The 230,686-nt window shown below is 48.8% G+C and carries 214 protein-coding genes, 4 pseudogenes and 3 riboswitches (2 of these 221 only partly in view); of the genes and pseudogenes, 151 read left to right on the forward strand and 67 right to left on the reverse strand.

The genetic code is table 11. From position 1 onward, the window contains the following. The 10 genes from priA to spoVM form a co-directional block, all read left to right on the forward strand. Positions 1-498: the end of a primosomal protein N' gene (gene priA, locus ACAN56_RS07285; RefSeq protein ID WP_038590563.1), read on the forward strand. Its footprint begins 2,034 nt before the window's first position; the window shows 498 of its 2,532 coding nt (coding positions 2,035-2,532); the start codon falls outside the window, past its left edge; the stop codon is at positions 496-498. Between the two features lie 111 nt (positions 499-609). Beyond that, on the forward strand, positions 610-1,095 hold the full coding sequence (gene def / locus ACAN56_RS07290; RefSeq protein ID WP_038590565.1) for a peptide deformylase: 486 nt from the start codon (positions 610-612) through the stop codon (positions 1,093-1,095). A gap of 5 nt (positions 1,096-1,100) precedes the next feature. Further along, positions 1,101-2,039: a methionyl-tRNA formyltransferase gene (gene fmt, locus ACAN56_RS07295; protein ID WP_379141650.1), complete on the forward strand. Its 939-nt coding sequence runs from the start codon at positions 1,101-1,103 to the stop codon at positions 2,037-2,039. Continuing rightward, the gene (rsmB, locus tag ACAN56_RS07300; protein WP_379141652.1) at positions 2,036-3,493 is read left to right on the forward strand and encodes a 16S rRNA (cytosine(967)-C(5))-methyltransferase RsmB; all 1,458 of its coding nucleotides are present in this window, start codon (positions 2,036-2,038) and stop codon (positions 3,491-3,493) included. The genes fmt and rsmB overlap by 4 nt, the downstream gene beginning before the upstream one ends. A 179-nt stretch (positions 3,494-3,672) precedes the next feature. Next, positions 3,673-4,713 (forward strand): dual-specificity RNA methyltransferase RlmN, encoded by a 1,041-nt coding sequence (gene rlmN, locus ACAN56_RS07305; protein WP_038590574.1) that lies wholly within the window; start codon positions 3,673-3,675, stop codon positions 4,711-4,713. Positions 4,714-4,719: 6 nt separating this feature from the next. Then, the gene (locus ACAN56_RS07310; RefSeq protein WP_038590577.1) at positions 4,720-5,496 is read left to right on the forward strand and encodes a Stp1/IreP family PP2C-type Ser/Thr phosphatase; all 777 of its coding nucleotides are present in this window, start codon (positions 4,720-4,722) and stop codon (positions 5,494-5,496) included. Further along, positions 5,493-7,721, forward strand: coding sequence for a Stk1 family PASTA domain-containing Ser/Thr kinase (pknB, locus tag ACAN56_RS07315; RefSeq protein ID WP_038590580.1), 2,229 nt, complete (start codon positions 5,493-5,495; stop codon positions 7,719-7,721). Before ACAN56_RS07310 ends, pknB begins: the two co-directional genes overlap by 4 nt. 119 nt (positions 7,722-7,840) lie before the next feature. After that, positions 7,841-8,746 (forward strand): ribosome small subunit-dependent GTPase A, encoded by a 906-nt coding sequence (gene rsgA / locus ACAN56_RS07320; RefSeq protein WP_038590583.1) that lies wholly within the window; start codon positions 7,841-7,843, stop codon positions 8,744-8,746. A gap of 3 nt (positions 8,747-8,749) precedes the next feature. Continuing rightward, a complete protein-coding gene (gene rpe, locus ACAN56_RS07325) occupies positions 8,750-9,418 on the forward strand; it encodes a ribulose-phosphate 3-epimerase (protein ID WP_379141657.1) in 669 nt (222 codons plus the stop codon). A gap of 185 nt (positions 9,419-9,603) precedes the next feature. Continuing rightward, positions 9,604-9,684 (forward strand): stage V sporulation protein SpoVM, encoded by an 81-nt coding sequence (gene spoVM, locus ACAN56_RS07330; protein WP_020431362.1) that lies wholly within the window; start codon positions 9,604-9,606, stop codon positions 9,682-9,684. Between the two features lie 100 nt (positions 9,685-9,784). On the opposite strand, the gene rpmB is transcribed toward spoVM, so the two are convergent. Then, positions 9,785-9,973: a 50S ribosomal protein L28 gene (gene rpmB / locus ACAN56_RS07335; protein ID WP_019911441.1), complete on the reverse strand. Its 189-nt coding sequence runs from the start codon at positions 9,971-9,973 to the stop codon at positions 9,785-9,787. Positions 9,974-10,164: 191 nt separating this feature from the next. Between rpmB and ACAN56_RS07340 the strand changes: the two genes are divergently transcribed. The 4 genes from ACAN56_RS07340 to ACAN56_RS07355 all read left to right on the forward strand — a co-directional run bounded on the left by ACAN56_RS07340 (position 10,165) and on the right by ACAN56_RS07355 (position 15,306). Beyond that, the gene (locus ACAN56_RS07340) at positions 10,165-11,943 is read left to right on the forward strand and encodes a DAK2 domain-containing protein (RefSeq protein ID WP_038590591.1); all 1,779 of its coding nucleotides are present in this window, start codon (positions 10,165-10,167) and stop codon (positions 11,941-11,943) included. An 83-nt stretch (positions 11,944-12,026) separates the two neighbouring features. Next, positions 12,027-12,887, forward strand: coding sequence for a DegV family protein (locus tag ACAN56_RS07345; protein ID WP_038590594.1), 861 nt, complete (start codon positions 12,027-12,029; stop codon positions 12,885-12,887). Between the two features lie 13 nt (positions 12,888-12,900). Then, positions 12,901-14,952: an ATP-dependent DNA helicase RecG gene (recG, locus tag ACAN56_RS07350; RefSeq protein WP_038590597.1), complete on the forward strand. Its 2,052-nt coding sequence runs from the start codon at positions 12,901-12,903 to the stop codon at positions 14,950-14,952. A gap of 66 nt (positions 14,953-15,018) precedes the next feature. After that, positions 15,019-15,306 (forward strand): stage VI sporulation protein F, encoded by a 288-nt coding sequence (locus ACAN56_RS07355; protein ID WP_038590600.1) that lies wholly within the window; start codon positions 15,019-15,021, stop codon positions 15,304-15,306. 128 nt (positions 15,307-15,434) lie between these two features. Here ACAN56_RS07355 and ACAN56_RS07360 read toward each other — a convergent pair whose 3' ends face one another. The 4 genes from ACAN56_RS07360 to ACAN56_RS07375 all read right to left on the reverse strand — a co-directional run bounded on the left by ACAN56_RS07360 (position 15,435) and on the right by ACAN56_RS07375 (position 18,522). Then, the gene (locus ACAN56_RS07360; RefSeq protein WP_052092029.1) at positions 15,435-16,304 is read right to left on the reverse strand and encodes a YitT family protein; all 870 of its coding nucleotides are present in this window, start codon (positions 16,302-16,304) and stop codon (positions 15,435-15,437) included. A 31-nt stretch (positions 16,305-16,335) separates the two neighbouring features. Beyond that, a complete protein-coding gene (locus ACAN56_RS07365) occupies positions 16,336-17,583 on the reverse strand; it encodes a cation:proton antiporter (RefSeq protein ID WP_038590603.1) in 1,248 nt (415 codons plus the stop codon). 3 nt (positions 17,584-17,586) lie between these two features. Beyond that, positions 17,587-18,081, reverse strand: a complete 495-nt coding sequence (locus tag ACAN56_RS07370) for a cation:proton antiporter regulatory subunit (RefSeq protein WP_038590606.1) — start codon at positions 18,079-18,081, stop codon at positions 17,587-17,589. Positions 18,082-18,156: 75 nt separating this feature from the next. Further along, positions 18,157-18,522 carry a hypothetical protein gene (locus ACAN56_RS07375; protein ID WP_038590609.1) on the reverse strand — a complete coding sequence of 122 codons (366 nt, stop codon included), beginning with the start codon at positions 18,520-18,522 and terminating at the stop codon, positions 18,157-18,159. A 181-nt stretch (positions 18,523-18,703) separates the two neighbouring features. On the opposite strand from ACAN56_RS07375, the gene ACAN56_RS07380 reads away from it, so the two are divergent. After that, positions 18,704-19,123 carry a DUF2500 domain-containing protein gene (locus ACAN56_RS07380; protein WP_231578430.1) on the forward strand — a complete coding sequence of 140 codons (420 nt, stop codon included), beginning with the start codon at positions 18,704-18,706 and terminating at the stop codon, positions 19,121-19,123. Positions 19,124-19,262: 139 nt separating this feature from the next. Then, the gene (locus ACAN56_RS07385) at positions 19,263-21,995 is read left to right on the forward strand and encodes a calcium-translocating P-type ATPase, SERCA-type (protein WP_379141665.1); all 2,733 of its coding nucleotides are present in this window, start codon (positions 19,263-19,265) and stop codon (positions 21,993-21,995) included. Between the two features lie 104 nt (positions 21,996-22,099). Here the strand turns inward: ACAN56_RS07385 and ACAN56_RS07390 are convergent, their stop codons facing one another. Then, positions 22,100-23,038 carry a C40 family peptidase gene (locus tag ACAN56_RS07390; protein WP_379141667.1) on the reverse strand — a complete coding sequence of 313 codons (939 nt, stop codon included), beginning with the start codon at positions 23,036-23,038 and terminating at the stop codon, positions 22,100-22,102. A 411-nt stretch (positions 23,039-23,449) separates the two neighbouring features. Here ACAN56_RS07390 and ACAN56_RS07395 point away from each other — a divergent pair, with 411 nt between their 5' ends. The 21 genes from ACAN56_RS07395 to ACAN56_RS07495 all read left to right on the forward strand — a co-directional run bounded on the left by ACAN56_RS07395 (position 23,450) and on the right by ACAN56_RS07495 (position 49,106). Continuing rightward, positions 23,450-24,520, forward strand: coding sequence for an ABC transporter substrate-binding protein (locus ACAN56_RS07395; RefSeq protein WP_038590619.1), 1,071 nt, complete (start codon positions 23,450-23,452; stop codon positions 24,518-24,520). Positions 24,521-24,586: 66 nt separating this feature from the next. Beyond that, positions 24,587-25,513: an ABC transporter permease gene (locus ACAN56_RS07400; RefSeq protein ID WP_038590622.1), complete on the forward strand. Its 927-nt coding sequence runs from the start codon at positions 24,587-24,589 to the stop codon at positions 25,511-25,513. Beyond that, entirely contained in the window at positions 25,500-26,294 is a 795-nt protein-coding gene (locus ACAN56_RS07405) for an ABC transporter ATP-binding protein (RefSeq protein WP_038590625.1), read from the forward strand. Before ACAN56_RS07400 ends, ACAN56_RS07405 begins: the two co-directional genes overlap by 14 nt. A gap of 188 nt (positions 26,295-26,482) precedes the next feature. After that, complete coding sequence (locus tag ACAN56_RS07410) at positions 26,483-28,261, forward strand: sensor histidine kinase (RefSeq protein WP_379141671.1); 1,779 nt, start codon at positions 26,483-26,485, stop codon at positions 28,259-28,261. Continuing rightward, on the forward strand, positions 28,254-29,819 hold the full coding sequence (locus tag ACAN56_RS07415) for a response regulator (protein ID WP_379141673.1): 1,566 nt from the start codon (positions 28,254-28,256) through the stop codon (positions 29,817-29,819). Before ACAN56_RS07410 ends, ACAN56_RS07415 begins: the two co-directional genes overlap by 8 nt. A 172-nt stretch (positions 29,820-29,991) precedes the next feature. After that, complete coding sequence (locus tag ACAN56_RS07420; RefSeq protein WP_379142051.1) at positions 29,992-31,272, forward strand: extracellular solute-binding protein; 1,281 nt, start codon at positions 29,992-29,994, stop codon at positions 31,270-31,272. Between the two features lie 119 nt (positions 31,273-31,391). After that, positions 31,392-32,276, forward strand: coding sequence for a carbohydrate ABC transporter permease (locus tag ACAN56_RS07425; RefSeq protein ID WP_038599556.1), 885 nt, complete (start codon positions 31,392-31,394; stop codon positions 32,274-32,276). Positions 32,277-32,279: 3 nt separating this feature from the next. Continuing rightward, positions 32,280-33,119, forward strand: coding sequence for a carbohydrate ABC transporter permease (locus tag ACAN56_RS07430; RefSeq protein ID WP_379141675.1), 840 nt, complete (start codon positions 32,280-32,282; stop codon positions 33,117-33,119). Positions 33,120-33,167: 48 nt separating this feature from the next. Then, entirely contained in the window at positions 33,168-33,380 is a 213-nt protein-coding gene (locus ACAN56_RS07435) for a hypothetical protein (protein WP_379141677.1), read from the forward strand. Between the two features lie 118 nt (positions 33,381-33,498). After that, entirely contained in the window at positions 33,499-34,290 is a 792-nt protein-coding gene (locus ACAN56_RS07440; RefSeq protein WP_379141679.1) for an SDR family oxidoreductase, read from the forward strand. A 262-nt stretch (positions 34,291-34,552) separates the two neighbouring features. Then, positions 34,553-35,275, forward strand: coding sequence for an MgtC/SapB family protein (locus tag ACAN56_RS07445; protein ID WP_038590644.1), 723 nt, complete (start codon positions 34,553-34,555; stop codon positions 35,273-35,275). 86 nt (positions 35,276-35,361) lie between these two features. Further along, positions 35,362-36,354: an aldose 1-epimerase gene (locus ACAN56_RS07450; RefSeq protein WP_379141681.1), complete on the forward strand. Its 993-nt coding sequence runs from the start codon at positions 35,362-35,364 to the stop codon at positions 36,352-36,354. Between the two features lie 183 nt (positions 36,355-36,537). After that, positions 36,538-38,343: an LTA synthase family protein gene (locus tag ACAN56_RS07455; protein ID WP_379141683.1), complete on the forward strand. Its 1,806-nt coding sequence runs from the start codon at positions 36,538-36,540 to the stop codon at positions 38,341-38,343. Positions 38,344-38,421: 78 nt separating this feature from the next. Then, on the forward strand, positions 38,422-39,435 hold the full coding sequence (locus tag ACAN56_RS07460; protein WP_038590655.1) for a substrate-binding domain-containing protein: 1,014 nt from the start codon (positions 38,422-38,424) through the stop codon (positions 39,433-39,435). A gap of 30 nt (positions 39,436-39,465) precedes the next feature. Further along, complete coding sequence (locus ACAN56_RS07465) at positions 39,466-41,325, forward strand: cache domain-containing sensor histidine kinase (RefSeq protein WP_038590657.1); 1,860 nt, start codon at positions 39,466-39,468, stop codon at positions 41,323-41,325. A 26-nt stretch (positions 41,326-41,351) separates the two neighbouring features. Continuing rightward, positions 41,352-42,575 carry a response regulator gene (locus tag ACAN56_RS07470; protein WP_038590659.1) on the forward strand — a complete coding sequence of 408 codons (1,224 nt, stop codon included), beginning with the start codon at positions 41,352-41,354 and terminating at the stop codon, positions 42,573-42,575. Positions 42,576-42,830: 255 nt separating this feature from the next. Beyond that, the gene (chvE, locus tag ACAN56_RS07475) at positions 42,831-43,919 is read left to right on the forward strand and encodes a multiple monosaccharide ABC transporter substrate-binding protein (RefSeq protein WP_038590661.1); all 1,089 of its coding nucleotides are present in this window, start codon (positions 42,831-42,833) and stop codon (positions 43,917-43,919) included. A 41-nt stretch (positions 43,920-43,960) separates the two neighbouring features. Beyond that, entirely contained in the window at positions 43,961-45,511 is a 1,551-nt protein-coding gene (gene mmsA / locus ACAN56_RS07480) for a multiple monosaccharide ABC transporter ATP-binding protein (RefSeq protein ID WP_379141687.1), read from the forward strand. Then, entirely contained in the window at positions 45,498-46,661 is a 1,164-nt protein-coding gene (gene mmsB / locus ACAN56_RS07485) for a multiple monosaccharide ABC transporter permease (protein WP_341092486.1), read from the forward strand. Before mmsA ends, mmsB begins: the two co-directional genes overlap by 14 nt. Positions 46,662-46,829: 168 nt before the next feature. After that, positions 46,830-47,498 (forward strand): TraX family protein, encoded by a 669-nt coding sequence (locus ACAN56_RS07490; protein ID WP_379141690.1) that lies wholly within the window; start codon positions 46,830-46,832, stop codon positions 47,496-47,498. Positions 47,499-47,591: 93 nt separating this feature from the next. Next, complete coding sequence (locus ACAN56_RS07495) at positions 47,592-49,106, forward strand: copper amine oxidase N-terminal domain-containing protein (protein ID WP_379141693.1); 1,515 nt, start codon at positions 47,592-47,594, stop codon at positions 49,104-49,106. Between the two features lie 64 nt (positions 49,107-49,170). On the opposite strand, the gene ACAN56_RS07500 is transcribed toward ACAN56_RS07495, so the two are convergent. Together ACAN56_RS07500 and ACAN56_RS07505 are read right to left on the reverse strand one after the other, a co-directional pair. Next, entirely contained in the window at positions 49,171-49,386 is a 216-nt protein-coding gene (locus tag ACAN56_RS07500; protein ID WP_038590670.1) for a helix-hairpin-helix domain-containing protein, read from the reverse strand. A 30-nt stretch (positions 49,387-49,416) separates the two neighbouring features. Further along, entirely contained in the window at positions 49,417-50,838 is a 1,422-nt protein-coding gene (locus tag ACAN56_RS07505; protein ID WP_379141696.1) for a metallophosphoesterase, read from the reverse strand. Positions 50,839-51,108: 270 nt separating this feature from the next. On the opposite strand from ACAN56_RS07505, the gene ACAN56_RS07510 reads away from it, so the two are divergent. Continuing rightward, a complete protein-coding gene (locus ACAN56_RS07510) occupies positions 51,109-51,708 on the forward strand; it encodes a nitroreductase family protein (protein WP_038590673.1) in 600 nt (199 codons plus the stop codon). A 75-nt stretch (positions 51,709-51,783) separates the two neighbouring features. After that, positions 51,784-51,978, forward strand: coding sequence for a DUF2188 domain-containing protein (locus ACAN56_RS07515; protein WP_038590676.1), 195 nt, complete (start codon positions 51,784-51,786; stop codon positions 51,976-51,978). Positions 51,979-52,056: 78 nt separating this feature from the next. Here the strand turns inward: ACAN56_RS07515 and ACAN56_RS07520 are convergent, their stop codons facing one another. Together ACAN56_RS07520 and ACAN56_RS07525 are read right to left on the reverse strand one after the other, a co-directional pair. Then, a complete protein-coding gene (locus ACAN56_RS07520) occupies positions 52,057-53,268 on the reverse strand; it encodes a peptidylprolyl isomerase (protein WP_038590679.1) in 1,212 nt (403 codons plus the stop codon). 316 nt (positions 53,269-53,584) lie between these two features. Next, complete coding sequence (locus ACAN56_RS07525) at positions 53,585-53,920, reverse strand: hypothetical protein (protein WP_038590681.1); 336 nt, start codon at positions 53,918-53,920, stop codon at positions 53,585-53,587. 224 nt (positions 53,921-54,144) lie between these two features. Between ACAN56_RS07525 and ACAN56_RS07530 the strand changes: the two genes are divergently transcribed. Further along, positions 54,145-55,254 carry a lactonase family protein gene (locus ACAN56_RS07530; RefSeq protein WP_379141700.1) on the forward strand — a complete coding sequence of 370 codons (1,110 nt, stop codon included), beginning with the start codon at positions 54,145-54,147 and terminating at the stop codon, positions 55,252-55,254. 138 nt (positions 55,255-55,392) lie between these two features. Here ACAN56_RS07530 and hfq read toward each other — a convergent pair whose 3' ends face one another. Further along, positions 55,393-55,614 carry an RNA chaperone Hfq gene (gene hfq / locus ACAN56_RS07535; RefSeq protein ID WP_038590687.1) on the reverse strand — a complete coding sequence of 74 codons (222 nt, stop codon included), beginning with the start codon at positions 55,612-55,614 and terminating at the stop codon, positions 55,393-55,395. Between the two features lie 111 nt (positions 55,615-55,725). On the opposite strand from hfq, the gene ACAN56_RS07540 reads away from it, so the two are divergent. After that, on the forward strand, positions 55,726-56,406 hold the full coding sequence (locus ACAN56_RS07540; RefSeq protein WP_379141702.1) for a phosphatase PAP2 family protein: 681 nt from the start codon (positions 55,726-55,728) through the stop codon (positions 56,404-56,406). 49 nt (positions 56,407-56,455) lie between these two features. Here the strand turns inward: ACAN56_RS07540 and ACAN56_RS07545 are convergent, their stop codons facing one another. Then, positions 56,456-56,926, reverse strand: a complete 471-nt coding sequence (locus tag ACAN56_RS07545; protein ID WP_379141704.1) for a hypothetical protein — start codon at positions 56,924-56,926, stop codon at positions 56,456-56,458. 203 nt (positions 56,927-57,129) lie between these two features. On the opposite strand from ACAN56_RS07545, the gene ACAN56_RS07550 reads away from it, so the two are divergent. The 3 genes from ACAN56_RS07550 (at position 57,130) to bcbE (ending at position 62,265) form a co-directional block, all read left to right on the forward strand. After that, a complete protein-coding gene (locus tag ACAN56_RS07550) occupies positions 57,130-58,161 on the forward strand; it encodes an FUSC family protein (protein ID WP_038590695.1) in 1,032 nt (343 codons plus the stop codon). Positions 58,162-58,408: 247 nt separating this feature from the next. Then, positions 58,409-60,760, forward strand: a complete 2,352-nt coding sequence (gene helD, locus ACAN56_RS07555; protein ID WP_379141706.1) for an RNA polymerase recycling motor HelD — start codon at positions 58,409-58,411, stop codon at positions 60,758-60,760. A 224-nt stretch (positions 60,761-60,984) separates the two neighbouring features. Beyond that, positions 60,985-62,265, forward strand: a complete 1,281-nt coding sequence (gene bcbE / locus ACAN56_RS07560; RefSeq protein WP_379141708.1) for a bacillibactin exporter BcbE — start codon at positions 60,985-60,987, stop codon at positions 62,263-62,265. A gap of 38 nt (positions 62,266-62,303) precedes the next feature. Here the strand turns inward: bcbE and ACAN56_RS07565 are convergent, their stop codons facing one another. From ACAN56_RS07565 to fsa, 3 genes are all read right to left on the reverse strand, one after another. Continuing rightward, positions 62,304-63,506 carry an MFS transporter gene (locus ACAN56_RS07565; protein WP_038590704.1) on the reverse strand — a complete coding sequence of 401 codons (1,203 nt, stop codon included), beginning with the start codon at positions 63,504-63,506 and terminating at the stop codon, positions 62,304-62,306. Positions 63,507-63,511: 5 nt separating this feature from the next. After that, on the reverse strand, positions 63,512-63,955 hold the full coding sequence (locus tag ACAN56_RS07570) for a MarR family winged helix-turn-helix transcriptional regulator (protein WP_231578431.1): 444 nt from the start codon (positions 63,953-63,955) through the stop codon (positions 63,512-63,514). Between the two features lie 158 nt (positions 63,956-64,113). Continuing rightward, the gene (gene fsa / locus ACAN56_RS07575; RefSeq protein ID WP_038590710.1) at positions 64,114-64,761 is read right to left on the reverse strand and encodes a fructose-6-phosphate aldolase; all 648 of its coding nucleotides are present in this window, start codon (positions 64,759-64,761) and stop codon (positions 64,114-64,116) included. 273 nt (positions 64,762-65,034) lie between these two features. On the opposite strand from fsa, the gene ACAN56_RS07580 reads away from it, so the two are divergent. Genes ACAN56_RS07580 through ACAN56_RS07590 form a run of 3 tightly spaced genes read left to right on the forward strand, consistent with a single transcriptional unit; the run spans position 65,035 to position 66,556 of the window. After that, positions 65,035-65,502, forward strand: a complete 468-nt coding sequence (locus tag ACAN56_RS07580; RefSeq protein ID WP_379141712.1) for a hypothetical protein — start codon at positions 65,035-65,037, stop codon at positions 65,500-65,502. A gap of 4 nt (positions 65,503-65,506) precedes the next feature. Further along, the gene (locus ACAN56_RS07585) at positions 65,507-66,040 is read left to right on the forward strand and encodes a macro domain-containing protein (RefSeq protein ID WP_379142054.1); all 534 of its coding nucleotides are present in this window, start codon (positions 65,507-65,509) and stop codon (positions 66,038-66,040) included. A gap of 39 nt (positions 66,041-66,079) precedes the next feature. Next, positions 66,080-66,556, forward strand: a complete 477-nt coding sequence (locus ACAN56_RS07590) for a GNAT family N-acetyltransferase (RefSeq protein ID WP_379141714.1) — start codon at positions 66,080-66,082, stop codon at positions 66,554-66,556. Between the two features lie 8 nt (positions 66,557-66,564). Here ACAN56_RS07590 and ACAN56_RS07595 read toward each other — a convergent pair whose 3' ends face one another. After that, complete coding sequence (locus tag ACAN56_RS07595) at positions 66,565-66,762, reverse strand: hypothetical protein (RefSeq protein WP_038590720.1); 198 nt, start codon at positions 66,760-66,762, stop codon at positions 66,565-66,567. Between the two features lie 84 nt (positions 66,763-66,846). On the opposite strand from ACAN56_RS07595, the gene rpiA reads away from it, so the two are divergent. From rpiA to ACAN56_RS07620, 5 genes are all read left to right on the forward strand, one after another. Beyond that, the gene (gene rpiA, locus ACAN56_RS07600; protein WP_197073716.1) at positions 66,847-67,527 is read left to right on the forward strand and encodes a ribose-5-phosphate isomerase RpiA; all 681 of its coding nucleotides are present in this window, start codon (positions 66,847-66,849) and stop codon (positions 67,525-67,527) included. A 79-nt stretch (positions 67,528-67,606) separates the two neighbouring features. Further along, positions 67,607-68,014 carry a VanZ family protein gene (locus ACAN56_RS07605; protein WP_076111346.1) on the forward strand — a complete coding sequence of 136 codons (408 nt, stop codon included), beginning with the start codon at positions 67,607-67,609 and terminating at the stop codon, positions 68,012-68,014. Between the two features lie 94 nt (positions 68,015-68,108). Then, a complete protein-coding gene (locus ACAN56_RS07610) occupies positions 68,109-68,549 on the forward strand; it encodes a GNAT family N-acetyltransferase (RefSeq protein WP_038590727.1) in 441 nt (146 codons plus the stop codon). 226 nt (positions 68,550-68,775) lie between these two features. Further along, complete coding sequence (locus tag ACAN56_RS07615; protein WP_038590729.1) at positions 68,776-69,228, forward strand: MarR family winged helix-turn-helix transcriptional regulator; 453 nt, start codon at positions 68,776-68,778, stop codon at positions 69,226-69,228. After that, complete coding sequence (locus tag ACAN56_RS07620) at positions 69,225-72,383, forward strand: MMPL family transporter (RefSeq protein ID WP_379141719.1); 3,159 nt, start codon at positions 69,225-69,227, stop codon at positions 72,381-72,383. Before ACAN56_RS07615 ends, ACAN56_RS07620 begins: the two co-directional genes overlap by 4 nt. Positions 72,384-72,663: 280 nt before the next feature. On the opposite strand, the gene ACAN56_RS07625 is transcribed toward ACAN56_RS07620, so the two are convergent. After that, positions 72,664-73,335, reverse strand: a complete 672-nt coding sequence (locus ACAN56_RS07625; protein ID WP_038590735.1) for a tetratricopeptide repeat protein — start codon at positions 73,333-73,335, stop codon at positions 72,664-72,666. Positions 73,336-73,511: 176 nt separating this feature from the next. On the opposite strand from ACAN56_RS07625, the gene ACAN56_RS07630 reads away from it, so the two are divergent. Both ACAN56_RS07630 and ACAN56_RS07635 read left to right on the forward strand, forming a co-directional pair. Further along, positions 73,512-74,507, forward strand: a complete 996-nt coding sequence (locus ACAN56_RS07630; RefSeq protein WP_379141723.1) for an aldo/keto reductase — start codon at positions 73,512-73,514, stop codon at positions 74,505-74,507. 176 nt (positions 74,508-74,683) lie between these two features. Further along, a complete protein-coding gene (locus ACAN56_RS07635; RefSeq protein WP_179091770.1) occupies positions 74,684-74,845 on the forward strand; it encodes a hypothetical protein in 162 nt (53 codons plus the stop codon). An 85-nt stretch (positions 74,846-74,930) separates the two neighbouring features. On the opposite strand, the pseudogene ACAN56_RS07640 reads toward ACAN56_RS07635, so the two are convergent. Together ACAN56_RS07640 and ACAN56_RS07645 are read right to left on the reverse strand one after the other, a co-directional pair. Beyond that, a pseudogene (locus ACAN56_RS07640) lies at positions 74,931-75,627 on the reverse strand (manganese catalase family protein); the annotation flags it as partial. 146 nt (positions 75,628-75,773) lie between these two features. Beyond that, the gene (locus tag ACAN56_RS07645) at positions 75,774-75,986 is read right to left on the reverse strand and encodes a hypothetical protein (protein WP_342439827.1); all 213 of its coding nucleotides are present in this window, start codon (positions 75,984-75,986) and stop codon (positions 75,774-75,776) included. A gap of 241 nt (positions 75,987-76,227) precedes the next feature. Between ACAN56_RS07645 and ACAN56_RS07650 the strand changes: the two genes are divergently transcribed. The 19 genes and pseudogenes from ACAN56_RS07650 (at position 76,228) to ACAN56_RS07740 (ending at position 100,601) form a co-directional block, all read left to right on the forward strand. Next, positions 76,228-77,589, forward strand: a complete 1,362-nt coding sequence (locus ACAN56_RS07650; protein WP_038590744.1) for an ABC transporter substrate-binding protein — start codon at positions 76,228-76,230, stop codon at positions 77,587-77,589. A 145-nt stretch (positions 77,590-77,734) separates the two neighbouring features. Beyond that, entirely contained in the window at positions 77,735-78,688 is a 954-nt protein-coding gene (locus ACAN56_RS07655; RefSeq protein WP_038590747.1) for a carbohydrate ABC transporter permease, read from the forward strand. Then, positions 78,685-79,548: a carbohydrate ABC transporter permease gene (locus ACAN56_RS07660; RefSeq protein WP_038590750.1), complete on the forward strand. Its 864-nt coding sequence runs from the start codon at positions 78,685-78,687 to the stop codon at positions 79,546-79,548. Before ACAN56_RS07655 ends, ACAN56_RS07660 begins: the two co-directional genes overlap by 4 nt. An 85-nt stretch (positions 79,549-79,633) precedes the next feature. Next, positions 79,634-81,358 carry a cache domain-containing sensor histidine kinase gene (locus ACAN56_RS07665; RefSeq protein ID WP_038590753.1) on the forward strand — a complete coding sequence of 575 codons (1,725 nt, stop codon included), beginning with the start codon at positions 79,634-79,636 and terminating at the stop codon, positions 81,356-81,358. Positions 81,359-81,396: 38 nt separating this feature from the next. Next, entirely contained in the window at positions 81,397-82,743 is a 1,347-nt protein-coding gene (locus ACAN56_RS07670; protein WP_379141728.1) for an ABC transporter substrate-binding protein, read from the forward strand. A gap of 18 nt (positions 82,744-82,761) precedes the next feature. Next, on the forward strand, positions 82,762-84,357 hold the full coding sequence (locus ACAN56_RS07675; protein ID WP_379141730.1) for a response regulator: 1,596 nt from the start codon (positions 82,762-82,764) through the stop codon (positions 84,355-84,357). Between the two features lie 224 nt (positions 84,358-84,581). Next, positions 84,582-85,769 carry an MFS transporter gene (locus ACAN56_RS07680; RefSeq protein ID WP_379141732.1) on the forward strand — a complete coding sequence of 396 codons (1,188 nt, stop codon included), beginning with the start codon at positions 84,582-84,584 and terminating at the stop codon, positions 85,767-85,769. A 133-nt stretch (positions 85,770-85,902) separates the two neighbouring features. Further along, positions 85,903-87,053 (forward strand): annotated as a pseudogene (locus tag ACAN56_RS07685) (fatty acid desaturase). A 162-nt stretch (positions 87,054-87,215) separates the two neighbouring features. Next, complete coding sequence (locus tag ACAN56_RS07690; protein WP_379142056.1) at positions 87,216-88,352, forward strand: sensor histidine kinase; 1,137 nt, start codon at positions 87,216-87,218, stop codon at positions 88,350-88,352. Next, the gene (locus ACAN56_RS07695; protein WP_038590768.1) at positions 88,352-88,954 is read left to right on the forward strand and encodes a response regulator transcription factor; all 603 of its coding nucleotides are present in this window, start codon (positions 88,352-88,354) and stop codon (positions 88,952-88,954) included. Before ACAN56_RS07690 ends, ACAN56_RS07695 begins: the two co-directional genes overlap by 1 nt. A 251-nt stretch (positions 88,955-89,205) precedes the next feature. After that, the gene (locus ACAN56_RS07700; RefSeq protein ID WP_379141735.1) at positions 89,206-90,645 is read left to right on the forward strand and encodes an SWIM zinc finger family protein; all 1,440 of its coding nucleotides are present in this window, start codon (positions 89,206-89,208) and stop codon (positions 90,643-90,645) included. Between the two features lie 51 nt (positions 90,646-90,696). Next, entirely contained in the window at positions 90,697-92,535 is a 1,839-nt protein-coding gene (locus ACAN56_RS07705) for a HEAT repeat domain-containing protein (RefSeq protein ID WP_379141737.1), read from the forward strand. Between the two features lie 23 nt (positions 92,536-92,558). Further along, on the forward strand, positions 92,559-93,662 hold the full coding sequence (locus ACAN56_RS07710; protein WP_076111361.1) for an AAA family ATPase: 1,104 nt from the start codon (positions 92,559-92,561) through the stop codon (positions 93,660-93,662). Next, positions 93,662-96,004 (forward strand): DUF5682 family protein, encoded by a 2,343-nt coding sequence (locus ACAN56_RS07715; RefSeq protein WP_379142058.1) that lies wholly within the window; start codon positions 93,662-93,664, stop codon positions 96,002-96,004. Before ACAN56_RS07710 ends, ACAN56_RS07715 begins: the two co-directional genes overlap by 1 nt. Beyond that, positions 96,005-97,216 (forward strand): VWA domain-containing protein, encoded by a 1,212-nt coding sequence (locus tag ACAN56_RS07720; RefSeq protein WP_038590780.1) that lies wholly within the window; start codon positions 96,005-96,007, stop codon positions 97,214-97,216. A gap of 67 nt (positions 97,217-97,283) precedes the next feature. Continuing rightward, the gene (locus tag ACAN56_RS07725; protein WP_379141740.1) at positions 97,284-97,997 is read left to right on the forward strand and encodes an alpha/beta hydrolase; all 714 of its coding nucleotides are present in this window, start codon (positions 97,284-97,286) and stop codon (positions 97,995-97,997) included. Positions 97,998-98,397: 400 nt separating this feature from the next. Next, a complete protein-coding gene (gene asd / locus ACAN56_RS07730) occupies positions 98,398-99,483 on the forward strand; it encodes an aspartate-semialdehyde dehydrogenase (RefSeq protein ID WP_379141742.1) in 1,086 nt (361 codons plus the stop codon). A gap of 146 nt (positions 99,484-99,629) precedes the next feature. After that, the gene (locus tag ACAN56_RS07735; protein WP_038590786.1) at positions 99,630-99,809 is read left to right on the forward strand and encodes a DUF3934 family protein; all 180 of its coding nucleotides are present in this window, start codon (positions 99,630-99,632) and stop codon (positions 99,807-99,809) included. A 96-nt stretch (positions 99,810-99,905) separates the two neighbouring features. Continuing rightward, positions 99,906-100,601, forward strand: a complete 696-nt coding sequence (locus ACAN56_RS07740) for a pseudouridine synthase (RefSeq protein ID WP_379141744.1) — start codon at positions 99,906-99,908, stop codon at positions 100,599-100,601. Positions 100,602-100,713: 112 nt separating this feature from the next. On the opposite strand, the gene ACAN56_RS07745 is transcribed toward ACAN56_RS07740, so the two are convergent. Then, positions 100,714-102,546, reverse strand: a complete 1,833-nt coding sequence (locus ACAN56_RS07745; RefSeq protein ID WP_379141746.1) for an ABC transporter ATP-binding protein — start codon at positions 102,544-102,546, stop codon at positions 100,714-100,716. Between the two features lie 33 nt (positions 102,547-102,579). Beyond that, positions 102,580-103,035 (reverse strand): MarR family winged helix-turn-helix transcriptional regulator, encoded by a 456-nt coding sequence (locus ACAN56_RS07750; protein WP_038590795.1) that lies wholly within the window; start codon positions 103,033-103,035, stop codon positions 102,580-102,582. A 127-nt stretch (positions 103,036-103,162) separates the two neighbouring features. Between ACAN56_RS07750 and ACAN56_RS07755 the strand changes: the two genes are divergently transcribed. Then, positions 103,163-103,708 carry a GNAT family N-acetyltransferase gene (locus ACAN56_RS07755; RefSeq protein ID WP_379141749.1) on the forward strand — a complete coding sequence of 182 codons (546 nt, stop codon included), beginning with the start codon at positions 103,163-103,165 and terminating at the stop codon, positions 103,706-103,708. 73 nt (positions 103,709-103,781) lie between these two features. Here ACAN56_RS07755 and thiE read toward each other — a convergent pair whose 3' ends face one another. From thiE to ACAN56_RS07785, 6 genes are all read right to left on the reverse strand, one after another. Continuing rightward, a complete protein-coding gene (gene thiE, locus ACAN56_RS07760) occupies positions 103,782-104,441 on the reverse strand; it encodes a thiamine phosphate synthase (RefSeq protein ID WP_379141752.1) in 660 nt (219 codons plus the stop codon). Then, on the reverse strand, positions 104,438-105,256 hold the full coding sequence (gene thiD, locus ACAN56_RS07765) for a bifunctional hydroxymethylpyrimidine kinase/phosphomethylpyrimidine kinase (RefSeq protein WP_379141754.1): 819 nt from the start codon (positions 105,254-105,256) through the stop codon (positions 104,438-104,440). Before thiD ends, thiE begins: the two co-directional genes overlap by 4 nt. A 25-nt stretch (positions 105,257-105,281) precedes the next feature. Continuing rightward, positions 105,282-106,079 (reverse strand): hydroxyethylthiazole kinase, encoded by a 798-nt coding sequence (gene thiM, locus ACAN56_RS07770; RefSeq protein ID WP_038590803.1) that lies wholly within the window; start codon positions 106,077-106,079, stop codon positions 105,282-105,284. 267 nt (positions 106,080-106,346) lie between these two features. Further along, the gene (locus ACAN56_RS07775) at positions 106,347-107,405 is read right to left on the reverse strand and encodes an ABC transporter substrate-binding protein (protein WP_379141757.1); all 1,059 of its coding nucleotides are present in this window, start codon (positions 107,403-107,405) and stop codon (positions 106,347-106,349) included. Continuing rightward, a complete protein-coding gene (locus ACAN56_RS07780; protein ID WP_038590806.1) occupies positions 107,402-108,178 on the reverse strand; it encodes an ABC transporter permease in 777 nt (258 codons plus the stop codon). Before ACAN56_RS07780 ends, ACAN56_RS07775 begins: the two co-directional genes overlap by 4 nt. After that, positions 108,159-108,923 carry an ABC transporter ATP-binding protein gene (locus ACAN56_RS07785; protein WP_379141759.1) on the reverse strand — a complete coding sequence of 255 codons (765 nt, stop codon included), beginning with the start codon at positions 108,921-108,923 and terminating at the stop codon, positions 108,159-108,161. The genes ACAN56_RS07780 and ACAN56_RS07785 overlap by 20 nt, the downstream gene beginning before the upstream one ends. A gap of 151 nt (positions 108,924-109,074) precedes the next feature. Further along, positions 109,075-109,178, reverse strand: a riboswitch (TPP riboswitch). A gap of 274 nt (positions 109,179-109,452) precedes the next feature. Between ACAN56_RS07785 and ACAN56_RS07790 the strand changes: the two genes are divergently transcribed. From ACAN56_RS07790 to ACAN56_RS07800, 3 genes are read left to right on the forward strand one after another with little or no spacing between them, the layout of a single operon-like run. After that, positions 109,453-110,286: an amino acid ABC transporter substrate-binding protein gene (locus tag ACAN56_RS07790; RefSeq protein ID WP_379141761.1), complete on the forward strand. Its 834-nt coding sequence runs from the start codon at positions 109,453-109,455 to the stop codon at positions 110,284-110,286. Between the two features lie 54 nt (positions 110,287-110,340). Next, complete coding sequence (locus ACAN56_RS07795) at positions 110,341-111,009, forward strand: amino acid ABC transporter permease (protein WP_038590815.1); 669 nt, start codon at positions 110,341-110,343, stop codon at positions 111,007-111,009. Between the two features lie 12 nt (positions 111,010-111,021). Next, positions 111,022-111,774 carry an amino acid ABC transporter ATP-binding protein gene (locus ACAN56_RS07800; RefSeq protein WP_379141764.1) on the forward strand — a complete coding sequence of 251 codons (753 nt, stop codon included), beginning with the start codon at positions 111,022-111,024 and terminating at the stop codon, positions 111,772-111,774. Between the two features lie 126 nt (positions 111,775-111,900). Here ACAN56_RS07800 and ACAN56_RS07805 read toward each other — a convergent pair whose 3' ends face one another. From ACAN56_RS07805 to ACAN56_RS07815, 3 genes are all read right to left on the reverse strand, one after another. Continuing rightward, complete coding sequence (locus ACAN56_RS07805) at positions 111,901-112,575, reverse strand: S-layer homology domain-containing protein (protein ID WP_379141766.1); 675 nt, start codon at positions 112,573-112,575, stop codon at positions 111,901-111,903. 115 nt (positions 112,576-112,690) lie between these two features. Beyond that, on the reverse strand, positions 112,691-113,266 hold the full coding sequence (locus tag ACAN56_RS07810) for a hypothetical protein (protein ID WP_379141768.1): 576 nt from the start codon (positions 113,264-113,266) through the stop codon (positions 112,691-112,693). A gap of 79 nt (positions 113,267-113,345) precedes the next feature. Next, positions 113,346-114,218, reverse strand: coding sequence for an AraC family transcriptional regulator (locus ACAN56_RS07815; RefSeq protein ID WP_038590825.1), 873 nt, complete (start codon positions 114,216-114,218; stop codon positions 113,346-113,348). A gap of 212 nt (positions 114,219-114,430) precedes the next feature. Here ACAN56_RS07815 and ACAN56_RS07820 point away from each other — a divergent pair, with 212 nt between their 5' ends. Further along, entirely contained in the window at positions 114,431-114,901 is a 471-nt protein-coding gene (locus tag ACAN56_RS07820; RefSeq protein ID WP_038590839.1) for a Fur family transcriptional regulator, read from the forward strand. Between the two features lie 98 nt (positions 114,902-114,999). Here the strand turns inward: ACAN56_RS07820 and ACAN56_RS07825 are convergent, their stop codons facing one another. Then, on the reverse strand, positions 115,000-115,545 hold the full coding sequence (locus tag ACAN56_RS07825) for a hypothetical protein (protein ID WP_038590853.1): 546 nt from the start codon (positions 115,543-115,545) through the stop codon (positions 115,000-115,002). A gap of 98 nt (positions 115,546-115,643) precedes the next feature. On the opposite strand from ACAN56_RS07825, the gene ACAN56_RS07830 reads away from it, so the two are divergent. Beyond that, positions 115,644-116,234, forward strand: a complete 591-nt coding sequence (locus ACAN56_RS07830; protein WP_038590874.1) for a TetR/AcrR family transcriptional regulator — start codon at positions 115,644-115,646, stop codon at positions 116,232-116,234. Between the two features lie 56 nt (positions 116,235-116,290). Here the strand turns inward: ACAN56_RS07830 and ACAN56_RS07835 are convergent, their stop codons facing one another. After that, the gene (locus ACAN56_RS07835; RefSeq protein ID WP_076112698.1) at positions 116,291-116,971 is read right to left on the reverse strand and encodes a TIGR00266 family protein; all 681 of its coding nucleotides are present in this window, start codon (positions 116,969-116,971) and stop codon (positions 116,291-116,293) included. A 216-nt stretch (positions 116,972-117,187) separates the two neighbouring features. Between ACAN56_RS07835 and ACAN56_RS07840 the strand changes: the two genes are divergently transcribed. After that, on the forward strand, positions 117,188-117,400 hold the full coding sequence (locus ACAN56_RS07840) for a hypothetical protein (RefSeq protein WP_038590894.1): 213 nt from the start codon (positions 117,188-117,190) through the stop codon (positions 117,398-117,400). Between the two features lies 1 nt (position 117,401). On the opposite strand, the gene ACAN56_RS07845 is transcribed toward ACAN56_RS07840, so the two are convergent. After that, positions 117,402-118,220, reverse strand: a complete 819-nt coding sequence (locus tag ACAN56_RS07845; protein WP_038590897.1) for a helix-turn-helix domain-containing protein — start codon at positions 118,218-118,220, stop codon at positions 117,402-117,404. A 308-nt stretch (positions 118,221-118,528) separates the two neighbouring features. Here ACAN56_RS07845 and ACAN56_RS07850 point away from each other — a divergent pair, with 308 nt between their 5' ends. From ACAN56_RS07850 to ACAN56_RS07890, 9 genes are all read left to right on the forward strand, one after another. Beyond that, on the forward strand, positions 118,529-119,305 hold the full coding sequence (locus tag ACAN56_RS07850; RefSeq protein WP_379141772.1) for a sugar phosphate isomerase/epimerase family protein: 777 nt from the start codon (positions 118,529-118,531) through the stop codon (positions 119,303-119,305). Next, a complete protein-coding gene (locus tag ACAN56_RS07855) occupies positions 119,289-120,386 on the forward strand; it encodes a Gfo/Idh/MocA family protein (RefSeq protein WP_038590903.1) in 1,098 nt (365 codons plus the stop codon). Before ACAN56_RS07850 ends, ACAN56_RS07855 begins: the two co-directional genes overlap by 17 nt. A 44-nt stretch (positions 120,387-120,430) precedes the next feature. Beyond that, a complete protein-coding gene (locus tag ACAN56_RS07860; RefSeq protein WP_038590906.1) occupies positions 120,431-121,501 on the forward strand; it encodes a Gfo/Idh/MocA family protein in 1,071 nt (356 codons plus the stop codon). Positions 121,502-121,542: 41 nt separating this feature from the next. Next, the gene (locus ACAN56_RS07865) at positions 121,543-122,511 is read left to right on the forward strand and encodes a sugar phosphate isomerase/epimerase family protein (protein ID WP_342439859.1); all 969 of its coding nucleotides are present in this window, start codon (positions 121,543-121,545) and stop codon (positions 122,509-122,511) included. A gap of 5 nt (positions 122,512-122,516) precedes the next feature. Then, positions 122,517-123,497: a phosphotransferase family protein gene (locus ACAN56_RS07870; RefSeq protein WP_379141777.1), complete on the forward strand. Its 981-nt coding sequence runs from the start codon at positions 122,517-122,519 to the stop codon at positions 123,495-123,497. A gap of 91 nt (positions 123,498-123,588) precedes the next feature. Then, on the forward strand, positions 123,589-124,128 hold the full coding sequence (locus tag ACAN56_RS07875; protein ID WP_379141779.1) for an HXXEE domain-containing protein: 540 nt from the start codon (positions 123,589-123,591) through the stop codon (positions 124,126-124,128). Between the two features lie 138 nt (positions 124,129-124,266). Next, a complete protein-coding gene (locus ACAN56_RS07880) occupies positions 124,267-125,337 on the forward strand; it encodes an ABC transporter ATP-binding protein (protein WP_379141782.1) in 1,071 nt (356 codons plus the stop codon). 188 nt (positions 125,338-125,525) lie between these two features. Then, positions 125,526-126,959: an arabinan endo-1,5-alpha-L-arabinosidase AbnB gene (abnB, locus tag ACAN56_RS07885; RefSeq protein WP_379141785.1), complete on the forward strand. Its 1,434-nt coding sequence runs from the start codon at positions 125,526-125,528 to the stop codon at positions 126,957-126,959. Positions 126,960-127,252: 293 nt separating this feature from the next. Beyond that, complete coding sequence (locus tag ACAN56_RS07890; protein ID WP_379141787.1) at positions 127,253-129,316, forward strand: beta-galactosidase; 2,064 nt, start codon at positions 127,253-127,255, stop codon at positions 129,314-129,316. A gap of 376 nt (positions 129,317-129,692) precedes the next feature. Here ACAN56_RS07890 and ACAN56_RS07895 read toward each other — a convergent pair. Then, positions 129,693-131,251, reverse strand: a pseudogene (locus ACAN56_RS07895) (IS1182 family transposase). Between the two features lie 335 nt (positions 131,252-131,586). Then, positions 131,587-132,828 carry a beta-ketoacyl-ACP synthase II gene (gene fabF / locus ACAN56_RS07905; RefSeq protein WP_038590921.1) on the reverse strand — a complete coding sequence of 414 codons (1,242 nt, stop codon included), beginning with the start codon at positions 132,826-132,828 and terminating at the stop codon, positions 131,587-131,589. 136 nt (positions 132,829-132,964) lie between these two features. On the opposite strand from fabF, the gene ACAN56_RS07910 reads away from it, so the two are divergent. Together ACAN56_RS07910 and ACAN56_RS07915 are read left to right on the forward strand one after the other, a co-directional pair. Continuing rightward, on the forward strand, positions 132,965-133,816 hold the full coding sequence (locus ACAN56_RS07910) for a helix-turn-helix transcriptional regulator (protein WP_076112708.1): 852 nt from the start codon (positions 132,965-132,967) through the stop codon (positions 133,814-133,816). Between the two features lie 118 nt (positions 133,817-133,934). Then, positions 133,935-135,038 carry a citrate synthase/methylcitrate synthase gene (locus ACAN56_RS07915; RefSeq protein WP_038590927.1) on the forward strand — a complete coding sequence of 368 codons (1,104 nt, stop codon included), beginning with the start codon at positions 133,935-133,937 and terminating at the stop codon, positions 135,036-135,038. A 308-nt stretch (positions 135,039-135,346) separates the two neighbouring features. Here the strand turns inward: ACAN56_RS07915 and ACAN56_RS07920 are convergent, their stop codons facing one another. After that, complete coding sequence (locus ACAN56_RS07920; protein WP_379141796.1) at positions 135,347-136,516, reverse strand: MFS transporter; 1,170 nt, start codon at positions 136,514-136,516, stop codon at positions 135,347-135,349. Positions 136,517-136,654: 138 nt separating this feature from the next. On the opposite strand from ACAN56_RS07920, the gene ACAN56_RS07925 reads away from it, so the two are divergent. Next, a complete protein-coding gene (locus ACAN56_RS07925; protein ID WP_379142062.1) occupies positions 136,655-137,419 on the forward strand; it encodes an exodeoxyribonuclease III in 765 nt (254 codons plus the stop codon). Positions 137,420-137,508: 89 nt separating this feature from the next. Here the strand turns inward: ACAN56_RS07925 and ACAN56_RS07930 are convergent, their stop codons facing one another. Next, positions 137,509-138,645 (reverse strand): VanZ family protein, encoded by a 1,137-nt coding sequence (locus ACAN56_RS07930; RefSeq protein ID WP_379141797.1) that lies wholly within the window; start codon positions 138,643-138,645, stop codon positions 137,509-137,511. Between the two features lie 186 nt (positions 138,646-138,831). On the opposite strand from ACAN56_RS07930, the gene ACAN56_RS07935 reads away from it, so the two are divergent. From ACAN56_RS07935 to ACAN56_RS07960, 6 genes are all read left to right on the forward strand, one after another. After that, positions 138,832-139,182, forward strand: coding sequence for a hypothetical protein (locus ACAN56_RS07935; RefSeq protein ID WP_379141799.1), 351 nt, complete (start codon positions 138,832-138,834; stop codon positions 139,180-139,182). 145 nt (positions 139,183-139,327) lie between these two features. Continuing rightward, a complete protein-coding gene (locus ACAN56_RS07940) occupies positions 139,328-139,819 on the forward strand; it encodes a sigma-70 family RNA polymerase sigma factor (RefSeq protein ID WP_379141802.1) in 492 nt (163 codons plus the stop codon). Then, entirely contained in the window at positions 139,809-140,462 is a 654-nt protein-coding gene (locus ACAN56_RS07945) for a hypothetical protein (protein ID WP_379141804.1), read from the forward strand. Before ACAN56_RS07940 ends, ACAN56_RS07945 begins: the two co-directional genes overlap by 11 nt. A gap of 111 nt (positions 140,463-140,573) precedes the next feature. Then, positions 140,574-141,806, forward strand: coding sequence for an aminopeptidase (locus ACAN56_RS07950; RefSeq protein ID WP_379141806.1), 1,233 nt, complete (start codon positions 140,574-140,576; stop codon positions 141,804-141,806). A gap of 174 nt (positions 141,807-141,980) precedes the next feature. Continuing rightward, positions 141,981-142,511 carry a sigma-70 family RNA polymerase sigma factor gene (locus ACAN56_RS07955; protein WP_379141808.1) on the forward strand — a complete coding sequence of 177 codons (531 nt, stop codon included), beginning with the start codon at positions 141,981-141,983 and terminating at the stop codon, positions 142,509-142,511. Next, positions 142,501-143,649: a DUF4179 domain-containing protein gene (locus ACAN56_RS07960; protein ID WP_379141810.1), complete on the forward strand. Its 1,149-nt coding sequence runs from the start codon at positions 142,501-142,503 to the stop codon at positions 143,647-143,649. Before ACAN56_RS07955 ends, ACAN56_RS07960 begins: the two co-directional genes overlap by 11 nt. 373 nt (positions 143,650-144,022) lie before the next feature. Here the strand turns inward: ACAN56_RS07960 and ACAN56_RS07965 are convergent, their stop codons facing one another. Continuing rightward, positions 144,023-144,565, reverse strand: coding sequence for a GNAT family N-acetyltransferase (locus ACAN56_RS07965; protein WP_379141813.1), 543 nt, complete (start codon positions 144,563-144,565; stop codon positions 144,023-144,025). Positions 144,566-144,568: 3 nt separating this feature from the next. Beyond that, positions 144,569-145,129: a GNAT family N-acetyltransferase gene (locus ACAN56_RS07970; RefSeq protein WP_379141815.1), complete on the reverse strand. Its 561-nt coding sequence runs from the start codon at positions 145,127-145,129 to the stop codon at positions 144,569-144,571. A gap of 252 nt (positions 145,130-145,381) precedes the next feature. On the opposite strand from ACAN56_RS07970, the gene ACAN56_RS07975 reads away from it, so the two are divergent. From ACAN56_RS07975 to ACAN56_RS08020, 10 genes are all read left to right on the forward strand, one after another. Then, entirely contained in the window at positions 145,382-145,717 is a 336-nt protein-coding gene (locus ACAN56_RS07975) for an antibiotic biosynthesis monooxygenase (RefSeq protein WP_379141818.1), read from the forward strand. A 159-nt stretch (positions 145,718-145,876) separates the two neighbouring features. Next, the gene (locus tag ACAN56_RS07980; RefSeq protein ID WP_379141820.1) at positions 145,877-147,019 is read left to right on the forward strand and encodes an amidohydrolase family protein; all 1,143 of its coding nucleotides are present in this window, start codon (positions 145,877-145,879) and stop codon (positions 147,017-147,019) included. A gap of 13 nt (positions 147,020-147,032) precedes the next feature. Beyond that, the gene (locus tag ACAN56_RS07985; protein ID WP_379142065.1) at positions 147,033-148,049 is read left to right on the forward strand and encodes a LacI family DNA-binding transcriptional regulator; all 1,017 of its coding nucleotides are present in this window, start codon (positions 147,033-147,035) and stop codon (positions 148,047-148,049) included. Positions 148,050-148,234: 185 nt separating this feature from the next. After that, complete coding sequence (locus tag ACAN56_RS07990) at positions 148,235-150,418, forward strand: serine hydrolase domain-containing protein (RefSeq protein WP_379141822.1); 2,184 nt, start codon at positions 148,235-148,237, stop codon at positions 150,416-150,418. Between the two features lie 745 nt (positions 150,419-151,163). Beyond that, complete coding sequence (locus tag ACAN56_RS07995) at positions 151,164-152,408, forward strand: sugar ABC transporter substrate-binding protein (protein ID WP_038590954.1); 1,245 nt, start codon at positions 151,164-151,166, stop codon at positions 152,406-152,408. A 123-nt stretch (positions 152,409-152,531) separates the two neighbouring features. Beyond that, the gene (locus tag ACAN56_RS08000) at positions 152,532-153,431 is read left to right on the forward strand and encodes a carbohydrate ABC transporter permease (protein ID WP_038590956.1); all 900 of its coding nucleotides are present in this window, start codon (positions 152,532-152,534) and stop codon (positions 153,429-153,431) included. A gap of 42 nt (positions 153,432-153,473) precedes the next feature. Next, entirely contained in the window at positions 153,474-154,298 is an 825-nt protein-coding gene (locus tag ACAN56_RS08005; RefSeq protein ID WP_038590959.1) for a carbohydrate ABC transporter permease, read from the forward strand. A 42-nt stretch (positions 154,299-154,340) separates the two neighbouring features. Further along, positions 154,341-155,333, forward strand: a complete 993-nt coding sequence (locus ACAN56_RS08010) for a LacI family DNA-binding transcriptional regulator (protein WP_038590962.1) — start codon at positions 154,341-154,343, stop codon at positions 155,331-155,333. A 230-nt stretch (positions 155,334-155,563) separates the two neighbouring features. Continuing rightward, the gene (gene bglX, locus ACAN56_RS08015; protein ID WP_379141827.1) at positions 155,564-157,732 is read left to right on the forward strand and encodes a beta-glucosidase BglX; all 2,169 of its coding nucleotides are present in this window, start codon (positions 155,564-155,566) and stop codon (positions 157,730-157,732) included. Positions 157,733-157,802: 70 nt separating this feature from the next. Continuing rightward, the gene (locus tag ACAN56_RS08020; RefSeq protein WP_379141829.1) at positions 157,803-161,192 is read left to right on the forward strand and encodes a GH36-type glycosyl hydrolase domain-containing protein; all 3,390 of its coding nucleotides are present in this window, start codon (positions 157,803-157,805) and stop codon (positions 161,190-161,192) included. Positions 161,193-161,292: 100 nt separating this feature from the next. Here ACAN56_RS08020 and trpS read toward each other — a convergent pair whose 3' ends face one another. Together trpS and ACAN56_RS08030 are read right to left on the reverse strand one after the other, a co-directional pair. Next, positions 161,293-162,282 carry a tryptophan--tRNA ligase gene (gene trpS / locus ACAN56_RS08025; protein WP_379141831.1) on the reverse strand — a complete coding sequence of 330 codons (990 nt, stop codon included), beginning with the start codon at positions 162,280-162,282 and terminating at the stop codon, positions 161,293-161,295. A 136-nt stretch (positions 162,283-162,418) separates the two neighbouring features. Continuing rightward, the gene (locus ACAN56_RS08030; RefSeq protein WP_156130869.1) at positions 162,419-162,595 is read right to left on the reverse strand and encodes a hypothetical protein; all 177 of its coding nucleotides are present in this window, start codon (positions 162,593-162,595) and stop codon (positions 162,419-162,421) included. Positions 162,596-162,897: 302 nt separating this feature from the next. On the opposite strand from ACAN56_RS08030, the gene tnpB reads away from it, so the two are divergent. Beyond that, positions 162,898-163,986 (forward strand): IS200/IS605 family element RNA-guided endonuclease TnpB, encoded by a 1,089-nt coding sequence (tnpB, locus tag ACAN56_RS08035; protein WP_379141835.1) that lies wholly within the window; start codon positions 162,898-162,900, stop codon positions 163,984-163,986. A 171-nt stretch (positions 163,987-164,157) separates the two neighbouring features. Next, positions 164,158-164,535: pseudogene (locus ACAN56_RS08040) on the forward strand (GNAT family N-acetyltransferase); the annotation flags it as partial. Between the two features lie 13 nt (positions 164,536-164,548). Here ACAN56_RS08040 and ACAN56_RS08045 read toward each other — a convergent pair. Further along, positions 164,549-166,138: a DUF4179 domain-containing protein gene (locus ACAN56_RS08045; protein WP_379141837.1), complete on the reverse strand. Its 1,590-nt coding sequence runs from the start codon at positions 166,136-166,138 to the stop codon at positions 164,549-164,551. Further along, positions 166,107-166,685 carry an RNA polymerase sigma factor gene (locus tag ACAN56_RS08050; RefSeq protein ID WP_379141839.1) on the reverse strand — a complete coding sequence of 193 codons (579 nt, stop codon included), beginning with the start codon at positions 166,683-166,685 and terminating at the stop codon, positions 166,107-166,109. Before ACAN56_RS08050 ends, ACAN56_RS08045 begins: the two co-directional genes overlap by 32 nt. Positions 166,686-166,806: 121 nt before the next feature. Here ACAN56_RS08050 and ACAN56_RS08055 point away from each other — a divergent pair, with 121 nt between their 5' ends. The 4 genes from ACAN56_RS08055 to ACAN56_RS08070 all read left to right on the forward strand — a co-directional run bounded on the left by ACAN56_RS08055 (position 166,807) and on the right by ACAN56_RS08070 (position 170,434). Further along, positions 166,807-167,574, forward strand: coding sequence for a nucleotidyltransferase domain-containing protein (locus tag ACAN56_RS08055; protein ID WP_379141842.1), 768 nt, complete (start codon positions 166,807-166,809; stop codon positions 167,572-167,574). 126 nt (positions 167,575-167,700) lie between these two features. Beyond that, positions 167,701-167,792: riboswitch (cyclic di-GMP riboswitch) on the forward strand. Positions 167,793-167,842: 50 nt separating this feature from the next. Continuing rightward, positions 167,843-168,898 (forward strand): hypothetical protein, encoded by a 1,056-nt coding sequence (locus ACAN56_RS08060; RefSeq protein WP_379141845.1) that lies wholly within the window; start codon positions 167,843-167,845, stop codon positions 168,896-168,898. A gap of 139 nt (positions 168,899-169,037) precedes the next feature. Then, positions 169,038-169,397 (forward strand): hypothetical protein, encoded by a 360-nt coding sequence (locus tag ACAN56_RS08065; RefSeq protein WP_038590982.1) that lies wholly within the window; start codon positions 169,038-169,040, stop codon positions 169,395-169,397. A gap of 38 nt (positions 169,398-169,435) precedes the next feature. After that, the gene (locus ACAN56_RS08070) at positions 169,436-170,434 is read left to right on the forward strand and encodes a ketoacyl-ACP synthase III (RefSeq protein WP_379141848.1); all 999 of its coding nucleotides are present in this window, start codon (positions 169,436-169,438) and stop codon (positions 170,432-170,434) included. Between the two features lie 336 nt (positions 170,435-170,770). Here ACAN56_RS08070 and ACAN56_RS08075 read toward each other — a convergent pair whose 3' ends face one another. From ACAN56_RS08075 to ACAN56_RS08090, 4 genes are all read right to left on the reverse strand, one after another. Beyond that, entirely contained in the window at positions 170,771-171,577 is an 807-nt protein-coding gene (locus tag ACAN56_RS08075) for an alpha/beta fold hydrolase (RefSeq protein WP_379141850.1), read from the reverse strand. A gap of 16 nt (positions 171,578-171,593) precedes the next feature. Then, positions 171,594-172,139, reverse strand: coding sequence for a PadR family transcriptional regulator (locus ACAN56_RS08080; protein ID WP_038590988.1), 546 nt, complete (start codon positions 172,137-172,139; stop codon positions 171,594-171,596). A 421-nt stretch (positions 172,140-172,560) separates the two neighbouring features. Beyond that, positions 172,561-172,752: a hypothetical protein gene (locus ACAN56_RS08085; protein WP_379141853.1), complete on the reverse strand. Its 192-nt coding sequence runs from the start codon at positions 172,750-172,752 to the stop codon at positions 172,561-172,563. Between the two features lie 177 nt (positions 172,753-172,929). Further along, positions 172,930-173,817 (reverse strand): alpha/beta hydrolase family protein, encoded by an 888-nt coding sequence (locus tag ACAN56_RS08090; protein ID WP_379141855.1) that lies wholly within the window; start codon positions 173,815-173,817, stop codon positions 172,930-172,932. Between the two features lie 238 nt (positions 173,818-174,055). Here ACAN56_RS08090 and ACAN56_RS08095 point away from each other — a divergent pair, with 238 nt between their 5' ends. Then, the gene (locus ACAN56_RS08095; RefSeq protein WP_379141857.1) at positions 174,056-174,904 is read left to right on the forward strand and encodes an alpha/beta fold hydrolase; all 849 of its coding nucleotides are present in this window, start codon (positions 174,056-174,058) and stop codon (positions 174,902-174,904) included. A gap of 303 nt (positions 174,905-175,207) precedes the next feature. Here the strand turns inward: ACAN56_RS08095 and ACAN56_RS08100 are convergent, their stop codons facing one another. Both ACAN56_RS08100 and ACAN56_RS08105 read right to left on the reverse strand, forming a co-directional pair. Next, positions 175,208-176,068, reverse strand: coding sequence for an alpha/beta fold hydrolase (locus tag ACAN56_RS08100; protein WP_379141859.1), 861 nt, complete (start codon positions 176,066-176,068; stop codon positions 175,208-175,210). An 89-nt stretch (positions 176,069-176,157) separates the two neighbouring features. Continuing rightward, a complete protein-coding gene (locus ACAN56_RS08105; protein WP_379142067.1) occupies positions 176,158-177,126 on the reverse strand; it encodes a phosphotransferase enzyme family protein in 969 nt (322 codons plus the stop codon). Positions 177,127-177,339: 213 nt separating this feature from the next. Here ACAN56_RS08105 and ACAN56_RS08110 point away from each other — a divergent pair, with 213 nt between their 5' ends. The 6 genes from ACAN56_RS08110 (at position 177,340) to ACAN56_RS08135 (ending at position 183,590) form a co-directional block, all read left to right on the forward strand. After that, entirely contained in the window at positions 177,340-177,702 is a 363-nt protein-coding gene (locus ACAN56_RS08110; protein WP_038591003.1) for a BlaI/MecI/CopY family transcriptional regulator, read from the forward strand. A 2-nt stretch (positions 177,703-177,704) separates the two neighbouring features. Next, positions 177,705-179,771 carry a M56 family metallopeptidase gene (locus ACAN56_RS08115; protein WP_379141862.1) on the forward strand — a complete coding sequence of 689 codons (2,067 nt, stop codon included), beginning with the start codon at positions 177,705-177,707 and terminating at the stop codon, positions 179,769-179,771. Positions 179,772-179,953: 182 nt separating this feature from the next. Then, positions 179,954-180,757 (forward strand): MerR family transcriptional regulator, encoded by an 804-nt coding sequence (locus ACAN56_RS08120; protein WP_379141864.1) that lies wholly within the window; start codon positions 179,954-179,956, stop codon positions 180,755-180,757. Beyond that, positions 180,732-181,376 carry a GNAT family N-acetyltransferase gene (locus ACAN56_RS08125; RefSeq protein ID WP_379141866.1) on the forward strand — a complete coding sequence of 215 codons (645 nt, stop codon included), beginning with the start codon at positions 180,732-180,734 and terminating at the stop codon, positions 181,374-181,376. Before ACAN56_RS08120 ends, ACAN56_RS08125 begins: the two co-directional genes overlap by 26 nt. A gap of 7 nt (positions 181,377-181,383) precedes the next feature. Next, entirely contained in the window at positions 181,384-182,400 is a 1,017-nt protein-coding gene (locus ACAN56_RS08130; protein WP_379141868.1) for an alpha/beta hydrolase family protein, read from the forward strand. A gap of 122 nt (positions 182,401-182,522) precedes the next feature. Then, positions 182,523-183,590: a GNAT family N-acetyltransferase gene (locus ACAN56_RS08135; RefSeq protein WP_379141870.1), complete on the forward strand. Its 1,068-nt coding sequence runs from the start codon at positions 182,523-182,525 to the stop codon at positions 183,588-183,590. A 70-nt stretch (positions 183,591-183,660) separates the two neighbouring features. Here ACAN56_RS08135 and ACAN56_RS08140 read toward each other — a convergent pair whose 3' ends face one another. Further along, the gene (locus ACAN56_RS08140) at positions 183,661-184,902 is read right to left on the reverse strand and encodes an MFS transporter (RefSeq protein WP_379141872.1); all 1,242 of its coding nucleotides are present in this window, start codon (positions 184,900-184,902) and stop codon (positions 183,661-183,663) included. A 195-nt stretch (positions 184,903-185,097) separates the two neighbouring features. Here ACAN56_RS08140 and ACAN56_RS08145 point away from each other — a divergent pair, with 195 nt between their 5' ends. Next, the gene (locus ACAN56_RS08145) at positions 185,098-186,081 is read left to right on the forward strand and encodes a diaminopimelate dehydrogenase (protein WP_038591021.1); all 984 of its coding nucleotides are present in this window, start codon (positions 185,098-185,100) and stop codon (positions 186,079-186,081) included. A 144-nt stretch (positions 186,082-186,225) separates the two neighbouring features. On the opposite strand, the gene gdhA is transcribed toward ACAN56_RS08145, so the two are convergent. Beyond that, positions 186,226-187,599 (reverse strand): NADP-specific glutamate dehydrogenase, encoded by a 1,374-nt coding sequence (gdhA, locus tag ACAN56_RS08150; RefSeq protein ID WP_256718200.1) that lies wholly within the window; start codon positions 187,597-187,599, stop codon positions 186,226-186,228. Positions 187,600-187,963: 364 nt separating this feature from the next. On the opposite strand from gdhA, the gene ACAN56_RS08155 reads away from it, so the two are divergent. Beyond that, entirely contained in the window at positions 187,964-188,902 is a 939-nt protein-coding gene (locus ACAN56_RS08155; RefSeq protein ID WP_379141875.1) for a hypothetical protein, read from the forward strand. A gap of 5 nt (positions 188,903-188,907) precedes the next feature. Here the strand turns inward: ACAN56_RS08155 and ACAN56_RS08160 are convergent, their stop codons facing one another. Then, positions 188,908-189,960 carry a suppressor of fused domain protein gene (locus ACAN56_RS08160; protein WP_379141877.1) on the reverse strand — a complete coding sequence of 351 codons (1,053 nt, stop codon included), beginning with the start codon at positions 189,958-189,960 and terminating at the stop codon, positions 188,908-188,910. Positions 189,961-189,979: 19 nt separating this feature from the next. After that, positions 189,980-190,900: a phosphotransferase gene (locus ACAN56_RS08165; protein ID WP_379141879.1), complete on the reverse strand. Its 921-nt coding sequence runs from the start codon at positions 190,898-190,900 to the stop codon at positions 189,980-189,982. Positions 190,901-191,129: 229 nt separating this feature from the next. On the opposite strand from ACAN56_RS08165, the gene ACAN56_RS08170 reads away from it, so the two are divergent. Continuing rightward, positions 191,130-192,083, forward strand: a complete 954-nt coding sequence (locus ACAN56_RS08170) for an NADP-dependent oxidoreductase (RefSeq protein WP_379141882.1) — start codon at positions 191,130-191,132, stop codon at positions 192,081-192,083. Positions 192,084-192,272: 189 nt separating this feature from the next. Here the strand turns inward: ACAN56_RS08170 and ACAN56_RS08175 are convergent, their stop codons facing one another. Continuing rightward, complete coding sequence (locus tag ACAN56_RS08175; protein WP_379141884.1) at positions 192,273-193,001, reverse strand: SDR family oxidoreductase; 729 nt, start codon at positions 192,999-193,001, stop codon at positions 192,273-192,275. A gap of 142 nt (positions 193,002-193,143) precedes the next feature. On the opposite strand from ACAN56_RS08175, the gene ACAN56_RS08180 reads away from it, so the two are divergent. Continuing rightward, entirely contained in the window at positions 193,144-194,070 is a 927-nt protein-coding gene (locus tag ACAN56_RS08180) for an AraC family transcriptional regulator N-terminal domain-containing protein (protein ID WP_379141887.1), read from the forward strand. 12 nt (positions 194,071-194,082) lie between these two features. Here the strand turns inward: ACAN56_RS08180 and ACAN56_RS08185 are convergent, their stop codons facing one another. Beyond that, positions 194,083-194,460 (reverse strand): PilZ domain-containing protein, encoded by a 378-nt coding sequence (locus ACAN56_RS08185; protein ID WP_379141889.1) that lies wholly within the window; start codon positions 194,458-194,460, stop codon positions 194,083-194,085. A 185-nt stretch (positions 194,461-194,645) separates the two neighbouring features. Then, a riboswitch (purine riboswitch) is annotated at positions 194,646-194,756 on the forward strand. Between the two features lie 75 nt (positions 194,757-194,831). Between ACAN56_RS08185 and ACAN56_RS08190 the strand changes: the two genes are divergently transcribed. Next, a complete protein-coding gene (locus ACAN56_RS08190) occupies positions 194,832-195,788 on the forward strand; it encodes an EamA family transporter (protein ID WP_052092047.1) in 957 nt (318 codons plus the stop codon). A 160-nt stretch (positions 195,789-195,948) separates the two neighbouring features. Then, complete coding sequence (locus ACAN56_RS08195; protein ID WP_038591042.1) at positions 195,949-196,503, forward strand: CueP family metal-binding protein; 555 nt, start codon at positions 195,949-195,951, stop codon at positions 196,501-196,503. 97 nt (positions 196,504-196,600) lie between these two features. On the opposite strand, the gene ACAN56_RS08200 is transcribed toward ACAN56_RS08195, so the two are convergent. Beyond that, positions 196,601-196,963: a winged helix-turn-helix transcriptional regulator gene (locus ACAN56_RS08200; RefSeq protein ID WP_038591044.1), complete on the reverse strand. Its 363-nt coding sequence runs from the start codon at positions 196,961-196,963 to the stop codon at positions 196,601-196,603. A gap of 123 nt (positions 196,964-197,086) precedes the next feature. On the opposite strand from ACAN56_RS08200, the gene ACAN56_RS08205 reads away from it, so the two are divergent. Both ACAN56_RS08205 and ACAN56_RS08210 read left to right on the forward strand, forming a co-directional pair. Further along, a complete protein-coding gene (locus ACAN56_RS08205; protein WP_379141894.1) occupies positions 197,087-197,713 on the forward strand; it encodes a nitroreductase family protein in 627 nt (208 codons plus the stop codon). 19 nt (positions 197,714-197,732) lie between these two features. Then, positions 197,733-197,963, forward strand: coding sequence for a hypothetical protein (locus tag ACAN56_RS08210; protein ID WP_379141896.1), 231 nt, complete (start codon positions 197,733-197,735; stop codon positions 197,961-197,963). A gap of 29 nt (positions 197,964-197,992) precedes the next feature. Here the strand turns inward: ACAN56_RS08210 and ACAN56_RS08215 are convergent, their stop codons facing one another. Then, entirely contained in the window at positions 197,993-198,505 is a 513-nt protein-coding gene (locus tag ACAN56_RS08215) for a MepB family protein (protein WP_379141898.1), read from the reverse strand. A 686-nt stretch (positions 198,506-199,191) separates the two neighbouring features. On the opposite strand from ACAN56_RS08215, the gene ACAN56_RS08220 reads away from it, so the two are divergent. The 3 genes from ACAN56_RS08220 to ACAN56_RS08230 all read left to right on the forward strand — a co-directional run bounded on the left by ACAN56_RS08220 (position 199,192) and on the right by ACAN56_RS08230 (position 202,759). Beyond that, positions 199,192-199,803 carry a TetR/AcrR family transcriptional regulator gene (locus ACAN56_RS08220; protein ID WP_052092048.1) on the forward strand — a complete coding sequence of 204 codons (612 nt, stop codon included), beginning with the start codon at positions 199,192-199,194 and terminating at the stop codon, positions 199,801-199,803. Next, a complete protein-coding gene (locus tag ACAN56_RS08225) occupies positions 199,781-200,479 on the forward strand; it encodes an ABC transporter ATP-binding protein (protein WP_379141901.1) in 699 nt (232 codons plus the stop codon). Before ACAN56_RS08220 ends, ACAN56_RS08225 begins: the two co-directional genes overlap by 23 nt. A 186-nt stretch (positions 200,480-200,665) precedes the next feature. Further along, entirely contained in the window at positions 200,666-202,759 is a 2,094-nt protein-coding gene (locus ACAN56_RS08230) for an FtsX-like permease family protein (RefSeq protein ID WP_379141903.1), read from the forward strand. A gap of 122 nt (positions 202,760-202,881) precedes the next feature. On the opposite strand, the gene ACAN56_RS08235 is transcribed toward ACAN56_RS08230, so the two are convergent. From ACAN56_RS08235 to ACAN56_RS08245, 3 genes are all read right to left on the reverse strand, one after another. Next, on the reverse strand, positions 202,882-204,945 hold the full coding sequence (locus ACAN56_RS08235; RefSeq protein WP_038591063.1) for a methyl-accepting chemotaxis protein: 2,064 nt from the start codon (positions 204,943-204,945) through the stop codon (positions 202,882-202,884). A gap of 223 nt (positions 204,946-205,168) precedes the next feature. After that, a complete protein-coding gene (locus tag ACAN56_RS08240) occupies positions 205,169-206,149 on the reverse strand; it encodes a BtrH N-terminal domain-containing protein (RefSeq protein WP_379141906.1) in 981 nt (326 codons plus the stop codon). Beyond that, the gene (locus ACAN56_RS08245; protein ID WP_038591068.1) at positions 206,139-206,711 is read right to left on the reverse strand and encodes a PadR family transcriptional regulator; all 573 of its coding nucleotides are present in this window, start codon (positions 206,709-206,711) and stop codon (positions 206,139-206,141) included. The genes ACAN56_RS08240 and ACAN56_RS08245 overlap by 11 nt, the downstream gene beginning before the upstream one ends. A gap of 223 nt (positions 206,712-206,934) precedes the next feature. On the opposite strand from ACAN56_RS08245, the gene ACAN56_RS08250 reads away from it, so the two are divergent. Beyond that, positions 206,935-207,312: a BlaI/MecI/CopY family transcriptional regulator gene (locus tag ACAN56_RS08250; RefSeq protein WP_379141909.1), complete on the forward strand. Its 378-nt coding sequence runs from the start codon at positions 206,935-206,937 to the stop codon at positions 207,310-207,312. 5 nt (positions 207,313-207,317) lie between these two features. Continuing rightward, positions 207,318-209,582, forward strand: coding sequence for a M56 family metallopeptidase (locus tag ACAN56_RS08255; protein WP_379141911.1), 2,265 nt, complete (start codon positions 207,318-207,320; stop codon positions 209,580-209,582). Between the two features lie 12 nt (positions 209,583-209,594). Here the strand turns inward: ACAN56_RS08255 and ACAN56_RS08260 are convergent, their stop codons facing one another. After that, the gene (locus ACAN56_RS08260) at positions 209,595-210,071 is read right to left on the reverse strand and encodes a GNAT family N-acetyltransferase (RefSeq protein WP_038591074.1); all 477 of its coding nucleotides are present in this window, start codon (positions 210,069-210,071) and stop codon (positions 209,595-209,597) included. Positions 210,072-210,415: 344 nt separating this feature from the next. Between ACAN56_RS08260 and ACAN56_RS08265 the strand changes: the two genes are divergently transcribed. The 6 genes from ACAN56_RS08265 to ACAN56_RS08290 all read left to right on the forward strand — a co-directional run bounded on the left by ACAN56_RS08265 (position 210,416) and on the right by ACAN56_RS08290 (position 217,148). Then, the gene (locus ACAN56_RS08265) at positions 210,416-211,150 is read left to right on the forward strand and encodes a LuxR C-terminal-related transcriptional regulator (protein ID WP_379141914.1); all 735 of its coding nucleotides are present in this window, start codon (positions 210,416-210,418) and stop codon (positions 211,148-211,150) included. Between the two features lie 93 nt (positions 211,151-211,243). After that, positions 211,244-211,888, forward strand: coding sequence for a hypothetical protein (locus tag ACAN56_RS08270; protein ID WP_379141916.1), 645 nt, complete (start codon positions 211,244-211,246; stop codon positions 211,886-211,888). Between the two features lie 214 nt (positions 211,889-212,102). After that, complete coding sequence (locus tag ACAN56_RS08275) at positions 212,103-213,332, forward strand: tetratricopeptide repeat protein (RefSeq protein WP_379141918.1); 1,230 nt, start codon at positions 212,103-212,105, stop codon at positions 213,330-213,332. Further along, positions 213,329-214,882 (forward strand): hypothetical protein, encoded by a 1,554-nt coding sequence (locus tag ACAN56_RS08280; RefSeq protein WP_379141920.1) that lies wholly within the window; start codon positions 213,329-213,331, stop codon positions 214,880-214,882. Before ACAN56_RS08275 ends, ACAN56_RS08280 begins: the two co-directional genes overlap by 4 nt. Positions 214,883-214,906: 24 nt before the next feature. Continuing rightward, positions 214,907-216,169: an AAA family ATPase gene (locus tag ACAN56_RS08285; RefSeq protein ID WP_379141922.1), complete on the forward strand. Its 1,263-nt coding sequence runs from the start codon at positions 214,907-214,909 to the stop codon at positions 216,167-216,169. Positions 216,170-216,221: 52 nt separating this feature from the next. Beyond that, the gene (locus ACAN56_RS08290) at positions 216,222-217,148 is read left to right on the forward strand and encodes a hypothetical protein (protein ID WP_379141924.1); all 927 of its coding nucleotides are present in this window, start codon (positions 216,222-216,224) and stop codon (positions 217,146-217,148) included. A gap of 1 nt (position 217,149) precedes the next feature. On the opposite strand, the gene ACAN56_RS08295 is transcribed toward ACAN56_RS08290, so the two are convergent. Further along, positions 217,150-217,617 carry a hypothetical protein gene (locus ACAN56_RS08295; RefSeq protein WP_379141926.1) on the reverse strand — a complete coding sequence of 156 codons (468 nt, stop codon included), beginning with the start codon at positions 217,615-217,617 and terminating at the stop codon, positions 217,150-217,152. A gap of 108 nt (positions 217,618-217,725) precedes the next feature. On the opposite strand from ACAN56_RS08295, the gene ACAN56_RS08300 reads away from it, so the two are divergent. The 7 genes from ACAN56_RS08300 (at position 217,726) to ACAN56_RS08330 (ending at position 223,276) form a co-directional block, all read left to right on the forward strand. Further along, positions 217,726-218,232: a hypothetical protein gene (locus tag ACAN56_RS08300; RefSeq protein ID WP_341378406.1), complete on the forward strand. Its 507-nt coding sequence runs from the start codon at positions 217,726-217,728 to the stop codon at positions 218,230-218,232. A gap of 293 nt (positions 218,233-218,525) precedes the next feature. Further along, positions 218,526-219,896 carry a hypothetical protein gene (locus ACAN56_RS08305; RefSeq protein ID WP_379141929.1) on the forward strand — a complete coding sequence of 457 codons (1,371 nt, stop codon included), beginning with the start codon at positions 218,526-218,528 and terminating at the stop codon, positions 219,894-219,896. After that, on the forward strand, positions 219,889-220,524 hold the full coding sequence (locus ACAN56_RS08310; protein WP_038591089.1) for a hypothetical protein: 636 nt from the start codon (positions 219,889-219,891) through the stop codon (positions 220,522-220,524). Before ACAN56_RS08305 ends, ACAN56_RS08310 begins: the two co-directional genes overlap by 8 nt. A gap of 94 nt (positions 220,525-220,618) precedes the next feature. Then, the gene (locus ACAN56_RS08315) at positions 220,619-221,200 is read left to right on the forward strand and encodes a hypothetical protein (RefSeq protein ID WP_038591092.1); all 582 of its coding nucleotides are present in this window, start codon (positions 220,619-220,621) and stop codon (positions 221,198-221,200) included. A 92-nt stretch (positions 221,201-221,292) separates the two neighbouring features. Then, positions 221,293-221,874 carry a hypothetical protein gene (locus ACAN56_RS08320; RefSeq protein WP_379141933.1) on the forward strand — a complete coding sequence of 194 codons (582 nt, stop codon included), beginning with the start codon at positions 221,293-221,295 and terminating at the stop codon, positions 221,872-221,874. Between the two features lie 92 nt (positions 221,875-221,966). Beyond that, positions 221,967-222,599, forward strand: coding sequence for a hypothetical protein (locus ACAN56_RS08325; protein ID WP_038591098.1), 633 nt, complete (start codon positions 221,967-221,969; stop codon positions 222,597-222,599). 95 nt (positions 222,600-222,694) lie between these two features. Next, a complete protein-coding gene (locus tag ACAN56_RS08330) occupies positions 222,695-223,276 on the forward strand; it encodes a hypothetical protein (protein ID WP_379141936.1) in 582 nt (193 codons plus the stop codon). Positions 223,277-223,430: 154 nt separating this feature from the next. On the opposite strand, the gene ACAN56_RS08335 is transcribed toward ACAN56_RS08330, so the two are convergent. From ACAN56_RS08335 to ACAN56_RS08345, 3 genes are read right to left on the reverse strand one after another with little or no spacing between them, the layout of a single operon-like run. Further along, positions 223,431-224,072, reverse strand: coding sequence for an ABC-2 transporter permease (locus tag ACAN56_RS08335; protein ID WP_342439932.1), 642 nt, complete (start codon positions 224,070-224,072; stop codon positions 223,431-223,433). A gap of 1 nt (position 224,073) precedes the next feature. After that, positions 224,074-224,937, reverse strand: a complete 864-nt coding sequence (locus ACAN56_RS08340) for an ABC transporter ATP-binding protein (RefSeq protein WP_379141938.1) — start codon at positions 224,935-224,937, stop codon at positions 224,074-224,076. Then, entirely contained in the window at positions 224,934-225,314 is a 381-nt protein-coding gene (locus ACAN56_RS08345; RefSeq protein ID WP_038591110.1) for a GntR family transcriptional regulator, read from the reverse strand. Before ACAN56_RS08345 ends, ACAN56_RS08340 begins: the two co-directional genes overlap by 4 nt. Before the next feature lie 256 nt (positions 225,315-225,570). On the opposite strand from ACAN56_RS08345, the gene ACAN56_RS08350 reads away from it, so the two are divergent. Continuing rightward, on the forward strand, positions 225,571-225,930 hold the full coding sequence (locus ACAN56_RS08350; protein WP_052092051.1) for a hypothetical protein: 360 nt from the start codon (positions 225,571-225,573) through the stop codon (positions 225,928-225,930). A 337-nt stretch (positions 225,931-226,267) separates the two neighbouring features. Here the strand turns inward: ACAN56_RS08350 and ACAN56_RS08355 are convergent, their stop codons facing one another. Together ACAN56_RS08355 and ACAN56_RS08360 are read right to left on the reverse strand one after the other, a co-directional pair. After that, complete coding sequence (locus ACAN56_RS08355) at positions 226,268-226,732, reverse strand: hypothetical protein (protein WP_038591113.1); 465 nt, start codon at positions 226,730-226,732, stop codon at positions 226,268-226,270. A gap of 240 nt (positions 226,733-226,972) precedes the next feature. Then, positions 226,973-228,055: a YiiG family protein gene (locus ACAN56_RS08360; RefSeq protein WP_379141942.1), complete on the reverse strand. Its 1,083-nt coding sequence runs from the start codon at positions 228,053-228,055 to the stop codon at positions 226,973-226,975. A 407-nt stretch (positions 228,056-228,462) separates the two neighbouring features. On the opposite strand from ACAN56_RS08360, the gene ACAN56_RS08365 reads away from it, so the two are divergent. From ACAN56_RS08365 to ACAN56_RS08375, 3 genes are all read left to right on the forward strand, one after another. Then, on the forward strand, positions 228,463-229,218 hold the full coding sequence (locus tag ACAN56_RS08365) for an N-acetylmuramoyl-L-alanine amidase (RefSeq protein ID WP_379141944.1): 756 nt from the start codon (positions 228,463-228,465) through the stop codon (positions 229,216-229,218). A gap of 157 nt (positions 229,219-229,375) precedes the next feature. Next, a complete protein-coding gene (locus ACAN56_RS08370) occupies positions 229,376-230,221 on the forward strand; it encodes a copper amine oxidase N-terminal domain-containing protein (protein ID WP_379141947.1) in 846 nt (281 codons plus the stop codon). Between the two features lie 84 nt (positions 230,222-230,305). After that, positions 230,306-230,686, forward strand: partial view of a hypothetical protein gene (locus ACAN56_RS08375; protein ID WP_379141950.1) — the 5' portion only. Its footprint extends 357 nt past the window's final position; the window shows 381 of its 738 coding nt (coding positions 1-381); its start codon is at positions 230,306-230,308; the stop codon falls past the right edge of the window.

Genomic DNA, 230,686 nt, shown 5'->3' on the forward strand with positions numbered 1-230,686 from the left:
CAGGTGGCTGGGCGGGCAGGGCGGCATCAGCTACCCGGTGAAGTCGTGGTCCAGTCCTATACCCCCGAGCATTATTCGATTATACATGCCAGCGGCCATGATTACAGCTCCTTTGTCCGTGAAGAGTTGAAGCACCGCAAAGAATTGCATTATCCTCCCTATTGCCGGCTGATTCTAGTGACCCTGTCACATGAACAGCTGCCGCTGCTGCTGCGGCTGGCCGAGAATTATGCGCTGAACCTTCAGGGCAAAGCGAGACAGCTCCGCTGGTACGGCAGCTTGGATAAGCTGTCCACGGACGCGCTCGATCTGTTGGGACCGGTGGCTTCACCGTTGCCCCGCCTGAAGGGCAGATACAGATTCCAGTGCATCATTAAATGGCGGGGAGCCATAGATGCGATTGGGCTGGCCAAGCAGGTGGCTGAAGAGCTGGAGGATTCGGTCCGCGACACAGGACTGCAGGTCAGCATCGACGTTGATCCGCAGATGTTGATGTAACCGGAAGAAATGTTACAATGGGTAAGGAAATATTGCCTCTAGGCATGATTTGGGTTATTAATTCGTTTTACTAACTATAGAAATGTTCAGAACAAGGAAGGTGTTTTGGTAATGGCAATCAGGCTGATCGTGAAAGAACCGGATGAAGTGCTGCACAAGACAGCGAAAACAGTAACGAAAGTAACACCCAATGTCCAGAAGCTGCTGGACGATATGGCGGACACAATGTATGACGCTGAAGGCGTTGGCCTGGCGGCACCGCAGGTGGGTATCCTGAAACGGCTGATCGTAGTAGATGCCGATGAGGAGCATGGTTTGATCAAATTGATCAACCCGGAAATACTCAGTATGGAAGGCGAACAATTTGGACCTGAGGGATGTTTGAGTATTCCCGGGCTAAATGGCGATGTGCGCCGCGCGGAGACTGTTACGGTGCGTGGCCTTGACCGTGAAGGCAAGGAAGTGACGATTACGGGAAGCGGTCTGCTGGCCCGTGCTTTTCAGCATGAAATCGATCATCTCAACGGAGTAGTGTTCACGGATATTGCCGAGAAGGTATATGAATATACAGCTGAACGCAGTGAAACCGAGGAGTGAATGAAATGAAGATAGTGTTCATGGGAACGCCGGCTTTTGCGGTGCCCTCCCTGCAGATGCTGGTGGAGGAAGGCTACGAAGTTGTGGCCGTTGTCACCCAGCCTGACCGGCCGCAAGGCCGCAAGAAGACACTTGTACCAACTCCGGTGAAGGAGGCGGCGTTGTCTCTGGGGCTGCCAGTCCTGCAGCCAGAACGGCTGCGCCGGCCGGAAGCCGTATCAGAGCTGGCCGCCTATAAGCCGGATTTGATTGTTACTGCGGCATACGGTCAAATTCTGCCCAAATCGGTGCTGGAACTGCCCGTGAATGGCTGTGTCAATGTTCATGGCTCGCTGCTGCCGAAATACCGCGGTGGAGCGCCGATTCAGCGCTGTATTATCAACGGTGAGCAGGTCACCGGAGTCACGCTGATGTACATGGCGGAAGGGCTGGATACCGGGGATATGATATCGCGGGTTGAGGTTCCCATCGGAGATGAAGATACTTCAGGGATATTGTTTGAGAAGCTGAGTCTTGCCGGACGGGATCTGCTGAAGGCGGAAATGCCGCGTTTGGCTACCGGTCGTCTTCAGGCTACGCGCCAAGACGACAGTGAAGCCACCTATGCGCCGAATCTCAGCAGGGAAGACGAGCGGATTGACTGGAATGCCGGATCGCGCGAAATTTATAACCGCATTCGGGGACTGGTCCCGTTCTCCGGCGCGTTTACGCTCTGGAACGGTGAAACGTTCAAGGTGTGGGCGGCAGCAAAGCCTGACGGGAACAGCACGGGTGGAACGTCTGCGCCAGGCACGGTATTAGCTGTTAACGAGCGGGGCGTCGAGGTGAAGACCGGCGACGGAGTTGTGCTGTTGACCTCAGTACAGCCTGCTGGCAAAAAAGCGATGAGCGCTGGCGACTTCAGCCGTGGCGCGGCCATGAAGCCCGGGACGGTGCTCGTTTGAGCGCGGGCGGCCACAATGGCGCAGGACGAAGTGGACAGGCCCCCTCTACAAAAAGGGCAACTGCCAAACCAAACCGCAAGGGCGCTGCTGGCGGCAAATCGTCGGCAGACTCTGCCCGTGAGGTAGCTCTCGATGTTCTCGTCCGGGTCGAACAGCAGGGAGCTTACAGTAACCTGCTGCTCAACAGCAGCCTGCAGAAATCAGGGCTTAGCCGGGAAGATACGGGACTTGTCACAGAGCTTGTATACGGCAGCATCTCTAGGATGTTAACGCTGGATTATGTACTGGGAGATTTCGTGACTAAGGGAATCGCCAAGCTGCAGCCTTGGGTGCGCAATCTGCTGCGCCTGAGTCTGTATCAAATCATGTATCTCGACCGGATTCCATCACATGCAGCCGTAAATGAGGCTGTGAATATAGCCAAGAAACGCGGACACCAAGGAATTTCGGGAATGGTCAACGGGGTTCTCCGCAGCGTGCTGCGGGCCGGTGATCTGCCTGTACTGAAAGAAGGGCTCAGCGGGGAGGAGCGGATTTCCATTCTCCATTCGCATCCGCTCTGGATGGTGCGACGCTGGGCGGCTGAATATGGTATGGAAACGGCTGAAGCCATGTGCGCGGCCAATAATGAACCACCTTCGGTCAGCGTGCGGGTGAACACAACGATGATCAGCAGGGACAATCTGCTGGCACAGATGCAGCAAGCGGGATTGGAAGCCTCTGTGTCAAGAGTAAGCCCATACGGGATTGTTGTAAAAGGTGGAGGTAACCTGGCATTGACCTCCTGGTACAGCGATGGATACATCTCGATCCAGGATGAGAGCTCTATGCTGGTGGCTGAAGCTGTTGATCCTAAGCCGGGAATGAACGTGCTTGATTGCTGCGCTGCCCCGGGCGGCAAAAGCGCGCATATGGCTGAGCTGATGAAAGACGAAGGCAGCATCTATGCCAATGATCTGCATGAACATAAGGCAAAGCTGATTGCAGATCAGGCGCTGCGGCTGGGCCTGGAGTCCATAACAACAGGCAGCCGCGATGCACTTGAGCTTGTGGATACGCTTGAGCCGGAATCTTTTGACCGCATCCTGCTGGATGCCCCGTGCTCCGGCCTTGGCGTAATCCGCCGCAAGCCGGATCTGAAATGGCGCAAGCAGCCGGAGGATGTCGCCAGTATTGCCGCCCTGCAGGGCGAGCTGCTGCAATCGGTTGCCAGACTGCTGAAACCCGGCGGCGTGCTGGTCTACAGTACGTGCACAACAGAGCAGGCGGAGAACAGCACCATTGTTGCTGATTTTCTAAAGAATAATCCCGGGTTTGCACCTGTGACTTTCAGCTCCCCTGTATGGGAGCGTCTTGAAGAAACTGCAGTTGCTGCAGGAGAGGGCATACAGCTCCTGCCGCAGCACTTTGGAAGCGATGGGTTCTATATTGCCCGGCTGGAACGACTCTCGTAAAATAGTAAATCGGCAAGGGATTTACAGTTGTCCCGCCCGCAGGGTATTGTGCGTGGCGGGCTTTCTTTTACCGTCTCTGAAATTTGTGTTAAAATAGGAAGAATGAGAAATAATACGCATATCCTAAGCGTATAATCAATACATTTTTATACTTCATGAAAGAACAGGTGCTGAATATAATGAAACCTTTAATATATGATTTTTCTTTGGAAGAGTTGCAGCAGTGGGCGAAAGATAACGGTGAGCCCGCTTTTCGCGGCGGACAAATCTTCGACTGGCTGTATGTAAAGCGGGTAAGCGAGTTTGAATCCATGAGCAATTTGTCCAAGGCGCTGCGCATGAAGCTGAATGATCAGTTCAGCATCAATGCCCTTACCGAGATTACGAAGCTGGAGTCCAAGGACGGTACTGTGAAATTCCTGTTCGGTCTGCATGACGATCATGCGATCGAGACAGTTATTATGAAACATAACTATGGTAATAGCGTGTGTGTAACGACACAGGTAGGCTGCCGGATCGGCTGTACCTTCTGTGCTTCCACACTTGGTGGGCTGAAACGCGATTTGACCGCAGGCGAGATTGTTGCCCAGGTCGTCCGTTCACAGCAAATTCTTGATGCGCGCGGCGAGCGTGTCAGCAGCATTGTAATTATGGGTACAGGCGAGCCCTTTGAGAACTATGACGCAACGATGAGATTCCTGCGTCTTATGATCCATGAAAAAGGCCTGAATATTGGCCAGCGCCATATTACCGTTTCTACCAGCGGAATTGTACCGAACATTTACAAATTCGCTGAGGAAGATACACAAATCAATCTGGCCATTTCGATTCATGCGCCAAATGATGCCCTGCGCTCCAAGCTGATGCCGGTGAACCGCCGCTATCCGTTTGACGACGTGATTGAATCTCTGCGTTACTACCAGGCCAAGACTGGGCGTCGTATCAGCTTCGAGTACGCACTGATCGGCGGAGTGAACGACCAGCCAGAGCATGCGAAGGAATTGGCGGGGGTCCTCAAAACAATGCTTTGCCATGTCAACCTGATTCCGGTCAACCACGTGCCGGAGCGTAAGTATGTAAGAACTTCACGTAATGATATCTTTGAATTTCAGCGTATTTTGGCCGATCAGGGTGTGAATGTTACCATCCGCCGTGAGCAGGGCCATGATATTGCGGCCGCATGCGGACAGCTGCGCGCCAAACATATGGAGTTGGGGTGAGGATATTTGATCAGAACAGTTCATGCCAGCGACATTGGCCGGGTACGTACCGTCAATGAGGATTCGGTCTGGATCGGCGCGACGCGCCACGGTTATACCCTCGGTATTATCGCCGATGGAATGGGCGGACATTTGGCTGGCGACACCGCAAGCCGGCTCGCCTTGGAGACGATGAGGAATTCCCTTGAAGGGTTACAGCCTGATCTTTCAGAGGAAGAGCTGCGGGAAGCGCTGGCTGCCGCAATTACAGAAGCCAATGGTATCGTCCACAGCGAGGCTTCGCGCGACGAAAAGTACCATAATATGGGAACTACAGTCGTTTCTGTTCTACTGAAGGGGTCAGCGGGATATATTGGCCATATAGGGGACAGCAGGGCTTATCTGGTTAAGGACGGTGCAGCTACGCAATTAACCGAGGATCACACGCTGGTCAATGAGCTGTTCAAGAACGGCCAGATCAGCCTGGAGGAGCTCGACAACCATCCGCGCCGCAACGTGCTGACAAGAGCACTGGGGACGGATCCCGAGGTCCATGCTGATCTGGCTCCTGTCAATCTGGCTATGGGGGAACTTCTGCTGCTATGCAGCGACGGCCTGAGTAATTTTGTCAGCCTGGAGCATATGGGTAAGGTTGCTGGAATACAAGAAATACCGTTAGAGGAAAGAGCGGATCGGTTGCTTCAGCTGGCATTGCTTGCTGGGGGCGGCGATAATATCAGCCTCGCTATGCTAGAACATCAAGGAGAGGCCGCTGTGCCCGAAACAAAGGAGTGGAATAGATGATCGGTCACGAATTGGGCGGCCGTTACCAAGTCATCGAACGGATCGGTGGAGGCGGTATGGCGCTTGTCTATAGAGCGCATGACATATTGCTAAACCGGAACGTCGCCATTAAAGTGCTGCGCAATCAATTTGTGCATGATGAGGAATTTATCCGCCGGTTTAGGCGGGAGGCGCAATCAGCCGCATCTTTATCACATCCGAATGTGGTCAGTATATATGATGTGGGGCAAGAAGACGAAGTTCATTATATTGTAATGGAATATATAGAAGGCAAGAACCTGAATGAGATCATTAAGGAACGGGCTCCGCTACAGGTAGATGAATCGGTGCGTATCGCTTCACAGATTTGCGATGCGCTCGACCATGCCCACCAGAACCAGATCATTCACCGCGATATTAAACCTCATAACATTCTGATCGGCCGCAATGGACGGGTTAAAGTAACGGATTTCGGGATTGCCCGTGCTGTTACTTCCACTACAATCACCCAGACGGGTTCAGTTGTAGGTTCAGTGCACTATTTCTCCCCGGAGCATGCCAAGGGTGTGACCACTGGAGAGAAATCTGACCTCTATTCTTTAGGTATTGTGCTCTATCAGATGCTGACGGGCGTACTGCCGTTTCTGGGCGAAAGTCCGATCAGTGTTGCGCTGAAGCATCTGCAGGAGGAATTTGAGGAGCCACGTCTGCTCAATCCGCTGATTCCGCAGAGTGTGGAGAATGTAATCCTGAGATCCATGCGCAAAAATCCGGAGGAACGTTATCAATCGGCCAAGCAGATGCTGCAGGATTTAGAGACATGCCTGCTGCCTGAGCGGCGCAGTGAAGCCAAATCCCTGTTCCACGATGACGGGGATGACGAGGACAGAACACGGATTATTCCAGCGATCAAGCCGCTCCAGCGGGGGCTTGGCAACCGCAGCGGCGGTGAAGACCGGATGCAAATGCAGCGGGAAGAGGATGAGATCATTCCTTCCAACCCGGGTAAGCGGAGATGGGGCCGCCCAGCTTTATGGATTAGTCTTACACTTGTAATCTTGCTCGCTATGGGCAGTGTTGTGTGGTATGTAAATGCCAAGCTGGTCGTTGACGAAGTGACAGTGCCGGATGTGGTTAACCAAACGCTTGAGAAAGCCACTTCCATGCTGGATGAGGCAGGACTCATTGCGGAACCGGTTATGCAGTACAACCCGGATTTCGCTGAGAATATCGTATGGGAACAGGGTAAAAAAGCTGAAACAATCGTCAAAGAAGGAACGCATATCATCCTGTCGGTCAGTACAGAAAAGACTCTGTCTAAAATGCTGGAATTGTCCACACAAACCTACGACGAAGCCGTTAAAGCGCTGATTGCAGAGGGAGTGGAGCAGGAACGGATCACCCCGGTAGAAGAGCACAACGATAACATTCCTGAAGGACAGGTCATTCGTTCTGAACCGGCTGCGGGGAGTGATTATGATCCCGAGACGAGCTCTATTAAGCTATATGTCAGTCAAGGCAAAGACACGGTTACTATGCCTGATCTTACCGGTTCAACCCAGAAGCAGGCAAAAGCGAAATTGGAGGAGCTGGGCCTTGTTCTTGATGAGGTCAAGGAAGATACCAGTTATTCCGTTGAAAAGGGACAGGTCATGAAGCAATGGCCTTATGAAGAAGGGGATACTGCTGCACCTGGCGATAAGGTCTCCATTTCCATAAGCACAGGGTTTCCGCCGGAGGCTATTGATTATGTCTTTAAAGTGCCTGTAGCTCCGTCAAGTGACGGTAAGAAGACTCAAATCCGTATTGTTTTCTCTGATGCCACCAAAGATGGAGCCCAGCAGGAATGGGGAACCCGCACGATCGCGAAGAGTCAGGTCTTATCCGTACCTCTGATCCTTGCCCCGAATAAAGACGGAGCAGTCTCGATCTACCAGAACGGAGATTATATTGAGGCTTTTGAGATCCGTTACTCGGATGCCAAAAACGGAACTGTGCAGATGCCTGAGCCTCCAGCGACAGCGACACCTGTACCTACACCTGAACCTACTCAGGCGCCAACTGAAAGTCCGCCTGAAGAGACAATTGAACCGGAGATTCTGTCTCCGCCTACCGGCGAAGGCGAAAACACGGGTGAAGCGGGTCAGAATCAGACCGGATATTTGCCGGATAACTCCAAGAATGCAAATGTACTGACGAATGACAAGAAAACAAACGGTAAAAATAAAGAAAAAAACAAATCCTAAAGAGAAAAGCTGAAGCTGAACCGGTGAATTTGACCAGGGAAGCTGCGGCAGCGAAATGACCCGGGGAGCTTCAAGCTTGGGTCATTTGCGCAAAATCAGGAGAGGAAGGCTCACTATGTATGCCTGAAGGAATAATTATCAAAGCGTTAAGCGGATATTATTACGTTAAGCCGCTCCGGGACGGAGTAATAGCGACAGAGGAAGAGGCCGTTCAATGCCGTGGTCGGGGGATTCTTAAGAAAAAAGGGGTTGCTCCGCTCGTCGGTGACCGCATAATCTATGTTCTGACCGAAAACGGGGAAGGGATGGTTGACGAATTGCTTCCGCGTGAATCGGAACTCATCCGCCCGCAGGTTGCCAACGTGAAGCTGGCTGTACTGCTGTTCTCGGTGCGGGAGCCGGATATGAATTTGAATCTCCTGGACAAGTTTCTGGTCCACATCGAACATTCCGGTCTGAACACCCTGATTGTGCTGACCAAACAGGATTTAGCGGATGACGATGGGAAAGCAACGCAAATGGTTAAAGAGCTTTATGAACGTATCGGCTACGAAGTGATGGTTACTAGCTCTTTAACCGGCTCTGGCAGCGATGAGCTGCGCAACCGGCTTGCCGGAGTCATCAGTGTCTTCTCCGGACAATCCGGTGTAGGCAAGTCAACGCTGCTGAACCGGCTGGTGCCCGGTCTTGAACTGGAGACGGGTGAAATCAGCCTGCGGCTCGGCCGGGGACGCCATACTACCCGCCATGTGGAGCTGATGGATATCGGTAATGGCGGCTTTGTGGCCGATACACCCGGGTTCAGCCAGTTGGACTTTTTGGAACTCGGCGTGGAGGAGCTGTCGGTCTGCTTCCGGGAGTTTGCTCCTTATGCGGAGAATTGCAAGTTCCGCGGCTGCAGTCATCTGCATGAGCCATCCTGCCGTGTCATCGAGGCATGGCAGGCTGGAGAAATTGCAGACAGCCGCTATGAGCATTACAAGCTATTCTACAATGAAATGAAAGACAAGAAGCGGAGGTACTAACTGATGATTATAATTGCCCCATCTTTGTTATCGGCGGATTTCGCCGCACTTGGTACTGAAGTAGCGGAAGCGGAGGCCAGTGGTGCAGACTGGATTCACGTGGATGTGATGGACGGTCATTTTGTGCCGAATATTACGCTGGGTCCGCCCATTGTCAAAGCAGTGAAGTCCCACACTTCTTTACCGCTTGATGTGCACCTGATGATTGAGAATCCGGAACGTTACATTGCCGATTTTGCTGCAGCCGGTGCAGCGGTGATTACGGTACACGCAGAGGCTTGCGTGCATCTCCACCGGGTTATCCATCAGATCAAGGAGCTGGGCCTGATGGCCGGCGTGGCGATCAATCCGGGGACTCCGGCTTCTGCCGTGCGCGAGGTGCTTGAGGATGTGGATATGGTGCTTGTGATGACCGTGAATCCCGGCTTTGGCGGCCAAGCCTTCATTCCCCATACACTGCGTAAGATCCGGCAGATCCGGGAGTGGGCGAATGAAGCCAATCACAAAGGGCTGCGCATCGAGGTCGACGGCGGAATTGCCGAAGCAACGGCACCCCTGGTGGCTGAAGCGGGCGCAGACACCCTTGTCGCAGGCAATGCCGTGTTTGGACGCAGCGATCGCGCTGCCGCCATCAAAGCAATCCGTGAAGCAGCAGAGGCAGCAATCCGTTAATCGGGCGGCCGCCTAATTAGTCTTGAGGTATAGGCCAAGTTGTGGGTGCATAAATATGGTTACATGAGCAGAAATCTCATGTAGCCTTTTTTTGTTCCATAAGGGAGCTCTGCAGCTCGTTTGCGCAAACAGAAAAGACAGGAAAGTCTCCTAGCGTACGGCATGAATTGATGGGAGGGTTAATGATGAAATTTTACACGTTTAAGCTGCCAAGATTTTTGGGAGGTTTTGTTAAAGCGATTTTGAATACTTTTCAGAAAAGCTGAGGAAGGATCAGAACTGAAAACATGAAAAAAAGCACCTTACGTATGTAAAGGGTGCTTTTTGCTTCATATGAGATATCGCTAGGTCTAGGATAATCCAAGACTAAACGCGTTCAACTTTGCCGGCTTTCAAAGCACGGGTGCTGACGTACACGCGTTTCGGTTTGCCGTTCACTAGGATACGGACCTTCTGAACGTTAACTCCCCAAGAACGACGGTTGCGGTTGTTTGCGTGAGACACGTGGTTGCCGCTGCCCGGTTTCTTGCCTGTTACAGTACATTTGCGGGACATAGATTACACCTCCTTGTTACTAACACCTGCATAAAACAATACTTAAATATAATATCACAGCAAAATTTGCTACGTCAACCGATTCAAAAACATTTATTTCTTTTGGCTCTTATAGTACAATATAAATTAGTGTATTATGTCCAGTTAATCATAGAATTGATTAGGCATGAAGTTAGGAAGGGGAATTCTCATTGAGTAAGCGTTCTATAAACGGAGCAGATTTTACCGCAATGGTACTCGCCGGAGCGGAAAAGCTGCAGCAGCATGCAGAGCACGTCAATTCCTTAAATGTATTTCCGGTTCCGGATGGAGATACGGGAACTAATATGAATTTGACGATGACTGCAGGCGCGAACGAATTGAAAAAGAATAATACCGCCTCTGTCGGACAATGTGCAGGAGTACTCTCCAAAGGTCTCCTGATGGGTGCACGGGGAAACTCTGGCGTTATTTTGTCACAGCTGTTCAGAGGTCTTGGACGTTCCGCAGCCCAATATGATGAATTGAACACGCAACAGTTCGCGGCAGCACTGCAGACCGGAGTGGATACGGCCTACAAAGCGGTGGTCAAGCCTGTAGAAGGCACTATACTCACCGTCGCCAAAGAAGCTGCCAGACATGCGGTATATTACGCTCGCCGCACGACAGACATTACGGAGCTTATGACGGAGGTCCTGGCCAAAGCCAAAGAGGCATTAGCCAATACTCCGGAACTTCTGCCTGTTCTGAAGCAGGTTGGCGTGGTTGACTCTGGCGGCCAAGGTCTGGTCTACATTTACGAAGGATTTCATCAGTATCTGACAAGCGGAGTCTCCGCATCTCCGGCGTCTGTACAAGGACAAGCTCCGGCACCTGCCGTTGTAACGGCACCTGTGCTCACCAAACCTGAGAATATATTGTCCTCCGTGCAGTCTTCTGCGCAATCCCAGCTGTCCACGGAAGATATCGAATTTTTATATGATATGGAATTTTTCATCAACCGCCAGCTTGGCGCAGCCGTGAAAGCGGATTTTGATGAGGAAGCTTTTCGGAAAGCGTTGTCAGTTAATGGGGATTCAATCATCGTCATTTCCGATGACGACACGATCAAAGTGCATGTGCATTCCAAGACTCCTGGTGAAGTGATGAGCCTGGCATTGCTCTACGGCGAGATCACCCAGATCCATATTCTGAATATGCGTGAGCAGCATCGCGATCTGCTGACGACCGGTATGGATATCGCTCCAATGCCGGATCTGTTTGCAGATATCCCTAGCGAGAAGAGCACAGTGCCTGCCCCGGCGGTTCCTCCGGCGGACGATATGGCACCGTACGGCTTTATCGCCGTATCCTCCGGCGGCGGGATTACCGATATTTTCAAAAGCCTCGGGGTCGATGCGGTTCTAGCAGGCGGACAGACCATGAATCCCAGTACGGAGGATTTCGTAAATGCGATCTCATCCATCTCTGCGAAGCATGTTTATATTCTGCCTAACAACTCCAACATCGTGCTTGCCGCACAGCAGGCTAAAGAGCTGCTTGAGGACGAACGGGATATCACGGTGATTCCGAGCAAGAGCATCCCGCAGGGAATTGCCGCTGCATTTGCCTTCCAGGAAGATGATGCAGTGGATGCCAATACAAGCAACATGCTGGAAGCCATCGCACATGTGAAATCCGGCCAGGTTACGAACGCCGTACGTGATACCGTGATTGAAGAGCTGGAGATCAAATCCGGACAGTATATCGGTATTTCCAATTCGAAGATCGTTGCTGCTTCCGATGAATTGCTCGCTGCAAGCAAGCAACTGCTCACAAGCATGCTGGAGAACGGCGACGAGATCGTTACAGTTCTGACCGGTGCTGAAGCAGAAGCGGAAGTGACCGCGTCACTCAGCAGCTGGCTGGAAGAGGCTTATCCTCAGGTTGAAGTTGAGGTTCATGAGGGCGGGCAGCCGCTGTATTATTATGTTTTCTCGGTAGAGCCATAGGCGGAGACTGAATTCCTTCTGTCAGCATCAAAGCATACTCCGCCTCGTGCGGACTGCTTAATCATAGTTTGGGGAGGAAACCCATGAATCGTACCGTAATTGTCACAGACAGCACCTCAGATATTCCGCCGGCTCTGGCGGAAGCATACGGCATTGAGGTCGTGCCGCTGACATTAATGTTCGGCGAGGAAGCGTACAGGGACAATGTGGATATGACACCGGAGCAGTTCTATGAGCGTCTTCCCCACTCAGCGAAGCTGCCGACCACATCTCAGCCGTCTCCGGTGGAATATATGAATTTGTATCGCAGTATTCTGGAGCGTCATCAAGGCAGTACGATTCTATCTTTTCATATATCATCCGGACTTAGCGGAACTTATCAGTCTGCAGTCCTGGCCAAATCGATGCTGGATGAGGAAGGGGACGCCATCACTGTGGTAGATTCCCTGTCCGCATCCTACGGTTTCGGATTTATGGTAGTGGAAGCGGCCAGAATGGCTAAAGAAGGTATAAGCCCGGAGGAGATTCTGACAGCCGTGGAGAAGCTGCGCCAATCGCGCAAACTTTATTTCCTGGTAGATACACTGGAATATCTGCAAAAGGGCGGCAGAATCGGCAAAGCATCCGCCATATTAGGCACGCTGCTGAATATCAAGCCGATTCTCTCCATTGATGCAGAAGGCATTATTTATGCGGTAGAGAAGGTCAGAGGCCGGAAGAAGGCAATAGCCCGCATGATCGAGCTGTTCAAAAACGATCTGCCGGGAGTGGACAAAATCAATGTGGCTGTGGGTCATACGGCTGAACCGGCTTACGGCGAAGAATTCCTGCAGGAATTAGCCGTGCACTTCACCCTGAATGAGAAAGTGCTGACCAACATCGGCCCTGTCGTAGGCAGCCATGTCGGCAACGGTACCTTAGCCGTATTCATTTGGCCCGCGTAAATAGGGGATGAACATGAACCTGTCTTTGGAAAAAATTGAAGTGAAGCAAATAACTGGCGTGAGCGCTCAAAAGCAATCCGAGCTCCACGCCTTTGGCGTTTTTACAGTAAAGGATCTGCTGGAGTATTACCCATTCCGTTATGAGGATTTCCGCCCCCGCTCGCTGAGTGAAGTGAAGCATGGTGACAAGGCTACCCTGGTGGCCAAGGTGATTGGCATCCCTGTACTTCAGCGGTTTGGCGGCAAGTCGCGCTTAAGCTGCAAGATGGTGGCTGAACCCTGGATGTTCACCGCTACATGGTTCAATCAGCATTATGTGCGCGAGCAGTTGACTGTAGGCCGGGAGATCGTGTTAACCGGTAAATGGGACCAGAAGCGCAGCCAGATTACGGTGACGGATTATGAGTTCCCGGACCGAGGGGAGGGCAAGACAGGCACCCTGCAGCCGGTATACTCTGTGGGCGGAAAGATTACCCAGTCCTGGATCCGCAAGGTTATTAACCAGGGCATGCAGCAGTTCGGAGAGATGATTCCGGAAATATTGCCGCACGTCATTATGCGAAAATATGATTTTATGCCCCGCAAGCGGGCCATAGCGACGATCCACCAGCCGGAGGATACACGCGAAGGGCAGCAGGGACGGCGCAGAATGGTGTATGAAGAGCTGTTTCTGTTCCAGCTTAAGGTGCAGGCCTTCCGGGTGCTGAACCACGGTAGAATGGACGGTGTAGTGCATACAGTTGATAACTCTACCGTCCGCTCCTTTGTGCGCAGTCTGCCGTTTGAATTGACGGATGCGCAGAAGCATGTAGAGCTGGAGATTCTGCAGGACATGCGGTCCGGTTACTGCATGAACCGGCTGCTGCAGGGGGATGTTGGCTCAGGCAAAACGGTGCTTGCGGCCATTGCGCTCTTTGCCACCGTGAGGTCGGGGTTTCAGGGCGCGCTGATGGTGCCGACGGAGATTCTGGCCGAGCAGCATATGCGCTCGCTGACCAAAATGTTTGAGCCGTTTGGCATCACGGTAGGCCTGTTGACGGGCAGTGTCTCAGGGCGCAAACGTAAGGATCTGCTGGCCTCACTGCAAATGGGCGTGCTGGACGTCGTGGTCGGCACCCATGCTTTGATACAGGATGATGTATTCTTCCGCGGGCTGGGGCTTGTGGTTACCGATGAACAGCACCGCTTCGGAGTGAACCAGCGCAGTGTCCTCCGGCGCAAAGGGTATAACCCGGATGTGCTGACGATGACGGCGACCCCGATCCCGCGGACATTGGCAATTACGGTCTTCGGGGATATGGACGTCTCGACTTTGTCAGAGCGGCCTAAAGGACGGGTTCCAATCACGACTTATTGGGTGAAGCATGATCTGATGGAGCGTGTGCTGAACCTGGTCAGCCGTGAGATTGATCAAGGCCGTCAGGCCTATCTCATCTGCCCCCTGATCGAAGAGTCGGAGAAGCTGGATGTGCAGAACGCGATAGACCTGCATGTCCAGATGTCCCAGGCCTTTCCGAACTATAAAGTTGGGCTGCTGCATGGACGGATGACGCCGGGTGAGAAAGATGAAGTGATGCGCGCCTTCTACAGCAACGAGCTTCAGCTGCTTGTCTCCACTACGGTCGTGGAGGTTGGCGTCGATGTTCCCAATGCCACGCTGATGATCATCATGGATGCGGACCGCTTCGGTTTGTCACAGCTGCATCAGCTGCGCGGGCGGGTCGGTAGAGGCCAGCATGCGTCATATTGTGTGCTTGTGGCTGATCCTAAGTCGGAGATCGGCCGGGAACGGATGACCGCCATGACCGATACGGACGACGGATTCGAGGTCTCCCGCCGTGATCTGGAGCTAAGAGGTCCGGGGGATTTCTTTGGTACGAAGCAAAGCGGTCTGCCGGAATTCCGGCTGGCGGACATGACTGCGGATTTTGAGACACTGGAGCAGGCGCGCGACGATGCTGCGGAGCTGCTGAAGGATTCTTCCTTCTGGACATCCCCAGATTATGCACCGCTGCGGAGCTATTTGCAGAACGAACAAATATTCCAGGGAGATATTATCGATTAATTAGGCACATGCGGCAACCTGCCCTCATATACTGTGAATGATTGGATATGACGGGAGGTGCTGCGCTTGGGTTATCAGCAATACGGAATCAGCCCGCAGCTGGTGGAACGCATCAAGCTGAAGATGAAGAATCCGGCAGTCAAGGAACGCATCAAAAATATGATTAACGGTATTTCCAAGCAAGAGCTGCAGGACACAGGAGTTGTGCGCAGGCTGGTACGCAATGCTGCGGCAGTTATGGGTGAGAAGCTGTCGTCAGCCCAGGAAGAGCAAATCGTGAAATTTGTGATCGCACAGAAGATTGATCCGAGCAATACGTTTCACCTGATCCGGTTATGGGGCATGTTCCGTTGAAGAAACGGGCGGTTGCTAGACCCGGATCTGGCAGATAGGAAAAGGCGTTCCCGCGCTGCAGCAGCGGGAACGCCTTTTTCATAGGTAATAGCCATTCACAGTTCAGGAAAGTCCGGCAGAGTTATCTTTCAGCTGATTTTTTTGCGGAAAAAATCGGCGATGCCCCGGCCCTGCGCTGCGCGCACGACAATGAGGCTGTCCTCGTCGCATTCCTTCACAATTGAAGTCAAAGTGGCTTCCTCCATCTTGCTGGCAAGACAGAAGAGCGTGCCTTTCTGTCCCTCCGGCCCGGAAGCCTGGACAAGTTTGGTCTCCCGCTCGAGCGATTGGTGGAGCGCTTTGGAGATTTCATCACAGTGGCTGCTGGTAATCCAGACAGCCCTGGAGCGCGATAGGTCCCGAAGCGAGATCCGGATGCCTTCAAAGGCCAGCAGATAGGCGATAATGCTGTACATCGCCTGATCCCAGCCAAACAGCACACCTCCGAATAGCAGAATGACACAGTTGAGCAGCATAATGACGGTTTCCGCCGATTTCGGCAAGCTGCCGCTTAGCAAGACATAACCCTGTTCACTGGTCTTGTTGCTGATGCCGCCGAAGCGGATTGAAATACCGATTCCAAAGCCAAGGCAGAGACCACCAGCTATTGCTGCAGCAAGCGGCTCACTGACAACGGCTGGAAAGTGATGCAAGGCCAATGAGCCTATGGTCAAGCAAATCAACCCGAGCATCGTATAAAGGGCAAACCGGATGTCAATCTGCCTGCGTGACAAAAGAATAAACGGCAGATTGAACAGAAACAGAAACAGGCCAAGCCGCATTTCGGTAAGATGGGCGAGCAGAGCAGACAGTCCGGCAATTCCGCCAGGGACCAGCTTATGCGGAATCAGAAACAGCTCCAGCCCGACAGCGGCCAGCAGTCCTCCGCCAATAACGGAGAGAATGCGGATTCCCTTGTGCTGTGGCGGGGTGTATTCCCCGCGTAAACGTTTCTTCATACACGTCCCTCCCTTCAACAGGGAACTCTATTTACTCTTTGTCGAGTACAGGGGCGGCTTGTTTCGCTTTGCGTGCGAGATGCCGCTTTTCGAATTTGAATACCTTATCCAGGAGCTTGTAAATCGTCTTGGACTCCTTTGTCAGCAGCGGACCAAGGATGGCCAGCATCAGAACGTACATGGCAGCGAATGGCTGAAGGATCGCCATCAGTCCGCCCGCTTTGCCAAGATTGGCCATAATAATGGAGAACTCCCCACGGGAGACGATAGTTAGGCCAATGTTGGACGAAGCCCGCGGACTGAGACCTGCACTGCGTCCCGCCAGCATTCCTGCCAAGAAATTTCCGAACAGTGTTATGATTACCGCAGCTAATGAATACCAGAACGCTTCTCCTCCGAGGGAGAGCGGGTCAATGGTCAAACCGAAGCTGAAAAAGAAGATGGCTCCAAAGAAGTCACGGAACGGGATGACCAGTTTCTCAATCCGTTTCACATGCTCGGTTTCGGCGAGCACCAGCCCGACAAGCAATGCTCCGATCGCTTCGGCAACATGGATCGTTTCGGAGAAGCCGGCAATGAGAAAGAGGGCACCGAAAATGACAAGCGCGAATAATTCACTGGAACGGATGTTCAGGACGCGGTTGAGCCAGGGAACTAGCTTGCGTCCGATAATGAGGAGGGCCAGCATATATCCAAGCGCGAGCAGCGCGGACAGCAGTACGCCGCCAAGCGACGAAGAGCCGCTGAGGACAAGGCCCGAGAGAATGGAGATGTAGACTGCGAGAAATACATCCTCAAACATGATGATGCCGAGAATCATTTCGGTCTCGGGATTTGCGGTTCGCTTCAAATCAACCAATACCTTGGCTACAATCGCACTGGAAGAGATCGTGGTGATTCCGGCAATAATTAGAATCTCCTCCAGAGGGAAACCGAGTGCCCAGCCGAGGACCAGCCCCAGTGTAAAATTGATCAGGATATATATCGTACCGCCAGTTACGATCGACCGTCCTGCTTTGACAAGCCGGCCCACGGAGAACTCCAGCCCCAGATAGAACAGCAGGAAGAGTACGCCGATGCGGCCCATAAATTCGATCAGGGAAGCACTTTCGATAAAGCGGAAATCGAGATGCCAAATTTTGAAGGCGTGGGGCCCAACGGCCATCCCGATTAGAATATAGAAAGGAATTACAGAAAAGCGGAGTTTGGTGGAGATGATTCCGGCAAGCGCAATCAGGACAATGGCCAGGCCAACTTCAAAAATAATATAATGGCTCATCTATTAACCACATCCATTTCGTAGAATGTGTTTGAACTGCTTATGCTGATGTCTCTCCCCGGCAGCGACAACGGTGCAGTCCGCTTTCAGCAAAACTTCCGGTCCAGGACTCAGATGTTTCTGGTGGTTTTTTTCAATGATCGCAATAATAGTGACGCCTGCACGTGCACGTACATCCAATTCGCCGATCGTATGCCCGATGCACTTGAATCCTAACTCGAGGCGGTACCATTCGATGATCAAATCATCCAGTGCCACCTCAATGGACTCCAGGGCCTTGGGCTTGTAGGTGACTCCGCCGACAATGGCAGAGATATGCCTAGCTTCATCATCGTCCAGTGTAACCATGGATACACTCTGATCCGGATCATCATAATCAAAATGGTACAGCTCGCGTCTGCCGTCGTCATGCACAATGACCACTAGCTTGTCGCCGCTGCGCGTTTGCAGCAGAAATTTTTTGCCGATTCCCGGCAGATCTGATTCTCTATAGTTCATGAAAGTCCAGCCTCCAATTGATATGTCTTAAGATTGTTCTTCTGTGAGAGTAAATATGCATTTCTATTTCTGCCGTTAAATGGGGCGATGCACCAAATTTGAAGTATATCTAAGCGGTTGCAGCAGCAGCCGCTTCAGCGTAATGTAAATAATTGGGGAAAGCGAAACCACAAGTACAGGTACGGGAGGTTCCGGCAGAACTACCGGAGTGATCCCATGATGCGGTAAGCGGACAGCGGGTACAAATTTAATAGGTGTTGAATGTGCACGAACTGGCGTCGCCATTTTATGCTCATAGCGTTCAAATTTGTGGGTCTCCCCTTCATCCTTCACAGTGCTGAAAGCACTGATGGCTCCTGCTATCAGGGTAAACAGAAGAATCGGAATAAATGCGGCCCGAAGCAGTTTTGAGTAGGAAAAATACGCTAGATATGCCCTCATGAGATCACCTCCTTACTGTATCTTGTATATAAAGCATAACATACGTTCTTGTGCCGGGCCAAATTCAAATCAGCTCTTTTTTCATTTTACAAGGCTGAAAAACTGAAACTGATGGAGAAATAAAGCGTATTTTAAAGTAAATCGTACTTTTAATATTTTTTTTGAAAGAGGAGAGATGGATTTGAACGGACAGAGCTTTATTAGCGGTTTTGGGCAATTTCCGCAGGGCAGTTTTTTTTGGAGTTTTATTTATGGAATGCCTTTCTTTTTTAAGCTGATTTTTTTGCTGGTGATTGGTTTTTTTATCTTTTTTATCATCAAAGCCATCGGCATCTGGAGTAGCAATAATGCCAGTCCCTTGGTCTCCGCGTACGCTGCGGCCGTGACCAAACGGACACAGGTCTGGGGCGGATCAGGCGACTCCGGGGCCCACACGAGCTACTATGTAACTTTTGAGTTTCAAGATGGACGCCGCGTCGAACTGCAGGTACCAAATAAGGCCTTTGGATTGATTGTTGAAGGAGACCGGGGGGAGCTTGTATATCAGGGAACCAGGTTTAAGGGCTTTGAGCATCCCGGTTTTCAAAATACTGAAGGCTGATCGTCGTTGTTTGCAGATGTTTCTGAGCAAGCTTTGAAAAATGTCCTTAAATTTTCAGAATTCCGCGGTTAATTTTGGGTAAAACTCCATATAAGTGATTTGCTATACACCACTTTATAACATGGGAGGAGCTGACAGCTTGAATTCGAACTCTGCAAATCAACAAGATCAACAGCCGTTTCATCTGCTGGAGAAAGAGGAAGTCCTGAAACGGCTAGAGACAAGCGAAGAGGGATTAACTTCAGAACAGGCGGCGCAGCTGCTGGAGCGGTACGGGAAAAATATGCTGCAGGAGGCAAAGCCAAAGTCACTGCTGGCCAAATTTATTGAGCAGTTCAAAAATGTAATGATCTTTATTCTGCTGGCGGCCGCGGTGCTGTCAGGTATTCTCGGGGAATGGACGGATACAATCATCATCCTGCTGGTTGTTATATTGAATGCGGTGCTTGGTGTCATCCAGGAAAATAAGGCAGAACAGGCACTGGAAGCGCTGAAAAGCATGTCTTCGCCGCATGCCCGGGTCCGCCGCGGCGGTCAGGTGACGGAGATCAAGAGTGAGGAGCTTGTGCCCGGTGATATTGTCCTGCTGGAAGCAGGCAATGTCGTACCTGCCGATGTCAGGCTGCTGGAAACAGCATCACTTCAGACGGAGGAAGCTGCGTTAACCGGTGAGTCGCTGCCTTCGGATAAGCATGCCGACAAACTGGAGGGGACAGATCTCGTAATAGGCGACCGGACAAATATGGCATATATGAGCAGCAGCGTCACGTACGGAAGAGCTGTTGGCGTCGTTACAGCCACAGGGATGAAGACTGAGGTCGGAAGAATTGCCGGCTTTATCGCAGAGGAAGAAACGGATGTTACTCCGCTGCAGAAAAAGCTGGATGAACTGGGGAAATACTTCACGTATATTATTCTGGGCGTGTGTGTAGTCATTTTTGCCGTTGGATTGCTCCAGGGCAGAGAAATGCTGGATATGCTGCTCACCTCGATCTCACTGGCGGTTGCGGCGATTCCTGAAGGACTGCCGGCGATCGTAACGATCATTCTGGCGCTTGGCGTTCAGCGCATGGCCGGACGCAAAGCGATTATCCGCAAGCTGCCTGCGGTGGAGACGCTCGGTAGCACTGAAATTATCTGCTCCGACAAAACAGGAACGTTGACACTCAACAAAATGACTGTCGAGAAGCTGTACGCCAATGGAGCAACTATTGAGGCGACCGAACAGCTCAAGGAAACTCCGGGCGGTGAGCTGCTGCTGCAGGCGATGACGCTGTGCAATGATTCCAGCATTGACGAAGGCAGCACTACCGGCAAGCAAGGTTCAGAGAACACAAAGGGGGATAAAGCCAGCGGGACCAAAAGCGGCAAAGCGATTATCGGGGATCCCACGGAGACAGCCCTTGTGGACTATGCGCTGAGCATCGGCACTGACAAGCGGGAGCTGGAGAAGCAGTATCCACGGAAAAGCGAGCTGCCCTTTGACTCGGACCGCAAGCTGATGACAACGATTCATCAGGTGGAGGCAGGGAAGTTTCGCGGGCTTACGAAAGGTGCTCCCGATGTGCTGCTTTCCAAGTGCAGCCATATTTATGAGGCCGGGGAGCTCATTCCGCTCACAGAGGAGCATTCCCGCAAGATTACTGCAAGCAATAAGGCCCTTGCCGACGAAGCGCTGCGGGTGCTGGCTTTTGCCTACCGTGATTATGCAGAGCTTCCAGACAAACCTTCACCGGACACAACAGAGAAGGATCTGGTATTCATCGGCCTCGTCGGGATGATTGATCCCCCGCGCGATGAAGTGCGCGACGCTGTAGCGGTCTGCCGTAAGGCGGGTATCCGTCCGGTTATGATTACCGGCGACCACAGAGACACCGCTGCGGCTATCGCCAAACGGCTGGGTATCATCGATGACGACAAGAGCGTACTGACCGGACGCGAACTGGATAAGATCAGCGAGGCGGATTTTGCCAATAGGGTCGAGGACTATTCCGTATATGCCCGTGTTTCTCCGGAGCACAAGGTAAGGATCGTCAAAGCGTGGAGAAAAAAGGGCAAGATCGTCGCTATGACTGGAGACGGGGTGAACGATGCACCGGCTTTGAAGTCAGCGGATATCGGTGTGGGCATGGGGATTACGGGAACGGATGTCGCGAAAGGCGTATCCGACATGGTGCTGGCCGACGATAACTTCACGACCATTGTAGTTGCGGTGGAGGAAGGACGGAAGGTATACAGCAATATCCGCAAAGCCATCCAGTTCCTGCTCTCCGCCAACCTTGGGGAAGTGCTGACCTTGTTCATCGCCACAATGATCGGCTGGCGGATTCTTGAGCCTATTCACATCCTCTGGATCAACCTGGTGACGGATACGCTGCCTGCGCTGGCACTGGGGCTGGAAAAAGCCGGGGAAGATGTAATGACAAAGAAACCCCGCAAGTCCAGCAGCAGTATTTTTTCCGGTGGTGTGGGGACAGGGATTGTCTACCAGGGGATCATCGAAGCGGCACTGACACTGCTCGTCTATTACTGGGCGCATACCCATTATGATGAGGGTGTCGCGGTTACGATGGCTTTTGCCACCCTTGGTCTGCTTCAAATTACACATGCCTTCAACGTCAGATCCAATACGAAATCTCTGTTCCAGATCGGCTTGTTCAGCAACAAATATATGCTGGGCGCGTCGGTGATTTCCGGACTGCTGCTGGTGCTGGTCATCATTATTCCGGGTCTCAACGATTGGTTTGGTGTACAGCATCTGAACGGTTTGCAGTGGTGGATTGTCTGCGGGGCAGCCGTGTCCATCGTTGTTTTAGTTGAACTGGTGAAGCTGTTTGTCCGGCTGAGCGGCAAAGGCAAAGGTTGGGACTAGTGAAACCGGATCACATCAGTTGATTTAAAATGTAAAAAAGAGCTTGGTCTTCTTTACAGGAGACCAGGCTCTTCTTTACTTACGCAACCTACGCTGCTATGTGGTTACAGCACGCGCTGCATATGCAGTATCACGTTGCTCCAATATCCGCTGTCCAGTTCGCTGATCTGTACACCGGGATCACCCCAGGTATGGATGAACTTTCCGTCGCCGATATAAATACCTACATGCCCCGGTATCGCGTCACTGTCAAAACGTCCTGGCACGGTGAAAAAAATCAGATCTCCGGCCTGCAGCTCACTGCGGCTTACCCGTCTGCCGATGTTGTCCTGGTCTTTAGCCAGCCGGGGCAGATCCACGCCAAACCTTTTAAATACATGCCTTGTGAAGGAGGAGCAGTCGAAACGTCCGGTATCCTCATAAGAACCGGCGCCAAAATCGTAAGGTACACCCAGAAATCTTTTGGCAAAGGCGACTAGTTGACCGGTATCTACGCTCGAAGCGCTCTGGATGCGCAGCGGTTTGGCCATATTGGAGTTACCGTTTTTTTCAGTATTGCTAAGGGCTTCCTTGTCTGACGGCAAAGCGATATTGATCTCACCGCTGGTGGGGTTCCAGCCCACCTCGGTTTGCAGCAGCTTGGACAAAGCTGTAGGAGTGATATAGATTTGACCGTCACGGCGCACCGGCGCGTCAGGCAGGGTGATTTTTTCCCCCAGTGAAAAGACCTGAGTGGAGTTCGGGCGCAGCATGTACATCACATCCGTATAGCCGAGCTTGGCATAACCTCCGCTGGCGGTGTCATCCTTCATCCGGTAGCCGATTGAGGCAGCGGCGGGTTTCAGCGGAATCCAGAACTTTCCCTGCTTGTCGGTGACATGGGATTTCTCATAATAGCTGCCCGCAAAAGTGCCGGCAGGTGTCACCGAATTGACTTTTGGTTTTGCCTCGTTTTTGTAATACCCGCATGCGCTGGTGGACATAACAATGGCAAGGATCACAGCAGTTTTCGTGATTGTTTTAGTTGGATAAGTAAATGTCATCGGACACACTCCATGTTCAGACTGTAAGTTCAGTTTGCGCAAGGAGATTTTTTTTATAAGATCAGGGGGAGTGAACATCTTGGCTTAGCTTCCTGATCTTGCAAGAAAAGCAGCCTCTAAGGAGGGATTCGACGACATCCCCGAAATGACATCAATCGAAGCTTTTCTTGTAGGGTCAGAAGGAGTGAACATCTTGGCTTAGCTTCCTGATCTTGCAAGAATAAATTGGAGAGCTGATAAGTCATTGACGGATAAAGGACCGCCATATAATATTATGTTTAATAGATTGGCTGTATTTTATGTGAGGTTAGTGTGAGCTTTCGCTTTAACGCTTTTAAAGATGAAAGCGATAGTGCTGAGTCGCTCACTTTGATGCACGCGCTGATACCGTAAAAGAAAAGGGGTTATATGATGAAAAAAAAGAACATTTGGGTAGGATTAAGCTTGTGTCTGATGCTTGTAGCTTCGGGTTGCGGATCGAACAACAATGCTGCGGTGAATACGGAAAAAGCTGCTAACAAACCGGCAAATGCCACGGCTGCTCCTGCAGATGCAGGCAGCAAAGAATCCTACAGCATTGCCATCTCCCAATACGTAGAACATCCGTCGCTGGATGCGACACGCGAAGGCTTCATGGCCGCACTTAAGGATGCCGGACTTATTGAAGGCGAGAACCTGAAGGTGGATCTCCAGAACGCACAGGCCGATCAAGCCAACAACCTGTCCATCGCACAGAAGATTGCCGGCGACAAAAACGATCTCGTGCTCGCGATTGCCACTCCTTCGGCTCAATCAATTGTGCAGAAGGTAGATAAGGATACACCGGTATTGTTCGCCGCTGTTACAGATCCGCTGGATGCCAGACTTGTAACCGATCTGGAACACCCGGGCGGCAATGTCTCCGGTGCTTCCGATACCAATCCGGAGGCAATCACCCGGCTGATGCAATTCATTGCGGCACAGTTCCCCAAGGTGAAGAAACTGGGTCTTGTCATTAATGAGGGCGAGCCGAATGCTGTAGTTATGGCGGGAATCGCCAAGGAAGAGCTCGACAAACACGGCATTGAGCTGGTGAAGGCTGCAGTCACGAATACTTCTGAAGTGAAGCAGGCGGCTGAATCGCTTGTCGGACGTGTAGACGCATTCTACATTACGCTGGACAATTCAGTGGTAAGTGCTGTAGATACGATCATCCAAACCGCGAATGAGAAGAAGCTTCCGTTCTTCTCCGCTGACCGTGATACGGTAGAGAAGGGCGCTTTTGCCACTGTCGGTTTCAAATATTATGACCACGGCTATCAGGTTGGTGAAATGGCTGTGGAGGTGCTGAAGAACGGCACAAGCCCAGGCGACATGAAAGTAACCATGCAGGAGAAGCTGGACCTTATACTTAACCTGAAGGCTGCAGAGGCGCAGGGCATTGAAGTTACAGATGCCATGAAAGCCGAAGTCGCTGACCAGACCAACAACATCATTCAATAAGTTCAGATATTATGACGGGGCGATTCGAGAAGAACGCCCCTTGCCGCTTGAGGGAGGAAGTCACCTATGTATGATTCAATAATGGGAGCCTTGGAATCGGGCTTGCTGTACGCTTTTATGGCTTTGGGGGTATATATAACTTTTCGGATTCTTGACTTTCCGGATTTAACTGTAGACGGAAGCTTTACAACTGGCGGGGCGATCGCCGCAGTGATGATTACTCAGGGCTATTCCCCTTGGCTGGCTACATTCTGTGCAATGGCTGGCGGTATGGCAGCCGGCATGTGCACGGGCCTGCTGCATACAAAAGGCAAAATTAACGGATTGCTGTCCGGGATCCTGATGATGATAGCTCTATATTCCATTAATTTACGGATATTAGATAAGCCCAACGTTTCGATCATGGGCGAAGACACCCTGCTTAGTTCAATAAATCCTTTGCTGGTCATGCCGTTTATTGTGGTTGCTGTTAAACTGCTGATGGATCTGTTTCTGCGCACAGACCTTGGCCTGGCCCTGCGGGCCACAGGCGACAATTCAAGAATGATCCGCAGCTTCGGTGTAAACACAGATACAACGACTATTCTCGGCATCAGCCTGTCGAATGGCTTAGTGGCGCTCTCGGGAGCACTAATCGCTCAGTCTTCCTCTTTTGCCGATTCAACCATGGGTATTGGGATGATTGTTATCGGACTGGCTTCGGTAATTATTGGAGAGGCGATTTTTGGCGCCAGAAATGTGTTCCGGGCTACGCTGGCCGTTGTGCTGGGCTCGATCGTTTACCGGATAGTTGTAGCGCTCGCCTTGCGGGTTCCGTGGCTGAAGGCCTCCGACTTGAAGCTGATTACGGCAGTTATCGTCATTATTGCCCTGTTGTTCCCGTCGCTTCAGCGGTATATGAAGCAGAAGAGAACAGCCCGCAGAAGAAGTGCTGAACTAGCGGCGCTGGCGCTAAGAAGCAAGAAAGGGGGAACAGCCGATGCTAAAGCTTGATAATGTATCCAAGCTGTTTAATCCCGGCAGCCCTGATGAGAAGATTGCGTTGCTGGGCATCGACCTTCACCTTCAAGCCGGCGATTTCGTTACGATTATCGGAAGCAACGGGGCAGGTAAATCCACTTTGATGAACGTGATCTCCGGGGTAATGAAGCCGGATCTGGGGGAAGCACGGATCGAAGGCAGCTCGATCAGCCATTTGCCTGAGTATCAGCGCGCCCGCTGGATCGGACGGGTCTTTCAGGATCCGATGGCCGGTACGGCCCCGCATATGACGATTGAGGAGAACCTGGCGATGGCTTTCAAACGGGGCCAAAACCGCGGTCTGACCTTCGGAGTCAGCAGCGCCAGACGGGTGCTGTTCCGTGAACAGCTGAGCCGCCTCGGCATCGGGCTGGAGAACCGGCTGCGCGCCCAAGTGGGCCTGCTGTCCGGCGGAGAGAGACAGGCGCTCAGCCTGCTGATGGCGACCTTTACCCAGCCGCAGATTCTGCTGCTGGACGAGCATACTGCAGCCCTTGACCCGGCCCGCGCGGAGCTGATTACGAAACTGACGGAATCGATTGTCCGTGAGATGAAGCTCACTACGCTGATGGTTACCCATAACATGGAGCAGGCCATCCGGCTGGGCAACCGGCTGATCATGATGGATAAAGGGACTATTATCCTGGACATTGATGCAGAGCGGAAAAAAGATCTGACCGTCGAACGGCTGCTTGGTGAATTCGAAACCATCAGCGGACATAAGCTGGCGGATGACCGGATGATGCTGGGATAATATGTGCTCTACTTAAATACGCATTTATAATCACCACCCTATAGACTTGGATATGCAGTTTCTCATGGAACTGCTATTCAGGTCTTTTTGGTTTATATTTCCATAACCGTGTCATTCGTTTATGATAATAATGTCCATGAAGCGAACTGGCCTTATAAATGATACGGAAAGGCGGATTGAAAAGAGAAATGTACTTGAGAAATAATAAAAGCGCTTACAGGAATTCGGGGATCTTTAACAAAATGATTCTGCTCATTTCCTTCTTACTGCTGTTGTCGTTTCTGTTTTCTCTTATATTTCTTCAGTACGTGTACCGGATCTACGACCGGCAAATTTATGAAAAGTCATCTGAAGTCCTTGGTATGTCGGCAGTAAGCATAGAAAGTGAGCTTAAGGAGCTGGAGCAGCTGTCCTTTGCGGTCGGCTCGGATGAACAGATCCAGGATTGTCTGCGCAAGCTGCTGGATTATCCCACACCCTATGAGCGGCTGGTGCTGCATAACAAGATTATTAACCGGCTGGTGGCTTTTGCGGGTGCGGAGAAGTATGTGTATTCCATGATGCTGATGGATGCAAATGACGGTGTGATGACAGCCGGCAACCGGGAAGGAGTATCGCAGTCCCTGCAGGATCAGCTGAAGCCGCTGGCTGTGGAGGGTGGAGGAAGCAACGTCTGGTACACCCAGGGCAGCAAAAACTCGCTGCTTGCCGTACGCCAGATCAAGTCTTATACAGGCTCTACTTTTACACTGGATCATCTGGGGACGCTGGTTATCCGCATCCGGGTAGAACGGATCGTTGCCGACAGCACGAATATGGCCTCGGGCGAAGGGCAGCTGATTGTAGTTGACACGGCCAGCAACCGCTCATTCTATCCCGCAGAGCCGCTGCTTACACCGCGCGAGCTGGCAGTGGAAGTGGGACGGCCTGAACCTTACCGGACAGGCAGCTACGCTCAAGGCACGTATTTCATTGCTAAGACGGAGTCCTCCTATATGGATTGGACTTATATTAATGCGACACCGTTCAATGAAATGTTCAAACAGATCACTATTCTCAAAAGAATGGTCGTCATCGTATTTGCCTGTATTCTCCTGCTTGGGCTGCTGCTTGGCTATCGTCTCGCCCGAAGCATCGCACGGCCGATATCGAAGCTGACGGAGAAGATGAGACGGATCGAAAAAGGCGACTTGGACAATCTGGAGGAGCAGTCGCTGGGACTTGTCTCGCAAAATGCCCAGGATGAAGTAAGCCAGCTCAACCGTACGTTCAAAATGATGATCCGCCGGATCAGAGAACTGATTGATGAGAACTACGCCAAGCAGCTGGTGATCCGGGAAACGGAGCTGAAGGCGCTCCAGGCGCAGATAAATCCGCATTTCCTATACAACACTTTGGAATCGATTAACTGGCTGGCCAAGGTGAACAAGCAGGAGCAGATTTCAGAGATGGTGGAGGCGCTGGGTTACCTGCTCCGCAGCTCGATAGGGCTGAAAGACCCGCTGATCACACTGGAGAAGGAGCTCAGTATTGTGAGGAGTTATGTCACGATTCAACGAACGCGTTTTGAGGAGCGGCTGGACTTCAGAATGGACATTCCTGCCGATCTGCAGGATGCGCTGATTCCCAAGCTGACCCTGCAGCCGCTGGTGGAGAACGCCATCCGTTACGCGCTGGAACCAAATATTGAACCCTGCATGATTACGATTTCTGTGAGCCGTACTTCAAACGGGCTGGATCTTAGGGTAGCTGACAATGGACCCGGTATGACGGATCAATTTATTCGTGATCTGCAGCAGGGCCGGATTCAGACCCGGGGTGAGGGAATCGGGCTGGCGAATATCAAGGAACGTGTACAGCTGGTTTTTGGCGGGGAGTGGGGAACTGAAATTGAAAGTCAGCCGGGGATGGGTACGGTTATTCATGTACTTATTCCTTATTTGAAAGGGGAGCATGGCGATGTATAAATTGCTGTTGGTCGACGATGAACGGCTGATCCTGGAAGGGATCTCACAGGTGGTGGATTGGGAGAAGGCAGGTACAGTGCTGGCTGGAACAGCCCGCAACGGCATTGAAGCGCTGGCTCAAATGGAGCGGCTTAAGCCGGAGATCGTGATCACCGATATTTCCATGCCCGGTCTGGATGGCCTGAAGCTGGTAGAGCAGTGCAGTGAGCGCTTTCCGCAGGTGAAATTCATTATGCTGACCGGCTATAAGGATTTTGATTATGCCTGCAGCGCTATGCAGCACGGGGTCAAGCATTACCTGTTGAAGCCGTGCAACGAGCGGCAGATACATGAAGCGCTGAGCGAATTGACGTTGGAATTGGATGAGATCAAGAGACGGGAGCAGTTTGTGGGTGACATGAAAGAGCGTCTGAAGAAGGTGCTGCCGCATGTCAAAGAGCAATTTCTTAAGGAATGGATCTCCAATAAAACTTATGGAAGCCGTGACCTGGATTATTATCAGGAGCTGTTTGGCCTCACGCTGGATGATAAATCAGTCAGGCTGATCCTGTTCCGGCTGGAGGATGGCTGTGAATATGAGCATTTGTTCGCGCTGCAAAATATCGCCCAGGATATGCTTCATGAGGTGCTTCTCAGCACTACCATCGGCAACCATCTATTAATCCTGGTGGAGCAGCCGGAGGATGGCAGTGACCAGCCGGGTCTGCTGGAGCGGATCTCAGAGGTGAAGGAGATTTTTAATACTTTTTACAAAATATATCCGACGATTGCGGTCAGTGACCAGGGACAGATGAACCACTCCCGCAGCCTGTACCGGCAGACACTGCAGTGCATGAACCATCGTTTTTATCTGGAAGAAGGCAGCCTGATTACGGGAAGTGACATTCTTGAAGATGAGCTCAGCGGGCGAAACGAGATTGATCTGCAGGAGGAGCAAATTTGTCTGCTTATCAAGGCTGGCGACCGGCATGCGGTGGAAAGTGAATTGGATCGCTTATTCGGGGTATTATCGGCAGAGCGGTTTGATATCAATGTGACCCGTTCCTATGTGCTGCAGCTGTATTCGGCAATGATCAGACTGTGTATACCGGAGGAGAGAGGCGCCTTTACTTCAGGGCTTGCGGAGCTGGCAGAGCTGCGTACCCTCGGCAGTCTTAAGGATTATGTGAAAGAGGCGGCCTGCCGGCTGACGGCCATGTACGAACGGCATTTCGTCACCCGCCAATCCTCCATCGTAGATAAAATGCTGCACATCATCGAAACCGATTACTGGAATGCGGAGCTCTCGCTTGGTTCAGTGGCCGCAAAAATGTTATATATGAATCCGGATTACCTGGGGAAAATATTCAAAAAAATCACCGGCGAAAAATTCTCCAACTATGTGACTAATTACCGGATCACGAAAGCTTCAGAGCATATTATGCGTAGCGGTGACGTTAAGGTATTTGAACTGGCGGAAATGTTCGGGTTCGGCGGGAATGCCCAATATTTCAGCCAGGTGTTTAAAAAAGTGACCGGCCAGACCCCTACAGACTTTATGAAGCCGCAAGGAAGCTGATTATTGAACAAAGAGAACGGTTTTTTGTATTCAAGAATGCTGCTGAATTTGAGAGAATTTACATATGGAAGCGTTACCATTGAAGTGGGTCCTTCTTAATCCATTTGCGAAAAGGGGAGAACTGAAATTGAAAAAGAGATTTGCCTTATTGGCGGTACCCATGCTGATGTCCATGCTTGCCGGCTGCGGAGGAAACAATAACCCTGCAGCCACCGCAACCAATTCGGAAGCGACAGCAGGAGCAAATAACAAGCCGGCAGCTACAACCTCAGCGGAGCCTGTAACCTTGCGTATTGCCTGGTGGGGCGGAGACACCCGTCATTCGTATACTCAGCAAGTGATCGATATGTATGAAGAGCAGAATCCGAACGTTACGATTGAACCGGAATATGCGTCCTTTGATGATTACTGGAAGAAGCTGGCTCCCCAGGCGGCGGCTAACCGCTTGCCAGATATTGTGCAAATGGATATTTCCTATATTAATCAATATGGAACGAACGGTCAGCTGGAGGATATGGGCGCCTACTTAAACCAATCGATTCAGGTCGGAGACGTGAATGAGAATGTGCTTGCGACCGGTAAAATTGACAGCAAACAGTACGGCATTCCGCTGGGTGTCAATGTTCTTGGTTTCCAATACGATCCGGCACTGCTCAAGAAAGCCGGTGTAGACAGCATTCCTGAGAACTGGACTTGGGACGATTATAAGGAAATTGCACTCAAGAGCAAAGACGCCGGGTTGTATATAGACACCTCGATGGCGGCGGATGTCTTTTTCAACTACTATCTGCGCACCAAAGGAGTGTCACTCTACAACACGGACGGTTCTGCACTGGGTTATGAAGATGATGCAATGTTCAGTGACTTTTTCGGAATGCTCTCTGATTTGATTGTCAAAGGTGCTGTACCTTCCCAGGATAAGCTGAGCCAGAATAAAGGGGTTATTGAAGAGACGGATGTGGTCAAAGGAACGGGGATCGGGGTCTGGCAGTGGTCGAACCAGTATGTGGCCCTGCAAATTGCTGTAAACCGTCCGATGGCGCTGGCGCAAATGCCTGGGCCGGATATGGAAAAAGGGCTGTATATGCAGCCAAGTATGTACTGGTCGATCACAGCCAACTCCAAGGCTAAAGAAGAAGCGGCGAAATTTATTGATTTCTGGATCAACAATGCCGAAGCCAACAAACTGATCAAAGGTGAACGCGGCGTGCCGATTTCCAGCAAAATCAAAGAATCACTGTCCACTGAACTGACAGATTCCGGCAAACAGGTCTTCCAGTTCGTAGCGGACATGGAGCCGAAGACTTCGCCAATGAGCCCGCCGGTGGGGTCGCCGGAAGTGGTGGCCCTGCTGACCGACCTTGCCGAGCAAATGAACTTCGGCCAGATTAAGCCAGATGCTGCCGCTGCCCGGTTCCGTAAGGAAGCGAATGAAATTCTCGCGAACCGTTAAGGCAAACCCCGCCGTACTGTGAATTCTAAAAAGATTGGAGTTGGAGAACCTTGCCTTCCAGCCATCCCCTTACCGCACAACCTCCCGTCTATAGAGCGAAGAAACCGCTAGGGCAGAGGCTGCGCAAAAACCTGACAGGATACGCATTTATCAGTCCTTTTATTATTGGTTTCCTGAGCTTCACACTGGTTCCTATGATCATTTCCTTGTATCTGTCCTTTACCAAATATAATCTGTTCGCCCCCCCTCAATGGGTGGGGCTAGACAATTATACTAAGATGTTTACAGGTGATCCCAAGTACCTGCATTCCCTGAAAGTCACCTTGATGTACGTGTTCATCGGTGTCCCGCTGCGGTTGGGATTTGCCCTGTTTGTGGCGATGATCCTCAATACAAAGTCGCGAATGGTGGGGGCCTACCGGACCGTTTATTACTTGCCCTCCATCATCGGCGGCAGTGTGGCTGTCTCAATTATGTGGCGCAACATCTTTAGCGATACCGGAATTATCAACGGCCTGCTGGGATTTTTCGGACTTGGGCCCGTGAGCTGGTTCGGAGATCCGGGTGCCGCGCTCATAATGCTGATTACCTTATCGGTCTGGCAATTCGGTTCCTCGATGCTGATCTTTCTGGCCGGTCTAAAAAATATTTCCGGTGAAATGTATGAAGCCGCCAGTGTAGACGGTGCAAGCTTCTTCCGCAAGTTCTTCAAAATAACGCTGCCGCTGCTTAGTTCAGTGATTCTATTCAATCTGGTTATGCAGACGATCAGCGCATTTATGACATTTGTGCCAGCCTACATTATTTCCAAAGGCGAAGGAGGGCCGATGGACGGAACCATGCTTTATTCCCTGTATTTGTTCCGCCAGGCATTTATGTTCAACAATATGGGCTATGCGTCGGCTATGGCCTGGGTGATGCTCCTGCTCGTTGGAATTATGACTGGAATTCTGTTCAAAACATCCAGATCATGGGTTTTCTATGAATCGGGAGGAGGGAAATGAGCCATGGCGAAGTATAAAATGAAATGGCCGATCTATCACCTGCTTATCGGCGGACTCGCCATCATCATGCTGTACCCGATTGTATGGATGATCATGAGCTCCTTTAAGGAGAGCCGTTTGGTGTTCGTCACGGCGCAGCAGCTGCTTCCGCATCCCTGGGAGTGGGGGAACTACGCCAAAGGCTGGGAAGGGGTCGCAGGATATACGTTCGGCGTCTTTATCAAGAACTCATTCGTTATCGTCATTGTGGCTACTTTTGGTGCGGTGTTCTCTTCCTCACTGGTTGCCTTCGGATTCGCCCGCAACAAATTTGCCGGCCATGGCCTGTGGTTCGGGATCATGATGATGACGCTGATGCTGCCCTCGGATGTAGTGCTGGTGCCGCAATATATAATTTATACGAAGCTGAATTGGCTGGACAGCATCAGACCGATTGTAATTCCGCAATTTTTCGGTGTCCCGTTTTTTATCTTCCTGATGCTGCAGTTCATCCGCACGATTCCCGCAGAGCTGGACGAGGCGGCGACGATTGACGGCTGCGGTAAATTCAGATTGTATTACAAGATTATTCTGCCACTGATCCGGCCTTCTATGGCGACTGCAGCAATCTTCTCCTTCTACTGGCGCTGGGAGGATTTGCTCGGGCCTGTGCTGTATTTGAACTCTCCATCCAAATACACAGTATCCATGGGTCTCAAAATGTTTCTCGACAGTGAATCTGTTTCCAATTGGGGGCCGATGTTCGCGATGTCTGTGCTCAGTCTCACGCCGGTTATGCTGATATTCTTTATCTTCCAGAAGCAGATAGTGGATGGCATCAGTACCAGCGGACTGAAGGGTTGAGTCAAAGTATGATCTGCTCTGGAGAGAGCAGGAAAGGTGTGCTTAAGCATGGGAAGTTATCACTTTGATTTTGGACCGGAAGGCTGCAAAGAGCTGTTCATGTGGAGTTATCCCGGGGAGTTCCTCAAACATCCTGCGGGAGTGCAGGACAACACCCATTTTCAGATCCTGGGTGCCCGCTTGCTGTCGCAGCTGGTGGCAGAAGGCATCCGCGAGGCCGGCCTGAGTGCTTTGATCATTCATTTGCGCCAGGGAGACTGACCGAAGACTAATGAAATTAGACTTGCCGATTCACTCCCCTGTATGCGAGGTAAAGGTTAAGGAAAGAACTTAACCGGTAAGCGTATACAGATGATCTAGATTGGGAGGATTGGCTAATATGACAGACCAGAAGCTGAAAGGCAAGGTAGCTATTGTTACTGGAGGCGGTTCCGGGATCGGAAGAGCATCGGTGCTGGAGTTCGCCAGAAACGGAGCAAGGGTGGTACTGCTCGACCGGACGGTTGAAAATGCCGAGAAGGTTGTACGTCAGGTGAAACAGGAAGGCGGGGAAGCCGTCGTCATTGAATGTGACATTGCCGAACCGCAGCAGGTGGAAGCGGCGGTGAAGCAAGCGGCCGCGAAATGGGGGCGGCTTGATGTTGTGTTCGCCAATGCCGGGATAAACGGAGCGATGACTCCGATTGAAACGATGGATATTGAGTCCTGGGATCAGACGATTCATATCAACCTCCGTGGAACCTTTGCCACTGTCAAATATGCAATTCCGCATTTGAAAGAGAACGGAGGCAGCATACTGATCAACAGCTCGATTAACGGTAACCGCGTGTTCTCTAATATCGGTTTCTCTGCCTACAGCACGACGAAGGCCGGTCAGGTGGCTTTTATGAAGATGGCTGCACTGGAGCTGGCCCAATACAAAATTCGTGTGAATGCCATCTGTCCGGGGGCGATCAAGACGAATATTGATGACAATACGTATCCTTCCGACGATCTCAAAGAAGTGCAGATCGAGGTGAACTTTCCGGACGGCGGGCAGCCGCTGGAGGAAGGTCCCGGACGGCCTGATCAGGTGGCCAAACTTGCCCTGTTCCTGGCATCCGCCGATTCGGATCATATTACGGGAACAGAGATTTATTGTGACGGAGCCGAGTCGCTGCTGCATGGCTGATCTCTTCTAACCATGGGCAGCCAAGCATATTATGAATTGAATAGCTCTTCCTCAGAAGAAACGGAATCCGTTCCTTGTCATTAGCTCAGCCCAAGAGGGCTGCATCGCTGACGCAAAAGGCCGGGGATGCCGTTTCTTCTTGTTCATTAAGATTTAAATGTTTTATGAGGTTATCTTGCAATAAATAAAGCTAAGCTTTCATGTTGTTTTCAGGTATACTGATTCTATCTGTGTATTCATAAATATACTTTTAGGAGGAGCTATGGAGATTGATCTGCACACGGAATCGATAGTAAAGCTGCTTGTGGCCATGCTGTTCGGGCTGTTCATCGGTATCGACAGGCAATTAAAACAAAAGCCGCTGGGGATTCGGACCAGTATGGTCATCAGTATCGCAAGCTGTTTAGTGACGCTTGTCTCGATCCATGCTTATGACAAGTTCGGGGGAACGGACCACCCCAACATGGACCCGATGCGCCTGGCGGCGCAGATTGTCAGCGGGATCGGATTTTTGGGCGCGGGTGTAATCCTGCGCAGAGGCGGAGACGCGATTTCCGGATTAACTTCGGCGGCGCTGATCTGGACGGCCTCGGGGATTGGCATCGCGGTTGGAGCAGGCTTTTATGTGGAAGCGGGGTATGCAGTTGTGCTGCTGATGTTTGCCGTCAATGCTGTGCCGCTGCTGATCAAAGCCGTTGGACCACAGGTGCTGAACAAGCATGAGATTTCCGTCAAGATCATAATGGAGCCCAATTATGTGCTGACCGAGGTGATCCAGAAGATCGAGGGACGTCAAATGACCGATCAGCGAAAGACGAGAAGACCGGGACGGACGATCCGGCGGATGAAGATCAAGGATCTGGATGACGGCAGACAACTGATTGACATGGTGCTGTCTGCGCCTGATCAGGATTATGCGACGGAAATTTATTATGATGTGAAGAAAATTGAACATGTAATGAGCGTAGAAGTGGAACAGTTGTAAAAATGACATGTTCCCTTCTGGGCAGATGTGGTAATCTATTTAGGAGATAGTCATTTCGAACATATGGAAGGGAGAATAAAGTTATCATGTCGATTACTGCATTCGAAGGACAATATGAAGGAGAGGCTGCAGTCTGGCTGAAAGCGGGACGTTACGAGGCAGCTATCCTGCCGGGCATCGGCGGCAATCTGATTTGCTTCCGTGATACCGAAAACGGTTACCGTTTCCTGCATGAGCCGGGCGCGTCAGAGATGGAGGCCTTTAAAGCCAGCCCTGGAATTCACGGCATACCTGTACTGTTTCCTCCGAATCGTTATGAAGATGGGGAATTTCCATGGAATGGACAAACCTACAAGTTTCCGGTGAATGAGGCTGCAACAGGCAACCATCTGCACGGATTTTTACATACGGCTGCGTGGGAAGTTGAAGAATTCGGCAGCGGTAAAAGCGAAAGCTTCGTTACGGTGGCGATCAAGGTAGACGAGAATCACCCGTCCTATCAATACCTGCCGTTCAAATATACGGTCAAGCTGCGCTACACGCTGGGCGAAGCAACCGGGCTGTCCCAGCAACTGCTGGTCCACAATGACGGCGGCGAGCTGATGCCTTGCCTGCTGGCCTTCCACACGGCGATCAATGCGCCGTTTGCACCGGACAGCTCGCCTCAGGATTACCGTGTGAAGGCAACCATTGGCGAGCGTTGGGAGTTGAGTGAGCGTATGCTGCCCACCGGCGCTTTCCAGGAGTTGACGGCAGACGAAATCGCGTTGCGTGATGAAGGAGTCAATCCGTTCTTTGCGCCGATGGACAACCATTACACCGCTGTACCGCAAAACGGCCGCAACCGGATGGAACTGACGGACAGCAAGTCCGGCGTTACGCTCGTGTATGATGTCGGAACCTCCTACAAGCAATGGATGATCTGGAACAATGGCGCTACAGAAGGATTCTTCTGTCCGGAGCCGCAGATTAACCTGGTGAATGCCCCGAAGGTGGATCTTCCTGCCGATGAGATCGGATTGTTCGGCCTGAAGCCGGGCGAATTCTGGGAAGAAACCAGCCGTCTGTACGTGATATAGGGAGTAGAGATTCATAGCTGAACAACCCGGGTGCATCTAACTGATGTGTGCGGTGCTAAGGTCTCAAATGGGAAGTAAAGCCAAGCCTCACTTTTGTGGGGCTTTTTTTGTGCGTTCTTTTAATGCAGCTTTAAGCTAAATGGCGTATACTACACGTTTAGTATAGTTAGGAGTGAATTTTATATGCGATATTTTTTACCTTCCAAAAGATTGGGTTTCCTGCTGCTCGCTCTGCTGTTATGTGGCTTTGCTCTGAATTTCTTCATGCAAGCCGCTTCATTAAATATGGATGCGATGAGTGTTTTCAGCTGGATCGGAGAATATTACTGGTTGTATTTAGCCGGAGGCCTGTTCTTTTTCTTTCTCCTGCTGGTATTTTCTATGATATTGCCGAGCGTCTACGCCGGATCTGCGGTGGCCGCTGTGTTATGCATCCTGCTGGGTATTGTCGATTACAAGAAATTGTCCACCACCGGAGAACCGCTGTTTCCCTGGGATTTGATGCTGCTCAAAAATGCCGGGGAGATGAGCCATATTACCAAAGGCATGATTCCACCGCTTGCGCTGGCAGCTGCTGTTCTGCTTATTGCCGCTGTGGTCTGGCTGCTCTTCAAACTGCCGAAGATTAAGGTGTCCCTGCCGCTGAGAATGCTCTTTGCCGCGCTTTCGGTGGCGATGGTAACCGGATTTGTTTCGATGGTCGCCCATCAGTCTTCTTTGGCTGTTTCGATGAAATATCAGAACATTTTCTGGAACCAGAAGGTGAATTACAAACAGAACGGTCTCTTATTTGCCTTTGCCGGCAATTTGCGCCAGAGCCTGATCGAAGAGCCTGAGGGCTACAGCCGCAGAGCGATAGAGGAGATCGCCGCCAAATACAGCAAGCTGCCGGATCCGGTTCCGAACGTACAGGCAACACAGCAGCCGAACATCCTGTTCATGATGGACGAAGCCTTCTTTGATCCTACCCGTCTGCCGGGGCTCTCCTTTAGTGAAGATCCGCTTAAGTTTATCCATGGGGAAGAATCTGCCACACCCTCCGGTTTCCTGCTCTCTCCTGAGTTTGGCGGCAATACGGCAAATATAGAATTTGAAGCGTTGACAGGGATGTCCATGTATTTTCTTAAGGACGGTTCCATTCCATATCAGCAAAAAATAGTGAAAATGTCCTCGCTGCCTTCAATTGTAAGCATTCTGAAGGAGCGTGGCTACCGGGCGCTGGCGCTGCATCCGTATGACGAGACGTTCTACAACCGCAACCGCGTGTACCCGATTCTCGGATTTGACGCTTTTACCAGCGAGAAGGATCTGGACAATGCCGAACGCATCACACCGGAGGGATACATTTCCGATAAGGCGGCTGTACAGGAGGCTTTGCGGGAGCTGAAGGCGTCCTCTGACCCGGCGTTTTTGCATCTGGTGACCATGCAGAATCATTTTCCGTTTACGAAGGGGCACAATGGACCGAATACGATATCCGTTGAAGGCACTTCACCGTCCTATAAAGACGAGCTTGAAACCTACACACAGAATACCAAGCTGACCGATGAGGCGCTGGCGTATCTGCAGCAGGAGCTGCTAACTCTTGATCGTCCTACGATTGCCGTCTTCTGGGGTGATCATTTGCCGGCCTTGTCGGCCGGAATATACACGGATGCCGGCTGGGACAGCGAGCCAAGGCTCAAGCACGAGACAAAGCTGGTGATGCTGGCGAATTTTGATATTGGCAAAGAGCCGCTGAACACTCTCAGCCCGGCCTTTCTGGGTCCTACAGTCTTTAGACTTTCGGGTCAGCCTATGCCCCCGTACTACAAACTTCTGAGGAAAGTGCAGGATGAGATGCCCGGTCTGAGCAAGCAGGTGCTGATCGGTTCCAACGGTGCACTGACAGCTTTTACTCCTGAACAGCAGCAGCTGCTGGATGACTACCGTATGGTAGAGTACGATCTGCTGGAGGGCGAGAGTTATTCACAAGATTTGTTGTTCTGAGGGATTCCCATCTCTTATTAAACAAGGTATCATGGCAATAGCTGTGCTACCTTGTTCTTTTGTGAAAGGGGTTACATTTTGAAAAAGCTGTGGATGGTATATGTGCTGTTAATCGGTATTTTTCTCGTTTATGTGCTGAATTACAAGCTGCAGGCTGACGCTGCGGATCCATGGGAGACAGCCGGTCTGCGCGGCAATATAGAAGATAAATATGTGATGGTTACCTTTCAAAGTGGAATTGATTATTGGAAAAGCGTACTGAAGGGCTTCGAAGATGCTGCGGAGGAGCTGAATGTCTCCGTCGAATACCATGGCTCGACCCAGCATGATGCCAATGAGCAAATGACAGTATTGGAGCAAATGATAGCCAAAAAACCGGCGGGAATTGCCATTTCGGCAGTCAATTCCGAGCTGCTCACAGCGACGATCAATAAGGCCGTGGACAGCGGCATCCCTGTCGTGCTGTTTGACTCGGGAGCACCGGACAGCAAGGCCTACTCTTTCCTTGGCACTAACAACTACAATGCCGGAGTTGAAGCAGCGCGGAAGATGGCCCAGCTCACCGGCGGCAAAGGGGAGGTGGCGATTATTACGACCCCGGAGCAGCATAATCATCAGGAGCGTACGGACGGCTTCAGCGTCACCATCCGCAGCGAATTCCCTGAGATGAAGCTGGTAGCAATCAAGGATGGACGCGGCGATCAGGTGGCTTCCAGGGAAGCGGCGGAACAGCTGGTAGCGGAATACCCGGAGCTTACAGGTATCTTTGCTACGGAGTCCAATGGGGGAATAGGAGTAGCCGAGGCGGTGGAAATGAAGCAGGGAGCCGGATCATTACTCAAGATCATCAGCTTCGATACTGATAAAGGCACACTTGATCTTGTTAAAGAAGGCAGAATCGCCGCCACGATGGCGCAAGGTACCTGGAATATGGGCTACTGGTCGCTTACGGAGCTGTTTCATTTACACCGTGATCTGGATGAGGACCCTGCCGCCTACGCCAATAACAAGCCTATTCCTGTGCCCGATACGGTAGACACCGGCATTGATGTGGTGACCCGGGCCAATGTGGACAACTATTATGCCAAATAGAAGCAGGCTGATGCGGGGGGGGATTGTCTTATGCGGAAGAGCGGCTTGACGATGGAGAAGCTGAAGTTTAACAATCTGCCGATCCGGTATAAGCTGATCATCCATTTTTTATTGATCAGCATTCTGCCTTCGATCGGGCTAGGATTGCTGATTGGCTGGACGGTGGACCGGATTATCGAAGAGCAGAGCAACGAGAATACGATGCAGCTGATCGGCAAGGTCAATACGGCGCTGGAAAATGATGTGGAGAATCTGCAGAAGATAACCTACCTGATTTCTTTTGATCCGGGGGTGCAGGCTTTTCTGGATGGCACCGAGAAGGCGGAAACGCGGTTGAAGGAAGCAGGCACAAGCGGAGAATCGGCAGAGTACAATATCCGCAAGTTTCTGCAGGGCTTTACTACGCTTAGCTCTGAAATTGCCGGAATTATGCTGGTCAACCGTGAAGGCAATTTCATAAGTAATGAAATGTATGCCCGCCCCGAAACCCGTGTGACTAATGAAGCATGGTACAAGGAGGCTGTTGATAATAAAGGGATATTCAAAATTGTCGGACATCCTTATGGGCGCGCAGTCATGTCCCATGTTGATTATAAAGAAAGCGAAGTGGTATCCGCCGTGAGAGCGATTGTTGATCCGGAGACGCAGGTGGTGCAGGGCGTGGTTCTGGTCGATTTGAAGCTGCGGGTCATTGCCGAGACGGCGCGCGATGTGACGCTGGGCAAAACCGGTTATTTGACGGTAGTGGATGACAGCGGGGAAATGATCTATGCTCCGCAGCATCCTTTTATGCAAAAGATTCCGGCCGGCCTGTTCAGTGAAACCTCCGGCATCACCTCGGAGACTGTCGACGGCCGCCATTTGCAGTTGATCTACAGGACTTCTGCCTTTACAGGATGGACGACAATGGGCGTCTTTCCAATGGAGGAATCAGCTTATGGCGTGCGGGAGATTACGTTTAATGTCGTAACGTTTGTGTTTGTGGTCTGTATGCTGGGGATGACGGCATCCTTTTATCTGGCGTATTCGATTTCCCGCCCGATCGGCCAGCTCGCTTCCTTCATGAGCAAGGCGCAATCCGGCGATTTGACGATCCGCTACTGGGGCAACCGCTCGGATGAAATCGGGCTGCTTGGCCGCAGCTTCAACAGTATGCTGGCCCAAATCAGCAGGCTGCTCTCCTTGACGGAGCTGCAGGCCCGGCAGAAGCGGGAGGCGGAGCTGCGCAGTCTGCAGGCACATATCAAACCGCATTTTTTATATAATACGCTGGATACGATCCACTGGATGGCCCGCAGCAAGGGGGCGGAGGATATCGCCGAGGTGGTCCAGTCTTTATCCAAGCTGTTCCGCCTTGGACTCAGCAAAGGCAGCGACATTGTCCCGCTCTCCGATGAGCTGGAGCATATCATCAGTTATCTGAAGATCCAGCAGGTCCGCTACAGCAGCAAGCTGACGTATAGCATTGAGGTGGAGCCGCGGCTCCGGGAGCTCTATGTGCTTAAGCTGCTGCTTCAGCCGATGGTAGAGAACGCGATTTATCACGGAATCAAAGAGCGGCGCGGTCCGGGTCAACTCACCATTTCGGTGGTAGAACGTGAGGGGGATTTGTACTTGACAGTTACAGATGACGGGGCAGGTATTCCGGAAGCGCAGCTCTCCATCCTGAACCAACGGCTTGAGGCTGTCGGGAGCAGCAGTGACGCTGCGGAAGCGGAACAGCCGCTTCCCGGCAGCACAGGGAGCGGCTACGGCATTCTCAATGTCCAGGCACGGATTAGGCTGACCTACGGGCAGCCATACGGACTCCGCATCGACAGCAGACAAGGTGAGGGAACCGCTGCAACGATCCGGCATCCTGTCGTTCGTGAAGCGTATCCCCGCGATTGATTATGGAATGGAGGGAGCAAGCGCATATGGAATACTGGAAGGTCATGATTGCCGATGATGAAGACATCATCCGTGAAGGAATTAAGCAATGTGTGGACTGGGAAGGGCTTGGCCTGCAGGTAGTTGCGGAGGCGGAGGACGGTGAGGAGGCGCTTGAGCTTGCGCTTCACCATACCGTCCATATCGCACTCGTTGATTTGAATATGCCGATTATGCATGGAATTGAACTGATGAAGCGGCTGAGGGAGCAGCTCCCCGGCTGCAAAATCATCGTGATTACCGGACATGACGAGTTTGTCTTTGCCCAGGAGTCGATAAGGCTGCAGGTGAATGATTATATTCTCAAGCCTGCCGAACCAAAGCAGCTGATGCAGGTGCTGCGGGGTGTCCGGGATGAACTGAATGCGGTGAGAGAGCGGAACCAGCATTTGCAGCAGGCCTCCAAACAGATTAGCAAAAACTTTCCATTGCTGCGTGAACGCTTCTGCCAGGAATGGCTGGACGGAAATCTGACCCGGGAAGAAATCCTTGAGCAGCTGCATTTTCTGCAGTTGCCGCTGGAGCGTCCTGAACTGATCGGCATCATCCGCTGGAGATGGGAAGCCCACCCCTCGGGAATGGGGGAGAAGGAACGCCAGCTGTTTCTTTTCGCCATCGAGAATATTGCCGCCGAACTGCTGGAGACGTACCCGAAAGTTATTTTTCGCGATGCGGCAGGACTAATCGTAATTCTTCTCTGGCATGAAGCGGGAGAGCGTATAATGGCCGGAGTCGAAGCTGCCGTACGCTGTCATCTCAAAATCGCCGTCGAAGTGGGAATTCAGCCCGTTGAAGGAGAGATTGAGGAGCTGGCCTCCTCATACCGTAAATGCAGAGCGGAGCTTGCCAAGGAGCAGCCTTTATCGCCGCTGGTTCGCCGGGCGAAGCAATATATCCTTGAGCATTACAGTGAATACGGCTTGACCCTGGAGGCGATGGCGGGCTCTCTTCAAGCCTCTCCGGTCTATCTCAGCCGCCTGTTCAAGCAGGAGCTCGGCGAATCCTTTGGAACGTATCTGACACAGATTCGAGTGCGCAAAGCGGCACAGCTGCTGCATTCCACGGAAATGAGCATCCATGAGGTAGCAGAGCGTTCAGGATACGAGACCCAGCATTATTTCAGCACCTCGTTCAAAAAGCAGACAGGAGTGTCCCCCCTGCAGTTTCGTAAGGGCGTGCTTCCCGGAGAAGCCGGCCGTGATAACGAGTAAGTGGCAGGGAGCAGAAAGTTAGAGTGCCCGTTGAGTACTTGAAGTCCATAGTTGTTCAGCAAGAGGTTCCCACATGCAGGCTCCGGCCTCATGTGGTTTTTTTGTTTTTATGTAAACGCTGACAAAAAAGGTTTTGATTTTATAAAAACAGTAGTTTGAGTGTAAATACGGGGCCGTATCCCCCTTGTTATACTCGACTTGTCAAACGGGAAACGCCCGCGAAGGCAACAGAATAGTCCAGGGGGGAATACAGCAATGAAAAAATACTCATTGATCATGTTGACACTGGTAGTTGTATTGATCATGTCCGCTTGCGGCAACACAAAAAATGCAGGCGGCAGCTCGGATGATTCCAAAGGCAAGGTAGGGATTGCTATGCCGACGAAGTCGTCGGAGCGCTGGGTGAATGACGGCAACAACATGGTGAAGGAGTTCGAGAAGCTGGGATACGGCACGGATCTTCAATACGCCGAGGATGTCGTGGAGAACCAGGTGTCGCAGATCGAGAATATGATCACCAAAGGTGTAAAGGCAATTGTCATCGCTTCTATTGACGGTGAGGCCCTGACTGATGTGCTGCAGAAAGCGCATGACGCAGACGTTAAAGTGATCGCCTACGACCGCCTGATCAAAAAAAGTGAATATGTCGATTATTATGCTACCTTCGACAACTTCAAGGTCGGTGTGCTGCAAGGCTCCTATATCGAAGAAAAGCTTGGCCTGAAGGACGGCAAAGGGCCGTTCAACATTGAATTGTTCGGCGGTTCACCGGATGACAACAACGCCTATTTCTTTTTTGATGGCGCGATGTCCATTCTGAAGCCTTACATTGACTCCGGCAAGCTGGTGGTCCGCAGTAAACAGACCACGATGGATCAGGTCGCTACCTTACGCTGGGACGGTGCTGCCGCTCAAGCGCGGATGGATAATCTGCTCAGCGCCAATTATGCGAGCGAGAATCTTGATGCCGTTCTGTCCCCATATGATGGCATCAGCATTGGAATCCTGTCTTCCCTAAAAGGTGTGGGGTATGGCTCAGGTGACAAGAAGCTTCCGGTTGTCACCGGTCAGGACGCCGAGCTGGCCTCTGTGAAGTCGATTTTAGCCGGAGAGCAGACCCAGACCGTATTTAAAGATACCCGTGAGCTGGCCAAAAAAGCGGTAGATATGACGGAAAGCGTACTTAAAGGCACAGAGGCAGAGGTCAACGACACAACTACCTATGACAACGGTGCAAAAATCGTTCCTTCCTACCTGTTGGAGCCGGTCTCTGTGGATGCAGGCAATGTGGATAAAGTGCTGGTGGATGGCGGCTATTATACCAAAGAAGAGCTGGGAAAATAATCGGCTGCAACAGTGACTATTGAAAGCTGGGTGAAAAAGCAATGAGTGACTATATCTTGGAGATGAACAGCATTACGAAGACGTTCCCCGGCGTCAAAGCGCTCTCGAATGTGAATCTGCAGGTCAAGGCTGGTGAGATCCATGCGCTTTGCGGGGAGAATGGAGCCGGGAAATCAACGCTGATGAAAGTGCTGAGCGGTGTCTATCCGCATGGGACATATGAAGGAGATATTTTATTCGAAGGCCAAGTCTGCCAGTTCAAGGATATCAAGGACAGCGAAAATCTGGGTATAGTCATTATTCATCAAGAGCTGGCATTGATTCCGTACTTGTCTATTTCGGAAAATATCTTCCTCGGCAATGAGCAGGCAAAGCATGGGGTGATCAACTGGAACGAAACGACGGTAAAAACCAAAGAACTGTTGGAGACAGTCGGCTTAAAAGAATCACCGTTTACCGGAGTATCAACGATAGGTGTCGGCAAGCAGCAGCTCGTGGAGATCGCGAAAGCGCTCTCCAAGGAGGTGAAGCTGCTCATTCTTGATGAGCCGACGGCGGCACTGAATGAGGATGATAGCGAGAACCTGCTCAACTTGATCCTGGAACTGAAAAAACGGGGGATTTCCTCGATTATCATCTCACACAAGTTGAACGAAATCGAGAAGGTAGCGGATTCTGTAACGATTTTGCGGGACGGCCAAACGATCCGGACACTGGATATGAAGTTGGATGGAGTGACCGAGGATGTCATTATCAAAGGCATGGTCGGACGCGATCTTACGAACCGCTATCCCGAGCGGACACCGGATTTGGGCGAAACGATCTTTGAGATCCGTAACTGGGAAGTGTATCACCCTACACAGGTTGACCGCAAAATGCTCCATGGGATCAATCTTCATATCCGCCGCGGGGAAGTTGTCGGCATTGCCGGACTTATGGGAGCCGGACGCACGGAGCTGGCGATGAGTGTCTTCGGAAAGTCCTATGGCAAAAAGATCAGCGGCCAGATCTACATGCATGGACAGGAAGTGCATTTGAACGACATCAATAAAGCGATAGAAAGCGGACTGGCTTATGTAACCGAAGACCGCAAGCAGTATGGGCTTATTCTAATCGACGATATCAAGCGCAACATCTCGCTCAGCAATTTGCGGAAGCTTTCCCGCCGGGGTGTCATTAATGAGAATGAGGAAGTGCTGGTTGCAGAGGAATACCGCAGGAAGCTGAACATCAAGACACCGAGCATTTTGCAAAAAACAGTCAACCTCAGCGGCGGCAATCAGCAAAAAGTGGTGCTCAGCAAATGGATCTACGCGCAGCCGGATATCCTTATCCTGGATGAACCTACACGAGGCATTGACGTAGGTGCGAAATATGAGATTTACTCGATCATCAACGGGCTTGCTGCGGAGGGTAAGGGAGTGCTGGTTATTTCTTCAGAGCTGCCGGAAATTATCGGCATGTGCGACAGGATTTATACGATGTGCGAAGGCCGGATCAGCGGCGAAGTGGAGCGGCAGGATGCGTCGCAGGAGCTGTTAATGAAGTACATGACACGAAGCAAGGGGGCAACACCGCATGGCAGTCATTAGTGGGATTTTCAAAAAGAATATCCGCCAATACGGCATGATCATTGCACTGATCTTTATTTCAATTTTCTTTCAAATCCTCACCGACGGCATTTTGCTCAAGCCGCTGAATGTTACGAATCTGATTCTGCAAAACAGCTATATCCTGGTTCTGGCCATCGGGATGGTGCTTGTCATCATTACGGGACATATCGACCTGTCCGTCGGATCGGTGGCAGCATTTATCGGGGCACTTTCAGCGATAATGATGGTCGACATGCAGCTGAATCCGGTGCTTGCTGTCATTCTTTCACTGCTGATGGGGGCGCTGGTTGGTGCCTGGCAGGGCTTCTGGGTTGCCTATATCAAAATCCCCGCATTTATCGTCACCCTGGCAGGAATGTTACTGTTTCGCGGCTTGACGATGATCGTACTGAATGGGCAGTCCATTGCCCCGTTCCCCAAGACATTCCAAAAAATCAGTTCCGGGTTCGTCCCCGATATCGTGAGCGGCGGTTCGCTGAATGTGCTGACCCTTATTGTGGGCATCATTCTTTCCGTTCTGGTGGTGTACCAGGAATTCAGAACCCGCAAAATCTCTGTGAAATACGGTTTTGAGCAGTCGGCGGTCTGGTTGTCCATCGCCAAAGCCGGAGCATTGGTGATTGTAATCAACCTCTTTACCTTCGTGATTGCTCAATACAACGGGATTCCGAATATCCTCGTCATCCTGCTTGTGCTAATTGCGATCTACTCCTTCGTGATGAATCATATGACGATGGGCCGGCATATTTATGCGCTGGGCGGCAACGAAAAAGCAGCCAGTCTCTCCGGTGTCAAAACCAAACGAGTTACCTTCTGGGTGTTTGTCAATATGGGTGTACTCGCGGCCTTGTCCGGTCTGGTATTTGCCGCCCGCCTGAACTCCGCCACTCCAAAAGCCGGAACCAACTTCGAGCTGGATGCTATCGCAGCCTGCTTCATTGGGGGAGCTTCTGCTTCCGGCGGAATCGGCACAGTGGTGGGAGCGATCATCGGGGGGCTGGTAATGGGCGTCATGAACAACGGTATGTCCCTGGTTGGCCTGGGCGTCGATTGGCAGCAGGGCATTAAAGGGCTTGTACTTCTTCTGGCCGTAGGGTTCGATATTTACAACAAGTCGAAGACTGCGTAGTTAAGGATGTATTGTCACAGAGCCATTCCCGCAACCGTTGCGGGGAGGGCTCTTTTTGGCATAGTTGGAAAGAAGAAGCTGTTCATATCTGTATCCGTACCTTACAATAGAAAAGACTTCTTGATGAATAGCTATATATAATGTAGATTATGAACCAGGAGGATAGACATGCAAATCATCGCGATGCTGACTATGCTGATCGACCATATCGGCTATATTTTTTTTCCGGGAGAGCTTGCCTGGCGGTATGTTGGGAGAATTGCTTTTCCAATTTACTGCTACGGACTGGTGCAGGGGCATATACATACATCATCGAGGGCCAGATACCTGCGGCGGCTTCTCTGGATTGCGTTGATTGCACAGGTGCCATATAATCTGGCGCTGGATCCCGGAGGCTGGAATGTCGTATTTACTCTGCTTCTGTCTGCTATTGTGCTTGTAATCCTGGATAAGTTGCCTAGCCTTTGGTTTGGCATTCCTGTGGTAATTGCAGCGGTTTTTCTAATGGATGTTCTTCCGCTCGATTATAATGCCTACGGTCTGTTGCTGGTGCTGATTTTCCGCTATGCGCGTTCCTATTGGCTAGTTCTGGCACATTTTGTTTTGAACGGGTTTTACCTGTTCTACAGCGGCTGGCTGGTCCAGATGGTCAGCATTGTGCCTACGCTGCTCATTGCTCTGACCCCGGGAGTATGGGGGGTTCTGGAGAAAAAACGCCTTCCGCGCTGGGTATGGTGGTCCTTTTACCCGGCACATTTAGCGCTGCTCGCCTTGTTGAAGATTCTGATTTTCCAGAATTGGGTAACTATAGATTGGCGAGGTTTGTTAACTTTATAGCTGGTTACCAAATGATGGCGTATCCTATGCAAATCCTTCCTCATTTTGAGTTGATGGATAGATCACAAAAATAAACGTAAGAGGAGACATGCTATGAAGAAAATGAAAGCAAGAACCAAGTGGTTACTCCCGATTCTCGCACTGCTGCTGATTCTGGCGGGCTGTCAGACGGTCGGCGGACTCGACGTCAATAAGGCGTTACTAGGGGATCTGGATGTTAAGTCTTCTGAATCCAGCACAACCTTTTCCTTGAATGCTGTACCTGCCGCTGGAATCAGCGCCGAGGATCAGGAGATGGTAGATCTTATCAATTCTTTTTCCGTTAATATTGCTCATGTAAAACTGCAGGACAACGGCAATGTATCTGCTGCCGGATCAGTTGGCTATAAGAAATTGACAGTGCCATTCACACTGTTTATGGATAAAGAAGCCATAGTGTTTACAGCGGAAGGGGCGAAGCAGCCGTTCTACTTCCCGCTTGAAAGTTATGAAGAAGAATTAGGTGTGGAAGGATTTGATCCGACAAAAGCACAGGAGATTTCCAAGCTCCTTACGACGTTTGTGGTGAAGAATCTTCCGAACCCTGGTGCAATTAACGTATCCTCCGTAAATGAAGCCGTATATGGTCAGCAATTGAACCTTACGAAGCTACATACGGAAATTACAGGTGACGAGCTGCCCGCATTAGTGAAAAGCTTCCTGAAATCTGTTTCTAATGATACTGAAGGATTTACTGCGCTGATCAGCGGCCTCTATGATTATCTGTATCCGATTCTTAAGGCATCCGGAATGGAAGAAGGCTTGAGCGATTTCGGACTGGGTGATATCCCGTTGAATGACAAAGAAGGTGTCGTAACAGTCGCACATGATGCCGCCAAGCTGGCGGTGGATGCTCTTCTCCTGGTGTACGACAATCAGGTGAAGAACCTGTATAAGTCAACTCCTGAGCTGAACACCATTCTCGGCAAGGATACAAAGCTGCAAGTGGATCTGTTCGTGGACAGCGGATTCCATATCCGCAAGCAAAACGTAGATCTGAAGGTAGCACTTCCAGCTAGTGAAGACCTGCCGCTTCAGAGCATTTCGGTTAAAGCAGAAACCCAGACCTGGAATGTAAATGGAGCTGTGACAGCCGATGCCATCAGCAAAGAGGGAGCATTGGATCTCTCTGAAACCCAGCTTACACCGGGTCAGACGCTGAGAAGCTTTGATCAGAATTCTGCAGTATACAAACTGCTGAAGGATGATTTTGGCATTACAGCCAAAGATCTTGTGATTGCCCCGGATGATGATTATTATTATCCGATTGTAGAAAACGGCACAACGTATGTTCCGCTGCGCTACCTGGCAGAGGATCTGGATGCAGTGGTGAAATGGGATCCTGTGAACAAGGCGATTAATGTTACCGATGATGTGTATGGCGACGTTGTCGTGTTCAAGGTAGGCTCTGCACAGGTCTTGATCAACGGTAAGGCAGTGAAGATTTCACAGCCAGTATTCGTAGACGAGTACGGTGATGCCTATGTGCCTCTCCGTCTGTTGGCGGAAGCTTTGCATGCTACTGTTAAAGTAGATGAGTACGGTTATATTGACATCCACCGTCCTTAAGCAAATGTGAAGCAATAGAAAAGAAGGCCGGAACTCCTGTACATAGGAGTTCCGGCCTTTTTGATTATTCGGCAAATGACAGCCCTTTGGCCGCAAGTGCCTGACGGATCTGATCCATCGCTTTGGGTCCCATGCCATGCAGCTTTAGCACCTCAGCTTCGCGGAGTGTAGTGAATTGCTCCAGGCGGCTGTATCCGGCAGCGGTAAGAGCACGTTGTGCCGGCTTGGACAATTTGGCGGGGAGCTCGCTGTCTAGCTTGAATTCAGTGATGTCAGCCACTGGAAGTGCTCCTCTCTTTGCACAAGGTTCCTATTGTTTGGTGAGGACAATCTTAAGTGAGGTATGGCTCTGTTCCTGATTCTCGGCCATGCTGCGGATATAGCCGGACATGAAGCCGCCTTCCATACCTTCCCACAGTTTGTAGCCCGGCATGGCTTTAATCTCATCAATCGAACTGGCTGCAGTTCCTGCAAAGTAATTCACATTTAATTTGGCCATTACCTGAGCCATCGACTGCTTTTCTGCTTCGGTAAAGGATGTTTCTTTGAGCTTATTCATCGCCTTGTTGTAGGAAGATCCGGCAAAAGTTTCTTCTGCATATGTCTTAAAGTTTAGCAGATGGGGATCGTTAATTCCAGATGCTGCGGCCCAGCCCTCCACATCAACTGCAGCCGTATGATAGGTTACAGCGCGGGAGCTTGGATCAAAGGTCATAGCTCCATATTGATGGGGATTCACAGCCATAGCACTTGTAGCGATATCATATACCGGCAATGCTTGAGAGGCTGCCTTATTCTCTTCGTTAACGGGTGGATCACGGCGGATATCCTGCATATGAATATGCCCGGACAGTACCAGATTCAGCCCGCTCCGGCGCAGCATCTTCATTGCTTCCTGGCTGTTGTTCAGCTTGAAGCCGGAAACGGACATCGAGGTGTGGCTCAGCAGGTTGTGGTGCATTACCGTAATGATCGAAGCATGCTGCTCGGCCGCCAGCTTTACACAGTCATCCATCCAGGAGAACGTACCTGGAAGAATACGCCCGTCGGTTTGCGGAAAGCCGTATTTCTCGTTGTTGTTGTATTGGCTGCTGTCAATCATCAGCAGATATAGTTCTGGCGCTGCCTTTACGAAATAACTCAGGCTGTTCTTGTCCCGGGATATGGCTTCATTATATCCGAAGTCTCCGTACATTCCGGTAAAATCTTTATCAGTGATATGCTCTGCAACAAGCTGCTTGTCCCCTTCAAAGGATCTCGCCCAAGGGTTGAACAGATCATGATTGCCGGGTATGACATACACAGAGGTACCCATATTCTCAATACGTTTCAGCTTCTCTGCAAGCTCCTTATGGCTGCTTGCTTCACCATTATTGGTCAGATCGCCGCTGAGAATAAGAAATTTCGGCTTCTGCTGCTGCACATCATAGAGCAGAGCTTCCGCAAGCTCATCGCTGTAAGGCAGCATTTTGCCGTCGCCACCGCTGACATAGGACTGGAAAGCAGTTCCGCCATCTTCCAGCGCTTTATCCAGGTAGTGGGTATCGGTTGCTACCCAAAAGGATACCGGCTCGGTATTTTGTTCCGAAGAAGACGGGACCGCTGTTGAAGTTGGTGGCAATTTTGTGTCTTTGCATCCGCTGAGGCCTAAAGATGCTGCCAGCAATATAGATAAGGTCCAAGTCGTAGTGTTTTTTAGGGAAAAGGGGTACTTCAAAGACAATAATTTCATGGTTGAAACCTTCCTTCTGCACTTTTGCTGAACTATTGTAGCTTATTTCTAGCGGAATTGTATATCGGAAAGTAAGGCGATGTTTCGAAACCTGTACAGGTGATTATAGAAAAATAGTGGAGAGGGTATAAATATCGGGATTCCTGCGACAATAAGTGTTGGTGAAAAGAGAAGAAGCAGGAAATAGTTGTGAAATAGTATTGTGTTACCAGAATAAAAGTGTTAAGATTTAGAAAAGTTAGTTACTAAATAAATGGAGGTAGTTATTTTATGTCTAAAAATTTTCTGGAAGTAGTAAAAGAAAGACGTTCCATTTATTCACTCAGCAAAGAAACTCCGATTTCCGATGCTCAAATCAAAGAGATTGTTGAAGCTGCGGTATTACATAGCCCAACTTCATTTAATTCCCAAAGCTCCAGAGCCGTTGTTCTTCTAGGCGACAAGCATGATAAACTATGGGATATCACTGCTGAAACCCTGCGCAAGATTGTTCCAACAGAACAGTTTGAAGGCACTGCTCAAAAATTGGCTTCCTTCAAAGCAGGTTATGGTTCCGTATTGTTCTTCGAAGATCAGACAGTGGTGAAGAGCCTGCAGGAGAATTTTGCCCTGTACGCCGATAATTTCCCGGTTTGGTCCAACCAGTCTTCCGGGATTCTGCAGTTTGTAGTATGGACAGCATTTGCAGAAGCAGGCCTAGGTGCGTCACTGCAGCACTACAATCCGCTAATTGACGATGAAGTGAAAACAACCTTTGACATTCCTGCAGAATGGAAGCTGATCGCCCAAATGCCGTTCGGTAAAATTGCTACCGCTCCGGGCGAGAAAGAATTCCAACCGATTGAAGACCGTGTAAAAGTGCTTAAATAAGCATCCTATAGAGATGTTTAGAACCTCCTTGACCGGGCTAATAAGTACTATAGCCTAATCAAGGAGGTTTTCATTATGCCGTGGAACAAGGATGATTACCCGGATTCACTTAAGAATTTTATGGCGCCTGTACGTAACAAGGCGATTGAGATAGCCAATGCCCTGCTGGAGGAAGGTTATGAGGAAGGGCGAGCCATCTCGATTGCGACAGCACAAGCTAAAGAGTGGGGCGAAAATCACGATAAGCAGATCCGTAAGAAAAATCATTAGACAAGAAGAGGACCAGGCGGTTAACCGCCTGGTCCTCTTCTGTGGGAAAGCTTGTCCTGTTAAATATTGCGAACTGCCTTATTTGGCAGGGGGTGCTTCAGTTGCTGAAGGTTCTGCGCTTGTTTCTGGAGGTGCAGATTCTTTGGCATCAGTGAGCGAGTTGGTGATCTTTGCTTTGCTATTCAGCTCCGACAGCCAAGTGTTTGACATTTCGGATACCTTTTGTGCTTTAAGAGTCTTTTCGATTTCTGCTTTCTTTTCTTCCAGCGTATATTCTTTTGCTTCCTTGCGGTCGGTCACCTTGATAATGTGGTAGCCGAAATCACTCTTTACTGCACCGCTGGTTTCACCGACTTTAAGCTTAAAGGCCGCATCGGAGAATTCAGCAACCATATCACTGCGTTTGAAGAAGTTAAGATCGCCGCCGTTCTCTTTGGAAGCAGTATCCGTAGACTTTTCTTTAGCTAGCTTGGCAAAATCCGCTCCTTCTTTAAGCTGCTTGACGATGGAGTCAGCTTCCGCTTGGGTGGCTACAAGAATATGGGAAGCCCGGACTTCTTCTTCCTGTTTAAAGGAAGCTTTGTTCTCATCATAATAAGCGGAAATATCTTTTTCCGTAACGGTTACTTTCGGTTCAATCAGCTTGCGGATTTTCACTTGCATAGGCATTTGCTTCTTCAGATCATCAAGGGTCATATTACTTTGTGACAATGCAGCGTTCAGGGCGTCTTCACCGCCGAGTTGAGTCTTAAGATCTTCAATCTCCGCATTGAGGTCCGCGTCGGTAACGGTGACATTGGCTTTCTTAGCTTCCTGATCCACAAGGGTAGTTGTGATCAGGTTCTTCAGTGTAGCTTCACCGCCGGCTTCAATCAGTTTATCGTAAAGCTGAGCTTTCGTAATGTCGGTTCCATTAACGGTTGCAACAGCTGTCTTGCTGTCGTCTTTTTGGAAAGGCGGTTTAATCAGTACAATGATAAGCGCAGCTGCGAGTACAATAGAAGCGATCATCCAGCCTTTTCCAGCTTTAGGGGAAGATGACGGTGGAGGAGCTCCAGCGCCCACTTTGTTCATTACTGGAACATTTCTTTCAGCTTCTCTAACAGCAGGTGTCTCAACGGATTCGGCAGTTTTAAACACTGGTGTTTCGGAAGCGTTGACATCACCGGTTGCTGGAGTAGACGCTGCCTCTTGGACTAACCCTTCATTGTTGTTTACGGAAGTGTTGCTTTCCTCCGTTGTTCCATTGTTGTTCTGGTGTTCGTTTTCGCCCAAATCTCTTTTGTCCATTATAATTAATGACTCCCTTCAATATAGGTGTTGCCTGTCTTTCTACAACTTTACCAGAAATCAGGATTCCAAACCTTAAGAAAGTATAAAAAAGTATATTTACTTTTTAAGATTCCATTAAGACAAGTGGAAACGGCTTCGCCGTCCTCAAAAGGACGGTATCCGTTTCAGCGAGAAATAGAAGGATAATTTATAGCGTGAAGCATATAAATTCTTATATTTTAAAGGAAAAACCGGAGTTGCATGGTTGCACCACGCGCTTCCGGTTTATGTAGAAGATATAAGAATGTATTCGTATATCTCTGAGTGTATCCGCTTAGGAGCTGAGGCCTCTGAGCAGATGTCGAATACTTTCCTGCTTCCGTCTGGGAACACGGACATTTTTGGCGTACAGGCCCATTTCACCGAAGTAGATACAGTCATCCTCAATTGCGCTGATCTTGTTCAGATTAACGTAGCAGCCTCCGTACACATGATAATAGCTGGCATTGGATAATAAACGATTCAGTTGCTCGGCAGTCATTCTCTTTTTAATGTTGTAGTTTCTGCCGTGAAAAATGACCAAGTCGTGATCTCCGACTTTAAAGAACAGAATGTCCGTCTCCACCTCGAAGTCCTCATATACGTTTCTGGCTTCCAGCAGGCTGCTCATTCGTGTTCCCCCTTTATAAAAATTTACGTTGATGTTAGCGCTTTCATTATATCATATCCAATCTGATTTGAGAAGGCTTATTTTTGAAATGTTTTTTGTCATTTTTTACGTTGCATTTGTCATAGACGCTGAAAAATTGTAAATTATAAAGATGACTGCCGTTTAAAACTGCGGGCGGTTTGGATGATACTATAGTTATGAAACCATGGAGGAGGAATACCGAGATGAATGAGAATACTAAACTGTTATTGTTTACTGGCTCCTACGCAAGTGCGGAAGAAAGCGGAGTTCAGGTGTTTGAGTTCAACGGGGAGGCAGGGGGCACACTGGAACTGCTGGATACGGTGCAAGGTATCACGAATCCCACCTTTGTTAATGTTGATGCTTCGGGACAACGGCTGTATGCCATTGGTGAACAGGGGAATCGTGAAGGCGGCAAGGAAGGCGAGGTTGTCTCCTTCGCCATTGATTCACAGACAGGCAAGCTGACCGAACTGAAGCGGATTCCAACGATGCCTGCCGCAGGCAAAACCCAAACCACCACCTGTCATATCTCCAGAGATCTGGAGAACGAATATATCGTTGTGTGCAGTTACCATGGCGGAAGTATCGGTCTTGTGGCACTTGATAAGCAAGGGCTGCCGCTGGCGCTTACGGATACAGCTCAGCATACCGGACATGGCACGCATCCGGAACGCCAGGACCGGCCGCATCCGCATTCGTCCGTATTCAGTCCAGACGGGCGTTTCCTGTTTGTGTCGGATCTGGGACTCGATCTGATTCGTTCCTACCGGATCAACCGGGAGCGGCAGACGCTCGAGGTTCATGACGAAACCCCGCTGCACAAGGGAGCAGGTCCAAGGCATTTTACCTTCCACCCGGATGGCAAATCTGCTTATGTTATCAATGAAGTGGATTCCACGATTACTTCGTTTACATATGACAGCAGTGCCGGAACCTTGCATACGGTCGTAACTGTGCCGACTCTGCCAGCGGATTATGAGGGGGAGAACACTTGCGCTGAAATATCTTTGTCCACGGACGGCCGCTACCTTTACGGCTCCAACCGCGGGCATGACAGTATTGTGGTCTATGCTGTGGATGCCGAATCCGCTGCGCTTACGTGGGTAGAGCATGTGTCTACACGCGGCGGCCATCCGCGCCACTTTACAGTGACCCCTGACGGAGCATTTCTGATTGTTGCCAATCGTGACGGGAACAATCTGGTGGTATTTTCCCTCGATCCTGCCAGCGGGCGCCTTAGCTTCACAGGCAATACAGCAGAGGTGTCAAAGCCGGTATGTGTTAAGCCTGCTGTATTCTTCATCTCGTAAGTTATCACAAGACAGAGCGGTTAAGTGGACTTCATTCGGGTTAAATCCGACAAAAGGAACACCGGGGAATTGCTCCGGTGTTCCTTTTGAATTAAGGCTGTAACGTTATGGTGGTTAGTGGTGATGTAAAATGGCTTGTTATTTAAGTGAGACGGGCTTAAGCGGCACAACCGTGGAAACTGCCGATTTAAAGAGCACATTTTGCCTGCCGTCACCCTGTCCGTGCAAGGTGATCGTGTAAGCGTCGTATGAGGTCACAATTCCCTGCATTTTAACTCCGTTGGTTGTAAAAATCGTCACGGGCACCTTTGTTGAAATACATTGGTTCAACAAACGTTCCTGTAATTTTAGACTTTCCACTTTGGCAGCACTCCATCTTTTTTATGAATTGACTTCCAGGCCAATTATAACACGGGAAAGACTCTTCCTGGAAATGTGGTGGACGGCGCGGAATTAGACAAGGAGGTAGTTATGCTTTATTATCAGTACTGGTCCAGAGGTTTTCGCCGGTTTTTATGGTTTTTGTTAGGATTCAGTGTGATTGCGACACTTGTATTCCTGAACAAGACGGCTTCCTTTGATACCTATATTATTCATATTGTCCAATCTGCAGAATCTCCTGCACTTACTTCGCTGGCTAAAGGATTGTCACTGGTGGGTTCCTCCAGTCTGGCGATCGGCATCTCGCTGTTGACGATGGCGTTGCTATTCTTTCTGCTGAAGCACCGGTTGGAGCTGATTTTGTTCCTATGGGTTGCATTAGGTTCGCAGCTGCTGAATACAATGATGAAACTGTGGTTTCACCGGGAACGCCCCAATATTCACCGGTTGATTGAGCAGGCGGGATACAGCTTTCCCAGCGGTCACTCCATGGCCGCCTTTTCCTTGTATGGTGTAATCGCCTATTTGCTCTGGCGGCATTTGCGGCGGCACCGTGAACGGTTTTTACTGATTTGTTTTACGGTTCTGATGACAGGCGGCATCGGGTGGAGCCGGATTTATCTGGGTGTGCATTACCCGAGTGATGTGATCGGAGGGTATACCGCGAGCGGTGCGTGGCTGATGCTGTCCATCGGTATATTTGAAGCCTACCGGAATTCACGACAGCGCAAATCTGCCGGAACAATTAATCAAGCGGATACCCGCAGGTAGACCTGCGTTGTATCCGCTTGATGTTTGGTGGTTTTCTTTTTTTGAACGATTAGGGTTTGGCTTGATGTGCACTCGACGCATTGGCAATGCTCAGCTTCAGCAAAGCAGGCAGTCCGGCTTTTAGCTTCTGGACTTCGTCGGATGTCAATTGCCCGTCTTTGATGGACTCATCCAGCTTCAGGTTGGCGGCCTCACTCAGTTTTTGAATATATTGCTCCTCGGTCCAGCCCTTTTTCTCCTTAGCCAGCGTGTAGAGGGTTTTACCGCTTTTCAAACTGCGGATCAATTCTGTACGGTCGATCTCAAGCAGCTTGGCCGATTCATTCAGAATAAAATAACCTCCGGCTTTAAAGCCCCGCACATGATGTGGATGGGAGGAATGTTCTTTTCCCGCATGAATGCTGTCCGGTGCAGGTGAAGGTGTGCTTCCGGCAGTGTTGTCTGCAAATGCAGCGGCTGGAGCCAGACTGAGCATCACGGCTGCGGCAAAGGCTGTTATTCTTTTAATGTTGTTGCTCATGATTCACCTCTTGTGATCGTTATGGGTACTGCAGTACACAGTATTCCCTGGAAGCTGAAAGAATTCTGAAAGCAAGCTTAAGCCATACTAAAAATTCGCCGGCCTTCTCCATGGGTAATAGTGGTTGTACCCTATTAGAAATTGACTTAAGTTCTGCAGGATATACATAAAAGATGTTAATAAAATAGTAAGGAGGGATGATTTTGGCCTTCGGCGCCCGCATACTCAAGACAGGAATGGCTGTCACACTCGCACTTTATCTTTCTGCACTGTTGCAATTTACTTCTCCAGTAGGTGCGGCGATTGCAGCAATCTTTGCCATGCAGCCCTCCATATACCGGTCATGGCGCTACTTCCTGGACCAGATACAGACCAGCACAATGGGGGCAGTCATCGCGCTGCTGGGGGGAATGGTGTTGTCCAATGAGCCCATCGCGGTTGGGCTGGTATGTATCCTCGTAATTATGATCAGCATGAAAATGAACCGTGCCGATACGATCGGACTGACACTCGTTACAGTAATTTCTGTAATGGAAGCTTCGGGGCAGTGGGAATTTGCATTGACCCGCTTTCTGCTTACGCTCACAGGAATTGTATCGGCATTTTTAATCAATATTACGGTCTTTCCGCCAAAACCGCGTAAGCAGTACATCCAGCAGATCGAGAGCGTGTTCACCAGCTTGTCGCTGCTGCTGCGGACTGCAGTATCGCATGAGATGAAAGAGAGTGTCTTCCGCGACGAGAAACATGCGCTGGAGGGTTCAATTAAAGCGCTGGCAGATAAGTATGGATTGTTTGAAGAAGAGCAGAAGCAGCTGCGAAGAGCCAAATACAGTCAAACCCGGCAAATGGTGATGTACAAAAATCTGTTGTCCTCGCTGCAGAAGGGGTATGAGGTACTGGAGGCCGTAGACCGCCACTATTTCCAGGCAGAACGGACGGAGCGGACCGATGAGCTGTTCGACAGGCATCTGGAGCAGCTGATTAAATACCATGAATACATCCTGCTCAAATTCGAGGACAAGCTGAAGCCGGGTTCAAGTGACTCGGAGCCGCTTGGAGAGGACAATGACAGATTTCTGCAGCAGGCAATTGAGGGCTATGACGCTGAGAAATCAGGGCAATTGCGGTTATCTGTTGTTGCAGCAGCTATCTATGATTACGGGTACCAATTGGAACGCCTCGATAAAGTGGCGGATCAGATCAACCGTGCATCTGCCGATGAAAAAGAATAGCAGGCTTCAATCTGACATACTTACTCTATATAAACAAAAAATCCGGTCCCAAAGGACCGGATCATATACATAATAGGCTAGGACATCATAAAGTATTATAATAATGGACTCAAAGACTTGATAAAGTCGGGTGGAATTGCTAAAATAAGAGGATATTGAATGAATATTGTAAAATATGCATAATTATACAAAATGATTATACCATGGGTAAAAATAAATGTCAACCTTCCAAAGGGGATGAAATGCAGTGGAGAAACATGATAGCGAGTGGAAAGAGGAGCAGGAGCGGGTAACGGGTATAACGAAGCTGCTTAAGGGCCATATCCGGCAGTTGTCTGAAGAGCTGGGTCTGCACCGCAGCGATGTTGTGGATATGCGCAAAGATTTCTGGGAAGAGGTCACGGTTAACTTCAGCAGCCCGGATGATCTGGGCGAGACTTCAACCAGTCTGCGGCAGCAGGCGCAAATATTAAATGAACGCGAGCGCCATCATCTGCAGTCAAGCAAAGCGCTTAAAAAATATAAAAAGCTTGTGGTGTCTCCCTATTTTGGACGGATTGATTTCACTGAGACTCCGGACGGAGAGGTAGAGAAGATCTATCTCGGAATTGGTTCCCTGATGGAGGATAACGGCACCTTCCTGATTTATGACTGGCGGGCCCCAATCTCAAGTCTGTATTATGACGGAGCGCCAGGTCCGGCGGCTTATGATACACCTGGAGGACTCGTGAGCGGTACGATGGAACTGAAACGGCAGTTCGTAATTGATGACGGGGTCATCGAAGTGATGTTTGATACCGGAGTAACCATCGGGGATGAATTGCTTCAACAGGTGCTAAGCCACAGCGCGGACGACCGGATGAAGAGCATTGTGGCGACGATTCAGAAGGAACAGAATGCGGTAATCCGCAACGACAAAAGCCGGATGCTGGTTGTCCAGGGTGCTGCCGGAAGCGGTAAAACCTCAGCAGCCCTGCAACGGGTCGCCTATCTGCTCTATAAATACCGTGAGGTGCTGCAAGCCGATCAAATGCTGCTGTTCTCACCCAATCCGCTGTTCAACAGTTATGTCTCCACGGTTCTTCCGGAGCTTGGTGAAGAAAATATGCAGCAGACAACGTTCCAGATGTATCTGGAGCACCGGCTGGGCTACGAATTTCAACTGGAGGATGTCTTCAGCCAGACGGAAAGTTTGCTGAATACACCTGATGGACCGGAAGCCTCAGTGCGCAGAGAAGGGATCGGGTATAAATCATCAGTAGCTTTTCTGGATGCCATCCGCCGTTATGTGAATCTGCTGGAGCATGAAAGCATGCAATTCAAGCCGCTGATGTTCCAGGGCCGGGCGATCGTTGGAAAAGATGAGATGGAGCAGCAGTTCTACAGCTATGATTCCAATATCAAGCTGGCGAACCGGATTGATCTGATGACAGGCTGGCTGCTCAAGAAGATTGCTGCGTTCAGCATGGAGGAGCGGAGTGCCCAATGGGTCGAAGACCAGATTGAGCTGCTGGATTCCAGTGAATATCAACGTGCTTACCAGATGATGCGGCGCAAAGGTGGCGGCCATAACGAGAGCTTTGATGATTTCGATACCGAAAAAAGCCTGCTCGCCCGGTATATCGTCAGCCAGCGGCTGAAGCCGCTGCGCGGATGGACCAAACGGGGGCGGTTTGTCGATGTTAAAGGGCTGTACAGCCGGTTGTTTACTGACTGGGAGCTAATGGAAACCCTCAACAACAGCAATACTTTGCCGGAGGTTTGGGATGAGATTTGCAGACAAACGCTGCAATCTATAGGGGCCAACGAGCTGGCATATGAGGACGCAACGCCGTTTCTATATTTAAAGGAGCTGAGCCAGGGCTTCCGGACCAATACGCTAATTCGTCATGTTATTGTGGATGAAGTGCAGGATTATTCTCCATTCCAGCTGGAATTTATGCGCCGCCTGTTTCCGCGGGCCAAGATGACGGTGCTTGGGGACCTGAATCAGGCGATTTATGCCCAGGGCGAGGTGCTTGGCGACCTGGCAGGACTGGTGAGTATTTACGGCGAGGAGAATACCGAGGTGATTTCTCTAACCCGCAGCTATCGTTCGACTTATGAAATTGTTGAGTTCACACGGGCGATGATTCCAGGGGGCGAGCGGATCGTTCCTTTCAACCGCAGCGGGGAAGCGCCACAGCTTACCGTTGTCGAAAGTGAGCCGCAGCTGCTTGACTCGGTCGAGCAGGATATTCTTAATCTCCATGCGGAGGGCTATCATTATGTAGCTGTCATCTGCAAAACGGCAGAGGAAAGCGCACGTGTACATGCCGAGCTGCAAAACAGGCTGCCGGTAAGACTTGTGACAAAGGAGACGCCTAATTTTCAAAAAGGGACTCTGGTGCTGCCCGCATACTTAGCCAAGGGCGTGGAATTTGATGCAGTGATTATCTATGACGGCTCAGCGGAGAGATATGGCAGGGAGAGCGAACGGAAGCTGTTTTATACCGCTTGTACCCGGGCGATGCATTTGCTGCATATCTATAGCCTGGGAGCGCCCAATCATTTCCTTCCGGCCGCCGTGCGCGAGTCTGTAACCGCCGGTTCGCTGTGAGCTGAATAACATCATATTGGCCGTTTTCGCACCTGATGCGGGAACGGCTTTTTTAAAGTATAGAATTTATATGCTTCACGCTATAAATTATCCTTCTATTTCTCGCTGAAACGGATACCGTCCTTTTGAGGACGGTATCCGTTTCCACTTGCTGGGATGCATACCGGGTCTGCTAATAAACCACAATAAAGGAGACTGTGAACGATAACAAAGGTGGTCAATCCATGAAGGACAGAAAATGGGATCTGGCAGCTCTGGCTTCCATTCCGCTTATTATGACGCTAGGCAACTCCATGCTGCTGCCGATTCTGCCGCAAATCTCCCGGGAGCTGAAGATCAGCTCATTTCAGGTTAGTATGCTGATCACACTATACGGCCTGATGGCCATTCTAATGATTCCGGTGGCGGGTTATCTGTCCGACCGTTATGGGCGGAAAAAGGTTATTTTACCGAGTCTGCTCATTGCTGCGGCCGGAGGAGCGGTTTGTGTTGCTGCTGCCTGGTTCACAGAGGGGCTGACCGCTTACTGGATCATTCTCGGCGGGCGTGTGCTGCAGGGCATTGGCGCAGCCGGAGCCTTTCCGATTGTGCTTCCCTTTGTTGGCGATTTGTTCAAGGATGAAAAGGTGGTCAGTAAAAGCCTGGGACTTATCGAAACCTCAAATACTTTCGGCAAGGTGCTTAGCCCGATTCTCGGTGCCTATTTAGGGCTGCTGCTCTGGTATGCGCCCTTTATTGCCATTCCGGTACTGTGTGTGATCTCGTTTCTGCTTGTCTTGTTTCTGGTCCGCAAGCCAGAAGAGCTGGAAGAGGCTGAGAAGACCTCTGTCCGGCAGTTTTTATCGGGCATCGCGGATAGTTTGCGCCAGCACGGGCGCTGGCTGTATGCCATCTTTGCCATCGGCGGCATTTGCATGTTCGTAACCTTTGGTGTTCTCTTTTATTTATCGGAGACGTTGGAGGCGAAATATAACCTTCATGGTGCCATGAAAGGTTTTGTATTAGCGATTCCGCTGGCGCTGTTGTGTTTGTCCTCCTTCGGCAGCGGCAAGATCATCGGGCAGAACAAGTCAATGATGAAATGGCTGGGCTTCAGCGGGATGGTTTTGTTGACAGCGGCGATGGTTATTGCCGGATTCAGTAAAAGTATTTATATGATCATTGGGTTCCTTAGCCTGGGCGGGATTGGAATTGGCGCAGCATTGCCATGTCTCGATGCGCTGATTACTGAAGGGATTGAGCAGGAAAAGAGGGGTACCATCACCTCCCTTTACAGCAGCATGCGATTCATCGGCGTGTCGCTGGGACCGCCGGTGGTGTCGCTGCTGATGACACGGGGGCACTGGGTGCTGTTTGGTACGATGGCCGGAGTGGGGGCAGTCGGCGGACTGTTGACATTGTTCGCCGTGACGCCCAGTAAAGGAGAAAAAGGAGAAAAGGGCCAATCGGGTTCAAAAAGATTGTCCGAACGGATACCACAGATCTGGCCGCAGCGCGCCCGGTAGTTATACTTCTGTTAATTCGCTGACGGCCGGCTAGAAAATTAAGCAGAGGTGACGGCGGTCCGATTGCTTCTCCGTCTGATGGCGAGATACGCAATATAGACCAGAAGCAAAAGTGCGGGAGCCATTGCAGAATAGCGGTACATGACCGCATAGGAGTTATACAACGCAACAGATCCGAGGAGCATAGTGCCGATTGCTACACCAAGATCCAGTGAGTTGAAGAACATGCCGTTGGCCATTCCCCGCTGGCGCGTGTCAACGGACTGAATCATCCAGGTTTGCAGGGCAGGCTGCATGGATCCGAACCCGATCCCGTAGCATAAAGCAGCCGGGAAGAGGGCGGCTGTGGATGAGGCGAAGGAGAGCAGCAGCAATCCGCCGATGATGAACAGGCTGCCGGGAATTAGCAGGGCAGCTGGACCGAAACGGTCATAAATTTTGCCTGACAATGGACGAATGATAACAATGGCAACAGCATTAAACAGAAAGAAATAGGCGATATGTTCCAAATGGGCTTCTTTGCCGTAAAGAGCGAGAAAGCCCAGCAGTCCGCCGTATGACACGGACAGCAGTAAGTTCAGCAGGCATGGGATAAACAGCCTGCGAAATGCCCCGCCTTTGAAATCCGCTGCCGGAACCGCAGCGGGTTCCTTGTGCTGACCCGGAAGCACTGTTGTCAGGCGGTAGCCAAGCGGGAAGATTAGCGCCAGAGCAGCTGCGGTAACAAGCAGCAAGGAGCCGAAACCGGGACCCTGCAGCAGGCTTAGACCGATCAATGGACCGGCAGACATCGCCAGGCTTGTCGACAAGCCGAAATAACCCATGCCTTCACCCATCCGGCGAATCGGGATCACGTCCGAAGCCATTGTCGGAAAGGCGGTACTGGCCATCCCGAAGCCGATCCCGAAGAGCATGCGCATAAGCAGCAGTACGGTTATGCTTCCGGCCCAGTAATAACCGGTGACGGCTACAAGGGATACGGCCAGCCCGAGGAAGATCAGCAGGTTGCGGCCGCCTTTCTCCATGGCCTTGGCCGAGAACAGCCGTGAAGCGATGGCGCTAAGCGCAAATAAGCTGGTGACAAGGCTAACCTGTACGGAAGAGGCGTTCAAGGATTCTTCGGCATAGGCCGGGAGAGTGGAAAGTGTCATTTGCAGTCCTGTAAACAGCAGCAGGTTGCAAATTGTCAGCAGAATAAACGATTTTGTCCAGAGACGATCAGATGTTGTGTTCAATACCATTGCTCCTATTCTTGGTGTGAATTTCCAGTGTTGTGATAGATCAGCTCCAGCATGACGCGAAGCTCTTCAAGCTTTTCCGGTGAAAGTCCGGCAACCGCTGCATGGATCGTCTGCTCCTCAAGAGCGATCGTGCTTTCGATTAGCGTCCGCCCCTCAAGGGTGGGATACAGCAGAAAGGCCCGCCGGTCGCTGGGACTTGTTGATTTTGTAATAAAACCTTTCTTCTGAAGCAGCTCCACGATCCGCGCAGTTGTGGGTTGATCTTTGGCTGCCGCTGCGGCAACTTCCTTCTGGTTAATGCCTTCCCGGTCAACAATCATTAACAGGACAGACCATTGTTCGGGGGTAATATCGTAAGGCTTCAAGGCCCGGGCAAACGCATTGGATATCCTCCGGTGGGTGGAGCCGAGCAGGAATCCGAGGAGTTGCTGCGGAGAGGAAATAGGCAAAAGAATCATCCTTTCTGAAATTACTTGTTATAACAACTATAGTTAAGACAAGTAAATTAGTCAACCCGACGCAAAAAACACCCCATAGAAATGTATCGGACCCATTATGATCCAATAAGATTTCCACGAGGTGCTTTATGTTAACAGCAGCAGTTGTATTATACTTGCGGAACTTTCTCCCAATCTTTCAGGAAGCGTTCGATACCGTTATCTGTAAGCGGGTGTTTCCAAAGGGAAGGCAGCAAAGAGCCCGGGATGGTTGCAATGTGCGCACCGGCGATTGCCGCTTGCTCCACATGGGCGATGTTGCGGATACTGGCTGCGATAATTTCCGAAGTCAGGCCGTAGTTGGTCAGGATGGTCTTCAGATCCTTGATCAACTTCATGCCGTCAACGCCGATATCGTCGAGACGACCGACAAACGGGCTGATATAGGTAGCGCCGGCTTTGGCAGCCATGAGGCCTTGAGCCGCGGAGAATACTAGGGTAACGTTAGTCTTGATGCCTTTTTTGGTCAATTCGTAGCAGGCTTCCAGGCCATCTTCAGTCATAGGCAGCTTGATTACGACATTGGGTGCCCACTCAGCAATTTCATAGGCTTCCTTAAGCATTTCTTCTGCTGTAAGGCCAATGACTTCCGCGCTGACAGGACCAGGCACAATAGCCACGATTTCTTTGATTACATCTTTGAACAATCTGCCTTCTTTGGCGATCAGTGACGGATTCGTCGTCACGCCATCCACTAAACCGAGGCGGGTAATACGTTTAATTTCTTCAATATTTCCGGTATCCAAGAAAAACTTCATTGTAAATTTCCTCCCTTGATTTCTTATGGATTGACAAACAGTATGCACAACTTCATTATGGATCATGCCACAGAAAGTTTCAACTGTTAATATGAATATTTCAAAATAACTTTATAGAATATACATCGCTTTCAGTAAGGAGTGGCGTTCTTAATCATGAAGATTTCCTGTGAAAAAGAGACTCAGCCCATTTTGACCATTCCCGGGCATGTTCTCTCCATGATAATATAGAAACGGTATTGTTGATTTTCTGAAGAATGGCGGGTGACAGAAATGATTACTGTAGTTGGGGGCGTCGTGTTGTTTCTGTTGTTTGCTGCAGGACTGCTTGCCTACCAGAGCAGCCGCATGATCTCCGAGCGGGAGGCGATTGAATCTGCCGCTCCTACCGGTTCACTGATGTACTCCGTAGTTAATCAAGCGTTCGCAGAACATGAAGAACGGCCGGAGGCGGTTCCGTTATTTCAGTTCACTGTGCTTTCCGGACCGGGAGAACAGCTCGCTAAGGGAGAAAAGGGAACGACTTCCGCTTTATGCCGTGTACCGGCCGGCACGGGAGAGATGGTTCTGAACGACGCGGAGAATTGGATGAGAAGCAACATCCGCAAAGCTTCTATTGAAGGAGCAAGGGTCGTGTTTGCTTCCTTTCCAGAGAAGGCGGACCGCAGGGGAGAGAAAGAGCTGATTCGAAACTTGGAGGCTACGGCGAGAGAGGAGGCCGAACATGCAAATCATCATTAATGATGTGGCGATATCTGTCCGCGAAGGTGACATTACGTCCTGGCAGGGCGATATGATTGTGAATGCATCCAATTCCGGCCTCTATGGAGGCGGTGGTGTTGATGGAGCGATCCACCGGGCTGCCGGACCACGAATAGCTGAGGAATGTGCGGTAATCCGCCAGAAACAGGGAGGCTGTCTGCCTGGTGAGGCGGCATTAACGAGTGCAGGCAGGCTGCCTTTGCTGGGCATTGTACATACAGTAGGGCCGATTTGGAAAGGCGGAGGCGCCGGGGAAGCCGATACTTTGGCCCAATGTTATGCCAGCAGCCTGGACTTGGCCTGCTTAAAGGGTGCGCGGAGCATAGCCTTTCCAAACATCAGCACCGGGGTTTATAATTTCCCTAAAGCGTTGGCCTGTGAAATTGCGCTTCATACGGTCATTGAGTATGTGGCGGCCCAGGATTCCCGGTTGCTGCCGCTGAAAGAGATCTCATTTATTTGCTTTGAGAAGGGTAACGCTGAATTATATGAGGAAACGCTTAAAAATTATATATAGCTGGACTTGCGCTCTGGTTGAAGTGGAGGAGAAACGGTAATGACGTCCATAACTGATGTTAATTTTGTTGTAGTTGATCCCGGGAACGCGGATTTGCTTTCGTTAATTGACCGTCTGGATGAGGATCTGAAATCCCGCTATCCGCATGAGACCATCTACGTGGTGGATTTCACCGATCCGAAGGTAAAAGAGATGACTTTCGTGGTAGCTTATCAAGGAGAGAAACCGGTCGGCTGCGGAGCGCTGCGCCCGCTTGACCCGGACAGTGCGGTGATGGAGCTCAAGCGTTTCTATGTGGACCCGGGCAGCCGCAAGCAAGGAATAGCCAACAAGATGCTGCTGGAGCTTGAGGCGAAGGCCATTAGTGCCGGCTGCCGGGAAATCCGGCTGGAGACGGGCATCAAACAGCCGGAAGCCATTGCACTTTACGTGAAGCATGGCTATCGGCCGATTGATTTGTTTGGACCTTATATTGGCGATCCGGATAGTTTATGTTACGGTAAGGAACTCTTCTAATCTGATGATCAAGCGTGATATTTGCCTGCAGGGGCATTCAGCACCCATTCCAGCATGAGCATCATATCCTCCAGCCGGGTAAGCTGGGCGTTTAGAGCTTCACGCTGCGGGCTGTCCTCGGCCAGTGGTGTCAAACGTGTCTCCAGAGACCTGCGTTGGAGTGTTAATTCATTGATTTTGGATTGAATCTGATTTTCGGTTCTCATCCGGAATCCTCCTGGTGATGATAATTTTATATTGTAAATCTATTTCATTATTATAACGGATAATATGGAGGTATTAAAATGAGTATCAATGTAAAGCAGCTGGCTGCGGAAAAAGCCGTGGAGTATGTGGAAGACGGAATGAAGGTTGGCCTCGGCACAGGTTCCACCGCATATTGGGCCATCCGCAAGCTGGGGGAACGAGTGCAGCAAGGACTTAAGATTACCGCAGTAGCTACCTCACGTGCTTCGGAGGAGCAGGCCCGCGAGCTGGGCATTCCACTGGTTGCATTTGGTGATGTTGACCACCTGGATTTGACGATTGACGGGGCGGATGAACTCGATGGCCGGCTTCAACTGATCAAAGGCGGCGGCGGTGCATTGCTGCGCGAAAAGATCGTGGCCATGGGCAGCACACGCATGATTGTGGTGGCGGATGAGAGCAAAGCAGTAGAAACGCTGGGCAAGTTTCCGTTGCCTGTTGAGATTGTTCCCTTCGCCTGGGAATGGACAGTCGCTGAACTAGCCAAGCTGGGCTGCAAGCCGGAGCTGCGGCGGAGCGGCGATGAATTGTACAAAACAGACAACGGCAATTACATTGCAGACTGCCGGTTTGAAGCGATTGCTTCTGCTCGTGAACTTGCGATGTCTCTGCAGGGCATTCCGGGCGTTGTTGAACACGGCTTGTTCATTGGAATTGCCGATCTGGCCATTATCGGCAAGAACGACGGCAGCATCGAAATAGTGGAAGGTGAAAGCAATCTCTAGTCCGCGTAAGACGCAGAAGCCCGGAAACCGTTCCGTCCGGGGAAAAATTCAGCCGAGGCCGCGCCGGATATGGGCGTGGATGCTGCTAATTCTGTACAGTGCAGCCGTTGTGTACTGGATGTTTATCGGTTTTGGCCGTGTCGTTCATCCGGATGGACCGCTGCAATATAACCTGGAGCCGCTGCGGACCATAAAACTCTATTTTGATTTGGACAATGGGGTGCCTTTCTCCGGCCGGCTGGTGAATCTGCTGGGAAACGTCGCCGTGTTCATTCCCTTTGGCCTCCTGCTGCCGCTGCTGAAGAAGCGGCTTAACTCCATGTTTGGGTTAACCTTACATATGGCTTTATGGATATTGCTGCTGGAATCCATGCAAATGCTGCTGCGTGTCGGCAGCTTTGATATTGACGATCTGCTGCTTAACTTGCTGGGTGTGTGGATAGGTTATATTTTTCTTCATTTGGCATGGGGTAAATCGTTAAACTAAAGTTTCACAAAACTTAAGCTTATACTTTCGAAGTGAGTTTTGTACGAAGTTTTATCAGGAAGCTATGCTCACAAAACTTTTAGGAGGTTTAACTATGCTGATAGATTTGAAGCATCTCGTGGGTTCTCCCGAGGTGAACGAGCTGCTGGCTTATGCTGTTATTGATGAACCGGATGCACTGCAGCGCACTTCAGCCGAATATAGCGCACAGGCTGCATTGCAGCTGTGCGGCTGGGAAGAGGAAGGCCTGCTGCTGGGGCTGGTAGGCTTTGAAGAAACGGAAGACGGCTCACTGGACATCCGCCATATCGCCGTACTGCCAGAGAACAGGGGCAAAGGGTATGCGCGCGGAATGATTCTTGAGCTGCTAACTGCGCGTCAGCCCCGTTACCTGCTGGCAGAAACTGAGGACGAAATTGCTGCTGACTTCTACCGCAGCCTTGGGTTCATGGTGTACAGCCTGGGTGAAAATGCCGCAGGAATCGAAATGTTCCGCTGTGTATATGAGGTCGAGGAGTCTGAAGACGAAGAATAACGAGAATAAGCTAAGGAGAATATAGAGAGAATTCTCACCTCCTTACGTCAAACAGCCATTTACGCATGTCAACGTGCGGAATGGCTGTTTTTGTTATGCAAAATGCAAATTAGCCGCTGTTGGAATACGGAAAGGAACATATTGACTTTTTGGGCGGCAGACCATATAGTTTTACTATGAAACAGTTTCATACGTGAACTATTAATAGTGTTGGGAGGTTTGAATCTTGAAAGAAGAGGCGGAACACTGGATCAACCGCTATTTGGATGCGTACATGGTAGTGACTAGGCAGATTAGCGCCCGTGTCAAGGAGCGGATTCCGGAAGGGCTGACCAATGACCAATTTATTATTCTCCGGCTGATAAACAGTCAGGAGCTTTGTACTTCCACATTTCTGGCCGAGGCGGTTGCGGTAGGCAAGAGTTCGATAACGGCAATTATTAACCGGCTGGACGAAGCTGGACTGATTCAGCGGACCCGGGACGAGAATGACCGCCGCCAGGTGTATCTGACACTCACGGAGCATGGGAAGAGTGTGCATCAGACCGCTGAGAAGCAGGTTCAGGAAGTGATTTCTCCTTATCTGTTTGATTTTGAGGAAAAGGACATTGAGAAATTTATTACCATGTTTGAGAAGCTTGCATTTTTAATGCATGAAACAGGAGGGAGAAACAATTGAAGACCATACTGAAAGCTAGATGGGCTGTAATTACAGTCTGGCTGGCTGTGGCGGTCGTGTTATTTTTGACGGCGCCGGCGATGTCGGATCTGGTGCGCGAGAAGGGGCAGATTGCTGTTCCGGATGGCTACACCTCTTCGAGAGCGGCTGAGATTATGAGAGAGGTGGCCGACACCAAGGGCGGTGAGACGCTGCACCAGGTTGCCCTTGTTTTTAATAAGCCGGGTGGACTGAGCGCAGAAGATACGGAGAGTATTAAGCAGGGCGTTGAGCAGCTTGCGGCGAGCAAGGAATCGCTGAAGCTGGATTCCATTACCGACCCCTTTTCTCAATCCGAATTAAAGGATACGCTGATTGCGAAGGACGGTAAAACCATTATGGTTGCACTGTCGGTAAAAGGCGGAGAAGAAGGGGTCAAGGAGCTCCCCGCTAAAGTAACAGCCCTGCTAAGTGATGTAACTGCCGATCATTATCTGACCAGCGAAGGACTGATTACGGAGGATACCATTGTCAGCTCAGAGGCAGGACTGAAGAAATCGGAGTATATTACCGTTGTATTTATTCTCTTGATCCTGTTCGTTGTATTCCGTTCGTTCGTTGCGGCGTTTGTGCCGCTGCTTACGGTCGGACTGAGCTATATTGTATCGCAATCGGTTGTAGCCTTTCTGGTGGACCGGTTTGACTTTCCGTTATCCACATTTACGCAGATCTTTATGGTGGCCGTATTGTTCGGGATCGGGACGGATTACTGCATCCTGCTGATCAGCCGCTTTAAGGAAGAGCTGGCAACCTCTGAGGATACGAAAAGCGCGATTATCACCACCTACCGCAAAGCGGGGGGAACGGTATTCTACTCCGGTCTTGCGGTATTTGTAGGGTTCCTGGCCATTGGGTTGTCCAAATTCATGCTGTACCGTTCTGCGGTTGCAGTGGCCGTAGGGATTGCCGTGATGATGCTGGCGCTTGTGACTGTCGTTCCATTCTTTATGGCAGTATTGGGCAAAAAGATGTTCTGGCCATCCCGCGGGAAGCTGGAGCACAGCGAAAGCCGCATCTGGGGGGCCGCTGGTTCCTTCTCCTTAAAAAGACCGTGGGCTGCTTTGCTGATTGTAGCTGCGGTAGTGGTGCCGTTTCTGGTCACTTATGGCGGCAAGCTGTCCTTTAACAGCATGGACGAAATCGGCTCCAACTACGCATCGGTTAAAGGCTTCAATATTATCTCTGAGAGCTTTGGGCCGGGAGAATCGATGCCCGGCAAAATTATCATCAAAAATGATGACCGTATGGATACTGCTGAATATATGGGTCTGGCTGAAAAAATCAGCCGTGAGCTGGAAAAGGTCGACGGGGTCAAAGCTGTTCGCAGTATGTCGCGTCCTACGGGGGAACAGATCAATGACTTCCTGATCCCGACTCAAGTGGCTACACTGTCAGAGGGTCTGGACCAGAGCAATGAAGGGCTCACGAAGATTCAAACGGGGCTTGCGGAAGCAAGCAAGCAGTTAAGTGATAACGAGCCGAAGTTGAACGAAGCCGTATCGGGCAGCGCGAAGCTGACGGAGGGCACAGCTGAGCTGAAACAAGGTATCGCCGCGCTGGGCGAAGGCCTATCACGTATAGAGAACGGCATTAAAAGCGGCTCAGCGGGAGCCGGTGAGATCAAAGCCGGTCTGGCGCAGGCAGCGGCCAGCGCAGAGCAGCTTGCGGACGCCAATGCTGCACTACTGGCAGGCTACAAGCAAATCGGCACGGGGCTGACCGCATTGGACGGAGGCGTTGCAGGGCTGCAAACCCAGCTCCAGGGCGTGGCTGCTGCACTTACCGGGCTGGATGCTTCCTTCAAAGGCCTGGAAGCCAGCCATCCTGATCTTCTGCAGGATGTTGATTACCAGACGATTAAAGGAACGGTAACGCAAACCGGCACGGGTACAGCCCGGCTTGCCGCAGGACTTGGACAGATTTCAGGGCAGCTAAAAGCTGCAGCTGCCGGTCTGAACAAGGCCAACACCGGATATGCCAAGGCCGTTGCCGGTCAAACGGCGCTGGCACAAGGTCTGGGCAAGCTTGCCGCCGGAATCGGCCAGTTGCAGACGGGCCTGAATCAAGCGGCGGCGGGGCAAGGGCAAATTGTCGATCGCATCCCTTCGATCACAAACGGGCTCGACCAGCTGCAAGGCGGCCAGCAGCAGCTTGCTGACGGGTTCGGCCAGCTTACCGGACAAATCGGCCAGCTTACGGACGGTTTGAACGACAGTGCGGATGGCCTGAAGCAAATCACCGGCGGGCTGACTTCTGCTCAAGCGTACCTGGGGCAAATTCAGGAGGCCAAAGATGATGAACTGAGCGGATTCTTCGTACCGTCTGAGGCGCTGGAAGCCGAGGGCATCCAGCAGATTTTTGATACGTATCTGGAAGGTGACGGCAAGGTTATGACGCTGGATGTTGTTTTCGCCGAGAATCCCTATAGTTCCGAAGCGATTGACAGCATTGGAGATATTCAGGCTGCCGTGGACCGGGCTGTGAAGGGCACGAAGCTGGAGAATGCGGAGACCGCGATCAGCGGAGTGACCAGCACCTATAGCGATCTGCAGAAGATTTCCAATGAGGATTACTCGCGGACCGTTATCCTGATGTTGGGCGGTATTTTCATCATTCTGGTATTACTGCTAAGATCGATTATCATGCCGATTTATCTGATTGTTTCACTCGTTATCACTTACTTTACGGCGCTGGGAATTACGGAAGCCATCTTTGTGAATCTGCTGAATTATTCCGGAATTACCTGGACTACTCCATTCTTCAGCTTCGTTATGCTAATTGCGCTTGGGGTGGATTACAGCATCTTCCTGATGGCCCGCTTTAATGAGAACAAGACCTGGGATGTGCGTGAAGCGATCCTGCATGCCATGCGCAATATGGGGACAGTCATTCTGTCGGCTGTAGTGATCCTGGGCGGAACCTTTGCCTCGATGTATCCTTCCGGCGTATTGTCGATGATGCAGATTGCTACTGTAGTTCTGGCCGGTCTTGCCCTTTATGCACTGGTCTTCCTGCCGTTTTTCGTTCCGGTTATGGTACGGATGTTTGGCCGGGCGAACTGGTGGCCGTTTTCTTCGGCATCAGCGGAGGAACAGCCGAAAACATTAGATTTATAAGATTCGTCATGACTTGAATAACAGCAAAGAGCAGGCTTCCGGGACAGTGGAGCTTGCTCTTTGCTGTTTATGAAGAAACTGGGCGAAAAAAATTTCATACATAGAGATAACCTTTCACCACATTCCTGGGCTTGAAATGACCGTTCCTGTAAAATAGCATAAAAAACCTCCGGCATGCACAGGGAGTGCAGAAGCCGGAGGTTTTTGCGTTTTGTGTTAATGATTGCAGGAAGGAATAGGCGTATAATGGAGCCATCCCGGTTATTTATGTACCGCTGAGTCAGCGCAGCTTTGCGAAATAACTGCGCAGCGCCCAGCCGCGTTCCTGCCGCTTCTTGTACTTTGGCAATGAGCGGTAAATGGCCGTAGATTCGGCAAAAGCGCGTTTGGCGTCTTCATTTCTGCCCAGTGCCTTGTACATTGAGCCGGCCAAATAGTAGGCTTCACTGGAAGAGGACTGAATTTCCTGGAATTGTTCTACATAAGAAAGAGCTTTGTCATGGTCAATATTGCGGAAAGTCTCGGCGAGACGGAGATAAGGCTGGCCATATTGCGCTCTGCGGTTGATTTCCAGTCCTTGAAGCATCTGCGCTTCCCCCTCGGGAAGCTGGCCCAGCTTGAGATTCACATAACCAAGCTCCACCCAATATTCGGCGGATTGCTCGTACCGGTCAGCGATCTGCACAAGCAGCTCTTTGGATTCGCTGAAACGCTTGCGCTCAGTCAGCAGCCGGGCCAGATCGAACTTGGCGGAGACATCATTGGGGTTCAGCGAGATGGTTGTCCGCAGCTTGGAAATTTGCCGGCTCCGGCGGAACGGCTTCGTGATGCTTGGAAAGATGCCGACATATCGGCGGTCGAGGAAATACAGAATGACCAGCAGAATGATTAGGGCAAGAAAAGGATTGCCGACCAGATTTAACAGCATGAAAAAACCGAAGATTTTTAACATGAATTCCCTCCATTAATGATTGTGTTTCCATTCCGCAACACGGTTTGTTTGTAGTATGGCGTTGCAGAGCAGGGTAATTATACCATATTTACTAGCGGATCTGAGCTCTATTTTGCAGTAGTTTTGATTCTGGAGAGATTTTTATTATCTTGGTTCTGAAAGAAGGATGAAACTTGGTGACAGAGACAACAGCAGTAACTTTACGCCCCTTAGGCCAATCATTGTTATCCGTTTCACCGCTCGGACTGGGCTGCTGGCAGTTCAGCCGGGGAAGCGGAATCGTAGGAAGGTACTGGAGTAATCTTAAGGATGCAGATATCCTGGATATCGTGCGTGTCAGTCTGGAAGGCGGCATGAACTGGGTCGATACCGCAGAGATCTACGGCGGCGGTAAATCAGAAGAGGCGCTTGCCCATGCGCTGGATCAATTGCAGCAGGAGGGCAGTCTCCATGCCAAGCCGCTGATCGCTACCAAATGGTGGCCGATGCTCCGCACAGCGAAATCTATTTCATCTACAATTGATGAACGGCTCACCTGTCTGGGCGGGCGAAGCATCGATCTGTACCAGATTCACCAGCCGTTTTCCCTGTCCTCAATTGCCAGTGAAATGAAAGCGATGGCCGGTCTGGTCAAGGATGGCAAAATCCGTTATGCAGGGGTCAGCAACTATTCGGCCCAACAGATGGTGGAGGCGCACAGGATATTGCAGCAGTATGGTCTGACTCTGGTATCGAACCAGGTGAAATATAATTTGCTGCACCGGAAGATTGATGAGAATGGAACAATGGAAGCGGCAAAGGAGCTGGGCATCTCCATCATTGCATACTCTCCGCTGCAGCAGGGGATTCTGACCGGACGTTTCCATAAGGATCCTTCACAGATCCGTGCAGTTTCGAGGATGCGGCGGATGCAATCCGGACTGGATGAGAAGAGCCTGGCCCGCAGCAAGCCGCTGATTGATCTATTATCTGTTTTGGCCGAGAAATATGGAGTAACACCGGGCCAGATTGCCCTGAACTGGCTTATACATGTTCACGGGGATACAGTGGTCGCCATTCCGGGCGCTTCCAAGGTCCGTCATGCAGAAGAGAACATCGGGGCCATGAGTTTCCAGCTTGTTAGAGATGAGCTGGAGCAGCTGAATGAAGCTTCATGGGCAGCCTTGAAATAAACATTCGATACCAAAAAGATTATAGCCTCCGGCCGGATTATCGGCGCGGAGGTTGTTTTTTTTCCTGAAAGTGCAAAAAAAATGTTTAGGGATGGAAATGATGGGTTAAATAAGAGATAAGAAAATGCGCAACCACGCAAATTTAGGTGCAGATTACGGAAGGAGGTTGAACCTTAATGAATATGACAGTACATAATCTTATGGCTTTCAATCATCAGTATTTTAGACCTCAACCCGTAGTCGAAGCCAAATCTTCCAACTCCGATGACAAGACTCGCAGCTTTCAGGATATCCTGAACGAGAAGCTGAAGACATCAACGAATGAGATGAAGAGATAATTAGGAAGTTTATGACACAGTGATGACAATGATAGAAGCCGGACAAAGATCCCTCTGAGGGGGTCTTTGTCCGGCTTCTTTGAATTTAGCGGATATTGGCCGCCTGGTGCAGGCGTGCTGCAATGGCGAGGAAATCCTCCTCTGAAAAGCCCGGAGCGAATTCTTCCGGCACTTCCGGAGCTTCGGCAATCGGAAATCCTTTAGGGGAGCCTTCAATGACCTCTAATGGCTGGCCGTCTTCAGGGTGCGGCCCCTTCCAGATTTGTTTGATCTCTGTGAAATCTCCCTCGCTGTTCGTGTACAGCTTCGTATGAATCCCTTTGGACTCATATTTACGCGTTTCATTAAATGCTTTGATGGTCTGTCATTTCATAAACCTTCATCTTATGAGTACGGGCGCCGCATTCCAGAAAGAAGTTATGCAGCAAGTCCAGAATCAGATTGCCGCTGTTAAAGACATGTTCTCCGCTCCATGGGCGTCCCATGGAATCTACAGGCAATGCGCCTTGGCCGCCGCTAAGGGCAAAATAGGTGTTGCGTGCGTTTTTGAACGGCTCCAGCGGCGTTTGATCCGGTTCTTTATAGGAGGTGGAGCCGCAGAGGCATTTATTAACTGCATGCGAGACCAGTTCAACATGGCCCAGCTCTTCTGCAGTGATGCTCATGAGCAGATCATAGAACGGCTTGAGCTTTTTTTTGCTGCGGAAATTGAAAGACTGGAACAGGTAATTGTTCAGTGTGGACATTTCCCCGTATTTCCCGCCAAGCAGTTCCTGAACAGCCATTCCTCGCTCTATAGTGTCCCCCTGCCTGTCAATCTATACTCAGTGCTATAGTTAATTTCCGTGCGTAATGTTGGTTGCTCCAAAGCTGTCGCCGGGTGCGGTGTCTACGAGATACAGTCCTCTCCATTCTCAAACTATTTGAGCTAGGGTCTGATCTCAAAAAATTCGCAGCTCCGCCGGGAATAGTAGGTTAAATCGCTGACCCGCGACTGGATGACAACATCCGAATCTGTAAATCGGACAACCGTCGCACCGGAATTCACCAGATGATCGTCCTGAAAGACGCGCACAGGCAGCTTGCGGTCAACGGCATCCTGTAAATCACTGTCTGTCAGTAAAGGGCGGTTGATAGGCATGAAGGGTACTCTCCTTTGATGGGTGAATAATTGCTTGAAATAAAACCAGTATACCTGTGCAGAGGATAGAAATCCAATGGTTCCAAACGGGAGGCGGCTGTGGAAATGGGTGTATTAGAACCGGAATTTACCATATCGTAAATATTTCCACCTCAAATCGGAAGTTTGCCTCCTCAAAAAAAGATTTCTCCTACTGTACACTAAGACTTGTAAGAGAAACCTTTGAGAGGGGTACAGAGGAATGAAAAAAGCAAAGAATCTGGCGTTGACGCTTGCTTCAATCATGCTCGTTGGTTCACTGGCAGCATGCGGAGGTAACAACAACGCTGAAAACAACACTGCGAAAAATAATGCAGGTAACAACGTTAAAAGTACAGATGCGCCGGCAACCGAAGGAGATAAAACGGAACCGGCTGAGAAGGTTGAGCTATCATTCTGGACACTTGGTAGTGTTAACTATGAAGAACTGGCGAAAGAATATACCAAGGAACATCCGAACGTTACAATCAAAATTCAGAACACCGGTGACCAGACTGCCCATCACAACAACCTGACAACTGCGTTGTCGGCGAACTCGGGAGCGCCTGATATTTTCCAACTTGAAATCGGTTTCATGGAACGTTTCCTGGGTGCTCAGGATAAATTCTACAACCTGAATGATCTGGGAGCAAAAGATATTCAAGCCAATTATCTCGACTGGAAATGGAAGCAAGCCTCCTCTGTTGACGGCAGCTTCCAGCTCGGACTTCCAACGGATATCGGTCCTACGGTTGTCTACTACCGCACGGATTTGGCTGAAGCAGCGGGACTGCCAAGCGATCCGGAAGGGTTCAGTGCTGCTATTGACTCATGGGATAAGCTCGCTACTGTGGCGAAAGCCTACAAGGACAAAACCGGTAAATACTTCTCTGACTTAACAGATCTGACGTATAACGCGCTCCGCGACCAATCTCCTGATGAAATCTACTTCAGCAAAGCTGACGGCAAATTTATCGGAGATACCAATCCGCAAGTGAAAAAAGCTTACGATTTCACCGTTAAAGGCATTCAGGAAGGTTGGATCAGCAATATGCTGCTGTGGTCTCCTGAGTGGGGTCAAGGCATGACCGACGGATCGTTCGCCGTAGTTATGGGTCCTGCATGGATGGCCGGCTATATTAAGACCAACGCTCCTGATTCTGCCGGTAAATGGAAAATTGCTCAGCTGCCCGAAGGTGCCGGAAACTGGGGTGGTTCGTTCATCACCCTTCCTAAGGAAGGCAAACATCCGAAGGAAGCTTATGATTTCATTCAATGGCTCGTCAACAAGGATAATCAGCTCGAATCGTTCAAAGCTAAGGGTCTGATGCCTTCCATTCCTGCACTGTATGAAGATCCGGCATTCGTAGATTTCAAAGATGACTTCTTCGGCGGCCAACAAATCGCAGTTGAATTTGGTAAGGCGGCTAACCGTGTTAAACCGGTATACTACGGACCGCTGCATGACCAAACCGATACCTTCTTCAAGAACGCGCTGAAGAACGTAATTGAGAAAAAAGCCGACCCTGCCAAAGAGTGGGATGAAGCAGTTAAACAAGCGAAAACCCTGGAGGAACGCAGCTAAGCATTTCAATTAGGAAATGATGCCTGTAATGCCGGATTCATGGAGAGCCGCACTCTCTGTGAGTCCGGTTTTAGTGAAATAGGAAGACTTAATCATCGATCAAGACTCCTATCGGAGTTTTTGCTATATTCCCTGGAGGTGTGACATGGCTGAACCCGTAATTACGAGTCCACATGCCGAGAGCAAACGCCCTTTTTTAACTGAACAAAGACGGAGCCGCCTCACTGCTTATACATTTATTTCTCCGTTCTTTATTCTGTTCTCGATATTTGGACTGTACCCGATCTTCTTTACGTTTTATTTATCTTTCTTTAAGTGGGACGCGCTCAATCCGATGAAATTCGTCGGGATGAAGAACTACGATCTGGTCACAAGCGACCCGACCTTTTGGATTTCCTTCACCAATACGCTGATTATGGGCCTGATGGGCACGTTGCCGCAGGTGTTTCTGGCGCTGCTGCTCGCAGTGCTGCTGCATTCAGGAATGACGCGGTTTAAGAAAACCTTCCGTATTCTGTATTTCATGCCCAACATTACGTCGATTGTGGCTGTTACGCTTGTATTCAGCACCTTGTTCGGCAACAACGGGATGATCAACTGGATGCTGAACGGGCTTGGACTGGACAGTATGGCATTCAACTCCGGCTGGTGGGGCGTAAAGATTGCCATCTCCACCATGGTTATGTGGCGCTGGACGGGTTATAACGCGATCATCTTCCTGTCGGGCCTGCAGAGCATACCGATGGATCTGTACGAGTCCGCGCGGATTGACGGTGCGAACAGAAGACAGCAGCTGTTTTCCATCACACTGCCGCTCCTCAAGCCATTCATTATTTTCGTATCACTCCAATCTACGATTGGTGCGCTGCAGCTCTTCACAGAGCCATATGTATTCTTGGGCCAATCCGGTACCGGATCAACCCGCCAGGAAGGGATTACAATGGTTACTTATTTATACAGCGAAGCATTCCGCAACGGATTCTTCGGTACGGCGGCGGCTACGGCGGTTATGCTGTTCCTCGTCACTATTCTATTCTCCATCCTTAATATGCTGATTACCAGAGGCACAGGCGGAGAGTCTAGGAGGAGAAAAGCGTGAGCACATTGCGAATTTTCAGAAAAAAACCGGATGACCTCGGTTTCTTCGGCAAGTTGGGGTTTTATTTCCTGCTCATTCTCGGAGCATTAATCTCTGTCTTTCCGTTCTATTGGATGTTTGTTGTAGGAACCAATGACAAGGGTGCGGTGTTCCATAAGCCACCTTTGTTAACCATCGGGGACCAGTTCTTCGACAACTTCAGCAGAGTGCTGGAACGGTCGGATATCTTCCTGGCACTCGGTAACTCGCTGTTCGTCTCGTCCATGGTCACGATTTCGGTTGTGTTCTTCTGCACCCTGGCCGGCTATGCATTTGCCAAATATGAGTTTCCGCTAAAGAACATGCTATTTGTGTTCGTCATCGCTACGCTGATTGTTCCCCAGCAGCTGGGTGTAATTCCGACTTATGTTATTATGTCCAAACTGCACTGGATCGACAGCTTCAAGGCGCTTATTGTGCCTGCGATGGTCAATGCCTTCGGGATCTTCTGGATGCGCCAGTATATCTCCTCGGCGGTACCTACCGAACTGATTGAAGCAGGACGGATTGATGGAGGCGGACATTTCCGGATCTTCTGGAAGATTGCTATTCCTGTCATTACTCCGGCAATGGCTACGCTTGGCATACTTAATTTTATGACGGTATGGAATGACTTCTTCTGGCCGCTCGTCGTCCTGAAGAATAAAGAGCATTTTACCATTCAGATCGCGCTGCAGCAGCTGTTCAGTGCACGTGATGGTCTTGACTATGGGATGATTATGTCAGCAACCTTTACGGCCACACTTCCGCTGCTCGTCGTCTTCCTGTTCTTCAGCCGTTGGGTAATTGCCGGTCTGACCTCAGGCGCAATCAAAAGCTAAACTGGTTTTTAATGTTAAACAAGGAAATAGGGAGTACCGTGAAGAATAATAATGGGCAGAGACAGCAGGAGGAAGGGAAAGGCATATGAAGCTCCGCCGCAAAATCTTGTTCGCTATTATTCTTCTCGTGTTCATTCCCGTGATCGTGATGGGGATTGTTACGTATGCGAATTTTTCCAGTGCCATGGAGAAGAAATCAAGCAATTTTTACTGGATCTCACTTCTGGAGACAGACCGCAAGCTTAAGTTTGCACTCAGCGAAATCTCATACATTACAAATTCGGCTATTATTTCGCCAAAAATTCAGGAAACGCTCAAACAGCCGGATTTTGTACTGACCTACGACATTAAGCAGGACATTAACAACCTGCTGATCAATCATCCGATGATCACTTCTTTCAGTCTTTACGGCAAGGATCGCCTGATCTATCAGTACAACGCCCCTATGCCCTTCAATGAGATGCGCCATCAGAACTGGTACCGCGCGATGGAGGAAGCGGAGGGCCGGCCGGTATGGTCGGGACCCGGAGAGAATGGTTCGGAAGCTACCGGCAATCCGGTACTGGTGCAGTCCAGAATTATCAAGGATTCTTATTCTCTGGAGGATATCGGTTATCTGGTCGTTTACGTTAAGCCGGATTTGCTCGACCAAATTTTCTGGGAAGCTGCAACACTGAAGAAAGGGGATATTCTGCTGGTCAACAAGCAGGGGAATATCGTCTTTAACAAATCCGGTGAGCATATCGGGCAGCAAACCCATTTTCCTTTTCTGCAGGAGGGTTACGCCCAGGCTCAGGATTATTACATTGACAACTATCAAGGAGAGAAATCACTGATTACTTTCCTTCCTTCTCATAATTTGGACTGGAATTTGGTGGCCATCACTCCCATGAATCTGATTTCCTCGGAATCAGACTCTATTCGCAATCTTGCCATCATTCTATCCACGGTATCGCTGCTGTCCGCCTTTTTGTTTGACCGCTATTTCATCCGAAGGCTTGTGCGCAGCATTAACAGCGCGGTCAACGGTATGAAGCGGGTCAAGCAAGGAATCTTTACTCCGATTACGACACCTTTGCGCTCTGATGATGAAAGCGATCTCTTGATTGACGGCTTTAACCGGATGAGCTCGCAGATCAGCGAACTCATTGAGCAGGTGCAAACCGAGCAGGGCCGCAAAAAGGAAGCGGAAATGCAGGCATTGATGGCGCAGATTAACCCGCATTTTATTTATAATTCACTGGAATCCATCAACTCTATGGCGGTGCTGGCGGGGAACAGGGATATCAGCAAAATGGTCATTTCTCTCGGCAGGCTGCTGCGGATCAGCATCAGCCAGAATCAGGAGCTGATTCCGCTGCAAATGGAGTTTGAGCATGTCCGCCACTATCTGGATATTCAGAAATTCCGTTTTGAAGACAAATTCTCTTACGCTATTGACTTGCCCGATACCCTCAGAAATGTGATGACCCAGAAGCTGATTGTTCAGCCGATAGTGGAAAACGCGCTATATCATGCCATTGAGCAGATGGAAGAGCATGGGGTGATCACCATCGGTGCACAAGAGACAGGTAAAGATATTATTATCATCGTCAAGGATAACGGTCCGGGCTTCGATCTGGCCACACTGATGAGCCTATGGAATACAGAGCACAGCAATCCGAAGAAGTACAGCGACAGCGGCGTAGGCCTGAAGAATGTGCATGAGCGCCTGAACATCCGTTTCGGCAATCCTTATGGTATCCTCGTTTGTTCGTCCCCTGGATTCGGTTCGACAATCTGTATCCGTATTCCCAAAATCCAGCCATGAAAATAAGCGAAAACGGGATGAAAGAGGGGCGAGGAGCTGTGAAATGGGTGATGAAATGGGGCTGGATACTGCTCTATATCCTGCTTATGGCCGGAGCGGTATTATTTATAAATTTTGGCAACAGGGAGCCGATTGAAGATAACTCTCCAGAGAAGATTACGCTGACCTTCCGCCATTTCTGGATAAAGGAGCATGACAAGCCGCTGCTTGCAATATATGAAGAGGTCGTTCAGGAATATCAGAAGGAACATCCCAACGTCAAGGTGAATTTCGAGGGACTCGACCAGACGATTCACCGTGAGCAGAAGCTGAAAAACGAGATGGTCACGGGTACACCGCCGGATATGTTCGTGCTGTTCGGCGGTGCGGAGATTGAGCCGTATGTCCGCTCCAACCGGTTGATGGATCTGACTGATTTTGTGCAGGAGAACGGGCTGAAGAACCAATTCAGTGATCTGCATCTATGGACCTTCAACCAGCATATCTACGGATTGCCGATTGAGGGAAATGCCGAGCCGCTTTATTTCAACAAAACGCTGTTCAGCAAGCTGGGCATCAAAATTCCCGGGACGGTTGCTGAACTGGATGTTGCGATTAAGACGCTAAAGAAAGCAGGGTACATCCCGTTTGCTCTCGGCAATGAAGACCGCTGGCCTGCCGGGGTATTCGCCCATTATTTAATGGACCGGTATGCCGGACCGGAGCTGATTCAGAAGCTGGTTACCGGGGAGGACGGGAGTACCTTTCAGAATAATTTGTATTCCCAGGCTTTTCAGCATCTGGAGCAGTGGATTGAGGAGGAGGCATTCAGCGCCAAATCCAATGATTTATCGACGGAGAATGCGGTCCGTTTATTTACAAGCGGCAAGGCAGCGATGTATTTGAACGGTAATTGGGATATTAATCTGTTCTCGGGAGACACGGCTCCGGCAGATTTTCAGAATCAGGTAGGCGTGATTCCTTTTCCCGCTCTGAACCAAGGGACAGAACCGTCCATCGCGGGAGGGTATACGATAGGAATCGGTCTCTCCTCCAGCCTGAGCGGAAGTAAGCGGGAAGCGGCGCTGGAGCTGATGAAAGCATTCTATACAAAAGAGATTCAGACACAGATTGTGTATGAGGGGTTAAGAATACCTTCGATGCGGATCACCATTGATCCGGATAAGACAGGACCGGTATTCGCTCAGGTAATGGCTATGATGGAGGATTATCACCAGAGCTTTGTTCCGTACGATAACCTGCTGTCTCCAGAAGTGAAGAAGACCTTCCTCAGTGTCATCGAGGAGATGATCGGCGGAGGGATGCAGGCTGACGAGGCGCTCGCGCAGCTGCAATCCGCTTCGGAACAATACTGGAATCTGATACGAAGTTCTACAGTTCAATAAACCTGGGGGGTGCCGGAAATGACTGCACGGCAAGAGAAATACAAAGTGCTGCTAGTGGATGATGAGCCGATTATTCTGCGAAGCTTGAAGGTGGCGATTCCCTGGGATGAGCTGGGACTTGAGATTGCGGGAGAGGCCAGAAATGGTGAAGTGGCGCTGCGGCTGATTGAAGAGAAAGCGCCGCAGATCATCATCAGTGATATACGCATGCCTGTCATCGATGGTATCGCCCTGATGAAAGAGGTGCTGCCCCGCAGCTCCAAGCTGATCTTTATTTTTATCAGCGGCTATGGGGAGTTCGAATATGCGCGTGATGCGCTGCGGCTCGGGGCATTTGATTATTTGCTGAAGCCGATTGACCATGATGAATTAACGGAGATGCTGACCCGGGCGAAGGTAAGACTGGATAAACAGAAGGAGAACGAGCAGTTGATGCTCTCTGTACAAATGCTGTCGACGCTCGCAAGGGAGCGGATGTTTGCGGAGTTCACGCTCGGCAATTCGCGGCCTTTGCAGCATTTAAAATGGCTGGAGAACAGCGAGCTGGAGGGCGAATATTTCATGGCTGTCGTCAGGCTTGACGACTATGCGGCCCTTGCTGCAAGATGGAGCGCGGAGGAGAAGCATCTCTGGCTGTTCGCAATCCGCAATATCCTTGAAGAGTGGTCAATGGACAATGGCGCGCTTTCTGTATTCCCGTTCTACAATGGAGAATGGGTGCTGCTCTTTCCGGGAAGGCTCGGGGAAGGCAAAAGAGAGCTTGGCGAGAAGTTAGTTGCTGATATTAAAAGGTACTCTAAGCTGGCCTGCTCGGTAGGGATTAGCCGCAGCACGCAGGGGATCGATCAATTGAGCACCGTATATCCGCTTGCAGCCAAGGCGCTGTTTCAGCGCTTCTATTCCGGCCAGGCAGGTGTATTTATTGAAGAGGAGACCCCGGATACAGGCGGCAGGGATGTGAAGTATCCGAAGGAGCTTGAGGTTTCGCTGATCGAAAGCATCCGCACGCTGAACATGGAACGGATGCTGGTGCTGTTCGATGAAATGGCCATCTTTATTGAGGCCCAGGCATTGTCCAAGGAGCTGGCCGAACGGATCATCATCGAGATGGTTGTGGTGCTGTACAGGCAATTTGAGAACCTGAACATGCAGCCGGACTGGTCGCTGGAGGGGTTGCTTGGCAAGCTGCACGGCCTGGGAACCCTGACGGCAATGATTAGCGTGCTGAAGCAGGAATTCTGCGAGTGGATGCTGGAGAGCAACAAAGTGATGGCCCGTGAAGACGGACGCAGCGTTGTTGAGAAAGCCAAACGTTATATTGAAGACAATTATCATAAAGATCTCAGTATTGAAGAGCTGTCGGAGGTAGCCGGTTTGAGCATCAGCCATTTCTGCACTTTATTTAAGCAAATATCCGGTTACACCTTTCTTGAATTCGTTACCAACTGCCGGATGGAAAAGGCCAAATATATTTTGCAGAACAGCAATGTGAAGGTCTACCAGGTAGCTCCGCTCGTTGGTTATCAGGACCCCCGTTATTTTACGCAGGTGTTCAAGAAAGCGACCGGCAAGACGCCGACAGAGTACCGCGAGGAATGTACGAAGCAGGCATAGTAGCTTGGGGATAATTTCCGGAACACTTGGTAAAGGGCAGCAACGATTAAAAATCTATTTGAGAAGTGCACAGATCTCTCTGTGCGCTTTTTTTGCGCCTTTAATAGATAGATTAGATAAATATCTAATTAAATATAGACAAAATAATAAAACGTCTATATATTATTAGACGAGAGCTCTTGATGTTTATAAATTTATGTTTATTTTTTATGGAGGGGAACCTAGTGTTAGGTAATAAGGTTGTACGAACAATTATTGCATCCAGAGTGCTGCTTCAGCTTGGAGTATGGGTGCGCAATTTCGCGATACTCTTGTATGTGACGGAGATAACGGGCAATGATCCGTTTTACGTATCGCTGATTTCCGTAGCTGAATTTGCACCGATTTTTTTATTTGCTTTGATCGGTGGTACGTTTGCGGACCGGTGGCGTCCGAAGAAAACGATGATTCTAAGCGACGGGTTATCCGCATTATCGGTGTTTGCAGTGCTTCTTGTGGTCTTAACAGGATCATGGAGAGCCTTGCTGCTGGCTACCTTTGTCTCGGCGGTGCTGTCGCAATTCTCGCAGCCTTCCGCAATGAAGCTGTTTAAGCAGCATGTTCCCGAAGAACAGCTACAGGGTGTGATGGCCGTCTTCCAGTCGCTGACCGCTTTTTTTATGGTGATTGGCCCGATGATCGGTGCTTTTATATATGAACACTATGGTATTGAAACTTCACTTACGATCATGGGAGTCATGTTTATCGGTTCGGCGCTGATTCTGGGGCTGCTGCCTAAGGATGTGCCGGATGAGACAGCCGGGGAGCGTAAGGGGATTGCCACGGAAATAAAAGCAGGACTGCATTATGTGTACTCCAGCGCGATATTGAGAAATCTGGGAATTTCATTTGCATTTGCCGGGCTGGGAGCAGGGCTTATTCAGCCTCTGGGTGTATTTGTGATGATTGAGAATCTGGGCAAGGACAGCAGCTTCCTGCAATGGATGATGGTGGTTAACGGAGCTGCAATGATGCTTGGCGGGACACTTGTTATTGGAATCGGCAAAAAGGTAAAGCCGCAAATACTGCTGGCAGCAGGACTGCTCATCAGTGCCGCAGGGACCATCGGTATGGGGTCGGCGCATAATGTGCTGCTCGCGATTTTGCTTCAAGCGTTGACTGGCTTCTTTTATCCTTGTGTTCATATCGGCATCAATACACTGATTCTGCAAAATACCGAGACTGCCTATATGGGCCGGGTAGGCGGAATTATGGGACCGATGTTTATGGGATTTATGGTGATCGGCATGTCCATGGCCGGATATCTGAAGGGAACATTCTCGCTGTTCGCTGTTTTCACAGGGAGCGGTGTGCTGATCTTGATGGGTACGCTGATTTTGCTCCCGCTGCTACGGATTAGAAAGTTAGCTTAATTTGAGGAAAGTATGACATTTGTCATACTCCCTCCTTGATATTTATGACTTACGGGTATGACACTTCCTTCTCTATAATGAAGTTAGATGAATGTGACCGGAACCGGACACATCCGAGGAGGAAACAAACACGATGACTACGAAACAGACATCCCAGCTTTCCAGTTTGAAAAAAAGTGTGGCTCCCTACGAGAAAACAGACCGCAAAACAAGCGTAAGACAGCTTATTAATACACTTGGACCGCTTGTCCTGTTATGGGCGGCTGCATATTTCAGCCTGTCTGTCTCCTACTGGCTTACCCTCCTGTTTGCGATTCCGGCAGCGGGGTTTGTGATCCGGACCTTTATTATTTTTCATGACTGCTGCCACGGTTCGTTCTTCAAAAGCCGTAAAGCCAACGATATCATAGGCACGATCACGGGAGTATTAACCTTGGTGCCTTATCGCCAGTGGAAACACAGTCATTCCATCCATCACGCCGGAAGCAGCAATCTTGAGAAAAGAGGCATCGGCGATATCTGGATTATGACAGTTGAAGAATATGAGGCTGCCAAGCCTTTGATACGTTTATATTACCGGATTTACCGCAACCCGCTGGTGATGTTTGTAGCTGGACCTATCGTCGTTTTCCTGATCCAATACCGTTTTAATGCCAAAGGGGCAAGACGCAAGGAGCGGATGAATACTTATCTGACTAACATTTTGATTGCAGCGCTTTATAGTGGTTTGATTTTGGCCATCGGCTGGCAGGCATTTCTGCTGGTACAGCTGCCGATCGTATTTGTCTCAGGCTTCCTTGGCATCTGGTTATTTTATGTACAGCATCAGTTCGAGGATTCGTATTTTGAGCATGAAGATGAATGGAGTTATGTAAGTGCCGCCGTAGAAGGCAGCTCNTTTATGTACAGCATCAGTTCGAGGATTCGTATTTTGAGCATGAAGATGAATGGAGTTATGTAAGTGCCGCCGTAGAAGGCAGCTCTTACTACAAACTGCCGAGACTTTTACAGTGGATCACCGGGAATATCGGGTTTCACCATGTCCATCATTTAAGTCCGAAGGTGCCGAATTATAATCTGGAGCTGGCCCATAATGCCACTCCGCCGCTGCAAAAAGCGACAACGATCACGATTGGCAGCAGCTTGAAGGCCCTTCATTTCCGTCTGTGGGATGAAGAGAATAGAAGATTTGTAGGCTTTAAGGAAATCAAGGCAAGACTGCGGGAGCCAAAGCCGGCAGTGGAAGCGTTAAAGGTACGCAAACCCGGACTTCAAGGCGAATAGAGCCATCCATATCTTTTAATTGACACTGTAACAGGAGAGGAAGCCAGAACCGCTGAACGCTGACCGGTGCTGAGCTTTCTCTTTTTTGTTGCGGGTTGCCGGTTGCTGCAAGGTTTATGCTAAAATGGAGGTACAATATTGCTGGTAAAAAGGATGGCTAACATGCAGAAGTGGCACCATATATTCCATAAAAGTACAGGTCTGAGCCCTTATGTATGGGTCATTTTTTACATTCTTCCCTTCTATTTTATCTTCCGTTCGTCCTCGATGGACCGGTGGGTATACGGAATTCTCATGATCATTGTATTTTTTGCCTGTTATGTCCTAGCCTTCAAATCAACGGGCTGGGTGGTCTACTTCTGGACAAGTGTGCAGATTATTGTTTCTATAACGATGACCTTGCTGTTCGGGTATATGTATTTTGCGTTATTCCTGGCTTTTTTTATCGGGAACATCCAGAAGCGGGTCGGATTCTTTACGCTGTATTCAATTCACCTGCTGACCACGATTATCGCCATTAACTATGAACTGATTACACGCAATCCGGTATTCATCTCCCAGCTCCCTTTTGTGCTTGTGAGTATGATTGCGGTGGTCCTGTTGCCTGCTACAACGTATAACCGCAACAATCAGGATAAGCTGGAGGTCCAACTGGAGGATGCTAATAAACGTATCTCTGAACTCGTCATCATGGAGGAACGCCAGCGGATCTCCCGTGATCTGCATGATACACTGGGACAAAAGCTGTCGCTCATCGGACTCAAGAGTGATTTGGCCGGCAAGCTGATCAACAAAAATCCGGCGCAGGCTATCGTCGAAATTAACGATGTCCGCCAGACAGCGCGAACAGCGCTCAAAGAAGTCCGTGAGATGATTACACAGATGAGGGGCATCCGGCTTGAAGACGAGCTGGTGCGGATCAGGCAGCTCCTGCAGGCTGCAGAAATTGAGTTCGAGCTGGAAGGCAGTCCCAAGCTGAAGAATACTTCGCTAATTACGGAAAATGTGCTGAGCATGTGTATTAAGGAAGCGGTGACGAATGTGGTAAAGCACAGCGGTGCCACGGTCTGCAAAATTCTCATTGAACCCTCGCGCGTAGATTTGGTTGTTAAGATACAGGATAACGGCAAGGGAATTGAGGGGACTTCACTATTTTATAAGGGCCATGGAATGCAGGGAATTCAAGAGAGGCTGGAATTTGTAAACGGTTTGTTGGACATTGTGAAGGACGGAGGGACAACGATTGTCATTAAAGTGCCCACAGTCATCCAGCAGCCGGAACGGGAGGCGAATCACTGATGATCAACATTGTAATTGCTGAAGATCAGCGCATGCTGCTTGGCGCCCTGGCTTCATTGCTCGACCTGGAAGAGGATATGAAAGTGGTGGGCCGGGCTGCTAATGGTGAAGAGGCTGTAAAGCTGGTCCAGCAGCTCAAACCGGATATCTGCATCATGGATATCGAAATGCCGGCAATGACCGGACTGGAGGCGGCTGAGGCGCTGAAGCAATCCGGCTGCAAAATCATGATTCTGACCACCTTTGCCCGGGCCGGATATTTCGAGCGCGCCGTTAAATCTGGCGTAAATGCCTATTTGCTGAAAGACAGCCCAAGTGAAGAGCTGGCTCTCTCGATCCGCAGTGTTATGGCTGGCAAACGGATGTATGCACCGGAGCTTATGGACGAAGCTTACAGCAACGAGGCCAATCCGCTGACCCAACGGGAGAAGGAAGTACTGGGGCTGATTGCCGATGGCAAAAATACGAAGGAAATCGCGAGCCAGCTGTACATTACGACCGGTACGGTCCGCAATTATATTTCGGTTATTCTCGACAAGCTCGATGTGGGCAACCGGATTGAAGCGATTACTAGGTTCAAGGAAAAAGGCTGGTTCAAATGAGGATCACTGGGGGACTTTCGGAGTCACCCTATTTTTTTGCTCATTTTCCGGGATTTCATCTGCAGAGGTGGGACGATTTTACTATTTTTGCCACGGAAGAGGGATTGCCATTGGAACAGCAAACCATTTTTGTTAAGATAAATGCAAACATGTGATCTTATCCGTGTTAATTGGTTAATAGAAGATATATCCAATTGTTTGCTTGATATCTTTCGATTTATTATGCTATCTCATTTGGGGAGGAAACTGATTTGCCTGAACTGACATCATCGTATGTAGATTCGCTCGCACCCAACGCCGCTGCCATGAAGAATGGTCAGGGGCTGGTGAAGAAGAAAAGCTTCGTGCAGTTGAACCGTTCGGAGAACGGGGAATTGCTGTTCGGGCAGTGCTCGGGAAGCGGCAAAACGCCTTATGAGTGCTCTGCGGACTTCATTGTGCCGGATAAGCCGGTGTTCCGCTGCACCTGCCCCAGCCGGCAGTTCCCCTGCAAGCATGCGCTGGGCCTGCTGTATGCCTATGCCGAGGGGCAGGCTTTCACAATAGCTGATGTACCCGAGGACATCTCTGCCAAACGCGAGAAGGCCGAGAAACGTGAAGAGACCAAGGTGAAGCAAGCTGCCGAGGGCGGGGAAGCTAAACCTAAGAAAGTTAATAAATCTGCGCTGAAGAAAAAGATCAACGCTCAGCTTGAAGGGCTTGACCTGCTGGAGAAGCTGGTCCTGTCACTTATCCGCAGCGGATTATCGACCATTGACAGCAAAACGCTGAAGACGATTAAAGAACATGTGAAGCAGCTTGGCAATTATTATTTGTCAGGAGCACAGATTGAACTGCGCCGGTTCGCGCTGCTGCTGGATGAAGGCCGTGACCGTGAAGAGAGTTATACATATGCGATGGAGCAGTTGACACGGCTTCATGCTTTTATTAAGAAAGGGCGGGCTTATCTGACCGCAAGGAGTGAGGATCCCGAGCTTGCCCTGGATCATGAATCTACTATTGATGAATGGCTTGGACATGCCTGGCAGTTGTCTGAACTGAAGGAATACGGACTGGTGAAGGAAGAGGTCGAGCTTCTGCAATTAGCCTTCTACAGCTACGATGATCTTGCCCGTCAGGAATATGTCGACCTTGGCTACTGGCTGGAAACGAACAGCGGAGAGATTCACCGGACGGTATATTATCGCCCTTACAAGGCAGCCAAACTGATGCGGGAAGAAGACAGCTTCTTTGAAGTTGGCCGGATTCCCTTGCTCTACAAATACCCCGGAGAGATGAATGCCCGGGTCCGATATGAAGAAATAACAGCGAGACCTGTTACTGAGGCTGATTTGAAGCAGGTTTACAGCAAGACTCACCGCTCTTACGCGGAGGTGCTCAAGCAAGTAAAGAATCAGCTCAAGAATCCGCTGAGTGATAAATCGCCTGTGCTGCTTCTGCATGCAGCAAGTCTTGGGGTAACCGAACGCGGCCAGTATGTCATCACAGATGAATCCGGCAGCAGACTGGTGCTGGAGGATATCCCTTCGCTGCCTCAGGGGACGGTGGATTTACTGCCGTTTCTGCCGTCTTCCTTGCTGACGGACTGTGCCATACTTGTGATGTTCGAGCATCATTTGGATTCAGGACGGCTGACTGCCCAACCGCTGACGATAATCAAGGATCAGGCGGTAACCCGGCTCTTGTACTGACCAATCATTGAGATCATAAACATGATTTATATACCTATAGGGGGACAGCCCATGAGTACAGCATTATTGCAAGAGCTTCACCAAGAGGTGAGAAGACTTTATATCGCCGGAAGTGATCTGGCAGCCGGAGATTTCCGGCTGAAGCGTCTGCTTCCGCAGTTTCAGCAACTCGGTGAGCGTTCTCCAGTCTTCAAGAGGCTGGGTGAGGGTATAACGGCTCTGATAGAGCCCGGCAGTACAGCGGAACCAGTATCCGCTGCAAAGCTGCAGGAGCTGACGCTGCTGCTGGAATCGGTGCTCTACACCCAGGGGGTTACGGCACCCGACGGAACTCCGGGTCCCTTGCGGGCGTTTTATTTCCCGGCGGAGACCCGGCTGCCTTACCGCAGGCTGGCCGCTGTGAGACAGGCATTGACCACGACGGGAAGCGGCAGATATGAGATCGTAATCGAAGCTTTTAAGGAAGGCGTATTTCAGGATATGCGCCTGCTTCCGCTGGCTATTGCCGCTTTGAAAGATCCTTATGCGGAGCTTGCGGAGTTTGCGGCGGCAGAGATACTTCCGTCTTACGGCCCGGCTATCGCCGAATATTTGATGGAGCACTTTAATCCGGCCGGCGGCAGAGGCGAGGTCCGCAAGCTGCAGGTGATTGGCAAAGTGGGGGGAGCCGGCGTGCTCGAGCAGATCTGCGCAGCCGCAGAGAGCGGCAGCGACGATGTCCGGGTGGCGGCGATCGGATGTCTTGCCGGGCATGAGGCCTATATCCCGTCACTGCTGGAATGGACGACGGACAAGAAGAAGACCATCCGGGAAGCTGCGTTTGCCGCTTTGGCAGCAGGCGGTTCCCTGCAAGGGGGGGAACGTCTGCTGGAAGCATTTTCGCTGAAGAAGGACCGGGCACTGGTGGCGGAGGCGCTCTGCAAGTGGCCTTCGGCCCGAATTGCAGACCAGCTGGCGGTTCGATTTATGGAGGAGCTGCGTGAAGCTCCTCTGGACAACGGGGACAAGAAAAAGACGGAAACATATTGGAATGGATTAGAACCCTATCTAACCGCTCTCTATAGGGAGCGGAATCCGAAGCTCGATGAAGCATACAGTTATGTGATCGGAGAATACACCCGTTTTGTCTCGTTTGGCTGGCTGCCGCTTATCGATCAGGCGGCCTGGTACACAGAAAAGTCGGATTCTACGGAATCGCTGGAGCTGCTGAAGGGGCTGGCGAAACAAAACATGCGCTATCTGCCGAATGTTTTCCGTGCGGCTCAGCAGCAGTTGAACCCGGAGGAATTGTACAACCAGTTCGGCGGCACGATGATGAACAAGTTGAAATCAATCGTCTCGAAGGAGGCGGCGCAGCGTGACCAGCAGCTTCTGGAAACGCTGGAGCGGCAGATTATGAATGTGGAACGGGTGGCTTACGAAACACCTTGGAGTTCTTCCAGAGACAGGCTCCAATACTCGAGAGAGATGATGCCTGCGGAGAGAATTGCCGCAGAGTGGGACCCGCGCTGGCTGGACTGGTTCATTGACCGTGACGCACTGGAGCTGGTATGCGCCTTTGCCCAGCCGGGGCATGGGCGTGCCCGCAGCTACCTCCTGGAGAAGCTCCAGGGGCAGAAGAAACGCAGAATGCAAGAATTTATCACGAATATCTTTATTGGTCTGGAGCGTACAGATATGCAAGAGGAGGAGCGCCAGGAGCTCCTAATGTCTGTGCTGGAGAACGATCGGCTTTATAATCCTTATATCTTTGACTATTTCGTATTCCAAATGATGCTTCGTTTTCCGGTCAGCTATATCAGCCGTATTGAAGCTATTGTTCCGGTATACAGATACGAATGCGTACAGCAGCTTGAGTATTTGCTTAACCATTTGCGGAGCCAAGAGTAAAGTCATTAGAGGGAGATGAGTATATGTCAACGGGACAAGAGCAGCTTCAGGATTACATGCGGCTGCCTGCGGAGGTATTATATCGTGAGGAGCTGGAAGCGCTGCGCAAGGAGGACAAAGGGAAGATTCCTGCCGGCTGGCAGATGTCTCCCCGGGCGGTGCTGACCTTCATAACTGGCGGCAAAGCCGGGAAAACGATCATTACACCGAAATATATCGGCAACTCAAGGTTGATTGAAATGGCGGTTGCCACCCTGGTCACTGACCGGGCGCTGCTTCTGATCGGTGAGCCGGGAACAGCCAAATCCTGGCTGTCTGAGAATCTGGCGGCGGCGATCTACGGCAACTCGGGGCTTGTTGTGCAAGGGACCGCCGGAACCAGTGAAGAGCATGTGCGTTATTCCTGGAATTACGCGATGCTCCTGGCGAACGGTCCTACTCCGGAAGCGCTGGTCAAGAGTCCGATCATGCGCGCCATGGAGGACGGCGGAATCGCCCGCTTCGAGGAAATCTCCCGCTGTGCTTCCGAGGTGCAGGATGCGCTGATCTCCATTCTGTCGGAGAAGACGATCTCTGTGCCGGAACTGGGCAAGGAGGCGGGCGCCCGCAAGGGCTTCTCCATTATTGCCACAGCCAACACGCGGGACCGCGGAGTCAACGAAATGTCCGCCGCACTCAAACGGCGGTTCAATATTATTGTGCTGCCGGCGCCTTCCGATCTTGAGACGGAGCTGGCCATCGTGAAGAAGCGGGTTGCGGAAATTGCTTCTTCGTATGAGCTGCAAGCTTCCGTTCCGGCGGATGAGGCGCTCCTGAAGGTGGTTACCATCTTCCGGGAGCTGCGCAGCGGCATGACGTTAGACAAGAAGGAGAAGGTGAAGTCACCGGCTGGGGTTATCTCTACGGCAGAAGCCATTTCTCTGCTGACCAACAGTATGGCGCTGGCGGCAAGCTTCGGCAGCGGCGAGCTGACTGACGATGATCTGGCCGCCGGACTTCAGGGAGCGATTGTCAAGGATGATGATAAGGATAAACTGGTCTGGAAGGAATACCTGGACAATGTGATGAAGAAAAAAGGAGCAGAGTGGCGCGGCCTGTACCAGGCTTGTAAGGAGATGAACGAGTGATTAAGGCTGCTGAAGCTGGAGTGCATATTTTCGGGGTGCGGCATCTGTCACCGGGCGGCGCAAAGCATCTGCTGGAATACCTGGATCAGCTTCAGCCGACAGCGGTGCTGATCGAAGGGCCTAGCGATGCTTCCGATGAAATCCGCCATCTGACACATAAAGTTACGAAACCCCCGGTGGCGATTTTAGCCTTTACCGATGAGCTGCCGGTGCGTACCGTTCTCTGGCCTTTTGCCGTCTATTCTCCGGAATATCAGGGAATGAAGTGGGCTAAAGAGAATGGAGCGGAGGCGTTATTTATTGATTTGCCTTCTTCTGTAACGCTGGGCTTGCAGGATATGAAGAGACAGCAGCGGGGCAGCGGGCAAGAAGCTAAGCCCGCTGCCGTTGAAGCCGAAGAACCTTCTGCAGCAGAAATGCAGGACGAAGAATCGCTCTACGGCCGGATTGCCCGGTTGGCAGGCGAGTATGATTATGACATGTACTGGGAGCGTAATTACGAGCATAATGCGAATGCCGGGGCATACCGTGCAGCGGTCCTATCCTTCTCCGCACAAATGCGTGAACTGGCGGAAGAGAAGGAGCTGCGGGAGCAGCCGTCCGAATATGCCTACAATGCGCTGCGTGAGTCTTATATGAGGCGGCAGATCAAGATGATGATTGCCGCCGGACATGAGCCGCAGAAGATCGTCGTCATCTGTGGTGCCTACCATGCTTCGGCTCTGGCCGATCTTTCGGAAAGCATGAGTGATGAAGAACTGGCTGCGCTGCCTTCACGCAGTACGAAGCTGACGCTGATGCCTTATTCGTATTACAAGCTGTCCACGATGTCCGGCTATGGCGCGGGGAACGGGGCTCCCCATTATTTCCAAATGATGTGGGAAGCCATGGCTGCCGGGCGGCCGGAGGAGCTGCCGCATCTGTACTTGTCTTCGGTGGCGCGTCGTGTGCGCGGCTCCGGCACACACCGCTCAACCGCAGAGGTTATTGAAGCGGTGCGGCTGGCGGAGTCGCTGGCGTCGCTGCACGGCGGCAGTGCACCCACGCTGCGGGATCTGCGCGATGCCGCACAGACGCTTCTCGGCCACGGTGAGCTGTCGGTTGTAGCCGATGCTCTGGCCAGAGTAGACGTTGGCACAGCCATTGGCAGCCTTGCCGAAGGGGTCAGTCAGACTCCGATTCAGGATGATCTGAACAGGCTGCTCAAACGTTATAAACTGGAGAAATACAAATCGACGGTAGCCAGTGAACTGTCCCTTGATCTCAGGGAGAACCGCAGGGTGTCAAGCGTTGAGGCGGCCTATCTGGACCTGCACCGTTCTGTGCTGTTCCACCGGCTCACTCTGCTCGGCATTTCATTTGCCAAGAACCGGCCAAGCGGTCAGGAGGGAGCTACCTGGGCTGAGCACTGGGTGATCCAGTGGTCGCCGGAGGTGGAGATACAGGTTGTAGAATCCACCCTGCTGGGAGAAACGGTGGAAGTGGCCGGAGCCTATGTGCTGCGTGAACGGCTGCAGGAATGCCGCTCTATCGCCGAAGCTTCGGCACTCATCCGGATTGCCTGCCAATGCGGCATGACTGCCCAGATGGAGGAGGCCAGCAGAGTACTGCAGAATCTGGCTGCCCTCAGCCGGGATGTAGTCGGCATCGCAGCGGCCGCCAGCGAGCTGTCGACGATTATCAGCTTTGGCGACATCCGCAAGGTGGATACCGCGCCGCTGGTACCGCTGATGGAGGAGTTGTTCCGGCGCGGCTGCCTGTTCCTGCTGGATGCCAGCGGCTGCAACGACGAAGCGGCCGGCAGTATGCTGACTGCCATCAATGAGCTGAACGGGATTTCACTTGAGCATGGCGAAACGCTGGATGAAGGTTTATGGCTGCAGGAGCTGCAGCAGCTAGCAGAGCGGGATGACCGCAATCCGCGGCTGTCCGGCTTCGCCTGCGCCATTCTGATGGAGCGGGCTGCAATTTCTGCGGAGGAAGTCGCAGCGGAAGTGTCGCGCAGATTATCTCCAGGGATACCGGCCGATCTTGGAGCCGGCTGGTTTGAAGGGCTCTCCATGCGTAACCGGTACGGACTGCTGTCGCGCATGAGCCTGTGGGAACAGCTGAACAACTATATCAATGCTCTTGCGGATGATGAATTCAAGCGTGCACTCGTCTTTCTGCGCCGGGCATTCAGCACCTTCTCTCCACGGGAGAAGACGATGATTTCCGAGCTGCTGGGCGAGCTGTGGGGTGTGAATGTGGAGCAGGCCGCAGAGATTCTCACCGGGGAGCTGAAGGAGGAAGAGGCCAAAATGCTGGATGAGCTAAATGATTTTGACTTCGGTGACTTTTAGATGACGGCGGAGAACAGGCAGGAGAATACGGTATCCCGCTGGCGGCTGATTCTGGGTCAGGAAGCGGAAGAAGCGTTGTCAGGCTATGGTGAAGGCGGCAGGCTTGCGCTGACAGAAGAGGAATTGATTATGGATGCAGCGCTTGCCGCCATCTATGATGAGACCGGTGCCGGCAGCAGCTCCGGGAATGCCGGCACCGCCAAGGGCAAAGGTGCCGGAACGGGGCGGAGCGCAGTCCACCTTTCGAAATGGCTCGGGGATGTGCGCAATTTTTTCCCGGAAGATGTAGTTTCGATTATTCAGAGCGATGCGATGGAGCGCAAGGGCTGGAAGCAGCTGCTGTTCGAGCCGGAGCTGCTGGCTGCCGTGAAGCCGGATATCAAGCTTATTGGTACCCTTTTATCTCTAAAGGGCAAGATCCCGGAAAAGACCAAAGACACAGCAAGAATGCTGGTTCAGGCACTGGTCGACGAACTGGTCAAGCTGCTGGAGACGGATATCCGCCGGGCAGTGACAGGGGCTTTGAATAAGCGGCAGCACTCTCCTCTGCCATCGCTCAGCGGGCTGGACTGGAAGCTGACAATACAGCGGAACCTGAAACATTATGACTCGGAACGACGGATCATTATCCCTGAGCGGTTTTATTATTTTGACCGGGCGCGCCGCAGCAAAGAGTGGACGGTAATTGTTGACATTGACCAGAGCGGTTCCATGGCCGACTCCATTATCTGGGCTTCGGTCATCGGGTCGATCTTCGCCAGCATCCCGGCGCTTAACACCCGTGTAGTAGCTTTTGATACAGAGGTTGTCGATCTTACCGAACAATGCGCCAATGATCCCGTAGACATGCTGTTCGGCATTCAGCTGGGCGGCGGTACAGATATCCATAAATCGGTGAAGTACTGTGAGCAGTTCATTGAAGAGCCTAAGAAGACACTCTTTATCATCGTCTCGGATCTGTATGAGAACGGCAATCAGGCCGGACTGGTGCGGCGGATGCGCGAGCTGCGCGAGGCGGGAGTCCGGACGATGACCCTGCTGGCTCTGTCGGATGAAGGGAAACCTTCCTATGATGAACGTCTGGCGGCGCAGCTGTCACGGGATGGAACCCCGTGTTTTGCCTGCACACCTGCCTTGCTGCCGGCACTGGTCGAAGGCGCGCTGAAGGGACAGGATTTGGGCGAGCTGGCCAAACGTCTGGGAGCTTCATAAGCTTACGACGGTTTGCGGGGCAACTGTTAGTTGAAACATGAGTCAATATCAGCGTACCCAGAGGGTGATGAAACTGTTCAAATTCCCGACTAAAGAACTGGTGTATACAAGTAGTGCGGAGTATGGAGAGCTGAAAATGTATGTGTTCGAACCTCCGGCGTGTGATGAGCTGCGTCCAGCCATTTTGTTTTTTCATGGCGCAGGGTTCTCAGCGGGTAAAGCCAGGCTGGAACAGTTTCAGCATCAAGCACATTATTTTTCCGCACTGGGTTTTGTTTCGATCTGCGTGGAATACCGTCCAAGGCACATTGATGGTTTGTTCTCACCTGTTACGGGCATTAAGCATGCCAAAACAGCGGTAAGGCAGGTTAGAGCACAGTCTGCTCTTCTCGGGATCGATCCGTGCCGTATTGTCGTTGCAGGCGCTTCTGCCGGAGGTTACCTGGTTCTTTGCACGGCGATGATTGAAACAATTACTGGTCTTCCCGATGATCTGTCTGGTGATCTGTCAGTTAGTAGTGTTCCAGATGTGCTCATTATCTTCAACGGTGGGGTGGACACAGCAGTACTCATTGAAATGTTTCCGGAACTTTCGGTTGACCTCGCTGGCGCGTCTCCTAAAGATCATGTGAGAGGGTTTTTGCCTCCAAGTCTTTTCTTTCATGGGACACAGGACGAGAATATTCCTTATGCATCCGTGGAGGAATTCGTAGATGCCATGAGAAAAGCCGGCAATGATTCGCGTCTGGTTCGGTTTGAAGGGCTAGATAGATTGAACTGAAAAGTTTAGAGTAAAGGTTCAGTCGCGACTGCGGGTAATGTTTGGACTTCCGGCCGCTGTTGTCTTCGGATTTCTTGATTATGACCACCGCTGCTCGCGGTTGAAATCCGAAGACAAAGGCGGTCGCTATCGCTCCTACAGTTCCAAACTTCCCCTCCGTCGCTCCCTTTCCTCAAGTTTCAAGTTCAATCTACCTAGGTTATGGATTTTTTATTATAATAATATTCCGTACCAGCGGACTCTTCAGGAGATCGTGAAATTCCTGAATGAATTGGGCTATATTTATTAAAGGAAATACTTACTTTTCGTTCACATATTGTGTAAGCTGCGTATATCATTTATAATCGGTTATTAAAAAGCACCTATCAATAGGAGCTGCTTGAAAGGAAATGAATTTCTTATGTCAAGTAAGTTAAGAGCGGGTATCGTCGGCGGTACCGGTATGGTGGGTCAACGGTTTATTGCACTCCTTGAGAATCATCCCTGGTTTCAGGTGACAGCTATTGCCGCCAGTGCCAATTCGGCAGGCAAAACGTATGAACAATCAGTCAAAGGCAGATGGAAGCTGTCTACACCTATGCCTGAAGCAGTGAAGAGCATCATGGTACAGGATGCTTCCAAGGTAGAGGAAGTGGCTGCGGATGTGGATTTGATCTTCTGCGCCGTGGATATGAAGAAGGAAGAGATCAAGGCGCTGGAAGAAGCTTATGCGCGTACCGGCACGCCGGTAATCTCCAACAACTCTGCGCACCGCTGGACTCCGGATGTTCCAATGGTGGTACCGGAAATCAACCCGGAGCATCTTGAGGTCATTGCACAGCAGCGCATACGTCTGGGTACGGAAACTGGGTTCATCGCTGTGAAACCGAACTGTTCGATCCAGAGCTACGTGGGGATGCTGCATGCACTGAACGAGTTCAAGCCTTCTAAGGTTGTCGTGACAACTTATCAGGCAATTTCCGGCGCCGGCAAAACGTTTGTTGATTGGCCGGAGATGGTGGATAACGTGATTCCGTTCATCGGCGGCGAAGAAGAGAAGAGCGAGCAGGAGCCGCTGCGGATCTGGGGAACGGTTACGGACGGAGGGATTGTCAAGAGCGAACAGCCGGTGATCACTTCACAATGTATCCGTGTGCCTGTCGCTGACGGCCATATGGCTGCAGTATTCGCCTCCTTTGAGCAGAAGCCGTCCAAGGAAGAAATTCTTGAACGCTGGAACAGCTACAAAGGACGTCCGCAGGAACTGGAACTGCCAAGCGCACCAAAACAATTCATCACCTACTTCGAAGAAGAAAACCGTCCTCAGACTCAGCTCGACAGAGATATCGAGAACGGCATGGGCATTTCTGCCGGCAGACTCCGCGAGGATTCGCTATACGACTATAAGTTCGTCGGCCTGTCTCACAACACTGTGAGAGGCGCTGCCGGAGGAGCCGTGCTGATTGCCGAGCTGCTGAAGGCTGAAGGTTATATTCAGCCGAAATAAATCACCTGAACTACTGAATTTCATCCGCTGAATAACAACCCGCCGGACCGTACCGGCGGGTTGTTTGTGTATTTTCCTGACACATTGCCTATAGTAATGGTAAGATAGAGAAATGCAAGGCGAAAACTGAATACTGACGGAGTGATATTGTGGCAAAAAGCAAAGGCGGCGGCACAGGCAGAGGAACAGGCAGCAAGGGCTGGACGCGCTGGAACAAAACGGCAAAGCCGGTGAAACCGAAAGGCGTAGCTCCCGGTAGCCAAGGAAGCAAAGGAAATGCTGCTGCCAAGAGCAGCGGGGGAACTCCATCCGGTCGCAGCAAATAACAGAGCGTAGTGCTCATAGATTATGTAAACTGAAGCATCTGATTTTGTACGCTGAAATCAGATGTTTTTCATTTTCGGGACGGAAGCGGGATCAGCATGAGAATTAATAAGTATATCAGCGAAACGGGTCTTTACTCGCGCAGAGAAACGAACCGGATGATCACCGCCGGGCGGATTTCTGTCAATGGAGAGGTATGTGAACCGGGTGCCACCGTAGAGCCGGGGGATGTTGTAGCGATTGATGGACAGACCGTAACCCCCAGCAAGGAGAAACCTGTATATCTGGCACTCAATAAGCCTGTTGGGATCACTTGTACCGCTGCGCGGCAGGTGGAGGGCAATATTATAGATTTTGTCGGTTATCCCTCACGGATCTTTGCTGTTGGCCGTCTGGACAAACATTCCGAAGGTCTGATCCTGATGACCAATGACGGAGAAATCGTGAATACCATGATGCGCTCAGAGAATGGACACGAGAAGGAATACAGGGTAACTGTGGATAAACCGGTGAGTGAAACCTTCCTGCAGGACATGTCCTCCGGTGTCGCGATTCTGGGAACGGTGACTAAACCTTGCGTGACCTATGCGGTTAGTGAATATGAGTTCGGAATCATTTTGACCCAAGGGCTGAACCTGCAAATTCGCCGTATGTGCAAAGAGCTGGGCTACAGAGTGCTTAGACTGGAGCGGATACGGATTATGAATATTAGTCTGCACGGACTGGAACGGGGACATTGGAGACATTTGGGCGAGGAGGAGCGGGAGGAGCTTTTTTCCCGGTTGAATGGATAAGCAACAGCTGAATGCAGGCAAAAAAATCCGCATCAGAACGCTACTCTCAGCAGGCTGTGCGGATTTTTAAAAAATATAAGCATTTATACGCTTCCACTTGTATCAGGGATCCTCACGACAGTATCTTTGGTTCAAATTGCTTGTTATACAAATCCCTATAGACCCCGTCATTCTTCAGCAACGAGTCATGTGTGCCTTCTTCGACGATCGAACCGGCCTTAACCACCAGAATCGTATCAGCGGCCATAATCGTGGACAGCCGATGGGCGATGACAAGGCTGGTCTTGTTCAGGAGCAGCACATGCATGGCCTGCTGAATGTAGTATTCCGACACCGTATCGAGCGAGGATGTGGCCTCATCCATGATGATAATCGGCGGATTTTTGAGCAGCACCCGGGCAATGGAGATTCGCTGCTTTTCACCGCCGGACAGTTTGATGCCCCGGTTACCCACAACGGTATCATAACCCTCAGGCAATTCCATAATAAAATCATGAATATAAGCGGATCTGCAGGCATCCATGATCTCTGCTTCGCTGGCCTCTGGATTTGCGTACAGCAAATTTTCCTTGATCGTTCCGTTGAACAGATAGGTATCCTGCGTCACCAGACCAATCTGTGAGCGAAGCGAGTCCAGTGTGAAATCGCGGATATCCTTGCCGCCGATGGTGATCGCACCGGAATCAAGCTCATAGAGGCGCGGGATGAGGTTCGTGATCGTTGTTTTGCCGGCACCGCTGGGCCCGACGAGGGCGGTTAGGGTTCCGGCAGCAGCAGTGAAGGAAATATGGCGGAGCGCCGGTTTATCCTGCTGATAAGCGAAGTTTACGTCACGGAATTCGATGTCCTTCCCGGAAGCGTTGATGTGCAGGGCAAGCGGAGAATCGACAATCTGTGGATCCATGTCAAAATAATCAAAGATCCGCTCGAAAAGCGCTGCGGAGCGTTTAATATCGACATACAAATTTGTCATTTGCAAGACCGGCCCGTACAGTCTGCCGAGTAAGGCGACAAAAGTGATGATCGTACCGACAGTTAGCTCACCTTGGATGAACAGATATCCGCCGTACAAGTAGATCAGCAGCGGTCCAATGCTGGTAAAGGTGGAGAGGGCCATCATGAACCAGCGCCCGGCCATTGATTGGCGGATTTGCAGATGTGTAGCTTCTGCATTAATCGTTTTGAAATTTGAATATTCCGTTTCTTCTTTAGTGAACAGCTTCATTAATAAATAGCCGCTGATACTTAACGTTTCCTCAATGACTTCATTCTGTTCGGAGAATTTCTCTTGTGTTTTTTTAGCCAGCTTCCAGCTCAAATTGCCCATTTTACGGGTAGGCAGTATGAATAGAGGAATAACAAATATTCCAAGCAGCGCCAGCTTCCAATTCATAATAAAGAGCGTCACCGCAGTGGTGGCAAGGATAAATAAATTACTGGCAAAATTAACAATCGTGTTGCTGAACACACCTTGAATTCCCGAGATATCGCTAGTCATCCGGGTGATGACTTCCCCCTGTTTGACACTGGAGTAGAATTGCAGCGGCATCCGCTGGAGATGACTGTACATCTGGTTTTTCATATCATGGACGATATTTTGCGATATAAAAGAATTCAAATAATTTTGCAGCACTCCCAGCAGTCCCGAGACAACGGTTGCGCCTAATGAAGCCAGGACCAGCAACAACAGCAGATGCAGATTTTTGTCCGGCAGCGCCTGGTCGATAATATGCTGGATCAGGATGGGCGGCAAAAGCCCCAGAACTGCAGAAACACATAATACGATCATAACCAGCAGCGTTTGCTTCCAGTAGGGAAGAAAATACTTGGAAATCCGCAGCAGAAGCTGCTTGGAAATCTTCGGATGCAGCTCATCATCATCAAATTTTAGCTTGCCATGCCCAGGTCCGCCACCAAATCCTGCTGCACCAAAACCTCTTGACATTACACATCACCAGCTTTGTGTGGAATTTTGTTGTTAAGTCTCTTGCTCCTGTGCCTGCGCCAGCTTGTCGAGCAGCTGTCTGTTCATCCGCAGGAGGGTGTCAATCTCTTCCCCGGAAAACTGCTCCAGTGCCGATCCCAGTACTTTATAGGAAAAAGCCTCCCCGTTGTACCGCTTGCACAGCTCTTCTCCGGCAGGAGTAATATATAGTTTGGTTTCTCTGCGGTCCTGTTCGGAAATGACCCGGGTGACCAAATTTTTCTCTGCCAGAGCATCAATGTGAGTGCTTACCCGGCTCTTGGCAAAAACCAGCCGTTCAGTAACTTCCTTCTGTGATTGGCCCGGATTGTCTTGAATAGAGTTCAGGATGCCGATCTGATGCACCGTCAGCCCCAGCTTTGCTGCACTTTGGTGTGCAAGCTTCTTGAGCTGGCGGGACACCGCGAAAAAGGAATGATAAACCTCACTCGTCTGCTGCGGATCAATCATGTGTGCGGACCCCCTTTGCTGAATATAGTTACGTTTGTGAACAGTTTACAAAGTAAACTAATAATACACCTGAAACAGCGGGATGTAAATGCTATAATTTACCTACCACTGTATAAAGGAGTAAAGCATGAACATTGACCAAAAAGGTTTTGAGGTAAAAGGCTTAAGCTACATTATCAGATCCGCCGACCCTACAGATGCAGCGAATTTATCGATATTAAGGCTGCAGATTGACGGCGAAACCGAAAATATGGACAGAGTTCAGGGTGAGGGAGTTATCGACACTTCCGGCTTTGAACAATTGATCGCCCTGGATACGGAAGATGAAAGAAACTTATTTTTAGTGGCGGAAGCTGAAGGCAAAATTGTGGCATTTTCGAGATGTGAGGGGAATCATCTTACAAGATTCTCGCATAAAGTGGAATTCGGAATCTGTGCAGCGCGGGAGTATTGGGGGTTTGGCATCGGGAAACATCTTTTGGAACAGTCGCTTGCTTGGGCGGATGCGAACGGAATCACTAAGATCATATTATATGTATTGGAAACAAACGAAAAAGCGGTGCAGCTGTATAAAAAGTTCGGATTTGAAATCGAAGGGGTCATCACGAAGGACCGGATTCTTTCTGACGGCAACTACTATAACACGATAGTTATGGGAAGGTTTAAGTTATAAGTTTCCCCAATAAAAAATGCAGGACCGTCTGTTACGGTCTCTGCGTTTTTTTTTGTAATGGGCAGCTCTGAAGTCATGTATACCGGATAATCTGCAACAAATTTTTTGCAGCTGCGCTAATGTCATCCGCCCGGGCAATGGCTGAGATGACGGATACTCCATCGGCTCCGGCTCCGATAACCGGCTGGGCATTACCCGGCGTAATTCCACCAATGCCTACCAGCGGGATGGTAAGGCCGCAGCGCCGCAGCTCTTCAATGACCCGGGTGCCTTGTACGGCCTCGGCATCGTCTTTGGAGGAGGTCGGATAGACCGGGCCAACTCCGAGGTAGTCTGCACCATCGGCGATGGCCTGCCGGGCTTCAGGCTGTGTGTGGGCGGAGACGCCAATGATCTTGTGATCACCGAGCCGCTGGCGGATGGAGCGGGCCGGCTCATCCTCTTGTCCCACATGGACACCGTCGGCATCAAGCACGATTGCCAACTCAATATCATCGTTCACGATGAAGGGGATACGATGCTCGCGGCATATCTGCTGAAGTTGTTTGGCCAGATCGAATGCTGCTGTTCCGGTCAGCGCCCCGGGGCCTTTTTCCCGGAACTGGAACAGCGTAATTCCGCCTTCAATGGCCTGGGTCAATGTGTCTGCTGGTGAAATCCGGCAGTTGACACTGCCCATTATAAAGTACAGCTTCAGGAGCCTGCGCATCTCTTCGCTGTCGATTCTCTTCATCTCACATTTCCCCGCATTCTATTGCCATAAGCAAAATGATTTGTCGGCCCATGTCCCGCTCCAATGCCAAGACTGTCTTCGATGGCCGCATGGATAAAAGCTTTCGCGGTATGGATTGCTTCCTTAACAGTGTTACCCTGTGCTAATCCGGCCGCCGCTGCCGCAGAGAAGGTGCAGCCCGTTCCATGGGTATGCCGCGTGGAAATGCGCGGGCTTTCCAGATAGATAAACTCGTTACCGTCATACAGCAGATCGAGGACTCCTGTCGTTCCGTCATCATGGCCGCCCTTTAGAACAACAACGCGGGCGCCCATAGAATGGATGAGCACCGCTGCCCGTTCACGGTCCGCCAAGCCGGAAATCTTCATCCCGGTCAGACTTTCCGCTTCCGGTATATTAGGTGTTGCCACCAGGGAGAGCGGCAGCAATTCGTTAATCAGCGCCTGCACGGCTTCCTGCTGCAGCAGCGGTGAGCCGCCTTTGGCGATCATAACCGGGTCAACCACCAGCTTATCCCAGCCATACTGGCGTACTTTACCAGCAACGGCGCGGATGATTTCACCGCTAAAAAGCATGCCGGTCTTGACCGCATCCGGCTGCAGATCGCTTCCGACGGAATCAAGCTGCGCGGTAACAGCCTCCGATCCGAGCGGATATACGCCTTGTACTCCGAGAGTATTCTGTGCAGTCACAGCGGTAAGTGCGGACATGCCGTACACGCCAAGCTCCTGGAAAGTTTTCAGATCGGCCTGGATGCCTGCGCCGCCGCCGCTGTCGGAGCCGGCGATTGTCAGCGCTTTGAATACTTTTGTCATGTAGTCCACTCCTTTGCCGCAAGCATTATAGTGTGAGCAGCTGTACCCGTGATCTCTCCTTGTAGGTGTCTGGAGTGACCAGGGCCAGCTGGTTGAGAAATTCAATTTGGAAGGCGCCGGGGCCTTTAAGAGCTGTCCGTTCGGCTGCGATCTCGGCCGCGACACCATAGAAGGAGAGCGCCTCGGCAGCCGCTTCCAGCCATGAGCCGCCGCTGACCGCCAGAAAAGCTCCGACTACGGCGCTGAGCAAGCAGCCCGTACCGGTGACTTTGGTCAGGATGGGATCACCGTTGCTGACGACGTAGGTGCTGATGCCGTCGGTAATTACATCATCTTTCCCGGTAATGATGACCACACATTCCAGCTTTCGTGCCGCTTTATTCGCCAAAGCGATGACATCGCCATCGCCGGCACCGGCGTCAACGCCCTTGATGGCCCAGCTTTCCCCGGCAACATGGGCCACCTCAGCAACATTGCCGCGCAGGGCGGTAATGCGCAGCTCCTGGACCAGCTTATGCGTGACCTCGGTGCGGTAGGCGGTAGCACCGGCTCCAACGGGGTCCAGCACCAGCGGTACCTTATGGCGCCCAGCCGCTTGCCCGGCCAGCACCATCGAGGTGATGGCATGCTCGTTCAGCGTGCCGATGTTAAGCACAACAGCTCCCGACATCGCGGCGATGTCCGCCACCTCCTCATGGGCATCGGCCATGAAGGGCGAAGCGCCCAGGGCCAACAGCCCGTTGGCGGTAAAATTGGCCACCACAATGTTGGTGATGTTGTGCACAAGCGGATTGGCTTCACGTACTTTAGCTAAATAACTCATTATTAGTCCTCCTCAAAGTTTTGTTTGAATCAGCTTGCTGAAACTATAAGCAAAACTGCAAATCTATTAAATGAACTTGAAATTAATAGTCAGCGACCCGCAGGTTGGACTATACAGTGCATGTCTGTCCTCATACATCTCATTCCTTTATGCGTTAGCGAAGCCCATTCTATTGCACTTCCACAGCAGACGGTCCCTAAATCAGCCATACATAAGTCCAGTCCCCATACATGAATCTCTAAACTTCGGCCCTTAGAATAATAGCTCCTACAGATTTACAAAAGCGTCCTTACTGTCTGTTTCTCCGCTCAACAGTCCGTTCTCGGACAGCCACGTGTGCACGTTCTCCCAGGATTTCTCCTCCTGCTGTCCAAAAGGCAGTTTTCCTGCATCCATCAGCGGCAGAAGGATTTCCAGACTTTTTGTCTCGATTGCTTGGTCGAGCGGGGCGGTAGCATCTTCGTGTGCAAACAATATTTCAAGTGCCTGCTGAGGCTGCTCCTGTACGAATTGCTGTCCTTTGCGTGCCGCATTCATGAACTTCCGGTAGTCACCCTCCTTATCCAACAAGCCCTGTTCACTGGCAACAAGCACAAGCTCATAATAGTCCGGTACTCCGTAGTCCGTCGGATCGAATGAAGTGACGGGGTGGCCTTCTTTTTCCAATATCAATGCCTCATGATTAATAAATCCGCCGATAATGCCGTCTGCGCGTCCGGTAGAAAGAGCAGGAATAAGATCGAATCCAACATCAATCAGGTTCAGTGAAGCCGGATCGCCTCCGTCGTATTTGACCATTGTCCGGAGCATCGCTTCATACAGGGGAATGGAGGAGTATCCGGCATTTTTGCCTGTGAGTTCTTTCGGGCCGGTTATCCCGCTCTCTGCGGGGACCAGAAGATGATTGAGCGGATGCCTTACGAGCGCTGCGACAGATTTTACAGGTATTCCTTCACTCCGCGCCATTAGTACCTGTGGTTGGTAGCTGAGAGCCAGATCGACTTTGCCTGCGGCGACAAGCTTCAAAGCATCATTGCTGTCCGCCGGCATTTGAATGTCCACCTCCAGCCCTTCTTCGGCAAAATAGCCATTCTGCTGAGCAGCATACAGGAAGGAATGAACTGCGTTCGGATACCAGTCGAGCATTATAGTCAGCTTGTGCGGTTTGCCGCTGGAATTCTCTGGAGAAGCGGCGGAGGTATCCGGGGCTTTTGCGCTGGCGCAGCCGCTTAAGAGGGTAAGCAGGCATAACAACAATAAGTATGGAATAAGGCGGTGTGATTTCTTATGTGTGGAAGGATTGCGATACAGCTCAGGATGGGTCATCGGTAAAATCCTCTTTTCTGCAATATGAGTTTTTCGAGCACGGCGATACTGAGAAACAAGGCTACACCCAAAGCGGACAGCAGCAATACGGCGGCGAACATTTCTGCACTTTGCAGATTGCCGGCCATCCGCCGGCTGAAATAACCAAGCCCCCGGCTGCCGCCCAGCCATTCCCCGATCGTCGCTCCGATCACACAGTAGACGATAGAAAGCTTAAGTCCGGAGAAAAAGGAGGGCAGCGCCAGCGGAATCTGCGTCTTGCGCAATATCTGCCAGCGGTTTGCCCCAAGCGTCAGGAGAAGGTCTCTGTACAGGCTGCCGCTTTGCCGCAGACCGTCATAGACGGCTACCACAACAGGAAAAAAGGCAGTCAGAAAGACGACAGCAACCTTGCCCCACAGGGTATAGCCGAACCACATAATAAAAATAGGTGAGAGCGCGATCAGCGGAATGGTCTGGCTGATAATCAGCATGGGATAAAGTGCTTTGGCGAGCGGAGCGAACATATGCATGCCGGTACCCAGCAGTGTTCCGCAGACAACCGAGAGGGCAAACCCGATCAGTGTCTCCTGCAACGTGGCGGGCAAATGCTCTCCGAACAGCAGCCCCCGCTTTTCAATCAGCGCTGTCCAAATTGCACTTGGCCCCGGGAGAATAAATGAAGGGATCATGTTCAGCTGTGCTGTGATCTCCCATGCCGCAATAAGCAGCACCACAAGCAGTAGAAAGGGGCCATAAGTCCGCAGCTGTTTCTTATACCATAGAGCTCTCATGCAATCTACACTCCAAATCCTCCCGCAGGGCAACAAACTGCGGTTCATAATTCATTTTGTAATGTCTGGGTCTCGGCAAAGTGACGATCAGCTCCTGCAGCCCGCCGCCAGAGCCGCCGGTCATCAAATAAATCCGGTCGCTGAGCAGCAGCGCTTCTTCAAGATCATGAGTGATGAACAGAACGGACTTATCGAGCCCGCCCCACAGCTCCAGCAGCCAGCGGTGCATCTCCCGTTTGGTGATCGCGTCCAGCGCTCCAAACGGTTCGTCAAGCAGCAGCAGTTCGTTGCCAGCAGCTAGTGTGCGCAGCAGGGCGACCCGCTGGCGCATCCCGCCGGACAGCTCCTGCGGATAAGCATTTTCCTTGCCGGAAAGGCCAAAGCGGCCGAGCATTCCGCGGATCCGGGCGAGTGCCTCGTGCCGGCTAGAGTCCTGCTTCAGCTCCCAGGGAAGCAGGCAATTGTCCAGCACGGTCCTCCAAGGCAGCAGCAGGTCCTGCTGCGGCATATAAGCGATCTGTCCAAGCCGCGAGCGTGTCGAACGAGAGCAGCGTCCATGTACGGTTATTTCACCGCCGGACGGCTCAAGCAGGCCGGCAATGATTTTGAACAGTGTGCTTTTCCCGCAGCCGCTGGCTCCAACAACGGAAATGAATTCGCCTTGGCGGACGGTCATTGAAAGACCGGAGAATACCGGATTCCTAGTCGCTGCAAACGAATAAGTCAGGTTGGTTATAGTGAGCATATTGGAATGTGGAAACCTCCTGCGGGCGTAGTTTGTTTAACGTTACTTGCCTGATCGGCGGCAACAGCAGACACAAGAAAGACCCATTCATTTCCGGAGGAAATAAATGGGTCTGAACGTCACAGTCAGTTAGCTTAGTGCGGCTCCGCTGAACAATTCTGCTCCACTTCCCTCCGCTGGTATGATCCAGATCAGGTTCCAAGGGTCCGGAGCTTAAAGCTCCGTCTCAGTCGGCCGACTCCCCTAGTGAAATAACAGGTCAATATTGAATTTGCAATTGCTAATTAATATACCATATCCCGGCAGTTTGTAAAGAGAAGCAGTCGCTCACATTGCTGCAGTCCGGTTATGAACAGCGTGATCATACCGGCGGGAATCGCCTCTTTGCCGGAGCGGTACCGTTTCGGCTGGTATAAGTAGAGGTTTGACTGAAGATGCAAAAAACTTGATGAAGCAGCGGTGCTTTTGGGCAAGATAAGCAAGTGTCCATGCAGTGAAAAATAGAGGGATTTTGAAAGGGGTTCATGTGATGAAGAAGCTTAGTCTGATTATCCTGCTGCTGCTAACTCTGCTGCCGGCAGGGGCATGCGGCAATAATAACAATACAGCGCCTGCGGCTACTGCCGCGCCCACAGAAGGAGCGGCGGCTCCGGCCGGGCAGAACTCACTGGAAGCTGTTAAAGCGAGTGGCAAGCTGCGTATTGGTACGGAAGGGACATATGCTCCGTTTACTTTTCATGATGCAGAGGGCAAGCTTACCGGTTTTGATGTGGAGATTGCCAAGGAGATTACGAAACGGCTGGGGGTGGAACCCGAATTTGTAGAAACCCAATGGGATGGCCTGTTTGCCGGCATGGATGCCAAACGTTTTGATACGATATTCAACGAGGTTTCGATCACGGATGAACGCAAGGTGAAATATGATTTCTCTGAGCCGTATATCGTCTCTAAGGGAGTGCTGATCGTGCGCGAGGATAACCAGGATATTACAGCCTTCGCGGATCTTAAAGGGAAGAAGGCAGGTCAATCGCTGACCAGCAACCTGTCCGATATCGCCCGGGAGAACGGTGCGGAGATCGTCGCTGTGGATGGCTTCAACCAGGCCATAGACCTGCTGACCTCCGGCCGGATTGATGCGACCGTAAATGACGGCTTGTCCTATCTCGACTTAAAGAAGCAAAAACCAGATGCAAAGATCAAACAGGTGGATGAAACGGCCGAGGGGTCGCAAAGTGCGGCAGTTTTCCTCAAAGGAAACGAAGAGCTGGTTAATGCTGTCAGCAATGCGCTGGCTGAAATGAAGAGCGATGGAACCTATCTGAAAATATCGGAGAAGTACTTTGGGGCGGATGTGTCCAAATAACAAATGGAGCTGGCGCGAAGTTGCAGCCGAGTGTCCAAAAAGGATGTCTGAACGATGGATGACCGGAAAATTGGGATTTTCATGGATTCACTGCTGCCCCTGTTTAAAGCGGGGGTGGCTTATACCCTTCCGCTGGCGCTTGTTTCCTTTGCGCTTGGATTGCTGCTAGCTGTTCTTACCGCGCTGTTCCGTCTCTCCTCATGGAGAATCCCGAAGCTGATTGCCCGGTTCTACGTCTGGGTTATCCGCGGAACACCGCTGCTGGTACAGCTCTTTATTATCTTTTATGGACTTCCGGCGGCAGGGATTGTGCTGGATCCTTTTATTGCCGCTGTAATCGGTTTTACACTCAGTGTTGGAGCCTATTCTTCGGAAATCGTCCGGGCAGCCATCCTGTCCATACATAAAGGCCAATGGGAAGCTGCCTTTTCCGTCGGAATGAGCCGGGGGCAGGCACTGCGGCGGATTATTCTGCCTCAAGCGGCGCGTGTATCGGTTCCGCCCTTGTCGAACTCTTTTATCAGTCTCGTAAAGGATACCTCCCTGGCGGCAAGCATTACGTACGTAGAGATGTTCAAAACAGCGCAGCAGATCACGGCGACCACCTACGAACCGCTGCTGCTCTATAGTGAGGCTGCATTATTCTACCTGCTGTTCTGCTCCGTGCTGTCCGCGCTGCAAAATGTCCTGGAACAGCGGTTTGACCGTTATTCGGCGAGATAAGGAGGAAATCACTTGATTGAAATTCGCGGCCTGCATAAATCCTTCGGTTCGCTACAGGTGTTAAAAGGTATCGACCTCAGCATGGAGCATGGCAAGGTTCTGGTGATTATCGGGCCCTCCGGCTCCGGCAAAACAACGCTGCTTCGCTGCTTTAATCTGCTGGAAATACCGGATCAGGGCAGCCTGTCGCTGGGGGGATTAAACCTTGAATTTACGCAAAACAGGAAAATTCCACATAAGACACTGATGGCCCTCCGTCAAAAAACAGGGATGGTTTTTCAGTCCTATAACCTGTTTCCGCATATGACTGCGCTTGGCAATGTAATGGAGGGACAGGTTACTGTACAGAAACGCAGCAAGGAGGAAGCCAGGACGCGGGGGATAGAGCTGCTGGCCAAGGTTGGCCTCAGTGATAAAGTGGAGGCTTACCCCCATCAGCTGTCCGGCGGCCAGCAGCAGCGTGTGGCCATTGCCCGGGCGATGGCGGTCGATCCCGAAGTGCTGCTGTTCGATGAGCCGACTTCAGCACTCGATCCTGAACTGGTGGGCGAGGTGCTGAAGGTCATCAAGCAGCTTGCGGCTGAAGGCATGACAATGGTGATCGTCACCCATGAGATGAAGTTTGCTGCTGATGTGGCCGACCGGATCATCCTGATGGACAACGGTGTGATCCTGGAACAGGGAACTCCGCAGCAGGTGCTGGAGCAGACGGAGAATCCGCGAGCCCTGCAGTTTCTGAACCGGCTGAGCGGTGATGATTTATGAGTCGCAGTGTATCCAAGCTGCGTGGAACAAGTAAAGGCAGTCCAGGGGGAGACCCGGACTGCCTTTGCTTGTATTTAGTTCATCTCATGATGCGCGGGGGAGCGCCTGAGATGCAGTCAATAGTAGTTAGTTCTGCGTGGATGCATCATTGACTGAATTCAGATATTCCAGTGCATTGTACAGCATAACAGCCGCTTCGGCGCGGGTGAGCTCGCTTTTCGGATTAAACTTGCCATTTGCATCAAGCGTGTTGATCTTGTATTTCAGCGAACGCTGTATGCTGCCTTGGTAGGAAGGCTCCAGTGCAGCTACATCAGCGATATCTACAGGAACAATATTGATCAGTGGCAGATTGCCAACCTTCTCCACGCCCTGAACGAGCAGGTTGGTGAACATCTCCTTAGTAATTAGCTTGGAAGGATCGATATCTGCAGGAATATCAACGTCGTTGTAATGGGCGTTGACGAAAGCTTCCGCATACCAGGTTTTGTCTTTTACCTTGGAGAATATAGCGCTGGCCAGAGGTGCCTTGTTGAAATCAATGGCAGCCAGACTGAGTTGAAGTCCACCAGTGATAAACTGCACGCCTTGTGCTGTGGTCACTTTGGCACCGGGCAGAAACTGGGTATCGGAGATGCCTTTAATGAGACCTTGTTCCTTCAGGGAGTTGATTTTGGACTTTCCGGCTACGTTGTCAATATCTTTAAAGCTGCCGCCAGCAGCAAACATCTGTCCTCCCAGCGAGAAGGAGAGAAGTGATACGGTTGTTATCACTGCAAAAGCACTTTTTTTCAGTTTCATGGAGATTCCACCTCTATAGTAGGGTAGGCCGCTTGGCCATTATCAACTCCTTTGACGTTATTGTTGGGGTGAAGGTTGCAGACAATTTAATTTTAAATGGCTATATCTGCGTTTTCTACATCACTTCCTGAAACATCAGGTTGCGGTAAGGATACTTGCTGAGGCTGCTTTCGAACAATAGCGCGGCACCATACTCCTCTATCGTGACGGATTTCAGTGACCTTGCCTTAACGAATCTGCGAACCAGCTTGTTAACGGCAGTCCTGTCGTTGCGCCGGATTGCGGCAGCAAAGCTTTCGGCGTAACTGCGGCTTCTGGCCAGCTTCCGGTAAAACGGAAGAACAGCTGCGGCAATCCTGCGGTGCATCCTTGCATTAAAAGTAAATTGTACGGTACCCGGCGGGATCGTCGTCCCGTTTGTATAGAAGGATACCGGCAGCGGAAAGGGGACGGAGATAAAGTAGCCGATGCCGTTTGTGCCGTAATTCTCTACAGAAGCGAGAGTAGGAATCTTTGCGAGCAGTTTGCCCATAAGACTAAGGTCTGCGTTAACGATGGCGCTTGACCATTGCGCGGCAAAGCTGCCGCTTCCGGCTATCTTCCGGTAGAACGGCAGCATGGCCGCAGCAACTTTGCGCAGAATGGAGCCAGTCACAAGGGGTCTTGCTGTAGGTGCGATTGCATTTGCCATCCGGACCCTCCTCATATCAATAAAATAATCCCTCAATATAAGGTATGGAAGCCGGGCCTATTTCGGATTGGGCAGACGTTTAATCTACAGGAATATAAATAGTTATTCGCATATTATCAGGATACGCTGAGTTCAACACATCCGTAATTTCAAAGTCCGGCCCCTCCCGCCGTTCATAATTGGTGTTCGGCAGCCAGGTTCCGTAGATATAGTCTCGGGTTGACTGGCTCAACCCGGCTGGGCCATGGGCCTTGAACATGGCATAGTTTCCTGCCGGGATATCAAATTGGACATAAGCTTCCGCTGGAACTTCTGCTGTATCCGCTACCGCTTCACCGATGATAAATGAGAAGTCTCCGTTCTCCTGATAGTGGCAGGCGATGCCGTAGGACATCCCCGGTGACTGTTTTTCCGGAATAGCCATGAACCGCCCGTTTCTTCCAAAGTCATCATAGAATCCGGGAATATCCTTGTAATGCGCGTCTTCATTTAGATTCGTTTTGTACTCTACGCCGATAATCTTTGTTCCTTCCCAGTGGATCAGAGTTGGTTTGTCCATTTCGTGTACATCTCCTTTGGTTTTTTTTTGGAGTTCCAGAAAATTGATGACAGGCTGTCCTTGGATAACGTCTGCAGTTTTGCGGTATCTACCGGGCGTCAGGCCGGCAAAGCTTTGAAAAGCCCGGGTGAACGCTTCCTGGGACTGGTACTGAAAACACAGGGCGATTTGCAGTACGCTTTCGTTGCTTCCACGCAGGCGGTTAGCCGCCTCAGACAATCTTCGTTTGCGAATGTACTCGTTGACAGTGAAGCCGGAGATCGCCAGGAACATCCGCTGGAAATGAAATGCCGAGAAATAAGCCCGGGCGGCAATCTCTGCAATCCGCAGTTCCTCCTGCAGATGTTCTTCAATGTAGTCGAGCGACTGCTGGATTCTGAAGTAATAGTCCATCGGCGTCATTCCTTTGCGCGTTAATTACAGCTTTAATTATGCGGGATATGTTGAAATGTTTTTTGATTCATTGTGCGGAAATTCGGCGGGTGATGTTATAATCATGTCATAGACTTTTCATTTATGGTCAATTTTGTTATGCTTATATCGTAACGATTACTAATTATAAGTACAAGATATAAGGAAATTCTTGCGGAAAGGCGGGAGAAGCCATGAACCCAATTGCGAATATCAGCCAACAGTTTGCTGCGCAAAACTATAAATTGACGCCCCAGCGTGAGGCTATCGTGAAGGTGCTGCTTGATAATGAGGAAGAGCATTTAAGTGTGGAAGAGGTATACATGCGTGTGAAAACCAGTTATCCTCATTTGGGGCTGGCAACGGTATACCGGACTTTGGAGCTGCTATGTGAGCTGCATATTGTAGAAAAGATGAATTTCGGCGATGGCGTGGCCCGTTATGATCTGCGGGATGATCATGCCCACATGCATCATCATCTGATCTGCAATGTGTGCGGAAGGCTGGAAGAAATCAAGGAAGACTGGCTGCTGGAGCTGGAAAGACGGCTGGAAGTGGAGTACGGATTTAAAGTCACCGATCACAGGCTCGACTTCAAAGGCACTTACAAGACATGCAAGCAGAACGGCTGTAAGGCGGACAAGCAAAAACAGGCGGTATCCTAAGGTTTCTGGAGATTAATATTGGGCATAAAAAAGACGCAGAGCTCTGGCAGCCTGCGTCTTTAGGTGTATCATACTTTGGAAAGAAATACTTATAATGGCTATTTCTCTACAGTGCCTTTAGCCTGCTTGGGCCAGAAAGTGTAGCTAAAACTTATAAGGGCATCAATCCCTACAATAATTGCCCAGACTTTTAACGTTTCGAACAGATTCTCTGTTCGAGAAGAATCACCAGTCACAACAATCATACCGTACATCACAAGTGCGCCAATGGCAAAAGCGAGCAGATGAAGCAGCCAGCCGATTCTTTCATTGCGTGCATGTGCTGTGCCGTGTTTTGGCTTGGGAGCAGGTTTTGGACCTCCGGCAAAACGGTAAGCAAACCGTTCATCCGCCCATTTGATCATCCGGTGGCCCCATGCGATGGATACGCCGATATAGATGGCGGAAAGACTATGCATGAATGTGGCTTCTGCGCCATTTCTCAGGTCAATTACCGCAACGGCGATAAGCACCAGATCAATCAGTGGAGTGCAGAACAGCAATATGGCTCCTATCTGCTTCTTGCGGAGGATATAACGGAAGGTCAGCCCCGCCAGGACGAACACCCAAAAGGCGATCTCACAGCCAATAATAAATAACGCCATTTTCGTATTTTCCTCCTAAATAGTACAAGTGTATTAAATCAATTGCTGTAAGTTTAGCATGGATGACCTTATAAATTCAACTATGATATAATTGCCTTATGCCAAAAATAGTGAATCATGAGGAACGGCGCCAACAGTTAGCCGAGGCCGCCTGGAGAATTATCCGCCGGGAAGGGATGGAGGCAGTCTCCGTCAGGAGTGTAGCGAGCGAGGCCGACATGTCATTGGGATCGCTGCGCCATTATTTTGCCACCCAATCAGAATTGCTTGCCTTCTCCATGAAGATGGTGTCGGATCGGGTCAACGCACGTATGGAAGCTATGGAATTTACGGATCATCCACTGCAGGACATCGAACGGTTTATCCGTGAGCTGATGCCGCTGGATGAAGAGCGGAGTGTGGAGGCCGAAGTCTGGCTGGCATTTTCCGTAAAGGCTGTTACAGACCCTGAGCTGCAGGTGCTGAAACAGGAGGTACATAACGCTATGTATGATGGCTTTAGCCAAGCCATTGAATATCTCGCGGCCCGGGGATTGCTTAAGGAGGGATTGGACCTGAGGGCCGAAGCCATGGCGCTGCATGCCTTGGTGGACGGGCTGGTGCTGCATCATATCAGCCAGCCGGAGCAAGTAACCCAGAAAGACCTCAGCACGCTTGTAACCTACCATTTGCGGGGTCTGCTTCAATAACACAAACAAGCTGCCTTGGAATTATGGCAGCTTGTTTGTGTTATTATTTCTCAGGCTTAAGGCCGGTTTGGCACAAACGATTTGATCCATGTTCCGAAGCTTCCCGGATTGCGGGTCTGCACCAGCACCACGCCCTCACCGCGGAATCTGCAGACCAGAGCTTCACCGCTGGTCAAGCTGTTCAGCCAGCCGGAGGCGGCTTTTTCCACCTTGTAGTCCATATAATCCGGCCAAGCCACCAGGTGCCCGTTGTCGATAATTACTTCCTCGCCAGGGGCGAGGTTAATCGCATGGATTGCCCCGAAGGAGGATAGGAACACCGTTCCGCTGCCGCTGATTTCTATAATGAAGAATCCTTCGCCGGAGAACAGGCCGCGGGTCAGGTTCTGCATTTTGGTGTTGACCTGAATCCCATGGGTTCCCGCGAGGAAGCCGTCCTTCTGAACATACAGCTTGTACGACCCGTCAAGCTCAATCGCCTGGATATCGCCGATTGCCCCGGGGGAGAGCAGCACTTCACTTTGTCCTCTGGTGGCAGTAAGCTCCTGGAAGAAGAACTTCTCCCCGCTCAGCATCCGGCCAAGCCCGCGCATCAAACCGCCGTCTACCGTACCTCTGATCTCAACATTCGGCGACATGGCGACCATTGCGCCCATTTCCGCCTTGACACTTTCACCCGGGTTCAAATGCACCTTGAGCATGGCAAAAGCGCCATCATACAATACATCGTATTTCATTGATTTCTCCTCCGATTTTGCCTGGCTTTTATACGGAATTCCTGTAAAACAAGGATACTGTATTATACCATTTTCTGGTCTGCAAGCTCCTAGATTTAAGCGGGTACCAGATTTTTATAATTAACTATACCGGGAAATCAGGTCGTGAATATGTTAAAATTAAAGTATCGGCAGACGGCTTGCCGGTCATAACGATACAAAAGGAGTGTTGCTGCAATGGCACGCACGAAAACACAAAAAGCTTTGCTCAAGGCAGAACGCGCCGGAACATGGTGCGCCGCAAGAAACCGGAGAACAAATGATGACTACAGCGCAATCTCCCAGCATGTACGTCTTACACCCAGCAAACAACAGCAATTGAATAAGATCAAACACAAGGAGCAGATCTTTCGGGATGGTGCTCCTTTGCATTTATACGGGGCCTCATAATTTAAGTCTGTGCCCTGCTGTGTATACGGTACTGTTTTGGCGACATGCCAAACCGGCTGCGGAACACGCGGTGAAAGTAAGTATAGTTGGCAAAACCGCAGGTTTCAGAGACATGCTCCAGCGGCATCGGACTGAAGGTGATCCGTTCCCGCGCCATTTCCAGCCGGACGTCATTTACATATTTCACTATGCTGGTGCCAAAAGCTTCTTTAAAGAGATGCACCGCGCGGGAGACAGAAATATCGACGTGGCCGGCCACATCCTCGAGCCGAAAAGAAATAGCGGCATGTTCCTCCACATATTGCTTCATCCGGTAGGCAAGATAACCTTTAGGTGAGATCACCGGCTGTTCGGTCATCAGTCTATCAATCTCCATGCATAAAATCTGCAGATAACACGCTGAAATCTCTGGTGAGGAGTCGGAGAGCCTGCGCTGCTCCAGCACAAGCTGGCGGAATAAGCCGAGAAAATAATCGCTGCGCGGCAAGCGGAGAAGGGCAGGACGCTGTGTGCGTGTCCACCATTCCTCGATCCAGGGGCCGCCGCAAAAAATATGGTAATCCCCACTTTCAATCCGTGGTTTGCCAACAGGGTAGTTCTCTTTGTCGATGCTTAAATAGTAAGGATCATCCGGGGCGAAGAGCATGAGGTCGCCGGTCTCCACTGTGGAGATGACACCGTCAATCCGCGTCCGGCTGCGCCCCTCCGTCTGCAATCGCAGGAGATAATTCTGGAGGCCTTCATTGAGTGACGAATGGAAAGGCTTGCGGTGAAAAGAGAATCCCGCGGAAAATACGTGGCAGGCAGCAGCAGATGTCATGAGTCCTCCTGGGTTGTTGAAATGATAAGCAGATTGTTCATGTTTTAATCATATTATTCATTTTATTATATACGCTTTCATATTACCATGTAGCTAAGCAAAAACATATAAATGATGCGAAGGAGGCTGTATGGCGGCTCTGGAAGCTACATAAGCAGGCGTGGGGTTCAGAAGGCGCAGGAAATAGATATAAAGGACATTTTGTATAACAGCCCTTTTGTTCAGGTGATTTCCATAGTGTGGCCGAAGCGGGTACGCCGTTTTGAATAACGCAAGTTAACTCTACATTGACTAGGAGTGAGGAAAGAATGCTGAAGATTGGATTACAGTTGTATACGCTGAGAGCAGAGCTGGAGCAGGATTTCGAAGGAACGCTGCGCAAGGTGGCTGAGCTGGGATATGCGGGAGTGGAATTTTACGATTTTTTCGGCCGGACAGCAGAGGAAGTAAAGGGACTGCTTCAGGAAACAGGATTGGTTGCTCTCGGAGCACATCGTCCATATGATGCCATGCTGAACGATACGGAGCAGGAAATCAGCTTTAATCTTGAGATCGGCAACCGGAACCTGATTGTGCCTTTCTTGACTGAGGAACAGCGTAACTGGGAAGAGGTTGTTGCTAATTTCCGCATAATCGGAGAGAAGTGCAAAGCAAGAGGCGCGGTTTTTGCTTATCATAATCATGATTTTGAATTCACAGAGCGTTTTGGAGAGCGCACCGCATTTGACGGTATCTTCGAAGAGGTTCCTGCTGAGCTGCTTAAGGTAGAAATGGACACCTGCTGGGTGTACTACGGCGGTTATGACCCTGTTGAGTATATTCACAAATATGCCGGCCGTTTGCCGCTTATCCACTTAAAGGATATGAAGAAGCTCGAAGATGGCTCGGCAGAGACTGTTGTATTGGGCGAAGGTGAAGTGAATCTTACCGCGATTCTGGAGGCTGCTGATGCGGTTGGAGTGGAATGGGCGGTAGTGGAACAGGATTATTGCAGCCGTCCGGCGCTGGAAAGTGTTGCGGACAGTATGAAATGGGTTAGAGGCTATGCCAATCAAGGGGGAAAAGTTCATGTCAAACAAACTTAAAATTGCTATTATCGGTTGCGGTGGTATCGCAAACGGCAAACATATGCCAAGCCTATCCCGTCAAGAGAATGCTGAGATGGTAGCATTCTGCGATATCGTGGAAGAACGTGCCCAGGAGGCTGCCAAAATCTATGGTGCCGAAGGTGCGGTAGTCTATACGGATTTCCGTGAGTTGCTTGCAGCGGGCGGATTTGATATCGTGCATGTATGTACACCTAATGACAGCCACTCCGAAATTACGGTTGCGGCGCTTGAAGCCGGTAACCATGTCATGTGCGAAAAACCGATGGCCAAGACAACGGCGCAGGCGCAGGACATGCTGGATGCTGCCCGCCGCACCGGCAAGAAGCTGTCAATCGCGTATCAGAACCGCTTCCGTGCAGATAGTGAATACCTGAAGGGGATGTGCGAAAGTGGGGAGCTGGGCGATATTTATTATGGCCGTGCCATTGCGCTGCGCCGCCGCGCCGTTCCGACCTGGGGGGTATTTCTGGATGAAGAGAAGCAGGGCGGGGGCCCGCTGATCGATATCGGAACGCATGCTCTGGATCTGACTCTCTGGCTGATGGACAATTATAAACCTCGTGTAGTGGTCGGTTCTACCTTCCACAAGCTGGGTCAGCGTAAAAATGCCGCAAATGCATTCGGTCCATGGGATCCTGAACAATTTAAGGTTGAAGACTCCGCCTTCGGCTTTATTACAATGGAGAACGGGGCAACCATCGTGCTGGAATCAAGCTGGGCACTGAATGTCGCTGAATTCGGTGAAGCGAAGACGCTGCTTGCAGGCACCGAAGGCGGTGCGGATATGAAAGACGGCCTGCGCATTAACGGAGAGCGCGCCGGACGCCTGTATGAAACGAAGGTGGACCTGTCTTCCGGCGGCGTTGCTTTCTACAGCGGGTCCGCAGAGACCGAAGCTGACCGCGAAGCCCGCTTGTGGCTTGAGGCGGTTATTGAAGACAAGGACCCGGTCGTCAAGCCTGAGCAAGCGTTTGTCGTGACGCAGATTTTGGAAGCTGTTTATGAATCCGCACGCACTGGCCGTGCAGTCTATTTTGACGGAAGTTCTGACAACTAAGAGAATTTAACACGGATACAATAAGAAAAGCAGGAGTGGAATCCATGAGTTCAAACAAACATTCTGTGGTCATTGTCGGATATGGTGGAATGGGAAGTTATCATGCGCAATTGATCGGTGAGAATGAGCGCCTGGAAGTCGCAGGTACGTTCGACTTACTGGAAGTACGGCGCGAAGCGTCAGTAGAAGCAGGTTACAAAGCTTATGCCAGCTATGAGGAAGTGCTTGCTGACCCGGTTGTCGAGGTGGTTCTGATTGCAACCCCGAACGATGTCCATAAAGAAATAGCCATCCGTGCGCTCCAAGCCGGCAAGCATGTCGTCTGTGAGAAGCCGGTAGCCATGTCCTCTGCTGAGTTTAAGGAGATGACTGCGGCGGCCGATGGAGCCGGACGCGTGCTGATGGTTCATCAGAACAGACGCTGGGATGAGGATTTTCGCGTGATCAAGCAAATGTACGAGACGGAAACGATTGGAGCACTGTTCCAGATTGAGTCTCGTGTACATGGAGCCAATGGCATTCCCGGCGACTGGCGCCATGTGAAGGAGCAGGGTGGCGGTATGTTGCTCGACTGGGGCGTACATCTGCTCGACCAGTTGCTGTTTATGATCGACAGTAAAGTGATCAGCGTGACCAGCACGCTGAGCTATATTCTCGGCAATGATGTCGATGACGGATTTGAAGCGGTGCTGCAATTCGCAAATGGCATCAAGGCGATCGTTGAGGTCGGTACGACCAACTTCATCACATTGCCAAGATGGTATGTGAAAGGGATTGAAGGTTCAGCAGTAATCGAAGACTGGTCGCTGACCGGAAGAATTGTTACCCGCAACAGTGAAAGTGAACACCGGGAGCCCACGCCGATCCGTGCCGGTGTCGGCTTGACCAAGACGATGGCACCGCCTTCGGAAGGCTCGACCATTACCGAAGCGCTGCCGCCGGCAGCAGAGCTTGCGGACGGTTTCTACAACAATTTTGTCGCTGTAATTGAAGGTACGGCTGAGCCTATCGTCAAGAATGCGGAAGTGCTGCGTGTGCAGAATCTGATTGAAGCGATTTTTGAGGCTGCGGAGAGCAATGAAATTATTAAGGATTTTGATATCTACGGGGTTTAAATAACGAACATGACTTATTATCTATGGGAGGCGTCAGGGCAATGAAACTTGGTGTATTTATGGTGCTTTTCGGCGGTCGGGGGCTTGAGGATGCGCTGGATTATGTAGTTTCCAAAGGACTTAAGGCAGTGGAGATCGGGACCGGCGGCAACCCGGGCAACAGCCATTGTGATCCGAAGCTGCTGCTTGAGAATGAAACGGCGCTGAAGGAATTTAAGCATGCGGTGGAGTCACGCGGCCTGATGATCAGTGCGTTAAGCTGCCACGGCAATCCGCTGCATCCGCAGAAAGAGCTGGCCCGCAAGGACCATGAAGATTTCGTGAACTCTGTTAAACTGGCGCAAAAACTCGGGGTTCAGGTGGTAAACACCTTCTCCGGCTGCCCGGGTGACCACGAGGATGCCAAATACCCCAACTGGCCGGTTGCTCCATGGCCGAACGATTATCAGGAAATTCTGGCTTGGCAGTGGGAGAATAAAGTTATTCCTTACTGGAAGGAAATGGGCGCATTCGCAACACAGCATGACGTCAAGATTGGCTTGGAGCTGCACGGAGGGTTTTCCGTGCATACGCCAGCGACATTGCTGCGCCTGAGAGAAGCTGCAGGTGAAGCTATCGGGGCCAACCTTGATCCCAGCCATATGTGGTGGCAAGGCATTGATCCGGTGCAGGCCATTCATATTCTCGGCCGCCAGGGCGCGATTCATCACTTCCACGCCAAGGATACCGTGATTGATCCGGTAAACGTGAATATGTACGGATTGACCGATATGCAGTCATATACCAATATGCTTGACCGTGCTTGGCAATTCCGTTCAGTCGGTTATGGACATGACGTGAAGGTCTGGGCAGATATCATCAGTGCCCTTCGCTTGGTTGGTTATGATTATGTAGTCAGTATCGAACACGAAGATGGACTGATGTCCATCGAAGAAGGGTTCTCCAAAGCGGTAGACAATCTTCGCCAAGTGCTGATTGAAGAGCCGCTTGCTGATATGTGGTGGGTGTAAATACTATGGATAGCTTCACTAAAGTCAAATTGGATGACGGGCAGCTGGCACTGCTGGTAGAGACGGCTTTCGGCAAAGATGCGGGGATTGTCTCTTGTTCGGAGCTGACCGGGGGTTTTTTTAATACGGCTTATGATCTTGAATTAAGCGATGGACAGACTGTGATTCTGAAGATCGCTCCTGCAGATGAGACGGAAACGTTAAGCTATGAGAAGGATATTATGCGGGCAGAAGTAGAAGCCCTGCAGCTGGTCAAGGCAGCCGGTGGTATTCCTGTGCCAGCCGTATACAGTTATGACGAAAGCCTGCAGCTAATTCCATCTCCCTATTTTTTCATGGAGAAGATTGAAGGGCAGCCCTACAGTGAAGTGAAAGATACTTTGTCCATCGAACAAAGAGCCTCCATCGAGCAGGAGCTGGGAAGGTATCAGCGGTTGATTAACGAGATTAAGGGACCGCGGTTTGGCCTGTTCGGACAGATGCCGGAAGGAACAGTAGACTCATGGCGGGAGAGCTTCACCTCGCTGATGAATAACCTGCTTGCTGATGCCGCCAGACTGGAAGCCAAATTACCGGCGTCCCACGATGAAATTAAACGGGTGCTGGAGCAATATTATCCCGCCCTTGATGAGGTGACGGAACCCCGGCTTGTGCATTGGGATTTGTGGAATGGCAATCTGTTTGTGAAGGATGGAGTTATTGTCTCCATTATTGATTGGGAGAGAGCGCTGTGGGGCGATGTGCTGCAGGAGTATTATTTCCGGCACTTCGAGGACTCAGCAGCCTTCCACAAAGGCTATGGTCTCACCTTCGACAGCCCGAACGAGATGCGGCGCAAGAAACTCTATGACCTGTATCTCGACCTCATCCTTGTGATTGAGTGTTATTCACGGCAGTATAAGGATGAGAATCATGTAAGCTGGACCTTGGATAACCTGACGGAGAGCTGGAGAACATTCACCGGCAGCGGTGAAGCCATAAAATAGAACGCGGAAGGCCGGTCCTCTGAAGGGAGACCGGTCTTCTTGCTGCTCTGATTAACCGGAAACACTTCTTTTGTGGGAGGCTGGTTTACAAATGCTGAGTTGGCTGAATCTTCATATCGATACGATAAGCTTGTTGTGGTTGCTGCCTGTATGCTTTATGTTTCATGATTTTGAAGAAATTCTTACTGTTGAGTCTTGGGCAGGCAAATACGGCAGCCGCGTGGAAGCGGCTCTTCCTAAGTACATGAGCACAATGTATAGGAGTACCATGCGCATGACGACGCGGGCTTTTGCTATGGATGTGCTGTTCGTGTATATTCTGATAGTAACAGTGACCGTACTTGCAGTATTCTTTTCTTTTTACTGGTTATATCTGGCGGTTCTTGCCGTTTTCCTGCTGCATGTTTTTACACATCTGGGGCAAAGTATCTATCTGAAACTGTATACTCCCGGCGTAGTAACAGCGGTGTTAGTAGCATTGCCTTATTCAATGTATGCCTTTTACAGGCTGCTGGAGGCAGAGACCGTTAGCTTTGCGGATATAGGCTGGTCGCTATTGCTCTTGCTGTGCCTGGCTCCACCGGCTGTCTGGGGCCTGATGAAGAGCAGAATGCGCCGCAATCAAGGGTGAAACCGCTTGAATCTCTAAAGACACATTTTCAGAAAGCACTTGACGTAAGACTATAAAGATAGATAAAATAATACTTATTGCCTTTCTATATACTGAGAATCATTATCATATTTTGAAAAGAGCAGAGAGGGTGACAGGATGGAGCGCCTTTTAGAGGTAAAGGACCTAGCAATATCTTTCAAAACACGCGGCGGAGAAGTGCAAGCAATCCGTGGCGTCAACTTCCATGTAAATAAAGGGGAAACACTGGCGATTGTAGGCGAATCCGGTTCCGGTAAAAGCGTAACTTCCCAAGCGGTCATGAAGCTTGTTCCTGAGCCGCAGGGTATTTATAAACGTGGACAGATTTTGTTCGATGGTCAAGACCTGATTAAGAAGAGTGAGAAGCAAATGCAGAAGATTCGCGGTAAGGAAATCGGTATGATCTTTCAAGATCCGATGACCTCGCTGAATCCGATGATGAAGGTTGGTAAGCAAATTACCGAGGTTCTGTTCAAACATGAGAAAATGTCCAAAGACGCTGCATACAAACGGGGTGTCGAATTGCTCAACTTGGTGGGAATTCCTTCACCTGAGCGTCGTTTCCAGCAGTACCCGCATGAGTTCAGCGGCGGTATGCGCCAGCGTGTCGTTATTGCCATGGCACTTGCAGCCAACCCTAAGCTGTTGATTGCCGATGAGCCGACAACAGCACTCGACGTAACGATTCAGGCGCAAATTCTTGACCTGATGAAGGATATCCAGAAGAAAATTGATACGGCAATCATCTTTATCACCCATGATCTCGGTGTCGTGGCCCGAATGGCCGACCGTGTAGCCGTTATGTATGCAGGACAAATTGTCGAGATGGGCACAGCAGAAGAAATTTTCTATGACCCAAGACATCCATATACATGGGGATTGCTCGCTTCCATGCCGAGTCTGGAAAGCAAAGGCACCAAGCTTACAGCCATTCCAGGAACCCCTCCCGATCTGATCAAACCGCCTAAGGGCGACGCCTTTGCCTTGCGCAGCACCTATGCGATGCAAATCGATATGGAGAAAGAGCCGCCAATGTATAAGGTTTCGGACTCCCATTTGGTGAAATCCTGGCTGATGCATCCGATGGCTCCGGCTGTAGAGCCGCCTGAAGTTGTGAAGAAGAGACAACGCGTGCTGAAAAATGCTTATCCGGAGCCGGTTCTGGTGGAAAGCTTCAGCGCGAATTAATTAGATCAAGTAATGGCATACTATTGAGATTAGCGTCAGGCCTTCGTAAGGCTTGGCGCTTTTTTTGCGTGGGTCTAGAATTTTATATTTTATATATAGTTAAAACGAAACTAATATGTGTAAATAAAAGTATTGACTAATTTTTATTTTCGCAGCAAAATGTAAGGGTATACATAGGAGGTAAGAAAATGAAAAAATACACATTGACTACATTGATTTCGTTAACATTATTGGCAGGCTGCAGCGGTGACGGCGGTACACCGCAGTTCGATAATGTTTCAGTACATGATCCTTCTGTTATCAAGGTGAACAATACATATTATGTATTCGGTTCCCATTTGGCTTCGGCCAAATCCAAGGACCTGATCTCATGGAAACAAATTTCCTCCGGCGTAGCGGACGGCAACGTGCTGATTCCCAACGTGACCGAGGAATTGAGCCAGACCCTGAGTTGGGCCCAGTCGGACACACTGTGGGCACCGGATGTGATTCAGCTGGCGGACGGGAAGTTCTATATGTACTATAACGCCTGCCGTGGGGATTCTCCGTTGTCTGCAATGGGTATTGCTGTAGCCGACAAGATTGAAGGACCATATAAGGATCAGGGGATTATCCTGAAATCCGGCATGGCTGGTGTAGGCAATGACGGTGAAATTTATGATGCTACCGTCAAACCGAATGTGGTTGACCCTGATGTGTTTTTTGATAAAGACGGCAAGCTGTGGATGGTGTATGGTTCCTATTCCGGCGGGATCTTTATTATGGAGCTGGATGCCGCTACCGGCTTCCCGTTACCGGATCAAGGCTATGGCAAAAAGCTGCTGGGAGCAAATCACGCCCGGATTGAAGGCCCTTATATGCTGTACAGTCCGGAAACCGATTACTATTATCTGTTTCTCTCCTACGGGGGACTGGACACCAAAGGCGGCTATAATATCCGCGTAGCGCGTTCCAAGAATCCTGATGGTCCTTTTGAAGACTCCGAAGGTAAAGCGATGATTGACGCCAAGGGCACGGCCGGCAAGCTGTTCGATGATCCGGCTTATTCACCTTACGGGGTGAAGCTGATGGGCAACTATAAGTTCATCAATAGTTCAACTGAGAATGCTGTAAGCGAGGTTGGCTACTTGTCGCCGGGACATAATTCGGCTTATTATGATGCGAAGAAGGAGGAATATTATCTGATCTTCCATACGCGTTTCCCTAACCGGGGAGAAGAACACGAAGTTCGAGTACATCAGATGTTCATGAACAAGGATGGCTGGCCGGTTGTCGCTCCTCATCGTTACAGCGGTGAGAAGATCGGGACTTATACTGCAGCGGAAGTCACCGGAGATTACAAATATGTGAATCATGGCAAGGACATTACAGCAAATACAGTGCAGTCGGAACTGATTCAGCTGGGTGGCGATGGTAAGATATCAGGAGCGGTAACGGGAACATGGACGATAAGCGGAGAACACAACGCTGAGCTGACAATAGATGGGACTGTGTACAGTGGTGTCTTCCTGCGAGAATGGAATGAAGCCGTTGAGGGCGAAGTCATGACGTTCAGTGCACTTTCTGCCGAGGGGATTGCTATCTGGGGAAGTCATGTCTCATCTGCAGCAGAGAGCAAATAAATCTATTATTATATATTTGACCAAAAGCTCCAGCCCACTGTGAAGAACGGTGAGCTGGAGCTTTTTTCAACAATATAAGCATTTATATGCTTCACGCTTATGATGAAAAAGCCTCAATGGCAATATGCCAATCCTCCTGTGTGGTTCAGTATTGTTACATTCCTGCTTTCATAGAATGTTCGTTTTGTGCTAAAATTTCAGATTAAAAATACTAACGACCCTGTTACCCCATACGTTACAATGACTTCAGTATAAATACAAATTTTACATTCAGAAATGAGGGTTTCAATAAGATGTACAAATTCAAGTATTATAAGCAGCCCGAAATTTTGAAGAATCATTTGAATCTTGGAGGGGGAAATCCGGCAGGTGAAAAACTTGACGTAACAAGTTTGTATTTTACACGCAACGGAAAGCCGGTTCTTCCGGTGATGGGTGAATTCCACTTTTCAAGATATGACCGCAATTACTGGTATGAAGAGCTGTGCAAAATGAAAGCCGGCGGGATTACTGTGGTATCCACCTATGTGTTCTGGATTTATCATGAGGAAATAGAAGGTGAGTTCGATTTTACCGGAGATAATGATTTGCGGGCTTTTATCCTGGAGTGTAAAAAGGCCGGCCTGGAAGCCGTAATCCGGATTGGACCTTGGGCGCATGGCGAATGCAGAAACGGAGGATATCCGGACTGGCTGCTCAAGAAACCTTTCAAGCTGCGTGAGAATAATCCGGAATATCTTGAAAAAGTACGTATTTATTATGAGAAGATTTCTGAACAAGTGCAGGGGCTTTTCTATAAGGACGGGGGAAACATTATTGCCGTCCAGTTAGATAATGAGCTGACAAACGATGCATTTCATCTGTCAAAATTAAGAAAACTGGCCATAGAATGCGGGATGATTGCGCCAATCTACACAGTAACAGGATGGAATGCTGTTGCAGGTGCCCAAATTCCTGTTGATGAGGTGGTTCCTGTATTTGGAGGATATTGTGATGCACCATGGGATGAACATACTAATCCGCTTCCGCCGTCGCCTCATTATTTCTTCACCGGAATGAGAAATGACACAGGAATAGGAACGGACCTCCTTCCCAGACGAACTGAAGAAAACGGGGAATGGCAGATGCCCTATGAACGTTATCCATTTGCAACCTGTGAATTAGGCGGCGGTCTGCAGGTGACACACCACCGTAGATATATTGTAAAAGGTATGGATATCTATGCCGTATCGCTTGTTAAGCTCGGTGACGGTAACAACCTGATCGGGTATTATGTGTATCATGGCGGCACCAATCAGATTGGAAAACTTTCGACGTTCCAGGAGTCCAAGGCGACAGGCTATCCAAATGATTATCCGATTCTTTCCTATGATTATCAGACTGCCTTATCGGAGTATGGCGAAGTAGGAGAGCAGTACGGGCTGCTGAACCTTCTTCATTTGTTCGTACAGGATTTCCAGGAAACCTTTGCACCGATGGTCAGAGTGGAAGCCGAGCAAGTCGTGAGAAGGGATGATACTTCCTCTCTGCGGTACGTTATGCGTACAGACGGTGAAAGCGGATACGTATTTGTGAACCATTACCAAAGACTCTCCAAGCTTGAAGATATTCAAGGTGCTGTGATAAATACGGGTATTGTCACCTTCCCGCCTATTGATGTGCGCGGAGATATCAGCTTTTTCTTGCCGTTCCAGATGGACCTGTCGGGGAGTGTCCTGACCTATGCAACGGCGCAGCCTTTATGCAGACAGGCAAACACCTATTTCTTCGTACAGATCCCCGGTATCGCCGCAGAGTATCAATTCGGAGATGGACAGAAATTCACACCAGAGGCAGGGAAGAGATCTGCACTCCGGGTAAATGATATTGCCATTGTTACACTTACATGGGATCAGGCCAGATATTTGCGCAGACTGGATGGAGAGCTGTACATCGGTGACGAGTGTGACTTGTTCAAAGCGAATGGTGAAATACGCTCCATTGAAGAAGGAGATTTCGGCTATTGGTACTGGAATGGCGAAGGCTTTGAATTCAGATCAGTCCGGCAGCCCTATACCGAGCCTGTCATCGCATTTACGAATGTGGGACAGCCTCTATTTGAACCGAAGCATACGGAAGAACTTCATATCGGTGGTGAGCGAAAGGTCACCTGGCAGAAAGTTACGGTTACAGGATCTCAAGGCTTCGTAAATATTGATTATTATGGAGATGCAGCACAGATTTATGCGGATGGAGAACTGGTTGCCGACAGCTTCTATTACGGAAAGACGTGGAGAGTGCCAGCAAGGCTTCTGGACGGTAAAGAATGCTATCTTGCGATTTCGGAAATACGGGATGATTTTTATAGAGAGTTTTGAGGTGTTACAAGAATCAGATCCGGTGAACAGTGGCTGGATACGGATGGCTATCGAAGAGTACTCCGCTGACTGTAACCGTAGCAGATGTTTCTCCCGGACAAGCGGTATTGTCTAACGACAACTGGGATATAGACGGAAGCTTCAAGGTCAGTAGAAGAATGTAATGTAACGCTAACGAAACGATAGATTACGAAAAGAAGTGCCATAGATCAAGACCCCTCGGCCAAAGGGAGAGCAAGCGCCTTTAGGCGCAGTCGGTGTCACAAGGCTTCCAGCCGCAGAGCAAGGAGCTGTCCCAAAAGTAGTTTTCTACGAGCGGAGACAGACCACATTTATTCTCAAAACCGTAAAATTCAACAGAGCAGCGATTCTCCTGTTATTGGAGGATCGCTGCTCTGCGTTTTTGGTCATTTGCAGCTTGCTTCAGCATATTATGGGCAAGCGAAAGCCAACCGACCTCAAGCGTCACTTTTTCCATGCCGCGAAGCAGAAAGCGCCGGAAGCCCCGGTTATTCTTCAGTTGTCCAAATACACTTTCCGGTTCCGTCATTCGGCGTACGGCCAGGGCATAGCCTTCCTCGCTTCGCAGGATGGCCCGAGCCTGCTTCTGGTACCGCAGCCTCTCCAGACTGACAACCACTTCCCGGTTTCCTGCTGCCTTGGTGCAGCGTTCCTTCAGCGGACAGCCTTCGCAGCTTTGGCTTCGGTAATGACGTTTGTGAATTTCATATCCACTTTGTAGCGTCTCCTTGCTCTCTTTGCGGAAATGCAGCGTTTCTCCGGCTGGGCACGTCCATGTATCCTTGGTTTCACTGTACGTCCAGTTCTCAATCTTTCCGACATTCTCTTTCCAAGCTTTGCTTTTTTCTTTGTGGTAGCTGCCGTATTTCACGACCGCCTGAATCTCTTCTTTTTCCAGATAGGCGTAGTTTTCTTCACTGCCGTAGCCTGCATCCGCAATCACCGTCTGCGGAAGTTTCCCCAGGATCTGCCTTGCCTTTTCCAGATGCGGCTGTAAACAACGGGTGTCAGTAGGTCTCGGGTGTAGACTGTAGGCCAAAATAAACTGGTTTTCGGTTCCGATCTGTACATTGTATCCGGGTTTGAGCTGACCATTTCGCATGTGGTCTTCCTTCATCCGCATGAAGGTTGCATCCGGGTCCGTCTTGCTGAAGCTATTTCGGTCGCCAAGCAGTGTTTGGTACTGTTCGTACTTCAGCAGCCTGGGCAGCAAATCCTTGCGAAGCTTTCGAACGGCTTTTTTTAAGGGCTTGTCTTTGGGTTTGTCCATGAGCTTTGACTCCAGCGCCTGGGTCAGGTGTTCCAATTTCCTACTACTCATCTCGCAAGATTCGCCGAGTTCGGCGAGGTCCTTTCCCTGGCACTCCCGTTCTTCTTGGTGCTCTGCCGCTTCAATGTCAGCAAACAGAGCATGGACGTTCTCCTGCAATTTCGCTTTGTGTTTGCTGACCGCTTTGCCCCAAACAAAGGTGTAGCGATTGGCATTGGCCTCAATCTTGGTACCATCCACAAAGTAATGCTCCAGAGACACGTATTTTTCGTCAGCCAGAAACTGAAGCACGGCGGTAAATACGGTTTCGAGGACACTTCTCATCCGCTGGGAACGGAAGCGATAAGGGTGCGAAAGTCGGGGCGTTGCCGTCCGGCCAGCCACATGAAAGGGATGTTCTCTCGCACGGCTTTAGCGATTTGACGAGACGAATAGATTCGCTGAGTATAAGCGTAAATAATGACTTTGGTAAGCATCTTAGGGTGGTAGCTGTCGCGGCCGCCGCCAGGATAGACAGCGTCAAAGATAGCGTCGTCCAGGCGATTTACGGCTGCGTTAACGACACAAACGAGATGATTTTGTGGGATGTCTTCTTCTAAATCCATTGGCAAGTAAAGTTGGTCCATGGTATATTGAATGTACAAAGAAATCGCTCCTTTGGGGATGGTGGGTGGTACTTCCATTTTACCAAAAGGGCGTTTTCTTTGTTGTTTTTTAGAGGATTGTAGAAACAGTTCCCGCTTAAACAGCGGAGAGGACGGACTGATTGTGGAAAAGCGGTAGCGGTCGCCTTTGTCCCCGGATTTTCACCGCTAAGGAGAATCAAAAAAATCTGGGGACAACAGCGATTGGAACAACGGTCCGTTCGCGGAGCGTCCACCCAAGTGCTCAAGTTGATCTTACTCAAAAACAAGGGCTGTCCCAAGCAGCCATTTCATGGCTTTTGGGACAGCCCCTTTGATTGCAGGTTAGACTATGGTTATCCATTCTCGTACTTGCTTAGGGCGATAACAGCATTATGGCCGCCAAAACCAAAAGAATTGGAGATTCCAATCTTGAGCTCGCCTTTGCGGGCAGTATTAGGCACATAATCCAGGTCGCATACTTCATCAGGGATTTCCTGATTGATGGTAGGCGGAATGATGCCGCTACTCAGGCTTTGAATCAGAGCGATGGCTTCCAGCCCGCCGGCAGCTCCGAGCGTGTGGCCGGTCATCGATTTGTTGGCGGTAACCGGAATGCGGTAAGCCGCTTCCCCGAACAGCTTCTTAATCGCCAATGTTTCCGAGCGGTCCCCGATAATGGTGCTGGTTGCATGGGCGCTAATAACATCCACTTCCTCCGGGTTGATTCCCGCTTCGCGGAGTGCAAGCTTCATCGCCTGAAAAGCACCGATGCCTTCCGGATGGGTGGCTACCATGTGATAAGCATCAGAGCTGGCGCCATAACCAATGACTTCTCCATGAATCACGGCATTTCTGCGCAAGGCGTGGGAGAGTGATTCCAGAATGACAATCGCACCGCCTTCGCCGATAACGAACCCGTCACGCTTGCCGTCAAACGGGCGGCTGGCTCTCTCGGGCTCATCGTTGCAGGTGGATAATGAAGTAGCGTTTCCGAAGCTGGCTAACGAAATCTCGCTGACCGCCGCCTCGGAGCCTCCGGCAATTACACAATCAGCTCCGCCGTAACGGATTAACCGGAACGCTTCTCCGATCGCCGTATTGCCGATTGAACAGGCGGTGACCGGGGAGAGAGTAGGACCCAACGCTCCCAGCTTAATGCTGATCGTCGCAGCCGCCATGTTAGAGATCAGCATGGGTATCAAGGTGGGACTGACTCGTTCCGGTCCCCGTGTCCGCAGTACATCCCCTTGCTCCATCAAGGTATGAATACCGCCTACCCCGGAACCTACATATACAGCAAGCCGTTCTTTGTCAATCTGATCACGCTGAAGACCGGAATGCGCCCACGCATCTTCGGCGGCAGCCAGTGCGAATTGGGTGAACCGGTCCATCCGGCGGGCTTCCTTGCGGCCGAATCTGCCCTCAGGATCGAAGTCCCGCACTTCAGCGGCAATTTTTGATTTGAAATGTGAGGTATCAAATGAAGTTATTTCGGAAATTCCCGATTCGCCTGCAGTCAGGCGGCTCCAGAATTGCTCTACAGTGTTGCCAAGGGGCGAGATCAAGCCCATCCCGGTAATTACTACGCGTTCCATAATCGTCCTCCTCCATCCTTGTACATAGGGGTTATACAAGTATTTTTCCACTTTACTTATCCTATTACAAGTTGTAGTTTATACTAGTATAATTACTACTATTTATAGGACGGTTTCAGAAAGGCAGGAACAGATATTGTCCAATCAGACGAGGCTTCAGGCATTATCGGATTTCTTAAAATCACGCCGGGCGGCGATCTCTCCCGCTGACGCAGGTTTGCCGGAAGGGACACGCAGACGAACGCCCGGGCTCCGCAGAGAAGAGGTAGCGCAGCTTGCCGGAGTCAGCAGCACATGGTATACCTGGCTGGAACAGGGACGTGATATTAAAGTATCGGCATCTGTGCTGGATTGCATTGCCTCGGCACTGCAGCTGACCAAGGATGAGCGTAGCTATTTATTCGCTTTGGCCCTTGAGAATGGTCCCGGAAATATGCCATTTGAGCAGGTGGAGGTTTCCGTCATTAGTCCGCCACTGCAGAAAATTCTGCAGGAGCTTACCACCTGCCCGACCCTTATTTCGGACCGGCGCTGCGGCATCGTCGGCTGGAATGAAGCGGCGGCACATGTTTTTCTGGATTTTGCCTCGTTGCCGCAAGAAGAACGGAACATGATCCGCCTCTTGTTCGAACGCAAGGAATTTCAGCGGCTTGCCGTGAACTGGGAACAATTCGTCAGGGGTTATCTGGCTATATTCCGGGCGTACTACGGGCAATATGTTGAGGATCACTGGTATGATGATTTTATTGCGGAGATGAAGGGCAAACATCCTGCTTTTCAAGCACTTTGGGAGGAGAGCCAGGTTAGCTCAGCTCCCGATGTGGTGCTCGAATTCCGCCATGCCAAAGCAGGTAAGATGCTGTTTCATCTAACTTCACTTCAGGTTCACGGAAGCACAGATCTGCGCTGCAGCATCTATACCCCCGCAGGAGCTTCAAATACAGAAGCCAAGCTGAAGCAGCTTATCGGGCAGTCCGCGATACATTAACCTGATAAATTATTTTTATGCATTCATAAAAAACTATAAATATGCAATATGGGATTTACAGCATATACTCCTAATATAGTGTTCAATTCCTATTGGATCGGAAAAGGGGTTAAGTGCAATGGCAACAGTAAGCGGGTTGGAAGGTGTAGTGGCTGGAGAAACAGAAATTGGTTTGGTAGACGGAGAAAAAGGTTATCTGGTTTACCGCGGATATTGGGCGAAAGAACTTGCAATAAGCCGAAGTTACGAAGAAGTAGCTTATTTGCTGTGGAATGGCCATCTGCCAAGTTCGGAGGAGCTGGAGATGTTGAAGCTGGAAATGGCGGCGGCCAGAGCGATGCCGGAGTATCTGTGCAGAATTGTTGATCTGCTCCCGGCTTCGGTTCCGATGATGCTGGTTCTGCAAAGCTCAGTAGCTGCGTTAGGGGAGCAGGGGAATGCAACATGGCCGCCGACGCTCCGGCAAGCCGTGCGGTTGACTGCGCTATTGCCAACGATTATTGCTTACAGATACCGCAGGTTAAAAGGACTGCCTATTGTGGAGCCGCTTCCAGAGCTTGGGCATGCTGCTAATTATTTGTATATGCTGAATGGACAAATTCCGCAGGAAGCCCATGTGCAGGCACTAAGTGCGTACTTGATTCTTTGCATGGAGCATGGAATGAATGCCTCGACTTTTGCCGGACGCGTGGTTCTCTCCACCGAATCTGATATGTGCGCAGCCGTATGTGGTGCCATTGGGGCGATGAAAGGTCCGCTGCATGGCGGAGCGCCCTCCGAAGTTATCTCGATGCTGGCGGATATTGGAACGAAGGAGCGGGCTGAGCCATGGATCCGTGAGGTTCTGGATAAAGGTGGCAAGATTATGGGCTTCGGTCATCGCATTTACAAGACCAAAGATCCCCGCGCTGAAGCGCTCAAGATTGCTACCGAGGAAATGATCGGCAAGGATCCATCCTTTGATGTGGCGATTCATGTCGAGCATACGGCGATCCGCCTGCTTGAGGAATACAAACCGGGACGCCGGTTGTTCACTAACGTAGAGTTCTATGCTGCCGCGATCCTGCAGGCACTGGAACTGGACCCGGAGATCTTCACCCCTACGTTTACGTCCGGCAGAATCGTGGGTTGGACCTCGCATATTCTGGAGCAAGCCGCCAACAACCGTATTTTTCGTCCGCAATCCATATATACGGGACCTATGCCTGAAGGGGAGTTCTAAGAACAAGCTGTATGTAATCTGTTTATCCTATAGCGCGATAAACATCCCTGGCCGTTGAACGTCCAGGGATGTTAGCAGGGGGAGTGAAATGAGAGAGTATGGGCGGGATACTCTGGCATTACATTAGAAATCAGAGGCAGCTCTGCTTTCCAATGATAGAACATTATATTCTCCGTTTCTATTAATGCAGCAGCGAATGACTTAAGAGATTAGCACAATTTAGAATGTTCCGCGAACGGACCGTTATTCCAATCGTTGTACTCTCCAGATTATATTGATTCTCCTTAGCGCTGACGCGGCATCCGGTCTTATAGAGTTACTGCATGTTCTCCCTTACGGCTATGTCTACCATAAATCCGGTAAAGAATGAGGCCAAAGATCATGCCGGTAAAGGACATTGCTGATACGCATAAAAAGAACGTTTTGCCCCCGAATCTGTCATAAATGGCACCTCCCGCATATGAGGCCACGATGCCCGACACCCCAAAGAACAGAAGTGCCAGCACTGTCTGGCCCGTAGCCCTCCATTCCTCCGGTACAATGCTGTACAAGTACTGGATAGCCGCCGAGTAGAAGACGGGAAATGTGAACAACTGCAGAACCTGCAGGTAAGTGAGCAGCTGCGGATCGGTAACCCAGGCAGAAATAAAGAAACGAAGGAAATAGAAGGCTCCCGCAAAAGCGATGATAATCAGCTCCTTGCCTTTGCGCAGCCACCAGAAGCTCAAGGCAAAGACAAGGATTTCGCTTATTGCCGCAAGGAAAAATGACTGTCCCACCAACGCCGATCCTCCGCCCAGATCAATAATATATACCCCCAGAAAAGTATCGTTCATTCTTGCCGGTACGGAGCTGACAAAGACCAGCAGCAGAAATAACAGCGTTTCTTTATTGGAGAGGAAATGCTTGAGACTGTCCAGGGTGACCGGTTTCCCGGTAACCGGGGCATCCGGCATGTTCCAGCTGACCAGGAAGCCTAGCAGACTGCTGCCGGCAAACAGCAGTCCTAGACCTTGTGCGCCAAAATAATACATTACATATCCGGTCAGCAGCGCCATGATACCATAACCGAGCGCACCATAGGTGCGGATCGAGCCGTAGCTGATCCCGGAAGACTCGGCGATACGGAAATTGAGGCTTTCTGTCAACGGATCAATCGGCATTAGGAAAAAGTAGAGTAGCATAGCGAACAGAATCAGCTGGCTGTAACTGCTTGAGACATACAGCAGGTAGCCGACAATGGCTGAGCAGAGCAGCAGGAACAACAGTACTTTGCGGATTGTTTTTGTACGGTCACTGATCATTCCCCATAGCGGCTGGGCGACTATCGTTATGAAGCCGCCGGTGCCGACAACAAATCCGATTTGCGCCGGACTCAGACCCTGATTATCCAGGTAGACCGGAAGAAAGGGAATGAACATGGCGAGCAGGGCAAAATATAAAAAGTTAAAGCTGCGTAGCAGTTTTGGTATATTCATAGCTTATAGGAACCCCCGCGTATTTTAGTAGATTGGAAGAAGCAAGCCCAGTTATTGTATCACGCATAGCAACTCTAAACAGCTTATAATATGTTACACTGGGGATAATTCTAGTGAAATGTAAGGAGAATGACGATGATAAAGCTGGTGTCCTGGAATGTAAACGGTCTGAGAGCTTGTGTGAACAAAGGCTTTAACGATTTCTTTAAGGAAAGCGGCGCAGACATCTTCTGTGTGCAGGAAACAAAGCTGCAGGAGGGACAAATTGTCATGGAGCAGGGTGAGGAATATATGCAATATTGGAATTATGCCCTTAAGAAGGGGTATTCGGGAACGGCGGTCTTTACCAGAATCAAACCGCTTTCCGTACGATATGGAATAGAGGATGATTCAGAGCCGGAAGGCCGGATTATTACTTTGGAATTTGCCGGTTTCTATCTCGTGAATGTATATACTCCGAATGCCAAACGGGATTTGACCCGTCTGGAATATAGAATGGAATGGGAGGACCGGTTCCGCAATTATCTGCTGGCGCTGGATCAGCATAAACCGGTTGTAGTCTGCGGTGACCTCAACGTCGCCCATCAGGATATTGATTTGAAAAATGCGAAATCCAACCGGGGGAATTCAGGATTTACCGATGAAGAGCGCGGTAAAATGACGACATTGCTTGACTCAGGTTTTGTGGATACCTTTAGATATTTTTACCCTGACACAGAAGGGGCCTATAGCTGGTGGTCCTATATGCCGAAGATCAGAGAGCGCAATGTCGGCTGGCGGATTGATTATTTTCTGGCTTCATCACGGATGGCTCCGCAGCTGGTGGAGGCCGGTATCGAGTGTAATGTCCTCGGCAGCGACCATTGTCCGGTGGTGCTGACGATTAAGGAACTGGATTCCTAGTTTTTAAATTACTTTCAAAATGCAAAGAGGCCGTGCGTCCCCGGTAAGTGGGGAACATGGCCTCTTATGTTATCCATGAAAAAACTCTCTTAATTGACAACTGAATTTGTAACATCCTTAGCGGATTCCTGCGTCTTCTCCGGCCATGTAATTACGTTGCAAGTCTGGCTTATGTTCTCATAGAATAACACTCGTTTTTTCTTAAAGATTCCGATAAATAGATGAATACTAAATGCCATGTCCCCCAGTAATACAGCAATACGAACAACTGTTGCTAGGGCAGAGGTCAGACCGTCGAGCTGAGAAGAAACAAGAATTAGGCGGTTCATTCCAATCAGTAGCCCATACAGCAGCAAGTATCTGGTGATCAGCATCCACAGCCGGAGCCGTTCCCTTTGAGTGCTTATACGGATGCGCACGATCCATTTGCCAAGTGTTCTTCCTCCGGCCAGACAGGGCACGAGCAGACAGAAGACACTGGTTGATATCCAGAATGCTCCTGATACAGACAAGGCATTCAGCAGGGTGAGCCCAGTCAGCCATACGAATGCATCCAGCATAAAGGCGATGCTGCGGCGGGTGAAGGTGACTCTTTTGGCCGCCAGATCCTCGTGGTTGTCGAGCTGTTCGATCTTTGGGAGCAATCCTGAAATCCACAAGGCAATTCTGAATCCGATCATTCCGCCAAGCGTATTGGTGATCAGGTCGTCGACATCAAAGATACGGTAAGGATAATCAAATATACCGTAGATGCCGGTGATCTGGGTGATCTCGAACAGCAATGAGAGCGAGAAGGACAGCAGAATGCACACCATCCACCTGGTGCGGAAATAGTAGCCCAGGAACAAGCCGAAGGGAATCGTCAAGACGATATTGAACACGGTCTGAAGAAATGCAGGCTCGCGCAGCAATGCCAGATAGCTTGAGGGTTGCTGAGCGGAAAAATTGCCTTCTTTCAGAATCTCCTGAATAAATTGCAGTGGGATATGCTGAATTGTATTGCCCGAAGGGGGCAGGTTGTGCCGGGACGCCGGCATCGGCAGCATGATGAGATAAAAGGCGTTCAGCAGATAGAGCAGCAGCAAATAAAGAACAACTGCCCTGATCTTGTTGATATATCCATGCTTCCGGTATTGAACAATGAGAAAAGGCAGCGTGAAGAACAGCGCCGCTACAGGAAAGGTCATAAAGGCGTAAGAGATCGGAAATAGATACGATTGAAACATGGTTCACCTGCCATTTTGTTAGTTTACTGAGCTTACCCGCACTTGAACATACCCTTGCGGTTAGACGTTGCTTACTGGCGGAATCACTGCAGCAGAATCTATTTTATTATAGAAGTTTATGGAATAGGGCTCAACTTATTTATTGGCCTCATCCGGCATACATATGTTTGGAGAGGAGCGTGAGCAATGATGGAGAAGAAGGTTCAGCAGTATTATAAACTCAAAACAAAACAAAAGGAGCTTGAGAAGGAATTGGCCGAGCTGCGGCAGGACATTTTGTCCTACTGCAGTGAACGCGGGGAGACGGAGGCAGTGATTGGCAGCTACAAGGTTAAGCTTGTTACGCAGAACCGCAAGGAATATGATGATGAAAAGCTGTACAACACGTTGTCCGACCCGGAGGTTTGGCGTCTGCTCTCAAAGACCGATCCGGCAAAGGTGGCCAGTCTGACCAAACTGAATATCATTGCAGAAGAAAAGATTCAGCATACTTACGCTGTGAAGACCGTGACCTTGTTGCAGGTGGATAAACAATAGACACTGATGTTGCACGGGTTAATAGAACCCTTTGCCCTATCTATGAGAAGCAGACAGCGGCTCCTGCACGGGGCCGTTTTTTTTTGTGAAGAAGTGAAACATATTCGCTGGTTCCGGCGTGTTATCAGTGAAGGGGGGAGACGGATTGGAGAAACAATTGCCCTGCACTGAGAAATACATAAATGAAATGGTACGGAAACATTCGGACATGGTACTGCGGCTGGCCTTAGCCTATGTCAGGAATATGGCTGATGCGCAGGATATTTGCCAGGATGTTTTTATCAGACTGTTTCAGCATCATCCTGAGTTTGCAGATCCGGATCATGAACGCGCATGGATCATCAGAGTCACCATTAACCGGTGTAAGGACATGCTGCGAAGCCCATGGAAAAGGTACATTTCTGCTCTGGAAAGACCGGAATTGCCCATACCTGAAGCGGAGGAGAGGGAAGTGGTATCGGCAGTGCTGAAGCTTCCCGTCAAATACCGGATAGTCATTCATCTCTATTATTTCGAAAATTACAGCACGGCAGAGATCGCCGCAATGCTGCAGTATAAAGAAGGTACAGTCCGCACACAGCTGAAGCGTGCAAGAGAGCGGCTGAAAGCCGTAATGGGAGGGATGGATGATGAATAAATATGTGAATGGGATGAGGAAGATTACGGCTTCAACAGAGCTTGCAGAAGGGATAGTGAAGAAAGCCGTTCAGGAAAAAGCTGAATCGGATACAGGTAAGCCTGCACTAACCCGCCGTTATAGACTACAACCTGCCATTTCCATCATCGCCGCAGCGCTGGTTCTTCTTTCACTGCTTAGTTTGTTTCTGATCCAGAGTAACGGCCAGCGACAGCCGGGTCAACGCCCCTTCCTGTCAGACATCTTCGCGGTAACGGTGTACTCCGCAAACGGTGAGCCACAACAGGTACAGCCGGAAATTAAGTTCCCCATCGGGGACTATCGTGTGACCAACAGCAGGTCGCCGGGATTTCCGATACAGATCACGGCTGACGGCGCGGATGAAATCAGGCTGCAGACAACAGAGGGCAGTTTTCTTCGCTGGACTCCGCCGGATTATGTGGTGCATGAGCTCGGAACAGAGACGGCCATTGCATCCGGAGATACGATTTATTGGTCGCCATTACCCAGCAAGAATAGGGAGAGTGAACTGACTCTTACTGCCTACAGCAATCATACTGAAATTGGCAGGGCGCTTATTAGGATACAGTCTGACGAATCCGGTATTTACTCTGGTAAACTGGTGGGGAATGGGCAACAGTAGAGGTCAAATCATAAAGAATCGCAACGAGGATCATTTTGCGTTAAAATAACAAGAGCAGTTCGTTTGGATTTGTAGAACTACAGCAATCTTAGATATGGAGGAAAAGAAGTCATGAAGGATTTTGAAGTGATGCTGGAGAAATATGCGGACCTCGTTGTGAAGGTCGGAGTAAATGTACAGCCTGGACAAGTGCTGATGATCCATTCTCCCCTGGAGACAGCCGAGCTTACGCGCTTGATCGTTGGCAAAGCCTATGAGGCCGGTGCTAAATACGTCATGGTTGACTGGGATGATGAGGCGGTTACGCGCATCCGTTACGAAAAGGCTCCCGAAGACTCTTTTGGTTATTACCCGCAATGGCATGCGGATATGCTGGAGGGTTTTGCCGAAGAGGGTGGAGCTATCTTACATATTAAAGTACCCGATCCGGAGCTTTTCCGCGGCATTGATTCCTCGAAGGTGTCAACAGCCGTCAAGGCTGCTGCAGTAGCGCGGAAGAAATATCAGAACTATACCCGGAACAATAAAATCAGCTGGTCCCTCATCAAAGCGCCGACGCGCGCATGGGCGGATAAGGTATTTGCCGATCTTCCAGCAGAAAAACGAGTGGAAGCGATGTGGGAAGCGGTATTCCAGATGAACCGCGTAGGCACTGAGGACCCTGTTGCAGCCTGGCGGGAGCATATTGCCCTGCTGAAGCAAAGCCAGGACCGGATGAATGCCAAGCGCTACAAAAGCCTGCATTACCGCGCCCCCGGTACGGACCTGCATGTGGAACTGCCTGAAGGCCATTTGTGGCGCGGCGGCGGCGGGGAGAACGGTAGCGGCGTATACTTTGTAGCGAACATGCCTACGGAAGAAATCTACACGATGCCGCGTCGTACAGGCGTCAACGGCACAGTGGCCAGTACCCTTCCGTTGAATTTGAACGGGCGTCTAGTGGATGGCATCACCGTTACTTTTACAAACGGCAAGGTTACCGCATACGATGCCGAGTCCGGGCGTGAGCATCTGACTTCACTTCTGGAAACGGATGAAGGAGCTTCCTACCTGGGCGAAGTGGCCCTGGTGCAGCACGACTCGCCAATCTCCCGGATGAGCCGGGTATTCTATAATACAGGCATCGATGAGAATGCTTCCTGCCATTTTGCGCTGGGCAGTGCCTACCCTGTCAATATTGAAGGCGGCGTTGGACTAAGCAGCGAAGAATTGCTGGCGAAAGGCGCGAATGTAAGTTTGACGCATGTTGATTTCATGGTCGGCTCAGCTGAGCTTGATATCGACGGCGAACTGGCGGATGGTACCATTGAACCCGTGTTCCGCAAAGGAAACTGGGTGTTGTAACATACATTTATCTTAAAGTCGTAGTCCCGCTGAAAGGCTGGGGTTACGGCTTTTTTTTGTCAATTTTCACTTTACGGAATGAAGAAAAGGATAAATTACAATTTAAGAAAACTGTTTGCGTGTTCTCCCCGTCTTAACTATGTAAGGTAAGGGGGAGTAGGAGGAAAGATGACAATGTCCGGGGTAGAGATGAAGAGGGTTAGCAGTACAGTGTCGCGGGAAGAATCTGTGTTCTATGACACTGTGATAGAGCATAGCGAGCAGCTGTATCGTATAGCTTACAGTTATTTGGGCAACCGGAACGATGCGCTGGAAGCGGTACAGGAAATGACCTGCCGGGCGTGGATCAAGCGGAAAACGCTGAAAGATCCCAAGGCATTTAAATCTTGGATCATCCGGATTCTGATATATGTCTGCATAGATGCGCAGAGAAGACGCAAGCGCAGTGTTCCGACAGCGGACGAACAGATGCAGGAGCCCGTTACAATGCATAATACCAGCAGGATGGAAATGCTCTGGGCGCTTGAACAGGTGAAACCCAAGTACCGTCATGTGCTGCTGCTTAAATACTATAATGACATGACGTTGACAGAGATTGCGGAATTGTTGAACAAGCCGGAAGGGACAATCAAAACCTGGGAGCATAAAGGGCTTAAGCAGCTTAGGACGATTATCAGGAATCGGGGTGACTGGAATGATCAGTAACAAGGAAGAAGAGGAATTGCTGTCAAACGCGGTTCAGATGCACCAGCAGGTAGAAGTGGAATTGGAGCAGCAGAGCAGCGCGATAAGATTTGCGGTTCAAAAGGGGCTTGAGAGGGGTAAGCGAAAAAGCAAGATGGCTTTATTCTCCAGAAGCACATTCATGGGATTTGCCGCAGCTGCTGCGGTCGCCATTCTGCTGTTTGTCCTTCCTTATCTCGAGTCAGAGCCGCAAACGGCCCGGCTGTTGCAAACGATTGACTGGACAGGGCTGGAGGATTTCAAAGATCTTTCTTCATTTGATGTCGACGACGAAACCGTTTATTCCGCACTTAGAAACGGATATATTCAGAGGATCAACAAATCGGTGAGCAGCGAAGGCTTTACGGTGACCTTGAACGCCGTTACTGCGGACGAGAATAAGCTTATTATTCTATATACGGCTACCACAGATAACGCTCAGGAGATTCACAGTATTAATAGTGCAAAGCTTGAAGACAAGGCAACGAACAGTTATTTGAAAGATACGATGCGGGTGGCCAGCCATTTTAGGGGACCGGGTGTGAAGAGTTACAGTAAATTCATCGGGCGGAGCACGTTCGACCTCGACCGGAACAAGCCATTCCCTGAACAGCTGGAAGCGGATTTTAAAATTGCTTTGGTAGACCCTGGCATGATGGAGGACCCCAATTCGGAAATTGCTTATGAAGATGTACAATATTCTCCCAGTCTTAAAATCAGTTTTACTTTAGCTTCCAAGTTTAAGGAGCATCCAACCCAAACCGTATATCCGGACAAGACTTTTACACTGGAAGGGCAAGAGATAACGCTGACCCAGGTTGAATTCTCCCCCTTAATGACCCGGGTGAATTTGGCGTTGCAGGAGAACGAGCGTGATCAATGGCAAATTAGAGACAAATTGTTTGTGGCGATCAAGGGAACAGAAATTGCCTCTGAAACGAAAAAGGGTGTAGATCAGCTTCTCTCGTACTCCGGGGGCGGGACGGATGAGGGTTTTAGTTATCTGCTCAGCAGCAATCTTTTGGATAACCCAAGGTCTATGGAGCTGTTAATTAAGACTGGATCAGAGGAAGAGGGCCTATCGGAGATCAAGCTTAAGATTCCTGTAGTTAATCAATAACCTTTGCCTTGTACACACTGAAACTATATAGATTGAACTTGTGGTTTTAGATTTCAGGACCAGTCGCAACTACAGTGAATATTTGGACTTCCGGCCGCTGTTGTCTTCAAATTTCTTAATTTTAACCGCTATAGCGGTAGAAATCCGAAGACTGCTTATGCTTTCGATGCTAGCTTTCCTTCGGAAAGCTTTCAGGCGGACACTACCGTTCCTCCAGTTCCAAAATTCCCCTCCGTTGCTCCTTTCCCTTTTCTCAAGTTTTTAAGTTCAATCTATATAGTAATAAACAGGGTCAGCATAGTCGTGCTGACCCTGTTCCTTTTATCCCTGTAAATGAGAGGTATCATTGAATACTTGAGGGAGTGCTGCTGCCCTATAGATTAAGCTGGACCCAGTCTTTTTCAAGCATCGAATAGATCAGCTCATCACACCAGGTTTGATTGCAATATCTTGTCTCCCGGAGTACGCCATCTTTGATCATGCCCACACGGATCATCAGGTTCTCAGAGCGGACGTTATCAGCATTGGCATATGCTACGATTCGATGGGCCTGAAGAGATTCAAAGGCATAGCCGGTCATCAGCCTAACCGCTTCCGCAGCATAACCCTGCCGCCAATAATCCGGATGCAGCGCCCAGCCGATTTCCCATTCCCTGATTTCTGACCAGTTCAGCTTAAGGCTGATGCCACCTAAGGGTATGTTATCTGCAGTTCTGCAAATGATCAAATTGAAATGTTCACGGGGTGTGCACTGTGCATGTGATAAAGCTGCTTCAAAATCCTTTTGAATTTGTGCGGCATCCGGTCTGTGGTTCTCGAAACGGGTGGTCAGCTCATGGCCCTCCAATTCCCCGAAAAAAGTACGGTCGCTGTCGGTAAAATCCCTTAGCTGTATTCGCTCGCCTATAATTTCCATTCTCTATAGCTCCTGTCTGTCTCCATTATTAAATCTAAATACCATCTTAGGGCCGTCTACGGTCGTTTCAAGCTTCTCTTCATACTTGCCATTTGCATAGCCCGATACGGTCTTTCTCCAGAACTTCTGTCCGGTAATGTTCTTCTCCGAGGGATTGGTGTACAGCTCCCAGTTGCCTTTGAAAGACTCGAATACTTGCACCGCTGCCTGCCGGGCGTAACCTTGCCCTCTGAATGGCTGAAGGATAAAGAATTCATTTACGAAGTAGTTTACACCTTTGGCGCAATAAGGCGGGGTAGCGATGAATGCAAAGCCGGCAGGCACAGCACCCACTTTGATTAAAAAAGGATACAGGCATCCCGGTTTCTCCCACCAAACATTCTGCACCTCGTATTGATCGGCCAAAGTTCTGATTTCCTGGCTGTCTTCGAAGATGCCGTGCCTGTTAAGGGCAGATCCGCCCGTTAGTCCATAGTGACCGGATAAATCATGCAAGTATAAAGGATAGAGATTTTTAATTATATAAGCTTCATTTGTGTCCACAAGTTTGATCTGAACATTCATAACAGGCCAACTTTCTCCAGTAAAGGATGGGTGTAATTTATATCGAGTATATATTTGCCTGAAACCCCGTACAAGAGAGAGTTCAGTTAAAAAAGAAGTATGCACCTATTCAATATGAAAGACTGTTTTTCTATCCGACTGGAAATGATAACGATTATCAATTAGAATAAAACAGAGAGTTGAAACAAGAGAATATGCCAAGCAAAAGCAGCAGAGCTAGAGGCGCTTATGGCATCATAGGAGGAATAATTGATGTTTATCCAGACCAGATCCATCGTCATTGAGAAGGGGAACAGCGATAAAGTGATTGAAAAGTTCAGTGCACCGGGGGCGCTGGAGGAAATGGAAGGGCTCATTGATATCAGCGTTACGCTGAACAAGAAGAGCAAGGATAACGAGGAAGTCTTGCTCCTGATCCGCTGGGAATCAGAGGAAGCATGGAAGAATTGGGAGAAAGGTGATGCGCATATCCAGGGCCACCGCAACAGCAGGGGCCAAGAGAAACCGGCTTTTATCATCAGCACAACGGTAAATATGTATGAAGTACAGAAGATAAAAGAAGGCAAGGCCTACGGAAAACAAGTGTAGGATACAGACGGCCACGGTGGTTTACAAAAGAACCGCCTACGGCTGGTTTGACAGCTATGTCGGAAACGTTCCCGAAAACGACATTTACATATTATAGATATAGAATTATAATTATCGTAAATATCGGGAACGTTTCCGAAAATAAGGAGGTATCAGACCATGATGCGCAGAAATGTGGTGTGGCTGCTCAGCACTATTATTGTACTCGGAGCACTGGCTGGTTTGTATCTGCGGAATGAGCAAGCCAAAGATATAGCAGACCCTGTGTTGGAACAGACAATACAGTCCTCTATGCCCAATACAGCGGAGCCTGCCGCTGCAGAAGCCAGCATTGCTCCCGATCAGGCAGACAATCCGCTGACAGATTTAGTTGCCAAGTATAAGGACCTGGGTCTTATCGACGCCCATAATCATGATGCCAGTCTAATGAAGTATATGATTATGCTAAAGACTTGGAAAGATCATGGAGTGCAGCAAGTAGTCCTGTTTGGTGATGTGTCTGAGCCGAGTGCCGTTATTTCCGATAAGTTTGCATGGAAGGCTTATCAGGAGCACCCGGAGACTATTATTCCGTATTTCTGCGGATTTGACCTGCATCGCGTAGAGAGCCTGACGGTAGTGAGAAATAATCTGGAGCAGGGATATATGGGCATTGGCGAAATCGTTGCTGCCTCCACGATGTCACCGGTTGTATCCCGGGTGGCCTGGAAGGCCAATCATCCTCTCGATGGCTATCTTCCGCAAATCTATGATTTGGCCGCAGAATACAAGGTGCCGGTGCTGCTGCACATTGATCCGCCTAGCGGTAAGCCGGTTGAGAAGCTGGAGCAGGCACTGGAAGAGCATCCGGACACGATGATGATTTTTGCGCATATAAATGCCTACAATACACCGGAAGAGATTGAGCGGCTGCTTTCCGCACACCCCAATTTATATGCTGACTTTTTTGCCGGGTTCTCTGTTTATAATCCAGCTGGGGGAGGTGCGCCGGAACAATTCATTCCTGTCATGAAAAAGTTCCCCGACCGCTTTATGCTGAGCACAGACTCCGGGTATGGAATAGAGGGTGAAGAACAGGCGATAGCCGCGATGTACCAAATGCTTGAGCTGATTGAGGATCCTGTCCTTGCGCGGAAAATCGCTCATGACAATCTGGCCGCGCTCATTGAGCATCAACCCGCAACCAACACTCAGCGCGAAGCTCTGCGCAAGCTTGAGCAGGAAACCGGAAAGGACTATCATGTGGATACGCTCTTGAAGGTGGAGGCGGGTAAAATTTTGGCGGAAGCCGCAAAAGGATGAGATCAGCTTGGAAGTGACGATACAGCATATTGCGGAAAAGCTGGGCTTATCGGTCAGTACCGTATCCAGAGCGTTGAACGGCAGTTACGGTGTACATCCGAGAACCATAGCCCGCGTGCAAGAAGCGGCCCAGTCCCTTGGATACGTCCCCAATTTGGGTGCCAAGCAACTGGTCACCCGTAAAAGCAACCTGGTTGGTGTATTCATGCCGGAGATGGAAAAGGAGTCGATTCGTGAGTTCGACGATATTTTTGCCACCTTAAGAAAGGCCTTACGGCTCTACCAGAAGGAGATTCTAATTTTCTCAGTGCCCTTTACGGAGTATAAGCCCAACAGCTTAACCGAATGGGTTCGGATGAGAAATCTGGAAGGCTGTGTATTCATGCCACCCTTTGCCAAGAATCACCCGCTCATCAAGGAAGCGGTAAAGCTGCAGGTTCCCTCTGTAAATCTTGGCTCGGCTGTAGGACCACGCTGCTCACTGGTTGCTTCTGACGACCGGGAAGGCGGGAAAATAGCAGCCGCCTATTTGATTGGGCAAGGACATCGAAGAATCGGCTATATTACTGGCCCCCCGGATGTAAGCATATGCGAGGAACGCTACAAGGGCTTCAGCGAGATATTTTTAACCGAAACAGGGACTCTCCATGATTCCGCCCAACTGGAATATGGAGATTTTGGCGGGGAGAGCGGAGCGGTGGCAGTCCTGAAACTGTTGGCAAGGGCACCTGAGCTGACGGCGGTTTGCTGCGCAAATGACTTAATGGCAATGGGCGCGGTTATGGAGCTTGCCCGCAAAGGCATCTCCGTGCCTCAGGATATCTCTGTAATGGGCTATGATGGAGCATTTTTTACCGCATATAATAACCCGCCGCTGACTACAGTGCGGCATCAGTACGAACGCATGGGGACACTCGCTGCTGAAATGCTGCTTGAAGTGATGAACGGCGGAGCTGGCAGAACATTGAAACTTGTCCCGGAATTGATCTGCCGGGAATCGGTTAATGCTAACCAAATTTCAACGGATTAATAAATTGAATAGAAGAGCAGTCAGGTCATTTCAAGTCTGCTGCAATTGTTCAGAGAAAATAATGTATTAGACTGGCAAGCGTTTCATAAGCTAACGGGCAATTTTGCATAAATACTAATTTTTCATAAGTATATTAATATACTAAATTAGTACATGTATACCAAAATTAGGAAATGGGAGTTTAGATGATGAAAAGTCGATGGATAACTGTAGCTGTGCTATTTTTGTGTCTGCTTTTGCTGTTAACCGCCTGCAGCGACAACACACCAGTAGCTGAGATGCAGAACACAGCAGGGGCACTAAATACATCTGAGGTGATTGAGTCAAGTGCTGCTCCGATAACTGTGTCAACGGCGGAAGTGGACTCGCCTTCTAACAAAGCTGGACTCACCTACGACTTAACCATGAAAGCTGCCAAGGAGAAAGCCGAACTCCTCACGGCAGCTTACGATACGAACAGCGTGCAATACACCCTTATCGATCATGGCAACATCGTCATATCCGGCCAGTTCGGCAAGAATGACGAGCAGGGACAGAAGCCGCTCACGACAGACACGATGTACGGAATCGGCTCGACGAGTAAAATGTTTACCACGGTTGCCGTCATGCAGTTGGTTGACCAAGGGAAAATCGATCTCGATACACCGGTCGTCCATTATATTCCCGAGTTTAGGATGAAGGATGAACGCTATAAACAGATTACGCCGCGCATGCTACTGAATCATTCTTCCGGGCTGAACGGGTCGACGTTTACGAACGCCTATTTATTCGAAGATATAGATACCTACGCCCACGACACACTGCTGAAGCAACTAGCTGGTCAGACCTTAAAGGCGGACCCGGGCGCTTATTCGGTTTACTGCAATGACGGATTTACGCTAGCCGAGATTCTGATCGAGCGAGTCAGCGGCATGAACTTCACCCCTTATATCCATCGATATATTACGGAGCCTCTGGGTATGGTCAATACGAAGACGCCGCTCGATTCTCCGAACACAGCGAAGATGGCGGGGCTCTATTATCCTACCTATACAGGACAACTTCCGAACGAGACGCTCAACATGATCGGTGCAGGAGGTATCTATTCCACGGCGGAAGATTTGGCTCGATTCTCGCAAATTTTTACGGGAGAAGCGGAAGAAATATTGTCCGGCAAATCGACTACGGCTATGGTGCAAGAGGAGTACAAGACACCTTTATGGCCTGACGATGCGGACAACTCCTTAGAATACGGTCTCGGCTGGGACAGCGTCCATCTGTATCCCTTCAGCGAATATGGGATGAAGGCACTGACCAAAGGCGGTGACACGTCTCTCTATCACTCATCGCTCGTCGTGCTTCCTGAGCAGGACATGGCGGCAGCTGTTGTCACTTCCGGAGGGAGCAGCACGTACGATCAGCTTTTGGCGAACGAAATCTTGCTTCAGGCGCTGAAGGAGAAAGGGACAATTGCTGAATTCAAGCCTAAGAAATCATTCGGCACGCCGGTAAAGGCTGATATGCCGGAGTCCGTGATGCAGTATTCGGGAATCTATGGGGCAACCAGTACAACGACGAACATAGAGATTACCGAAGGCGGCGTCATGTCCGTTACTTCGGAGCAGCCATCCGATAATCCAGTCCAGAGCTACGAGTATTCGGTAGACGGTACATTCCGGAGTACGAACGGGAATACAATGATCAGCTTCGTGACGAAGGAGAATGGCCGCACCTACGTATGGGTTCGTAAATACGTTTCGTTGCCGGGTCTTGGGCAGACTGCTGTGTCAGAGTACAGCGCCGAGAAGCTCCAGCCCCAAGATCTTCCAGCAGAGACAACAGCGGCATGGATTCAGCGCGACGGCAAGAGGTACTATCTGCTGAATCAGAAGTATACGTCGCTCGCTTATTTGGTGTCGCCACAAACACACACTCAATTGAATTTGTCGAAACAATTGCCGGGATACGTGTTGGATAAGCGAATAACCGGCCCGAACACGGCCGTCACCGAATTGCAAATTCCGGGAATGAGCGGGCGGGATCTCTCAGGTCTTACTTTCTTTACCCAAGACGGCGTTGAGTACCTGAATATGGGTGGAATCATCTTAGTGAGCGAGGATGCCGTGAAGCCCCTTAACTTCGCTAAGAAGTCAATCGTTACGATTCCGCCCAGCGGATACGCCAGGTGGTATACGATAAGCGACAATGATGGGGGCAAGATCGTTAAGGTGAGCATGTCCCAGAACGCTTCTTTCGCTGTTTATGATGCCAAGGGAACATGCATCTATTTCAGTGTCATCGGAGGCAAGGATCCGGTCGTACTGCCCTTGGGAGGATCCATAGTTTTCGCCGGTAATGCCGGCACGAAGTTCGAAATTTCCGCTCAGTAACTTCGCAATAAGCATTTCATAACTGGCCAAGATATAGTCCTGCGTATAAGAAAGAAGATTCCTCAAGAAAAGTTGATGAAATTGAGATAAAAACCTACATAAAAAGTGCCTTGGTTCATCCCAATAGGTGAAGATTCAACTCCCTTGGAAATTAATTCTTGGCTGTTGCAAGGAAGACCGAAATACGGCGTACTTTCATCATCTGTGGTGCTGCGCTTGCGCTGCATGTGTGGCTAACGGGAAACGTTAGTTTAATAACAGCGGCAGTCTAATACTTTATTTTCACCGAACAGCAATACATTTAGGACGCGCTGAGTTTTGTACAGCGCGTCCTTTTTTGTAAACATTTATACAGCGGATTCCAGTATTTACTTTTTCAAAGCTGAGATTAATCCATATATTAACACTGCGTCCTTGAGTTGGCTGCGAAAAGTTGTTTTTTTTAGTAAGGCACTTGAAATCGCTAACACATGGATTTATAATAGGGCTATCGAAACGATTCGAATCAACCATCGATTGAATTAGCAATATGTTCTCGGAAATGCTCATTCAACTCGAAAAATGTCTGAAAATTCGTTTCATCCTACATTTTTTTGGTTAATATTACCTGTAACTACCTCGGGGAATAAGAAAAAGAATGATAATATTCGAATTTTTTTTCGATAATAATCGAAACGTTTCGATGTAAGGGCTTTTATCATAGTTTTTTAAGTTTTACTCATACTAAAACAGGGGTGAAAGAGAAATGAAGAAAAAAACTGGAGTTACGATGATGGCAATGTTGATGAGTTTCTCATTAGTTGCGGCGGGTTGCGGCAACAATTCCAACAATGCAGCATCGGGAGACAACAAGACGCTTAAAGTATGGTTCATGGGTACATCTGATACAGTAGAACCTATTGCTAAAATGTATGAAGAAAAAAACCCTGGCATCAAAGTGGATGTGCAAGCGATCCCATGGGATACCGCACATGATAAGCTGCTGACCGCAGTCGCTTCCAAAAACGGCCCGGACGTTATTCAGATGGGTACCACATGGATTCCTGAATTTGCCGCTGCCGGAGCTTTGAAAGATATGACTCCATACATCGAAAAGTATCCAAGCATGAAACCGGAGAACTTCTTTGACGGAGCCGTTGAAACAACCAAATATCAAGACCAGACGGTTGGTATCCCATTCTATGTTGAGACACGGGCGCTGTTCTACCGCACCGATATGCTTGGTGATGTTGGATACCCTGAAGGTCCAAAAACTTGGGACGAGCTGAAGGATGCAAGCAAGAAGCTGGTGGAAAAGGGCGGAGCCGGACATTATGCCTTGCCGATTGAAGGTAAAGACTCTATCTACCCTGTAATTTTTGCTTGGCAGAACGGCAGCGATATTATTGATAGCAACCGTAAGCCACAGTTTAATCAACCGGCCTATGTGGAAACTGTTAATTTTCTGAAAAGCTTCTACGATGAAGGATTGTCGCCTAAAGGCACTGACCTTGATACTGTAGCAGCATTCAAAGACGGAACGATGGCTATGTTCATCAGCGGTCCTTGGATGATCCAGACTGTAAAAGAGAAAAACCCTGAAATTGACGGAAAATGGGCTGTAACGACATTGCCTGCCAAAGTAACCAACACCTCTTCCATTGGCGGTGCTGATCTGTCCATCTTCAACTACAGTAAAAATCCGGATGAAGCTGCAAAATTCATTGCTTTCATGGCCGAACAGGATGCACAGCTGAAGTATTTCGAAACTTCTAACTCCATGCCGGCACTCAAAGCAGCTTGGAAGAACGAAGCGCTTCAGGATCCAATGATTGCAGCGTTCGGTAAACAGCTTGAAAATTCCCGTCCGGCTCCAACGGTCAGAGAATATGAAGAAATTGCACAGGCTGCAATGGCTGCTTTCGAGCAGATTACCATGGGCGGAGCAGATACACAAACCGAGCTGGACAAGCTGAACGCCAAAGCGAATGAATTGCTGGGCAACAAATAAATAATTATTGAAGTATTGTGTCAGGCGGACTGCCGGGATCTCTTTTTTACGGAGGTTCCGGCATTATGCCTGTATATCCTTCCACACGGAAGAAAGTGAAAGAATGCGAAGGGGTGTGATGTTGTGAGTTCATTTGTCAAGCAGTGGAACAAGCATAAGTATCCATATTTGTTTATCGCGCCTGCGGTAATCCTGCTGACCCTTTTTTCGATTATCCCGATAATTATCGCACTGGTCATCAGTTTTACGGATATGGATTTGGTGGGGCTTGCGGATTATTCGAATATTAGTGCAATTGGTTTTGATAACTATTTTAATATTTTCAAAGATCCTATTTTCTTAAAGTCGATGTACAACACACTTATTTATGTTGTGGTCGGGGTTCCCTGCGTGGTTATTGCTTCCATGGGGGTTGCATTGCTGCTGAATTACGGAACAGGCTGGCTGTTTAAAAGCTTCCGGGTGATTTATTATATGCCTTCCATTACCAACATTGTGGCCGTAGCCGTAGTATGGGGTTATTTGTACAACGGGACGTACGGTTTGTTTAACTATGTTCTGTCCTGGTTTGACCTGCCTGCGCAGCAATGGCTCCAAGATCCTGTGCTGGCGAAATTTTCACTTATCCTGCTGGCGTTCTGGAAATCAATTGGTCTCAATATGATCATCTTCCTGGCGGCCCTTCAGGGAATTCCGCGTTCGTATTATGAAGCTGCGGAAATCGACGGTGCAACCGGCTGGAAGAAGCTGCGCTACATCACTGTTCCTTTGCTTGGATTCGCTACTTTCTTTGTGACCATTACGACCCTGATCGGCTGGATTCAGTTCTTCGAAGAGCCGCTCGTGATGACAAAAGGTGGACCGCTGAATGCAACGATGTCAATGGCGCTCTTTATTTACAATAACGGGTTCCAGCTGAGCAAATTCGGTTATGCGGCTTCGGGTTCATTTATACTGTTCATCATCATTATTATTGCGACACTTATCCAATTCGCGGTCAAAAAGAAAGAAGTGGAATACTAAGCTTCAGCGTGATGCTGCGGGCTTAAGAAGGAGGGAACTAGCATGGCACTGAAGATGAAGAAGATGGAAAAAGGAATTATGATTACCCTGCTCGTTGTCGGAGGACTTCTGATGATGGTGCCGTTTATTTGGATGATCGGTTCATCCTTTAAACCAGAGAATGAATTTACGGTGATTCCACCGTCGCTTTTCCCGGCGCACCCAACGTTTAACAACTACCGGGATTTGTTCGTGAAGATGGATTTTTTAATTTATTTGAAAAATACACTGATTATCGTGTTATGTTCTTTTGCCGGACTGTTTTTGAATGCGATGGCCGGTTATGCTTTTGCGAAATTTGATTTTCCGGGCAAAAACAAGTTCTTCTTTATTATCCTGGGTACGATGATGATTCCATCACAAGTAACCATGATCCCGACGTATCTGATTATTAATCAAATGCATCTCGTAAATACGATGGCGGGTATCGTTCTGCCCGGCTTGGTAGGGGCGTTTGCGATATTCTTGTTCCGTCAGTTTATGACTACCATTCCGATGGATCTGCTGGAAGCGGCAAGGCTGGATGGAGCGGGCGAACTGCGGATCTTTTTCCAGCTGATGGTGCCGATCGTGAAGCCGGTGTTTGCGGTACAAGGGATTTTGACATTTATCGGGGCCTGGAACAGCTTCCTGTGGCCGTTGATTATCGCCAATGACGAGAAACTGTATACACTCTCAGTAGGTTTGTCCTTGCTGAAAGGCCAATATGGTACAGCGTTTGGACTGCAGATGGCCGGTGCGGCATTTATGGTCATTCCAATTATTATCATATTTATCTTCTTCCAGAAGCATATCATAGAAGGATATACGATCTCTGGCATAAAATAGTATAGAGAGAAATAATGCAGGGCTCAGGAAGGGTTGAAATGGATGGCAACAATCAAGGATGTGGCCAAGCTGGCGGGGGTAGCACTGTCCACCGCTTCGTATGCGATGAGCGGGGACAGCAAGGTTAGCGCAAAAACGAGAGAAAAAGTTCTGGCAGCAGCAAGACAGCTGAATTATCAAAAAAACGGCTTTGCCATGGATTTGAAGCGGAGCCGGACCAATACGATTGCACTCATATTAATGGATTTGTCCGGTCCTTATTATTCGGAGCTCATCCGCAGCATTCAGGATGTTGCGCTATCCAACTCCTATGACCTGATTGCCTGCAGCTCGCTGGGTGGAAAAGATTCCACGGCTGTGCGTTATTTACTCGAAAAAAGAGTAGATGGCGCTATTGTGCTGGCTCATAATATTACAGTAGATCTTCTTCATGCAGCTGCGGGTGCACGTTTTCCAATCGTCGTGATGGATCGTCTCATTTCTGGTGAAGGCCTTATTAATGTAGTGGTAGACAGCGAACAGGGTGGTTATAGTGCGACCCGTTATCTGATTGAAAAAGGTCATCATTCCATTGCTTATATTAGCGGACCTGCGAACTCTTATGACAATGCACTGCGTTATCAGGGGTATTTGCGTGCCATGCGTGAGGCGGGACTAAATGAAAAAACGAAGTGGAAGCTGAGCGGCAACTTTGTCCGTGAGGGCGGTTATAAAGCAACGAAGATGATGCTGGTGCAGGGTGAGCTGCCTTCGGCGGTGTTTTATGCCAATGACGAAATGGCAGTCGGAGGAATGAAGGCATTGGAGGAAGCCGGAGTTTCCGTGCCGGATGATCTTTCGGTCATTGGATTTGACGATATCCAGTTAGCCGAATACCTTCAGCCAAGGCTGACGACCATCCGTCAACCGATGTACGAATCCGGTTCGCTGGCCGGACATCTGCTGTTCCAAAGGTTGAACGGAGATGAGGTCAACGATTTCTACAAGCTCAAGATCGAACTTATTGAACGGAGCTCGGTTAAAATCAACAGTTAATTGGAGCTGGATGCGATAATCCCGCCGAACGCTTTGTTTTTGGCCTAGCGCGGCGGCAAGCTTCCGGTTATTTATCGGGCAAGAGAAGATTCTGGACTCCTACTGCTCCGTATTGCTGTCGAAATTAATAGAAACGTTTATGAAATAGAGACAACACATACTAGAAAAGACCATATAAATAAAGAGATAATAGAATAGAAACGTTTCGTTTCGGTGGAGGGAACACAACCATGACTGAACATCTCTATCACAAATATGTTAAGCACATGACACTTGAAGAAAAGATAGCCCAGCTGCTGCAGCTCGCAGCCCCCTTTTATGACGAACCGGGCGATCATTCAGAAATCACCGGACCTATGGAGGAGCTCGGTATCGGCAGCGAGACCAAACTTGCGGCTGGTTCCGTACTTGGAATAGCCGGTGCAGAGAAAATGATGGCTGTGCAGAAAGAACATCTGAAGAATAACAGACTCGGCATTCCATTGCTGTTTATGGCGGATATTGTACATGGATTCAAGACGATATTTCCGATTCCGCTGGCGATCGGCTGCTCCTGGAACCCGGAACTCGCTGAACAGAGTGCAGAAATCGCCGCGCGTGAAGCTGCAGTATCAGGACTACATGTAACTTTTGCGCCGATGGTGGATTTGGTCCGGGATGCCCGCTGGGGCCGTGTGATGGAATCAACGGGTGAAGATCCCTATTTGAACTCTGTATTTGCCAAGGCATTTGTACAGGGATTCCAAGGGGATGACCTGAGAAATGATGTTTCCCGTGTTGCAGCCTGCGTGAAGCATTTTGCAGCTTATGGACTGGCTGAAGGCGGACGTGATTACAATTCAGTCGACTTGTCAGAACGCCAGCTGCGCGAATACTACTTGCCGGCCTATAAAGCAGCGGTAGACGCAGGAGTCGAGATGGTGATGACTTCCTTTAATATTGTGGACGGGATTCCGGCTACCGGAAACAGCAAGCTGATGCGCAGCCTTTTGCGTGAAGAATGGGGTTTTGAGGGAATCGTCATTTCAGACTGGGCGGCTATTAAGGAAATTATTGCCCATGGTGCTGCCGAAGACGAAAAAGAAGCCGCCTTTAAGGCAATCTGGAGTGGCGTTGATATTGATATGATGACCACAAGCTATGTGAATCATTTGCCGGAACTGGTGGCAGAAGGCCTTGTGGATGAAGCGCTGATTGATGAAGCTGTGCTGCGGATACTGAAGCTGAAGGAAAAGCTGGGCTTGTTCGAGAATCCAATGCGTGGTGCGGATCCGGTTCTTGAACGCGAGATTGTGTTCTCCGCCGAGCATCGCCAGGTTTCCCGCAAGCTTGCCGAGAAATCCAGTGTACTGCTTAAGAACGAAGGTGTACTGCCGCTGGCGCCTGAGCAACGGGTTGCATTGATTGGTCCGTTTGCGAATAGCGGAGATATTCTGGGCTGGTGGTCGTGGACGGGTTCTAAAGAGACGGCGGTCAAGCTTGGAGAATCCATGCGTATACTCAGCGAAAATCCGGGCAATGTGATTATTGCCGAGGGAAGCGGCATCGATTCGATCAGCGAGTCTCAGCGTAATGAGGCCTTGAAAGCAGCCGCAGATGCCGATGTAATCGTGCTTGCGGTCGGTGAATCTTCAGAGATGAGCGGTGAAGGCGGCAGCCGCAGCAATATCAAATTGCCGCAGGCGCAGCTGGAACTGATTGAGCTGATGAAAGGGCTGGGCAAACCTTTAGCTGTAGTCCTGTTTAACGGCCGCCCGCTCGATCTGCATGGTGTGTATGATCTTGCCGATGCTGTACTTGAAGCATGGTTCCCGGGAAGTGAAGGCGGTGCTGCGCTGGCAGATCTGTTATACGGAAAGGTTAATCCATCCGGAAAGCTCAGTATGTCCGTTCCTTATTCCGTTGGCCAGATTCCGGTTTATTATAACTCCTTCAGCACCGGCCGTCCCAAACCGGAAGAAGAGACAGGCAACCGTTATATTTCCCAGTACCTAGATATTCCTAACGAACCGTTACTGCCATTTGGCTTCGGTCTAAGTTATACGGATTTCACCTATGAGGGACTTACACTTTCAGCGGAGACAATGAAGGCTGATCAGCCGATTGAGGCGAAGGTGACTGTCACAAATACCGGGAAGATGGCTGGAACAGAAACGGTTCAACTTTATATCCGTGATGTATCGGCAGAGGTAGTCCGCCCGGTTAAAGAGCTGAAAGGCTTCAAGCAGGTCGAACTGGCTCCGGGAGAAAGCAGCGAGGTCGTCTTCCAGATTGACGAAAGTATGCTCCGCTATCATCACAGTGACTTGTCCGTAAGCAGTGACCGCGGCCAATTCAGCCTGTTCATCGGCGCTAGCAGCAAGGATGTTCAGGCAGCGTCTTTCCGTTTGCTTAAATAATGCGAAATGTTAAACACAAATACTGACGAATAGCGGCAATCTGCCGCAGCAGATAAGGAAGTGAGTAGAAATGACAACTATAACAGGAACTGGCTCCAAGCTGTCGCTTCACGAGGATGGATTGACTTTTACTTTCCTGGAAAGCGGCGACCTGTACCAGGCTGTCGGCGGGACGATGATGATCAATCAGCTGCTGTCTAATAGCGTAGACGGTGCGCCCGGAAATCTTTATGCGCGTTTGCACCTGCAGGATGGCATTCAGGTCTTTCCGCTGCTAGGTGTGAAATCGAGCAGCCGTTTCCGTCAGGATGGCAAACGCCTGGTGTGGCAAGGTGAAATTACTGCGGGTCCGGGTGTCCCAGGGCTATTGACGGATATCCGTTATCAAGTGGTATTTACTTTGTCCAGCCGTGGGGTGTGGTTCTGGGATGTGAAAGTTGATGGCAGCAATGTGCTGCTGGATGTCATCTATAGTCAAGATGTGGGGATTGCTTCCCCCGCAGCTGTCACCAGTAATGAAGCCTATTTATCGCAATATATTGATCATGCGGTATTTGAGGATGAGAAGTATGGATATGTGGTTTGCTCCCGGCAAAATCAGCCGCAAGGCGGCAAGTTCCCATACTTGCAGCAAGGTGCTCTCACCGGAGCTACCGGGTATTCTACTGATGGATTCCAGTTCTTCGGATTATCCTACAAGGAAACCGACAAACCGGAAGCATTGTACCAGGAACAGCTGGCCAATGAGATTTATCAATATGAATTTGCCTATACGGCGCTGAAATCCGGGAAAGTTCAACTGGATGGAGCTGCACGTTTTACTTTTTACGGACTATTCCGTGAAGACCATCCTGCAGCCATTACAGAGCTGGAATTTAATTCGGCACTGCCTCAAGCGTGGGATGAGGCTGAAGCCCTGGGAGATGTTCAGGAAACAGGTCATTGGCTGAATCAGGCCTCCTTATCTTCACGTTTTGGAGCGCCGCTGCAAACTGTAGACATGCTTGAAGAAGAGCTGAACTCATTGTTCCCGCAGAGATTTGAGGAAGAACGTGATGGCGGCCAGCTGCTGGCCTTCTTTACCGGCACCTATGAGCATATTGTGCTCAAGCGCAAGGAATTGCTGGTCGAACGTCCGCATGGGCATATTCTGATGAGCGGGGACAATGCTCATCTGGGTGCTGAGGTCATGACCACAACCTCGTATATGTATGGGATTTTCAACTCCCAGGTGGTAGTCGGTAATACGAATTTCAATAAAATGATGTCCAACCCCCGTAATGCGCTGAATGTGTACAAGACTTCAGGACAGCGTATTTATGTGGAAATGGATGGGCAATACCGTATGCTTACGATGCCGTCGCTATTTGAAATCGGGTTTAACTACGTGCGCTGGTACTACAAAACTCTTTCCGACACGCTTGTGATTACCAACTATACAACAGTTGATTCACCGGAAGTAAAGCTGCATGTACGATCTGTAAGCGGCCAAGCGTACCGTTTCCTCGTCAGCAACCAGATTACGATGAATGTGGCCGAGTATGAGGTGCCATACCAAATGGCTCAGGATCCGAACGGAGTGATCAGCTTCCGTGGCGAGAAGTCCGGAACGAGTGCTCAGGTATATCCGGAGCTCACTTACAAGATGTTCCTGGAGGGGGCTTCTTACCGTATGGGAGATGAAAGTCTGCTGGCAGACGGACCGGTTCAGGGCAGTGCTTCGCTTGCTGTGCTTGAACTGGAGGAGAGCGCAGAGTGGACGCTGACACTACAGGGCTTGCTGGACGGCAAGGAACGTCCGCTCTCCAGTAAACCCGTCACAGAAGAAATCACCCGTTACCGTGAGTTTTTCTCCGGTGTCATGAATGGTTTCAAGCTGACACAGGAAAGCGGAGTCGAAGGCGGACTATTCAAAGTGAATGCGTTGGCCTGGTGGTACACTCACAATATGCTGGTCCATTACTCAGTGCCTCATGGTCTGGAGCAGTATGGCGGCGCAGCATGGGGGACGCGTGATGTGTGCCAGGGACCGGTGGAATATTTCCTCGCCACACACAAATATGAGCAGGTGCGCGAGATTCTGCTGACCGTGTTTGCCCATCAGTATGAAGATGACGGCAGCTGGCCACAGTGGTTCATGTTCGACAAATACACATCCATTCAGCAGGAAGAAAGCCACGGCGATATTATTGTCTGGCCGCTTAAAGTGCTGGGGGATTACTTGCGGGCAACCCTTGATTTTGCTGTATTGGATGAACAGATTCCATATACACGCAAGCACAGCTTTGACTTTACGGAAACGACAGCTTCGCTGCGGGAACATGCCAACAAAGAGCTGGATTACATTAAATCTCACTTCCTGCATGATACGTTCCTGTCTTCTTACGGCGACGGGGATTGGGATGATACGCTCCAGCCGGCGAACGCACAGCTGAAGCAGTATATGGTCAGCAGCTGGACAGTTGCACTTACCTATCAGACAGTGCTCGGTTTATCAGGAGTGCTGCAGAGCAATGATGAAGTTTGGTCAAATGAGCTGAAGCAGATGGCGGAAGGGATCAAAAGTGATTTCAACCGTTACATGCTGGGAACGGAAGTGATTCCAGGCTTCCTGTATTTCGAAGATCCGCAGGATGCCAAGCCTATGCTTCATCCAGAAGATCAGGAGACCGGTATTCAATACCGGCTGCTGCCGATGACCCGCAGTATGATCGGTGAGCTGCTCACACCAGAGCAAATGGAGTCACATTATAAGCTGATCCTGGAGCAATTCCTCTGCCCGGATGGTGTGCGGCTGATGAACCATCCGGCGCAATATGCCGGCGGAGTCAGCACGCATTTTAAACGGGCGGAGCAGGCGGCTAATTTCGGACGCGAAATCGGACTTCAATATGTGCATGCGCATATCCGGTTCGTAGAAGCTATGGCGAAGATCGGCAAGCGGGATCAGGTATGGAACGGACTGGCGGTCATTAATCCGATTGGGATCCGCGATGCCGTGCCGAACGCTGAACTGCGTCAGAGCAATGCCTACTTCAGCAGCTCGGACGGGAAATTTGCTAACCGTTATGAAGCGCAGGAGCGGTTCAATGAGCTGCGGAATGGTTCGGTAGCCGTTAAAGGCGGCTGGAGAATTTATTCCAGCGGTCCCGGAATCTACATGAATCAGCTGATCTCCAACGTGCTCGGTATCCGTGAGGACGGCGGTGATCTCATCATTGATCCTGTACTGCCGGATGAACTGGATGGAACCCGCTTTGACTTCGAATATGGCGGTTCACCGGTATCGTTCATCTACCACTGTGCAGAAGGTAATCTCCGCTCTGTAACCGTGGGCGGCAAGGAGGTTCAGGCCGAACGGCTTGCCAACCCTTATCGTCTTGGAGGATTGCGGATCAAACAGGCAGACTTTGAAAATCTGCGCACAGCAGATGGTACTGTAGTCGATATTTATATGTAACAACAAGAAGAGGCCGCTGCTGAAGCGGCCTCTTTGCTATTCACAATTATTCAGCTGTTAAGTCATCAATTCCAGAACCTTCGTTGAAAGCATCTCGAGTTCATTTGAAATAATCAAGGCTCATCGCCTCGCGGACTTCGTTCATCGTTTCCTGGGCCAGAGACCGGGTATGGCGGGTGCCGGCCATTAGAATGTCATCGACAAGCTTCGGTCTGGCCGCATAGTAGGCCCGGCGTTCCCGCATCGGTGCCAGAAGCATTTCCAGCGCGGAGGTGATCCGTTCTTTGCAGGCCGAACATCCGATGGTCCCGCGTTCGCAGCCTTCGCGGATTTCAGCGGCGTCTTGCGGAAGAAAGGCCCGGTGATAAGCATAAATTGGACAGATATCCGGATGCCCGGGATCATTTTTATGAACGCGGGCAGGATCTGTCACTGCTCTTTTTATTTTGTGGGCAAGGTCTTCCGTTGAAGCATCGAGCGTTATGGAGTTGCCGAGGCTTTTGCTCATTTTCGCGTTGCCGTCTGTGCCAATCAGCCGGGGTGTTTCACTGATCAACGCCTGAGGTTCCACAAATATAGGCTTATACAGCTCGTTAAACCGGCGTACAATTTTACGGGCCAGCTCCAGATGCGGCAGCTGATCCTCACCAACGGGAATGATGGTGGCTTTGCAAAAGGCAATATCGGCCGCTTGGCTTACCGGATAACCGAGGAAACCATAATACATTTCATCCAGACTGCTGTTTTTCGATTCTGCTTTTACTGTTGGATTGTGCCGCAGGTTATTCACCGTAACAAACATAGAGAAGAAGATCGTCAGCTCGGCGATTTCCGGAATCATGGACTGTACATAAAGGGTTGTCTTGCCGGGGTCAATGCCTGCAGACAAATAATCGAGCATAATCTCGCGGATATGGCTGCGGATCAATTCGGGTCTATCGAAATGGGTTGTCAGTGCCTGAACATCCGCCAGAAACACATAGGATTCATATTGATCTTGTAAAATAACCCGGTTCTGCAGGCTGCCGGCGTAATGGCCAAGGTGAAGTTTGCCGGTTACCCGATCTCCTGTGAGTACACGTTCTTTCATCGTTAAAAACCTCCTAGTATAATGTTGTTGTGTAAATATTATAAATCGCCACCACCAGCCATCCTCCATGGCCATCACCCCCTTATCAATACAAAAAAACTCCGTCCCATAAGGACGAAGTTGTCGTTGTACCACCTTAAATGACCGTCTTGCTGCATGAATTGCAAGCGTTCCAGTCTTCGCTATACGGTGCGGAGATCGCTGAATACATGATCTCGAGACCGCTCCCTTGATAACGGCGGGGTGCCCGGCATTTCCCTACAACATCGTAGCCGACGGTTCGGGAAAGCAACTCCAAAGTCCATTCGATCATATGCCGGACACCGGTTCGCAGCTACCACCGGCTCTCTGCAAGTCCGCTCACATATGTCTACTTACTCTTCTTCTGCGTTATTGATGATATATATGTATATTATTACCTGATCCCTGGAGATCGGTCAATGCTTTATTAGATTGGGGCAGGAAAAAGTATCAATTGTGATAAGTTATTTATCAAAGAAAGCCGAGAACACCCCACCTTCTATAGGTTGGGGATGAATCGATGTTTTTTGCAAAGAAAACGAACGCATGTGCTATAATATCTCTATATACTTCATCGAAAGAGGTTGTGTTGGCATGCTCATTCATAAAGCCTATAAGTATCGTATCTTTCCTACAAATGAACAACAGCAACTCATTCATCAGATGTTCGGGTGTTGCCGTTTTGTGTTCAATCATTTTTTAGGCTTATGGAATGATACCTATAAGGCGAAAGGCAAAGGCTTATCCTACAATCGTTGTGCCACACAACTTCCTGCACTCAAACAACAGTTCGAATGGTTGAAAACCGTGGATAGCATTGCTTTGCAATCATCGGTTCGAAACGTGGCAGATAGTTTTGATCGGTTCTTCAAAAAACAGAATCAAGCTCCACGTTTCAAAAACCGTAAACACCCTGTCCAAAGCTACACAACGAAATATACCAACGGCAACATTGCTGTGGAAGAACGTCTACTCAAGCTTCCCAAGCTGGGATGGATGCCCTTTGCCAATTCCAGAGCCTTAGAGGGACGCATCCTGTCTGCAACCGTTCGCCGGAATGCGTCTGGGAAATATTTCGTATCCATCGTCTGTGAAGTTGACGTTAAGCCCCTGCCTCAAGCCAGCAAAGAGATTGGTGTTGACCTTGGGCTTAAAGAGTTTGCCGTCTGCTCCGATGGATTTCGGGTTCAAAATCCCAAGTGGTATCGCCATTTCGAAAAGAAGTTAGCCTATTGGCAACGCCGTATGGCTCGCCGTAGCAAAGGCGGCTCTAATTGGCACAAAGCCAAGCAAAAGGTCGCTTCCATTCATGAGAAGATCGCCAATTGCCGCCATGATTTTCTGCATCAGCTCACAATCAAACTGATTCGTGAAAACCAAACGATCAGTATAGAAAACCTTCGCGTGGCGAATATGCTCAAAAATCACAAACTGGCAAAGTCTATCGCCGATGCGTCCTGGAGTGAGTTCGAACGCCAAATCTCCTACAAGGCGAAATGGTACGGACGCACGGTTAAGATTTCGGATACCTTTGCCCCGACCAGCCAAACATGTTCTGTATGTGGCTTCATCAACCCCGAAGTGAAAAATCTTTCAGTGCGGCAATGGGTCTGCCCAGGTTGTGATACAACGCATGATCGTGATGAAAATGCCGCACAGAATATTATAATGATGGCGGTTTAACTGTCTTGCAAAGAACTGTGAGAACCACAGGGATCGCTTGGTGTACGATTTTTCACATTTGAGAAAATCGATACATTTTGCTTCAAGGAAGCAATGACCCAAGAATCCCCCACCTCTACAGGTGGCGGGAGTGTTCAAAGACAATAAATGAAGAGGGATGCAATTACATAAATATTCAGCTGTAATGATAATGACAAATTGCTTGGTATTATCGAGGCATTTGATTTTAATCAGAAAGTAAATATGGTATCGGTCGGCTATTTTTTGGAGCAAGCCCATTGGGGGAAAGGCATTGCTTCAGAAGCGTTATCCCTATTGATAAGTTACTTGTTTAATGATGCGGATATCAATAGGATTCAAGCTGAAGTAATGCCCCCCAATAGGGCTTCCAAAAAGGTGCTGCTGAAAAACGGCTTCATGAAAGAAGGAACTTTGAGACAAGCCAGTGTATGGTCAGGCAAAGGAATCGTCGATCTTGAAGTGTACAGCATCCTGAAAGATGACTACATCAAATGGCATATCGGATCAGAAGTTCCAGATCCACAATAGAATAGAAGCAAACTCAATGTTTTTTCACTTCGATTTTTGGCAGATCAAAGCTCCAGTTCACATCGGTGAATTTTTTATCCGTTATGACCCGGCGGAGCGTCAGCTCCTCGGGCAGTTCAGTCATGCCTTTGGCTATAAGATAGGCTTCATTTGCATGATTGCCCGTCTCGCCGAATATGACTTTCTCATCCATAGTGTAACCACCTCTAAAAATAACTTTGTATTCTTTTCCTTGACCATCGAGGGCGACCCACTTGTCATTGGCAAATCTGTTGGTGAATTCGCCGCTGACCGACATCCAGCCGGATATTCCCGGTTCATCCTTGATTTCCTTGATCTCCATCTTGTTCACCTTCAGCACATCACCTTGAGCACTAAATACTGCGGGTTTCTCATTAAGCTCATGAGGATGGAACGTCACTGAATCGTTAGACTTGACGGGACTATTGTAACCATCCAGGATGAACCGTACTTGCCGGCTGTCATATGGAAGGCTCTTGAAATAGTAGGTCCAGTGCAGCTTGCCGGCTTGTTCTGTTGGTCTGACAGTGTAGCCGAAGGAAGTGTCGATAATACCTCCAGAGATGTAACTGTTGATTCTTGAAAGTTCTTCACCTTTCTCATCCACAAAATGGAACATGACCCCAAAATCGTGGCTAAAATTAGTTGAATTGGCAGAAATAAGGCTTGCTTCCTCTCCAGTAAGCGAGGTGTTGAATTTCAGTGTGACCCCTGCAGGTGTATGCATCACTTGATCCATCTCCAGCTTCATCCCATCCGGAGTAGTATAGACATGGTCCTTCAAATCTGTGGTTACTGTTAATGCCTGCGCTGCGGTCATATCCGCTTCATAGCTGAAGCTCCAGTCCCCGGCTATCACCTTGTTTGTCTCCAGTTCATGAATATTGCCTTGAATAACTACGGTGCTTCCGGGTGCTTCATCGGGGAATACGTAAGTCAGCAGAAGGGAGGCCTGATCCGGGTTTCCATAAGTATTCTCGTCCATGCTCATGACCGATTTAAGTTCTCCGATACTTTCGCCTGCTTCATTCCGGATTTCCAGCTGGCTGGCATTAAATCTGGACATTGCGTCTTCCGAGGCAAGTCCGTTTTCATCCATGATAGTGATGTTGAGCACCAAACGGGTAGGATCAGCCACTACGTCCTGCAGGGCTAAGGTATAGCCTTTATCGCTTTTCTCTATGTCAGGCTGCTGCACCACACCGAGTATTTTGGCGTCCAGCAGACCAAGCTCTGCCCACTGGTTGGCAAGGAGGAACGGTTTCTGTGGAGGGGTGGACAGCGTCTCTGAGACTGTACCTGATCTGCCAATGAAAAACAGTAATGAAGCAATTCCCATCACTGCAGCAACAGAGCTGCCCCACTTTAAACCTCTTTTTAGGGTGCGGCCCGTTTGCATTCCGGATATCTCGGATAAATTTTGCCCGGAGGCGGGCTGTATCTCTGTATTGCGAACTTGTTCCATAACGCGCTCTGTGAAATCATCAGCTAGATTAGAGCTTGTATACAATTGTGAATCCGTCAGTAGATCGTTATCAGTGCCGGACAAGTCATTGTGATTGGTGTAAGCCCATTTTTTCATTGGAACCCTCCCTGGATTTCGGCCATTGTTTCTTCAGCTTTTGACGGGCGCGGTGGAGACAATTTTTGACCTGGTGCATAGGCATTCCCGTTATCGCTGAGATTTCCTCATAGGATAATTCATTGGTATAACGAAGCAGCAGTACAATCCGGTATCGCTCTGGAAGCTTGGCCAATTTCCGGTGCATTTCAAGCTCGTCTTCCTTACGCATATACTGCTCTTCAGGGGTTGGCCCGTGATCCTTCTCCTCCAGTAAGTTGCTTGTTAGGCCAGGGGATTTCCGCCTTTTCAGTGACCTGAAGTGGTTGATCGCAATGGCGTACAGCCAAGCGGCAAAGCTTGATTGGCCATGATGCTCGCGGAGTTTCTGGTATGCTTTAATAAATGTTTCCTGGGCCAAATCCTGTGCATCCTGGTGACTGGCGCCTATACCGAGCAGCAGACCATACAAGCTCGACTTGTATCTGTCTACGAGTACCGCAAAGGCCTCACGGTTGCCCTGCAGCACTTCGGCAATGATTTGTTCATCGTTTTCCTGTGCCTTCATCCAGTGCCTCCAATTGATTTATTTGTATATAAGACGCACCAGCGCCACAATATTTCTCACTTTTAATAAAAAAAGAAAGATTATGTTCAGATCATACTACACATTGCAGGGGGAAGAGAGAATGAAACAAGACGAAGCAATCCGTCTGGTAGGCTTGGCCGTAAAGGGTGATCCGGCAGTCAGGGCGGTATTTCTGAAAGGTGCACATGCCAGAGGACAGCAGGATGTTTACTCGGATGTTGATTTGTATTGTTTGGTCCACAGCGAGGGCTTGACGGACTTTTTAGCGCGCAGAATATCCCATATGGAGACCTATAAACCGCTGATATTCTGGTCGGAAGCTAACTTCGTAGGCCCGCAAATTGTTGGCGTGTTTGAAGACGGACTGCATTTCGATCTTTATACGGTGACTGAGGAGAGTCTGAAACAAACCGAGCAAATCCTTGTCCTGCATGATCCCGAGGGATGTCTTGCCAACTACAAGGCAGAGAGCTTCCCCATGTCGGATGCGGAGATTACGAGGATCCTTTCCGGTTTCACTTTCAGCCTTCTGGAATTTGAAACCGCGTATCTTCGCGGCGATTTGCTCTGGGCACATCGGCTCGGCAGTCATCTGGCAGCAGATCTAATGGCGGTTCTGCGGCATGTAGTAGATCCTTCTACAGCGCAGCTCGGCATTAAGAGACTGCATCGCAAACTCAGTCCACAGCAACTGGATGAGTTAACAGGAGCGTTAAATGGTCTTGGACCGGATGCATTACCTTCAGGTGTCCAGAAGCTGGTGGACCTCGCTGCAGCGTTAATTGCAGAATTGACCGAAAGGCTGTCAGAGAACTGGAATCAGCGTTTTTTCGATTTTATGGTCAAACGGATCTACGCACTATCGTAACAAAACAGATACAGCGAACAATATTTGAATGTGAGAAAAAAGGAGGATAATGACTGCTATTGTCGAATTATAAATTTAGATAGATAATAAATACCAAAATATGTTTGTGATTCGGAAGCGCCAGCTGATGAACAAAGGCAACTCCGCCGAAAGGCGGAAGACGCAAAGCCACCGGTCTAAACCGCTCACGAAAGCGGCATGACAGCGGGGACGCTCATGTAGTTTGGTTTTTTGTTGTCTAAATACAACAAAAGGAGAATAAAAAAACATGTTTTTGAAGATTCGCCACAAAATAAGGCCAGGTTTAGCGTTTATTCTGGCTGCGGCCTTGGCTGCAGGACCCCTGATTGCTACTCCGGTCCACGCAGCTGCGAATTACACTTTTACAGATGTCAAAACTGCATATAACATGCCGCTTGACTACAACTACAAGTTCACGGGTGACACGATCGCTTCACTGGAGAAGGATAGCAAAGGGGCTTATCAGCTGTACTTACATAACTGGAAGAAGAAGACGACGGAGAAAGTCACTTCTACTAACACGTTCAAAACGAACCTGCAGCTCCTGGGAGACAGTGTTTATTATTATGAGTCTACAATTGAAGTGACTAAACGAATTAATATCTACCCGAAGAAGCTGGTACAGTACAATTTGAAAACAAAAAAAACAAGCGAGCTTCCGCTGGAAGTGAAAACTCCGGAATTACTGGGTGTGGGTGACAAATATTATGCACACAGCAGTGGCTCAGATTTTTACTTCACTAACAAAACGACGCTGGAAACTCAGACCATCAATGATCTCGGTTTTGATCAGGTCCACCAGTTTGTAGATGACAAGTTCATCTATAGCAAATGGGACACCGGCACGTTGTATCTGTATGATCTGCCAAGTTCAAAAACAATTGAGCTTTACAAGCTGAAAGAAAATGAATCCTTCAACCTCGTAGCTTCGAATGGTAAAGATATTGTCTGGATGATTGACTCCAAAGAAGTGGATGCTGCCGGCAAGACCAAAAATTATTTCATTTATATGACGATGGACCGCAGTAAAGCCGGAGCTCCGGTTAAAGTATTGCTTAAACGTGAATGGGTAAATGGCGACCGGAATGATCTATTAATCGTGGGTGACAATTATGCGGTGTTCTCGGAAATGATGAACAATAAACTGGTAGCCCGCGGAGTGAACCTCCGAAACGGGGAACTCTTTTTGCTTGGGGAACGAAACCGCAGTGCGGACAATCTTGTGTATTTCAATAAAGACACACTGATCTCACGCGACGCAAATGACTATATTGTGCTTCGTACAATAGTCAGAACGCCATAAATGAATTTTCAGAAACTATCAAAAAAACAGTGCAATTTGACGATAGTAGTAAAGCGGTAAATTTTGGGTATGAACCTATTTCCAATGAATCCCGCAACCGCAAATTGAAAAAAAACAACTAGAGGAGTGTCGTTAAAAAATGATCGCAGAAACTAAAATGTACCCGGAATTCAACACCATCTTCATCAGCTTGCATGGATTTGCCGAATTGGCTGAAACGGTAAAAGAAGTGGAAATATTCGAGGCGTCCATGCCGACTTTGCCGATCCACGAGATGTCTCTGATTATTGACTGCAACGATATGGCGCCCTTCAAGCCGGAGATACTACCGGTTCTGGAACGCTGCTATGTGCTGTATAACGGTTTTAAACATGCGGTTCTGGTGAATCCGAAGAAAGTAGTAGCCAAATCTCAATTACAGAGAGTAGCTCCAAGCGCCGGATTTAAAGGACATTTTGTGGATACGGTGGAAGAGGCTTGGGCAATCGTTAAATCCTAAATCGTATATCCTAAATCTAAAGCAGAGGGTGGTCAACCATGGCTAATGTCAAAATAGTAAGCACCGAAGTGTACCATCCTGCCTATAAGATCAGCAATGAGGAATTGGCTCTGCAGGCCGGATCTTCAGCGGACAAGCTTATCGGCATTTGGGAGTTCTTTGGCCGTAAGGATCGTTATTACGCGGCGGACTATGAAGAGAGCACGCTTTATATGGCTATTGAAGCATCCAAAAAGCTATTGAAGAGCTGTGGGCTCAGCGGAAGCGATTTGGATATGATCGTATTCTCCTCAGGAACACATGATTTCAGCGCTCCGACAGATGCTGCATTTGTGCATCAGGCGCTGGAGGGTAAAGATTCCTGCATTATCTATGACAGCAATGCCAACTGTGTAGGTATGGTTGTCGCTGCTGACCAAGCAGCCCGATCCATGATATCCACTCCCAGAGTGAGATACGCACTCATTGTAGGGTCGGAGCAGATTGCCCGTTTCTACAAAGAAGGGGACCTGGCGTCCAAGGGCCTTTGCGGAGATGCGGCCTGTGCGGTTCTGCTGGAGAGAGTGGAGGATACGGATTCCGGTCTGATAGATTCGGCTTACTACACCAATACGCAGAAGGCGGAGGATATGCAGTTCCCTGCCGGAGGCATGACGCAAATGTACGGAGAACATCTGTCGCTTGAAGAGAAGAAAATTTATCTTCATCCGGAGTATAACGTCAATGTGGCTTTCCCGACAGCGGTATCCAATATTGAGCAGCTGCTTCAGGAACATGGATATACCAAAAGTGATGTGAAGCACTATATCCTTAGTCAGTTAAACTTGAGCGTCATTAAAGATATCGCGGGCAAGCTGGACGAGGAACTCGTTAAATTCCCTTACATTGGGGATATTTATGGCTACACAGGCACAAGCAGTCCGTTTATCACCCTTCACCATGCGATTAAGGACGGGACGCTGGTACCCGGCGACTTGTTCTTTATGTGGTCGGTAGGCGCGGGTATTACGAGTTGTGCTACCCTGTGGAGACTCTAGCATCACTACTACAGTAATGGAACGCGATAGAAAAACAACGAAAGCCTGCGCTTTGCCGCAGGCTTTTTTGTGTGTTTTCGCCGGGCGAGCCATCTATATAGATTGAACATGAGAATTACATGTAGGGAAAAGTGGCGGAGGGGAATTTTGGAACTGGAGGAGCGATAGCGTCCGCCTGAAAGCTTTCCGCAGGAAAGCTCTCTTCGGAAGCGTGGGCAAGGTTTGGATTTCTACCGCGATTCGCGGTTAAATTCAGGAAATCCAAACCTAACAGCGGCCGGAAGTCCAAATATTCTCTGTAGTCACGGCCAACCCCAAAATAGAAGAATTATAAGTTCAATTAATATAGTCTTTATTTAAGAATTCAATAATCAACTCTATAAATTCAGCAGGCTGCTCAAGATGTGGATAATGGCCGCATTGACGCAGCTGAACTAGTTCTGAAGCTGGAATATTCTTATGTACGTATCTGCAGATCTGCTTGTTGAAGGGTAAATCCAGACCGGCTTCCATAACAAGTGTTGGATGACTGATTTCATTTAAGCGACTGTAGGCCGGAGGCATTAAAGGACGATGCAAATTAGGCTTGCCTTGATAAAAGACTTCATTACTGACATAAAGCTCTTTGAATTGAGCCCGAAGCGTCTGATCTTGTGGAACGAGGTAGTGCCAGAAGCTGTTCTTCATAAAATGCTCCGCAGCCTTGTTAATTCCAACCCGGCGGACTCTCAGGAAATCCTTCATGCCTTCCCAGGACAGCCGCAAGGGATACTTGGCACCGTTAACAGAAGGAGCAACAAGGATTAGCTTGCTGACACGATCCGGATAGGCCAGAGCGAAGTCAATCGCAGCACTTCCTCCAAAGGAAGAGGCAACAACACTGGCACGGGTAATCCCAAGATGATCCAGAACGGATTTCAAGTCCTGATAATAGGAGAAGGGAGTGGTGATAGCGTCGCTTTGTCCATATCCTCTCTGATCATACCGGATCACCTGATAAGCTTGAGCCAGTCTTTCCACATGGAGATCCCACACCTTGAGGTTGGAGTAGCCGCCATGCAGCAGCACAAGCGGTTCACCTGTTCCTTGTACATCGATGTTAAAGTTTACACCCTGGATGTTATGCAGTTCACTCTGATTCACTTTTTTCACTCCCTCGTTAACGCTGTTGATTTAACCATTCAATTGATTCTTTGCACCACTGCAGTCTAGCTTCGGTTGACAGGATCCCATAGTTCAAGGTTAACATCCACATCGGTAAATCTTCCGGCGATTGCTTCTGTGTTATTAATGCACGCTGTTGTTCACGGTAAACCTCCATGGCATTTGTGAGCTCACCCAGCTCATGTTCGAACAAACCTCTAATGACTTCTCTATCCTGAGGGGTTGCAAAAAAAACCTTAAGCAGCAATTCATCCCGGTAGTTAAGGGCGCCGATGGGGGCGGACAGCCATTCCCGGAAATGATCCATGCCTTCAGGCGTAATCTGATACTTCTTCTGCCCGCGTGTTTGATTGGGTGTGCTGGCTTCCACAGCATATCCTTGAGCAACAAGCTCCTTCAAAGCAGGATAAATCTGCCCGTAACTTTCACTCCAGAAATGATGAAGCGAGCCGCTGAAATGCTTCTTGATGTCATATCCGGAATAGACTCCTTTCGTTAAAACACCCAGAACTGCGAACATTGTATTTCCTGATTTGGCCATAACCCTCGCTCCTGACTATAATGTATCTTTTAGATATGTAACTATTAGATATATCATACAGCGTTGATCTTATAATTTCAACCCTTACAAGCCATCTCATCGGCACAAAAAAACAGAGCAGCGGAGGTTGTGCCTGCCGTGCTCTGTTGTGCTATTTATGAATTTAGCTTCTAACACCCCATCCTGAATGGAGGCGCTGGTGCTGCCGCCCGATTGTTCCGCGAGCAGCCGGACAATGGACAAACCCAGTCCTGTAGTTGCGCCTCTTGTTCAAATATACTCTGTATATCAATAGCAGTAGCATCGTTCACTGGATTTCTGAAGACGATAGCCGCTTGTTGACCGGCAAGTATCTGTACTTCCACAGCTCCGTCCGAGTGGGTGACACGCGGTGTGCGCAGATCATGCGAGAGATTCGCAATCAGCTCTTTGAATCTTTTTTCTTCCAGAATGCTGTCCAGACGCAGGTAACAAGTGAAGACTTCTTCAGTACATAGGAAGACAGGATGCAAATGCTCAGCCGCGCAGCATATACCGTCAACAGGGTCAGCATGACCGCAATCAGCTTCAGCAGGGACTCAGCATCAAAGGGGATGCCGGATTTGTTATCCAATATTTGCAAAAACACCGAAGCGGCATAAGGTCTATGCTCGAAATCTCCGCAGATGAAGCTGCCTGCAAGGAATGAGCCTAGAAGGGTCAGAATGAACAGATCGGATACCTCATGATCTTTAATAATCAGAATAGTCCCTACAGCCCTGAGTTCCTTTCTTGGTATGAATAGAATGTTTTATAGATGCTCGTGTACTTCTTTAAATAACTGATCAATTTCCTTACATACATTACACATGATTTCTGCTGTGGGCAAATGTTTCCCCTTGATAATCATCTCCTTGATATCGCAGCCTCCTAAGACTGTCTGGGCTTTTGGGAAGACCTTGTGGGGAGGGAAAAAAATATCATCTGCTGCACAAATTATTAGTAATGGCGAAGAGTAACCATTCAGTTCTTTTCGTTTGAACTCTCTCGGAGCACGCATTTCCATCTTGTAGCAGGTCAAGAGCAGATTAAAGAATTGGTACCATAGCACATCCTTTTCCGTCAGCATCGGATCGAAGATCTTTACCAGCCGCTCTTTCGAAGGACGAAGCATATACGTCATCATAGGAATCATCATTTTTGTAAAGAGGGGCAGGAGTGAACCATGAGCAATACCGGAAGGAGCGAGCAGCACGGCTTTGGTTATTTTACCAGGATCAACTTTGGCCAGTGATAACATCATAGCCGAGCTGTATGAACTGACTACGAACATCATACTGTTAAATCTTAGGGCTTCCAGCAGCTCACTGATCCACCAACCGTAATCATCTTTCGAGGGGGATAGGTTTCGATAAGGGGTGCTTTTTCCGGGCATGCCAATTACATCCGGTGCATAAAGGCAATAGTTATCAAGCAGTGGCAAAAAAAGCTTTAGATTCAACGGGTTAATACCGTTTCCACCGTGCAGGGTAAATAAAGGCGGCTTTAACTTATCTCCAACGATAAGCAAATGTGTGCTTCCATAACTGGTGTTAATGATCTGCTCTTCGTACATCACATCTAGAGCAGCAAGTGCTTTATCGTAAAAATCATGCATTTTGGCTTCACTTTCTTTGTTCTTATAGATGTACTTTACCATCACTTTCCCCCCTGTGATCAATCTACATCTTCATTCATTTCATCTTAATCCGGAAAGTTCTCAGCTTCCATAATATTAAACACTTAAATTCTCCCATCTGTAAACAACAGGAGAATGATATAATCGTTTGGAAAAGGGGTGAGCAGAGTGCTGGAACGCTCAATGGAAAATATCATGGGTTCAGGAAGGGAAAGGAGGGATGCGCAAAAAAAACAAATGAAATGAGGATGATTATGAGATGAACAGAGGACAAGTGATAAGCAATGACGGTGTTAAACTGAATTATGTTGTACAAGGAACCGGGCCAAAGATATTGGTTATAGGCAGCAGCGTCTATTATCCGCAACTCTTCTCGGCAGAGTTATTTGCACAATTTCAGTTTATATTCCTTGATCATAGAGGTTTTGCCAGTCCGTCTGCAGCCTTGAAGCCGGAGCAGTACCGGCTGGACCGGGTGTTGGATGACCTCGAGCTCGCAAGGCAGCAGCTTGGCCTGAGTGATGTGGTCATAATGGGGCATTCGGGGCATGCTTTTATGGCGCTGGCGTATGCCAGGAAATATCCGGAGCAGGTTCATAAAGTAATTCTGCTGAATTCAGCCCCAAGCAATAGCCGGGAAAGGCAAAGTCAGAGCACTGCATTTTTCAATGAGACTGCAAGTCTGGAGAGAAAGACAGGATTCGAACAGGACATGGCTCTGCTAGAAGGCGACATCAGGCTAGACCCGGAACGCCGCTTCGTTCACATGTGTATTCGAATGGGTGCACAGAGCTTCTACGACTATTCCTTTGATGCAGCCTATATGTGGGAACAGGTACAAACAAATATGCCGGTTATGGATTATTTGTGGGGTGAGGTATTTGCCGGGATGAATCTGCTGCAGATGCTGAAGGATGTCAGCATGCCGGTTTTTATCGGGCTGGGAAGATATGATTATCTGGTTGGGCCTGTTTCCTTATGGGAGGCTATCGACGAGACATATCCCCATGTGAAGAAGGTAATCTTCGAGCACAGCGGACATAATCCGATGTTTGAACAACCGGAGCTGTTTAATCAAATATTAATAGAGTGGATGACACAGGAGTAAGCTTTGTTTAGATACGCTATATGAGTTGAACTAAAGAACTACCAAGAGGCTAAAGCAACGGAGGGGAATTTTGGAACTGTAGGAGCGATAGCGACCGCCTTTGTCTCCGGATTTCAACCGCAAATGGCGGTATAAATCAAGAAATCTGGGGACAACAGCGGCCGAAAGTCCAAATATTCACCGCAGTTGCGTTCTATGCCGGCTCGGTAAAACTAAAGTTTAACTTATATAATCGTTTGAAAAAAGGATCAGAGAAGATCGCCGACGGCGAACTTTCCTGATCCTCTTTACGATTCCGGTTGCTTAAAGTTGACCTAAAAATCCATCCATATAGGCATAAAACTCTTCCTTGTTGCTGAGATGCACATTATGGTCGGAATGGGACATTTCATAGGCATGACCATTCGCTAGCAGGGACTGCATTTTGTTATAATCCTCGTCTGGTACGCCCTCACTGTTCTTAGCTCTAATCAGTAAAACGGGACACTTGATCTCCGGCAGCAGGTGATACCAATCTGCATTGTAATGAATGTTGGCAGCCATCGCCTGGGGACTGAACATCATCTGGTATCCATCGACGGTTTCGATCAGACTGTTCATGAAATATTGATAGCTAAGCTCCGATTCCATGGCCTGCCGGATATAGTCCATCGCTTCGTTTAGGCTGGAGAAGGGCAGCGGCCAATCCTTGGTTACAGGCTCAACACATGGTAGCTGATCCAATGGCAGCAGGCTTGACGTGGCAGGCCCGGCTGGGGATTTATCCAATATCGCTAAGGCTTGTATGTAATTTGGGTACATGGCTGTCAGATATCCGGCTACCCTCCCGCCCATAGAATGGCCTACCAGAATGATCGAATCGATTTTCAGATGATCCAATAGTTCAACAATGTCCCCGGCCATTTCTTCACCCGTATACTTGGATACAGGTTTGCTGCTTAGTCCGTGACCTCTTTGATCAGGGGCGATAATTCTGTATTGTTTGCCGTAATGCCGCATGAAATCAACCCACGTTTCTGCTCTGCCCCATCTGCCGTGGAGACAAAGAATGACCGGACCTTCCGTACGTGTATCCAGATAAAACATTTCCAGACTGTTCAGCTTAGCCAGGTTTCTGTAGATTTTTGGATGCTCCAGCTTTTCCTCTAAGATTGAATCCCGCATAATTAACCTCCAAGCGAATCTAATGTATTTGGATGAATTATACCATATGAACTAAATAAAGGGAACATATGTTTCTTTTTTTTATGCGATTACTCCCAGTAGGGTGTGCATGTGAACAGAAATTGTTCTTTGTTAACATAATGCTTAAACTCTCTGGAGGCCAGTCTTTGAATATGCTCCGGCAGCCAATCCTTGGCATCAGGCAGCCCTATCCAGAAATTCATGGTTTCAAGCTGTGCGGCTACAAAAAAAACCTCCAACAGCTCAATGTGATTAGGCGGCAGCATAAAATGACCGGAGTAGGATTTCAATAATTGTTCCCTGAATGCCGGGTGAATATAGGAGAAGGTCCACCCCAGATCAAACAGGAAATACCCGAATCCACAGGCACCAAAATCAATAGGGCGGCATTCTTGGTTATAAAAAATAAAATTGCTGGGGATCAGGTCAGCATGAATGATTCCCCAATAATTTGGTGTGGTATCGAGGGTATTCATCCTATTCATCACAAGTTGGCCTGCTACTGTAAGCAGCTCTGCATTTTCTCTTTCGATTATCCCTGCCTTACCCCAATGGTGAAGCTTATCAAGCGCTTGCCCGATCCGCTTTCCATCATAGACCGGTCTTGTGAATTGTTCAGGTACAGTCCATGAGAAAGCCCGCTGATGCAACTTTCCTATCATTTCACCTATCCGTCCGGCGTCTTCCACGGTAGTAATGAATTGTTGTTGTTCCCCTTCCAGCCATTCAATAAGTGTACACTTCACTCCGTCTACATCCGTCACCAATTCGCCATGATGATTCCGGCAGGGTGCTGGTGCAGTTAAGTCTGTCCCCGCCGACAGGGCCTCTAACCATATCATTTCCGAGCGGAGCGTTTCCGGTGAGGTCCAATCACTGTCCATGGTTTCACTTTTTGCTGCATGAATTCGCAGGCTATAACCGTTGTTGCGGGTATCCACAATTTTAAAAACCTGGCTTGCACTTTGTCCGACAAAATGAATAGACGCTACTTCTATGCGATACTGCTGTAAAGCTGCTTCTGCCAATGCGAGCATAGTGTTCAAAAGCTTCCCTCCAATAAAAGGTATTATAATTCCTTATTTTAACAGGATTCTTTGCTTCTTTTCCGGGAATTAACGCTTATAAATAAACTGTCCCAAATATAGCGTGTGTTAAAAAGTGGAACTTCTGGTAGACAAAACGGTCTACAAGTTGTAAACTGTGACTATATTAGTCTACAACTTGTAGACCCAAAGGAGTTCTGCAGAATGGATAAAATCAGACTGACGGAGATGGAAACTAAATTTGCGGACCTCATCTGGAGCCATGAGCCAGTCCCGTCGGGCGACCTTGTGAAGCTATGCGAATCTGAACTGAACTGGAAAAAATCGACGACCTATACGATGCTGAAACGTCTGGAGAGCAAAGGGGTTTTTAAAAACAAAGAGGGTATGGTGGCAGCGCTCATCTCCAAAGATGATTTCTATGCCCAGCAGAGCAAGCAGTTTGTAGAGGAGACCTTTCAGGGATCGTTGCCGAAGTTTCTGGCCGCATTCACAAGAAGCCGTAAACTGAGCGACACAGAGATTGACGAGTTTCTAAAAGTGATTCAGGATCATAAGGAGGAATAGCGGTGGAATCGCTGTTTTTGCAACTTTTGAGTATGAGCCTTACCGGCAGCTATGTCATCGTGTTTGTGATTGTGGCCCGGCTGCTGCTTAGAAAAGTTCCCAAGGTTTTCTCTTATGCCCTGTGGTCAGTGGTGTTGTTCCGGCTCGTATGCCCGTTCTCCTTCGAAAGTGTATTCAGCCTGATTCCTGCCAAAGCGCAGGAGATCCCGCTTCAGCGGATCGCCACACAGCCGCCCCAGATTCCAAGCGGATTAGCCGGAGGCGGGCAAGCATTAAATAACCTGCTGGCTGAACCTGCAACTGCCGCTGCATCTGTGGTGGATACAAGTACTGCTGCCGATACGAATATCTGGCTGCTTGTGGGCCAATATGTATGGCTGTTTGGAATTGTGGTGCTGCTCCTCTACAGCATTAGGGCAACGGTCCGGTTAGTTCGGAGCTTGAAACCTGCACAGCAGATCAGCGGAAATATCTACGAGATGAAGGGACTCGCAACCCCATTTGTGTTCGGGGCAATCAGGCCCAAGATTTATCTTCCGGCAGAGCTTGGAGAACATGAGCGGGGGTATATTCTGAAACATGAACAGGTGCATATCAAAAGACTTGACCATCTGATCAAACCTTTAGCATTTGCTGTATTATGCATACATTGGTTTAATCCGCTGGTCTGGATAGCTTTTGTTCTGATGAGCGAGGATATGGAGCTGTCTTGCGATGAAAGTGTCATCCGGCAGTTGGGCAGCGGCATCAAAAAGGATTATTCCACTTCACTTTTAACACTTTCGGCGGGCAGACGGTTCATAGGCGGTTCACCGCTTGCCTTTGGTGAGAATAACACGAAAGGACGCATTCTCAATATCCTGAACTACAGGAAACCCGCGTTCTGGGTAGTTAGCCTTGTTATTATTGTCATTGCTGCTGTCAGTGTGGGTCTTATGAGTAATCCGAGACAAACCACATTAACTGAACGGGATTATGCCGAGCAGTTCATTAAAGAGGAAATTGCGGGTTTTGCCAGCAATGAGGCAAATAAGTTCAAAATTGTGGACAGCAGCATCACGAAGTTTGAAAAGCTGGCAGAGTTTGATAATCTGATGCCTGCTTCTTTGCAAATCTGGCACCTGGAGTATCGCCTGAAGCCTGATGATCCGGCTAAAGTAAGTGGGGCATTTGATCTGAAAGACGGAATGCTTATCGAAGAGGGCAGCATGGGCGATCCGATAATGGTTTTTTCCTATGAACAGGATACTCCGAATTATTTGGGCTCATTCCGGAGCGCAGAATATGATTTAAGTACAATTGCCGGCCAGGAGACCGCACTTCGTGTATTCCTTGAAGGCAAACAGCTATTATCTCATGAGACCTATAGCGGGAAGCATATTCTGGTCAAATTTCCACTGACCCTGGGGGAGACCAGCCAGCTGCTGTTATCACAGCCCGCGCAAGCAGGGGATAAAGGAATTTGGGCCGTTGAACGCTGGAAGGATACCCGTGGCAATGAGTACTACCATACTCCGCAAAGTGATCTCCCGCCCGCAGAATATTATGACCGTTTGCAGGCACAAGCTGATCAGGGGGAGGAGGCCTGGCTTCTTGATCCTCAGCAGGTGGCCATTCGGTATATCAAAACTTTTATCGGGCCAAGGGTTGCCAAGGATAAGCTTGAGGTGGATTATAATGCAACAGCAGCAGACTTTGCCGTCACTCCGGAAAGCACTACTTTAGGATATGTTCTGAACTTCAGCTTGGACAGTGAATCCTTTGATTTTGACAATGTTGAGTGGCTGACACTTGAGGATTCTGCGCGGTTTAAGGATTTGAACATTACGGAGGAAAACTTGCCGGGCGGATTCTATATTCTTAACAAATATACAATTACAGACCCCATGAAAGTAACCGGTGAAACGAAGTACAGCATCCTTGACCAGGAGAACTGGGGCTCTTATAAAGACGTAACCAAGCAGGAATTTATTGAATTTCTCAATCAATACTCTGACAATTCGCCCTTATGCAAAGTTACTTACAAGGATGATTTTGTTACCGGCATTTCTGAGGTGTATCTGCCATAATCTAAACCTTTGAATATTAGATTCAAAAACAGGCCGTCTTCCAGTTTTGGGAGGGGGTCTGTTTGCTGTTGAATGTGCGTTATGCGCAGAGTTGGGTGATTTCTTTGCATGTTTCGGTTGACCTTAGGTCAGACCTAAGGTTTATAGTAGAGATATCCAAAAGAGACAAAGGAGCCCCGCATATGAGAGATACCCTTACGATTAGCCAATTATCACAATTAATGAACGTTTCCGTTCATCAGCTGCGTTATTTTGAAGAAAAGGGCGTGCTATACCCGGCATTTACGGAAGACAATCAATACCGGATGTATGGGATCGATGAGATTTATCAGCTATCCCATGTTTTGCTGCTGCGCAAACTGAATATTCCGGTTAGTCAGATCGAGCAATGTCTCACTTCATACTCCGGCAGTCAGTACAAGCAGGTTTTTGAACAGTCGCTGACCAAAGTTCAGGAAGAAATCCACAGATTGGTTAAGCTGGAACAATTCATTCATAAGGTATTGAGTGAACAGGCGGAAATGGAGGGACGTGATCAGGAAGTTGTGATGGTTTCTTTGGGTCCCCGGTATTTGAGACACTGGCTATCTCTTGATGAGCATCAAGTGCTTACTGCAGGAACATTGTATGAACACCGACCCGCTCCTTCGGATTTGTATGAACAGGATCTGCATTACTTAACAGGTGGCGGAGTGATCAGTATATGTTATGAGACCATGGAACCTGCCGATTACGTGCTTGAAGAAGGTGACTATCTGCTGAAGAACTTTTCTGTGCATCGAGAGGAAGAGATCGAACAAGAGGTTTTGCAGCTGGAACTATATATACAAGAACATGGGTATACACGCCAAGGTCAAATTGTGGTGATTGAAAAGTCCTATTTGTCCATGTTCAGCAACGAGCAGCTGCATTATCAAATCCAAGCCAAAGTGGGCTTATCGGAAAGGGAGACTGAAAACTATGCATCCACCCCAGTTTCAGATTGAGCCTTTTCATGAGGATGATCATGAGCAGGTGTGCGAGCTGCTGGTTGACTCTTTCCGGAGCAAATTTCAAGCCCTTGTTCATTTGAGCGATCGAGAGATGACTGAATTATTAATGAAGCTTTGGACCTTTGACTGCAGAGATGCATCTGTTAAACAATTTGTTGCCCGAAAAGACGGGAAGATCGCCGGTGTGCTCTGTTTAAAATGGAAGCCTTCAGAACCCCGGAATAATCCGCAGAGTCAGGTGAATTTAGTCCAGTTGATCAGACAATATGGCCCCGCAAAGGTTCTGAAGCTGGTGACAGGACTGGGTGCGCTGAGCTATGCTCCGCATGAAACCGAATGCTACATTGAACATCTAGCTGTCAGTTCCAGGGAGCGGAATCAGGGGGCCGGACAACAGCTGTTGAATTATGCCAAGAATATGGCTGTACAATCCCGGTGCAAAGTGCTTTCACTGCATGTTTCATGCAGCAATTCCCAAGCGGTCCAGCTTTATCGCAAGCTGTCATTCGGCATCAGGAGGACCCGTTACAATGTGCTCAGGCATCTAATCTTCCGGGAACCAGCCTGGCATCTGATGACCTGGGAATCGAGTGTAATAACATGCAGGGAGTGAACATCACGTGAAGAAAGCGATGAAAATGACATTATGGATCATGGGCAGCCTGATCGCTGCCGCTGTTCTGTTTATACTCTATCAGAATGACTATGAAATGACTGAAAAGAGCGTGCGGATTGAAACGCCGCAAGGCATCTTAACGGGAACTTTGGTGCTGCCGGAGGAGTACTCCGGAAAGGTCGGGCTTGTTGTTTTTGTCCATGGAGACGGCCCGGTTAATGCCGATCATGAAGAAGGATACAGGCCTTTATGGGAGGTGTTGGCAACTAACGGATATGCTTCCTTGTCTCTGAACAAGCCTGGAATCGGGGGTGCTCCGGGCAATTGGCTGGATCAGAGTATGGAGGACCGGGCACAGGAGATTCAATATGCAATAGAATGGGCACAAACGTTGTCAATGATTGATGCCGATAACATCGGTTTATGGGGGGCCAGTCAAGCCGGATGGGTCATACCCAAGGTAGTGAGAGAAAACCGCCATATTGCTTTCAGCATTCTCGTCTCACCGGCTATAAACTGGATCACTCAAGGTCAATTCAATACTAAGGAGGAAATGAAGCAGGCCGGCATAAGCGCTCAGGAAATCATTCAAAAAGAAAAATACAATCAGCAAGTGTTGAACCTGCTTAAGGCAGGGGCTTCTTACAAGGAGTATTTGAGCATAGCCGATCCTGAACATCTCATCACGGAAGAGAGATGGACCTTTATCAGCAAAAACGTCCAGTCTGACGCTACTGCAGAATTAACCTATTTTAATTCACCGGTACTGCTTGTTCTGGGAGGCAAGGATATCAACGTGGATGTGGAAGAAACAGAGCAAGTTTACCGGAAAGAGATTTCAGCCGGACTGCTGACAGTAGTCAAAATCCCGGAAGCCGACCACTCCATGATGAATAAACCGCTTGCGGATTCACAGCTGCTGACCGTGATGACGGCTCTTTTTGCACCCGGGAAATTGACCAATACCGAGTATTTAAACTCGATCTCCGGGTTTGTCACTCAGCAGAAAGCAGACAGATAGCCTACACCGGGGGCTGGATTTATTGGTTATAACCAAACAATCCCTTGTAAAATATGGATGGGGGTCTGAAAATGAATGTTATGTAATCATTGCAGTTGACAGCAGATCTGGAGGATTAACCTATGATTGTTTTGAACAAAGAAGAATATAGTAAGGTAAGGCATCTTGTGGAAAGTCAGAACGAGTTGTCCGTATTTTCGGTGCTGAACGGAGAAATGCCGGGCGAGGTAAAAGTGAATTCAGCGGAACATCCGGATGCTGTACTTATTGCGACGAGTGAGACTATTTTGCTTGCCGGCAATGCAGGCGACACCGATTTTAATAAAGAAATTACTGAAGAGCTGGATTTTTGGGATAACGTAACCCCCGATTCGGGCGAGTGGCGAGACAAGATCCCAGCCATTCACCCCAATAGATTCATTAGAGAGTATACAAGGTATAAATACAGTCTCAGCAGCAGGGAGTTCATACAACCGGAGTTGTTGCTTCCTGAAGGTTATGTCATGGAGCCCGTTAACCTGAAAGACCTGAAGCAGCAAAATTACGGCAATGCAGACCGGATCTTGGAGTGGGCCCAAGCCTGGGGAAGTGAAGAACGGTTTGAGGAAGGTGGCTGCGGCTGCTACATCCGTAAGGAGAATCAAATTGTTAGCTGGTCCTTAAGTGACTGCTCCGCAGGAAACGCCATCGCAGTGGGAATTCATACAGATGCGCCGTTTCGAAAGCTGGGATTGGCCAAGAAGGTTGTTGCCGGTGTCGTCCAGCTTTGTTTTGACAAAGGGTATAGCAGGGTTGAATGGTTGTGCGTCTCATCCAATGCCGGCTCCCGGGCCATCGCGGAGGGACTTGGATTTAAGAAGGAGAACGAATACGCCTCCTTTTCCTCCTACCCGCCAATTGAGAACCAGAGAGACTTAAGTGAAGAGGGCTGGTATGATTGGGGGACTTATCTGGAGAGGGCATCCAAGGAGGAGCCTAAGCTGGCTATGGATTGTCTGTATTGTTATATCAAAGCTAATGAAGTTGAAAAGACAATAACCTTCATTCGGGAACTCTCTGAGAGTGGAATGGAAATTACCTCACAGCGGTTGGCCGACGATATTTCCTGGTTTCAAAAAGAGGGATTATGTTCAGCGTTCAACAGTCCGCAGTGGGCCGAGTTTACTGCGGGAATGCTGCTGAAAAAGTAATTATAACTGCATAGGTAAACCCAAAGAAGCCGGGCTGAACACGGCTTCTTTGGGTTGTTCTTTTACTTGATTAGGACGCCGAGCCTGCCTGCTTGCTGACTCGTTTGCGGTATAGATGCAGCAGAGCATAGGAGAGGACAAAGGCGGCGGTAACCAGCCACAGCGGAATCCGCGGGTCCAGCTTGTAAGCCCATCCGCCGATAATGCCCGCAGGCGAGGTGAAGAGAAGAATCAGCACGGACAGCATGGAAAAGACCTTGGCGCGTTTATCATCGTCGATGGCATTCTGGACAGCGGTTTCCAGATAAGGCGAACTGATCATTAGCCCCACTGCCGACAGGATGGTACTAAGGCCGATCCAGAGCAGGCTGGATGACGGGTAAAGCACAAGCATGACGCTTGATAAAGCGGACAACGCGAACCCCGCCATCATGGAGCGGTTCGCCCCCTGCTCCGGAATTTTAGGCATAATCAGCCAGAGCGTCAGCAGCATAATGACGGAGGACACAGCCGGAAAGAGCGACAGAATGCCGTTGTCCAGCCGCAAATAGTCTGCCAGATAAAGAGACAGATATGTCGTCTTCAATGTGGCCTGGAAGTTGAACAGGATGTACACGGCGAAGATTAGCAACAGATTACTGTCAGCCCACAGCTCGCGGAAAGCGCCGCTGTACTCGATCAGGCTCTGCTTTAGCCCAAGCTCGCGCGTCTCCTGTCTTTTTTGGATCCCGGCTGCGGTTTCGCGGGTGGTCAGATGCCGGCCGACAAACTGGAACGTCATCAGGACAAAAGCGAGAACGTACATAATCCTTACGCCTTGCACCATTCCGTACTGGGCGACGAGCAGACCGCCGAGCGGTGCGAACAGACCGCCGATGACACTGATGATCTGCAGCAGTGTGAACACGTAGGTACGGTCGGCTGGCCGGGTATCTTCAACAATCAGGCAGTAGAAAGCAACATGCGGCACACGCTGAAAACCGTTGATGAAGGCAGCGGCCACAAAAAACCACAGGTTCTGCGAGAACGCCCACAACAGTGTCGCCAAGCTCCAGCTAAGCAGGTCAAAATATAAAATCGCCCGCTTGCGGCCCAGCCGGTCAGTTAAATAGCCGCTGATAAAGGAAGACAAAACTTGAACGATAAGTCCAATTGTTGTGATCCAGCCGATATTCATCTCCGTAACGCCAAGCTCGTACATATACAAGGTTGCGTAGGTAGAGAACATGCTGAACGGGATCAGGAAAAAAGGCTCGAATGCGAGACAGCCCCGGCTGTTCCCCTGCAGACGGGCGAATAACGGTCGTGCCATGATGGTTCCTCCGGATTGGTATAATTATTGGATTCAAGCTTTAATCGTATATGAATTTGCGGAAAAATAAAAGAAGGAAGTATATGTATTATCCGATCCTATTTCCTGAAAAATGTTTACATTTCATGTGATGTATATATACTTGTAATTAAAGTTATTAAATTACCCGGAATTATCCGGCAGGGGAGGATCATCATGAGCAGCAACATTAGAGTAGGTATTGTAGGATACGGCAATCTGGGAAGAGGGGTACAGCAGGCGATTCAACAAAATCCGGATATGGAGCTGGTCGCCATCTTTACACGCCGGGATCCCGGCCCGTTGGCGGAGGAAACAGGTGTCCTGACAGAACGCCTTTCCGATGTTGAACAGTACATAGGCCGAATTGATGTAATGATTTTATGCGGAGGATCGGCGACGGATCTGCCGGATCAGACGCCGCAGCTGGTGAAGCTGTTTAATACGGTGGATAGCTTTGATACCCATGCTAAGATTCCAGATTTCTATGAAAAGGTAAACGCCGCTGCACAAGAGGGCGGAAAAGTCGGTGTGATTTCCACTGGTTGGGACCCTGGACTCTTCTCCATGAACCGCCTGTTAATGCAGGCCGTGCTGCCGGAAGGACAGGATTATACCTTCTGGGGTACCGGAGTCAGCCAGGGGCATTCCGATGCGATCCGCCGTGTGCCGGGCGTCAAGGCAGGAGTCCAGTACACTGTACCGGTGCAGGCAGTAATTGAACGTATTCGCTCCGGAGAGACGCCACAGCTGTCCACCCGCGAGAAGCACCGCCGCGACTGCTTCGTCGTAGCGCAAGAGGGGGCAGATCAGGAAGCCGTACGGCGTACCATTACAGATATGCCCGATTATTTTGCCGACTATGACACGACGGTGACGTTTATTACAGAAGAAGAGCTTGCCGCAGAACATTCCGGCATGCCGCATGGCGGATTTGTTATCCGCAGCGCAGTCACGGGCAACGGCAGCAAACAAATTGCTGAATTCGGTCTGAAGCTCGACAGCAATCCCGAGTTTACGGCCAGCGTACTTATTGCTTATGCCAGAGCCGCCTACCGGCTGAGCAATGAAGGGGCTGTTGGGGCGAAGACGGTATTCGATATTCCGCTGGGCTATCTTTCCCCGAAAGCTGCGGAAGTCCTGCGCCGCGAATTGCTGTAACTGCAGCACAGACAGATCAGGCGCGATGCACTCATAGACAAGCTGAAAGTATCATCACAAAAAGACGTGCCGGATTGCGGCACGTCTTTTTGTTAACTGTTTTTAAGAATGCTCCTTAAGCAGAAGCAGGGCAGACTGTCAGTCTTAGACGACCCCTTGGGCCAGCATAGTGTCGGCTACCTTCAGGAAGCCGGCGATGTTGGCACCGGCCACTAAGTTGCCGGGCACTTCGTATTCATCTGCTGCCCGGACAGCGCTGCGGTAGATGTTCTTCATAATCTGCCGCAGCCGTTCATCCACCTCTTCAAAGGCCCAGGACAGCCGCATCCCGTTCTGGCTCATTTCCAGACCTGATACGGCTACACCGCCGGCATTGGCTGCCTTGGCCGGTGCGAACAGGATTCCATGCTCCAGAAAGTAATCAATGGCCGGCAGTGTAGAGGGCATGTTGGCGCCTTCTCCGACAGCCTTCACCCCACCTGCTACAAGCGTCCGCGCTGCCTCTTCATCCAGCTCGTTCTGAGTGGCGCAAGGCAAGGCAATCTGGCAAGGGATGGTCCAGATGGCTGTGCTGCCTTCCGTATATACCGCATGGGGATGCTCTTTGACATATTCGCTGATCCGCAGCCGGTCTTGCTCTTTTAATCGCTTGACAGTATCGACATTGATGCCTTTCGGATCATAGATGTACCCGGCGGAATCGCTGCAGGCGACAACGAGTGCACCAAGCTGCTGTGCTTTTTCCATGGCATAAATCGAAACGTTGCCTGAACCGGAAACGACGACGGATTGCCCATGGAAGTCTAGTCCTTGCGCAGCCAGCATTTCCTGCACGAAATAAACGAGACCGTAGCCTGTAGCTTCTTTTCTCGCCAGGCTTCCGCCGTATAACAAACCTTTGCCGGTAAGCACACCTGCTTCATGGCCCCCGCGGATCCGTTTATATTGCCCGAACATATAGCCGATCTCACGCGCGCCTACACCAATATCACCGGCGGGGATATCCGTATCCGGGCCGATATGGCGGTACAGCTCAGTCATGAAGCTCTGGGCAAAGGCCATGATTTCCCGGTCTGACTTGCCCTTGGGATCGAAATCGGCACCGCCTTTGCCTCCCCCGATCGGCAGGCCGGTCAGAGCATTTTTGAATATCTGTTCGAAGCCCAGAAATTTGACAATGCCCGAATAGACGGATGGATGGAAACGAATGCCGCCTTTATAAGGTCCGATAGCACTGTTGAACTGGATCCGGTAGCCGCGGTTGACGCGGATCTGACCGGAGTCATCGCTCCAGGGAACACGGAAGGAAATGCTGCGTTCCGGCTCAACCAGCCGTTCCAGAATGGCATGCTCCATGTAATGGGGGTGGCGGGCCAGCACGGGTACTAGGCTATCCAGAATTTCTTTGACAGCCTGATGGAACTCGCGTTCCTGAGGATCGCGGCGTTTGACCTCTTCATAGATACGCCGTACATAACTTTCGGCCGAAGCTGAGGCTTCCGGTGTAAGGGTAGACACTTGATGAACACTCCTTGTCTGTATAGTGGATATGGTTAAACCCATCATTTACTAAGAATTTAAAAGAATTTTACTAAAACCTGACATCCTTTTGCCAATCAATTCTTTTTTGATGGCCTATCAATAATTTCTATGAAACTAACAAAAGGTGTTATATTTATGCAATGGATAGCTTTTATTCTGCGCCCGCCGCAGTATAAATATACGTGTGATCCGGCAGGGAGAAGACGATTACAGCGGGGGGAATGCGGGTAAAAGTGTAGTGATTATGCACTGCGATCCACCTATGCCGTAGAGCCAAAGGGCCAAGTGTAATTCTATTGAAGGCTGTTTGAGAGAAAAAGAAATACAGGGAGGTTATTCGATGAATCAATGGATCACTTTCAATTCAAAATGGGGAAAAGCCCTGCTCCTGGCTGCTGTAATCGCGGTTGGCAGCGGGGTGAGCGGAGTCGGGGTGTCGGACGTTTCTGCTGCGTCTCCCTCCGTATCTAAAGCGGTTTATAAGCAGTTTCAAAAATATGTGAATAAGCCCTCCAGCCTGATTCAAGCGCGTAAATATTTGATCAATCACATTGCTGAGGCGGGGGTGTGGGATGCCTCCTTGATGACTCTGCAGCTGGAGAATGCCCAACAGGCCGAATATTCGCTAATCTCAGAGAAGATATACCCGGATAATGTCCAGAACGCTATCCAGGCGGCCGACATTAAAAAAGGGCTGACGTACACGGGGTTGCTTAGTGTGATTAAGGATGAGAAAATTCGCAGGGTGCTGATAGAGTCGCGGGATAAAGGCTATAAAATCGAAGCGAGTGAAGGGATGTACTATCCGGTTATCTATTATGAGGGGTTTAAAGTATTTAAGCCTTATATCAACAAAGATATTGCAGCTTACATTGATATCATGGCCGCAGAAAGCAATCATCCAGCCACCTATGATGCAGGGATTACCATCCCCTGGGAGGAATTGATATCCAGGGCGGCAATAATGGCGGATTTCGCAGATAACTACCCAGGTTCAAATAGAATCGCTGTGATCCGGCAGGAGCTGGGTTACGCAGTATACAGAGTGTTTTATGGAGCCGAAAATACACCTGCTTATGATTTTGAGAGTAATACACTCTATCCTGAAGTTAGAAAAGCCTATGATGACGTTCTGCTGGACGGAACGGGAAACAACAAAGTGCTGGTCATCCTGGAACAGCTGCTGCCCATGCTGGATGCCACGGGCAACAAGCTTACTCCTGAAATTGAAGCCTTTCTCAAAACAGCATTAAAGGCTCTTAGCGCTTCAACTCTTTAAAGGGCTTATCCGATACTTTCGACGATATTTCCTTCACTGTCTTTGATATGGGTAGGTACGATACTCACAATGAGTTCCGGCCAAGCTGGAACCGCGAAAGTTCCGGCTAACGGGGTAAGCAGCTGGGCAATTGCTGTCGCCGCAGCAGGATCAAGCTTAATTGTGACTGAATCCTCCTGTTCCTGTACTTCTCTGGCCTCACCCGGCTCGAAGACGATCCGGGTCTCCGGGCCGGATAAGGTCAAGTTACGCTTTTTCAAGATTCTTCCCCGCAGCAATTTACCAACAACCTCAGCCTGCTTTGCGCCGATGGTCAATGTCTTGGAGATGCCCCCGGCAGGTGAAGGATTCCAGGACAACTGATCAACATAGAGAATTCCGGTATTTGAACCCTCCGTCTCACTGCCAATCCGAACGGCTTCAGAAACTACAGGGAGGCTCAGCAGCGAATCTCTCAGCAGATTAGTTGTGTAGAGCGGTATATGCTGAGAGATTGCCGAAAGAACGCCAAGCGTATTCCAGACCTGCATAGCCCGCAGCTCTTCTTGCGTAATACCGATCATTTGCAGAAACTCCACCCGCCCGTTAGGGGTCTCGATCTCCGGTAGCTGAGGATCGGCAATGAAGGAGAGGGCAGTCAGAAGCGTATCTGCTCCCTGACAAATAGGTCCATTCGCGTCCATGTAATCACCGGACCGGAAGATATTGCCGCTGCCAAACACATATCTCCCCATATTCTGAAGGAGATTCAATGCCCAGGCCGGGGGCTCATCTTCGTTGTCTGGTTTGGACAACCGGAAGGTCAATTCAAATCCATAACCGCTGTAATCAGGATCACTGCTCTCTTTATCGTAAAGCTCTGAGAACCCGTAGGTAACAAAATGCCAATGGGCTACAGGCTCTTTCACTTCATACACACTGATGCCATTCAGAGGATCAGGGCCTCCCAGCATATACGGAATTATAGTTCCATAGTGTTTGGGCTCTTGGTCTCCATAGATGTTCTGTAAAGCCGCGTCTATAGCGTCCCAACCCGAGGCGTTTTCTACTTCACTCATTTTCTGCAAACCTCCTTGTTTAATGTGGAAACAACTGTTTTTGCAACAACAGCCTTAATTCGTCTATGCTTGCTACACTATCTCTTGGGATGTCAATTCTTTCGAAATAATCCTTCAAGATGAAACCACAGAAAAGATGAATAGAAAGGCCTTTAATTAGTGCATCCAGGAACAATTCCCGGTCTTCTTCACCGATATATTCCGCCACCAGCTCTTGATCGCATAAGAACAATTCAAATATGATTGCAGGCAGCTCGTAATAGGCCGGAGCCATGATGCAGTCTGCAAAGTCGATTAGCGTAACGGAGCGATCAGTACCAATGATCAGATTATCCCTCGTGATATCACCGTGTACCAAAACCACTTCATCATAATCCAAGTTCTCAGCGCTTCTTGCCAGCTCTTTGATGAGATTCGGATTCAACCCATCCATGCGGTTCATTCGGTTGTCTTGATTTCTGAGGTCAATACGGGGCAGCAAGTTTTGCGCCGGCTGATGGAGTTTTACAGAGATCTGTTTGATGTGATCTGCAAAATCTTTCTTCTCGGATGAAGAAGCTAATAAAAGTTCCTGAATGGAAGATGCGGCAGGTACATAATCCATAATAAGATAACGAAACAAATACTTGTCCATAAACTCACCGTGCCCGATGATCTTGGGGGTGGAAATATTATGATTCATAGCAAATTCCATTACTGCCAGTTCAGTAGCGTAGTCTTGTTGCGTATCCATATTAGTTTGTATGGGGGCGTAGATTTTAATGATTAGCTCATTGGCTTGGAAGACTGCGTTGGTGCCTGGAGGAAGATTCTCTAAGGATTCTGCCAAAGGTAAACCTTCTTTACGGAAGATCGCATTTGCTAAAGGGAAAAAGGCCTCCCTCGATTGGAAAACGCTGCTCCAGGAATCCCACCCGTTCAAAGTATGTTCAAATAACAATAAATTCTCCTCCGAACCTTCAGATTTTAGTTGGCATAGAAGACTATACTCATTAGGATACACATTTTGTATCTATTTTCCAAAGGAATATTTCACTGTTAGCGGATTATTGCCTATTTCTCCAAAACTACACTTTGATACATTATACGGACATACAACAAATTGTGGCAGAATCAGGTCTGGAGGGTAATCAATAAGGAACCTGGATTTGGTTCAGGAAGATATTCTCTTGAAGAGAGGCGTGATCCGAAGCATGAAGGCAGTTGTGATTGAACAATTTGGCGGACCTGAAGTATTGGTGGGCAAAGAAATTCCCAAGCCGGTGATTGAATCCAATCAGGTATTGATTCGGACGAGGGCAACATCTGTAAATCCGGTGGATTTTAAAATTCGGCAAGGTGCTATGGGCTCTGCCACTGGTGATTTTCCATTAGTGTTAGGCGGAGATGCCGCCGGTGTGGTCGTTGAGGTAGGCGAGAATGTGAGCCGGTTTAAGGCGGATGAACGTGTCTTTGCACGTCCGCGTGATTTCGGCACTTATGCCGAGTATATCGCGGTAGATGCGGATGTGGTGAGTAAGATGCCCAAAGCATTCAACTTTGAAGAAGCTGCAGCCGTGCCGCTGGCAGCGATGACAGCGTGGCAGGCGCTCGTTGACCACGGAAAGATTAAAGAAGGCGATAAGGTTCTAATTCACGCCGGTTCGGGCGGGGTCGGCACGTTTGCCATCCAGTTGGCCAAACATTTCGGAGCAGAAGTGGCCTCAACAGCCAGTTCCAGGAACAAGGAACTGCTTGAATCGCTCGGTACCGATCGTTTTATTGATTATAAAGAAGAAGATTTTTCAAAGGTCCTCTCAGACTATGACCTCGTGCTGGACACGATGGGCGGGGATATCCAGCGTAAAAGCTTTGAGATCTTAAAACCCGGCGGCAGGCTGGTCTCTCTTGTTGAGAAACCTGATGAGCAGCTGCAGGAGAAATACCAAGTCACCGGCGTTCAATTCATGATGGAGCCCAGCGGCAGTCAGCTGGAGAAGCTTGCAGAGCTTGCCGATCAAGGCAAACTGCGGGTGGTAATCGACAGTACCTTCTGGCTGAACGAAGAAGGAATCAGACAGGCTCACGAAAAAAGTGAAACGCATCATGCAGCTGGTAAAATTGTCCTCCGTGCCGAACAATAGGGGGAGGCTGCGGTATTGACTAGCGGTGCGTTCAGCTATGGCAACTGCGGGCTGTGAACCTCCGCAATTACGGCGTACAAGCCGGAGGCAGTCTAAATAACGAAGCAAGAGCCCGCGTCTGTCGCGGGCTCTTGCTTCGTTGTGTGTAAAGGCAGAACAGCAATAGGCTGCTAATCTGCCGCAGATCTACTAGGAGGGCCGGACAACAAGTTCATTTATAGCAGTATCGGCCGGTTGTTCGATGGCAAAAAGAATTGTCCGTGCAACAGCCTCGGCCGGGAGTGCCTGCTTCCGGTATTCCTTCATCAGCTCTTTCGCATACTCCTCCGAAATGCTGTTGGCCAGCTCGGATTCAGTAACTCCCGGCGAAATTAACGTTGCCCGGATTCCGCTCACGTTTTCCAGACGCAGTCCTTCCGTGATGGCCCGGACCGCAAATTTAGTGGCGCAATATACAGCTGCCGTGGGCGAAACCTCATAAGCGCCGATCGAGGCGATGTTGATGAACTGGCCGCTGCCTTGCTCCTTCATAATAGGCAGGGCGGTTGCAATTCCATGGAGTACGCCGCGTATGTTCACGTCAATCATCTGGTTCCACTCCTCCAGCTTGAGACTCTCCAGAAGAGAAAGAGGCATAACGCCTGCATTGTTCACGACCACGTCAAGCCGTCCGAATTGCCGGCAGGTGAAGTCAACTACAGCCTGCATATCCTCCAGCTTGGTGACATCCGCCTGCCGAAAGTACACGGTGCAGCCTTCTGCTTCCAGTTCGGCAGCGATTGCTTCCAGCCGTTCGGTCCGCCGCGCTGCCATAACAACATGGGCGCCGCTTCGGGCCAGCAAGCGGGCGGTAGCTTCACCTATACCACTGCTTGCACCTGTAATAACTACGGTTTTTCCTGAGATATTCTTGTTCATTTCCGCTACACTCCTCATAGGGTTACTGGTGACTCTGCTTATCATTATGCGGGGAAGCAGAGTGCAGGAGGTATAGCATTTGTCGTGGATTATTGCCTAATTCTCCAAGCTGGATTAGAGTAAAGAGAGAGGAGGGGCAAAGATGAACCAGACACAACCGGAAGAAGAACTGTCCTTAGAAGGGCAGGGGGAACTGGCTTCCTTGATTGAACGGCATACAAGAACCGATGGGAAGCACCTGAGCGCAATACCTTCGCTGCATTTATTCCGCGCTTCCTGCGAGCAGGAACCGCAGTTCGCGATCTATGAGCCGGCTCTTTGTATGATTGCCCAGGGAAGCAAATTGGTAATGCTGGCCAAGGAGGGCTACCGTTATGACCCGAGGTCGTATTTGCTGGCATCCGTACATCTCCCTATCAAAGGTCAAATCCTGGAGGCGACGGCAATTCGGCCGTACCTGGGCCTGCAGTTAAATTTTCAACCGGATCAGATTGTCGATATGCTGCAGATGCCGCGTTCTGGCGGGGAAACCGGGAACCATTCCAGCCGGGGGCTGGCGGTGGGTTCCGTCAGCTCCTCTCTGCTGGACGCCGTCATTCGGCTGATCCGGTTGCTGGATAACCCGGAGGACATTGAAGGTCTGGCACCATTGATGATCCGGGAGATTTTGTATCGGGTCATGCAGGGGGAACAGGGAGCGTCTATCAAGTCTTTTGTTGTCAGCGGCAGCCATGCCCAGCGAATCGCAGCCGTTATAGACCGGATTAACCGTGACTACAGGCAGCGGCTTCAAGTACATGATTTGGCCAAAATGGTCAACATGAGTGTATCTTCGCTCCACTATTATTTTAAAGAAGTTACTGCGATGAGTCCCTTGCAGTATCTGAAACAGGTCCGGTTGCAGGAAGCCCGGCGACTCCTGTTGTCAGAGACCACAGAAGCCGCAGAGGCGGCATTTCAGGTGGGATACGAAAGCCCGTCGCAATTCAGCCGGGAATATGCCCGCCTCTTCGGGCAGCCGCCAATCAGGGATGTCAATCAGTTGCGGCATAGGTTGTCAAGGAGCTGACGCCGCAATCCTCTATTTGACAATGATTTTGCTTTGCCCGGCCAGCAGCCGGAGTTCACGCGGAAGCCGGTCGCGTTCATGTTCGGGGATGTCCAGCTGAACGCCGTAATAATGATTATCTGCTTCCTCGCGGCCCCAGCGCAGCGTGCCCTCCAACTGCAATGGTTCTTCATGCAGCACGAGATTTAAGCTGACCCGGATTTGATTGCTGTCTACTCTAAGGGCAAGCGGCATCTTAAGACCACAACCTGAACGGCTGATGTCATACATGAGCGCCTGTACGGGTTTGGCGGGAGCGGGTACTCCATTTATGCTTACAATAAACAAGTTGAAGGAGACCGGCTCTTTAAAGGTGTATCGGAAAGGTTCTTTTCTGTGATTGATCTTCATCGGTACCTCCATAATTTTCCTGGCAATATCAGCATATATCTATCATCGTCAGGAAACGTCCTGTGATGAAGAGTAACACTTCAGTTCCATTGCTAGATAGGAGTTCCTAAGACAAAACCACAAATTTAAAGAAATTAGTGTTGACGTCTGCTCACTTGCCGTGTAACATATGAACAGTCGAAACACAGAAAACTACATACTGTTCTCGTATAACCTCGCAGCCATTTGCTATATACAGGGCGAGGGTTTCTACAGGAAGCCTATTCTTCCTAACTACGATGACAAGGATCAAATGTTATGATCCTTGTCCCCGCAGTTAGGATTTTTTGTGTGCAGCGGCCGATTCAGAAGATTCAGGAGGATTAATAAACATGAAAGATTTGAAATACCTCATATCCGTCTTAGTGGGGGCCATGAGCTATGGTATCCTATCAACAATTGTTGTGCTGGCTTACGGAAAAGGATATCAGCTCGGGGAAGTGGTCGGTACACAGTTATTGACCGGCTGCATACTCGCTTGGCTGCTGGCTATCTATACAAAAGTCAAAGAAAACCGCAAACAAAAGAGCCGTGGCATTCCAGCCGCAGCAACGCAGCGTGTGTCAACAGCACTGACCTGGAAGCATAGACTGCTGCTCATGCTCGCCGGAGCTCCGACGGTGTTGACTGGTCTGCTGTATTATCAGTCGCTCCGTTATATTCCGGCATCGCTGGCGATCATCCTGTTGTTCCAGTTCACATGGATCAGCGTACTGATTCAAGCTGTAAGCAAACGCCAGCGTCCCGATAAAATTACACTGCTGACTTTGCTGCTGCTGTTCGGAGGAACATTGCTGGCCGCGGGGATTTTGGATCAAGGTGCCGCCCATTTCAATATCTTGGGGCTCACTTTAGGCCTGCTGTCTGCGGTAAGCTATTCGATGTTCATTATATTCAGCGGCAAAGCCGTTCCTGCCGCACACCCGGCCTACCGGAGTGCCTGGATGATTACCGGCGGATTTGTATTATTATGCATTTTATTCCCGCCAACCTTCATCTTCAACGGTTTGCTGTGGGGACAATTGCTACTGTATGGTTTCCTGCTGGGATTGTTCGGCGCTTTTATACCGCCTGTGCTGTTTGCAATTGGTGTTCCCCATATTGGAGGCGGAATGGCAGGGATTCTTGGTGCCGCGGAGCTGCCGGTTGCAGTTCTGCTGTCCTCATTTGTACTGCATGAGCATGTAAGCTGGCTGCAGTGGACTGGCGTTATTATAGTGCTGATCGGAGTTGTGCTTCCTGAACTGTATAAGCTGCGCTGGAAAAATACACGCGTAATAACGTCATAATCTTATTGTTCCTTTGTCAAAGGCCGGTATCCACTCAGGATGAGTTGGACAACCGGCCTTCTTTGATATTGTTACTCTTTTGCGAATATCATCTGTGCCACGCGCACAATTGTACGATCTCGGTTACAATAAAATAAACGGACAAGGAGATGAATTCAAGATGAACAAAAAAACGCTGGCGGCTGCTGGAGTAGTTGCTATCGCGCTGGGGGCATACCTATTTGCGGGAAACACCGAAAAACAAAAACCTGAACATGACATAGCACCAAATATTAAACAAATGGTACATGATTTCAGTACAGGCAACACAACGGCCCAATCGGCTTCCATCACTTCCGGGCAGCTTATCGTGACTGGTGACGATTCAAAAGAAATCACCTACAATCTGCCTGAGGATGAGTTTTTTCTGTCCATTGCGCCTTACATAGATAAAACACACCCTTGCGCAATCCATAGCCTGACTGGCTGTCAGGGCGAAATGACGGATGAAGAGTTCAGTGTAGCGATTGAGGATTCAGAGGGGAACTCCGTAATGGACAAAACCACAATGAAATCACAAGACAATGGATTTATTGATCTGTGGCTGCCGCGGGACAAAACATACCATATAACGGTAGAGCATGACGGGAAAACCGCGGAATCCGCAATCTCTACTTTTGAGAACGACGACACCTGTATTGCAACCATGCAATTAAAAGACAAACAGAGCTTGTAAGCCCCCTTGAGAAGGAAGCTGTTTAGCTCTAGTAATGATCGGGGGGACTATCCGGCACAACTGGAAGGCCCCCACCGATACACCACCTTATGTCCTCCTATTGAGGATTATTTTGGTGCGTGCAGTAAAATTGTCCGTCTCGCTCTATTTCCTTCAACACTGCATATTCATGGCCCCAGTCACACATTGTATTTAACACGGGCACAAAAGATTGGCCCAACTCCGTTAGACTATATTCTACTTTTGGTGGAACCTCCTGAAAGATCTCTCTTTTTACAAGTCCGTCTTTTTCCAGCTGACGCAATTGATCGGTTAATACTTTTTGTGTGATCCCCGGAATGTACTCATAAAACTCCTTGGTTCTAACCGGATTTCGGCTCAAAAAGAAAAGAATTAAACACTTCCACTTTCCGCCCACAATATTCATAAATATATTTATCCCTGAATTATATTGGACCAAATCCCGTTCCTCCCCAATAGGCACTTAAAAGTGGGTAAACCACAATTTTGTGCGTTATTTTCCTGTGTAATCTTTACTACTATAATTTGAAAAGCAAGATAAATAAAGGTGGGAGTGGATAACATGAGTGTGAAAAATATTTTAGAACACCGGAATTCAGTCCGGCATTATGATCCGGATTATAAAATCAGCCCGGAACTGCTGGCTTCATTCATTGAAAGTGCAAGCAAATCACCCAATGGAAATAATGTACAGGCTGTGCGGTACCTGATCATTGATGATCCTCAAATCCAAAAGTCACTATTGCCTATCGCATACAATCAACAACAAGTGGCAGACGCTTCCGCTGTATTGGTGATGCTTGGTGATTATAAAGCGTTCCAGGACGATAACATTATTCAGATTCACGAGGAAGGGTTTCAAGCTGGTTATTTCGATGAATCTTTAAGAGACTACCTGGCAAATGCGGCCATCGGATATTATGCCAGTAAATCAGAAGAGGACCTCCGGATGGAATTAACCAGAGATGTAAGTCTTGCGGCTATGTCATTTGTGTTGCTGGCGAATGAAGCCGGATTGGACACGATTACAATGTCAGGTTATGATTCCAGGCAGCTAAAGGCAACTTTGAATATTTCCGAAAGATATCTGGATGTAATGCTTATTGCTATCGGTAAAGGGATTAAAGCAGGGCATCGGACGGTGAGACATGAGGTAAATAAAGTGATTTATAGAAATAAACTGACTTAACTCAGACCGAATGGATATTTTGCAGATACTCCTCTGGAATTGGCGCTTATCAAAGACCGTTTGCCGGCAAAAGCTGCTGCGCCTGTCGGCAGAAGTAGACGATTACACGGATATCCTTATCGTGTGGCATCCGGGCTCACAAAAGATCGGCTACTACGATGTAGAGCATCAGGAATATGCTCCTTTGGCTAAATTCGCGGAGTTTATGGCCGATCCGGCCCTGTATATGACCAGAATTCTGGAAGGCTAGATTGCAGCCCCGACAAGCGGCACATGGGATCAGCTGGAGTATAATTCTATTAATTTTTTGTTTTGTAATAAATCGCCCTTCTGAGCAATACTAAAATAGGGCAATTGCCAGCTTTGTGTTGCTATAGCTTGTTTGCTGGTAGGGGTATCCCAACTAGGGTAGACTCTAATGGCCATTTTTCCATTTGCCTTAGTTGTTGTAAGGATATTATGTTTCACAAGAACATCTTTTGGAAAAACGAATTGTCCAAAGCGATTATTAGGTGCATCAAAAGTATTAATAACCAATAAGTCTGTGGCCTTTTCATATGAAAAGGCTTGGTTTTTATGATGATCATCTTTTTCCCATATGGCGACAAATTGTCCTGTTTTGGTTGGTGTTATTTTGGCAACTCTGAATCTGACCGATTTAGAATTTAGCTGGAATACACCAGCCCCATAATCTGAATTTTGGGGTTCTTCCCGGACGGATGCTATCGTTAATTGATTAGGTTCATACAAAATTTCTTTTACATAGGATAGTGCCTCATAAAATCTATTCATTGTACAACTCCTCATTTTAATGCTTCACAGAATCCCCCACAAATACTAATCCCAGTCCATAAAAAATGTGGATTCCAACTGTCCATGTTCACACTCCGGGCAACTCAAATGAACAGGCACTAAGTGTTCCAAGGGTGTAAGCCTCATGGTATCCTTGCATCTTTTACAAGTATAGATCGTTACAAACTGAGTTGTGTCCGAGCGCATGTTCATAAATAATTCATTTCGGACGTCATTACAGGATGGACAGACATATAAAGCATCATAAGCGTCGAAGGTCGTGGCAGGATCTTTTTGAAAATGTTCAATCTGTTGTTTGAGCGCAAGGTCTTTTACAAATGAGGCAATGGACTCCAAGCTAAAATAATAGAAACCGATTCCTATATAAATATCTTCAGTGTATGTACAGTGATCACAGGTTAGTTTGTAGCCTTGTCCCATTTTTTTCACCTCTTGTAATTTAATGCGGATGTTCAAATGCCTAGTATAAGTGATTGTAGCACAGTTTTTGACCAGGAGGATGGACGGATTGATTATACTGTGATGTTCAACACAATGCAGCGCTCATCCAGTCGTGGACAGACAAATGTACATTGACAAAAGCGACAGTAGTGTCATAAAATTAAAAAACGACAATGGTGTCACATTTTTGAGCGGAAGTTCTTTTAGCAATTGGAGGAATGAGGATGGCCAAAAAATCAGTGGAAAAGAGACAATTGATTCTGAGTAAAGCACTAGAGTTATTCGTTCGCAAAGGATTTCATGCTGTCACGATGAGCGATATTGTAGAGGAGTGCCAGATTAGCCGCGGTGGTTTGTACCGTTATTACAGCTCTACAGATGATATCTTCCGCGAACTGTTGCGTGCAAATGCCATACATACAGAGGAAATCTTTGAATCTATGATGGGTGCAGGCAAGCCCTATCGTGAAATCATGGAGCTGTTTTTGTCCGGGCAAAGAGCGGAGCTACGCCAGATTACTAACAGCATGATGACTGCAGCCTATGAGTTTTTTCTCTCACACAAAAGCAATTCAGACAGGGAGTTCTTGCAGCAGCAGTACATACAATCAGCGGCTTTTCTCAGCAGGCTGATCCAGTACGGCAATGAACGGAAAGAGACGGAGGTAGCTTCCCCGGATACAGTTGCCAATCAGCTGCTGATATTTTTAGAGGGCCTGAGGGTGCTGGGTTTATCCGTTGATCTTACAGATGAATTTCTGGAGGAGCAGTTCAAGTGGTTTCAAAATAATCTGTTCGGAGGCCATCCCCCTTATGAAAACAATCCTTACAGTTAACGAGGTAACGAAGCAGTACAGGAACAATGAACTCATTCTCAAAGAGGTTTCACTGGAAATAAAGGAAGGAAGCTTTACGGTTATCATTGGGCCAAGCGGGTCAGGCAAATCCACCTTGCTCAACATCATGTCCGGATTACAAAAGCCGAGCAGCGGAAGTGTATTCTTCGGAGACAAAGACATTACACAATTCAGCGAACATGAGCTTGCTGATTTTCGCAGACAAGATATCGGTCAGATTTTCCAGCAATATTTGCTGCTCTCCCATCTCACGGCAGAAGAGAACATCAGGATAGGTGCGCCTGCATCGGGTGGAGCGTATTCCGTGCAAGAATTGGCGGAGATGCTGGATATCTCTGGTGTTTTGGACCAATATCCAGGCGAACTGTCGGGAGGCCAGCAACAGCGGGTAGCTATTGCCAGAGCTTTGATCAAGAAGCCGCGTATGCTGTTTTGCGATGAGGCAACCGGGGCTCTGGATGAAACAAACAGCAGGAAGGTTATTTCTTTGCTGCATCAGATTTGTGTTAAATATGGCGTAACTGTACTTTTCATCACTCACAATTACGAAATCGCGAGAACCGCAGATCGTGTGATAAAGATTAAGGACGGATCGATGATTAAGGATATTCATCAGAAGAATCCTATTCCTGTGGAACAAATGAGCTGGGTATAGCGCGTGCAGACTGAAGGGGAATGGGGCGGAATTGGATTGCACTATTTAAAAAAACAAATAGTTAGCCTGTTGAAGCAAAATCGTGCTTATGGAGCAGTGCTGCTGTTGATTATTTTGTTAACCTCTTTTATGTATTTTTTCGTGCAATTTTCAGTTGACCGGAATGTAACGAATATGGAGTACTACTTGAGAAATCAAAACCAGGAAGATGTCAGATTCCAGTTCACCGGCACAGCAGACAAGAACAAGGTATTGAAGGGGTTAGAGAATCAACTGATTACCGAAGAACGCAGCATTAAGAAAATGAAGAGTGAGAACAAGACCTATTTTCTGCTTAGCGAACCTCAGCGGCTGAATATGCCCTATATCGTGAAGGGCAGGCTGCCGGAGCAAGCAGATGAAATTGCGGTCTTGCCGCAATTTCTGCAACAGAATAACCTGCAAGTTGGCGATTCATGGAGAATCGGAGAAATAAGCTTTACGATTACTGGTTCAATGTATTTGCCGGATTACTTATCGTTTATACCCTTTGGTGAGGTTCAGCAGAATTATTCCGATGCTACGTTCGTTCTTGTCTTACCGGAAGTCTATGACAGACTAGAGGGGCAGGAGAGTCAATATTATGCCGGAGCCTTGCGAGAGGGCGTTGATCACCTATCAAAGAAAAGCCTGCTGGCAGAACCAGCTTTTTCTTATTTAGCATCGGCTTCTGAGATAGACAGCGATACAGAACTGCAAAAGGCACTGGAATCAAATAATGGACTGGCGCAGTCTTTTTTGATTGTGCTCGGTTTAATATCTTTGTTCATCTTTTATATGTTTTTTAAACGATTCATGTCGCTGCACAAGCAAGATTTGGGCTGTTTAAAAGCACTTGGCTTTACCGGGAGGCAAATAACTTTTGTCCTGATAAGGTTCACCTTCGGAATTGCAGGCATAGGTTGCCTCTTGGGGATGGGGTTAGGGTATCTTGGATCCAACGTGCTCATGGGCATGCTGGAAAGCACTTATTCCTTCCCGTTTTTTGAACGGGGGATTCATTTCGGGTCAGCCGTTAAAGGCATCTTATTTCCAGCCGGGGGAGCAGTTCTTATAACGTGTTATGCAGCGGTTCCGTTTTTGAAGCAAGAAGCCCATGCTTTGTTAAACATTTCAGCGCAGCCGCGGCCGGTCAAGGGTGTCTTGCGGGCTGCCAACCGGGTAGTTAATCTATTGCCGGAGAAGTGGCGGTTGCCGTTCCGTGTTGCACTGCGAAAATGGAATGCCTTAATCCTTAGTGCTTGTGCGATTCTGCTGACTACCTTGTTGTTCTTGCTAAGTTATTCCTTATATCAATCCAGCGGTACAGCCATGAATGCCCAAATGGCTGGCATCGATTATACCTATGACATTACCTATCCGGAATTTCAGAATGATGATGCGAATGTCAGATCCTCCCGGATGTATTATCTCCAGCAACAAGTGCTACTGAAGCAAAAGAAAGGCAGTATCATCTCAGCGCAAATGCTGGGACTCGATAGCGGGGGGACGCTGTTCACGCTGCTCGATGCCAATAATAACGGCCTCAGGATGGATAACCTGAAAGGAGTCATTGTCAGCCGCTCATTCAGTTGGTTATATGGCATCAAGAAGGGGGATACTCTCAACCTTATACTGGATCGGCAAAATGTGGAGCTTGTCGTTCAGTCGATCAGTCAAAACGGGGATACGGATACGATATATACTTCCAAAGATAACCTCGCTGGTTGGATGAAGGTGGAGCGTTCACTGCATTCGGGCGAGTTAAGTAATGAAATGAATTCTTCCGCCAACGTTAAAGTGGTAACTGCTGCGGATAAAAAAGCAGCGCTGGAAAGCAGCGCTGTCTCAAGTCGTTCAAGTGCTGTCATTAATCAAATGATTGGTATTGTAATTGGCGTTTTACTGATATACCTGATTCTCCTGCTTAATTTTCAGGACAGTACCCGGGATATGAAAATACTCCGGCTGCTCGGTTACAAATCAGCCGAAATCAGCCGTTTGCTGATTGACGTGTACAGACCGCTGCTGGTATTGCTCTATGTTATTACTCTTCCGTTTGCGGTGTTTATTACAGAACGGATTTTGCGGATTCTATCTCTTCAGACTGGTGATTATATGCCGTTTAACCTGAATATATGGATGCTGATTCTTCCGTTGGTGCTTATTATGCTGCAATATATGCTGGTTATGCCGATATTCAAGGGTAAGCTGCGCAGAGGAAATAGAGACAACAACAGTATTGATACGAATACATGTTGAAATTTTGGTGCTGCGGATCAAAGAGATAAATAAACACAAACAGCGCGCGCCGATGGAATATCGGTGCGCGCTGCCTGCTTAGCATGATTCTGTTATCGAGTTAACAGGGGATAACTTGAGCACTATTCGACCTGAAACTGGTTCAACTCATCCTGAAGCTTTTTGGACAAATGACTGAGTTGCTGGGATAGCTCAGCGACTTGTTCAATGCTGTCCAGTTGTTCCTGCGTGCTTGCACTAACCTCTTCCGTCGAAGCGGAATTCTCTTCTGTAGTGGAAGAGATGATTTCCAGTGCCTGGAGAATTTCATCTTTATGTTTATGGACTTTGGAAGTGTTGCTGCTGATCTGAATCATGCGTAATTTCAAGGCCTCCAAATCCTTGTTAATGCTAAAGAATACCTGCTTCGTAGCCTCCACAGATTTTGCGTTTTCTTCAGCAATTTCAAGACCTTGTGCTGTGTATTTAACGGATGCAACAGTTTTTTCCTCGATTTCATGTACCTTTCTGCCAATCTCCTGTGTGGCCTGTGCGGTCTGCTCCGCCAGCTTGCGAACCTCCCCGGCAACAACAGCAAACCCGCGGCCCTGTTCTCCCGCCCGAGCGGCTTCAATGGAAGCATTGAGCGCCAGCAGATTGGTTTGTGTGGCTATTTGATGTACTGTATCCACGATGCTTGAAATTTCATGGCGGCTTAGATCAATATCATGAATAGCAGACGATATCGACTGAGTGGAGTTGTGATTCTCATCTGCCCACTTGGATAACTGATCCAATACACCCAACCCCAGCTCGCTTTGGTCAGCAGAAGCTTGCACCATCGTCTCTATGGCTATGGCATCACTGGCGATTTCGTCAATTTGGCCCGATAGTGATCCGGTTTTTTGCAATATCGTATCCGTTTCGATCGACTGATAATTGGTTGCATTGGCAATCTCAGTAATGGCCGTCGCTGTATCGTTCATGGTTATAGCCGTTCTGGAGGAAATGGATTGCAGATCCTTGGAAGACTGGTTCAATACCTCAGCGGAGGTGCCAACCATCTGGAGCATACCTTGAATTTTCTGGACCATGTTGAAGATTCCGTTTGAAATTTGTCCAATTTCGTTGTTGGAATGGGTATCAAACTGAACTGTCAAATCCCCGTTTTCCACCCGCTTGATTTTGGTGAGCAGTATGGGGATTGATCTGAGCAGGTAACGGAGCGTGATATAAGAAAATAGAACGAGCAGGATCGCAGCTGCAGTAAATCCGCCAATCGTAACCCAAGTGAACTTTTTTAATTCTGAGAGCACTTCACGCTCTGTAATGGTCAAACCTACGGACCATCCGGTATCTTTACTGATAGCATAGCCGATGTAACGGCTTTCTCCGTTGTCATCAATCAGTTGTACTCCGGATTCGCCAGCTATCATTTTCTTGCCGATCGCTCCAAGATCTCCAGGGAACTCATTAATCTTTTCCTTGGATACCTTAGTCTGATCAGGGTGATACAGAATATCACCTGTTTTGGAGGCGAGAATGGAATAACCGGTGCTGCCGAGCTTATAGCTTTCCATAATGGCAGGGATGTCTTTAGAGGCTATATCAACCGCCGCAAAACCGATTAACGCATTGTTGTCATCCTTAATCGGATAAAAGATACCCATCAGCATATCACCCGAAGTGATGTCAATATAAGGATCGGAATAGTACAGCCCGTCTGCTGCGACTGCCGGTTTGTAATACGGCCGTTCTTTAATATTAAAAGATGCATCAGATGCCTTACCGTCGTTTAAGAGGTAAAAGCCTTTGCCGTCAATACTTGCAATCCAAGCATCTGCAAAAGAGGGCTCTGCTTTTACAATGGCAGCCAGAGTTTTCACTACTTCATCAGCAGACGGAGAAGTTTTAGCCATTTCCGGAGATTCAGTGGTTTCAATGTATTGTTTAAAAATATCATTTGTTGACATTTGTTTAACAAGTGAACCCTTTTCCTTAAATAAAGCATCGAATTGACTTACGAGTGCGTGTGTCTTGGTCTGCAGCATGGATTCTTGTTGTTTCACAAGTATGCTTCGAGTGCTGGAAAACATATATGTTCCCAAGATCGAGAAGACGACAACAATAATAACTAAAAGTACAATGGACAAAGTATTTGCTATGCTTGGTGAGCCGAATCGCCATTTCTTTATTTGCTGCAACATATTACCATCTCCCCCGATTCTTTTCTGAGCTAAAAGTCTCATAAGAATATGTCGGAAGATTGTGACTTTTTTAATATAGCTTTCATCTAAATGAACGAAATTTAATTTAAAAAATAAGGATTTGGGATAAAAACTATGCTAAGTGCGATATCTGCAGTCCTTATTCTGGATGTTTTTCCAGACTGGTGGAAGGAGGTGGGCAGACTGTAGTCCAACCATGAGTTTATATTGTCAATAAAAGCTCCATGGCGGAGCGTTCTCTCTGGGCAATATCGTTTAAAAGCTCGGATCCCCGTTTTAGCTCCTGCTGATTTCCGGTTCTTCCAGCATTGTCAATTGACGCGGATACACTGTTCCACAAGAGGGCGATTTCCGTAAACAGCAGATAAGCCTTTTCTATTTTTGAATTACTGAGCAATTCTGCGCATTCTTTGAGAAAATCTCTGTATAGGTTGCGAAATAAGGCACCGCCGGTTCCGGCCTTTTCCATTAACATAGCAGTCAAACATAGATCTTTCTCCAAGTCCTTACTGCGAGCAGGCCATTTCAGAATTTCATTGCTCATTTTTTCGATGCCTTTGTTGCCCATATTACGGATCGGCGGATTCAAATAGTCATGCGCATTATTAAGAATAGAGGATCGTATTGCAGGCAGAAGCGGTGGAAGGTCACCTGCCAGTTCAAGCGTAAAGGAACGGTTTCTGGAACTCATGGATCCCTTTGCATTCCTTGACATGGCCAAACTGGATAACCGCGTGGTTACAAGCCCGCCTTGTTGGCCTGTGTCTGACATGTAGGCGTATTCGTCATCCATACCGTAGATCACGGCATAGTGGGCGGCAAAGTGTATTTTATTCGTAAAGTAATCTAAATAATATGAATCTAATTTAAGGCCTACGGGAACACCTTGCTCTATGCAGCTTTGCACGTTCTGCCATGCTTTTGTGACAGAGGAAGTTTCTTTCACCTTCATGTTCAACTGGAGCCGGGATGCCAGGCATGCAGACAGTTCATCTGGCTTCGCTCTGCCTCCAATAAAAGGAAAGTCCATTCCCTTCGAATCCCAATAAATAAATCCCAATCCTTGTCCAATTCCGAATAACATCGGCTCCGATAATTGAACACCTGCATGTTGAAGAAGATTACCCATGGCTGTGGTCTCGCAGTGTTCTCCCTGATAAGGAGCAAAGTTTTCAATCCTCATGAACTTGACCCTCCAATTCCCCTATTAGTTCGTTGATCAGATTGGCGACAAAGATCTTTTCGTTCTCGATGAGACTCATCGGGTGAAGAAAAAGAGCCCTGACGTGCAACGGCAAACGGCAGCCGCCTTGCGATTCATATTTCTGCGCGATGTTCCTCAATGACTCCTCCAGAAAATTTTGCCGTGTCTGCAATGCTTCTACAGCTTCATTTATCCCGATAAAAGGGAGAGCCGCCAGCCCAAGATCGAAACGGTTATCCCGTTCCCGTGAGGTAGTTAGGCTAATGATGACTTCATTTCTCAAAGTGTGCATACCGTCTTCCAGCATGACAAAAGTGGACGGGAGAGGACCTTTGCCAGATTTGTGGCCGGATTGTTCGGATCGGATCAGGCCTTTGTCTTTCAATTTCTGCAAACCGTTGTAAATAGAAGTAGTGCCTATGTTCGCCCATTCCCGGTAACCCCGCTGCTCGATCAGCTTATTAATCTGGTAACCTGACGCTTGTTTGGATTCCGCAATAATTTGCAATAAGATGAATTCTACGTTGGAGAGACTATACATTTTCTTCCTCCTTATATTACATGAGTGTAATATAACACTAGTGGAATATAACGTCAAGGTGGTTAATGTGGGGAACGGGCCAGTTCCGCCAGAAAACTCTGAACATGCATGAAACCTTCGCAGAAAAGAACTGCTTCAGGTTGACATAGATGAGATATAATTGTATATTATTGGAATTGGATTACAAGTGTAGTCATGAAACAGAAAGAAGGGTGGAAAGAATATGTCTACGGAAACTCCAAAAATCTCGGATGCCGAGTGGGAAGTAATGAAGGTACTGTGGGCAGAGGCCCCGCGCACCGCAGGTGAGATTATTGAAGCGCTGGAAGACAGCCGGGACTGGAACCCGAAGACGGTACGGACACTGATTAAGCGTCTGACCGAGAAGCGGGCCATCGGCTACAACCAGACAGGAAGGGTGTATTCATATTACCCGCTTGTACGGGAAGAGGAATGCGTTCAATCAGAGACCCAATCGTTTCTGAAACGGGTCTACGGCGGAACTCTGCGCCCGATGTTGGTCAACTTTTTGCAGGATGAGAAGTTGTCCCGGGAAGATATTGATGAATTGAAGAGAATTTTGGATGAACGAAAGGACTGAGCTGCTTGCTGGAAGCAACATACAATCTGTTCGTCAAGGTAATGTCGCTGTCCGTGATGGCGAGCGTACTGGCTCTGCTGATCCTGGCTGCCCGGTTTCTGTTTAAGGATCGTTTAAAACCGGCCTGGACGTATCTACTATGGATACCGCTGGTAGTGAGGCTGGCCATACCTTGGACACCGGAAAGCGCGTTCAGCATTTTTAATCTGTTGCCGCTGGAGAAAGAACCGGCGCAGACTGCCTCCATTCCGTCAACGCAGCCAATGGTCGGCATTAAGCTTGAAGCCGGGTTGACCGGTGGAGAATCCGGCTCCGCGCCTGACGCTGGAACAGTAGGTGCCGGACTTTCACCGCTAGCGACGACACCGGGTCTAATACCGGATAATCCGACCTCGCCGGTTAATGTTATACAGCCGGGGACAGGTAGTGCTCTGGCTGCAGATGCAGGCTGGACGCCGCTATATTTGCTGGGACTGGTATGGCTTGGTGGAGCTGCAGTGGTACTGGGCCTGTCGGTTCGGGCGCAACTGCGCTTCACGGCGAGGGTTCGGCGGGAACCGGAGGTCATTTCTCCGGACATCCGGCTGTTGTTCGAAACCTGTCTGCGCGAACTGCAGGTGCGTCGTCCGGTGAAGTTGATCGAAACGAGGCAGATTACCGTCCCGGCGCTGCTCGGCTTTATGCGACCCAAGTTGCTGCTGCCGGCATCCACGCTGCATACTCTGGAGGCAAGCGGGCTCCGCCATGTATTTCTCCATGAACTGGCGCATGTGAAACGCCGTGACATTCCACTGAATTTGCTGACAAGCTTGCTGCTGGCCCTGCATTGGTTCAACCCGCTGCTGTGGTATGCCGTACGCCAAATGAAAGCGGATCAGGAGGTTGCGTGTGATGCACTGGTCTTGACACATCTTGAACCGGAATACCACAGAAGTTACGCGCTGACTCTTCTCAAACTGTTGGAAACATTACCTGGCCCGATCAGTCTGGCCGGAGCAGCTGGCATTTCGAGCAGTAAAAAGGAAATGGAAAGAAGGATAATCATGATCACAAGGCATAAGAAAATCACAGCAAAGAACACGCTGTTGGGCCTGGCCGTAGTTATGCTCTTAAGCGGCTGTACCCTGACCGGGGCCAAGCTGAATTCTGCGCCGGTCCCGGAGAAGAGTACTCCTGCTGCTTCCCCGGCAGCTTCACAGGATAAAGATACCCCTGCATCCGGTGTCAAAGGGACCCTGTTGGGAGAGAAAAACGGGATCACTGTGACCGCTAAGCCCACAGGGGAGAATACGCTTTTACATGAAGTCACAGTTAATGTACGGGGTGAAGTGAGCCGCACGTTCTTGTGGGATGCAGGTAAAGACGAGACGCGGCCTCCGATCATTGATGAAGCCGACGTGAACGGGGATGGTACTAAAGAAATCTTCATTCGTATTACGACCGGCACCGGCACAGGAGTTTATATGAATGACATTCATGTGCTGCAGCCGGCTACTCTGGAAGAGCTTGTGGTCGAGGATCCGGTCGAAGCACTGAATCGGAGGCTGAAATCCTCCATTACACACCGCGATAACCATACCTATGTCTCTGCTGAACTGGATGGAAAGCATATGAGCAAAGTTTATGATTACACGGAGGCAGCATGGGGGGAGAAGGTCGGATTTGGTGCCATAGTTTCGTATGAGCTGACAGGCGGCCGTATTGTGGCCCACTTGGCCGGCGCTGCGTCTATGAATGAATTTCCGCTCGAAGTTGTTGCCGTTTACGGCAAGGACCTGACCCTTGACAGCGTACAGATGTACTATGGCTCGTTCATTGCTCCGCCGCTCAGCGAACAAGAGATCAAGTCCATGATGGAACAAAGGCTTCCGGCAACCGGCTGGACCTTTGGCAAAGACGGTGACCAATACACTGTGGATTTCACAGATCCGCCGAACGGCGAAGGGCAAGGTAGCACCTTTAAAATCAATCCGTTTACCGGAACGGTTTATGACGCTATCTCCGGCAATCCCTTGAGAAGCCTTGTAAACAGGGAAGCGATAGATCTGTGGGAGATCTCTGACGGCAGCAAATACCAGAAGGAGCTGTATAAGCTGCTTCAGCCCATCCTGGATACCGAAGGCTTCGAGCCGGTGAGCAAGGACTGGATTTCCGGCTTTACCGGGGATGGATATTTGTTCGGTGAAGTCAGGAAAGAGGGCAGGGAATTCACGATTAAAGCCGATGTCTTTACCAGCCAGTGGGAAGAAATTCCTGATCCGTATAAATAGTTAAGCAGCCATTCAGATTTGCAATACGGTTACTAACTCGTTGTTACAGATTTCGCCGTTGTCACGGAAGCCGAAACTTTCATAAAGCTTTTGGGCGACGGAATTTTCGCCTGCATAAGGGATCCAGCAGTAATTTGCAGGCCCGGCTGGAAAGGTGCGGATAAATTCCAATATCTTTGTCATGGCTGCCCGACCATAGCCCCGATTCTGGAATTGCTTGTCAATCATTAGCCGCAGGATGCAATAATTACCGTCTGCTACTGACGGGAGATCGTATCCGGTGATTCCATAAGTCAGCATTACAAAACCGACAGGCTGTTCATCCGCATAAATAGCAAACGGAAACGGATGTCCCCCATTGGTGGTCAGAACATAACATGAAGCCATACTTGACAGATTGGACGCAACATAACGGCGTTGGTCTTCTGAAACCTCCAGATTAAAGATGGACCGCCGGTTTTCCAGCGTAATTTTTCTGAGCGTAATCATGTAGTGCTCTCCCTTCATTCTTCGTTTTGCGCCGCGGCCGCTTATATAACATACAATTTATACAAAAAAAGTAATAGACTTATATTGTATTTTTTTATAGACTAATATATATCCATGGCTTTTTTAGATATCGTCTTAATTGGCAGTATTGGCTACCCCCATATAATTGTATCGGTTTTATTATTTCGTTAACGTATAACTTTACGCCGCCAGAACCTTGGCGGCTTTTTTGCATTCACCGCAAGCGTTGTTCATAAAATTTAAGTTCTCCTTCAGTTATTCCGATAAGTATTAAAGGAATATCCACAATCTGGATGAGCATATACGGAAGGAGAAATATAGTAATGATTAATATCATCGATACATCTGGCAGACTTGGAAAAGAAGACTGCTTGCTATCGAATACGCAGCAATTTATCCGGAGAAGCGCTCCGAATCAACTTTTAATTGAAGTTTTCCAGGACTGTATATTCAATATTAAAGAACATCTTTCCGGCAACTTTTTATTTCTTCTTACGGATGAAGAGGGAGTTCTGCTCGCGATGGATTACAGCCCTAACTTGGAGAGAACAGTGAGCAGGTCGCCTATTCACTTAGGGATGCTTTTTACAGAGGATCATTGTGGTGTAAATGCAATATCAGAGGCCATTGCCCAAGGCTGTCCCGTGTATTTACCACCTGAAGATCATGAGAACCCTTTTTTTAAAGATTGGCATTGTTTTTCGATTCCTTTAATTGTTAATCAAGAAATTATTGGTTATCTCGATGTCTCCACGATTAATGCGGATATGAAAAGTGAACTAATCGCGATTGCCAAGCTGATTCCGGCAGATATGTTGATCAATTACCAGGATCAGCTTGTAAATCAGGCTGCTGAACAGCTTTCAGCACAACTAAGTGAACGTCAATTAAACGTACTCGAACTGATTTCTCAGGGAATGACAGGAAAAGCGATTGCCTCAGAATTAAAAATTAAAGAGAGTACAGTGAATCATCATAAGAAAATTATTTTTGATAAGTTGGATGTTCGATCTAGCTCAGAAGCTGTTTCTGTCGCGACTCGGATGTCATTGTTTTAGCACTCCCTATAGTTTTATATAGTGGGAAATGATGGGACCGCATGCTAATATTATCTGGTGTTTAAAAAAAGAGAGAAACATCAGGAGGGTATTATGAAGAAAAAAGTAGGATTATTATCAATGGTAATGGTGTTAATGCTGATGATGGTTACGGCATGCGGGGGGAAAGATAAAGAAGTTAGCTTAGGTGTGACTGAAAGCGGTACTTATAAGAATGATTACTTCGGTGTGTCTCTTGATTTTCCAAAAGAATGGGTTTACCAGAGCGCAGACGAGATGATGGAGACTATGGAAGCTGGCATGGAAATTGTTGCCGGTGATAATGCAGATAAGAAGAAAAAGCTAGATCTGGCAAAGACCAAAACACTTAACCTGTTGATGGCTTCCAAATTTTCGTTAGACTCAGGTGAAGTAGGGCCTTCCATTGTCTCTGTTGCCGAGAAGTTAAGCATGCTCCAAGGTATTAAGGACGGTAAGGACTATCTGGAAGCTTATATAAAGCAGGCGAAAGCAAGCCAGCTGCCGTATGAATTTACAGAAATCACGACGGTAAAAGTCGGTGGCAAAGATATGGACATGTTGAAAGGTACCATTGATAACGGAGACTTGGGAGTAGTCACACAAGAATATTACAGCACATTAATTGAAGGCTATTCATTCAACTTTATTCTTACATACGTAGATGATGCGTCGAAGGCTGAAACGGATAAGATTTTGGAATCTGTTTCGTTTAAATAACAGGCTGGTCTATAAGTAGATCTTCTACGAGCGGAGACAGTCCTCTACATACTCCAAACTGTAATAAAACGCAGAGCAGCGGTTCTCCTGTTACCGGAGAATCGCTGCTCTGTGTTTTTGGATCATTAGCGGCTTATTTCTGAATAATTATTTATAGAAATGGAGTGGGATGTCGAAATATTAAATAGCATCCAAGATATAGGAGGATTTAAATGTGGAGAGAGAACATCAATCGTTAATGAACGAATTAGTTGTTTTGCATGATAGTGGAAAATACATAGCCGCTGAACAGCTTGCATATCAAATTCTGGAGACACAACCAACAGATTCAGAAGTGTTGTACTACCTCTCACGGACCCTGTATATGCTGGACCGGAACGAAGAAGCTCTTGACGTTGGCTTGCAGGCATTGTCACAAGCACCGGCAGATGAATGGATCTTATTCCTGCTTAGTGAGATTCATCAAGATTTACATCAATGGGATGAGCAGGCTGCATATCTGGAGCAATGTCTTCGCCTGGATCCGGAAATAGCCGGATTTCATTTCGCCAAGGCCGGGAATATCATTAATAAATTCTCCCTCCAGTTTACTATTCAATTCAAGATGAGCCAATTTATCCGTCCCAACTTTTTCAGCAGGCCTGTCATTAATCCTCATTTGATGAAATCAGCTGAAGAAGCGGTGCAAGAAATCCATCTGGCCGTCCAGCTTGATCCAGATGTTGCCGAGCATCATGTGAAGCTTGGAGCTATATATTTTATGTTATTCAGAACTGAAGAAGCGGAACAGCAGTATCGCCATGCACTTCAACTAGAGCCGCAAAATGCAGAGACAAATGGAAGCTATGCAATCTTTTTGCTCCAGGAAAATCGGGTTAAGGAAGCTAGAGAACATTGCGAATTAGCTCTTATGTTTGATCCTAACCAGGAAATTGCCTTGATGGCAAAAGAACAACTCCACATCTATGAAACACAGAAGGAACACTTTTTCAAAAACCTCAGGCGATCCTATCATCTCAAAACAAAAGTGGCACCACATGCGGAACACCAGCTGCAATTCTCTAAAATATTGCTGGAGGAGGGCAAAGTGCAGCCGATTAGACAACTCAAGGCGTATTTGCGCCTGATGCCCGAAGAACTGGAGGTTCATTTAATGTATGGCAAAGCTCATTTTGACGCCAAACATTATCCTACTGCGTACTATTACTTCAAGCGTCTGAACCGTAAATGGCCTGGAAATCTTTACATCGAAGGCTGGCTGAAAGAACTCTCGCAGATGAGCGTGGCAGAACGGAATTTGGTTCCATTTCTTAAGCGATGTATCATACTCCCTGTGAAGCTTGTCATTATTACGCTGTTAAAAACACTAATGTTCACGTTAAGCTTCTACACGATCCCTAAAGCAAGACGGCAGCAAGATGCTCAACTCAATAGGCTGGTATGAAATCTATGCAAATACATAATATAGAAGAGAAATTAATAGAATTGCTTGATCCGTTCTCCGGGCCCAAAATATACAAAGGCAACCTGCTTCAGGAACGATCAAGGCAGCTGATAGATGTGTTCAATATCCAAGATAACGAGCGATTGCTAATCTATATGGATAGCGGATTATTCTCGAATAAGAACGGAATTTTGCTGACACCGGTGGCTATGTATTATAAGAGTGGTCGAAGTGAAAAGCGTATTTCCTGGAGAAGGATGGCTGATATAGGGCCTATTAAGCGGCGTAACAAACATAGCATCACCTTGGGAAGCTTAATTCTTTATTTCTCGCACTCTGATGTATCCAACGACCAGATAGTACAATTATTGGAATCCATCCGTTCAATGGTTATTAATACAGAGGCGCAGGGGGAGCTTTCAGCTCAGCCCATTGTGGACCAGATGAGAGCCGTCTGCTCAGAATATGTTGGGAATAGGAGCTATCTCGCCCCGTTTGATTACAATTGCGTCAGTGAAAATGATCTTCTGGACAGATTCCCGGGTTATCAACAACATTCAACCATAATATTTCTAAGCTTCTCCAAGCCAGGTAAAGTGAAAGACGGAATTCTGATTACTGAGTCTTGCCTATACTGGAAAGCACTCTGGAGTGCGGTCGAATGTATTCCATGGGAGTTAGTGGCGGGAAGCCACCTCTCTAGAGTAAATGACAAAATTGCGATGAACATCGGTACGAGATCTTATGATTTAACCGATTGTGAGCTTTCTGTAGAGGAACTCATAATGATACTGCAAAGCTTGTCCCGTATAGCTGCCCTAAAAGCGGAAGAACAGGGATCATCAAGCGCTCCTAAGAAATGGGTTATTGATCTAATCGGGCGGGCTGAACTACCTGAGAATGACGGACTCATAGCAGATGCTCTTTTCCTAGAATATATCTGTAAAAAGCATAAGTTCTTCATTTCCGAGTTTTATCCGAAACATCCTCTGGATGAGAAGTTTTTGAATCGTGAGGCCTTCCGCCTTAGTAAGAACGAAAAAGTAATCGCGCATTTTAGAACCGCATTAGGCAAAAAAGAAGAATATGGCGTGGTTATCACGGACATTGGCATCTATATTCGCGAGCCTTTTGACCATCCCTTTCCGGATGCCTTTATCAGTTACGACAATTTAGCACTGGTTCCGATAGACAATTCCAAATCACGTTTTCTGCTTATCGGCGAATATAAATATTCTTTCGTCCATCCGCGGAAATTTGCCAGTCTGCTTGAGGATATCCGCTTTTATATCAGTTGTCTTTGTACAGTTCCAGAAGGTATAGAGTATCCCTATGATCCAACCTATACGGAGCCATGGAGTTTGCCGGTTAGAGGTGCGCATGCGGATTCCAAGCGTTGGATTGTTGTGGAGGACGGTATGCTGAAGGGCTTGCACACTACTGAAGAGCTTCAATGGGCGAGAGACAGCAGACAGCTTGATCCAGACTTAATCAGATTATGGAGCTACGGCGTTCCTTCATGGCAAACGGTTGAAGAAGCGTTATTATAAATTACATAAAAGAAGAGGACGAATATGGATAAATTAAAATGGCTGCAAACTATATTACTTCTCCATCCTGAAGATGCAGAAGCCCATTATTGGTTGGGCCAGGAATTGGAACAGCGTGGACAAGCCCTAGAGGCGCTGCAAATTTATAGTGCTGCACTGGCAGTTAGTCAGCAGGAAACTCAGCGGCTTGCATTGATTCAAGCGATATCTTCAATCACCTCAAGTCTTCAGGCAGGCTCTCCCGTCGCAAGTTTAGAGAAAAATATTTCCGCAGCGTCCGGGTTTGTTGCCGAACCGGAAATTGAAACGTTCGAGCATGAAGATCTGACCCTTGAGAATAAGGAGCAGCAGGTACATACCGGGCGCGCCGGGCTGACCGTCTTCTCAGGCGGCAAGGACAACGCAGTAGCAGCGCAGAGGGGGCCTGCCCCGATTAAATTTAATGATGTTGCCGGACTTCACAAGCTTAAGAAAACCATTCAGCTTCGGATTATCAGTCCCTTTCAAAATCAAAGTCTGTTCTCCAAGTTCCGTAAAAAAGCAGGTGGAGGTGTTTTGTTGTACGGCCCCCCTGGTTGTGGGAAAACTTTTATTACAAGAGCTACAGCCGGTGAGTGTCAGGCCAATTTTATTCCGGTCAGCATTACGGATATTCTCGACCCCTATATTGGAGTCAGTGAGCAGAACCTGAAGGATCTCTTTGACAAAGCACGTTCCCGGAAGCCAAGCATTATGTTTTTCGATGAGATTGATACGCTGGGATATAACCGGTCCAAATCTTCCTCCAGTATGCGGGGAGTAATTGATACTTTTCTGACCGAAATGGAAGGAATCGATACCAATACAGATCAGATTCTGGTGATTGGTGCAACCAATATGCCATGGGATGTAGACAGTGCACTGAAACGGCCCGGACGGTTCGATCGCTTGGTGTTTGTTGCCCCGCCGGATGAGGAAGCCCGTGAGCAAATCTTCAGGCTTAAACTTGCTGATCGCTATATGGAGGGGATTGACATCCCTTCATTGGCAGCGAAAACTGAATTTTTCTCAGGAGCAGATATTGAGAATCTGTGCGAGAGAGCTACCGAACAGGTGCTGGAAGAGATCTTGGAGACAGGAGTTGAACGGCCTATCAGGATGTCGGATGTCGAGGCTGTTCTGCAAGAAGTCCGGCCTTCAACTATGGAATGGCTGCGGACAGCTAAGAATTATGTGAAATACTCCAACCAATCAGGCATTTATAATGACGTGGAGGAATATTTGAAAAAATTTGGACGACGCATATAAACTGGTTTTTCCTGAGAGCAGATTAGCATTTATTATGAGAGGGGACAATCAGATGGTTACATTGAATCATACGGCGTGGAGCCGGTTATCCGGGCCTGAAAAACAACAAATGCTGCAGGAACGGCTGCCGCAAGGCTTCTCGTTCTGTCGGCTGGAGCGCTTTGAACGTTATGGGCAGAGTTTGGAAACGGGAGTGTGCGCCTATGAAGGGGTCGAATTTGTATTTGTTCCCGGCAACGAGGTAACCTTGGGCTGGGACGGATGGTCCGGGGAGCCGGACAGTACAGCTACCAGGGTTATGGAAGAAAGTTTTGCGCTAATCGGGGTGGCGTCCGAGAAGGTGGAGGAGAGGCTGCGCGGAATAATGACTCCAGTCAGAAACGCTGTCATCCAGCCGATGTTGGTAGAACGTAATACCCAGTCTGTTGGCTGGACAGAAGTGAGTGCCCGGGAGCTGGATGCAGAGAAACACGCCGAGCTGTTCGAGCGGTTGGATACGTTCAAGAACAACTCTAACGGAAGCCGCGAATACTATCCTTCCTATCGTCTGGATCGTGATGGTGAACAGATCCGTATCTATCTGTTCAATGAAAGTGAGGATTTCGAGGATTGGGCCGATTACACATTGAAGCGGGGGTTTGACATTCCGACTGAAGACGAGTGGGAGTATTTGTATGGCACTGGCTGCCGGACCTTGTTCCCATGGGGAGACGGAATGAACGATTCCATGCATTTTGAGCTGCCGAACGCTTTCGGGCTTTACTTTTTGGGAGATCCATATCAGAAGGAGCTGACCAGGACTGGAGACGGCGGGTCGATTGGCAAAGGAGGCGACGGTACGGTTATTCACAGCGGCGGTCCGGGCGAGTTTTTCAGTTATTTGACAACGGCTGTATATTACCATGACCATCATGAAGACGAACAGGAATGGATGGATTGGCTCGATCAGCTGCATTACCGGCGGATTGTGAGGCTGTAGTCTATACCTGGTGGATTTTAAGCTCCTGTTGAAATATTCTGTCTCCATAACGGAGGGTAAGGGGATATTGCTCAGGTCTTGTCAGCTTGTAAAGTACAGACTGGCCTTCATGGTAAAAGACTGTGTGTTCGCACTCATCATACAGTTTTCGGGACAACTGCTGAATCAGCTTATGATTATTAGTAGCACGCCATCCGAACTGTACCATGCCCAACTGGTCTATCGGATCTTGATAGGTGTCCAGGATAATGTAAGTTCCAGGTTGATCCTTATGGACATATTTAAGCACATGACCAGTATGGACAGGCTGTTCCAGAGCATATTCATAAATGTCATGGAAAGGGATTGTAATGTCCAGAGCGTCCATGATGTTCTGAAAGTTAGGATGTACCAAATAATCTGCTGCATCTTCATCCGGCCAATAAGCCAGTTCAGATAAAGGTGCCATTATTAAAAATTGTTGCTCCAATCTGCTTCCTCCTTTTATTTCACAGTACCTTCAAGTGTAAGAGAACAAGGTTTGCTTGTAAAGGGAGGGTTCATACTGCAGAGGCATTAATTACTCAGGGGAGGAAATATGATGAACCTAACTAATTTGTCAAAAAAAGAACGCGGGAGCCTGGCGATTGACTTTACGGAGGCCGAGCAGAAGGTTGGATTTCCATTATGCGAGGGAATAAAAAGCTTGTATACTCGATCATTTGGGGAGATGGACAGCAGTGTTTTGAATCTCAGAGAGAAAGTCCATATCAAACCGCAAGGAACTCGCTGGGATACTTGGTTTTCGTTCAACAATTGTGAAGGAAACTGCGAGGTCATGTTGAGTATGCCCGGCTCGGAAAAAGAGCTTGCCGATTTTATTGCATACGGGTTTCGTGAATGGACCGGCGGCAATGATTTTGGCAAACGGATGATGATCGGTTCCTTGTTTGTCAACATCGGCGATATTTGTATCCTCCTTAATAATGACACAGGCAAGGTTGAGTGGATTGATTGCGGTTACGGTTATTTTGACACTTATGACGAAAATCCAAACGGTGTTCTAGCGGATTCGATTGAAGAGTTTTTGGGATTTTTCGAGTGAGAGGCAGAGTTTATCAAGCTGCTCGCTAATAATGTCCCCGCCCTAATAACTCAATCGGATTCAAGCGAAACTAAATAGCCAGTCGCCACTTCCGGCGACTGGCTTCTTTGACTTGTAAGGTGTTTTGATCCCAGTCTCACAAACGGGGGGCTCTCCCATTGCTGTGGAAGAATTTTATTGTTTATATGGAATATAATGAAAAAATATTTTATAACCGATATACATAATAAAGGAAAAAATGGTTCTTTTGTCTTGAGGGTATAATTGGAAAACTGGCGAATCGAGGTGGATGGATGGGACTTTCCATGAGAATTGAAGGGCTGGATACGGAAGACAACATCATTGAATTGTATGAAGAATCGTTAGTATCTACAGAATATTTACACAATACTATTGGGAATGCGATGGCAAGGACCGGGGATACGGGGTATGTCCTGAGAATAGTCGGAAAAATAGAACCTTCCCTTAGGAGTGAACAGCGGACTACTCAAAAAAGTATTTTGGAACTCACCAAATGGGCGTATTTACCCTATGCTCCCGAAGCGGACTTTTACCGGAAGGTGTCTATTGTCTATGAGAAAGGAGAACAGATTGTACGTGAATTAAACTTTACCAAAGCTTATGTACTTAATTATGAAGAGAATTATGACAACTACAGCGGTACAGGCAGCTTTCACTTAACCTTAGGGCAAAAACGGGGTGAACAGGGCAAGATCAATTTTGGTGAGCAAGAGCAGGCAGACGCTGCAAAAGTGTTTACTCCACTATTACCTAACGCATTTCCTCCGAAGCCCCCGGCTTATTATGATCTCCTGAAGATAAGGATACCCGAACCTGTGGATGCAACCTCGGGAGCCGCACCTACGAGAAAAGAGCTTATTGAAGCCTTGTTCATTAAGAAGATGGGGTCTTTTTCCGGGATGGCAGATCATGAGAAATATCTTAAAGAAGTGATTAAACGATATATGAAGGGCACACCTATTGCGCAGGAAGTATTTTTGAAGTATGTGAAAGATGACTCAATGAAAGAACTCACAGGTGTTGATGATGGTTCCTATTATCGTGATTCCAAAGAGACGGTTTTTCTAAATATTAATAAAGATTTCACCAGAAAAGGAACAGGTGTAGTCTTCTTTCATGAGTATGGACATTACATTGATCATGCTGCAGGCGATTTATCCGACGATAAAACCTTCCGGGAGAACTTAAGAGCTGATTTTAAAAATATAATGGAATCTCGTGCGAATGCAATGTACTTAAGCGAGCTGGATCCTAAACTAATATCGAAGCTCGGAAATATAAAAATAAGAGTCGAAGACATTATGAATCCGGATTATTGGAATGGGAAGCAGAAATCATCGATCGATTACAAGGAATTATACGAGAAAATAAGTAAGGAATTAACGCCAAATGAACTTTCTGCGATATCTGATCTGTACAGTGGATTAAGTATAGTAAAAGTAAACAAGAGCACGGAGCGAATAGAAGGTTATTGGCAACATCCTGTGAATTATTGGACGGAAAACCCTGACAAAATATACATAGAGGCTCTCGCTCATTGTTATGAAGCTCAGTTTGACGCTACTAGGCGAGCGAATTTTAGAAAATATTTCCCTACTGCCTATAAGAGATTTGAAGAGTTACTGGAGGGAGCTCATGACTAAGAGGAAATGGAAGTATTGTGGATTAATTGTGTTCATTGTCTTAATTACAGCCAGTGCTTGGTTATGGTATAGCCACTCCAGGCAGGAAGTTCGGTTATCTGGGGAAGCGGCTGAACGTAAGGAACTGGAGGAATCGTTAAGAGCGAAGGATAAACAGATCGATTTTTATTTTCGTAAAGTGAATGAATTGATACACGAATTGAATCAAAATAAATTAGAAGATAATCCAATAAAAGGAGAGAAAGATCTATATATGGAAGATCAATTGGTATGGGATGTATTGGAATCGGAAGAATACAAAGCTGTTCTTGAGGAGTACATTAAGCATTACGGTATCATTGATGAGTATATTATTCCCAAGACTGAGACTTTGGGAGGGTTCAGGTATAAAGTCGAGGAGAGTATCGCTGAGGGGTATGATTTGTTACCCAAGTATTATGGCTGGACCGAAGCTTTGATGAATATGGCTACGAAAGAGTTTCGAGATCTGAATACCCTATACAAAGAACATTTTGGTGAGGGTATCCCTACCGAGGTGATCTACGGAACAATGGAAGAGTTAATCGATATAGTGAATAGAAGTGTGAAAGAAGGCAGGGATTTGCTGCCGGAGTATTATCGGTACTAAAAAGCAATATAAGACCGTATTTCCGTAACTTTAGCTGGAAATACGGTTTTATTATTATTCTGCAAGAGATTCGGAGAGTTACTGGAGGGCGTACATGACTAAGCGGAAATGGAAGTATTGTGGAATAATTGTGTTCATTGTATTAATTACAACCAGCGGTTGGTTATGGTATAGCCACTCCAGGCAGGAAGTTCGTTTATCTGGAGAAGCGGCTGAACGTAAGGAACTGGAGCAATCGCTAAGAGCGAAGGATAAACAGATAGATTTTTATTTTCGTAAAGTGAATGAATTGATACAGACATCGGAAGATCAATTGGTGTGGGATATGCTGGATTCGGAAGAATACAAGGAGATTCTAGAAGAATACAATACACAGTACGGTTACATGTATGAGGAAGATATTCCTAAAACTGAAACTCTTGGAGGGTACCGGTACAAGGTGCGAGAAAGCATTACTGAGGGTTATAATCTGTTGCCCAAGTATTATGGCTGGACCAATGTGTTAATGTGCTTGAGAACGAAAGAGTTTGAGAAAGTGGACGCTATCTTTAGAGAAAATTTTAATGATGCTATCCCTACAGAGGAAATCTACGGAACGACGGAAGAGTTAATCGATATAGTGAACAAAAGTGTGAAAGAAGGCCGGAATCTGCTGCCAGAGTATTATCGGTACTAAAGCAGGATAAGACCGTATTTCCTTAACTTTAGCTGGAGATACGGTTTCATTATTATTCTACAAGAGATTCGAAGAGTTACTGGAGGGCGTACATGACTAAGAGGAAATGGAAGTATTGTGGAGTAATTGTGTTCATAGTCTTAATTACAACCAGCGTTTGGTTATGGTATGGCCACTCCAGGCCGGAGGTTCGTTTATCTGGGGAAGCGGCTGAACGTAAGGAATTGGAGGAATCGTTAAGAGCGAAAGACAAACAGATCGATTTTTATTTTCATAAAGTGAATGAATTGATACATACGTCGAAAGATCAATTGGTGTGGGGTATGCTGGATACGGAAGAATACAAGGAGATTCTAGAAGAATATAATAAACAGTACGGCTACATGGACGAGGACGGCATACCCAAAACTGAAACTCTTGGAGGATACCGATACAAGGTACGAGAAAGCATTGCTGAGGGTTATAATCTGTTACCCAAGTATTATGGCTGGACCAACGTCTTGATGAGTTTGGATACGAAAGAGTTTCGAGATCTGAACACCCTATATGATGAACATTTTGGTGAGGGTATACCTACCGAGCAGATATACGGAACTATGGAAGAGTTAATCGATATAGTGAATAAAAGTGTAAAAGAAGGCCGGAATTTACTGCCGGAGTATTATGGACTCTAAAAAGCAGGTAAGACCGTATTTCCGTAACTTTAGCTGGAAATACGGTCTTATTTTATTCTATAAGAGATTGAAAGAGTTGCTGGAGGGCGTACATGACTAAGAGGAAATGGATGTATTGTGAAGTAGTTGTGTTCATAGTCTTAATTACAAGCAGCGGTTGGTTATGGTATAGCCACTCCAGGCCGGAAGTTCGTTTATCTAGGGAAGCGGCTGAACGTAAGGAACTGGAGGAATCATTAAGAGCGAAGGACAAACAGATAGATTTTTATTTTCATGAAGTGAATGAATTGATACACGAGTTGAATCAGAAAAAATTAAGAGATGATCTTACAAAAGGAAAAGACATGAGCATAGACGACCAATTGGTATGGGATATGTTGGAATCAGAGGAATACAAGAATATTTTGGAAGAGTATAGTGAGTATTATGGCGTTCTAGATGAATTGAATATTCCTGAGACAGAGACAATAGAAGGGCTGCGCTATAAAGTTAAGGAAAGTATTGATTATGGATATGATTTGTTACCCAGGTATTATGGTTGGTCTAGAGCAGTGATGAATATAGATACGAAAGAGTTTCGAGATTTGAACACCCTATACAATGAACATTTTGGTGATGTTATTCCTACAGCGGTGATCTCCGGAACGATGGAAGAGTTAATCGATATAGTGAATAGAAGTGTGAAAGAAGGCAGGGATCTGCTGCCAGAGTATTATCGATATTAAAGCAGCGCATGACCATATTTCCGTGATTTTTGCTGGAAGTGTGGTTTTATTTTTATTCTTCTATAAGAGATTTGAAGAGTTACTGGAGGGAGCTCATGACCAAGAGGAAATGGAAGTATTGTGGAATAATTGTGTTCATCGTCTTAATAACAACTAGCGGTTGGTTATGGTATAGCCACTCCAGGCAGGAAGTTCGTTTATCTGGGGAAGCGGCTGAACGTAAGGGACTGGAGGAATCATTAAGAGCGAAGGACAAACAGATAGATTTTTATTTTCGTAAAGTGAATGAATTGATACAGACATCGGAAGACCAATTGGTGTGGGATGTATTGGAATCGGATGAATACAAAGCTGTTCTTGCGAAGTACATAAAGCATTATGGAATCATTGATGAATATGATATTCCCAAGACTGAGACGTTGGGTGGATTTAGATACAAGGTTGATGAGAGTATAACTGAGGATTATGATTTGTTACCTGAGTACTATGGATGGACCAATGTTTTAATGAGTTTGCAAACAAAAGATTTTGAGGTAACGGATGCTCTCTTTAGAGAGAATTTTAATGATGCTATCCCTACTGAGGAAATCTACGGAACGATGGAAGAATTAATTGATATAGTGAATATAAGTGTAAAAGAAGGCCGGGATTTGCTGCCGGAATACTATCGATACTAAACGGCAGCATAAGTCCGTATTTCTGTGATTTTTGTTGAAGTGCGGTTTTATTTCCAGCACAACGGCCCACGTCCTACGCGAGCTCGTTATGCCGATAAATATAATGGTTAAAAAAACTTATAAGTAATTCCAGCAAACAAGCTTATCCAAAGAATTAAAATTCCTTATTCCTATGTATCTGTACCGATAGGAGATAAGATGCCACAAACATTACAACCGCAACAATTAAAGAGGCAATTCCTACCTCGCTGCCATTAAAATTTACATTATCCCATATCATCCTTAGAAGAACCCACACCACAATTCGGATAACCACTGACAAGCCTGACGACACAAAAATCATCATCTCACTTTTCTCAACTCCGAATCTTAAAATAACCGGATATAAAATGGAAATTGTTGAAATAGAGAGTGACAGGCCCATAGTATACCCAGATGACAAATTCAAATAACTAGTAGTATCTAAATCTCTTAAATAGAAAAGAACCGGAGTAAACAAGCTGATTGCAGTACCCATTAATATCAACATGATAAATGAAAGGTATTTGGCATTGATAATAGTTTTCCTTTTTATTGGCAAGGTAATTTCTATCCTACTCCATTTGGATGCTTCATCGATCTGCAGAGAAGTACCTACATTCACAGGGAAAACCATAATCTGTGCAGCAATGACCGCATTAAGTACAGACGTATCGCCTGCCACAAAAGAAACAAACAACAAACATAAAGCTATTCCAAAGGATGTCTTTATGTTGTTCTGCATGGAATAAAAATTGTTCAACAGTAACCCTTGCACGTTATTCCTCCCCCTTTACCAGGAGCAGCATAATTTCATCAATAGATACATTGTCAACAATAATACCGTCATATTTTCGCTCAAACTCTTTTTTATCTTTTACAAGAACGTCTGTTTGAAAATTCTTTACTCTGTACGCAAGTCTATCGGCTTTATCAATACGATTGAACTGATCTATTTTGCAGCGGGCCACTCCGTATCCATAAATCAAATCATCTTTCTTCGCAGTAAGGATAATTTTTCCTTGATGAATAAAGGTTATAAAATCAGCGATTTTTTCCAGGTCACTTGTGATATGGGAAGACATAAGGATTGAATGACTTTCATCCTCCACGAACTCCAGAAAAACCTCCAAAATTTCTTCTCTGGTAATGGGGTCTAAACCGGAAGTTGCCTCATCTAAAATAAGTAACTTGGGATGATGTGATAATGCGACTGCAATAGCAAGCTTCATTGTCATTCCTCGTGAAAATTCCTTGATCTTTCTATCCATAGGAAGGTCAAACTTACTAGTGATATTTAAAAAGAAACCCTGATTCCATTGTTTGTAAATTCCGCTCATAACCTTTGCAAGTTTATTGGGTGTCACAACACCTGAAAAACTCGCCGCATCAAAGACAACTCCGATGTCTTCACGAATTCCTATGTCTTTGTCTGTCATAACCTGACCCAGAATTTTAATAGTTCCACTATCTTTTTTAACTGTGTTCAATATGGATTTAATGGTCGTTGTTTTTCCAGCTCCATTTTCACCAACAAACCCCATAATTGTTCCACAAGGAATAGAGAACGAAACATTATCTAAATGAAAATCAGAATTAGAATAGGTTTTAGTTAGTCCTGCTATTTCTAGACTATGATTCATTTTTTATCCTCCGCATAAAAGACAGTTAGCATTTCTACCATCTTTTCCAATTTAATTCCGCTCGTTCGGGCAATTTCAGCTGCAATAGTTAAGTGTTCTTCAATTTTCTTCTGTTGCTCTTCTTGAAAGAGATCTTTATTGGGGGCAGATACGAAACTTCCACGTCCAACAGTTGTTTCAATGAATCCATCCCGCTGCAAATCTTCATACGCCTTTTGGACAGTAATGACACTGACTTGAATAGATTTTGCTAATGACCTCATGGAGGGAATAGGGTCCCCCGCTTGCAGTTCTCCACTCATAATCATTGTTTTTATTTGCGAGGTTATCTGTTCATAAATGGGCTTATTCCTATTACTGCTAATAATAATTTCCAAAAAGGTCCTCCTTTCCGCAAACAGTGTACTTATTGTACCAGTACAATATAACTGATCTGCTTGCTTTTGTAAATAATTCCTGTGTAGGAAGGTGCAAGTTTTAGTGGCCCCGAAGTAAGTCCCCTTGCTTCCAGAAGCTGTAGCTGATTAAATAATTAAACTATTTTCCTTGAAAATCTCAATTAATTAAGGGGATTAACCGATAAAAGGTTTTAGATTCTGATGAATCAACCTATACATACTTGGAGGAATCAGCATGCCTTACACGATGGAAGTAAATGTGCAAAAAAATCAAGTGGTAGTAAAAGCATTTGGTCTTACAGAAGAGGATGTTCCGTCCTACATTTCCGATTTTGAAAAAGCAATGAAGCAACTAAAACCAGGTTTCACTGGAGTGACTGATGTATCAGGCTCACCATCTGTTCTTTCTCCTGAGGTTGCCGCTAAGCTTGCCCCCACAGGCGATATCGCTGTTGCAAATGGAGTGGGCGGATGGGTGTATGTGGCCAATTCTCCGGTTTGGAAAATGCAGATGAAGAGACTGTTCGGGCAATTTGCCGTACATTATCCAACCTTTGAAGAAGCGGATGCTTATCTGCAAAGCCTGTCTAACTAAGGTGAATAATTGATTGTTTTTAGAGAAGGTCTTCGGGCCTTCTCTTTTTATGTAAAAGTGAAATTAAAAAAACAATATGAGGACGGCTGCTGGCCAAATTTACTGATTTATGGCCGACCTGTTTGGCTATACCGGGTTGATGCTTGCAGGATAACGAAGCTAAGGCAGGGAGGGGGCCTTGTGGGTTTTGGTGGCGAGTGAAGTCACATCAGTCTCAATCAACTCGTGTAAGCTGCGCTGTGACGCAGAGCCTGAACGGCTCTGCCGTGCGCAATATCAGGGTGCGGCGTGGAGTGTCTTCTGGCTGAATATGGCTAAAGAACACCGGTAGCCAGTGTCACAGGTCGTAGGACTTGAGCTGCTGTTCAAAGACGGTATTATAGTGGAAAATTCGCGAATATGGACCTTTTCTTAGTATATGGTAGAGTACACTCTGACCTTCCTCGTAGCGAACGGCATATTCACATTCATCGTAGAAGTGCCTGGATAACTGCCGTATAGTCTCCCCTCTGTTCACGGTGCTCCAGCCAAACTGTATCATATCAAGTTGGTCCAACGGGTCTCGATAGGTATTCAGGACAATGCATTCTGAGGGTTGTTCCTGATTGCGGAATACCAGCATATCGCCAGTATGTACAGGATTGCTGAAGTAGTGTTCATGAATCTCCTCCACAGGCACGGCTATGCCAAGTTCATTCAAGACCGCCTGGAAATTCGGGTGTGTCACATATTTATCAGCCCACTCATCGGGATAAAACACCAAATCGCTGATCGAAGCTGTAATCCAAAATTCAATATTCATTCTGTATGCCTCCGTACTCGAACTCAAGGGATAAATTACTTGGAGATCACTATAACACCAAACGGACATAGGGATTAAAGGGTCAATGAAACAGAGAGCACGAAAGCACAGCGAATGGAACGACGGTCCGTTCACGGAGTGTCTTCTTCATCAAGCCTAATGTTGATCCTACTAACAGAAGGGCTGATCCAAGTAGCCATTTCATGGCTTTGGGTCAGCCCCTGCATAGAGTAGCTTTTCTTACTGCAATTGGTTATATTCTGCGATTAATTCACTTAAAGACTTGCTGAATTTCTCGGGTGTGCCTGACTGATTTTCGCGGAAGAAGGAGCTTTTCAAATAAAAATCTTCTACACGCTGCTTCTTGTTGACACGTTCGATAATTTCAGCACCTGAAACTTTGACTTTCTTGGCTGCATCAACATATCTTTCGAGCGAGTGGCTTGAGAATCCTTCCGATACGACTCTTGTCTCGTCTGCCGCATATTCCATCAGCAGCTTGAGATCTTCCGTCAGAACAGCATATTTCGCTTTGAATTTCGCCATATCCAGCTCCAGAATGTTGTCTGCCAGAATTCCCTGGTCATCCATCTCCGTTGCCAGGCTTTCCGCATCCAGTAAAAAGAGCATCACGGTGTAATTCAGATCCTGACCGTTATCCTTGTATTCTTGAAGACTGTTTCTTGTACGTTCATCGCCCATCTTGCCAAGCAGTGAGAAAAACTCGCTCGAAGCTTCTTCATAGGCAGCATCAGCCTTGAGAATTCGGGTATGCAGCGTCTTACTTCCGGCAAACTGGTCATCGACATAGCCCTTAATCTCGTAATACTCGTGTGCTTCAGCCAGTACGGCAAGCAGTTCTGTCAGGATTGGCTCCAGCAGGCTGACCTGGGCGTCCAGTTTCCCGAAGCTTGGCTTGTCGGCAGCAGCGGCGAACGCGGTCTGCATGGCCTTCTCACCGGATTCGGTGAAGGAGAGCATTGTGGCGCTGAAATACTTGTCAATCACCGGTTTGGCCTCATAACCGAACTCTTCAAAATAATCAATCAGCACATCCTGGAGCCGTCCCGTCATTGCGTTGTTCAGGTCTACATAGGCATTGTATTTGGCCAATTCCAGGGCTTCGAGTTCTAACTTTGCGGCTTCCTCGTCGATGGCCTCGGTGGGCGCAGGCGTTGAGCTTGAAGCTTGCGCGGTTTCCAAGGCTGCCTTGGAGTTGTTGCCATTCGCACCTGTTTCATGTTCGGACTTGCTCATTGAACAGGAAGTCATTAGGGTGCTAATAAGTACTAATGATGCAATCAGTGTAACATGGGACTTCACGATTATTATCCTCCAAATCTCTCAAAACAGTTAATATTATGTATTAAACATAATATATTCTTCGGCTGCTAATCCCTGAAAGTGAATATTTTGAAAGAAATCTGCTTTAGTGTTCATAGATATAAAACCAACTTGGACCTCAAGCAGTAACTCAGATTAGAAACCATTTTTCATAAGTAGTTTTGCCTTAATTGAAAATTTACATTTGTGCAGAATATGAAGGGATATTTTGTATGATGTCGAATTATGTATTACGGTATAACTATTAAATAATAATACCACTAAGTTTAGATTAGAATGGGAGAATAAGGAAAGGAGGTGCTAAGTCCCACCTGTTGCAGATGTTCCATTACGGAGCCAACAAATTATATAGTGGCGATCCTTGGCCTAACTGATAGGAGTTAAATATGCGCGCGAAATTGAAAGCAATCCTCTTAGCTATTATGATTTTATTAACGTCAGGCAGCCTTCCAAATACAGTAGAGGCGAAAACAGCAGATGTAACATCATTAGCCAGTACAATAGGAAAGAAGGTTATCTGCATAGATGCGGGACACCAGAGTAAAGGTAATAACTCTAAAGAGCCCGTAGCGCCAGAAAGCAAAACGGTTAAACCAAAGGTGTCAAGCGGTACGCAGGGCATAGCTACTGGTAAAACCGAATACAAACTTACACTGGAAGTGGCGTTGAAACTGGAGCAAGCCCTTCAGAAAGATTACAAGGTGGTAATGATTCGCCGCACTAATAATGTGGATATATCAAACAGCGAGCGTGCTATTAGATGTAATCAGGCAGGTGCCGATATGACCCTTAGACTACACGCAGATGGGAGCGTTAATCGCGAGATTCAAGGCATGTCCTTTCTCTATCCTTCTACTGACATCCCATCTACGAAGAAGATTGCATCGCAAAGTTTGGAGATCACCAAGGTTCTGTCTAAAGCGGTGCTGAAGGAAACGCAGGCGACATCGCGCGGGTTAATTCCTAGGAGTGATCTTACCGGGTTCAACTGGTCAACCGTACCGGTTGTACTCATCGAAATGGGCTTCATGACGAATCGTAAAGAAGACATGAAGTTAAGTGAGGATGCATATCAGGACAAGATTGTTCAAGGAATTAAAAAAGGTCTGGATTCGTATTATAAAGTTGCGGCGAAGAATTAAACTCTATACATGAATCCCCCGTCCATATTTGATGAACGGATTTCTTTCTGTCTTTTGCGGTTTACATAGAATATATATAAAGGGGAATACCAACATATTTAAGACAATTACAATTAAATTATCAATTCTTTTAATGATGTTCATGTGTTTTGTAAGTGTGACTAGTGTAAATGCTGCAAGTAACGAAGTTGCTGTGAGGCTCGATGGTACGAATTTGCAATTTGATGTTCCGCCCCAAGTAATAAATAATCGTGTTATGATACCGATGCGAGTTATTTTTGAAGCATTACATGCTACTGTTAAATGGGATGATGCTACACTATCGATTACAGCCTTATCTAAAAACGGTGATGTGGTTAAGCTCTCAATAGGAAATGAATATATTTATAAAAATGATAGAAAAGTGACTATCGATTCCCCGCCAGTATCGATAAATGGGCGTACATTAGTGCCCGTTCGTGTTATCGCAGAGTCATTAGGCAGAGCCGTAAGTTATAGATCAGATTCGCGGACGGTTATTATTGAGCCTGTTGACACTTTAAAAGAAGACAACCTAATAGAAGACACATCAATAGATACTTCAATAAATACTTCAATTAACACAACAACACCTGTACCTTCAGAAGAGGCTGCTTATGAAAAAATGATTGCCCTAAAGGAACAATATCCTGAGGGAATGGCATGGACAAACGGTAATGTTTACGCGTGGAATGGTGGCATTTATAGTAGAGGTTATGGCTGTGTGGGGTTTGCTTTTATATTAAGTGATGCGGCATTTGGTAACTTACCCGCTCGCAAGCATACGGATTTTAACAATATTCAAGTTGGAGATATTGTGAGGATTAATAATGATACCCATTCAGTGATTATTCTCAGCATAGATGACACAAATGTTACCCTTGCGGAAGGGAACTATAATTCATCTATTCACTGGGGACGTATGTTTACTTTGGAACATATAAAAGCTGTAGGCGATTATATTATCACAAGATACCCTGAGTAAAAATAAGGGCTGGCTTCCGTAAAGGGGCCGGCTTTTTCGATCTGACAAATGAACATTTTGTGAGAAAATGGGGCTATAGATTAAATGAGAACATTACATGTTTTTCTACTGTTACTGTTGTGTATTACGTTGAACGGATGTACTAACTTCCAATCAAAACCGGATATAGGTTTGCCCCGTATTAACGAGTCGAACTCAAGCGGTTCCTATCAACGTGAATTGGAACATTTGAAAATTAAACTAAGTAACAGTAAAAATGAAGATTTGGAGAATGAGATAAGAGAAAATAATCTGGATCAGTTTACATCGGGGTTAGTTGCTCTATTGAACATGCAGGACAGTATTCAAATAAAGGATAGTGAACTTAGTAACAAGTTTGATGAAGTAGTTTTTTCATCGACTAAAGAGATAGTACTTGAAGACGGAAAATTTAATATTAGAGTTGTTAATTTCCAGGCGCCTCTT

The organism is Paenibacillus paludis (assembly GCF_042610515.1).
Lineage (GTDB): Bacteria > Bacillota > Bacilli > Paenibacillales > Paenibacillaceae > Paenibacillus_AQ.

Excerpts from the sequence above, each read along its gene's own strand:
- def (WP_038590565.1), top strand. The coding sequence starts at position 610 with ATGGCAATCAGGCTGATCGTGAAAGAACCGGATGAAGTGCTGCACAAG.
- fmt (WP_379141650.1), top strand. The coding sequence starts at position 1,101 with ATGAAGATAGTGTTCATGGGAACGCCGGCTTTTGCGGTGCCCTCCCTG.
- rlmN (WP_038590574.1), top strand. The coding sequence starts at position 3,673 with ATGAAACCTTTAATATATGATTTTTCTTTGGAAGAGTTGCAGCAGTGG.
- pknB (WP_038590580.1), top strand. The coding sequence starts at position 5,493 with ATGATCGGTCACGAATTGGGCGGCCGTTACCAAGTCATCGAACGGATC.
- rsgA (WP_038590583.1), top strand. The coding sequence starts at position 7,841 with ATGCCTGAAGGAATAATTATCAAAGCGTTAAGCGGATATTATTACGTT.
- rpe (WP_379141657.1), top strand. The coding sequence starts at position 8,750 with ATGATTATAATTGCCCCATCTTTGTTATCGGCGGATTTCGCCGCACTT.
- spoVM (WP_020431362.1), top strand. The coding sequence starts at position 9,604 with ATGAAATTTTACACGTTTAAGCTGCCAAGATTTTTGGGAGGTTTTGTT.
- rpmB (WP_019911441.1), bottom strand. The coding sequence starts at position 9,973 with ATGTCCCGCAAATGTACTGTAACAGGCAAGAAACCGGGCAGCGGCAAC.
- ACAN56_RS07345 (WP_038590594.1), top strand. The coding sequence starts at position 12,027 with ATGAATCGTACCGTAATTGTCACAGACAGCACCTCAGATATTCCGCCG.
- recG (WP_038590597.1), top strand. The coding sequence starts at position 12,901 with ATGAACCTGTCTTTGGAAAAAATTGAAGTGAAGCAAATAACTGGCGTG.
- ACAN56_RS07360 (WP_052092029.1), bottom strand. The coding sequence starts at position 16,304 with ATGAAGAAACGTTTACGCGGGGAATACACCCCGCCACAGCACAAGGGA.
- ACAN56_RS07365 (WP_038590603.1), bottom strand. The coding sequence starts at position 17,583 with ATGAGCCATTATATTATTTTTGAAGTTGGCCTGGCCATTGTCCTGATT.
- ACAN56_RS07370 (WP_038590606.1), bottom strand. The coding sequence starts at position 18,081 with ATGAACTATAGAGAATCAGATCTGCCGGGAATCGGCAAAAAATTTCTG.
- ACAN56_RS07375 (WP_038590609.1), bottom strand. The coding sequence starts at position 18,522 with ATGAGGGCATATCTAGCGTATTTTTCCTACTCAAAACTGCTTCGGGCC.
- ACAN56_RS07390 (WP_379141667.1), bottom strand. The coding sequence starts at position 23,038 with ATGACATTTACTTATCCAACTAAAACAATCACGAAAACTGCTGTGATC.
- ACAN56_RS07395 (WP_038590619.1), top strand. The coding sequence starts at position 23,450 with ATGAAAAAAAAGAACATTTGGGTAGGATTAAGCTTGTGTCTGATGCTT.
- ACAN56_RS07400 (WP_038590622.1), top strand. The coding sequence starts at position 24,587 with ATGTATGATTCAATAATGGGAGCCTTGGAATCGGGCTTGCTGTACGCT.
- ACAN56_RS07405 (WP_038590625.1), top strand. The coding sequence starts at position 25,500 with ATGCTAAAGCTTGATAATGTATCCAAGCTGTTTAATCCCGGCAGCCCT.
- ACAN56_RS07410 (WP_379141671.1), top strand. The coding sequence starts at position 26,483 with ATGTACTTGAGAAATAATAAAAGCGCTTACAGGAATTCGGGGATCTTT.
- ACAN56_RS07415 (WP_379141673.1), top strand. The coding sequence starts at position 28,254 with ATGTATAAATTGCTGTTGGTCGACGATGAACGGCTGATCCTGGAAGGG.
- ACAN56_RS07420 (WP_379142051.1), top strand. The coding sequence starts at position 29,992 with ATGCTTGCCGGCTGCGGAGGAAACAATAACCCTGCAGCCACCGCAACC.
- ACAN56_RS07430 (WP_379141675.1), top strand. The coding sequence starts at position 32,280 with ATGGCGAAGTATAAAATGAAATGGCCGATCTATCACCTGCTTATCGGC.
- ACAN56_RS07435 (WP_379141677.1), top strand. The coding sequence starts at position 33,168 with ATGGGAAGTTATCACTTTGATTTTGGACCGGAAGGCTGCAAAGAGCTG.
- ACAN56_RS07440 (WP_379141679.1), top strand. The coding sequence starts at position 33,499 with ATGACAGACCAGAAGCTGAAAGGCAAGGTAGCTATTGTTACTGGAGGC.
- ACAN56_RS07445 (WP_038590644.1), top strand. The coding sequence starts at position 34,553 with ATGGAGATTGATCTGCACACGGAATCGATAGTAAAGCTGCTTGTGGCC.
- ACAN56_RS07450 (WP_379141681.1), top strand. The coding sequence starts at position 35,362 with ATGTCGATTACTGCATTCGAAGGACAATATGAAGGAGAGGCTGCAGTC.
- ACAN56_RS07455 (WP_379141683.1), top strand. The coding sequence starts at position 36,538 with ATGCGATATTTTTTACCTTCCAAAAGATTGGGTTTCCTGCTGCTCGCT.
- ACAN56_RS07465 (WP_038590657.1), top strand. The coding sequence starts at position 39,466 with ATGCGGAAGAGCGGCTTGACGATGGAGAAGCTGAAGTTTAACAATCTG.
- ACAN56_RS07470 (WP_038590659.1), top strand. The coding sequence starts at position 41,352 with ATGGAATACTGGAAGGTCATGATTGCCGATGATGAAGACATCATCCGT.
- chvE (WP_038590661.1), top strand. The coding sequence starts at position 42,831 with ATGAAAAAATACTCATTGATCATGTTGACACTGGTAGTTGTATTGATC.
- mmsA (WP_379141687.1), top strand. The coding sequence starts at position 43,961 with ATGAGTGACTATATCTTGGAGATGAACAGCATTACGAAGACGTTCCCC.
- mmsB (WP_341092486.1), top strand. The coding sequence starts at position 45,498 with ATGGCAGTCATTAGTGGGATTTTCAAAAAGAATATCCGCCAATACGGC.
- ACAN56_RS07490 (WP_379141690.1), top strand. The coding sequence starts at position 46,830 with ATGCAAATCATCGCGATGCTGACTATGCTGATCGACCATATCGGCTAT.
- ACAN56_RS07495 (WP_379141693.1), top strand. The coding sequence starts at position 47,592 with ATGAAGAAAATGAAAGCAAGAACCAAGTGGTTACTCCCGATTCTCGCA.
- ACAN56_RS07505 (WP_379141696.1), bottom strand. The coding sequence starts at position 50,838 with ATGAAATTATTGTCTTTGAAGTACCCCTTTTCCCTAAAAAACACTACG.
- ACAN56_RS07510 (WP_038590673.1), top strand. The coding sequence starts at position 51,109 with ATGTCTAAAAATTTTCTGGAAGTAGTAAAAGAAAGACGTTCCATTTAT.
- ACAN56_RS07515 (WP_038590676.1), top strand. The coding sequence starts at position 51,784 with ATGCCGTGGAACAAGGATGATTACCCGGATTCACTTAAGAATTTTATG.
- ACAN56_RS07520 (WP_038590679.1), bottom strand. The coding sequence starts at position 53,268 with ATGGACAAAAGAGATTTGGGCGAAAACGAACACCAGAACAACAATGGA.
- ACAN56_RS07525 (WP_038590681.1), bottom strand. The coding sequence starts at position 53,920 with ATGAGCAGCCTGCTGGAAGCCAGAAACGTATATGAGGACTTCGAGGTG.
- ACAN56_RS07530 (WP_379141700.1), top strand. The coding sequence starts at position 54,145 with ATGAATGAGAATACTAAACTGTTATTGTTTACTGGCTCCTACGCAAGT.
- ACAN56_RS07540 (WP_379141702.1), top strand. The coding sequence starts at position 55,726 with ATGCTTTATTATCAGTACTGGTCCAGAGGTTTTCGCCGGTTTTTATGG.
- ACAN56_RS07545 (WP_379141704.1), bottom strand. The coding sequence starts at position 56,926 with ATGAGCAACAACATTAAAAGAATAACAGCCTTTGCCGCAGCCGTGATG.
- bcbE (WP_379141708.1), top strand. The coding sequence starts at position 60,985 with ATGAAGGACAGAAAATGGGATCTGGCAGCTCTGGCTTCCATTCCGCTT.
- ACAN56_RS07565 (WP_038590704.1), bottom strand. The coding sequence starts at position 63,506 with ATGGTATTGAACACAACATCTGATCGTCTCTGGACAAAATCGTTTATT.
- fsa (WP_038590710.1), bottom strand. The coding sequence starts at position 64,761 with ATGAAGTTTTTCTTGGATACCGGAAATATTGAAGAAATTAAACGTATT.
- ACAN56_RS07580 (WP_379141712.1), top strand. The coding sequence starts at position 65,035 with ATGATTACTGTAGTTGGGGGCGTCGTGTTGTTTCTGTTGTTTGCTGCA.
- ACAN56_RS07590 (WP_379141714.1), top strand. The coding sequence starts at position 66,080 with ATGACGTCCATAACTGATGTTAATTTTGTTGTAGTTGATCCCGGGAAC.
- ACAN56_RS07595 (WP_038590720.1), bottom strand. The coding sequence starts at position 66,762 with ATGAGAACCGAAAATCAGATTCAATCCAAAATCAATGAATTAACACTC.
- ACAN56_RS07605 (WP_076111346.1), top strand. The coding sequence starts at position 67,607 with ATGCTGCTAATTCTGTACAGTGCAGCCGTTGTGTACTGGATGTTTATC.
- ACAN56_RS07610 (WP_038590727.1), top strand. The coding sequence starts at position 68,109 with ATGCTGATAGATTTGAAGCATCTCGTGGGTTCTCCCGAGGTGAACGAG.
- ACAN56_RS07625 (WP_038590735.1), bottom strand. The coding sequence starts at position 73,335 with ATGTTAAAAATCTTCGGTTTTTTCATGCTGTTAAATCTGGTCGGCAAT.
- ACAN56_RS07635 (WP_179091770.1), top strand. The coding sequence starts at position 74,684 with ATGAATATGACAGTACATAATCTTATGGCTTTCAATCATCAGTATTTT.
- ACAN56_RS07645 (WP_342439827.1), bottom strand. The coding sequence starts at position 75,986 with ATGCCTATCAACCGCCCTTTACTGACAGACAGTGATTTACAGGATGCC.
- ACAN56_RS07650 (WP_038590744.1), top strand. The coding sequence starts at position 76,228 with ATGAAAAAAGCAAAGAATCTGGCGTTGACGCTTGCTTCAATCATGCTC.
- ACAN56_RS07655 (WP_038590747.1), top strand. The coding sequence starts at position 77,735 with ATGGCTGAACCCGTAATTACGAGTCCACATGCCGAGAGCAAACGCCCT.
- ACAN56_RS07665 (WP_038590753.1), top strand. The coding sequence starts at position 79,634 with ATGAAGCTCCGCCGCAAAATCTTGTTCGCTATTATTCTTCTCGTGTTC.
- ACAN56_RS07675 (WP_379141730.1), top strand. The coding sequence starts at position 82,762 with ATGACTGCACGGCAAGAGAAATACAAAGTGCTGCTAGTGGATGATGAG.
- ACAN56_RS07690 (WP_379142056.1), top strand. The coding sequence starts at position 87,216 with ATGCAGAAGTGGCACCATATATTCCATAAAAGTACAGGTCTGAGCCCT.
- ACAN56_RS07695 (WP_038590768.1), top strand. The coding sequence starts at position 88,352 with ATGATCAACATTGTAATTGCTGAAGATCAGCGCATGCTGCTTGGCGCC.
- ACAN56_RS07705 (WP_379141737.1), top strand. The coding sequence starts at position 90,697 with ATGAGTACAGCATTATTGCAAGAGCTTCACCAAGAGGTGAGAAGACTT.
- ACAN56_RS07710 (WP_076111361.1), top strand. The coding sequence starts at position 92,559 with ATGTCAACGGGACAAGAGCAGCTTCAGGATTACATGCGGCTGCCTGCG.
- ACAN56_RS07720 (WP_038590780.1), top strand. The coding sequence starts at position 96,005 with ATGACGGCGGAGAACAGGCAGGAGAATACGGTATCCCGCTGGCGGCTG.
- ACAN56_RS07725 (WP_379141740.1), top strand. The coding sequence starts at position 97,284 with ATGAAACTGTTCAAATTCCCGACTAAAGAACTGGTGTATACAAGTAGT.
- asd (WP_379141742.1), top strand. The coding sequence starts at position 98,398 with ATGTCAAGTAAGTTAAGAGCGGGTATCGTCGGCGGTACCGGTATGGTG.
- ACAN56_RS07740 (WP_379141744.1), top strand. The coding sequence starts at position 99,906 with ATGAGAATTAATAAGTATATCAGCGAAACGGGTCTTTACTCGCGCAGA.
- ACAN56_RS07745 (WP_379141746.1), bottom strand. The coding sequence starts at position 102,546 with ATGTCAAGAGGTTTTGGTGCAGCAGGATTTGGTGGCGGACCTGGGCAT.
- ACAN56_RS07750 (WP_038590795.1), bottom strand. The coding sequence starts at position 103,035 with ATGATTGATCCGCAGCAGACGAGTGAGGTTTATCATTCCTTTTTCGCG.
- ACAN56_RS07755 (WP_379141749.1), top strand. The coding sequence starts at position 103,163 with ATGAACATTGACCAAAAAGGTTTTGAGGTAAAAGGCTTAAGCTACATT.
- thiE (WP_379141752.1), bottom strand. The coding sequence starts at position 104,441 with ATGAAGAGAATCGACAGCGAAGAGATGCGCAGGCTCCTGAAGCTGTAC.
- thiD (WP_379141754.1), bottom strand. The coding sequence starts at position 105,256 with ATGACAAAAGTATTCAAAGCGCTGACAATCGCCGGCTCCGACAGCGGC.
- thiM (WP_038590803.1), bottom strand. The coding sequence starts at position 106,079 with ATGAGTTATTTAGCTAAAGTACGTGAAGCCAATCCGCTTGTGCACAAC.
- ACAN56_RS07775 (WP_379141757.1), bottom strand. The coding sequence starts at position 107,405 with ATGACCCATCCTGAGCTGTATCGCAATCCTTCCACACATAAGAAATCA.
- ACAN56_RS07780 (WP_038590806.1), bottom strand. The coding sequence starts at position 108,178 with ATGAGAGCTCTATGGTATAAGAAACAGCTGCGGACTTATGGCCCCTTT.
- ACAN56_RS07785 (WP_379141759.1), bottom strand. The coding sequence starts at position 108,923 with ATGCTCACTATAACCAACCTGACTTATTCGTTTGCAGCGACTAGGAAT.
- ACAN56_RS07790 (WP_379141761.1), top strand. The coding sequence starts at position 109,453 with ATGAAGAAGCTTAGTCTGATTATCCTGCTGCTGCTAACTCTGCTGCCG.
- ACAN56_RS07795 (WP_038590815.1), top strand. The coding sequence starts at position 110,341 with ATGGATGACCGGAAAATTGGGATTTTCATGGATTCACTGCTGCCCCTG.
- ACAN56_RS07805 (WP_379141766.1), bottom strand. The coding sequence starts at position 112,575 with ATGAAACTGAAAAAAAGTGCTTTTGCAGTGATAACAACCGTATCACTT.
- ACAN56_RS07810 (WP_379141768.1), bottom strand. The coding sequence starts at position 113,266 with ATGGCAAATGCAATCGCACCTACAGCAAGACCCCTTGTGACTGGCTCC.
- ACAN56_RS07815 (WP_038590825.1), bottom strand. The coding sequence starts at position 114,218 with ATGGACTATTACTTCAGAATCCAGCAGTCGCTCGACTACATTGAAGAA.
- ACAN56_RS07820 (WP_038590839.1), top strand. The coding sequence starts at position 114,431 with ATGAACCCAATTGCGAATATCAGCCAACAGTTTGCTGCGCAAAACTAT.
- ACAN56_RS07825 (WP_038590853.1), bottom strand. The coding sequence starts at position 115,545 with ATGGCGTTATTTATTATTGGCTGTGAGATCGCCTTTTGGGTGTTCGTC.
- ACAN56_RS07830 (WP_038590874.1), top strand. The coding sequence starts at position 115,644 with ATGCCAAAAATAGTGAATCATGAGGAACGGCGCCAACAGTTAGCCGAG.
- ACAN56_RS07835 (WP_076112698.1), bottom strand. The coding sequence starts at position 116,971 with ATGAAATACGATGTATTGTATGATGGCGCTTTTGCCATGCTCAAGGTG.
- ACAN56_RS07840 (WP_038590894.1), top strand. The coding sequence starts at position 117,188 with ATGGCACGCACGAAAACACAAAAAGCTTTGCTCAAGGCAGAACGCGCC.
- ACAN56_RS07845 (WP_038590897.1), bottom strand. The coding sequence starts at position 118,220 with ATGACATCTGCTGCTGCCTGCCACGTATTTTCCGCGGGATTCTCTTTT.
- ACAN56_RS07850 (WP_379141772.1), top strand. The coding sequence starts at position 118,529 with ATGCTGAAGATTGGATTACAGTTGTATACGCTGAGAGCAGAGCTGGAG.
- ACAN56_RS07855 (WP_038590903.1), top strand. The coding sequence starts at position 119,289 with ATGTCAAACAAACTTAAAATTGCTATTATCGGTTGCGGTGGTATCGCA.
- ACAN56_RS07860 (WP_038590906.1), top strand. The coding sequence starts at position 120,431 with ATGAGTTCAAACAAACATTCTGTGGTCATTGTCGGATATGGTGGAATG.
- ACAN56_RS07865 (WP_342439859.1), top strand. The coding sequence starts at position 121,543 with ATGAAACTTGGTGTATTTATGGTGCTTTTCGGCGGTCGGGGGCTTGAG.
- ACAN56_RS07870 (WP_379141777.1), top strand. The coding sequence starts at position 122,517 with ATGGATAGCTTCACTAAAGTCAAATTGGATGACGGGCAGCTGGCACTG.
- ACAN56_RS07875 (WP_379141779.1), top strand. The coding sequence starts at position 123,589 with ATGCTGAGTTGGCTGAATCTTCATATCGATACGATAAGCTTGTTGTGG.
- ACAN56_RS07880 (WP_379141782.1), top strand. The coding sequence starts at position 124,267 with ATGGAGCGCCTTTTAGAGGTAAAGGACCTAGCAATATCTTTCAAAACA.
- abnB (WP_379141785.1), top strand. The coding sequence starts at position 125,526 with ATGAAAAAATACACATTGACTACATTGATTTCGTTAACATTATTGGCA.
- ACAN56_RS07890 (WP_379141787.1), top strand. The coding sequence starts at position 127,253 with ATGTACAAATTCAAGTATTATAAGCAGCCCGAAATTTTGAAGAATCAT.
- fabF (WP_038590921.1), bottom strand. The coding sequence starts at position 132,828 with ATGGAACGCGTAGTAATTACCGGGATGGGCTTGATCTCGCCCCTTGGC.
- ACAN56_RS07915 (WP_038590927.1), top strand. The coding sequence starts at position 133,935 with ATGGCAACAGTAAGCGGGTTGGAAGGTGTAGTGGCTGGAGAAACAGAA.
- ACAN56_RS07920 (WP_379141796.1), bottom strand. The coding sequence starts at position 136,516 with ATGAATATACCAAAACTGCTACGCAGCTTTAACTTTTTATATTTTGCC.
- ACAN56_RS07930 (WP_379141797.1), bottom strand. The coding sequence starts at position 138,645 with ATGTTTCAATCGTATCTATTTCCGATCTCTTACGCCTTTATGACCTTT.
- ACAN56_RS07935 (WP_379141799.1), top strand. The coding sequence starts at position 138,832 with ATGATGGAGAAGAAGGTTCAGCAGTATTATAAACTCAAAACAAAACAA.
- ACAN56_RS07945 (WP_379141804.1), top strand. The coding sequence starts at position 139,809 with ATGATGAATAAATATGTGAATGGGATGAGGAAGATTACGGCTTCAACA.
- ACAN56_RS07950 (WP_379141806.1), top strand. The coding sequence starts at position 140,574 with ATGAAGGATTTTGAAGTGATGCTGGAGAAATATGCGGACCTCGTTGTG.
- ACAN56_RS07955 (WP_379141808.1), top strand. The coding sequence starts at position 141,981 with ATGTCCGGGGTAGAGATGAAGAGGGTTAGCAGTACAGTGTCGCGGGAA.
- ACAN56_RS07960 (WP_379141810.1), top strand. The coding sequence starts at position 142,501 with ATGATCAGTAACAAGGAAGAAGAGGAATTGCTGTCAAACGCGGTTCAG.
- ACAN56_RS07965 (WP_379141813.1), bottom strand. The coding sequence starts at position 144,565 with ATGGAAATTATAGGCGAGCGAATACAGCTAAGGGATTTTACCGACAGC.
- ACAN56_RS07970 (WP_379141815.1), bottom strand. The coding sequence starts at position 145,129 with ATGAATGTTCAGATCAAACTTGTGGACACAAATGAAGCTTATATAATT.
- ACAN56_RS07975 (WP_379141818.1), top strand. The coding sequence starts at position 145,382 with ATGTTTATCCAGACCAGATCCATCGTCATTGAGAAGGGGAACAGCGAT.
- ACAN56_RS07980 (WP_379141820.1), top strand. The coding sequence starts at position 145,877 with ATGATGCGCAGAAATGTGGTGTGGCTGCTCAGCACTATTATTGTACTC.
- ACAN56_RS07990 (WP_379141822.1), top strand. The coding sequence starts at position 148,235 with ATGATGAAAAGTCGATGGATAACTGTAGCTGTGCTATTTTTGTGTCTG.
- ACAN56_RS07995 (WP_038590954.1), top strand. The coding sequence starts at position 151,164 with ATGAAGAAAAAAACTGGAGTTACGATGATGGCAATGTTGATGAGTTTC.
- ACAN56_RS08005 (WP_038590959.1), top strand. The coding sequence starts at position 153,474 with ATGGCACTGAAGATGAAGAAGATGGAAAAAGGAATTATGATTACCCTG.
- ACAN56_RS08010 (WP_038590962.1), top strand. The coding sequence starts at position 154,341 with ATGGCAACAATCAAGGATGTGGCCAAGCTGGCGGGGGTAGCACTGTCC.
- bglX (WP_379141827.1), top strand. The coding sequence starts at position 155,564 with ATGACTGAACATCTCTATCACAAATATGTTAAGCACATGACACTTGAA.
- ACAN56_RS08020 (WP_379141829.1), top strand. The coding sequence starts at position 157,803 with ATGACAACTATAACAGGAACTGGCTCCAAGCTGTCGCTTCACGAGGAT.
- trpS (WP_379141831.1), bottom strand. The coding sequence starts at position 162,282 with ATGAAAGAACGTGTACTCACAGGAGATCGGGTAACCGGCAAACTTCAC.
- ACAN56_RS08030 (WP_156130869.1), bottom strand. The coding sequence starts at position 162,595 with ATGATCGAATGGACTTTGGAGTTGCTTTCCCGAACCGTCGGCTACGAT.
- tnpB (WP_379141835.1), top strand. The coding sequence starts at position 162,898 with ATGCTCATTCATAAAGCCTATAAGTATCGTATCTTTCCTACAAATGAA.
- ACAN56_RS08045 (WP_379141837.1), bottom strand. The coding sequence starts at position 166,138 with ATGAAAAAATGGGCTTACACCAATCACAATGACTTGTCCGGCACTGAT.
- ACAN56_RS08050 (WP_379141839.1), bottom strand. The coding sequence starts at position 166,685 with ATGAAGGCACAGGAAAACGATGAACAAATCATTGCCGAAGTGCTGCAG.
- ACAN56_RS08055 (WP_379141842.1), top strand. The coding sequence starts at position 166,807 with ATGAAACAAGACGAAGCAATCCGTCTGGTAGGCTTGGCCGTAAAGGGT.
- ACAN56_RS08060 (WP_379141845.1), top strand. The coding sequence starts at position 167,843 with ATGTTTTTGAAGATTCGCCACAAAATAAGGCCAGGTTTAGCGTTTATT.
- ACAN56_RS08065 (WP_038590982.1), top strand. The coding sequence starts at position 169,038 with ATGATCGCAGAAACTAAAATGTACCCGGAATTCAACACCATCTTCATC.
- ACAN56_RS08070 (WP_379141848.1), top strand. The coding sequence starts at position 169,436 with ATGGCTAATGTCAAAATAGTAAGCACCGAAGTGTACCATCCTGCCTAT.
- ACAN56_RS08080 (WP_038590988.1), bottom strand. The coding sequence starts at position 172,139 with ATGGCCAAATCAGGAAATACAATGTTCGCAGTTCTGGGTGTTTTAACG.
- ACAN56_RS08090 (WP_379141855.1), bottom strand. The coding sequence starts at position 173,817 with ATGGTAAAGTACATCTATAAGAACAAAGAAAGTGAAGCCAAAATGCAT.
- ACAN56_RS08095 (WP_379141857.1), top strand. The coding sequence starts at position 174,056 with ATGAACAGAGGACAAGTGATAAGCAATGACGGTGTTAAACTGAATTAT.
- ACAN56_RS08100 (WP_379141859.1), bottom strand. The coding sequence starts at position 176,068 with ATGCGGGATTCAATCTTAGAGGAAAAGCTGGAGCATCCAAAAATCTAC.
- ACAN56_RS08105 (WP_379142067.1), bottom strand. The coding sequence starts at position 177,126 with ATGCTCGCATTGGCAGAAGCAGCTTTACAGCAGTATCGCATAGAAGTA.
- ACAN56_RS08110 (WP_038591003.1), top strand. The coding sequence starts at position 177,340 with ATGGATAAAATCAGACTGACGGAGATGGAAACTAAATTTGCGGACCTC.
- ACAN56_RS08120 (WP_379141864.1), top strand. The coding sequence starts at position 179,954 with ATGAGAGATACCCTTACGATTAGCCAATTATCACAATTAATGAACGTT.
- ACAN56_RS08125 (WP_379141866.1), top strand. The coding sequence starts at position 180,732 with ATGCATCCACCCCAGTTTCAGATTGAGCCTTTTCATGAGGATGATCAT.
- ACAN56_RS08135 (WP_379141870.1), top strand. The coding sequence starts at position 182,523 with ATGATTGTTTTGAACAAAGAAGAATATAGTAAGGTAAGGCATCTTGTG.
- ACAN56_RS08140 (WP_379141872.1), bottom strand. The coding sequence starts at position 184,902 with ATGGCACGACCGTTATTCGCCCGTCTGCAGGGGAACAGCCGGGGCTGT.
- ACAN56_RS08145 (WP_038591021.1), top strand. The coding sequence starts at position 185,098 with ATGAGCAGCAACATTAGAGTAGGTATTGTAGGATACGGCAATCTGGGA.
- ACAN56_RS08155 (WP_379141875.1), top strand. The coding sequence starts at position 187,964 with ATGAATCAATGGATCACTTTCAATTCAAAATGGGGAAAAGCCCTGCTC.
- ACAN56_RS08160 (WP_379141877.1), bottom strand. The coding sequence starts at position 189,960 with ATGAGTGAAGTAGAAAACGCCTCGGGTTGGGACGCTATAGACGCGGCT.
- ACAN56_RS08175 (WP_379141884.1), bottom strand. The coding sequence starts at position 193,001 with ATGAACAAGAATATCTCAGGAAAAACCGTAGTTATTACAGGTGCAAGC.
- ACAN56_RS08180 (WP_379141887.1), top strand. The coding sequence starts at position 193,144 with ATGAACCAGACACAACCGGAAGAAGAACTGTCCTTAGAAGGGCAGGGG.
- ACAN56_RS08185 (WP_379141889.1), bottom strand. The coding sequence starts at position 194,460 with ATGAAGATCAATCACAGAAAAGAACCTTTCCGATACACCTTTAAAGAG.
- ACAN56_RS08190 (WP_052092047.1), top strand. The coding sequence starts at position 194,832 with ATGAAAGATTTGAAATACCTCATATCCGTCTTAGTGGGGGCCATGAGC.
- ACAN56_RS08195 (WP_038591042.1), top strand. The coding sequence starts at position 195,949 with ATGAACAAAAAAACGCTGGCGGCTGCTGGAGTAGTTGCTATCGCGCTG.
- ACAN56_RS08205 (WP_379141894.1), top strand. The coding sequence starts at position 197,087 with ATGAGTGTGAAAAATATTTTAGAACACCGGAATTCAGTCCGGCATTAT.
- ACAN56_RS08215 (WP_379141898.1), bottom strand. The coding sequence starts at position 198,505 with ATGAATAGATTTTATGAGGCACTATCCTATGTAAAAGAAATTTTGTAT.
- ACAN56_RS08220 (WP_052092048.1), top strand. The coding sequence starts at position 199,192 with ATGGCCAAAAAATCAGTGGAAAAGAGACAATTGATTCTGAGTAAAGCA.
- ACAN56_RS08225 (WP_379141901.1), top strand. The coding sequence starts at position 199,781 with ATGAAAACAATCCTTACAGTTAACGAGGTAACGAAGCAGTACAGGAAC.
- ACAN56_RS08235 (WP_038591063.1), bottom strand. The coding sequence starts at position 204,945 with ATGTTGCAGCAAATAAAGAAATGGCGATTCGGCTCACCAAGCATAGCA.
- ACAN56_RS08240 (WP_379141906.1), bottom strand. The coding sequence starts at position 206,149 with ATGAGGATTGAAAACTTTGCTCCTTATCAGGGAGAACACTGCGAGACC.
- ACAN56_RS08245 (WP_038591068.1), bottom strand. The coding sequence starts at position 206,711 with ATGTATAGTCTCTCCAACGTAGAATTCATCTTATTGCAAATTATTGCG.
- ACAN56_RS08250 (WP_379141909.1), top strand. The coding sequence starts at position 206,935 with ATGTCTACGGAAACTCCAAAAATCTCGGATGCCGAGTGGGAAGTAATG.
- ACAN56_RS08260 (WP_038591074.1), bottom strand. The coding sequence starts at position 210,071 with ATGATTACGCTCAGAAAAATTACGCTGGAAAACCGGCGGTCCATCTTT.
- ACAN56_RS08265 (WP_379141914.1), top strand. The coding sequence starts at position 210,416 with ATGATTAATATCATCGATACATCTGGCAGACTTGGAAAAGAAGACTGC.
- ACAN56_RS08270 (WP_379141916.1), top strand. The coding sequence starts at position 211,244 with ATGAAGAAAAAAGTAGGATTATTATCAATGGTAATGGTGTTAATGCTG.
- ACAN56_RS08280 (WP_379141920.1), top strand. The coding sequence starts at position 213,329 with ATGAAATCTATGCAAATACATAATATAGAAGAGAAATTAATAGAATTG.
- ACAN56_RS08285 (WP_379141922.1), top strand. The coding sequence starts at position 214,907 with ATGGATAAATTAAAATGGCTGCAAACTATATTACTTCTCCATCCTGAA.
- ACAN56_RS08290 (WP_379141924.1), top strand. The coding sequence starts at position 216,222 with ATGGTTACATTGAATCATACGGCGTGGAGCCGGTTATCCGGGCCTGAA.
- ACAN56_RS08300 (WP_341378406.1), top strand. The coding sequence starts at position 217,726 with ATGATGAACCTAACTAATTTGTCAAAAAAAGAACGCGGGAGCCTGGCG.
- ACAN56_RS08305 (WP_379141929.1), top strand. The coding sequence starts at position 218,526 with ATGGGACTTTCCATGAGAATTGAAGGGCTGGATACGGAAGACAACATC.
- ACAN56_RS08310 (WP_038591089.1), top strand. The coding sequence starts at position 219,889 with ATGACTAAGAGGAAATGGAAGTATTGTGGATTAATTGTGTTCATTGTC.
- ACAN56_RS08315 (WP_038591092.1), top strand. The coding sequence starts at position 220,619 with ATGACTAAGCGGAAATGGAAGTATTGTGGAATAATTGTGTTCATTGTA.
- ACAN56_RS08320 (WP_379141933.1), top strand. The coding sequence starts at position 221,293 with ATGACTAAGAGGAAATGGAAGTATTGTGGAGTAATTGTGTTCATAGTC.
- ACAN56_RS08325 (WP_038591098.1), top strand. The coding sequence starts at position 221,967 with ATGACTAAGAGGAAATGGATGTATTGTGAAGTAGTTGTGTTCATAGTC.
- ACAN56_RS08330 (WP_379141936.1), top strand. The coding sequence starts at position 222,695 with ATGACCAAGAGGAAATGGAAGTATTGTGGAATAATTGTGTTCATCGTC.
- ACAN56_RS08340 (WP_379141938.1), bottom strand. The coding sequence starts at position 224,937 with ATGAATCATAGTCTAGAAATAGCAGGACTAACTAAAACCTATTCTAAT.
- ACAN56_RS08350 (WP_052092051.1), top strand. The coding sequence starts at position 225,571 with ATGCCTTACACGATGGAAGTAAATGTGCAAAAAAATCAAGTGGTAGTA.
- ACAN56_RS08355 (WP_038591113.1), bottom strand. The coding sequence starts at position 226,732 with ATGAATATTGAATTTTGGATTACAGCTTCGATCAGCGATTTGGTGTTT.
- ACAN56_RS08365 (WP_379141944.1), top strand. The coding sequence starts at position 228,463 with ATGCGCGCGAAATTGAAAGCAATCCTCTTAGCTATTATGATTTTATTA.